The organism is Cryobacterium sp. AP27 (assembly GCF_056680495.1).
The window spans coordinates 972287-1198886 of the sequence record NZ_CM155285.1 but is presented as its reverse complement, the minus strand read 5'-3'; the positions used below and the strand labels follow the sequence as shown (position 1 = coordinate 1198886).

Genomic DNA, 226600 nt, shown 5'->3' with positions numbered 1-226600 from the left:
GCGAGCGACCCGGTGGCCGCCTCCGACTGCACCGGGATGTCTGACGCGTGACTGTAGAAGCGTGGTGAGAGTGCGGACATGTCGGCGCCGGTCATGTCTCCAACCTAGCTCGGTCGACCGCATTGTGAAACGCACCGCTCCGGCTCCTGGTCTCATCGAGTGCCGCGCAAGCTGCAACCACTGCCTGAAGGTTGGCTCTGGTGAGTGTCGGTGGGGTGGCATACACTTTTCATATAGAACATGCGTTCTAAGTACGTGCGAAATTTGGCGCGGCGAACGCAGCACGTGGATTGAAAAAGGAAGGCGAGGAATCCTGTTATGCCGCAGATTATTGACGCAACTGTTGATGTGGAGCTCACAAGCGATGGAGACCCGCGCGCCTTCGTGTGGAACCGGTTCGAGCACACCGTGATCGGGCAACCTCAAGCCGTTTTCAAGCGCACCCGCTGGTGGGAAGACGCCGGCACTCCCACCCGGATCGACACCGAACTGTGGCGGCTCGACGCGTCACGCGGCGGTGAGGAACAGCACCGTTACGATCTGCGGCGCGGGGCCGATGGCGCGTGGGTTCTTGCCCTCGACTGGGGGTGAGTGATGACCTTCTCACATCTGCACGTTGCGAGTGCCTATTCCACGCATTACGGGGTCACCCTTCCGGAAACCCTCGTCGACCAGGCGAGCGAACAGGGGGCCGACTTCCTCGCCCTCACCGACCGGGACGGCCTGTACGGTGCCGTCAAACACGTGCGGGCATGCGTGGCCGCCGGCATCCGCCCGGGACTCGGCGCCGAACTGGCCGTCCACGACGACGAATACCAGTCCCTCGGCAGGGTTGTCGTACTCGCGCACGGCAACAACACAGGAAGAGGCTACGCCGCGCTCTGCCGCGCCGTTTCGGCCGCTCACGACAACACGGGTGTTCCGTCGGCCGCTCCGAGCGCACCGGGCATTGACCTGCCGGCGCGCGCGACGGTTTCGGCCCGCGCACGGGCCAGCCACATCCCGAGCATCTCCCGTGCCCGCCTCGCCGACCTCGCGGCGCTGCGGTCCCTCACCATTCTGCTCGGCCCCGCCTCCGACGTCGGCCTGTCCACCCAGCAACGCAACGCTCCGGAGGCCCAGTCGCGGCTCGCCACCTGGCTCCGGGTGATGCCGGAACACTCCGTGCAACTCGAAATCGTCTGCCATCTCTCCGAGCCCGGCAGCGCCGGCAGCATCACCCCGGCCACGCGGATGCTGTCCCTCTCCGAATATTCCGGCGTTCCGGCGGTGCTCTCCAACGCCGTGCGCTACGGAACCACGGACGAAGCGGTCACCGCCGACCTGGCGGACGCCGCCCGCACCCTCACCCCGCTCGCCGATATGCCAACCCTGCAGACCAACGGACAGGCCTGGCTCAAACCGATCGGAGCCATGCGTCAGCTCGCGCGCATGGTCGTTGATGCCGGCCTGCACGACGATGGCGCACTCGAACGGCTGTTCCACAGTACCGACCGGCTCGCCGAGCAGTGCAGCCTCGACCCGGACACCGATATCGGGCTCGGACGCCCGCGCATGCCGGAGGCCCGAATCATCGGCGTCACCGGCGATCCGGTCGCCGAGTTGTGGCGCCGCGCGCGGCACGGCATCGACGACCTGTACGCTACCGTCGGGGACGCCACCCGTGCCGACGCGCACGCCCAACTCGCCCACGAGATGAAGACGGTGGAGCATCTGGGGTTTGCGAGCTATTTTCTCACCGTGGCCCGGGTCGCTGACCTGATTCGCGGCATGGGAATCCGTATCCAGGCCCGCGGGTCGGGGGTCGGGTCCGTGCTCAACTACGCGCTCCGCACGTCCTCCGTCGAGCCTCTCTCCAACGGTCTCTTGTTCGAACGGTTCCTCTCCCCCGAACGGCAGACCCTGCCCGATATCGATCTCGACGTGGAGTCGGCCCGGCGCCACGACATCTACCGCAAGATCTTCGAGACCTTCGGGAGCGACCGCGTCTCGTTGATGTCGATGACCAACGCGTATCGTGGGCGCGGCGCCGTGCGCGATGCCGGTCTGGCCCTCGGCATGCCCGATGACCAGATTGCCTCGATCGCCAAACAGATGTGGCGCTTCAACGCTCGAGATTTCCGCCGGGCGCTCGACGAGAAGCCGGAGCTGGAGGTGCTGGCCGCGGAGGTGCGCCAGTCGCAACAGCTCGACCTGCTGGTCGATCTCACTGCCCGGCTCGACCGACTCCCCCGACACATCTCGGTGCACCCGTGCGGTGTCATTCTCTCCGACGCGAGCCTGCTCGACCGCACCCCGGTGCAGGCGTCCGGGATGGGCCTGCCCATGTCGCAATTCGACAAGCACGACATGGACCCGATGGGGCTCATCAAGCTCGACATCCTCGGCGTGCGCATGCAGTCGGCCATGGCCCACGCCGTTGAGGAGCACCGTCGCCTCACCGGGGAGAGCATCGACCTGGACCGAGTCCCTCTCGACGATCCGAAAACATTCGAACTCATCCGGTCCACTCGAACGCTCGGAATCTTTCAAATCGAGTCGCCGGGCCAGATGGAACTCGTGGGCAAGCTCCAACCCGAGGTCTTCAACGACCTCACGATAGAAATCTCCCTGTTCCGTCCGGGGCCGATGAAGAACAACATGCCGCTCACCTACCTGCAGGCCCGGCATGGCGAGGTGGCGCCCGACTACCTGCATCCCCGATTCCGGCCCATTCTCGAGGAGACCCGTGGGGTCGTGATTTTCCACGAGCAGGTCATGCGGCTGTTCGATGAGTTGACCGGGTGCGGGCTGGGCAAAGCGGATGTCTTTCGACGCCACCTGGGCAAACCGGAACAACTCCCGCACATTGAGGCGTTCGTACGCGAACGCGCGCTGCTGCGCGGATTCCCCGAGGCGGTGATTGACCGGGTCTGGACCGTGCTCGAGGGGTTCGGCAGCTTCGGTTTTGCGAAGGCGCACGGCGCCGCTTTCGCCCTTCCCACCTACCAGTCCGCGTGGCTGAAGACCCATCACCCGGCGGAGTTCCTGTCCGGGCTACTCACGCACGATCCGGGGATGTGGCCGAAAGATCTCCTCGTGGCCGAGGCGCGCACCCTCGGGGTTCCCGTGCTCGGCCTCGATGTGCAGCGCAGCGCGCTCGACTACCGGGTGGAGGAACTCGCCGACGGCACCCAGGGCATCCGTCTCGCGCTCGTGGAGCTGACCGGCAGCACAGAAACCGAGCGGGCGCGCATCGTGCGGCACCAACCGTTCAGTTCCCTGCAGGACTTTCGCGACCGGGTTCGTCCCCGCCGACGCACCTTCGAGGCGCTCGCCCGAGTCGGCGCCCTCGACTGCTTCGTCGCGTACGACCGCACGCGTCGGCATGAGCTTCTGGCGCACATCCAGTCGCTGCGCGGCACGGCCGTGGCGATCACCGAGGAGCAGCTCGCGTTCGAGGTGGAACTTCCCGTGCACGCCTACGCGGGAGAGGGGGTGGGCGCGGTCACCTCGCTGGAGCTGCGTGGCCGCACCCAGACCGACCTGGAGCTGCGGGACCTGAACCTGGCCATTTCGGACCACCAGATGACACGGTTTCATGCTCTTTTCGCTGAGCTGGGCGTGACCCCGGCGTCCGAGCTGGCACACCTGCCCGGCGGCACGGAGGTGCTTCTCGCCGGTGTGCGCCGGGCCACGAATACCCCGCCGATGAGGGGCGGTCGCCGGGTGGTGTTCATCAGCCTCGATGATGGCAGCGGACCGGTGTCGAATGTGGTCTTCTTCCATGACGCCCAGGAACGTGTCGGCGCGCACGTCTTCCAAACGAAGTACATGCTCGTGCGCGGAACAACCCGTCGCTCGGGAGCGAAGGGAGTCTCGGTCACCGGCGAGAACCTGTGGGACCTCTTCGACGTCGCCCGCGAGGTGCGGGAACGGCACCAGCGGGAAATCGCCGCCCGGCAGCTGGCCGAGCTGGCCGCCGAGGAGGCCGACCGGCTGGCGGCGGACCAGGCGGCCGCCCGGCTCGACGAGGCATCCCGAAACAGGTTCCCGACCGGTCGTCGGCACCTCCGGGCCGCTCGGCGGGCCTGAACTCCCCACCCCGTGCTTCCCAACCCGTGCTTCCCAACCCGTGCTCCCCAACCCGTTCCGCCGGAACCCATACCGCAGAGAGTCGTACCGCCGAGCCCCGACGCGGCAGGGCCCGACCCGGCGCGAACCGTACCCGGCAGGCTAACGCCGGGGTGTCGGCGTGGGTTCGACCACACCGAAGGACTCGACCAGGTTCTCCCCGCCGTACTTCGCGTTGGCGACCGACATGACCGCCGGCCACATGCGGTGCCGAGCCGTGGCGACGGGGCCGCTCGAAAAATTCAACCGGCGCTGGTTCACGGCGCCGGACAGGCTGACGACCGCCGCGACGGTCGCCACCTCGGAACTGGCGCCGACCATCCACGTGTCCTTCGCGTCATCCGTCGTTCCGGTCTTGCCGATCATCGGCACCCACGGACGGGTGTTCGCATTCGACTGCTGCGCCGTTCCACTCGTCATCACCCGCCGCATCCCGTACACCATTCCCGCGGCGACGAGCGGGTCGACCGATGCGGTGCACTGCGTTTCCGGCACGGGCACGGGGACGCCGTCCCGGCCCACGATACTGTCGATCGCGATGGCGCTGCAGGTGACGCCCTGATTCGCGATCCCCGCGAATGCGACCGCCATGGTCAGGGGCGCGACCTCGTTCGTCCCGATGACCGTCGCGGCGCTTTGCAGCAGCGGCCGCCCGTCGGCTCTGTGCACGAGAAAGCTCTCCGCGCTCTGGCGGATCCCGCACAGGTCAAGGCGCTTGGCCATCCCGATGAAGCCGGTGTTGATCGAGCGGACCGTGGATTCCAGAGCGGTATAGTTCGCGCCGGACTCGTTCTGGTCGTTCCGCGGGTTCCAGTGCTGCTTGTCGTAGTTCTGCGGCCCCAGGCAGCTGTCCTGAAACGTGCCCCAGTTTGCTTTGCGCCTGGAATCGACCCGTTCGCTGAGCCGGTGCCCCTCTTTCAGCCACTGGGCGAGGGTGAAAACCTTGTATGACGACCCCGGCTGGAATCCGCTGGACCCCCCATAGGCGTAGTCGGTGTTGTAGTTGATGCCCGTGTAGTTGGCCCCGGTGCTCTGAACGGCCGGATCCTGGCTGTAGTCCTTGTTCTGAGTCATGGCGAGGACCCGACCGGTTCCGACCTGCACGCTTGTGATCACCGCCCCCAGATCGCCCACCGGGTAGGTCGTCGGCACCTGCTCCGTCATCGTGGCAACGGCCGCCTGCTGCAGGTCCAGGTCGAGTGTCGTGTAAACGCTGTACCCGCCACGCCGAAAATTGAGCATCCGCGCGGCGGGGTCCGCCCCGAATGTGGGATCGGTCTGCAGAATTTTCGTGACGTAGTCACAGAAGAACGCGTTGGCCGCCGCCGTCTGGCACCCCGTGCTGGGTTCGGTGATGGCGGGTTCCACGGGTGTCGCCACCGCCGCGGCATAGTCCTCCGGTGAAATCTTGCCATGTTTCAGCATCGCCGCGAGCAGGTAGTCCCTGCGCTGTTTGTTGGCCGCGTACCCGTTGGCGGTTCCGTTCGTGACGCTGTTCGGGCGGTCGATCTGAAACTTGACGGGATTGTTCACGATCGCCACGAGGCTCGCCGCCTGCACGAGGGTGAGATTGGCCGCCGTCGTGTTGAAGTAGTAGTTGGCGGCGGCCTCAATCCCATAGACCGTGCCGCCGAACCCGGCGATGTTGAAGTACTGACCCAGGATCTCGTCCTTGCTCAGGAGCTTCTCCACACCGATGGCGAGTCGCATCTCGCGGAGCTTACGCTCCGGGGTCGTCTCGGTCGCATTCGAGTAGCACGCCCGGCGCTTCTTCGCATCGGCGTTCAGTTCACACTTTTGAATCAGAACGTTCTTGACATACTGCTGGGTGATCGACGACCCGCCCTGGGTTGCGCCACCGGAGACCGTCGTGGCGGCCGCCCGCAGCGTTCCCTGCAGGTCTATTCCTCCGTGTTCGTAGAAGCGCGGGTCTTCCCCGGCGATGGCGGCGTCCTTGGCGTACGCACTGATCGCGTCCGAGGGCACGTCGATTCGGTTCTGGTCATAGAACGACGCGAGCAGAACGGGGGTGCCGTCGGCGTGCCTCGCGTAAATGTTGCTCTTCTGCGAGAGAGCATCAATAGAGACGAAGTCGGGGAGTCCCTCGAAGGCGTTGATGGTGTTGGACGCCGCCAATCCGGAGACGGCGACCACGGGCGTGATGCCGACGGTGACGAGGACCCCGGCGATCACGCTCAGCGCCACGAATCCGAACAGTCCATTCAGGCCGCCGTGCAGCGTTCGCGCCGCCGATACAGCCATCGTCGACACCGGGTTGTTAACCATGAGTACTCCCTCATCGTGGGTGGGTCCATGAAACATCGATCACCCCGCACACGCTAGGGGCGCGCCGCCACAATGCACGGGTCTTTTCCACGGCCAGACCGGAATCGGCTAGCATCCGAGCAACGATGAGGAGCACTGATGCGCACATTCGGCACGGAAGAAGAATTCATGTTCCTCGACCGTTCCACCCTGCGCCCGCGGAACATCAGCGCGGCCGTGCAAACCCTGCTTCATGAGGGGTCGGCGCCGGAACTCGCTCACGCGGAGTTCCTCACCTCGCAGATCGAGCATTCCAGCCGGGTCTTCGTCGATCTCCAGGAGGCCGAGACGAACCTGCTGTCGTTTCGCTCGCGGCTGGCCGATGCGGCGGCGTCTCGCGGCGCACTCGCGGCCGGTGTCGGCGCGCCCTTTCAGGGAGCGGAGTCGCCGGAGGTGACGGACACGGCCCGGTACCGCCGCGTGGAGGCCGAGTTCCGCGGCCTCATCCCGGAGCATCTCATCAACGGCCTGCATGTGCACGTGGGGATTCCGACCCGGGAAGCGGGCGTCGCCGCGCTCAACCGTGTGCGGGTGTGGCTTCCGGTGTTGCTGGCCATGTCGGCCAATTCCCCGTTCTGGAAGGGCCGCGACACCGGTTTTGCCACGTGGCGGGGCATCCATGCGCGACGCTGGTCAACGACCGGCTGCCCGCCGTACTTCACGGACGTTGCCGACTACGACCGGCGTACCGCGAACCTGGTCGGTGTCGGAGGAACGTCTGACCTGCACACGATCTGGTGGGGTGCGCGCCTGGCCGAGAAGTATCCCACCGTCGAGATCCGCGTGTGCGATGCCCAGCTCGACACGCGCAGCACCCTGCTTCTGACGGCGCTCACCCGGGCGTTGGTGTCCACAGCTCTCGCGGATGCCGACCGGGGCGCCGCTCCCCCATACCTGCAGCCGGAACTCCTCGACGCCTCCCTCTGGCATGCCGCGCGCGACGGCGTGCAGGCGAACCTGCTCAACCCGATCACGGGCGAGCTCGCCCCGGCCCGCACGGTGGTCGCCGGGATGGTCGCGACGGTCTCCGACGCCCTCGCGGAGGCCGGCGACGCCGACAGGGCGAGCGACCTGCTGGATCGATTCTGGCGTCTCGGTACCGGCGCCGAGCGCCAGCGTGCCGCGCTCGCCGCCGGCGGCACCGATGCTATCGCCACCCTCCTGCGCGATGCCGTCAGTGCTGCTGACTAACGCGCCGCCGATCAGCGCGCCGCCGATCGGTTAGCGGCGGCGGCCGACCGTGATGGCTGCGATCTCCCGCATCCGCGGGTGCTGGAGGTCACCGTTGTCCACGACCCCCTTCATCCACCAGAGCCGCAGACCCTCTGGTGTGACCGCCAGGGTTGCGAGGCAATTGTCGAACCATGGTCCCTTCAACCCGGTCCAGGTGAACGGCGGCGGGGCAACCCGCGCCGAGCGGGCCAGTCGACCGCTCGGCCGATTCGCGATTCCGTAGGCGATGATCGCCGCAAACGAGCGCATGGCCATCGGCAACGGGTTGCGGATCGGTGAGCAGACGGCCTGGATGATGCGGCTCCCCGACGCGCGATCGACTTCGGCCGCGTAGGAGAAATGCACGTCTCCCGACAGGAACACAATCGACTCCGGTGCCGAGCCCCGCCTGCCGTCGGCAACCGCGGTGGCCATCCCCGCCACCGCGCGGAAGCTCTTCTGGAACGCACCCCAATGCTCAAGGTCCAGGGCCTGGCGCAGCTTCTCCCCGATTCGGGCCGCGCGGGTGCCCCACGCGCCCTCGGAAATCGCTTCGTCCCACGCTTCCATGTTGTGCAGGCCGGTGGGGAGCAGGAACGGGAGCGACGTCGCCACGAGGACGTGGCGAATACCACCGCGCAGGCGGTGGTCGAACCACGCGGTCTCCGAGTCGTCCAGCAGCGCGCGCCGGCCGGGCTCGAGCACCCGGGCCGCCCGCGAATCGAGCACGATCAGTCTGGTGTCGCCCACGTCGCGGCAGTAGCTCCATCGGTAGCTGGTCGATTCGCGGTCGCAGCGCTCGGCGAATGCGTCGAGCGCTGCTGTCAGGTCGAGTTCGACGCCGCCCGAGTCATCCGCGTCCCTGGCCTCGATCTGTTGCCAGATTTCATCGCCGGCCCGCTCGCTCGGGGATAGGTTGCCGAGGTGCTGGTACACCCAGTACGACCCGAGTCCGGACACGATGCGCCCCTTCCACCACGTCGTCTTCTCCATCTCTTGCTTCCAGCTCAGGGAGGCGTTCCAGTCGTCGCGAATATCGTGGTCGTCGAAGATCATGGCCGTCGGCACGGTCGAGAGCAGCCAGCGGTTCGCCGGGTCCGACCAGGCGAGGCTGTACAGATGCGCGTATTCCTCGAAGTCGGCCAGCTCGGTGCCCGGTGATCTGGTCACGTCACGCCGGGCACGGATGAAGTCCTGCATGGCCTCGCTCGTGACGTCGGCGTAGACCTGATCACCGAGAAAGAGGATCAGGTCGGGCCACGCGAGGCTCCCGTCCTGTTGGGCCATGTGCAGGGCGTAGGCGCGGAGGGCGTCCACCCCGTGTGTTCGATTGTTCTCCGTGTCGTGCGGAACGCTCGTGCGGCATGATCCGAACGACATGCGCAGCGGCGTCTCGTCCGAGAGCGTGGCAATGACGGATGCCGGAAAGGTCGAGCCCGCCTGCGGCCAGACCTCGGCGCCGTCGATGCTCACCGTGTAGGGCGTGGTACTGCCCGGCTGGAGACCTTCCACCGCGATCAGTGCGTAGTGGTGTCCGTGCACCGCGAAGGTGCGGGCAGACCAGGAGGCCTCACCCGCGGTCACGGTAACCCGGGCGCACTGGAGCGTCTCGACCCAGATACTCGCAGACACCTCGTCGACATGCCTCAGCATGGGGCCCAGCACAAGTGGCGATTGTGGCATGCCCACATGCTCGCAGCTGCCGGGCGGCAGCACCACCCGGCCGAGCTGTTAGTTCTGCAGCCCGTTCACAAAACCCGCGGCGGCGTGCCGCGCGGCATCGGCGGCGGCGGTTCCGGCGGCGGCACCCGCCCCGGCGGCGACCGCGTCCAGGTCTGCGTCCGGAACTGCGCCCCCGGTGGACTCGTCGTCATCGTCCGACGGCACGTCGTCGACCGGGGCCGTCGCCTTCTGCTGCGTCTTGGCCAGGGCGGCGCCCGCCGCGGTTCCCCCTACGAGACCGGTCAGCAGATCCTTGATGCCGACGCCCATGGTGGAGGAGAGTACGGCGTCGACCTCGGAGAAGCCGGAGGCCACATTCTTGCTCAGCTGGCTTGCCCCATCCGTGGAGATCACCGTCAACTGATCGATGTTGCTCATCGGCGCGGCGAGTTCGTGCGCGATCTTGGGCAGCATCTCCACGAGACGCAGCTGGATCAGGGCTTCGGACTGCTGGGCGACGGCCTCGGCGGACAGCCGCGTTGCGGTGGCCTCGGCGGTGCCTCTGGCCAGAATGGCGTCGGCTTCCGCCTGGCCCTCTGCCCTGGTGGCGTCCGCGTTGGCGACGCGGCTGTCCCGGTCTGCGGTCGCGGCGGCGACGGATGCCTCGGCGGCGGCCAGGGCCGTCACCCGAATCCGGTAGGCATCCGCGTCGGCGATCGCGTTCACTTCGGATTCCAGCTCTGCCTTGCGCAGGCTGGCGCGACGCTGTGCAGTGAGTTCCTGCTCCTGCACAATGGCCTGCTGCGCCTTCGCCTCGGCCAGCGGCTTCGACGCCGCGGCCTCGGCGGCGGCCTTGTCAGTGTCGAGCTGCAACGCGGCCTTGCGCAGGGCAAGTGTGTTCTGAGCTTCGGCAATGGCCTGCTCGGCGGTGATCAAGGCTTCCTGAGACTCGCGGTTCGCGAAATGCTCAGCGACTTCGGCCTGACGACGCACCTTTGCCTGTTCGGCACGGCCGATGTCCTTGATGTAGTCGTTCTCGTCGGTGATCCCCTTGATCTCGAAGGAGTCAACGTCCAGGCCCTGGTTGGCGAGCGATTCGCGAGCAGTGGCCAATACCGAGCTGCCGAGTTCGTCGCGCTTTTGAATGACGGTCATGACGTCGGTCGCGCCGATCGACGAGCGCAGCGAACCACTCAGAACCTCTTGCGCGAAAGCATCGATGTTCTTGTCCTGGCCGAGGAACCGCTGGGCGGCGGCGCGAATCGCGGCGGGGTCATCGCCGACCTTGACGATGGCAACGGCTTCGACGGAGAGCGTGATGCCATTGCGGTCCTGCGCGACGGCGGTGATTTCGATCGCCCGGCTGCGCAGACTGATCTTGAAGGCCTTCTGAAAGAACGGGGTGATGAAGACGCCCTGGCCGTGCACGACCCGTTGCCCCGATTCCTCGAGGGTCGCCCCGTCGACGATCGTCTTCCGGGACTTCTTGCCCGTGATGATGAGGGCCTCATCCGGCCCCGCGTTCTTGTAGATGGTGCGCGCATAGATTAGGGCGACCACCAGAATCACCACAACCGTGACGATGATCCCGGGAATCGGGCCGAACAGGAAATCGAGCATGGCAGTCCTTCCGGCGCCGAAGCGCAAGGATGTGGCCCCGCGGCCGGTCGCCGCGGGCGCCTAGTACCCGATCAGTCTCGCAGAGATGCGTCCTGTCTGCCCCCCGCGGCGGAACGTGCGCAAATCGCGTGGGAGAGCGCATTGACAAGTCATGGAGGTGTGGCCATTCTGGCGGTAGAACGCGTGTGTTGTTGGATAGAAGTCGCCAGAGGCTTCTACTCGGCAGGTCATACCAGGAGGGCGACAATGCCGACTATTGTTCCCCGGTGGGATCTCACCCTGCTCGGGTACTGGCAGTTGAAACGAAACGACGAACCGGTTGACGTCGGCGCCAGGCAGAAGCGCGTCATCACGTCGCTGGCGCTGCTGGGCGTTCGGCCGCGTCATTTCATTGCCACGCTGCTCTGGCCGGACGGGTCCGAGACGCAGGCCGCCGGGAACCTGCGCGCGAGCATCTTTCGCATTACCCACGAGCTCCCCTGCCTGATCCGCACCACGGAACCGTTGCGGTTGGAGGAACACGTCGCCGTCGACGTGCATCGATTGCGACAAACGATCGGTGCCCTGATCGACTCCTCGGAACCCGGCGTCCCCCGCACCACGATCGACCTGCTGCGTACGACCGAGCTGCTTCCGGGGTGGTACGAAGACTGGGTCGTGTGTGAGCAGGAATTGCTTCAACATGAGCGCGTGGACGCCCTGGAGATCCTGGCCCGACGCTATCTGGCCGAGGGAGACACCTCGCACGCCATCGTTGCTGCACGGTCCGCGGCGTCCATCGAACCGCTGCGGGAAAGTCTGCAGTTTCTCCTCGTCCGCGGGTATCTCGCGGCCGACAATCGCGCCTCCGCGCTGAGTGCATACCGCGACTTCTGTCTGCGCCTCCGCCGCGAACTCGGCATGTCCCCCTCATCCCGTTTCGACGACATGCTCAGATCCGAACTCGCCCGCCCGGCGCCCCCGCGCGCCGCGTCCGGGCACGTGACAGCCCTGAAGGCGTGAACGCACGGACCTAGAGATTCCTAGGACTTCCTAGTACATTGGGGACACAACGTCGGCAGAGTCGCGCCGGCATGACGGCACCTTCCGAGGGGACACACACCAGATGAGCACCTACGACAACATTCTGCTGGAACGCCGCGGCCGTGTGGGATTGATCACCCTCAACCGCCCCGAGGCGCTCAACGCACTCAACGAGGCCCTCATGCGCGACGTGGTTGCCGCGGCAACCGAATTGGATCGAGACCCGGAAATCGGAGCCATCGTGATCACCGGGTCGGAGCGAGCCTTCGCCGCGGGGGCGGACATCAAGGAGATGGCCCCGCAGTCGTACATGGACATGTATGCCGCCGACTGGTTCGCCGGATGGGGCTCCCTTGCCGCCGTGCGCACCCCGGTCATCGCGGCCGTCGCCGGCCACGCGCTCGGTGGCGGTTGCGAACTCGCCATGATCTGCGACTTCATTATCGCGGCCGACACCGCCAAGTTCGGCCAGCCCGAAATCAAGCTGGGCGTCATCCCCGGGATCGGCGGATCACAGCGGCTGACCCGCGCCGTCGGCAAGGCCAAGGCAATGGAACTCATCCTGACGGGCCGCACGATGGGCGCAGAGGAAGCCGAGCGCTCAGGCCTCGTTGCCCGAGTCGTACCGGCCGCCGATCTGCTCACGGACGCCCTCACGACGGCGACAGCGATCGCATCGCGCTCGCTGCCGATTGCGATGCTCGCCAAGGAAGCCGTGAACGCGGCCTTCGAAACGACGCTCGCGGAGGGTGTCCGCTTTGAGCGTCGGCTCTTCCACTCGACCTTCGCGACGGACGACCAGAAAGAGGGCATGGCGGCATTCGTCGAGAAGCGCAGCCCCGTCTTCACCAACCGGTAGGACCCACCGCCGGCTACCGCGTCGGAACACGAATGCCGTTGACGACGAGGTCCGCGAGCTCGTCGTAGGCCTGTGCGGCGGTCAGTCCGGTGCTGTCCGAAATGTGCTGCTGCTGAATACGCACCATCACGGCGGACACGGCCTCGGCGATGAAGGCCGCCGAAACTTCGCGGAACGCACCGACGCGTACGCCGTCGCTGATGAGGTCGTGCACGCGCGCCGCGGCGAACTGCGTGTTGCGCTCGTAGATGGCGTTTGCCGGCGGGAATGCGGCCACATCGTCGATGAAAGCAGCGGACGCCGGCCGCAGTTCGTCGCCGACGGCGCGCAGGTAGGCGGCAATGCGGTCGGTGGGGTCGAGCGTGCCGTCGAGCTTGCGCTCTACGCGGTCGGCAGCGCCGCGAAAGAAGAACACCACGGCCTTTTGAACGAGTTGCTCGCGGCTGCTCGCGAGGGAGTAGATCGTCGACTTGCTGCAGTGCAGGCGCTGGGCGGCCGCGGCCAGGGTCACATCGGAGAACCCCTCCCGCAGAAACAGGTCAACGAGTTGTCCGAACAGCTCGTCCTGGCGCGCTGACCACCGCTCACGGGGACGCCGGGCGACGGTGGGAAGAGTCATGGCCGAATCCTGTCTGGTGATACATGTGGTGTACGCTCGTACACGAAATCGTACCAGCGATTTGCGCGAGGTAACCGAGGTAACCAATGACGTTCCGATCCCCTGCCGCCACCACACTGCCGTTCCCAACGCACGTACCGGCCGGCGTCGACCCCGTGGGTGCCGATGTCCCGTACCCCACCGCCGACCTGGTCTTCATCACCGACCTGCTCTCCGCGGCCGAACGCGACCGCCTCGCCCGCGCCCGGGAGTTCTTCCAGTCGGAGGTTCGCCCGCTGGCCGTTGATTTCTGGAATCGCGCCGAATTTCCCTTCGAGCTGCTGCCCAAGTTGGCCGCGCAGAACCTGAGCGGGATCGGGGATGACGAGACCACCCCCCTGCTCGCCGGCCTGCTGCAGATGGAACTCACTCGCGCCGACACCTCGATCTCCACCTTCTTCGGCGTGCACCACGAACTCTTCGCGGCGTCCATCGAGCAGCTCGGGTCCGAGGAGCAGCGCGAACGCCTACTGCCCGACCTGCTCGCACTGCGCAAGATCGGAGCCTTCGCACTTACGGAGCCCCTGCACGGCTCCGATATTTCCCGCGAAATGGAGACCACGGCCACCGCAGACGGCGACGTCTGGGTGTTGAACGGCCACAAGCGCTGGATCGGGAACGCGGCCATGGCCGACTATGTGCTGGTGTGGGCGCGTGATACCGCCGACAATCAGATCAAGGGCTTCATCGTGGAGAAGGAACGACCCGGCTTTTCCACGAGCACCATTGAACACAAGATTGCGGTGCGGATCGTCCAAAACGCCAACATCACCCTCGACAACGTGCGTATCCCCGCCGGCAACCGGCTGCCGGGAACCAACAGCTTTCGCGACACGAACGTGCTGCTGCGCAACTCCCGGGTCTGGGTGTCGTGGCAGGCCGTCGGGCAGCAGTTCGCCGCGTTCGACGTGGCCCGCGCGTACGCGCTGGAACGTCATCAGTTCGGGCAGCCGATAGCGTCGTTCCAGCTCATCCAGGAACAGCTCTCGCGGATGATCGGCAACGCCACCCTCTGCCTGACGCTCATGGTGCAACTCGCCCGCCTCCAGGAATCGGGTCGCCTGACCATGGATCAGGCCGCCCTCGCGAAATCGACCTGCACCACGCGGATGCGCGAAACAGTGTCCCTCGGGCGCGGCATCCTCGGCGGAAACGGAATCAGCACCGATTTCGAGATGGCGAAGATCTTTGCCGACGCCGAGGCGATCTATTCGTACGAGGGAAGCTACGAAATCAACGCTCTCCTCGTCGGTCGTGCCGTCACCGGCATCTCCGCGATCGCCTGACCCGGCTACGACGTGGCTTCGGGCCGCGCCTGACCGGTTACTTCGACGACCTCGGCCAGCTCGGCCAGGTGATGAGCGCGCGACGCCTCGGCGGGTGTGAACGGGTCGCCCGGACGGGAAAAATACAGCGGCTCGTTCCACGCCCGCGGAATCTTCAGAACGGTGTCGTCGACCGGGCCCACCGGCGCGGTTATCATTCGCGCCGAGAGGAGTTCCGCCGTCGCCGCGGCCAGTTCGCCCGGGTTCCCGGCGACCCGGGCCGCCAGGCCCAGCGCCTTCGTCTGCCCATCGGTGAGGGCCAGCGGCGACGTCGGCAACACCCGGGTCGAGCGGCCGCCACTGGCCACGAGGCTCGCGAGCAGGGCGTCGTCGGTGAGCTCTCCCGGCGCGCTCAGCACAAATTCGTCGAGGACGCCGCCGTCCACCGGATGCACATGGATGCTCAGAATATTCACGTCGAGTCGCTTGAAGCCGCGGGTGACCCGCTCAAGCGCTCCGCTCTCATCGGGAAGCACCGTACGCACCCGCCACAATGCCGGCGAATCGTGCAGGGTCGATCGTCGAAGCAGTGCCGGGGCGTGCAGCCACCGTCGGAGCAGTCGCCGCGCTCCAGGTTCCGCGACCCAGATCACCAGGGTTGTGGCCGTGAGGGCGAGAACAAGCACCTTGGCCACATACGGCAGCTCGGTGTGCACAACGACGGCGTGCACCACCAGCTCGATCGGGAGGATCGTGACAACGTCCGCGACGGTCTGGCGGGTCTTGGACGCCTCCGGCAGCTGTCCGCAGTCATCGCAGCGCAGCTCGGCGGTCGCCAACCTCGGTCGTCTCGATCTCGTCATTCTCTGAGTCTGCGGACCCAACGTTTCGCGCACATTGCGTGCAGGTCACGAGCCCGCGAAGTGTGGTCCGGCGTATGAAACGTGTGGTCCGGCGTGTGAACGGAGTGGAACCGCGAGCACGAACACTGTGATTCGGTCGCGTGCGCGCGTACGCTGGCCGCATGACTGACCAGGAGCGTACACAGCGCAGGGCTCACGACGCGGACGTCTTCACCGCGGAGCTGCCCGACTTTCTGAGCCGTTGGGTGGCCGCGCAGCGTTGGTTTCCGTCGAGGGATGTCCCTCCCGCCCTGAGTCTCGTCGGGCAGTGGACGCTGGCCTCACCCGATCTGGGGGTCCGGCTGCGCACGCTGCTCGTTCGAGACGATTCCCGCCCGGGCTCCGGGGTCTATCAGATTCCCGTCAGCGAGCGTGTGGCACGCGCGCCGCAACTGGAAGCCGCCCTCATCGCCGTGGTCGGCGAGGCGAACGGGCCGGCGCGCTTCGTCTACGACGGCACCCATGACACCCTGTGGGTGGGCGCCCTGCTCCGCTTCATCGTCGACCGGGGCGGCTACCCCGAGCAGCTGGAGTCCTCGTCCGCGACCATCGCGCACGGCCTGCCGATCCACGCCGGTCATCCCGCTTCGTCCCTTGCGACACGAGCGGCCTCCCGCCCCGTGCTCTCGAGCAGAGTGCTGAGCGGAGAACAATCGAACACGTCGATCATCTGCGACCTGGGCGGGGAGGCCGGGTCGGTTCCGCCCGTCATCTGCAAGGTCTTCCGGGCGATCCAGCATGGGCAGAATCCGGACGTCGTCGTGCAAACCGCGCTCGCGGAGGCCGGATCGCGCTACATTCCCGAACCGCTCGGTTCCGTGGCCGGTGAATGGGACGATCCCGACCGGCCGGACGGACGCGCCACCGGTCATCTTGCCTTCGTGCAGGAATTCATCCCGGATGCTGCGGATGCGTGGCGCACTGCTCTGATCGCGGCCGATGCGGGCGACGATTTCAGCGAGCCGGCTCGACGCCTCGGACACGCGACGGCCGAGGTGCACAGCGAACTCGCTGCGGCGATGCCGACCCTCGACGCCACCCCGCACGTGATGGTCACCATGGTGACCGCGATGCTGGATCGGTTCCGTCAGGCCGCTGTCGAGGTCCCCGCGCTCCTGAACGTGCGCCCCGAGGTTGAACGCATCTTTGCGCGGGCCCTGACGGTCCCGTGGCCCCGGCTTCAGCACATCCATGGAGACTTCCACCTGGGGCAGGTCCTGGACGCTCCCGGGCGCGGGTGGATTCTGCTGGACTTCGAGGGAGAGCCGCTGCGGGCCGTCAGCGACCGCGACCGGCCGGACGAGCCGATTCGCGACGTGGCGGGTATGCTGCGGTCTTTCGACTACGTCGCCGGAACGGTCATGCATGCGCACCCGCACCGGGACCCCGCCCACATTGTGGCGTGGGCGCTGGCCTGCCGACAGGCGTTTCTGGAGGGATACGCCCGGGGGACGGAGGGGCCAGGGGCAGGGGCACATCTCTCCCCCGCTGAGTCTGACAGCAGCGGCGAGAACACCGCGCTCCTCGACGCGTTCGAACTGGACAAGGCCATTTACGAGACGGTCTACGAGACACGCAACCGCCCGGACTGGCTGCCCCTGCCCCTGGCGGCGGTGCAGCGCCTCGCAAGCGCCGACAAACGCAGCCATAACGATCACGACTAGCCGACGTTCAGGCAACGGGACGGACCCGGCGTCGCCGACACCGGGTCCGTCCCGATAGCAGTGACGCCGGGCCACCCACCCGCAGGGCGTCGCGACTTTCGGGTCGACTAGGAATCATCGGCGGTCGAACGCGGCACCGCCTCGTCCGAGATGGTCTCGGCGGTCGTCGGCGCCGCGATGTTCACGAGCCAGTTCACGCCGAACCTGTCACGCAGCATGCCGAATTGGTCGTTCCATGGTGACGGGGACAGCGGCATCACCACGTTTCCTCCCGCGGCGAGTCCATTCCAGTAGCCGCGCAACTCCGCTTCGTCATCGCCGCTGAGCGACACAGAGATGTTGTCTCCGACCGTGTACGGCATGGCGTTCGGGACATCGGCGGCCATCAGGGTGAGGCCCGTGTCCGTGACCAGCATCGAGTGCATGATCTTGTCGTTCTCTGCGGGGTCGTCACTCACCTGGAACTCGGCGAACGTGCTCCGGGTCAGCGTGCCCCCGAAGACGGAGGTGTAGAAGTCCATGACCTCCCTGGCATTGTCGCGAAAGCTGAGGTACGGGTTGAGAGTGGTGCTCATTGTCATCTCCTGCGGTGGTGTTGTGGGCTTGATTAATGTCAGTCGGTGTCTCTGCTCTGCTGTGCTGCCTCCCTCACCTCCGCAACCCGCTCATCGGCCCGATCATGCAACAGGGGCGCCGTCGGGAACGGCATCCAATTGATGTTGATCTGGTTCGGGTATCCGGGGTCCACGTTCCACCCGTTGTTCGGGTCGACGCGAATGTAGCCCGTTGCCTTGAAGAAGTACATCTTCGTATTCGAGTCGCCCCAGACTGCGGCATCCACCCCGGCCGCGTAGGACGGGCCGAAGCCCGGCCAGTTGCCCGCGATCGGTTTCGGATACCCGGCCTCGACCGCCCACCCCGCGGCCGGATCGACACGCACGTACTGGCTGCCCTTGAAGAAGTAAATCTTCTGGGTGGTCTTGCTCCACACCGCGGCGTCGACTCCGGCGGCGAACGTGGCCGGGAAACCCGGCCAATTGCCCGCGATCGGTTTCGGATACCCGGCCTCGACCGCCCATCCCGCGGCCGGATCGACACGCAGGTACTGGCTGCCCTTGAAGAAGTACACCTTCTGCGTCGGTCCGCTCCACAGCGCGGCGTCGACTCCCGCGGCAAAGGCTGCGGGGAAGCCCGGCCAGTTGCCGGCGATCCGCTTCGGGTACTCAGGATCCATCGTGTAGCCGGTATAGCGCACGTAGTACTCGTCCGAGAACAGGTACAGCTTGGTGTTGGCGAACGTGTGCACGCCGGCGTCGATACCCGAGAGGAAGGCCTTCCACCCGATGGATGCCTGAGTGAACGGACACAGCACGTTGACGTTGTTGTTCATCAGGCAGGCGGTGGGGTTCACGGCGCACAGCTGGCAGTTGCCGTTGACCTCGGTGAAGAACCCGGTGTGCGAGGAGGTGCACGTGCAGTTCGACGATGTGTACTCGTCGAACGCGCCGAAAATGTGCCCAGTCTCGTGCGAATACACCCGGTCGATCGACGTCCAGTTCAGGAAGGACGACCCGGTTTCCCGCATGACGACCTTGAGCGAGTTCAGCCCGTTCGCGTAGGCAAACCAGGCCGTTGGCATCTTCGTGAAGAAGCCCACGTAGCCGTACTGCGAGCCGGTGGACGCTTTCACCGAATCCACGAGTTGGGTGAACCCGGGTGCGCCCGCCGGAAACCCGAGCAGCGACAGGGCGGGGTCACGCCATTTGTCCTCCGCGTCCCAGCCCAGCCCCACCGGCTTCGGATACCCTGCTTCGACGCTCCAGCCGGCAGCCGGATCCACCCGGATGTAGTCGTTGTAGAAGCGATTGGCGTTGAAGAAGTACACCTTCTGCGTCGTCTCGCTCCACAGCGCCCCATCCACCCCGTCCGCGAAGGAATCGGGGAAACCCGGCCAGTTTCCGGTGATCGGTTTGGGGTAGCCGGCGTCGACGTGCCAGCCATTGCTCGGGTCGACGCGAATGTACGTGTCGTTCTTGAAGAAGTAGATCTTCTGCGTCGTGCCGCTCCACAGCGCGGCATCGACCCCCGCGGCGAAGTCGGCGGGGAATCCGGGCCAGTTGCCCGCAATCTGTTTCGGATACCCCGCGTCCACGCTCCAGCCGTTGGCCGGGTCGACCCGAATGTACTCGCTGCCTTTGAAGAAGTAGATCTGCTGGGTGGTTCCACTCCACAGGGCCGCGTCGATTCCGGACGCGAAGTTGGCGGGGAATCCCGGCCAGTTGCCGGCGATCGGCTTGGGGTAGCCCGCGTCGGCCTTCCATCCGTTGTTCGGGTCGACGCGAATGTACTCGCTGCCCCGGAAGAAGTAGATCTTCTGGTTCGTGCCGCTCCAGAGGGCGTCGTCGATGCGACGGTAGAACGGTTCGCTGAGGCCCGGCCAGTTGGCTCCCTGCCAGGCGGTGAAGGTGGGCAGGGTCACGCTGAGTGAGGAGTAGGACCAGTTGAGCCTGGCCCGGGGTTCGTTGCCGGCCAGCGCCCCGTGACCGCTCTGCACCTCGGCCAGAATATGCGCCTTCTCCGCCGCGGAGATCGCATACTGGCCTGGCCCGGCCACAAACACAATGGCGGCGGCCACGCGGTTGATCATTCGTTCGTTAACCATGGGACTCTCCTCCTGGGATGCAGGGTGCGGTGAACATGAGCTGTTCCTCCGGAGATTCACCCGGAGTCTGACGCGCCTTCTCCTCCTGGTACGCGGCGGAGTTTCGGATGCGCACCGCCTCGAGGAACAGAAGTTCGTTGCTGTCCAGTTCCGGGATCAGTGTGGACACATCGGTGTCGAGAGGCACCACGCGGCCGCCCGGAATATCCTGGGTGATGCGTGCTTCCTGCGGCCCCGACACGTCCAGCAGCACGAGCCGCCCACTGCTGTGCCGGAACGTCGCCCCGGAAGCCAGAACCAAATCCAGGGCGTCAGCCACGGCGCCGCGCTGCCCCCGTTCGGGTTTCTCGTGCGCGACGTCGAGCACGAGCAATTTCGAGTTGTTATCCATATCGGCTGCTCCTTTTCCCTTGACTCCCGAGTCAATCCCAGTGGCCGTTACCGCCGCGTTACCGACGACGGCCCGCACGAGGAACGTCGCTACCATGAACCATGACTGACGGCGGTTTCGGTACTCGCGACGACGTGACTCACCTGGGTACCGTCGTCGGTGACACCGACCGGGGGCGCATCATCGCCCTGACGACATCAGGTGTTTTCGATGATCCGGCGCTTGTGCGGGCGTTCTGGAACCGGGATGCCGCGGACATCGACAGCGGCCTCCAGGGACACCTGTACACGCGACCCGAGGATGTCTTCGTCGTGCGGATACCCCGCGCCGACGACGTCGCCATCTCCCTCCTCGCCGGAGCGCTCGACGTCAATGCGCAGATCTGGGCGGCCGCCACGGGGATACGCCTGAGCTCCTCCCGAAGCAGACTGGTCATGGCGTGCACGGTCGCCCGCTCCGGCACGGGCTCCCTCCCGCGGCACCTCACGTGGCATGTTGGCGCACTGGCCGACGCCGCCGCCCGGCAATTCCATTTTGGGAACGGGGCCCTGCTGGCCTTCGTCCTGGACCGCGCCACGCTGGAACGGCTGCCCCTCGAATCCATCGATGCGGCACTCTCCGAACAGGCCGCCACGACGTCGAGGTTCATGGACAAGAACGAGGCCATGCGGGCGCTGCAGGCCATCGGTGTGCCGGCGGCGGAATCCTGGGGTTTCACGCCGGAGACGTGGCGGCGCGCCGGGCCTCATCTTCTGCCCGCCGACGGACGATACGTCTTCAAACCGTCGGGCGGGGCCGCCGGAATCGGTGTGTTCTTCGATCATGGATCCGGGTCAACGGCACGCGCGATCGCGAACCACGTCGGGGAGCTCCAGGCGACGGGCCGGTTGCCCGGGCGCTTTCAAGTACAACGTTTTCTTCGTGGGACGCCTCACGGTGCTTCGGCGTTTCTGTCCAGGGGCGGCGGTGTAGACATCCTGGAGGCGCACCGGCAGGTGATCGCGTCGGACGGGCGCTGGGTGGGGGCGCGCTGGACGCCGGGCATCCAGTCGGCTCAGTCGCAAGCCGCCGGGAACATTTACGCGCGGTTGGCCGGAACGTACGCGCTGACCGGCCTCGTCGGCGTGGACATGATTGCGGGCGCGGTGATCGAGGTCAACCCGCGGCTGACCGCCTCTGCTCCGATCGCCCACCTGCTCCGCCGTGCGGGGGTGATCCGCGAGCACCGCGGACCCGGTTTTCGGATGCGCCAACTCGACGTGAACACGTCCGTCGCGGTGCCCTGGGATGCTGTCGCTGACGGTCGACTGCGCGCCCTCATCGACCGTCTCGACGTCGAATTCGGCGTTCTCGCCCTGCCGCAGGGGCTCAACCCGTTCGGCGACTCCCGGTTTGTGTTCATCAACGACGATTCCCGCGGCACCGCCCAAAGGTTCTTTCGTCGACGCCTGGCCGGGTGGTCGTCCGGCGAGGTGCCACGCTGAGGTGCAGCGGGCGTGGCTACAGTGAGTTGCATGACCCTAAAAGCAATTGAGCCGCCCGCCCGCACGTTTCGCTGGTGGCTCAGCAACGAGGAGGTCGGCCGGACGCTGGCCCACCACCGCGGCTGGCGGCTCTCCGACCGGGGCGCCGTCGTCGCCGGCAAGGTGCTGCGCAAGTCGATTGCGCCCTCGTTAGAGATGCTCGGAACCGCGGCCCTGGCTTCGGGCTGGACCATGCGGGCAGCGGTTCCGCGCAGCGACGGGAGCGGCCCGACGCATTTCATGTGGGGCGTCTTCGATGCCAGGTCGGATGCCGACATCGCCGAGCAGGTGAAGGCCATCGCCGCGCAGTAACGCACCCGCGTCGCCGTGGAGCGATCGGCGGCCCGGACATCGTCGAAACTCAGCTGGACCCGAAGGAGTTCTACGCGTCCTATGCGAACGCTGCCAGGGCCGCGTGCCGTCGCCTACTCGACGAGGAGTCCCTGGAGGACGTCCGCCAGCCTCTCCGCGCCGAGTTGTGCGTCGAGGTCGGTGGTGTACTCCTCCGGCGAGTGCGAGATGCCCGTCGGGTTGCGCACGAAGAGCATCGCGGTCGGGATGACTGAGGCGAGAACGCCGGCATCGTGGCCTGCTCCGGTGTCGAGGACGGGCGCTTGCGGAAGCATGCTCTCGAGGCGACCGCGCAGGCGAGTGTCGAATCGGGTGGTCGCGCTGAAGGACTCCTCGGTGAGCTGCACCTCGCAGCCCTCCTCGGCGCCGAGCAACTCCAGTGCGCTTCGGATCGACTCGACGAGAGCGAGGGTGACCGTGTCGTCGGGGTGGCGGGCGTCGATCCAGAAGTCGACGCGGGAGGCGATCACGTTCGTCCCCCCGGGGACCGGCTGCAGGCGTCCCACGGTCGCGCGCGCATCCTGAGTTGTGCGCGCGAGGTCGCGGATGGCCTGGATCGCTCGGGCCGCAGCGACCATCGGGTCGTGGCGATCGGGCATCTGCGTTGTACCGGCATGGTTGCCCTCGCCGCGGATGCTCGCACGCCACCGTCCGTGACCGAGGATGCTGGAACCGATCGCGACGGGCGCATCGAGGTCGATCAGGGCGCGCCCCTGTTCGACATGCAGTTCGACGAACGAGTCGAAGGCGCCGATGCCGTCGACGTCGGCGCTGACGGCCCGGGGGTCGAAGCCGTTGCGCGTGAGCACCTCGGCGAAGGTATCGCCGTCTGGATCCTGCAGCGCGAGGGCCCGCTCCGGGGCGATCATGCCGGTCAGCAGGCGCGACCCGAGGCAGGCGATACCAAAGCGGGAGCCCTCTTCCTCGGGAAACGCCGCGACGACGAGCGGCTTGTCCGGTATAAATCCGCGGGCTCGGAGCAAGTCGACGGCGACGAGCGCCGACGCGATGCCGAGCGGGCCGTCGAACGCGCCGCCACCGGGCACTGAGTCGAGATGGCTGCCGGTGAGCACGGCGCCTGTCGTCGTGCGCGAGGGGGTGTGCCACCAGGCGCGGATGGTGCCGACGCCGTCGATCTCGACGTCGAGTCCGCGCTTCGTGGCGTGGGCGATGAACCACTCGCGCAGGTCGAGTTCCGCGTTGGAGAATACGGGGCGTGAGTAGCCGCCACGCAGCGGATCGGTGCCGATGTCGGCGATCTCGGCCAGGAGGCCGGCGACGGTGTCGACGCGGGGGGTGTTCTGGGTTGCGGCGCTGTGTGTGCCGGTGTTCTGCATGGTGGTCCGTATCTGTCAGCGGGCGGCGAGCAGCCCGGGGCGGAAGCGGCTCGGCACCTCTTCGCCGGCGACGAGTGCTGCGGCGAGTTCGCCGATCAGCGGGGCGAATTTGGCGCCGTGTCCCGAGCACGGCGAGAGCACGGTGATGCCCTCCACGCGGTCGATGACGAAGTTCTCATTCGGCGTGTTCGTGAACAGGCAGGTCGTCTCGGCGTACGGCTCGGGCACGAGGCCCGGGAGGTAGTGCTCGACGTAGTCCACGACGCGGCGCCGATTCGCGGGGTCGATGAGCTGGTCGTGCGCAGCGGCCGAGGGGATGCGCTTACCGCCGTTGAACTCGGCGATCTTCTGCCCGCGGTTGTCGGCGTCGCGTCCGCCGGGCAGCCCGTAGACCTGGATTTCGTCCGTCTTGTGGATGAACGACGGCCACGCGAGCTGCGCGTCGCGGTAGGGGAAGTGGTAGGCCTGCTCCTGCCGCACCTCGAGGGACGGGAACGTCTGGACGAAGGCGTCCGGCAGCGCGAGCTCGCCGAGGAGATCGGGCAACCAGCCGCCGGCCGCGACGACGACCTGCTCGGCCTCGAACGCCTCCCCCGTCGCGGTGAGCACGCGGTAGCCGGCCGCGGTCTTCTGCACCCGAGTGACGGGTTGATCACCCAGCACCCGAGCGCCGTGGAGTTGCGCCTGAGCGATCATCGCGCCGACGCTGCGCTCGGCGTCGATGACCCCCGCGCCGGGCTGCCAGAGCACGGTGGTGTCGAAGGCGAAGTCCCAGCGCACTCGCGCAGCATCTGCGGTGAGCAGCTCGTGTGCGACGCCGGCCGCGGCGAGCACCTCGGCGAGTCGTTCCGGATCGCGGGCGTTGCCGTAGTCGACCGCGCCGGTCGGCGTGATCAGTTCGGAACCGTGTGCCGTCGCCAACTCCGACCAGCCGCGTGAGGACTCCACAACGAGATCGACGTAGAAGGGCTCGGGGTACGCGTACCGAAAGATGCGGGCGGATCCATGCGAGCTGCCGAACTCGTTCGCGGGAGAGGTTCGTTCGAGAACGGTCACGTCGTGACCGCGCTGCGCGAGTCGCCACGCGGCGGAGGCTCCAGCGAGGCCGGCGCCGACGATGATGATGCTGGTCATGAGGATAGTCCTGTCATGTAGTGGCGCATGTGGATCAGTGGCGTGTGCGGATCACAAGGAGACGCGGATCTCGAGGAGGCGGGCTCGGGTGCCGCGCACGCCGCGTTCACGCTCATACCGACTGCGCCGGTGTGAAGTTCTCGTCATCCTCGTAGGCCCGCTCCGCATGGTGGTGCTCGTCGATGCCGGTGACTTCGTGCTCCTCGGGGATGCGTAGCCCAACAGTTTTCTGGATGGCCTTCGCGATCAACCAGGTGACGACGAAGGAGTAGGCGAGAACGGCGATGGTGGCGACGCTCTGCACACCCAGCAGTTCGAAGCCGCCGCCGTAGAAGAGACCGGCGCGTCCGTTCGGCGCGGCGGCGGTGGCGAAGAACCCAACCAGCAGCGTTCCGATGATGCCGCCGACGAGGTGCACGCCAACGACGTCGAGGGAGTCGTCGAAGCCGAGCCGGAACTTCCACTCGATGGCCAGGCAGCAGACCACACCGGCGATCGCTCCGATCGCGATAGCGCCGAGCGGCGACACGGCACCGCACGCCGGGGTGATCGCGACGAGGGCGGCAATGAGTCCGGATGCGCTGCCGAGGCTGGTGACGGCTCCGTGGCGGAGACGGTCGACCAAGGCCCAGCCGAGAAGGCCGGCGCAGGCGGCGACAGTGGTGTTGAGGAAGACGACGCTCGCGGCGTTGCCCGCAGCGAGCGCGGATCCTGCGTTGAATCCGTACCAGCCGACCCACAGCAGACCGGCGCCGACCAGAACGAGTGGGCGGTTGTGCGGGCGCGCAGGTCCGCCCCAGTCCTTGCTCTTGCCGAGCACGATCGCCAGCGCCAGGGCGGCGATCCCGGCGTTCATGTGTACGGCGGTGCCTCCGGCGAAGTCGACCGCTCCCAGAGCGTTGGCAATCCAGCCGCCCACGACGGTGTCGCTGTCGAACGCGAACACCCAGTGCGCGATCGGAAAGTAGACGAAGGTGGCCCAGAGCCCGGCGAAGAGGAGCCAGGCGCCGAACTTCATCCGTCCGGCAGCGGCTCCGGCGACGAGCGCAGTGGTGACCGCAGCGAAGAGCAGCTGGAAGGAGGCGAACAGGGCGAGCGGGATGCCGGCGTCCGGATCGTCGGCCAGTGCCGCATCGAGCCCGGCGAAGGCGAGCGGATCACCGAGCAGGCCGAGACCGCCGAGCGAATCGCCGAAGACCGCGGAGTAGCCGAAGGCGACCCAGAGGAGCGCGACGAGCGCTGCGCCGCCGAAGCACATGAGCATCATGTTGAGGATGCGGCGGGAGGAGACCATCCCGCCGTAGAACAGGGCAAGGCCCGGGATCATCAGTGCGACGAGCGCTGCGCTCGTCAGGATCCAGGCAACGTTTCCAGAGTCCACGTTTCACTCCACAGGGTTTGGGGGCGCGCCGGGATGGCGCGCCGGAGAAGGATAGAGAAAGGTGGTGCAGGTGGTGCAGGTGGTGCAGGTGGTGCAGGTGGTGCAGGTGGTGCAGGTGGTGCAGGTGGTGCAGGTGGTGCAGGTGGTGCAGGTGGTGCAGGTGGTGCAGGTGGTGCAGGTGGTGCAGGTGGTGCAGGTGGTGCAGGTGGTGCAGGTGGTGCGTGTGGTGCGTGTGGTGCGTGTGGTGCAGGGTGCGGCTCCCCGCGTCCGTTGTCCTAGGACATGTTCGGTGCGTCCCACAGGTTGAGCTTCGTGCCGATCCCCAGCTCGACCGCGTTCTCATAGACGGTCTTTGCCCACGCGACGTCCTCGACGCCCATTCCTCCGACGCTGAAGAGCACGGGCTGTCCGTCGAACTCACGTCCGACGGCGGTGCCCTCGAAGACGTCGCCGATGTTGACGACCCGCGACTCGTCGAGTTCGCCCGCCTCGATGAGGTCCTGCCAGTAGAGTCCGATCATGCCGAAGGCGGTCTCGTGCGAGGGTGCCGGGTATTCTTCGGCCCAGGCCTGGTAGATCGGCTTGGCATCCGCAATGAGGCGAGCTTTGCCCGACAGGGTGAATTCCTTGTCCATCTTCAGGTTCGCCGGCAGGCTGAGGAAGGCGCCGGGCTTGATCCAGTCGCCGTCGATGTAGGGGTAGTTCTCGGAGCCGACGAGTCCCGTGACCGCCTCCGAGACGATGTCGGAATCGCGCACTGCGGCCTCGATCGTGTCTGCGATTTCGATGGTCGTGAACTGCGGGTAGTGCTTCGACACATAGGCGGCGAAGGTCTCCGAGGTGGAGCGGCGACGGCCGTTGATACGAATCGTGTCGAGCGTCCGCCGCGCCGTCGTCAACGCGTGCAGGGCGCTCTTGTTCATCGCGCCGGGACCGATGATTCCAAGCGACTTCGCGTTGATCGGGGCGAGCTTTTTCGCGGCGGCGCCGGGCACTGCCGCGGTCCGATACGCGCTCTCGAGGTTGCCGGACATGATCGCGAACGGCGCGCCGGTCACCTTGTCGTTGAGGACGATGAGGTGGATGGACCGGGGCAGGCCCTGCTCGCGGTTGTCGATGTTCGAGCCGTACCACTTGACTCCGGCGGTGTCGAAGCGGCCTCCGAGGTAGGCCGGCATCGCCATGAACCGGCGGTCGGCAGCATCCGTGGGCATGGTGGGGAATGGTGAAGATGCAGGGAAGCCGATCTGCGCACCGTGCGAGTTCGCGGAGTTGCCGGCCATCCGGTAGTCGCCATTGGCCACGAGGATGAGCACTTCCTCCATGACCTCGATGCAGCGGTCCATGTCCTTCACCCCAGCGGCGATGACCTCCGGCTCGCTCAGGTACAGCATGTCGATGCGGGTGCTGGGTGTGGTCTCGCTGGTCGTAGATGATTCAGCCACGGATAGTCCTCCAGATCGGGGTGTGTAAGGGAAAGTATTCATACATATTGGGCGAACGTCCAATACTCCTTACGACCCTGATTGATAGCGAAACACTCGTAATATTGCCGAAATATCCCGGTAATACGAAGGTCCTATCATTTCCGAAATGGACCTCCGACAGCTGCGATATTTTCTCGCCGTAGCCGATGAACTCCACTTCGGGCGCGCGGCGGAGGTCCTGCACATGTCGCAGCCCCCGCTGAGCGTGCAGGTGAGCCGACTTGAGGAGGAGCTCGGGACACCGCTATTCGAGCGAACCACCCGGCGGGTGAGCCTCACCCCGGCCGGCCAACACCTGCAGACGAGGGCGCACGCGATCCTGGAAGAAGTGGACGCGGTCCGGGAGGAGATGCGCGACTACGCGGACGGCCTGTCCGGCCGGCTCTCTGCCGGGTTTGTCAGCTCGGCCAACTACACCGTGCTGCCCGGCGTCGTGCAGCTATTTCGCGCGCGACGGTCCAATGTCACCCTGGATCTGCACCCCCTGACCTCCGGCCAACAGATCGATGCACTCCGGGCGGGGACCCTCGACGTGGGCATCGTGCGCGATGACATTCCCCGGGACTCGGGCTCGTCTCTTGAACTGACGTCGGAGGTCGTATTCGAGGAGCTCCTCGTGGCGTGCCTCCCCGTTGATCATCCGCTGGCTCAGCGCAGCGAGGTGACGGCACGGGAGATCATCGACGTGCCCATGATCACCTATCCGCGTTCCCTCATGCCCGGCTACGTCGACCGGGTGGCCGCGGTGCTTGACGCGGCTGCCGGCGTCGTCCGGGTCGTCGAGGAGGTCGTGCATCAGGAGACGGCGCTGGGCTTCGTCGCGGCGGGCGTCGGCACGAGTATCCTGCCCGAGTCGGTGAGACACCTCCTTCCGCCGTCGATCGTCGCCATCCCCCTCTCGGGCTCTCCCACCACTCGGCTCATCGCGGTGCGCGCCGCCCGCCCGGAGCGCAAGGTCGCGGCGGTGTTCATCGAGTGCCTGCACGACGCGGCTCGCGACCTGGCCGGGCGATGACAGCCGTCGGTCATTCCCTTTGCGCTGAGTCGGGCAGCGCCGGGCTCCTGGAACGATCCCCGGACGGCGGCGGGTTGCGTGCCGACCCGAGTGTCGCGCCATCAAACCTGAATAGGCGTTACTGACTCACGCTCTTAGGGGACGCGGTTGAACTCATCCGGATTCGGGCCGGTACGCTCATCGCGGTTGAGCGCCGTGATGGCGAGTACGTCGGAATCCGTGAGCTCGAAGTCGAAGAGCGCGAAGTTCTCGGCGACGCGGGCCCGCGTGACCGACTTCGGGAAGACAACGTCGCCGCGCTGCAGGTGCCAGCGCAGCGTCACCTGTGCGGCGGTGCGGCCGAGGCGGTCGGCGACAGCGGTGATCACGGGATCGCCGAGCACCTTCCCCCGGGCGATAGGAGACCAGGCCTCGGTCACGATGCCGTGCTTCGTGTTGAACGCACGCAGGGGTTCCTGGGTGAGGTACGGATGTACCTCGATCTGGTTCACGGCGGGCACGGTGTCCGTCTCGTCGAACAGTCGCTGCAGGTGCGCCTGCTGGAAGTTGGACACGCCGATGGAGGCCACACGGCCGGAACGATGCATTTCTTCCATCGCCCTCCACGTCTCCACGTAGTCGCCCACGGCCGGGAGCGGCCAGTGGATGAGGAACAGGTCGAGCGATTCAAGGCCGAGCTCATCGAGCGTGCGGTCGAACGCGGCGAGGGCATCCGCGCGCGCGTGAGCGCCGTTGTTGAGCTTGCTCGTCACGTACACCTCCGTGCGGGCGAGGCCGGACTCGGCAATGGCCTGCCCGATTTCCTTCTCATTGCCGTACATCTCGGCGGTATCGATGTGCCGGTAGCCGGCCTCCAGCGCGGCGAGCGTGGCGGCCTGCGCATCCGGCGCGGCGATCTGGAATGTGCCGAAACCGAGCTGGGGAATGGTGGCGCCGCTGTTGAGCGGTGTGACAGGGACGGCGGCGGCGATGTGGGACGGTGCGGTCATCGGAACTCCTTAAGAGAATGACAGGTGTCTGGTTTCGGCTGAGCGCGTGCTGACGTCAACGCCGGCGCGGGCGATTGCGCGCACTCCGGGTGGAACCCGTTCCGGCGGCCGCGTATTCCGGTGGTCCGCGACATTCTGTGGACGTTGACCGCCCCCGTGCCCTCTTCAGCGGAACTCGTCCGGCAACGGTTGCTCCGACACGAGGTAGAGCCGTTGCGTGGCCCGGGTCATGGCCACGTACAGTGCGCCGGCGCCCCGCTCCGACGCCGCCATAATGGACTCAGGTTCCACGACGATGACGGCGTCGAACTCGAGTCCCTTGGCGTCCTGCGGGGTGAGCAGGGCGATGTCTCGGCTGAGCCCCAACGGACCGCGCCCGACGAGCGCGCCGAACTCCGCTGTCAGCGCCGTTTCGAGCGCCGTGATCTGCGCGTCGACGGCGATGACCGCGAGGGTGCCTTCGTGCTCCAGGCGCCGATCGCGACGCACCGCCTCCGCGGCATCCTGCAGGTGTTCCACGGGCCACTGGCTTGCCCGCACCGTGCGGGAGGGTGTGATGCGCAGGCCGTGCGCGAGCGCCACGCGTTCGGCGACCTCGGCGATCTGGCTCGGCGTGCGGTAGTTCACCGTGAGTTCCTCCAGCCGCCACCGGCCCGCTTCCAGCGAGCCCTGCAGCACAGGCCTGAGCGCGTCCTTCCAGCTGGCGGATGCGGCGGCCGACGCCGCCTGGGCGATGTCGCCGACGATCGTGAACGATCGTCTCGGGCCGCGGCGCAGCAGCAGCCGCCACTGCATCGGCGACAGCTCCTGGGCTTCGTCGACGACGACGTGACCGTACGTCCACGTGCGGTCACGTCCCGCGCGTTCGGCCGTCGTGGCGCGATCTCCCAGTTCGGCGAAGCTCTCCGCGAGTTCCTTCGCGTTGACGAGGCCCTTCACCTCCATGTTGTCGATGGCGGATTCCGCGTTCTCAATGTCGCGCTTGCGCTGTTCCTTGGCGGCGCGCTTTTGCGCCTGATCGACGACGTTGTACTCGCCGAGGAGTTCCGCCGCCTCGTCGAGCAGGGGAACGTCGGCGACGGTGAATTCAGATTCGCGGGAACGCCCAAGCAGCGCCCGGCGTTCCGCCGACCAGCCGGGGGTGATCTCGGCGAGCCACTGCGGGCGCGCGAACAGGTCTTGCACGAGCTTCTCGGGGGTGAGGGGCAGCCAGGCGGTGTTCAACGCGACCCTGACATCATCGGCCAGACGCAGGTCCTCCCGCAGCATGTGCAAATCAGTGTCGTCCATGGACCGGCCCTGCGCCTTGAGCTGCGCGAGCCACTGTTTCGCGAGCGCTCCGAGCGCGATCTTCACGAAGGTGACCCGCGCCTCGTTGTGCGGCTTGCCACCGGACCGCGCCCGGGCGATGGCGTCGAGGAACAGCTCCGGGTGCACGGTGAGGCGGTCACCGTTCACGACAAGGGTGAGCTCCTCGGCCGGCGCCCGCTGCCGGGACCGTACCGCGCGCGCCATGAGGTCCGCCATGAGGGTCTGGCCCTTGAGCTCGGCGACCGCCGGCACGTCCTCCTGGGTGGCCTCGACCCCCGTGAAGAGCTGGCCCACGGAGGCGAGCACGACTCCGGTCTCCCCGAGCGACGGCAGAACGGCTTCGATGTACTGCAGGAATGATCGGGACGGTCCCACGATGAGCACGCCGGAATCCCGCAACCGATCGCGGTGCGTGTACAGCAGATACGCCGCACGGTGAAGAGCGACGGCGGTCTTGCCCGTTCCCGGTCCGCCCTGCACCACCAGCACACCGGGCAGGTCGGAACGGATGATCGTGTCCTGCTCGGCCTGGATGGTGGACACGATGTCCGTCATGTGACCGGTGCGTTGGGCGGTCAGGGCGGCCAGCAGCGCACCCTCCCCCTGGTGCAGGGCCGCACCGGGCTCGTCGAGCAGCGACGCGTCCAGAATCTCGTCTTCGATGCGAATGATGTTGCGTCCGCTGGACAGGAGGTGCCGCCGAGACCGGGCGCCGAGCGGGGTGGCCGCCGTCGCCTGGTAGAAGGCGCTGGCCTGCGGCACGCGCCAGTCAAGCAGGATCGGGTGCAGCTCTTCGTCGCGGAGACCGACGCGCCCGATGTAACGGAAAACGGATTCCCCGGTCGGGTCCGGCGCTGTTTCCAACCGTCCGAACGCCAGCCGATCGTCGACCTCCCGCAGTTGCATGATTCGGTCTTCATAGAGCCGCGCGAAGTTGTCCCGCTCCGACCTCGCCTGGTGGTTGCCGCCGACGTCGAGCCTCCGCACCGCGGTCAGCTGCTGCTCGGCTTCGCGCTGCAACGCATCCAACCGAGCGTAGAGCGTTGTGACGTAGTCCTGTTCACGCGCCAGCTCTTGATCGATCACACAAACTCCCCTACAGCGAAAGGTCTAGTTTAGTCGCCGTCCGCGCGATGATTGCCTCCCGGCCCTGCGGGGGTTGCGCTGGAAGAGAAAGGGCGGGACGCGGCCTACAGGTCGGCGTGGTGGATGGCGGCGACGTCGGGGTGCCCGCGCATCCGGCTCTTGAGCGCGTTCTCACCGTACGTGGTGAAGATCGGGTTTTCGGGGTCCACAGTGATGCCGGGGGCGTGCAGGGTGTCTGGCAGGTCAAGCAGCGGGATGGTGGCGTCCAGCGCCGGCCCGAAGAAGAACGGGATCGAGATGCGGTCCTGCCCGATCAACGGGGAAATGACCCGGTGCACGGTGGCCTTCAGGTACCCGTCGGTGGCGACCTCGAGCAGTTCTCCGATGTTTACCACGAAGGCCCCGTCCAGCGGGGGCGCGTCGATCCAGTCGCCGTCCTTCTCCACCTGCAGGCCGCTCTTGCCCGGTTCGACGAAGAGCAGTGTGAGCACTCCCGAGTCTTTGTGCGCGCCGACGCCCTGTCGCGGGGTCGGGTCGGATTTTCCGGGGTAGCGCACGATTTTGATCAGGGTGAAGGGTTTGCGGGCGAAGGCCTCGTCGAAGACATGCTCGTCGGATCCGAGCGAGAGCGCCCACGCCTGCATCAGGCGCAGGGCCACCGCGTTCAGTTCCTCGCGCCATTGGGTCATGACCTTCTCGAGTTCCGGCAGGGCGGCGGGCCACTGGTTGGGACCCTCCAGCCGCATGAAGTCGGGGGTGCCGGCCGTGCGCGGCACCACGTCGCGTTCGGGACCGATGTCGATCTGTTCGCGCCAGTCGACGACGCCCTGGGTGAGCTCGCCGCCGATGCGCGTGTAGCCGCGAAAGTGGGGGCTCTGCAGGTTCTCAATGGCCATCTTGTCCGCTTCGGGCAGCGCGAAGAACGCGCGTGCGGTGCTCATCACCCGGTCGATGAGGTCGGCTGGAACGCCGTGCCCGGTCAGGTAGAAGAAGCCGTAGTCGTGGGTGGCTTCTCGCAGCTCCACCCGAAAGGCGGCGGCGTCGGCGGCGTCCCCGTCGAGTCGGGACAGGTCGAGCACGGGAAGAGTCACGGATGCTGCGGCGCCGGTCATGCCTCTAGTCTCCCACTCCCGGAGCGGTCGTGATCACGACAGCGTCGCCGGCTCGCTGGAGCGCAGCGGGATGATGTACGAGTATCCGGTCGCGTTGTTCTTCGTCATGGACAACACGAGTTCCATGTGCGGCTCCAGGGCCGTCACCTTGTCGAGGGGGGCGCCCACGATGAGCTGGAACCCGAGCCCCTTCCACGCCGCAACGGCACGTCCGGCGAACTCCGAGTCCGACTTCACGAAGCCCTCGTCGAGGAAGACCGGCGCGAAACGTGGACGGGTGCGGCTTTCGTCCCCCAGTTGGAAGCGCAGTGCGGCGCCGACGACGAACGCGACGAGTTCCTGCGACTCCCCACCGCTCTTGCCGCCCAGCGACGAGTAGGTGCTGACATCGACACCGTCGGGGGTGGTGCGCACGGCGGTGATCTCCACGTGCTTGCGCACATCGAGGAGCAGGTCCCTGGTGGTGTCCTGGCGTGCTTCCCCCTCCGGGCGTCGAATCAGCTGCATGAAGGTCTGCAGTCGGGTGAAGCGGCTCTCGGTTTCCTCCTCGGTGAAGTGCTCCGTGGCGCCCGATGACAGCGCCTTGAGCTCCTGACGGAAGGCGGCGACATCCTCGGAGTGCAGCCGTCGCAGCGAAATCTTCAGCCGGTCTCGTCCGGCGCCGAAGGGAAGCGTCGTCAGGATGTCGTTGATCGGGCGGAGTCGGTCTTCGATCTCCTCGATCGAACTGGAGAATGCTCCGGCGAGGGGCACCAGGTCCTGCCCGCTCCACGCCGCGAGTCGGCGCTTCCACTCCTGGCGTCGCTCGTGCAGGCCGAGCGTGTACACGGCATCGAGAATGTCCCGGTATGCCGTGAACGACTCCATGGACACGCCGATGTTCGGGTCGGGCCAACGGTTCTGGAAGGTCTCGAAGATGCGCACGAGCGAGTCCCGCGCCCGGGTCGCGGTCTCGCGGTCCTGGGCGGATTGGGCGATGAGGCCGTCGCGCAGCCGTTTTACGCCCGCCTCGTACTGGGCCAGGTCGGTGTGGTCGGTGACCAGGGCGAACTCCGCATCGAGGCGGGTGGCGTGTTCCGCCGACAGGGTGACCGTCGCCGTGCCTTCGATCCGGTCGAGGGCGTCCGCCAGGGCGTCCTGGGCGTCGACGATGCGCACCTGCTCGGCCGCGAGCAGGTCGGCCGTGTGCTCGGTGGTGTGCTTGGCCTTCCGCACACCCTCGAGCTCGGCCGCGAGTCGTTCCTCCTCGGTTTGCAGGGCCAGGAGCACGTCGCTCGCCCCGAGCACCCGCTCGTATTCGGCGCTCTTGTCGTTGATGCGGGCCTCGGCGCCCTCGGCGTCGATGGACGACCACACGGTGTCGACGACGACCTGCTGCGCGGCGGCGCGGTGGCGCAGCTCGGTGATGCTGTTGCCTCGAGCCGTCGCCTCACCGGCCAGCGTGTCGGCGGTGGCCCGGAGGGTGACGAGTTCCGCGTCGATGTCATCGAGCCTGCTCTGATTGGAGAAGCCGATGATCGACTTCTGGTCCCGGTTCCATCCGTGAGCGCCGCGGCCACCGTTGCGTGTCTGTCCGTTCCGGGTGACTCGGGGCCCGTCGCCCGTCAGGTCGGCCGCGGTGGTGACGCACAGGGCGTCCAGCGTTGGGGCCTGCACGCGGGCCCTGACCCACGCGCTGAACGGCGAATCCTGGTACCCGAGCTTGCCGCTGACGAAGCGCGAATCGCCGGCCGTGGCGGTGAAGTCTTCGAGCGCGACGCCTTCGAAGTGGATGCGTACGGGGAGGTGCAGGGGTTCGATGGCTTCACTGAGTGCGCGCAACCGCGTCGCGTCCACCAGCAGTACCCGGATGATGGGGGCGAGGGTGACTTCGGCCGCGTGCCGCCAGTCCTCCTCCCCCGTGGCGAGGTCGATGAGTTCCGCCACAAACGGGAGTTCCTCAACCGGGATGCCACTCGCCTCGGCGATGGTGACGCGGGCATTGTGCAGGTGCTGGGGGACGAGGCTTGCCCGCCCCGACAGGAACGCGCGTTCCTGAGTCAGTTCGCGGATCTGCTGCTCCACCGGGTACGACCTCTTGTGCAGCAGGTCGCGTTGTTCGTCGAGGTCGCGCTCCAATTCGGTGCTCTGCGCCAGAAACCGCCCGGCCTCGGCCTGGGCATGGCGCAGGTCGTCGAGGGAGTGGATGTCGACGGACAGGACCCGCACACGTTCGTCGAATCGGGCCCGCTCACCGGCCACATCGTCGCGTATGTCGCTCAGGCGTGCCCGTTCGTTCTGCAGGCCGATGAGCGCGTCACCGCCGTTGTCGCGCTGCCGGTGCTGGACGTGCCCGACCCGGGTCTTCAGGTCGGTTTCGGTGTCCCGGCTGTGCGTGAAGGCAGCAAGGTTGTCCCGCCGTTTGGCCCGGTTCGCGTCGGCGGCGAGGTCGAGCAAGTCGCGCTCGGTCTGCAGCTTCCACAGCACGAACGGTGTGTCGCCTTCGCGGTGCACTCCGAAGGTGTCGATGAGGTCGGCCTTGGTGGAGGCCGCCTCGAAGTCGCGATGCAGGTCGGGCAGTCGCTCGAGGACCTTGGCCTTCTGCGCCTCGGTGACCATGGCCCCGTACGACCGTTCCAGGTCTTCGAAATGGTCGACCGCCTTGTCCGCGGCGGCGAACGTGGCGGGTTGTTCGAGCACCATGGACTTGTAGAGCCCATCGACGCTCTTCACCTGCTGACCGGCCTGGATCCGGGCGAGCAACCGCAGGGCCTTGCCGCCCTCGCCGTTGGCGCCGATGCCCAGCCGGGTGAACAGCGTCTGCGCGAAGGCGGCGTAGGTGTCGAAAATGTCCATGTCGGGGAATCGCGTCTTCAGCGCCCGTTTGTCGAACCGGGATTCGGTGATTTCGGCGAGGTCGCGCAGGTCGAGGTATCCGTCGACAGTTGCCATCTTCATTGACACGTCGGCGAATCTCGTCGATGCACGTGGCAGGAAGTAGGTCCGCAGCACCGTGAAGCGCCGCTGGTTGTCGTCGATGAACGTCATCGCCACGGCGCCCCACGTCGACGAGTCCGCGCCGCGCAAGACCTGATCCTGCAGTGCTCCGGTGCCCGTCTCCCGATTGGAGTCGGTTTTGCCCTTGAGATACGACATGAGGTTGCGCTGGTCGGCGCTCCGCGCGCGGCCGGAGCCGGCGTCGTTGGAGGCACCGTTGAAGGGGGTGTCCGACGGCATCATGAGCGCGAGGTACGCATCGAGGAGGCTGCTCTTGCCCGTGCCGGACGCGCCGGAAACGAGCGTCGCGGTCGGTGCGAACGCCACGTCGTGGTGACCGTGGAATCCACCCCAGTTCACCATTTGCAGGGATTCGGCACGCCACTGCGTGGTTCCTTCGGTGGCTCCGTCGATGTAGAACAGGGCGGCGTCGCTCATGAGATGGCCTCCAGTGCGCGCTCGGCAACGGTGTCGGTTTCGTCGGCGTTATCGTTTCCCGCCGACCGTTCCTCGCCGTTCTGGCTGAGGAGCCACTCGAGAAGTTCCGCGAGACGCTCCAGCGGGAGGAGCACCTCGATCACCGCGGATATCCTGAACCGGTCCGGGTCGCTGGTCCTCAGCAGCACCCGCGCCTTGGCGAGGCTGTCCACGGCCGCTGCGGCCCGGCGGGCGTCGCCGGAGAGGTCGGTGGCGTGCTCCGGCCGGAAGCGCGCGACGTTGTCGACGAGATTGTCACGATCCACGATGACGATGTCCTGGCCGTTGGCTCGCTCGCTGCGAAAGCGTTGCCGCAGCAGCACGAGCAGAATCGTCTCTTCGCGCGAGTACGACACGTCGTGCAGCAGGGTGGGGAACCGGTCACCGCCTTCGGCGACGGCCTGGCGTTTGAACGCGACCTCATAGTGCAAATCGATGTGCAGGTCGAGGAATACGTCGTTGAGGCGCGATTTGAGCAGGCTCTGCGCGGCCAGCAGGGTGCGCCACTCGACGGGTTGCAGGGCCGCGGAGATGTAGCGCTGCTTCATCAGCAGCACGAGGGTCTTGCGCTGCATGATGCTGAGGCTGCCCTCATCTCCCTCAAACAACGAAAGGTTCTCCGCGGACCCGTCGCCGGGGTTTTCGGTGTCCGCGCCGCCGTCGACGTCATCGGTCCAGGTGTCAGTCATGATCAGATCCAGAGTTCAGGGCGGCCAGGGCCGCCGCGTCGTGCTCGTTCAAAACAATGCGAGGCACGGAGAACGACCGTGCGGTGCCGTCGGGTCGTACCGTGTCGAAGGCCTCAACTGCTTCGCCCCGGTGCACGGCGCCGAGCTGCGTCGCCAGGTGCAGCAGCCCGAGAATTTCGACCGGACGGCGGAGGCCGTCATCGAGGCCGTTGAACGCGTCACCGATCGAGGCATTCGTCCCGGCGAGGAATGCCGCCGTGGATGCGGAGACGAGCGCGAGGCGCAGGTCGTCCAGCAGCGGGCCGCCCTGCGTGCGCATCGCCTCCAGGCTGTCGGGCTCGGGGGCGTCCCCCGATACGTCGTCGAGGTCGGGCGGCGCGAGGTGTGCTCCCGGGTCGTAGAAACGTTCGCGCAGGTGCTCCACATCGAGCGTTCCCGGCATCAGTTCCGTTGTGACGGTCGACCGGGGTCCGGCGGTCTCCATCCACGTGGCGAGTTCCTTGTTGATCTCGCGCAGCAGCCGCTCCAGTTCCCGGTCCTTGACGACGTCATGGTTGACGATGTGTTCGCGCAGTGTTGTGGTGAGTCCGTTGCGCTGGGTGAGGACGTCGTCGATTCCCTTGCGGATGAGGCTCACCGTCCCCATGAAGCTTCTGCGGTCGTCGGCGCTCAGCTCCAGGGCGAAGGGGTGCAGCAAAATTGTTTCGAGGTCGTTCTTCAGTTCCTGCATGAGCTCGTCATTGCGCAGTAGGGCGAAGGCGCCCTCGAAGGCGCGGCCCTCCGCCGTCGACGTCATAAGGGCGTCGGTCTTCGTCAGGTAGTCGTCGAGAACCTCGCTGATCGGGCGTTCCTCGGCGCGGAAATCGTTCACGATCTGGCGGTGCATCAAGGCTACGGATTCTTCGACCCGTTTGAAGTCGCTCGGCAGTTGGGTGATCAGGTCGACGAGGTTCGCGTAGCCCTCATGCATCTGCTCCGACGACGTTTCCGCTATGTCGCCGCCCGCGGCGAGACGATCCCGTTCACTCTGCTTTTCGACGAGTTCCTGGTCGAGGCGCCGGAGGCGCTCGGCCCGATCGGGGTTCGCCTGGGTGGCCCGGTGACGCACGGCATCGACAATCGTCGTGAGTCGGGATTCGCTGATCAGGGCGCGGTCGCGGGAGAGGCCCGCGACCAACAGCAGCGCCTCGAGGGCATGGGACGTCAGAGAGTACTGCTCTTCGCCGTGCTCGCCCGTTTCGCGGTACAACCACTGGTCGTTCATCCACTGCACGCACAGGGCACGCCCGTTTTTGCCGGGCACCTCGCTGCCTACCGAGCGGAGATCGGCGAGGTAGGCGTCCACCTGGGTATGCAGCAGGTCCGCTTGCACACTGCGCCGGTCGCGGCTGAACGACGATTTGAAGACCGCGAGCACGAAGGGCGCCCATTTGCGGTCCAGCAGCCGGAGGGTCGGCTTGTCGAACGCCTCACGCACTCGCGCGAGTTCAGCCGCAATTTCGCTCACTCAGTATCCCTTCAAGACCTCATCAACCGTAGTCGCCCGATGGCCACACCGGGACTGCGGGCATCGCCTGCGGTATTCTCGCGCGGGCCGTGGTGAAATAGATTCTGATGTCCACGCCTGCCGCTCCCTCGCCCAAGATCGTTCATGCCACCGACGGCACCCACCTCGCCACCTACGAATTCGGTGACCCGGATGCCCCGACGTTGTTTCTCTTGCACGGGTTCGCGTCGAGCGCCATGGCGAACTGGCACCGTACCGGCTGGGTGCGGGACCTGCTGCGTGACGGGTACCACCTCGTCGCCCTCGACCAGCGCGGTCACGGCGCGAGCGACAAACCGCTCCGGGTGGAAAGTTTTGCCATGGGCACCCTCGCCGACGACGTCTTGCACGTTCTCGACGCGTATCTGATCGATGAGGTCGGCTTCGTCGGCTATTCCCTCGGCGCACGGGTCGGCTGGCGGGCGGCCCACGACCACCCGGACCGGATCAATCGGGCGGTGCTCGGCGGGATCCCCGATGGGGATCCGCTGAAACGCTTCGACATTGACGATGCCCGCGCGCACATCGAACACGGACATGACGTGACCGACCGCCTGACTCGGGCGTTCCTCACCATGGCGAAGGCGGATCCCGGCAACAACCTCGAATCGCTCGTCGCCCTCGTGGAAGGCATGCGCGACGGCGAACAGCCGGGCGCGGCCAATGCTCCCCATCAACCGGTCATGTTCGCCACCGGAAGTGAGGATCACATCCTCGAGGCGTCTCGCGCGCTCGCCGCGGCCACTCCCCACGGCACGTTCTATGAGATCCCGGGCCGCAACCACTTCAATGCGCCCACCTCCCGGCACTTCCGCGACGCGGCCCGAGCTTTTCTGGCGCAGGACCTGTGACACTGTGACACTGTGACGAACGATTCATGAAGGAGCACCAAATGAATGACCCGCGCGCCAACATGGACGGCAACAACCTGCTGGGCCTCGGCGCCCCGCGCCCTGACTGGTCGAAGACGCCCGGCCGTGTGCCGGGCTTCTGGCTCGCGCTGGCCGGTTTCGTACTCGCCATCGTCTTTCCCCTGCCTTCGCTCATCGTCGGGGTCATCGGCCTCGCTTTCACGACGCAGGCGTACCGGGTCATCCCCGCCAAGGCCCGCGGGCGCGGCCTGGTGATCGCGTCCCTCGTGCTCGTCGCCCTGACCGTTGCCCTCGCCCTATTCCGCACCATCCTGTCCCTCCTCCCCTAGCTCCCCTGGCCACAACGGTGGCTTTCGCATGTGTCGAATATTTACGCGGGCGCTCGCGAAACGGCGGTCGCTGCCACAGGCTGTGGTCATGTCAGTCTTCCCCGTAGCGCCCCTCGATCGTATTCGGGCAGAGCGCAGCAGCATCAAGTGGACTCGGTTTCCTGCCGACGTACTTCCCTTGTTCGTTGCCGAGATGGACTACACCCTCGCCCCCGAAATCGTTCAGACGCTCGTGCAGCGTGTGCAGGCCTCCGATACCGGCTACCTCGACGGTCCGGGCCCTCTCGCCCCCGCCTTCGCGGACTTCGCCCTCACCCGCTGGGCGTGGCGCGTGAATCCCGAACATGTGCACCTGGCCACCGACGTGAGCGTCGGAATCGTCGAGGTGCTGCGCCTCGTGGTCCCGCGCGGCGGACGGGTGTCCCTCACACCGCCGGTATACCCGCCGTTCTACGAACTGGTCGACGAGGTGGCCGCCGCCGCCGCCGAGACGCCGCTCGTCGAGTGCGACGGCACCTGGACGCTCGACCTCGACGGCATCGAACGCGAATTCGCCGCCGGCGTCGACGCGTTCCTGCTCTGCAACCCGCACAACCCGCACGGCATCGTCTTCGACCGGGAAACGCTCGAGGCCCTCGCGCGCCTGGCGGCCAAGTACAACGTCTTCGTTGTTTCCGATGAGATCCATGCCCCGCTCACCCACCCTGGCGTCACGTTCACACCCTTCGCCCCGCTCGCATCCGCTGCCGGCACGCGCGCCGTCACCGTGACATCCGCGAGCAAAGGCTGGAACCTCGCCGGGGTGAAGTGCGCCCTGATCGTTGCGGCGAACGACGACACCAATCAGCTGCTGAACCGCCTCCCCGAGGAGGTCGCCTGTCGCACCAGCATCCTCGGGCTGCACGCCAACATCGCGGCCTTTGCCTGTAGGGACTGGCTGGACAGTGCCATCACCCACATTGTCCACAACGATCGCCTCCTCGCATCCCTCCTCGGTGAACAGCTGCCCGCCGTGGTGTACCACCGGCCTCGCGCCGGTTACCTTGCCTGGCTCGACCTTCGCCCGCTGGGCCTCGGCGACTCCCCATACCGGCGCATCCTCGACGAGGCCAGGGTCGCCTTGAACGACGGCGAGTGCTTCGGCCCCGGCGGCCGCGGGTTCGCCAGGCTCAACCTCGCGTGTTCCCCCGACACGCTGCGGGAAGCCGTCGCCCGGATCAAGGCCCTCGTGGCACGCACGCCCGGCGCCACGGCCGGCTCCGCACGGCCGGCCTCCGTGCGAAGCGCGGCCTGAACGGTGCCATTCACCACGGATGCCGGCGCGCCGGCCCCGACGACAGCGACAGGATCCCCAATGCCGGCCCCCGCCCTCACGACACCGTCCACCGAAGCCGGCACCGTCGCCGCGCCGATCGCCGATTGGACGGATTTCAGCTTCGATACTCGCCAGGTTCATGTCGGCGAATACCCGGATGCGAACCGGGGCGCGCGGATTCCGCCACTGACCCTGAGCGCGGGTTACGTCTTCGATTCCTTCGACGACGGGGCCGCCCGGTTCGCCGGAGATTCGCGTGAACCCATCTACTCCCGCCAGGGCAACCCGACCAACGCCGTGGCCGAGGCACGTCTCGCCTCCCTCGAGGGCGGCACGGCGGCCGTCGTGGTGTCCTCCGGGCAGGCCGCCATCACGGCGGCTCTCTTCGCCCTCGCCGAGTCGGGGGAACACATCGTCTCGACCGCGAGCATCTACGGCGGCACCCGCATCCTGTTCGGCCGCAGCTTTCGACGGTTCGGCGTGGAGGTCGATTATGTCTGGAACACCGACAGCGACGCCGCCTGGGATGCGGTCATTCGTCCCACCACCAAGGCGATCTTCACGGAGACCATTCCGAATCCGCGCAATGACGTCGTCGACATTGCGCGGGTCGCGGCTGTCGCCCGGCGGCACGGCATTCCCCTTGTCGTCGACAACACCGTCGCCACCCCGTATCTGATTCGTCCCTTCGAGCACGGCGCAGACATCGTCGTGCACTCGACGACGAAGTTCTTGAGCGGGCACGGCGCGGGTGTCTCCGGGGCGGTGATTGACGGGGGAACGTTCGACTGGTCCGCGCGCTCCCGGAACTACCCGTTGCTGACGGAATCGTTGCGCCCGGGGCTCCCCTCGCTCCTCGACCGCTTCGGACCGGCCGCCTACGCGCAGTACGTGCGTGAGGCCGTCGTCAACGACATCGGACCGTCGCTGTCGCCCTTCAACGGGTTCCTGCTACACCAGGGCATTGAGACGCTCTCGCTGCGAATGGAGCGCCATGTTGACAACGCGACAGCCATCGCCCACTGGCTGGAGAAACAGTCGGAGGTGCAGGCCGTCGACTATGCCGGGCTGGCCAGCAGTCCACTGCACGAGTTGGCGCAGCGCTACTACAACGGGCGAACCGGGTCGGTCTTCGCCATTACGGTGCGGGGAGGCACCGAGGGCGCTCGCGCCTTCAGCAACGGGCTGCGCATCTTCAGTCGCATGACGGGAATCGGGGACACCCGGTCGATGGTGTTGCATCCTCTCACCACAACGCACGCGTCTTTCGCCCCCGATCTCAATGCTCGGTTGGGCATCACGGCCGGGATGCTGCGCCTGTCGGTGGGGATCGAATCGGTCGAAGATCTAATCGCTGACCTGCGGGACGGGCTGGATCGCGTCGCCGCGGTGCGGTGACCACGCCGGGCCGATGGGCACGAGCAGAGGCAACTCTCTCGTAGCTAGGCTCCTCCTGGCAGCCCGGTCACCGGCCAACCCGTTTCGAAGTGTGCACCCTCGTTGTCGCGCACCGCCGCGGGATCCGCGCGCGCATTGGCCACCAGCACATCCGCTTTCACGGGCCGCGGACCATCGAGATCGAACACCCAGACCCGTGTGATGGTCGGTGGCGCGGCGGCAATTTCCGCACTGGCGTCCCCCTGCGCCTGTCCCTCCGCCGGAGGTTCGTTCGTGCACACCTGAACGACCACCGTTTCGCCGGCCAGGATCGTGTTGATGGCCAGTTGCACAGCCTCGCAGTTGGCAACACGCAGGTTTCCGGACGCGTCCCGACTGATCTCGACGCTGACCCGCGGCAGGCGCCAGCCGTCAAAATACATGACGGCGTGGCTCGTCCCGTCCGCCGGCAACAGCCCGCGGATCCAGACCTGCACCGTGCGTTCGGCATTGTCCCGAACGTCGGACTGCCCTGCCGACCCGAACGACCGCGACAGGCGTCCGATGCCCCGAGCGGCGCGGTTCACGAGCCGACCGAGCCCCCGACTCGGTCGCACTCGCCCACCAACGACCCCGACGTGCCCGCCTGCAGCCTGTGCCTGTGACACACGACCTTCATCCGGCACTGCCATCCTGTGTTTCCTCCCCCAAGAATTACGTTAGACATGTCTATCCTAGACCGTGGGGGGTCGGGAACATAACCCCGGCTCCGCGCGGGCGTCCGCGCTGGTGCCGGTCACGGGGCGTTCGGGCACTCGAGGTCAGCCGGCGGTGCCGCCGGCAATTTCATAGGACCACAACTCGCTGCTGACCGCGACGGGGCGGGCGGCAGGTTCGCCGTCTTTCGGTTGTTCGCTGCGGTGCCCGTGCCCGAAGGCGGGCGAGGACTCCCACGCCTGGAACGACGCCTCATCCGCCCAGCGGGTGAGTACAAGCCAGGTGCTCCGGTCGTCCGTGGGCCTCAGCAGTTCGAATCCCTCAAATCCGGGTCGGTCGTCAACGGCGCCGGCCCTGGCCGCGAATCGCTGGGCCAATTCGTCGCCACTGTCGTCGGCCACGGTGATCGCGTTGATTTTGATGATCGTCATAGGGCTGCTGCTTTCTGTCGGGTTCGAGTGTGCCCATGGTGACAGCCGCCGCTGCGAATCGCCTACACGGTGAAGCGGGCTCTCACAGGTTGGCTTCCCTAAGCTGGGGTGACCATGCGACTTCTTCTCATCCGTCACGGCCAGACTCCGTCGAACATTCTCGGGCTGCTGGATACCGCGCATCCCGGTCCCGGCCTCACCAGCCTCGGCTCCGCACAGGCAGCTGCCGTTCCCGGGTCCCTGCGAGATCGCTCCCCGGAGGCCATCTTCGCGTCGACTCTCATTCGCACGCAGCTGACGGCGGGGCCACTCGCCGCTGAGCGCAACCTCCCCGTTCAGGTGCTGCCGGGCCTGCACGAGATCGAGGCCGGCACGCTCGAGGGGCTCAGCGACCATCAGTCCGTGCGCACCTACATGGAAACGGTTTTCGCGTGGGTGCAGGGCGACCTGGGTGCCGTCATGCCGGGGGCGGCCAACGGCCATGCCTTCTTCGACCGTTTCGACGCCGACATCGCGCGCATTGCCGCCACGACCCAAACCGCGGTGGCTTTCAGCCACGGCGCATCGATTCGCGTCTGGACAGCCATGCGCGCCGCCAACATTCCGCCGATGTTTACCGCTCAGCATGATCTCGACAACACCGGAGTCGCGGAACTGACCGGATCGCCCGAAGCCGGATGGACGCTCCAGTCCTGGGCCGGACGTCCGGTCGGCGGCGGCGCACTGACCGACCCGGCGGCCTCCGACCCGATGGGCGACGCCATCGACAGCGTCTAGGTTTCCCGGCTCGAGGCCTGGGCGCCCCGAGCCGGAGGTACCTTCGGTCGCACCAGGGCATGGCTGGCATGGATGAGCTGCTGCACGAGCTCGACGTCCAATCGCCCGTCGAGCACGATCGTGATCCAGTGCTTCTTGTTCAGGTGGTAACCGGGCGTGATCACGTCCGGAAATTCCTCCCGCAGCGCGCGGCTCTCCTCCGGATCGCACTTGAGCGACACCGTCAGCGGGTCTCCGGCCAGGGCGGAGAGGGCGAAGATCTTGCCATTTCCAGTGGTCTTGAACACGCTCGTCTCCGGCCCGAAGGGAAAGCTCTCCTCCGAGTGGGGCAGGCTCAGACAGAAGTCGACAAGAGCATCCGGGGTCATGCCCTCAGGCTACGCCTGCCGAAAGCTCACGCCCGCAGCTATACCAGGGACCCGGCCATGGCCTCTGCCGTGAGCTCCACCGATCGCAGACGGGCGTCGATCTCGCTGGACGGGTGCGCAAGGATGAGCTCGTCCGCCTGAGTGGACGCGGCCAGGTCGTCGAGGAAGGCCCGTACCTCTGCCGGAGTACCCACCGCGGAGTAGCGCATCATGTTGGCCAGCTGCACGCCCTGGGTCGTCGTCAGGAACGTGTCGATCTGCTCGTCCGTGTAGTCCGGCGTCGCGGGCCCGCGAGAGATCATGCCGCGCACGCGCCGGCGGCGCATCGTCTCGAACTGCGCCGTCGCGTCTGCTGCCTCATCGGCGGCGATCACGTTGGCGGCCACCATCACATGCGGTGCCGCGAGCTGCGCCGACGGCTGGAAGTCACGACGGTAGGTGGCGATGGCCTCGAAGAGCGAGTCCGGCGCGAAGTGGGACGCAAAGGCGTAGGGAAGGCCGAGGGCTGCAGCCAGTTGCGCGCCGAACAATGACGAGCCGAGGATGTACAGCGGAACGTTGGTGCCGGCGCCGGGAATGGCCTGCACGCCGGGGACGATCGACTCGCCGCTGAGGTAGGCCTGCAACTCGGTGACATCCTGCGGAAACTGGTCGCTCGCGCGGGGATCGCGGCGCATGGCCCTGGCGGTGGTCTGGTCGCTGCCCGGTGCTCGACCGAGGCCGAGGTCGATACGGCCGGGGTAGAGCTCGGCGAGGGTTCCGAATTGCTCGGCGATCACCAGCGGCGAGTGGTTCGGCAGCATGATGCCGCCGGCGCCCAGGCGGATGCTCTCAGTGTGCCCGGCAACATGCCCGATCAGGATGCCGGTGGCCGACGATGCGATGGTGGGCATGTTGTGATGCTCGGCGTACCAGACCCGGGTGTAGCCGTGCTTCTCGGCGGTCTGGGCGAGTGCAACGCTCCCCGCGAAACTTTCCCGGATGCTGTGTCCGGGAGTGATGGGAGCGAGATCGAGAATTGAAAGCGGAATCGTCATGCACGGTGCAACCGTGACGCCGGCAAATCGTTACCGCGATCTCGAGGCAATGTGTACGCGAAGCGGCGGCGCCCCCCAGTACGATCGGCACGTGCCCCGACTCGTCATCGTTCTTCCCCTGTCCCCTCTTCAGACGGGTGACCGGTTCGCCGTGCACGAGTGGCCGCTGCACATCACCGTTCTGGCACCGTTTCGAACGGATGCCGCGCCCGCCGATGTGGCGGCGCGCATGGCCGCGGCGGCATCCGCTGAACCGGCCATCACCGCCGTCGTGGGCCGCAAGCAGATGTTCGGCCGCCGACACGATGTTCCCGTCTCGGTCGTCGTCGAGAACCCGGCTCTCGCGCGTCTGCACGAACGGCTGGTGGCGGGCGTGCAACCCCTGGGCGATTCCCCGGACGAACCGGCCTTCACCGGCATGGATTTCACACCGCACATCACCTTCAAGAACCACGGTCGCATGCACGCCGGCGACATGGTGCTTCTCGAGCAGATCGCGCTCGTCGACATGGTGCCTCGGTCGGCGTCCGGCGGTCGCACCGTGCTGGCCACCTGTGCCTTGTCTCAGCACGCCTAAACGACCCGGTGGCCTGCGCGAAGTCCGGCGACACGCGGGTGTCGGAATACAGTACGATCAGACCCAATCCTCGGTCTAGCCCCATTTGGGTTACGGGAAACGGATCGCCAGTCGGTTGTCCCCTCGTCGCTGCCGCCATCCGCTCTCCCCTGCACACACAAGGACATCCGAGTGAAATCGTCACATCTCCGCGGGCTGCGTTTGTTCGCGACCACCCTCACCGCCTCCGTCGTGCTGACACTGGGGCTTGGCGCGGCCGGCGCCGGTCCGGCGACCGCGGCCCCCGCCGGGGTCACCGTCACGTGGGCGAACACGAACGTGTGGACTACGGGATTCCAGTCCGAGGTCGGCGTGCAGAACGGCTCGACGACGAGGATCAACCCCTGGCAGCTGTCGTTCACCTACGGCCACAAGATCAACACCCTGTGGAACGGCAGGGTCATGGCGTCGGCGGGCGGATTCGCGGTGAAGGCACCGTCGTGGTCGACGACGCTCGCCCCGGGCGCACGCACCTCCTTCGGACTCACGTCCTTCAAGGGCACCACGCCGACGTTGTCCCCCACCGCCTGCACAGTGATTGGCCTGCCCGCCGGGAGCCCGGCGATCTCCTGCTCCATCGCCGGCGCATCCACGCCGACCCCCACCCCCACGCCGGCCGCGACGGCCTCGCCGACGCCCACCGCAACGCCCACACCCATGCCGACACCCACGGCTACACCCACGGCCGCGCCGACCCCGACCCCGACGCCCACGCCAACACCAACCGCGACACCGACACCGACACCGGCTGGCGCCCTTCTCGTCGCCCCCTACGTCGACCTGGGTCTCTGGCCCACCGCAAACCTGTCCGCGTTCGCCGCGACGACGGGCGTCACAGCGGTCACGGGCTCCTTCATCGTGGCCGATCGCGCGAGCGCGTGCAGCCCGACATGGGCTGGATACACCGCGTACACGGTCGGAACGTCCGGTGACTTCCAGGCGAATATCAGTGCGTTCCAGACCGATGGAAAACAGTTCATCGCGTCCTTCGGCGGTGCCATCAACAACGAACTGGCCCGCGTATGCACGAATCCCACCACGCTGCTCAACGCCTACACGAAGGTCGTCACGCGCTACGACCTGGACCGCATCGACTTCGACATCGCGGGCTCTGACGTGTCGGATTCGACCTCGAACAAGCGCCGCGCGGCCGCCGTCGCCCTGTTGCAGAGCCAGCGCGCGGCCGCCGGACATCCGCTGCAGGTCTCACTCACACTGCCGGTGATGCCCTACGGCCTCATTCCGAGCGGCGTGCGCACAGTGACCGAGTTCGCCGCCGCCGGCGTCACACTCTCCGCCGTCAACATCATGGCCATGGATTACGGCGATGGGACGACCGCGATGGGAACGGCCGCCATTTCTGCGGCGAAGGCGACCGCCACACAGCTGGCGGGCATTCCGGCCTATGCGGGCCTGACCGCCGCGCAGCGACTATCCTTGGTCGGGATCACGCCAATGCTCGGCGCGAATGATATTCCCGGAGAGATCTTCACGCCGGCCGACGCGACCACTGTCGGAGCATTCGCCAGTGCGAACGCGCTAGCCAGCCTCGGCTGGTGGGAGATGACACGTGATCAGCCTTGTACGGCAACAATCCCGACGTACATGTGCTCGGGGGTGAGTAGTCCGCAGTGGACCTTCTCCCGTGCCTTCGTCGCGGCTACCACCTAGGACGGGCTGCCGCCCGCCGGCCGATGGGCAGGCGGACGCACTCCACTCGCCGTCGTAACCGAGAAAGTCTCCCATGTTCCTCGTCATTCAAGTCGTCGTCATCGCCAGTCTGTGGCTCGCCGCCATACTCTGCCTGCCCCCCGCGCTGCGCGGCAAGAGACGGCTGGTGTTCTGGTTCCTGCTCGCGTTCGCCGTGACCATGACGCCGCAGCCCCTCGAGATCTACCTCGCCGTTGACTCCGGGTTCGGGGGAATCAACACCACGAGCTTCATCTTTCACGCCACGGCCATCATCACCGTCGCTCTGCTTGACGCTCTCGTGCAGAGCGCCACGTCGAAGGACGGTCTGTCGCCCCGTCGAAATACCATCTCCGTTTCGGTGGTCGCGGCGATCATCGCCCTTCAGGCCGTGCTCTTTTTTGGCGGCCAATGGCGATTCGATACCGTTCGAGAGGCCCTCCCGCAGCTCGATTTCATCCTGTACTCATCAACCACCTGGCTCGCGCTCGTGTTCTTCTCTATCTCTGTGGCCGCTGCTTGTCTCCGCGATATTCGAAGGCAGACCAGAACCATCACGAAGGTGTCACTGGCGTTCATCGCCCTTGGCTGCCTCGGTGTGCTGGTCTACTCGATTCTCAGCCTCACCGGTGCGGGCCTCGGATTCGTCGATCACGACAGTACATTCCTGCAAGACGTCGCCGTGCTTCACCTCGCGTCGCTCTTGACGGCGCCGCTCTGCCTGGCCATCGGCGCCAGCCTCACTTCAGCCGTGGATGGACTCAAGACACTGGGCAGAAATGCGCGCTCGCGACTGCTGCTTCTGAGCCTCACGCCGCTGTGGATCGGGCTGATGGCAGAGACTCCGGAACTCTCCCTGGATTCCGCAAATTCACGGGCCGCGCTGCTCTTCGGAAAAAACCCGACGCCTCGCCTCTACCGGCGCTACGTTGAGGTTCGCGACAGCCTGCTGATTCACCCGCAGCAGATCACGAAACGGGATGAACAGATCCTGCGCCGCGCGGAGAACCATATCGACTCGCACCCGTCCACCACGTCACGTTCCCGTGCGGCGCAGGCGTCCTAAGCTGGTTTCGCGCCGGACGACCGGCAGCCAACGAAGGAGATGATCCCGTGAGCGAGCCCATCGTGCAGGAGCTGTCTCTCGCGCAGCTCGTCGAGAGAGCCCGCGCCCTGGCCGTCCCCGGGAAACGACACATCCTCGGTATCACCGGTGCCCCCGGAGCCGGTAAATCAACGATGGCCGCGCTCGTGGTCGCCGCGCTCGGACCTCACCTCGCCACGCTCGTGCCCATGGATGGGTTCCACCTCGCGAATGCCGTTCTGGCGGACCTCGGACGACGCGGGCGCAAGGGCGCCCCTGACACGTTCGACGACGTCGGATTCGCCGCACTCATGGGGCTCCTACGGCACCAGAACACAACGCTCCCCTTCCCTGATGCGCCGATCTACGCGCCGGAATTCCGGCGAGACCTGGAGGAATCCGTGGGCTCAGCAATCCCGGTTTCCGCCGCGATTCCCCTCGTGGTCACCGAGGGGAACTACCTGCTGCTGGAGCACGATTCCTGGCCCGACGCGCGCCGGATGATGGACGAGGTCTGGTTTCTCGAGCTCGCGGACGAGACGCGGCGGGAACGACTCGTTTTGCGGCACGAAGCGTTCGGCAAGACTCCGGTCGAGGCCGAGCTCTGGGCCGGCGGCTCCGACCAACGCAATGCCACCCTCGTCCAGTCCACCCGGGATCGAGCCGACCTGATCGTGCGACTGGTTTAGGCCTCGCCGCTACGCGGCCACCGGCGCGGCGATCCTACAGCGTCGGGTCGTCGCGGCGAGACGGATCGCGCTGACCGGGACGCCGCGTCATCCGCTCGATTTCCGCGTCGACGTCGGACTCGGTGTGGTAGCGCCGACCGGGTCCGTAGGCATCCAACCCGACGAACAGCGCCGCGACTCCCATCCCGAAGATGGCCCAGACCGGCCAGAAGTACACTCCGGGGCTCGTGAGGAACCAGATGGCCGTCAACAGGATCGACACGGCCGCCCACACCCCAATGTAGGTCCAGAAACTTGCCCGAGCCCTCAGCCGTTTTCGCGCTTCTCTGCGCAGTTGTTCATCGTCATTCATACGCCTCAGGATACGCGTGAGATTCGCACCTGCCTACGGGCGATCGGCCCACCTAACGGGACGGCACCAGCAGGGTCTGCCGGGCCGGTTCGGCGCCCGGCTCGAAGGCGAAGGTCACGACAATGTTTGCGGGTCCGCGTACGGTGAAGCGTGACAACACCGTAAATGCCAGGGCCTCTCCCGGCTCGAGGGTCCGCGGAGCCCCGTCGGCGACCGAGATCCGTCGCTGATCCAGCTCGGTGTAGCCGGTCAGCCGCACGTCGTGGGCCGTTGTCGTTCCCTCGTTGACCAGAATCCATTGATCGCCCGAGGTCTGTACCGCCCAGGCCACTTCGGCGGGTGCCGGCATCAGTCCGGCCTGTCTGAGCCGCCCCGGACGCCGCGGCCGGCCCGTGACGGCGGCCCGTGTCGCGCGATTCTGGGCGTCTTGGGCGCGCCGGTTGTTCAGCAGGGTCAGGTACCCGAAAACGGCAGCAACGATGACGGTGAGGAAGGCCGCGGCCACACCCCACCATTGCGCCTGCAGGCTGCTCAGCGCAATTTGCTCCGGAGTCATAGGCGCATCGTAACGGAGCCATTGCCGCCGAGCCGGGGGTTTGTCAGACTGTATCGATGATCTGGTCGGGAACCTGCAAGAGATCCGGTGCACGAGATGCATGACAAAACGTTGATTCTGCTGCGGCATGCCCAATCGGATTGGTCCGGACGTGAGTCCGACATCGATCGACCGTTGAACGATCGCGGTCGACGGCAGGCACCGCTCGTGGGCAAATGGCTCGGGTACCACGTTGCCGGAATCGATCTGGTCGTAGTCTCCCCCGCGACGCGAGCGCGCAGTACGTGGAGTCTCGCCGCCGAGGAATTCACCGTTGCACCGCCCAGCGTCAACGATGACCGCGTATACGCCGCGTCAAGCCGACAACTCCTTACCGTGCTGGGCGAACTTCCGAGCACGGCACAGACCGTGGTGCTCGTGGGCCACAATCCCGGGATCGAAGGCCTGGTGACCGTGGCCACGGGCGAATCGGTGCACATGAGCACATCGGCCCTGGCCGTCATTCGATTCGAGGGGGCCTGGTCAACGGTCGGTGACGCGGATGCTGCATTGACCGTGTTCGGTCGGCCGCCTCGCGACTTCCCGCACTGATCCGCGGGCGCGGGCATCATCGGCGCGGTCAGAGCGTCGGCAAGACCCTCTCCCGCACCTCCTTGCGCAGGATCTTGCCGAGCATCGAGCGCGGTGTCTCATTCATCTGCACAATGCGGCGGGGAATCTTGTAGGCCGCGAGGTGCTGGCGACAGTGATCGCGGAGCGCGTCTTCGTCGAGTGTGGCGTGCGGGGCCAGTTCGACCGCGGCGACCACCATCTCCCCGCCGCGTTCGAGGGGCTTGCCGAAGGCGGCCGCGTCGACGACGGAGGGGTGCAGGCGCAGCACCGCTTCCACCTCGGAGGGTGAGATGTTGAATCCGCCGGTGATGATGAGCTCCTTGGCACGATCCACGATGGTCGTGAAACCGTCGGCATCAACCGTGACGATGTCCCCCGTGCGCAGCCACCCCCCGGGAAGCAGGGTTTGCTGCGTCTGCTCCGGGTTGTTCCAGTACCCCTGAAAGACCTGCGGCCCCTTGAGCAGCAACTCCCCCGGCTGTCCCTGCTCCACGTCGACGGTCGGGTCGAGGAGGTCGACAACGCGCATGAGTGTGGACGGGAACGGAACACCGATCGTGCCGGGGCGACGCGTGGGATGGAACGGGTTGCCGAGGGCGACCGGGGAGGACTCCGTCATCCCGTATCCCTCCACGAGAAGCCCGCCGGAAACGGATTCCCACAGCTCCACGACATGGTCGGGCAGGTTCATGGCGCCCGAAATGCAGTACTTGCACGAGCGAAGAGAGATTCCCTTCTCCTTGGCGGCCTGCGCGGTGCGCTCGTAGATCGGCGGGACGGCGCAGTACACCGTGGCCGGCGACTTCTTCATGGCATCGAGGATCAGCCCCGGCTCGAACTTGGGGAAGAGCACGAGCAGTCCCTGTTTGCGGATACCGAACGTGAGATACAGCGTCATGCCGAAGGCATGAAACATGGGCAGAATCGCGTAGAAGATTTCCTTGCGGTACTCGGCACCGTGCATCCAGGCCTCACCCTGCAGGGCGTTCGCGTAGAGGTTGAAGTGGGTGAGCATCGCGCCCTTGGGCCGCCCGGTTGTGCCTGAGGTGTACTGGATCGCCGCGAGATCCTCGACGGACGGTCTCGGGTGGTCCGGGTCGATTGCTCCGTGCCCGAGCAGGTCCTTCCACGAGATGGTACCCGGGGCGGGGCCGGTCAGGGCATCTCGCGACTCGCGCAGCCTCTTCACGGGGAGCTGCAGAGCGAGCCGTTTCGCGGTCGGGAATGCGGTGAGCAGATTCACCGAGACGATGTGGTCGATCTCAATGTCCGCCGGAAACGCCCGCAGGGAGGGAACGGATTTGTCCCAGGCGATCACGATGCGTGCCTGGTGGTCTTCGAACTGGTGCCGCAGCTCCCTGGACGTGTACAGCGGATTGTGTTCGACAACAACGGCCCCGAGGCGCAGCACGGCGTAGAACGCAACGACGTGCTGCGGACAGTTCGGCAGGAGCACGGCCACGCGGTCGCCGGCGTGCACACCCAGCGTTCGAAGGCCTTCGGCCGCCCGATCGATCTGGTCGCCGAGCTCGGTGTACGTGGTACGTCGACCGAAGAACTCGAGCGCAGGATGGTCTCCCGCCTCCGCCACCGAGCGTTCCAGCATCGCCACCAGTGACTCGGTGGGAAGGTCGATCTCGGCCGGCACTCCCGGTTGATAGTTCGTGACCCAGGGCTGCTGCTCGGTGTTTGGCATACATCCATCCTGCCCGACCCGCGCGGTCGCGCCGCACAGCCGGTCCCGGGTGCGTCGACCCTAGGCGGGCGCTCCGCCCACACTCAGCGTGACCGGCGTGCCCCACGGGTCGTCGACCCGCAGCTGGTTGCCGTCGTCCCGCACGGAAAGGGATCGATGACGCAGACGCTCACTCACCGAGTCGAGATCGACCCGTGTCGGCACCGTGATAGCCACCTCGGCGAGGCCGAGGCTGGCGGCGCGGGGCCCGGCACCCCGGCTGTTCCAGGTGTTCATCGCCATGTGGTGGTGATACCCGCCCGCGCTCACGAACAACGCTCCGGGAATCTCGACCGTGACCTCGAAACCAAGGGCATCCACGTAGAACGCTCGGGCCGTCGCAACGTCGCCCACCTGCAGGTGCACGTGCCCGACCTTTGCCTCACCGTTCTGCGCTGCGTCCCCCGCTTCCGGCAGATGCTCTCGCAGGTAGCGATTCGGGTCGAGCGCCAGCGTTTGCATGTCAACGTGCCCGTCCCGGTACGCCCACTCGGAGCGATCCCGGTCCGCATACAGTTCAATCCCGTTCCCCTCCGGGTCGGTGAAATAGAACGCTTCGCTCACGAGATGATCGGCACTCCCGACGTAGGAGGAGCGGCGATCGCGCGAGGCCTGGTAGACGGTGGCGGCGAGTGCGGCGGGGCCGTCAAACAGCAGGGCAGTGTGGAACAGTCCGGCCTGCGAGCGCGACGGCGCCGGCAGCCCGGCGGCATGCTCGAGCACCACGAGCGGGGTCAGTCCGCGCCCGAGCACAACGGAAGAGCCATGCTCTCTGAGCGACTCAAGGCCGAGGGCGTCCCGATAGTACGAGGACATCAACGCCAGGTCGCCCACGCGCAGGCTCACGGCATCCATTCCCGTTTCGGCGGCCAGCAGGTCACCGTTGGGTCGGGTCGCGTGCTGGGTCATGGCGTTCCTGCAATCTGCGCGCCGCGCGTTTGGTTGTAGCTTCAAGTAAAGCAGAGGGTGGTTGAAGCGTCAAGCAAAATTGCGGCCAGCGCCATCGAAACACCCACCGAGTCAGCGCGCACCCGGCCCCGTGGCCTGGCGAGGCGAGCGCGCGCCCATCCGGCGACCGCGAATCAGCAACCAGAAGATGATCGCGACCTCACCGACGAAGAGGTACTGCGCGAACACGGCGGAGAAGTCCTCGACCAGAGTGATCCCGATGGCGTCGGCCAGGTATCCGACGCCGGCGAGGCCGAGCAGCCCACCCAGAACCCGGGGCACGAACCCGGAGCGCCAGGCGAGGTAGCCGATCAGGAGCAGATGGATGCCGAAGAGCCCGAGGCTGGTGACCCAGATCGTGGTGAACGCCTCGACAGAGCGCAGCACGACGGCCGGTTCGTCCAGGTGCGTGACCGCCGCCACGAGCTGGCCGATGGCCACCATGAACGCCACCGCGAACACCGTGCGGGTCCAGGCGGCCACAGCGGCGACCGTTCGATGCACATCACGGAACAGTGCGTACCAGGCGCCGGCGACGAGAATATCGAGCAGCGTGACAATGAAGAGCAGGATGACCCCCATCACAAAGAGAGGCTCCGCACCCCGAATCGCCTGCGTGGTTGCGGCCGCGTCGCCCGGTGTCACCAGGGGCACTATCGCGCCGAAGTTGGCGACGGCGGCCAGTATCGCCATGATCGCCAGCGCAACGCCCGAAACGAGGCTCGCGGTGCGCGGGGACCAATGCGTGAAATTCAGTCTCGCCGCGAGTGACGACGGTCGAGCGCTCTGTGTCTTCTGCAGGAATGTCATGGCTTCTCCGAGTTCGTAAACTTATGTTGTAAGTAAAATATGCCTACAGTGTAAGCTTGTCAACAGGACAGCGTAAGAACGGGAGAATTCGATGGCACCGAGCAAGCCGAAGGCCCGGCCGCGGGTTCGCCTCAACCGCGACCGGGTTCTGCACACCGCCATCGCGCTCGCCGATACGAGCGGAATCGAGGCGCTCACGATGCGACGGCTCGGAGATGAACTCGGCGTGGAAGCGATGTCCCTGTACAACCACGTGGCCAACAAAGACGATCTGCTCACCGGAATGGTCGACGCCATCTTCACCGAGATCGAGCTGCCCTCCCACAGCGACGGCTGGAAGGTGGCCATGCGCCAGCGGTCCGTGTCCTTCCGAGCGGTGCTGACGCGTCACTCCTGGGCCACCGCATTGCGCGACTCCGGCACCAATCCGGGCCCGGCCACGCTCCGGCATCACGACCGGGTGATCGGCACGCTGCGCCGGGCCGGGTTCTCCACCACCCTGACCGCGCACGCGTTCTCGGCCATCGACAGCTACATCTATGGGTTCGCGGTACAAGAAAAGGCGCTGCCGTTTCACACCGAGGAGGAGTCCGCGGCCATGGCGGCGCAGATGCTGGCCCACCTGCCGATGTCGGAGTACCCCGACCTCACCGAATTCACGATCGCTCACGTGCTGCAGCCCGGCTATGACTACGGTGACGAGTTCACGTTCGGTCTCGACCTCATCCTCGACGGCTTCGAGCGCCTCCTCGATGCGTAGCCGGCGTCCCCGGTCACGAGTCTTTCTCGCCCCGAGCAGGCGATACCTCACGAATTGGGGGCGCGCATCGAGTACCGTTAGAGTATGACGCCTCCTGAAACAACAACCCGGAGCGATGCAGACGCTGCCCCCGCAACGACAACCTTCGCCGATCTCGGACTCAACGACGCAATGCTGAAGGCGCTCAAGGTCGTCGGGTACGAGACTCCCTCTGCGATCCAGGCCGCGACCATTCCGCCGCTGATTGAAGGCCGCGACGTCGTTGGCCTCGCCCAGACCGGAACCGGCAAGACCGCCGCCTTCGCATTGCCCATCCTTTCCCGCCTCGACCTTGCACAGAAAAACCCGCAGGCCCTCGTGCTGGCCCCCACTCGCGAGCTTGCCCTGCAGGTATGCGAAGCCTTCGAAAAGTACGCCACCCACATGCGTGGCGTGCACGTGCTCCCCGTCTACGGCGGACAGGGCTACGGCGTTCAGCTATCCGCGCTGCGTCGCGGCGTGCACATTGTCGTCGGTACTCCCGGCCGCATCATGGACCACTTGGAAAAGGGCACGCTGAACCTGAGCGAACTCAAGTACCTCGTGCTCGACGAGGCCGACGAGATGCTCAAAATGGGCTTCGCCGAAGACGTCGAGACGATCCTCGCCGACACCCCCGATTCCAAGCAGGTGGCCCTGTTCTCCGCCACCATGCCCGCCTCCATCCGCCGCATTTCGCAGAAGTACCTGAACAACCCGAAAGAGATCACGGTCAAGAACAAGACCACGACCTCCGCGAACACGACGCAGCGCTACCTTGTCGTCTCGTACGGCCAGAAGGTCGACGCGCTCACGCGCATCCTCGAGGTCGAAAACTTCGAGGGCATGATCGTCTTCGCGCGCACCAAGAACGAGACCGAGACCCTGGCCGAGAAGCTGCGCGCACGCGGTTACTCAGCCATGGCCATCAACGGTGATGTTGCCCAGGTACAGCGTGAGCGTACCGTTGAGCAGCTCAAGTCCGGCAAGCTGGACATCCTCGTCGCCACGGATGTCGCCGCTCGCGGCCTCGACGTTGAGCGCATCAGCCACGTGATCAACTTCGATATCCCGATCGACACCGAGTCCTACGTGCACCGCATTGGCCGCACCGGCCGCGCCGGCCGCAGCGGTGCCGCGATCAGCTTCGTCACGCCGCGTGAGCGCCGGCTGCTCACTGCGATTGAGCGGGCCACCCGCCAGCCGCTCACGCAGATGCAGTTGCCCAGCCCGGATGACGTCAACGTCACCCGTTTGGCCCGCTTCGATGATCAGATCACCGCGGCCCTCGGCGAGTCCGAGCGCATCAGCAAGTTCCGCGACATCATCGCGCACTACGTGCAGCACCACGATGTGCCGGAGGCCGACGTGGCTGCCGCGCTCGCCGTGGTGGCGCAGGGCGAGACGCCCCTGCTGCTCACCGCGAAGGATGCCCGTGTGCAGCGCTTCGACCGGGACCGCGACGACCGCGACTCCCGACCGCCCCGCGGCGACCGGAACGACCGCAGCGACCGTCGCGAAGACCGTGGAACGCGCGGCGACCGCCCCGAGCAGGGCGACCGCGTCGAGCGCCGCCCGCGCAACTCGGACCGCGCGCTGGCCTCATACCGCATCGAGGTGGGCAAGCGCCACAAGGTGGAGCCGCGTCAGATCGTCGGGGCTCTCGCCAACGAGGGTGGCCTCAGCCGTGAAGACTTCGGTCACATCCAGATCAACCCGGAATATTCACTCGTTGAGCTGCCCGCCGATCTGTCCTCGGACATCCTCTCGAAGCTCTCCGGCACCCGCATCAGTGGCAAGCTCATCGAGCTGCGTGCCGACGGTGGCGGTGGCGTGCGTCGGGAAGACCGCGACCGCAGCGAGCGTCCCCCGCGCCGCTACTAGCACAGAGCAGTCCGCGTAAATGAGTCGCCCCCGAGCTTTCTCGGGGCGACGCGTTTGTGTGCGGCAGGCCCGATCCGGGTCAGCGGATGCCGCCTATCGCCTGCACGAGGGCGGCGAACCGCGGGTTTGCGGCCAGGTCATCGAGCGCGACCGTTCGACCGTCCGGTCCGGCCAGCGGAACCCGCCAGTTGGGGTATTCGTCGACGGTTCCCGGCTGGTTCTGGGTGCGTCGTTCGCCGACGGCATCGACCAGGGCCACACCCAGTAACGACGAGGGCGTGAGTGCCGTGAACGCGTACAATGCTTCGACGGTGGCCTGAACGTCCGCGTCGACTGCCAGGAGCCCGCGCTGCCGCAGCATGTCGAGCACCGCGCTCTGCTCGGTCGCCGCCAGCGCGCGTTCTTCCTCCGCCGGGTGGGTCAGCAGGCCGAGGGATTGGCGCAGACTCACGTGGTCGCCCGCCAGGTAGCCGGCCGTCGGCGGAAGGTCGTGGGTGTTGACGCTCGTGAGACACCGTTCGCGGTACTGCTCAGGCGCGAGCGGGCCCGCTTCCGTGCGTTCGAACCAGAGTATCGAGGTGCCGTAGATGCCGCGCTCGGTGAGGTAGCCGCGCACCCACGGCTCGAAGACTCCGAGGTCTTCCCCGATCACGATGGCTCCGGCCCGCTGCGCCTCGAGCGCCAGGATGCCGATCATCGCCTCGTGATCGTAGCGCACGTAGGTGCCGTCGCGCGGGCTGGCACCTTCCGGAACCCACCAGAGCCGGAACAGGCCGAGGACATGGTCCACGCGAATGCCGCCGGCATGGCGCAGCACACTGCGCAGCATGTCACGGTAGGCCGCGTAGCCCGTCTCGGCCAGTCGCCCGGGATGCCACGGCGGCTGTGACCAGTCTTGGCCCTGCTGTGTGAACATGTCCGGCGGGGCCCCCACGGTGACGCCGGCCGCGAGCACGTCGCGCAACGTCCAGGCATCCGCTCCCCCGCTTTGCACCCCCACAGGAAGATCGTGCACGATACCCAGCCCCATGCCGGCCGCCACCGCGGCGCTCTGGGCCTGCCCCAGCTGTTCGTCGCAGACCCACTGCAGCCAGCAGTGGAAGTCGATGCGATCCGCGAGGGAGTCTCTATGGCTCCTCGCAAAGGTGCTTTCCGGACCACTCGGTTGCACCAGCCACTCGGGTGCGTCCGGCGCAAACACCTCGCTGAGCGCGCACCACAGCGCGAAGTCCGCGAGGGCCTTCCCGCGCTCGGCACGGTACTGCGCGAAGCGACGGGCACGGGTCTCGCTCAGCGGCACAGCATAGACGAGTTCAAGCGCCGTGAGTTTCGCCGCGTACGACGAATCACGGTCGAGCCGGTCCGGGTCGCTGTTGGCGGCCTGCTGCTCGGCGGCGAGTCGTTGCACGAGGCCGCGCCGCTCGGGCGTCAGGAGCCGGTACTCCGGCACATTCTCCACCCTCACATATAGCGGGTGAAAGAACCGTCGGCTGGTCGGAAGGTACGGCGAAGGCTCAACGGGCGGCGCCGGTGCGGACGCGTGCAGGGGGTTCACGAGCACATAGTCGGCCCCGTACCGAGTGGCCGAGAGCGTGGCCAGGTCGGCGAGGTCGGCGAAATCGCCGATCCCCCACGAGCGCGACGATCGCACCGAGTACAGCTGCGCCATCAGACCCCAGGCGCGTCGGCCGTTGAGGGCGGTGGACGTCTCCAGCCGCTCGGGCGTCACGACGAGAGAGGCGTATGCCGTGTGGTCGCCGCTGCGCGCGTGCAGACGATGCCAGCCGAGGGGAAGCGAGCCGGGCACGGCGAAGATGCGCCGGCTGATGGTCCGGCCGGCGACCTGCTCGGTGTCCCACCATTCGTCGACCTGAGCGAGATCCATGCGGCTCCCATCTTCGGCGATGATCCAGACCGAAGCGGATGTTCCCTGCTCGGCATGCACCGGCAGTGCGTGTTCCGCTCCCTCGCGCAGCACGACCACGGGCGGCAGCAGCAGGCGCCATGGCGCCAGAACGTGTTCGCGGCGCGACGCCCGCACCTCCTCGGCAGTCTCGGCGGCCACACCCAGGGCGCTCAACACGGCGCACAGGGTGCGCGCACTGACCGGTATACGCTCGCCGTTGTCCCCCCAGAACCAGGTGTCCACTCCGTGATCCCGCGCCAGGTCGAGCAGTTCGGCGTTGATTTCCATGGTGGTCATGCGCACACTCTATCGGGCCGGTGTCGCTATGCCGTCGGTCGCACCGTTCTCTCCTGATCCCACGAAACGGCCCACTCGAGCTCCTCGAATATGCGCGACAGCACGATCGCGGTGAATCCCCAGATGAGTCTGCCGTCGACCTGAAAGGCCGGCGCGTGAAACACACGGTCGTCGACCTGATGCGCCGTGGCGACCCGATTCACCGGGTTGAGCAGGTCCGCGACCGGTACCCGGAACACGTCAACGGTTTCTCGGTGATCGACCGCGGCCACGTGAGACGGGTATGTCCACCAGGCTGGCACCGGGGTCACCAGATGGTTGCTCGCCGCCAGCGGAAAATCGGGCAACGTGCCAAGGGGTTCGAGCCCCGCCGGATCGAGCCCGGTCTCTTCGACGGCCTCGCGCATCGCGGCGGCTATGGGCCCGGAGTCGGATGCCTCGAGCCGGCCGCCCGGAAAGGCGATCTGTCCCGGATGGCTGCCCAGTGTCGCCGCGCGCCTCAGCAGCAGCACGTCGAGATCGCGCGACACCGGGCCGATCCCGGCAGCGCGTGCCGGCTCCGAGTCAAGCACTCCGAACAGCACCAGCACGGCGGCGTGACGTGACCGGGAGGTGTCCGGCAGCACGTGTGTCAGATCCGTGCGCCAGTCCAGTCCGCGATCACACAGTGCTGCAAGCTCGGCTCGGGGGCCATCGGGCATCATGACCCCAGCCTACGGACTCTCCTCGCCGAGTCGGCGCGGATGCGCCCGCGCGGGCGCCGCGCCCTTAGTCGTCGGAGGGGCTGCGGCGTTGCTGCTTCGTCGCGGAACGCTGTTCCTTGATCGCGAGCCAGCGCCGACCGGAGCCGCGGGTGGGCTTCGTGGCTCGGCGGCGCGGTCCGTCGGGTGACAGGGCATCGGACACAAGGTCGGAGAGTTTCACCAGCGCACTCTCCCGGTTTCGCAGCTGGGAGCGGTTCTCGGAGGCGGCGACGGAGACGACTCCGGAGGCGAGGCGGCGGTCGAGACGCTCGAGTAGTCGCGCCCGCTGATCGTCGGTGAGCACGAGGGATTTCGCGATGTTCCAGGACAGCTCGACTCGGCTGTCGGACGTGTTCACGTGCTGGCCGCCCGGTCCGGACGACCGCGAGAAGCGCCAGCGGAGTTCCGGTGCGGGAATCGTGAGCGCGGGCGATATCTCAAGATCCATATGTCCAGTTTGCCATGCGCGAGCGAAAACCAGGCCTCGGCGCGCGACAGTAAACTTGCCGGGTGCAGTTTTCTCTGTGGTTGGCCCTGTTGGGCGCCGGTACCCTGATCAGTTTCACGCCCGGCGCGGGGGCGATCAACACCATGAGCAATTCGCTGAATGCGGGCTTCCGCCGATCCATCTGGGGCATCTTCGGCCAGCAAGCCGCGCTGCTCGTCCACATTGTGATTGTTGCCCTCGGTGTGGGAATCCTCGTCGCCAGTTCCCCCCTTGCGTTCAACGTCATCCGCTACGCGGGGGCCGCCTACCTGGTGTATTTGGGCATCCGTCAGTTTCTCGCACGGCCCTCGCTCGACGCCGACAGCGTGCAATCGCTGCGCGACGAACCGCGCTGGTCGATGTTCCGGCGCGGCCTGTGGGTGAATCTGCTCAACCCGAAGGCGATCGTGTTCTTTCTGGCGTTCCTGCCGCAGTTCATTCGCGTCGATCAGCCCGTGGTCCCGCAGTATCTGATTGCCGCTGCCACCGTCGTCGCCATCGACATCGTGGTGATGTGGCTGTTCTTCGCCGGCACCGCACGGTCATTTCAGCGCTTCACCCGTGACGCTCGCGGTCAACGCGTGTTGAACCGGATCTTCGGGGTGCTGTTCGTGGCCGTCGGGGTGCTCCTCGGCGTCATTCACTAGGGGGCGGTGAGGTCCTTGCGCATCTGCACGGCGCTCGTTTCGTATCCGAGCGACTCGTAAAGCTTCCGGGCGTTCACGTTGTACCCGAAGACGTTGAGCCCCATGGATGTCGCTCCCAGGCGACGCGCTTCCTCCTCGCCGAGCAGCATGGCCTGGCGCCCCAGCCCCTGGTGCCGATGCGCGGCATCGATCTCCACGTCGAAGACCGACCACGCGTCCTGCTGTCCGGGCTGGGGGCCGATCCAGATGTATCCGACAGCTGCGTCGTCATGGAGCACATCGAAGACTCGATGCGTCGGGAGCGGCTGTCTCCCCGGAAAGTTCTCGGCCAGGGAACGGTCGGCGTTCTCCCGAGCGAGGCTTTCCGGCTCACCGGCCTGCAGCCGTGAGGCCAGGTACTCCTCGTTCGATGTGGTCAGCCACGTGTCGAAACGCTCCGGGGGCATGAACTCCAGTCGTATAGTCACTCCCCCATCGTGTCACTCGCACGGAGCCGCGCCGAGTGATATCACCGAGCGCGGTCCCGCCGCGGGATCATCGGCCGGAGAAGAGCCGGGAGAAGAAGCCTCCCTTGGCTGCGGGGTCGTTCTCGTGCCCGCGGCACCGATCGGAGCTCGGCACGCCGCGCATCACCTGATCAACGTGCTGGCCGCAACCCGCCCAGGTCGTCTTTCCACACTTTTTACACGAGACTGCACGGCACATAAATGGCTCCTTTTCGTTGAACTACTCTGTTCAGTATACCCCATGGGGTATCTAGCGGAAAAGCGGCCGGCACGTCGTGCACACGACCCCGACCCCGACGTCGGAGTCGGCCACGGCGTGGTGCTCGGCGGCCAACCGTTCCCGCAAGGCCCAGACGAGCAGGACTACCGCGGCGAGGGCGACGACGGGCCGAGCAGCCCCGGTGAGCATCGGTTCGGCCGTACGCAGATCGGTGGAGAGATACAAGGCCATCAGGCCCAGCGCCGGCCACCGGAGGTCACACCGGGTGGCTTCTCCTCCGATCGGAGCCGAAAAGTAGCTGGCGACGACCAGCCCCAGGATTCCGGAACCGAGCAGGGTGAGCGCATACGCCCACCACGACGCGGGGAATGCAAGAGCTCCCCCGACCGCGACGAATGCGCCGGTCGCGAGGCTGAGAACGACGTACGCCGCCACGGCGACGCCGAGCGCGATCACTCTTCGGCGTGGCGTCCACAGGCGCAGCTCAGCGAACAGGTTCGAAATTCTCATCGGCAGGTGACTCCTGGATCGGGGACGGGGCCGGCAGGCGGCAGGAATTCTCTCTGGTCAGGCGCGCGTACAGCGCCCAACCGAGCAGAAGCAGAGAGGCGGCCGCGAGATACGGCTGCACCGGTTCGAAAAATTGCAAGGCCCCCGATGTTCCGAGCGCGAGCAGCACGATCTTGTTGCACACCGGGCACCCGACCGCGAAGAACGTGATCATCCATCCGGCCATGCCGAGTCGTCCCTCGGAACGGCGCGGCGCGGCGCCCTCCGGATAGGCGACATACGTGGCCGTTACAAGCCCGGCGAGAACCGCACTGGTGGCGAGAACCGGAAAGGACCAGGCGGTGGGCGCCACCTCCCGTGAGAAGAACGGCGTATCGATCAGGTCGGTCGGAATGGCGATCACCAGATACGTGGCCGCGGCGGTGAGGGCGGCTACCCACCAGCGACGGGGCGGCCAGCCGGCCAGCGAGGCCCAGGAGGCAGCGAGTGAATGACCCACGCGCTCGGCGCGCCCACGTTCCGCGGGGTCAACCCGTCTTGGTGCGAGTCGCATGACTGTGGCCTCTTCTGTCCAGTGGATACCTGGTGGGGTATGTGAACACCGTACGGGGCATCCCGCGCAGACTCAAGTTCGGCCGCCGGGCAGTCATCCTGGCCGTGCGGAACATCTCGGCAACTTAGAGTGTTGCAGAGAGCGGATCACTGTCGGCAGAAGTGCCGACGGCACGTGCCACCACGACGAGGAGAATCATGAACACTGAACAAGCCATCCTGGCCGGCGGCTGCTTCTGGGGAGCCCAGCAGCTCCTGCGTCGGCGTCCGGGAATTCTCGCCACCCGGGTCGGATACTCCGGCGGCGACACCCCGAACGCGACCTACCGCAACCACGGCGACCACGCCGAAGCCGTGGAGATCGAGTTCGACCCCGCCGTGATCAGCTATCGCGAGGTGCTGGAATTCTTCTTCCAGATCCACGACCCGTCCACCAGGAACCGCCAGGGCAACGACGTGGGTCGCAGCTACCGCTCCGCCATTTACTACACGTCACCCGAGCAGAAGCGCGTCGCCGAACAGACGATAGCGGATGTCGACGCGTCCGGAATCTGGCCCGGCCCGGTTGTCACCGAGGTCGAGCCGGCGGGCGATTTCTGGGAGGCAGAGGAAGACCACCAGGACTACCTGGAGAAGGCCCCGAACGGCTACACCTGCCACTTCGTGAGGCCGGATTGGCGTCTTCCCTCGCACGCGAACACATCCACGAGCTGACCCGCTCCAAACGCACCCGAACGACTGCGTCGACCGCGCGGTCAGCCGTCGGGGACCTCGCCCCGCACCGGGAGGCCGCGCACGCTCTCGAACCGTCGCGCTCCCCCGTCAATCGGGTCGATGAAGGTCACCTCCCCGGCGAGCAGCTGTAGCGGGCGGGCGAAGTCGTGCAGCGCGACATCCCGCACCACCGGGTACAGCGGGTCATCGCTGATGGGGATTCCGAGGCCCCACATGTGCATGCGGAGTTGATGGGTGCGGCCGGTGCGCGGGGTCAACCGATATACGGCCCGGTCGCCCCGGACGGCAGAGACATCGACAAGTGTCTCCGCATTCACCGGGGCACCGGGCACGAGCTCGGCCTGCCACTGACCGCGGCGGGTGGCGAGATGATTGCGTACGGTGACGGGCAGCTCGAGGTCGGCGCGCCACGGGGCGAGGGCACGGTACACCTTGCCGACCTCGCCGCGTTGGAACATCGACTGATACGCCCCGCGCCAGCGGCGCTCGGTCGCCAGGACCAGCAGGCCCGACGTCACCCGATCGAGCCGGTGCAGCGGTGAGAGTTCGGGCAGGTCCAGTTCGGCCCGCAGCCGCACCACGACGCTCTGCAGCACGTGCCGCCCGCGTGGAATCGACGACAGAAAGGCCGGCTTGTCGATCACGACGAGGCGCTCGTCGCGGTGAATCACGTGAATCGCCCCCGGCACGAACACTTCGTCGGACAGATCACGGTGAAACCATATGAACGTGTGTGGCCGATAGGCGTCCCCGCCCCTGACCGGCGCCCCCGCCTGGTCAACGAACCGTGCGTCGGTCAGAAACCCGTCGACGTCGACGAACTCCGACAGGCGTTCGGTGAGCCAGTCGCCCATGGTCGCCCACGCCGGTCGGTCGGTGCGTTCCGGGGTGCTCACCCACGCGGCGTCAAGCCCGTGACGTTGCGGGAGAGGGGAACGCGGCGGCATCCCTCAATCGTACGTCGCCGGCCGTGTCCCAGACGGTCACATCGCCTCACCCTGCTCGGTGAGCCTTCGCGGCGTACTCAGTATCAAGACACGCCCGAGCCGGACGACGTGGCCCGCGGCCGACGATGAGACACGGGTTGCCGCGCTCGTGACAGCAGCCCCGACCTGATCAGGACACCGGGATGCCGTACTCGGCCGCGCTGGCGAATTCGATCCCGACGAACGGCTCTCCCCCGAGCACGCGCGCGTCATGTCCCGGTGGGATCACATAGGCGTCACCGGCCGTGATGGTAGCGACCTGGCCGTCATCGAGCTCGGCGTGGAGCGTCCCGGAGACACAGTAGCCCACGTGTTTCAGCTGGCACGAGTCGGTGAGCACCACGGGTTTGATGCAGTCGGACCAGACCCAGCCTGGTTCCATCTGCAGGCGACCGATCGTGTACTCGCCGAGATGATTGACACCGAGGCTGGTTTTCTCCGGCGTGCGGCGCTCGTCGGGAGAGTCGAAAGACTTGACGTGCAGCGACTTCTTGCTCTCAGGCATGGATTCCTCCTCCTAGGCGGTCACCGGGTCAGCGGCCACGCACGCGGCCCACCGGGCATAGACAGACTTGCCGCCAGACTAGTCGGCAGGCGGCGTTCGTCAAGTGGCCTGGGCGAGGGCGTACCCCCGGGCAGAGAGAGGCCGGGGGCGGCGCTGGTCGCGAGTCCGCACATCCGCCTGAGATGTGCCGCTGGGGGTGTCGGCGCGCGGCAACCGCGGCTACTCTGGCTCTCGACGAGATCGGCGGAGGGCGCGGCATTCGGTGTGGCCTCGCGGATGCCGGCCACAAGGAGAGGCAGCCCATGACCGCGAACACTCGAGGGCGCACGATCGTTCGGGATGGGCCGTGGGGGTTCATCTTTCTCTTGGCGTACATCGGCGCCGCCATCTACTTCGTCTCCACCTCAGACGGATCGTTCTGGGGCGTCATCCTCGGGCTGTTGCAGGCTATCGTCTGGCCGGTCTACGTGGTGTTCCACGTGTTGACGGCGATCGGCGCCTGAGCGGGCGCTTGTCGCAACATGACGGCGACGATGCCGCGACCCACCACGACGCCAGCGCCTGGCTCGGCAGGGCCTCATCCAGGTGAGTGCCCTGCCGCCGAAGCTCCATAGCGCTGACGCCCGATCAGCGCTGCGATGACACCTTGTTGCGTTCGGCGCCGGAGAACTGCGCCACATCGAGGGCGAACAGGTCATCGGAGCCGGCAGTCGCGGCGCCGAGCAGACCGGCGCAGGCCGGCAACAGCTGCTGGGCGTAGAACCGGGCCATCACGAGCTGGGTCTCGGCCTGCTGCGGGTCTTCTGCCGCGGCACCGGCAAGTGCGGAACGTGCCAGGAGCCAGCCACCGACGCAGAGTCCCCACATGCGCAGGTACGGGGCTGAACCGGACAGCACAGCATTCGGGTCTGCCCGGCCGGTGCGGAGCATCCATGCGGTCGCGGTGTCGAGTGCCCCCAGCTGCGTATCGAGGGCCTGCCGGATGGAATCGAACTCGGTTCCCGCTGCGGCCAATTCCGGCAGGATCCCGCGCATGGTCGCCAGGAACTCCAGGGCGGAGTCGCCCCCGCGTACACCCAACTTACGGCCGACGAGATCGGCGGCCTGGATCCCGTTGGTTCCCTCGTAGATCGCCATGATGCGCACGTCACGATAGTGCTGGGCCGCCCCGGTCTCCTCGATGAAGCCCATGCCGCCGTGAATCTGCAGGGCAAGCGAGGTGAGCTCGTTGCCGAGGTCGCTGCCGAAGGCCTTGCAGATCGGCGTGAGCAGACCGGCTATCTCGTCTGCACGCGTGCGCACGGCGGCATCCGGATTGTGCGTGCTCTGGTCGACGTACACGGCGTTCAGCAGCATCAGCCGGCGAGCGGCAGCCAAATATGTCTTCTGCGTCATGAGCATGCGGCGCACGTCGGGGAAATCGATGATCGCCGAGTCACGTTCGGTGGCACCGATCGCCCGCCCCTGACGCCTGGTCTTGGCGTACTCCAGGGACTGCTGATAAGCGCGCTCGCTGACTCCGACCGCCTGCATGCCCACCGAAACCCGCGCGCTGTTCATCATGACGAACATGATCTGCATGCCGAGATTCTCTTCACCCACCAGGTAGCCGGTGGCACCGTCGTAGTCGAGCACGCAGGTGGGTGAACCGTGGATGCCGAGTTTGTGCTCGAGCGACAGCGCCGCGACGCCGTTGCGCTCGCCGAGGGACCCGTCGTCGTTCACGAGGAACTTCGGCACGATGAAGCAGGAGATGCCCTTGGTTCCCGCTGGAGCACCGGGGAGGCGGGCGAGCACGAGGTGCACGATCTGCTCGGCCATGTCGTGGTCGCCGTAGGTGATGAATATCTTCTGGCCGGTGATGGCGTAGCTGCCGTCGTCGCGCTTGACGGCCCGGGTGGTGAGTGCGCCGACGTCGGAACCCGCGTGCGGTTCGGTGAGGTTCATGCTGCCGGTCCACTCCCCGCTGACCATCTGCGGGAGATAACGCTGCTTCAACTCCTCGCTGCCATAGTGCAGCAGCGCTTCAATGGCGCCCTGGGTGAGTAGAGGGCAGAGAGCGAAAGCCACGTTGGCGGTGGACATCAGTTCCTGGATGGCCAAACCGATCGTGTGCGGAAAATCGCCGCCGCCGAATTCTTCGGGCAGTGGCACCGCGCCCCAGCCGGTGTCCACGTACTGGCGGTAGGCGCTCGCGAAGCCCGGGGAGGTGACGACGGTGCCATCCGCCTCGCGCCGTGCGCCCTGCACGTCGCCGGCGCGATTGGTCGGGCCGACCACCTCGGCCATGAATTCGCCGCACTGCTCCAGGAGTTCGACGGCTGTGTCGAGGTCGGCGTGCTCGAATCCCGGCAGTGCGGCGAGGCCGGGATAGCCCACGACATGCTCGAGGGTGAAAGCGATATCGGCTGTTTGTGGACGAAATTGGCTCATGCCTGTCAGCGTAGCTACGGATATCGCCGCAGTGGTGAGACCTCAGCATCTGTTCGGGAATGTGCCGCTTCCCTACAACTCAGTGGCCGATCCACCGCCCTGAGCGTTGTATTCCTACAAAGCTTCCTAGCCCCCGGAGACGATCGGGATGTCGGTCGCGGCGGCAGCGCTGTCCATCGCGCCCGCATCGTGAACGTTGGTGAATCCGGCAGATTCCATGATTGAGACGGCCTGAGCCGAGCGGTTTCCGGATTGGCAGTAGACGATGTAATCACCATCCTGGGCATAGTCCCCAATCGCCTGCTCGAATGAGCCGGACTGCAGGTTGACGTTCACAGCCCCGTCAAGGTGGCCCGCGGCATACTCGGCGGGAGTGCGCACGTCCATGATGACGGTGTCCGCGGTAACCGTGACGGTTTCGGGTGCCGAGCAGGCCGTGAGACCGAGGCCGAGGCCGGCCAGAAGGGTGAAGAGCAGGGGCAGGGTTCGCAGGCGGCGCATGGGGTCTCCTTCAGATGAGAAATATGATCCCCAGTATACCCATAGGGGTATTGGTGCGCACGATGCGTTTGATGTTCTTCAGGTCTTTGCGATTGGCCGCGCGCATCACGATGGACATGAACGGTGCGGCGACTCGAGAGAAGCCTGGTCAACGATGTCGAGCCCGAGCGCCTGTCCGATGCCCGCGATCGACCCGAACAGGTGATCCACCAGCTGGTGCGCGGTGAATGCGTCGCACGGCGTCGGGGCGAGGGCGGCCGACCACCCGTCGGCGCGGCATCCTTGGTCGTCGCGACAGCGACCAGGCGCTCCAGGAAGTGGTTCCAACCCTCCGCGTGGCTGGTCTCCTGGTCGACCGTCAGACCCTCGTGCATGAGTCGAACGCTCGACATGCGGCAATATCGCCCGCCGCGCCGCAGCTTGGCGCGTTGTGAACGGGTCTCGGGGATACTTGTTGGAGCGCGTTGGAACCATCGAGAGGGGCACCGTGATTTCACGTATTCGGATTGGCGAGTTGACGGAGAAGTGAGCACCCAGAAACACGCCGCCAATCGGTTCGAGACGCTGGTTGAGCGCTCCCCCGATGCACTCATGGTGGTCACCGCAGACGGTCTCATCGTCTTGATCAATGCCGAGCTTGAGCGGATGTTCGGCCACCCGCGGGGTGCACTCGTCGGCCGGCACTACGGCCTGCTTCTGTCCGGCGTGGGCGAAATCGGACTGGCGGCTCAGCTCGGCACGAACCTGAACCTCGTTGGCCAGTGCCTTGACGGGTCCACGCTCGCGGTCGAGGCGCGAACGTCCCGGCTGTCCGACGCCTCCGGGGAGATCGCCGTGTCGATTCGGGACGTCGCGTATCGGCCCGCAAACGACGCCGAACTCCGCGACGCGGTGTCGCTCTTGAACGCCACGCTCGACTCGACCGCTGACGGCATCCTCATGGTTGCCAAGGACGGCCAGATCGCCGGATCCAATGAGCAGTTCGCCACGATGTGGGGCATTCCCGCCGAGCTGCTGAGCTCGCACGACGACGGCCGAGTCATGTCGTTCGTCCTCGATCAACTCGTCGATCCCGCCGAGTTCACGGCCACCGTGCGGGAGCTGTATGCCCACCCGGAGACCGAGAGCGACGACGTTCTGAAATTCCGCGACGGGCGCACCGTCGAGCGGTACTCCCGGCCACAGCGCGTCGCCGATACGATCGTCGGTCGCGTGTGGAGTTTCCGGGACGTCTCGGCCCGGGAACGAGCCCAGGATCAGGCTCGCCAGTCTCTGGCCGAGTTCGTCGCACAGGCCGAGCAGCTCAGACTGCTCGCGTTGCACGATGCGCTCACCGGCCTCGCCAACCGGGCGATGTTCCACGATCGTTTGAACCATGCCCTGGCCACCCGCGACGGTGGAGCCGTGCATGTTCTCCTTCTCGACCTCGATGACTTCAGGGAGGTCAACGACGTCTTGGGCCATCACTCCGGCGACGAACTATTGATGGAACTCGGCCGACGCCTGGAACACTGCGTACGCCCCGAAGACACCGTCGCGCGCCTCGGCGGTGACGAATTCGTGGTCTTGCTTGCCGGTGCGGCAGACCCCGACGCCGTCGCCGAACGAATCGTGGAGGCTATGAGCCTGCCTACGCAGGTGCAAGCCGCCGAGGTCCGGGTGAGCGTGACACTGGGAATCGCGTCAACGATGGATGGACCGCTCGAGGGGCCGGAACTGCTGCGGCGGGCCGACATCGCCCTGTACGTGGCGAAGGCCGCGGGCAAGAACCGCCACGTCAGCTTCCACCCCGACATGATGACGGCCCTGCTCGCACGCACCAACATGGAGACCGGCTTGCGCCAAGCCGTGGAACGCAAGGAAATCATCGTGCATTTCCAGCCGATTGTCGGTCCGCAAAACGGTCTCGTGTCGCAATTCGAGGTTCTGGTGCGGTGGCAACGCCCCACCGGGCTCGTGCCTCCACTCGACTTCATCCCCGCGGCCGAGCGCAGCGGCGCGATCATTGAAATCGGCGAAGAGGTACTGCGCCAGGCGTGCACCACGCTCTGCGGCTGGCTGAACGGTTGCGAACTGCGCTCGGTTGCCGTGAACGTGTCCGCGGTGCAGGTTCGCGAGGGACACTTCGCCCGACGCGTGCTCGCCATCGCCGCGGAGTGCGCAGTGCGACCGACGCAACTCGTGGTCGAGGTCACCGAAAGCGTCTTCCTCACCCCGGGAGATCACGTGATGGAACAGTTGAGGATCCTCCGTGACGCGGGGATCCGGATTTCCATCGACGACTTCGGCACCGGCTATTCATCCCTCGCCCAGCTCCAGGACCTGCCCGTTGACGCCATCAAGGTGGACAAGTCCTTCGTGGACAAAATCGTCACGGGCGGTGAGGATCTGCCCATCCTCACCTCGATGATCGACATGGCCCATAACTTGAGACTGCATGTTACGGCGGAGGGTGTCGAGACCCACGCGCAGGCCACGGAGCTCATCCGGCTCGGCTGCGACGGGCTGCAGGGCTACCTCTTCTCCAGACCCCAGCCCGCGAACGAGCTGCCGGAGGCGGAAGAACGCTCCGCCCTCCTGATGAAGGGCGTTCTCAGCAGCGTGACCGCCTGACGCGGTGCCGCTCAGGGCTCCGGCTGGCCAAGCAGGGCTCGGACGACGCCGGGTCGCGCGCAATTATGCCGCCGGAAGGTGAGTATTGGGTCAACTGGCGACACTGCAACCGAATCGTTATATGGGCGGCATCGAGGCCGTCGTCGCACTCTCGTCGTCGACCCGTGGAAACCGCGCTGACGCCCAGGCAGCGTGATTCCTCCAAATTCGCGAGATCCTGCGGGAGGACGGCCCATTGGCACCAGAAAAGATCGCCGCCCAGACAGCCGGTCCTGGCGACGCTACGGATCCGTAGCCGGCGAGGCCAGAAGGCCCGGTGAATGCCGCCTGGTGGCCTCAGTTGCCCCATTTATTGAGACCAAAACGGGCTCGGCGGCGACAAAGCGACTCACTTCTGTGAGACTAGATGGACTGAATCACCCCTACATCGGGCATTCGAACCGGGGAAACCCACTGGAGAAAAACCCAATGACGGATCAAGCTTTCCAACTAGCAGCAATCGTTTTGTATTTAGCGGGCATGGTCACCATCGGCTGGTTCGCCTACCGCCAGACCAAAGACCTCGATGACTTCATGCTCGCGGGTCGCGGCCTCAAGCCCGGCACCGCCGCCTTGAGCGCCGGCGCCTCCGATATGTCGGGCTGGCTCTTGCTGGGTCTTCCCGGCGCCATCTATGTGTCCGGCCTGGTCGAGGCGTGGATCGCCATCGGCCTCACCATCGGCGCCTGGCTCAACTGGAAGTTCATCGCTCCCCGGTTGCGCTCCTACACGCACGTGTCGAACAACTCGATCACCATCCCGAGTTTCTTCGAGAACCGCCTCAAAGACCACTCGCGTATTCTCCGCGTGGTCTCCGGCGTCATCATCCTGGTCTTCTTCACCTTCTATGTCTCCTCCGGAATGGTCGCCGGCGGGGTGTTCTTTGAGAACTCCTTCGGCTCGACCTTCCTGGCCGGAATGCTCATCGTCGCCGGAGTCACCCTGCTCTACACGCTCTTCGGCGGATTCCTCGGCGCCACCCTCACAGACGTCGCCCAGGGCATCCTGATGCTCGTTGCGTTGATTGCCGTGCCGCTCGTGGCCCTGAACGCCACGGGAGGCATCACCGCAACCTTCGAAGCCATCCGCGAAATCGACCCGAACCACCTCTCCCTGACCGCCGGCGGATCCATTCTCAGCGTCATCTCCGCCGCGGCATGGGGCCTCGGCTACATGGGCCAGCCGCACATCCTCGTGCGCTTCATGGCGATGCGTTCCCCCCAGGACGCCACGGCCGGACGCCGGATCGGCATCGGCTGGATGATCATCACAGCCCTCGGCGCCATCAGCACGGCACTCATCGGCATGGCCTACTTCCAGCAGCACCCGGAGGTCACCCTGAGCAACCCCGAGACGGTGTTCCTGTTGCTCTCGCAGGTTCTGTTCCACCCGTTCATCGCCGGTCTGGTGCTCGCCGCCGTGCTGGCCGCCATCATGAGCACCATCTCCTCGCAGCTCATCGTCTGCTCCTCCGCCCTGGTTGAGGACCTGTACAAAATCGTCGGCAAGAAGGACGCTTCTCCCAAGCAGATGATCATGCTCGGCCGCCTCGGCGTGCTGCTCGTGGCCCTCGTCGCCGGACTCATCGCGCTCAACCGCGATTCCACCATCCTCGAGCTGGTCGGATTCGCGTGGGCAGGCTTCGGTGCCGCGTTCGGTCCCGTCGTTCTTCTCTCGCTGTATTGGAAGAAGCTCTCCACCTGGGGCGCACTGTCCGCCATGATCACCGGCGCCGTCGTCGTCTTCATCTGGGGCAACTCCCCGCTCGGAGACGTCATGTACGAGATCGTGCCCGGCTTCATCGCGAGCATCATCGTGGCCGTGGTGGTCTCCCTGGCCACGCACAAGCCGTCGGCCGAAATCGAAACAGAGTTCGATGCCGCTGTCGAGCAGTCCCACCCGCGCTACAAGGCGCCGGCAGCCGCCAAGGTCTAGCACCGTCAGCACCACGCGTCACCCCTAGCGAAGGCACGTGCCCCGGCCACTACGGCCCGGGCACGTGCCTTCGTTTTCTTGGTCGTGCGAGATATGTCGAGATTCTCCCTATACCCTAAGGGGTATGAGACGCTAGACTCTGAACCAGTAGGATTAATACCCTCTAGGGTATCCCTTGGATGCGACCCCCCGGCCGAAAAGAAATGGTGGCCTGAAATGACTTCGGACACAGCGAAATCAGACGACATGCGCAAGATCGCCAACCGGCTCAAGCGCGCGCAGGGACAACTCGCGGCGGTGATCGCCGCCGTCGAATCCGGTGCAGACTGCCGCCCGGTGGTCACTCAGCTCGCCGCCGTGTCCAGCGCGATCGATCGAGCCGGCTTCACCATCATTTCCTCGGCCATGAAGGAATGCCTCGTCGACAACGCCGACGACGGAAACAAGAAGCAGCTCGACGTCAAAGAGCTCGAACGGCTCTTCCTCTCACTGGCCTGAGCCGTCCCCCGCCGACCGGGTTCAGCCAGACGGGTCCACACCACGGACAGACGTTGCCCCGACCGCCGCGGCACGCACTTGGCACGCCGGCACGTGTTTGAACGAGTGCCACCTCACCAAACGAGTGCCGCGAGCCACGGATGGTTTAACGACTCGCGCTCGATCGCGCCTGATCCTGCTTCTCGAGTCGGGCAAAATAGCCGGCGATCGGGACGTCGGTCGAAGAGTGAGCGATGATCGACAGGGAGATCGCGACAACGATGAGATGGAACAGGTGATCGGCGTCGGGATTGCCGCTCTCCAGTACCAGCAGGCCATAGAGCACGGAGGCGAATCCCTTCGGGCCGAACCAGGCCGCGGTGGCGCGCTCCTCCCACGGTAGTTTGCTGCCGATGAGCGCAGCCTCGACGGCGGCCGGTCGCGCGATCACCAGGATCAGCACGGCAAACAGGTACCCCATCGGCGACACGTCGGCGAGAAAGCTCGGCGCGATGAGTGCACCGAACACGAAGATGGCCAGCAGCTTGACGATCTCAGCAATGAATTCGCCGTATTCAATGAAGGCGTCGCGCAGCTCGGGTGCGGCGCTCGCGATGGTAATGCCTGCCGAGAACGCGGCCAGGTAGAGGTTCGCGCCGGTGCCGACGGCGACGCCGTAGATGATGATCGCGATCGCGACGGGACCGAGCGAGGCATACAGCGGCGTCGCCGCGAGGTACCGGATGCGCAGCAGCAGGGTGACGAGGAGCGGCACAGAGACTCCGAGCACCACGCCCCCGGCCAATTCGAGGGCGAGCACGAGGTACTCGACTTCCGGGCCCCCGATTGCCGCGATGAGAATCAAGACCACCGGCAGGGCAAGACCGTCATTGAGCCCTGACTCCACATTGAGCAGGCCCCGAATCCGTGCCGGGATCTCAATCCGGCCGACGATCGCGGAGGCGAAGACCGGATCGGTCGGGGCGAGCACCGCGGCCACGAGCAGCGCTTCGGGCCAGGGCAGCCCGACCAGCCAGACGCCGAGCAGAGCCGTGATGACGAATGTCAGTGGCATGCCGAGCAAGAGGGCCCGGCCGGGCAGGCGCCAGGCCTTCGCCAGGTCGCGCACCGCGAGCCGTTGTCCGTCGGTGAAGAGCACGACGAACAGTGCGATCTGGGCGATCTGGCTGACGAGGGTGTCGCCGGCTTGGAGCACAACGACACCGACCATCCCTGCCCGAGCAGGAATCCCGCAAGGAGGAACAACACAGCGGTGGACAGCACGGTGCGGTGCGCGATCCCCGAGATCAGGATCGCTGCGAGCAGCACGATGCCGAAGCTGAGAATCACCGGCTCGCCCCGTCGACACGGTGCATCGCGCATGCGACCCCGGTGACCTGCGTTGCTCGTGGCATCCGACCCCTCACCGTTGACGAAGGTCCCCGTTTCGGGAACAAACGAGTTACTGCACTGACAGGGTCATATTCTCACGGGAGTCGGCGCGCGTGGGGTCCGACATCGATACCCGAGTCTGAGGGATGCCCAAACGCACCCGGCGACGTTTGCCTGCTGTTCAGCCACCCGAGATCCGGTCACCATTGTTCCCTGGCATGTGCGTCACAGCGCGCCTGTCGGCGACGAGAAGCTCTCGAAGCTGTGAAATCTCCCGGGAGAGCTCCGCCACCTCCTGTCGCGTCACCGTTTGGGCTTCCTCCTCGACTGTTTCAACACGGTCGAGAAGCCAGGACGCGAGCGTCGCGGTGACCGTGCCGAGCAGTGCGATGCCGGCGATCATCATCCCCACCGCGATGAAACGACCGGGAATAGACACCGGTGAAAGGTCGCCGTATCCGACCGTGGTGATCGTCACGACGGCCCACCGGAGCGCATCTCCAAACGTGGTGATCGTTGCGCCAGAAACACCTCGTCCACGTCCAGCATCGCGAGGGCAGCGACGCCGACGACAAGAACCGACGCACCGACCGCGTAAAGCAGCACCTGTCCACGCAGGGCCGATCCGGCGGCACGCTGAAGCACGACGAGGAGAGTCACCAGACGGAGCAGGCGGAGGGGGCGGAGCACAGGCAGGATGACCATGAGCAACTCATGGATGTGGGTGAAGAACCACCGCCACCGTTGGGGCGCCAGGGTCAGACTCACGACATAGTCCACGACGAACAGGGCCCAGAGGGCCCACATGACCGCGTCGGCAGCCGATGCCCAGAGTGGAGCAGGCTCCGCGAGCAGCTGCCAGGCATACACCGTGATGAATACGAGCGCGGCGGCCGAAATCGGCCATTCGGCGATTTCCCGCCACCGGTCGAGTGTCATGCGGCCTGTTCGGGAGGGATTACTCATCCCGCCAGCTGCGCACGGTTCCGCCACCCCCCGCGCGCGCCTGCTCCGTTGTACAAAGGGTGGCGTTCCCCCGAAACACTCACCCTCGTGCCGCCGCCCCGTTCAGAAGATCGTCGACGCGTCAGCCCGGAACGACGCCGACGTCGAGCGGGCCGTGCCCGTCTTGTGGGGTGGAACGTTCGATCCTCGTGCCCACGACTCGGTGCACTTGCCGATGCGTGCGTCCGTGCCCGGGTGCCCCGAAGTGGGATCTTCGGTCTCTTCCGCTCCCCGGTGGTGTCCGTGCAGTAGGGCCGCACGGTGTTGCTCTGACCATGCACATGCCAGTGAAACAGGGCTCATTTCCTGCGGAGGATCCCTCACAATTCTGGGAACACTCCTCGCGGAAGCTGGGCGATGTCTTTTCCTCATGTGATCAAGTGAAAATTTCTCATGCGACGTGTCGCGCTTCTCCGGAAAGTCGCGACACCCAAAGTGGGACTGGGTACACCTTCCGGAAGCGACATAGCTTTTCCCCTATCGATCGGCATCCGCCAACGCCGCTGAAGAGAACGGGAAGACACCATGCATGCGCACGGGAGACGAGGGCACCAACGCCGTGGGATATCGTCTCAGGATTCCGCTCATCGCCGGGGTCATCACGTGTGTCGTCACCGCAAGGTGAACGGAACCCAGCGACCATGACGACTCCGATTGAGACTCCGGCACCCAGGAAGCGGAGGGGGTGGCGGATCGCCCTCCTATCCGTTGCGGCAGTCGTGCTGCTCATCGCCGGCGGTGCCGGCGCTTTCGCGTGGAACCTCTCCCGAACCTTCGACACGAAGACCCAGAAGATCCCGGAGGTCTTCCCGACGAACGAGGCCGCCCGTCCACCGGTGCTGCAGGGCGAGGCCGCGAAGGCACAAAACATCCTCCTGCTCGGCTCCGACACCCGGGGGTCGATCAACGGATCGATCGCCGACATCAGTGGCCAGCGCTCGGACACGATCATGGTCGTGCACGTCCCGGCGGACCGGAAGAGCATCTCCGTCATGTCGATCCTCCGCGACAGCTGGCTCGAAATCCCCGGGCACGGCGAGGCCAAGATCAACGCGGCTCTCTCCTATGGTGGCGTGCCGCTGGCCGTTCAGACGGTGGAAGGGCTGTTGGGTGTACGGATGGACCACGTGGCGATCATAGATTTTGACGGGTTCAAGGGTGTCACGGACGCCCTGGGCGGCGTCGACATTGAGAACACGATCGGCTTCAGCCCCTCCCACCTCCAGGGGCATTACTTCGCGCAGGGCACGTTGCCCGTCAACGGGACCGAGGCGCTGGCGTTCGTGCGCGAGCGGTACGCGTTCCCGGACGGCGACTTCCAGCGCGCTCGCAACCAGCAGGCCTTCATCAAGGCCGTTCTCAAGCGAGCCTTGAGCGCGGAGTCCCTGACCGACCCCCGCAAAGTTGGCGGCCTGATAGGAGCGGTTTCCCCCTACCTCGCGGTCGACGACAGCCTCGACTCTGCGTACGTCGCGGGCCTCGGCGTGGAATTGCGCAACGTTCGCGTGAGCGACGTCGGCTTCTTCACGCTGCCAACGAAGGGCACGGGCATGGCGGGCGCGCAGTCGATTGTCAACATCGACTGGGACAAGCTCAAGGCCGTGCAGCAGGCCTTCCAGGACGACGCCCTGCGCCCCTACGAGCTCGAGCTGCAGGCCGCCGGGTAGTTGGCGGATGCCGGGCATCAGGACATCCTCGAACCGTAGCGGCCGAGTTTGCTGCCACCGGGGTTGATATCGCCCGAAACCATCACTCATGTGCCGCGTGTCCGTTCAGGAACCCGTCGACGAGACCGGCCGGATCGACGCCGAATTCGAGCGGACCCCCGGCCCTCTGCCAGAGCCCGGCCGCTATATGCGGCGCAAGGAGAAGCGCAAGCTGCTGCCTGGGATTCTCGGCGATAAGCCGCCCCTCCGCCTGGTGGAACGCGAGGATGCGACCGACGTTTTCGAGGTTCGGCACCAGAGCGCCGAGCGCCGGCGCGAGGTCGGGGTAGCGGGGCGCCTCAGTGAGCAGCGTGGTCACGACGCCGCCGTACGCCCGGCGGGTCGCATCAAACGCGTCGACAATGGCTCGCAGGTCAGCGCGTACGTCGCCCGTCTCGGCGAGGTCCGCGAAGGGCGTGGCGGCTAGTCGGTCGGTGAGCGCTGCGGCGATCAACCCGGCCTTACTTGTCCACCGGCGGTACAACGTCACCTCGCCGATCCCGGCCGCGGCGGCGATGTCGACGGTCGTGGTACCGACGTACCCGCGCTCGGCCTAGAGCTGCACAACCACCTCGAAGAGGGCAGCGGTGTCGATACGTCTGGGCACGGGGCTCCCTCTCGTCGGACATCTTTATTGTAAGTGATCACTTGCATTCAGGCTCGGACGAACCTAACATTTAAGCGACACAATTCGCACCCGTACCATCCCCAGGTCCCCATGACCCGCGCCGCGTCGACAGCACCTCACCCCACCCACCGAGTGCTTTCGCCCCGAGAGCGACTGCTCGCGTCGAAGACGCGGCTGCAATTCACCGGATGGCTGCAATATCTCCTCCCGACAATCCTCGCGGCGTTCCTCGGGCTCGCCGCACTCGCCGCTGCACTGCTCAGTATCGGCCTCGGCGGGTCCGCCCTTCTCGCCGCGGCCGTACCGCTGGGACTCTCCGCTCTTCTGCTGCTGCGAACGGCATTCGACGTCGTCACCCTCACGGGCGGACTTCGACCGCGCGAGCCGATCCCCCGATCACTCAACGGGCTCGACGCGTTCGATCTTCTGCGGGCCCGTCGGTCGTGCCGGTCCTTCCAGACACGCGACCTGACCGATGCGGATCGCGATGAGCTGCTGACGGATGCCGCGCACTGGGCCCGCCCCGCAGCAGTTCTGGGCACCAGCCCCATCCGTTTCGAGTACGTGGCCGCGCCGCTCACCGTCTGGCCGGTCGTCGGCGCCCACGAGTTCCTCGTCGCAATCGCCCCCGCCCACTACGACCGCGCCGCGGTCGTCGACGTCGGCCGCGGCCTGCAACACGTCGTGATGGCAGCGACGCGGCGCGGCGTCGCAACCTGCTGGATCGGGCCCGGCGCTCACCACGCGAGCCTCATCGCGCGGCTCGGCGACCGTTTCGATCCCGCGCACGACCACGTGATCTGCGTGTGCGCAATCGGATACTCCTCTCGGCTGCGACCGTTGCTGATCCCCGCGATGCAGTGGCTACAGCACAGACGTCCGCCCCTCACCCGGCTGTTCTTCCGCGACGCCGCCTTCAGCGCGCCGCTCGCGGAGCACGACCCACTCGCGGTGCCCTTCGGGCGCGCCCCGGAGGGGTGCCAGTGGGCACCGTCGTCTTTCAACGGGCAGACCACGCGCGCGGCACTCGTCCCGGCGGCCGATGACAATGGCGAGGGGGTCGCGCGCGTCGACTTCGCGACGGCCACCGAGTCGCGGTTTTTCTGCTCGCCGCCGCTCCGTTCATCGCACCCGAGGAGAACGCCGTCACGGGCGCGCTCTTGTGCGGATTCGCGCTCGGCTGGGCGATGTTGGCCGTACTCTCGGCGAGGTTCACCGAGCATCCTCAGCGATGGTCGACGGCACCGGCACTGTTCTTGGCAGTGGCAGGTCTTCTCTTGATCTGGTTCGGCACCTCGGTGCGGGAACTGTTCAACTGGGTGTGGCCTCCCGCGGTGCTCGCGCTCGTGGTGTGGATGTTCATACGCGCCCATCGACAGCTCCCCAATCGAAGCAGTCGTGTGATGGTCTACCTGGTCATCGCCATCCTGGGGCTGGCCTCGATCGGCGGCGGATTCGAGACCGTGCGTGAAGCCGTCGACGCGAGCGCGAACCCCGCGCCCGGTCAGTTGATCGACGTCGCACGGGGTCCGGCAGCCCCACGGTCGTACTGGAACCCGGTGGAGGCGACGTCTCTTCGGTCATGGCATGGATATCACCTGCCGTGGCGCGTGACACCCGGGTCTGCGTTTACGACCGAGCAGGACGGGGTTGGAGCGAGCCCACGGACGGCCCTCAGGACGCCACACGAATTGTGGACGACCTCCACACACTGCTCCAGCGTGGTGATGTTCCGGCCCCGCAAGTGCTGGCGGGACATTCCTTCGGCGCTCTCTACGTGCTCACGTTCGCCGCGCGTTACCCCGACGACGTCGCCGGGATGGTGCTGGTGGACTCCACCAACCCTGCATCGGAGCCACAGGCGGGGGCAGCATCCCCATACAAGGGGGGAACCTATGACGCCCTGGGCCGCATCGCTGCGCTCGGCTCGGCCTCCGCACGAGTTGGCTTCGGTCGGCTGGTCGGGACGTTCGGGTACGAGTACAACGTTCTGCCGCCGCGCGCCCGCGAGGAGGTCCGCGCCAGCAGCGCGACGGCTGACTACGTCGGCAGCTTCATCGACGAATTCGTGCAAGCGAATGCCTCGGAGGGGGAAGCTGCGACTCTAAGGGACTTCGGAGACAAACCGTTGATCGTGCTCACCGCCGGCGTCAGCAGCGACGCCGCTCATTCTGCATCCCAGGACCACCTCGCCACCCTGTCGGGCAACAGCGTATACCGCGTCATCGTCGGGGCGAGCCACCCGGCGCTGATCCTGGACAAGAAGTATGCGGCATCCACCACTCATGCGATCCTCGACGTCGTCGCCTCCGTTCGCAGCGCACGGCCACTGAACTGACCGTGGGCCCGTTGACGCTCAACCACAACTCCGGCCGCGCTGACCTCATCGTGCCGTGATTTCTGTGATCTCATCAGGGCAGCGGCGCCGCGGCCGGGAGCCGGGCGGTGTCGCCGATCGACACGGCACCCGGGCGAATCACCTCGGCGTAAACGCCGAACATGATCTCCTTGGCCTGCAGCCGATAGCCCGCGAGGGTCTTCAGCAGGCTTGTGCCACGGGCGCCCGTGTCAGGGTCGAGGTCGATTACCGCGCATCGAGGGATCCCGCCCTTCACGAGCAGCCGGGCTCTCCCCAGCTGCAGTTCCCGACTGGCCCAGGAATCCTCGACATGCGCGTCGGCGTCGCCGGTGTCAATCGTGAACGTGGCGCGGAACCGGCGCGTATCGGGGTCGACTCCGGATTCGCCCGCCAGCCGGGCGAGTGAACTCGTGGTGGAGATCGTGACGGAATCGCCGAACACCACGCCTCCCCTGACGACGCTCCGCGTGAGTACCACGTCACGACCCAACACGCGAGAGACTTCAGCGGCCCAGGGCCCGTCGATTATCTCCATCGAGGTGGCTCGACCCCAATAGTCCAGTACGAGGTGGTCGCCCGTGCGCTCCGGCGCTGCCGTCACCTCGCGTCGGTCGGACCGTATCGACAGCCTCCCGCCTGACCAGCGTGCTGTGCACGTGAGAAGGGCCGGATGCTCGACCGTTTTCAGAATCTGGCCGCTCTGGGGGTCCACGACCGCGAAGAGGCGATCGCCGACCGGGCCCTCGGCCTCGAGCAGAACGTGCTCCCGCGGCTGATGGCGACCACCTTTGAGCGGTGACAACCCAATATCTCGAATGCGCATGATGCTGTTCACCCTAGCCGCAGCCCCGCGATCGGCGAATAGACTGCTCATCGCCGACCCGAATCACCCCTTCAGTGCTCGACCGGCAAGGCTCAACCGTTGAGGTAGGAGACCAGATTTGCCGGGAGTCCCAGCACGAGGCCATACGTGTCGTGCGCCACCATGATGCCTCGCGGGTGCCGGGAAATGTGCCAGCCGTGCAGCTCAAGCCCCCTGGTGAGGGTCTCCAGCAGGGCTTCCTCGCGCTGCGCGGCGTTGCGCGGTTGCCGGTCGCTCCCCAGGATCACCCGGTACTGCACCTCTTCAACCGAGAGATCGGCTAGTTCCTCGAGGTGATGATCGAGGCCCAGGGCGACGGGAGCCAAATACAGGTCAGTGACGTCGTGGGGTCGTGCGGCCATGACATTCTCCTTCAGTTGACATCACCCTACCCACCCCCGGTGGTGAACGATAGCGGGTGTGCTGCCTCAACGATCAACCCGACATCACCGATCAACCTGACGCGGGTAGCCGCGGCATCACCGACAGAGACCTTCACCGCCGGGCGCGGCCCGCCTGGTTAGTCCAGGCCCAGGTAAGCCTCGATGACCTTCTCGTCGGCGAGCAGTTCGTGGGCCGGCCCGGAATGCGAGATCTCCCCCGTCTCGAACACGTAACCGTAGTCCGCGGCAGCGAGAGCGCGCCGGGCATTCTGCTCGACGAGCACCACCGTCGTGCCGGTCTGCCGAATCTCCTCAATGACTCTGAACACCTCGTCCACGATCTTGGGCGCGAGCCCCATCGACGGTTCGTCGAGCAAGAGAATTTCCGGCTCGGCGATCAGGGCGCGGGCGATCGACAGCATCTGCTGCTCGCCGCCCGACAACGCACCGGCCTGCAGCTTGCGTCGTTCGAACAGCACGGGGAAGCGCTCGTAGACCTTGGCCATGTTCTCGTGCAGGGTGCGTCCGCGGTGCCAGCCGCCGAGGGTGAGGTTTTCGGCCACGGTCAGGGTGCCGAGAATCTCCCGCCCCTCGGGAACCTGCACGAGTCCGGCCTTCACCAGGCGGTGCGCGGGCCACTTCGTGATGTCCTGGCCCTTGAATGTGATGACGCCCTGGCGCGGACGCAGCAGACCGGACACGGCGTTCAATACGGAGGTCTTGCCGGCGCCGTTGGCGCCGACCAGGGTGACCAGCGCGCCCTCCGCGACCTCGAAGGACACGTTGCGCACGGCCTCGACGCGGCCGTAGTTGACCTGCAGGCCCTCAACGCTCAGGATCGGATCGCTCATCGGTTCTCCTCCGGGTCTGTCGCGCCGTTGGGCTCCGGGGTGTCCCCGGGGTCAGCGTCGGAGTGGCGCCCGTGCGCCTCACTGTCGGGGTCGGCGGCGATATGAGCGAGGTTCTCGGCCGCCAGAACGGATGCCGCATCGGCGTCCTCATCGGAGCCGGCCGAGCCGAGGTACGCCTCCAACACCCGCGGGTCCCTGGCGATGTCGGCCGGCAGACCGGAGGCGATGACCTCACCGAAGTTCAGCACCATGATCCGGTCACAGGTCGCCAGCATCATCCGCACGTTGTGTTCGATCACCAGCACGGCGATGCCGTCGGCGGCGAGCGAACGAATCAGGTCCGACAACCGTCCCGCCTCGACGTGGTTCATTCCGGCGGCCGGCTCGTCCAGCACCAGAAGTGACGGATGCGAGGCCAGCGCCCGGGCGATCTCCAGCCGACGCTGGTCGCCGTAGGAGAGGTCGCCTGCGGCATTGGCCGCCTTGTCCCCGAGGCCGACGCGGATCAGCTGCGCGGATGCCATCGCCACGGATTCACGCTCCAACCGACGTGCCGAGGGCAGGAAGAGCAGGCGACGCAGCATCGTGTCCTGGGTGATGCGGTACCCACCGACGAGCACGTTCTCCAGTGCGGACAGCCGGTTGAAGAGCTTGATCTGCTGGAAGGTCCGTGCGGCCCCGGCCTGCGCCAGGCGGTGAGCCTTCGTCGCCGCGGAGAGGGGAACGCCCAACACCGTGCCGGTGCCGGTGCTCGGCGGCGTCAACGCGGTGACCATGTTCACGAGGGTGGTTTTGCCTGCTCCGTTGGGGCCGATCAGGCCGAGAACCTCCCCGGCCTTCACGGTGAGGTCGACCGAGCGCACGGCGTGCACTCCGCCGTAGGACTTGCCGAGGCCGGTCAGGTTCACGAGCTCGGAACCCGGCGTCGGCAGGGCGGGCAGGTCGGGTCGCAGCGCCGGATCGGATATCAAGCGTTTGGCGGACTTTCGGCGCGGGATGAGGCCGGACAGCCCTCCCGGCAGGAACAGGATCACGACCAGGAGCAGGACTCCGGAAATCGTTGGACGGATCCAGCCGGCGTCGACGCCAAGAACACGCTGCAGCTCGGGGAGCACGGACAGGAACACGGAGCCCAGTATCGGGCCGACGAACAGCGTGACCCCGCCAACGACCGCCGTGACCAGGCCGTCCACCGCGGCGGTGAACGAGAACTCATTGGGGTCGGCAAACCGGGAGAAGTGCGCCAGCAGTACGCCGTAGAGGCCGGCAACCGCTCCCGCGATGACGAATGAGGCCATCCGGTATCGGGGTACGTCGATGCCCATCGTGGTGGCGGCAAGTTCGTCTTCGCGGATCGCGGCGAAGGCTCGTCCCATTCGGGAGCCGGAGAGACGCCAGAACCAGAAGGCCACGAGGGCCAGCGCGACCCAGGCCGTCCCGATTCCGACGAGCTTGGGGAAGCCCATCCCCTGCGCGCCGTTGGTCCAGCTCTGGTTGATCAGAAAAATGCGCACCATCTCGCCGAAGGCGAGAGTGGCGATGGCAAGGAAGACGCCGCGCAGGCGGATGACGGGCAGGCCCAGGATGAATGCGGCGACGATGCCCACTCCCATGCCGCAGACGATGCCGACGGCCAGGGGCGGGATGAGACCGAACAGGGGTTCGGCGGGCACGACGACGGCGGAGGTGAAGGCGGCCAGGGAGGCCAGGCCGACCTGGGCCAGGCTCAGCTGGCCGGCGATCAGCACGGCATAGAAGCTGAAGGCGAGGATCGCCGTCAAAGCGATCAGGGTGATGAGTGAGCTGTATTCCGCGAACATGATTAGACCTCCCGCGTCTTGCGTGCGCCGAAGAGGCCCTGCGGTCGCAGGATCAGGATCAGGAACAGGAGCCCGAATGCGACCATGTCCCGCCACGAGCTTCCGATGTAATTCACGGCGAGAACCTCGGCCAAGCCGAGGATCAAGCCGCCGATCAGGGCGCCCGGCAGGGATCCCATTCCACCGACGATGATCACGGCGAGGGCCTTCAGCTCGACGGCGTGACCGATTCCGAGTGAGGCGGCATTCACGTTCAGGGTGAAGAGCACGCCGGCCACCGCGCCCAGCGCCGAGGAGAGGGCGAACGTGGTGCTGCTGATCCGACCGACGTTCAGACCCAGCACCGAAGCCGCGTGCGGGTTTTCTGCGATGGTGCGCATGCCACGACCGAGCTTCGATTTGGCGACCACCCAGGTCAACACAACCATCAGCGACACGCTGATGGCGAGGATGACGATCTGGAGGAGGGAGACGGTGGCCCCGAGAATTTCCACCCGCACTCGAGTGAAGGCATCAGAGGGGAATCGCTGGGTGTCAGCACCGTACAACGCCTGCAGCAGCGAAAGCAGGATGGCCCCGAAGGCGATCGAGGAGATCAGGCCGGCGAAGTGCGCATCGTGCCGGCCGGCCAGCGGGCGGAAGGCGACGCGTTCGATCAGGATGCCCAGAACCGCGCCGAAGATCAGCACCATGGGAATGAGCAGCCAGATCGGAACGCCGAACCTGGTCACGACCTCGATCCCGACCAGGGCGCCGGCTGTGAAGACCGCGGCGTGGGCGAGGTTCAACCGGTCGAGGATGCCGAACACCAGGGTGAAACCGATGGCGAACAGAGCATAGATGGAACCGAGAAAGATCCCGTCCAGAAAGAGTTGCATTGGTGACGTCCCTGATATTTTCGGCCGTGTGCCGCCCGGGGACGGCACACGGCCTGTGCGTTGTTAGTGGTGCGGGGCGCTTACTTCAGGATGGTGAACTGACCGTCCTGAACGATCTGCACGAGCGCATCGTGCACGGCGTCGCGGTTCTCATTCAGGCTGACATCGCCCAGCACCGTCGGCACGTCGTTGATCTCGCCGAGACCGGACTTGATGTCCTCGCGCTCGGCCGAGCATCCGGATCGAACGGCGTGGTCGATGATCTGCATGCCGGCGTACGCCTGCGCGGCGAACTGATCCGGAGCGGAGCCGTACGCGGCGTTGTAGTCCTCGATGAACTTCACGTTCTGCGCGTTGTCGGAGGCAGAGTTCCAGGCAGCGCCCACGATGACGCCCTCGGCTGCGACGCCGGCGCCGGTGAGGAGAGCAGGTGAGTTGAAGCCGTTGCCGCCGATGATCGGCGTGTCGATGCCGATTTCGCGGGCCTGGCTGACGAGCGGCACGGCCGCGTCGATGAGTCCGGAGACGACAATGGCGTCGGCGTCGGACTGCTTGGCCTTGTTCAACAGGGCACGGAAGTCCGTGTCGGACTTGGAGAAGGTGAGGGTGTCAGCGATCTCCACGTTCTGGTCCTCGAGCGCCGTGGCGAAGGCCTGGTAGCCGGACTCGGTGAACGCGTCATCATTTGCGTACATGACGACGACCTTCTTCACGCCGAGCTTGTCGACAGCAGCCTTGACGGTCTGCGGGATGACGGCATCCTCGGTGAGGGAATCACGGAAGATGTAGTCGCCGATTTCGGTGACGCCGGCCGCGGTGTTCGACACGCCGAGCACGGGGACCTGCGCGTCCTGGGCGATCGGGTCCGTCTGCTTCGCGGTGTTGGACAGGGTCGGGCCGATGATGATGCTGGCGCCGGAGTTGATGAAGGTGTCGAACACCTGGATGGCCTGCTTCGGGTCGGTCGCGTCGTCTTCGACGGTGAGGTCGTAGGTGACCCCGCCAACCGCGTTCAGGTCCTCAACGGCGAGTTCCAGCGCATTCTTCTGGCCCGCGCCGTACTGTGCCGCAGCGCCCGTGAGGCTGAATGCCGCAGAGACGGGTACGGCGGAATCGATGACGCAATCCGCGCCCGTTCCGCTCCCGGTGAGGCTGCCACCGGCGGCGGAATCCGATTCCGCGGCGGTGCTGCAGCCGGTGACGGCGATTAGTAGGGCTGAACCGAAGACAGCGGTAGTGAGCAGTTTTCTTCTCATAGTGGACCTCCTTGGCCAAAGCGAGCGAGCGTGCCGCCTGGCGTCCAGGCGGGGTCCGTCTGTGCGAGCCTATCTTCCCCTATCCAACAGGCACGCCAAATGTCCCGGCGGGGCGTTGCGATCTCATCACATTTGGGGCCGACACGTTGTCACGGGCCGTGGCGACAGGCGGCCGCTGTTCTCACACGGCATCCGATCGGCGGTGCGGGCGCCGTTAGAACAGCGGCCAGGGCACCGCGGGAGCCCCGCCGTGCGGGGCGGGGAAGCGCCCGTCCGTGCGCAGCCGGTCGCAGCGTTCGGCCAGTGCGGCGATCTCCGGAACGCTGAGCAACCCGTCGAGCGTGTCGCCGAGGTCACCGGCGAGCTGCGTGCTGACGCGGTCGATCCCGGCGAGCTCCTCGGCGGAGAGCTCGTCGCCCAGCCAGCCCCAGAGCACGGTGCGCAGCTTGTGCTCAACATGAAAGGTGAGGCCGTGATCGACGCCGTGCCGGTGCCCATCCGGCATCGCGAGAATATGGTCACCCTTGCGGTCGGCGTTGTTCACAATGATGTCGAACACGGCCATGCGCCGCAGGGCACGCGAATCCTCGTGGATGAGCGCGACGGGTCGACCCGTCTGGTCCGTTCCCTCCAGTACCTGACGCCACGGCCCCTCGGGCACGGCGTCGGCCGCGACCAGGTCGACGGGGCCCTGAGCGGGGTCCGGCTCCTGCCACAGCTGCACCATCCCGGGACCCATCGGGCCGTCCCGCAGCCAGGTGCGCGGCACGACGTTCCACCCGAGCGACTCCGACACCAGGTACGCGGCAGCCTCACGGCTGGCGAGGTTCCCATCGGGAAAATCCCACAACGGATGCTCGCCGGAGATCGGCTTGTACACGACCGCAACTCCCCCGATGCTGCCGAGAAACGTCGCGTTGGAGGCCGTGCGGATGCGGCCCGTGATGTCGAGCGCGCCCTGATCGAGGTCGGCGGCGGACGGCATCACGTACCGGGAATGGGGCAGGTGTGCCCGTCCGCGTCGATGGGGTTGCCGCACAGCGGGCACATGGGGCGGCCGGCGCCCACGACCTCACGGGTGCGTTTCGCAAAGGCCCGGGCGGTGCCGACCGGCATTCGCACCAGCAGCACTTCCGCCGGTTCGGTGGCATCCGTGTCGAAGGGCTCGTCGTCGTCCTCCTCGAAGCGGTAGGCCTCGATCACGACCTGAACCGTGGACGGGTCCCAGCCGAGGCTCATGGCGGTCGTACGGAATTCCTCCTGCACGGGCTGCTCGAGCGGGTCGTTGTCAACGAGTTCGAGGGGGGTGATGGTCGGGATACTGAACGGATTGCCCTCGTGGTTGATGAGCTGGTCGAGGATCTCGTCGATCTTCTCGGCGAGCAGGGCCGACTGCTGCTTCTCCAGAGCGACGCTCACGATCTGCGCCCCGGTGCGCACCTGCAGGTAGAATTCCCGCGACCCGGGCGCACCCACCGTCCCGACGACGACGCGATCCGGCCAGGCAAACTCGTGCACGATTTTAGGCATGCAGATATTTTAGGCGCGTGATTCGTGTGGCGCCTGATGACCCGCCCCACCACCGACCGGCGCGTCGCCCGCCGGGGTGCTCCCGGCCAGCCAGGACAGGTCGCCGGAGTCGGTGTTGGTGGCGTGCACGCTCGGGCGATTCGCGCCGTACCGCACGATCGAGATGGATGCCGGGCCCACGTTGATGCGCTGAAACAGGTCGAGGTGCATACCCAGAGCGTCGGCGAGAATCGATTTGATGATGTCGCCGTGACTGACGGCCGCCCACACGGCCCCCGCGCCGTGCTGCGCCTCGAACTCGGCGTCGAGTCTCCGGATCGCGGCAACCGCCCGCGCCTGCATGCCGGCCATCGATTCGCCGCCGGGAAAGACCACGGCGGACGGCTGCGTCTGCACGACCGGCCACAGCGTTTCGCCGCTCAGGTCGCTGAGGGTTCTGCCCTGCCACTCGCCGTAGTCGCACTCTGTGATGTCGAGTTCCACCGGCGCCGCCGGGCAACCGGCCTGCCGATCGAGGATGAGCTCCGACGTCTGGCGGCAGCGTTCGAGCGGGCTGGAGACGACGCCGACCAGCGGCACGGAGGCGAGGCGTTCACCGGCACGGGCCGCCTGTTCGCGGCCGATCTCGTCGAGTCGGATGCCGACGGCACGTCCGGCCAGGATGCCCTCGGCGTTGGCGGTGGTGCGGCCATGCCGCACAAGGATGACTGTAGCCATGCGTACAGCCTAGGCATGACTCGCCTACGCGCCGCGCCGACCGCGGGCCCGGGCCGGTCGGTCTCTGCGGGCCGACAGGCGTTCCCGGCCGCGGTGCTACAGCGCCGCGCCGGACTTTCCGACCAGAGACGATCCGACCAGGCGGCTCATGCCGGGGAGTTTCATCCGCCGGATGGCGGTGCGGCGCAGCACGGAGGCGTAGCGGGTGGCGGGGACGAACCATTGCGCGGCAGCGGCGCCCGCCCGCTGGTGTTCGACCACCAGCGGGCGCCAGCGGTTTTCGAACGCGGCGAGCGCCGCTCCCATGTCGGTGTGCCCGGCGAGTTCATCCGCGAGAACGTAGGCGGCGCCCATCCCGAGTGAGGCGCCCTGCCCCGCCAGGAGCGAGACCACCGCGGCAGCGTCGCCGAGCAACACCACCCGCCCGGTGTACCTCGGAAGAATTCGCGATACGCGCCCGTGGCTCGCAGCGGATGCGGCGCGGCGCGTCGCGAAATACTCCGAGGTTACGCGCCGCTGCCCGGCGCGCACCGACCGGGAGCAACCGTCAACGGGCGTCTTCCGCGGCAATCGCACGCCGGATGGCCGCCATGGACTGCGCCACGGCGTCGTCGTCGGTCGACCAGTTGCTCACCGAGATGCGCAGAATGTCCCGGCCGGCCCAGCGAGAGCCCGACATCCAGGTGGTGCCATCGGCGATCAGCCGCGCCGTAATGCTGCGGGTGCGCTCATCCGTTCCGAAGCTCACGGAGACCTGCGTGAACACCACGTCGTTGATCACCTGCACTCCGGGAAGGTTCGAGAGTCGTGCGCCGAAGTCCTGGGCGTGTGCAACCAGCCCGTCGATCAGCGCGACCACACCGGAGCGGCCGAGCGATCGCAGGGCCGCCCAGACCGGCACGCCGCGGGCGCGGCGCGAGAATTCCGGCACCTTGTCCAAGGGGTCGCCCGGACCGCTCTCCTCCGTCATGAGGTAACTGGCATGCACGCCGAACACCGAACGCACCACCGGCGGACGCGACACGATGGCCACCCCGCAGTCGTAGGGCACGTTGAGTGTCTTGTGCGCGTCCGTCGCCCACGAATCGCAGGACTCCAGGCCGGCGACGAGGTGTCGGTGTGTGGGGCTGGCCGCGGCCCACAACCCGAACGCGCCGTCCACATGCACCCAGGCGCCGTGGGCGTGCGCGATGGCGGTCGCCTCGGTCAGCGGGTCGGAGGCGCCGGAGTGCAGGTTGCCAACCTGAAGGCACACGATCACCGGGCCGCTCACCGCATCCATCGCCGCGGCGAGCGCGGCGGGCACGAGTCGGCCCTGCGCATCCGCAGCCACCTCAACGGGCTTCGCCAGCCCCAGGTACCGCAACGCCAGATCCACAGATGCGTGTCGGTCCTGCCCCACGAAAACGGTCACACCCGGTGATCCCGCCAGGCCGTGGGTCGGCAGATCCCAACCGGCCTGCTCCAGCACATACTGCCGCGCGGCGGCCAGACCCACCAGGTTCGACCCGGTCGCCCCGGTCGTGAATCCCACATCGCAGCCGGCCGGAAGACCGAGCAGGTCGAGCAGCCAGCGGCCGGCCGCCTGTTCCGCCGCGGCCGTCGCCGGGGTGGAGTACCGCATCGCGGCATTCTGGTCCCACGCGCTCACCAGCCAGTCCGCACCCAGCGATGCCGGGAGCGTGCCACCGATCACCCATCCGAAGAATCGGCCGGAGGGCATCGCCATCAGGCCGGGTTCGGCGAGCCTGGCCAGTTCATCGACCACGGATGCCGCGGCCATCGGTTCGTCCTGCAGTGGCACCCCGAAGTCGTCGAGGAGCTCGTCGGCGGTGCGACTCGGGCCGATGCGCCGGGTCGGAAGGGAATCCAGCCAGTGCGTCGCGTGGGCGTGCGCTCGGTCGAGAGCGTCGCCATACTCATCCGCGGGCCGGGCTGCCATGCCCCCAGTGTAGAGAGCCGCCACCCGCGGCAACAGGGGTGCGGGCGAACCGTTCTGCTTGCGCGGCGATTTGGCGCCGTGGTTCAATGGCCCTCGAGGCCGGCTGGTTCGTCGCGCGAGCGGGCCGAGCGGGCCGAACGTCTCGGAAGGCACTTTTCAGACGTACGTCACTGCAGCTTTCTGGAGGCAACCGCATGATTCGGACCATCCTGCTTCGCGCCCGGGAGTCGTTCTGGTTTCTCCCGGCGGTATTCGGAATCGGGGCGATCCTTCTGGCCCTGGGTCTGGTCTTCCTGGACCGCACGGTTGCGAGCGACGCTGTCACCGGCACCTTCTTTCTCGATGTGCTCAGTGCGAGCGGGAGTCGCGCGATTCTCTCCATCATCGGAACGTCGATGCTCACCGTGGCGGGCACCACCTTCTCGATCACCATTTCCGTGCTCGCGACGACGTCCTCCACCTACGGGCCGCGGCTGGTACGAAACTTCATGGCCGACCGCGCCAACCAGTTCGTGCTCGCCGTCTTCACCTCCACCTTTCTGTACGCGCTCGTCGTGTTGCAGTCCGTGCACACGCAGGTCGACGACAACGACAGTTTCGTGCCGATCATGGCCGTCTTTTTTGCCGTGCTGCTCGCGGTGCTCGACGTGGCCGTGCTGGTGTTTTTCATCCACCACATTGCGGACTCGGTGCAGATCACCACGCTGCAACGCCAGGTGAAAAGCGATCTCAGCGCCACGATCGACCTGCTCTACCCGGATGATCCGGGCGGTGTGGTTCCGCCGGTCGGTGTCACCTCGTCTGGGCTATCACAGCCGATCGCGGCCGTCACCGGCGGGTATGTGCAACGCGTCGACCTGCAGAAACTCGCGCGGATTGGATCGTCCCGCCGATGCGTTTTCACCGTGGCGGCCACGCCGGGCACGCACGTTGTTCCGGGTGAGGCTTTGCTGGAGGTGGTCCTGTCGGATCCGGGTGCCTCCGCGACAGACCTGCAGCGCGACGTACGGTCCTCCTTCACCCTCGGTTCCGCCCGTACGCCGCACCAGGATATTCAGTTCGCGCTGCAGCAGCTGGTGGAAATCGCGGTGCGCGGCCTCGCCTCGGGCGCGAATGATCCGTACACGGCGGTGAGCGCCCTCGACCTCGCCGGCGAAAGCCTCATCCCGCTGTTTCGACGCCCCGTTCCCCCGTCGCACCTGGCGGACGGCGACGGCATCACCCGGGTGGTCTGCGTCTGGCCGACCGCGGAGGAACTGGCCGGTGCCGTGTTCACCGGCATCCGGATCTACGGCCTCGAGCACCCGATCGTGATTCAGGCCGCCCTGCGTCTGGCCGATCGGCTCGCTACGGCGTCGTCCACCGGGTCACGGCGCGGCCGGGTGGTCAGCGAAACCGGCAGGCTCCTCACGGCATTCGAAGCAACGGCTCCCGACCCGGACACGCTGGAGCGCGTGCGTGCGGCCTCCGCGGCTGTGCTGCAACCGGCACCCGACGACGAGAACCGGCCCTAGCCGGCAATCGGGCTGCACGGACCTACCGGCGAGGTACCCGGCACCCCCATACCCAGTGCGTCAGCGGTGGGTTTCGGTGAGGTAGCGCTGATTAGACGGGGGCGGAGAAGAAACGCACCAGATACAGTGACGGCAGGTAGCACGACCGAAGGGATGCCCATGAGCACGAGCGCCGTGATCGAGGTGGAGGGACTCACCAAGTCCTATGGGAAGTTCCAGGCGCTCAAGGGACTTGATCTGCATGTGGAGCGGGGGCAGGTGCACGGCTTTCTCGGGCCGAACGGCGCCGGCAAGTCGACGACGATCCGGGTGCTACTCGGCCTGCTGAAGGCCAATAGCGGCAGGGTGCGCCTGCTCGGCGGGGATCCGTGGCACGACGTCGTGAACCTGCACCGCCGACTCGCCTATGTTCCCGGTGAAGTGTCGCTGTGGCCGGGCATGACAGGTGGCGAGGCGATCGATCTGCTCGGTTCGCTGCGCGGGGGCCTGAACGAGAAACGGCGTGCCGAGTTGATCGACCGGTTCGAGCTGGATCCCACCAAACGCGGTCGCCAGTATTCCAAGGGCAACCGGCAGAAAGTCGCGATCGTCGCCGCGCTGGCCTCGGACGTGGAACTCCTCATCATGGACGAACCGACGAGCGGCCTGGACCCGCTGATGGAGAAGATCTTCCAGAAAACCGTCGGCGAGGCGCAGCGGCGCGGCGCAACCGTCCTGCTCAGCAGTCACATCCTCGCCGAAGTGGAAATCCTCGCCGACCGGTTGAGCATCATCCGCGACGGACGAATCGTGGAGAACGGCAGCCTGGCCGAACTCCGCGGCCACACCCGCACCTCCGTGCACGCGACGCTGGAACACCCGCCGGCGGTCGAACAGCTGACGTCGCTCGGTGACGTGCACCTCGACGGCCACCGCCTGACCGCATCGATCGACTCCCCGCGGATCGGCGAGGCCATGACGGCTCTCGCGCCCTACGGTTTGAGCGCACTCACCGTCGAGCCGCCGTCGCTGGAAAGCCTCTTCCTGCGCCTCTATGAAACGACCGACACCGAAACGGATGCCCCCGCCGGGGCCGGGCGATGAGTGCCGCCCTCGTGGGAACCGCGCCGTTGCTGCGCACGACCATTCACCATGACGGGCGTTCCTTCGCGCCGTGGATCATGATCGTGACGGCACTGGCGACATCGTCGGTGCTCGTGTACCCGTGGATCTTCCCCACCCAGCAGGACCGAGCCGGACTGGCGGCCGCGGTCGGCGCGAACCCCGCGCTGGGACTCATCTTCGGTCCCGCCTACGATCTGAGCAGCGCCGACGGCTTCACCGCCTGGCGCAGCCTTGCACTGGGCGGTTTCCTCGTCGCGCTGGGTGCCATCTTCCTGGTCACCCGGACCACTCGCGGTCAGGAGGATTCCGGTCAGGCCGAGTTGCTCGCATCCGGTGTGCTCGGACGTTCCAGCCGCCTCCTCGCCGGAGTCGGCCTCGCCATGATCGGCTCCCTGCTGCTCGGCACCGTCGCCGGTCTCGCCACGGTCCTCTGCGGCGGCGCCTGGGAATCGTCACTGCTGCTCGGCGGCACGTTCGCGGCCACCGGATGGATGTTCGCGGCTATCGCCGCCGTCACGGCGCAGCTCGGCTCCGACACTCGCACCGCCAACTCGCTCGCGGTCGGCACCCTCGGCGTGCTGTTCCTGCTGCGCGGCTTTCTGTTGTCGATCACCGCACCGGAGTGGACGGTGTGGGCCAACCCGCTGGGGTGGATGACCGAGACACGCCCCGCGACCCAGGACAACTGGTGGCCGCTGCTGCTCGCCGTCGGTTTCACCCTCGTGCTCCTCACGATCGCCTTCGTGCTGCAGGCTCGTCGTGACTTCGGGCAGGGCGCGATCGCGCCGCGGCAAGGTCCCGCCCGCGGCCGGGTGCGCTCTCCCCTGCGGCTCGCCCTGCGCATCAACGCCGGCCCGATGCTCACCTGGACGATCGCGTTCCTTGCCCTGGGCGTCATGTTCGGTTACTTCACCACCTCGATCACCGACCTCCTCGGCGCGGACAGCGCCGTCACCCAGCTTCTCGCCTCGGGCGGCGCGAGCTCCGACGCGCTGGTGTCGGTGTTCCTCGTCACCGTGCTCAGTCTCGTCGGCATCATCGCGGCGGTCCCGGGCGTGCAAGCCGTGCTCAAGGTGCGGGCCGAGGAGATGGATGACCGGGTCGAGTTGATCATCGCGGCGGGAACCCGTCGCTCCCGCTACTACGGCAGCAACATTCTGCTCGCCTTCGCCGCCCCGACCCTGTACGTTCTCCTCGCGGGCGCCATCGTTGCCGCGCTCGCCTCAAGCGCCGACATCGGCGTGGACTACTCCAGCGCGTTCCTGCAGGCCGTCGCCACCGTCCCCGCCGTCTGGACCGTCATCGCCCTGTCGGTGGCCGTCGTCGGCGCCCGTCCCCGGGTGACGCTGGTCGCCTGGTTCGGTGTGCTCGCCTCGTTCGTGCTCACCCTTCTCGGACCCACGTTCAAGCTTCCCGACTGGGCGCTGGGGATCAGCCCGTTCTGGCACATCCCGATCGTGTCGTCCGTCGAGGCGGACCCGAGCGGCCTGGTGTGGATCACCGGCGTCACCCTCGCCCTGGTCGCGATCGGCTTCGCCGGGTTCCGTCGCCGCGACCTCGCCCGCTGAGGCGGCCAGACCCGGACGGTCATGACCCACGCCGGTGTCCCCGCCGACTCCCCCGGTGCACTCGGCTGGAACAGGGTGCTCGAGAAGCTCGCCGCCTCTGCGTCGGCCCATTCCTAGTCGCTTCTTGCCGGTGCGTCGCAGGCTTAATGCAGAATGTACGACGGACAGGGCGCTGGGATGCCAAAGGCGACGGCGACCGGTACGACGGCGCACGAGGTGAATGCCAGACACGGTGACGACCACGGGGTGACCCTCGGCAAGCTGCGCGCCCTCGCCAAGCGGCTGAAAACCCAGCAGGATTTGGCCGTCGAGCTGTGGGGCACCGCGGCTACCTCGGCCCGGCTGCCTGGAGGTACTCACGGACTACCCGACGCCCCGAACTGCACCTCGCCGTTTGCACCGATATGGATCACAGAGATGGTTCGACGGCAGAACTCGACGTAGGCAGTTCCGGTTGCGTCGGCCCCGCCGGTTGCTGGCGCAGGACGCGGAGGATCCGGTGCAGGCTCAGCACGATGGCAGCGGCCGCATCCGGGGCATCGGCCAGGTCGTCTCCCCGAGCCGTGCCGGATTGCGCGATGAGGCGATCCACCACCGCCGCCGCGTCATGCCGTCGCTGTCGCTCGTCGGTATCGTCGTCGTCGAGTGGCTGCAGCAGCTCCCCGACGGCCGCCATGGCCTCTCCCAGGGGCGCACTCAACGCCTCGGCTATGGCGTAGGGGGCTTCCTCATTCCAGATCACGTCGGAGAGCACCTCAGTGATGTCCCGGACGTGAAACGTGACGCGTTCCAGGTTCTCAACGGTGCGGTAGTCGGCGTTCAGATCGCGGGGGTACCGACGACGACGCGGATTGGCGCGACGACTGTCGTCGGCCTTCTGCACGGCGACTCTCACGGCACGAGCCGCGTCCGAGAGCGTCTCCGTGCGACCAGACCAGTCTTCGTGGTGCGGCGGCCACTGCTCCTGCAGGGCGCTGCCCATGTCTTTGAGCTGCTGGGAGAGAACGAGCCGGAGGCGGTTGAGGCTGTCGGTGGCGGCGTCGAAGTTCAGTGGCGGGAACACGAGTACGTTGACGGCAAGTCCGACCGCTACTCCCACGGCGATCTGCACGAGATAGCCGAACGACATGTTCTCGGCGTTCTTCCCGCCGACCAACAGAACGAAGAGGGCGACGGAGGGAATCCAGTCGGTTCCCGACCCGAGCCGGGGTATCCCGGCGAGAAGCACCCCGATTCCCACCAGGACTCCGACGGTGAGGGGCGTGGGATTGCCGAAGGCAATCAGCAAAAAGGCGAGCCCGATTCCGAGCGCCAGTCCCACCAGCGTGTGCATGCCCTGCCGGAGGGTGCCTGCGACGGTCGGATACATGCTGACCAGGGCGCCCAATGGTGCGTAGTAGGCATATTGGGCGGCCACCCCCGGCATGAGGGGCGCGATCAGAAATGACAGGCCGGCCGCGAGGGCGGCCTTGAACGCGAAGTGGGTTCGCCGCGACCTGAGCACCGTTGAAACCCCACGACGAAGCGATGACCCGACAGGAGCAGCGATTCCATGGTCGGAGCTGTGAAGCCGACCCGACGGTGTTCGGCGGTTGCTCCCGAGATGCCTGAGTGTCGCGCGGGCGTCAGCCATGCTCCTGGCCATGTGTGATCCTTCGTTGCCGGTGGGTCTGCCGAATCATCCTAGTCACAGATCGAGCCGCATCAGGCATGTTTCTCTCGCACGGCACCCTCTAGCATTGCCTGATGAACGCGCTGCGGAACCCCGACGTTGCTGCCCGGCCGCACGCGAGGCGCGTGACACGATGGTGGCCGCTGGTGAGCGGTCTCAGCGCCGTGGCCCTGGTCGTCGTCTTGGGCGCGCTTATCGTCGCGCGGGACCAGGGCATGCCGCTGTCGATCGACGCCGAGTGGATGACCGAGTTGAACGAGAATCGGGCGCCCATCTGGCAGTTCCTGGCCCTCGTGATGGATTCGCTGGGCGGTGGGCTGGTCGCCATCGTCGTGTTTCCCGTGGTGATCGGGGTCGCCCTGCTGCTGGTGAAGCGCCCGTGGGCCGCTGGATATTACCTCGTAGCCACAGTGCTGACCGGCGCCGCCGTGCAAGTGCTCAAGAATCTGTTCGGTCGCGCCCGCCCGGAGAATGTCATGACGAACCTGGATTTCGGTTCATTCCCGTCCGGGCACGTGGCGAATGCTGCGACCATGGCCGTGGTCCTGGGAATTCTGGTGCCGCGGGTGTGGGTGTGGGCTGCCGGTGCGCTGTACACGGTCGTCATGATGATGAGCCGCACCTACCTGGGCGCGCACTGGCTCACCGACACCATTGGCGCCTTGCTCCTCGGAATCGGAGTCGCGGCCATCGTGTGGGCGCCGCTCGCGGCGAAGCTCAATGGTGAGCACGAGCTGGCCAGGAACCGACCTCGCGGCGCGTTCGTATCCTCGGCGCTGAGGCTGACCGTCGAAACTCGGGTGCTGGAGCCGACGCTGCGCCGACGGCTCTACCGGGGCGCCGTCGCCGTGGCTGGGGTGGGCCTCGTCTGCTTCACGGTCATTCTGCTGTCGGTGCTCAACGGGGATGGCCTGACGGTGATGGATGAGCCGGTTCGCGCCTGGTTGGCGACGTGGCGCTCCGCCTCCCTGACGGCGGTGATGATCGGGTTGGCCGTTGTTTTCGGGCCTGTTGCGCTACCGATCATCCTGCTCGTCGTGACGGTCGTCTGGGGCCTCGTCCGCCGGCACGCCTGGCGGCCCCTCCTTCTCGCCGGCGCCATGTTGACCGGCGTCGTGCTGGCGCAAATCATCGGGCACTCCGTTGACCGCCAACGCCCACCAATGGAGCTCATGCTTTTCGGCCCCGACCCCTCGTTCTCGTTCCCCTCGGGCCATGTTCTCGGCGCGGCAGACTTCGTTTTGCTCACGGTCTATCTCGTCGTCTCACGTCGAGAGGGCATCCGTGCGCCGCTCGTCGGGTTCTCCCTCGCGGCCGTGTGCATCGTCGCTGCGGCGATCAGCCGCGTCTATCTCGGGTACCACTGGGCGACGGATGCGCTGGCTTCGGTTTCGTTGTCCCTGGTCATTCTCGGCGGTGTCATCGCCGTCGACACCTGGCGCACCGTGCGGGTTCCCGACGAGGCGACCCGCGTCTAGGAGAGTCGGGCGCGCCAGGCCCGAGCGAAGCAGTACGCTCCGTAGGCGATGAGTCCGATCGCGATCGCGCCCAGGATGACCCCGCCGTACGGGAGCGCGGTCAGGCTCTTGAGCGCCCCGTCGAGCCCGGTCGACTTGCTCGGGTCCAGGGTGAACGCGGCCACCAGAATGAGTACCGCCACCACACCCAACGCGATGCCTTTCGCAACGTATCCCACAACGCCCAAGCCGATGATGGCTTTCCCCGCCGCGCCGCTCGGCACCGAGATGTCGGCGGTGAATTTCTGGAACAGTCCCTTCCACACGAAGTAGGCGCCGATGGCGAGTACGACAAGGCCGACCGCCACAAGGACAAAAACACCGCCCGGGGTCGCCATCAGCCCGGCACTCGTGTCACGTGTGCTGCCCGACGAGCTCGTGGAGCCACCGAACGCGAACGTCGCGGCCGTCCCCGCGAGACCAAGGTAGGCGACCGCCTTGCCGAGTTCAGCCGCCCGGTGCGACCATTTTCGTTTGGGATCCCCACCCTTCATCAGGAAGGCCCCCAGGATCAGCCACAACGCGAGCGCGGCCATGCCCACCACCACGGTCCAGAGCACGAATACGCCTCCGGGGCTTTGGGAGAGCTGCCCTAACGCGCCGGACTGATCAGCTGTACCGCCGCCGCCGCCGCCGCCGACCGCAATGGCGATCGCGAGCGCGGCAATCACGATGTGCAGCAGACCGTTAACGGCGAAACCCAGTCGGGCCAGCGCCTGCAGAGCGTCGCTTCTCTTCGCCTTGCCGGCAACACCGGCCGCTGAATGACTGATCACGGAATCAGCATAGGCCCACCACGTCGCCTCCGTGGCGTGATTCTGCTCCACTCGGTGCGACTCCCCGAGCGGATTCACGCTCCGCCTAGCCCGGGAGCCCGGTGCGGTCGATGATCTCCCGCATCCATGCCGCCGCCCGGACGGAATCGCCCGCCGCGATGGCCTGGGCGACCGCGACATGCAGGTCGACGTCGCGGCCATCCGGCTGGAGATTGACCCGCTCGGTCAGGGCGCGATAGCGCAGGGCCTCGTCCACCACCGCGTGCAGGCGCGTGAACATGGAGTTGCCGGACAGATCCAGCGCCAGGGAATGAAAGTCGCGATCGGCCTTCAGAAATACTTCAGGATCGTCGTGTTGCGCTGCCCCCGCCAGGGCAGCCGCGGCCAGTGTCAGCGGCGCCAGGTCTGGCCGAGGTATCGCGCCGAGTTCGACCCGGCGTGCGGCCGTCGCCGCGGCCTCCGGTTCGACGGCCTGCCGTAGCCCCCGCAGCTCCTCGAGCTGGTCAAGCCGGTCGGGACCGTCGAGGCGCCAGCGAATGACCAACGGGTCAAGAACGTCCCACTCCTGTCTCGGCAGGATCCGCAGGCCGACCCGGCGCCCGGCGTGGAGCATGCCGAGATTGACGAGAACCCTCGTGGCCTCGCGGACGATGCTTCGTGAGGCGCCGGTTCGGGACACCAGCCCGTCGACCGTGCTGACGGCGCCCGAGGCGAGGTCGCCCCGGATGATAGCGCTCCCGACGTCGTGAAGCACCCAGTCGAACATCGGCGTCACACTCGCACCCGTCGATCTCCCCGCGCCCCGGGAGCGATCGTGATCGACGGTGCTCACCGCTGTGAATTCGGCGAGATGACCAGCTCGTCGATACGAACGTGCGCGGGGGCGTCGATGACGAACTGCACGCTGCGCGCAATGTCATCCGCTGTCAACATCACGGCCCGCGCGGCCTTATCGGGCACGGAGGGGCGCTGGGCCAGAAAATCTGTCGCGACGTCGCCGGGGCACAGGTGGCACGCGCGAACCCCGAAGGGCGCCTCCTGCTGATTGAGCGACTTCGTTATGGCCCCCAGTGCGGTCTTGCTCGCCGAATACGCCACACCCGCACCCGGCTGGAATGCCCATCCGGCGTAGGAAGAGATCACGACGACGACGGCCCCGGTCTCCCGGAGGTCGGGGAGCGTGGCGTCGATGACCGTCGCAACGGACGTGAGGTTGGTCTCAATGATGTCCCGGAAGACATCCACGTCCTGGTTGTCCCAGCGCCGGGCCGGCGTGTTTCGGCCCGCCGCGAGGACGAGCCCGTCGATCCGTCCGAACTCCGCCACGATCGTGTCGCGCGCGGCGGCGACCGCGCGCCGGTCGTGCACGTCCAGCGGGAGCGCTCGCGCGGTGCCGCCCGATGCGACGATCTCCGCGACGGTGTCGGCCAGCACGTCCGAACGCCGCCCGGACACGACCACGGTCCAGCCCGCTGCTGCCGCCGACCTGGCCGTTGCCTGCCCCATGCCGCTACCGCCGCCGGTAATCCAGAGCACTCGATTCGTCATGATATGACCTCTCCTCGAACATTTCCCGGTCGCCCCGAGCCTGATCAATAGTATGCTTATTGACAATAGTATGTTTTTTGATTGGAGTGAAAATGCATCTTGACCTCACCAACCGCGTCGTTCTCGTGACCGGAGCCGCCCGCGGGATCGGCCGGATCATCGCCGAGCGCTTTGCGCAGGATGGCGCCCGCGTCGTGGCGCTCGACCTCGCCTTCGAAGCGTCGACCGCCTCCGGCAGCGTCACCACCGACGCCCCCATTGACCAGGTGGTCTGCAACGTCACAGACCCCGCATCGGTCGCCGCGGCGGTCGCCGCCGTGGTCGAGAGGTACGGCTCCATCGACGTGCTGGTGAACAACGCGGGAATCAACGTTGACGGTCTGGTCGAGGATCTCACGTGGGATCGCTGGCGGTCCTGCTTCGACGTCAACGTCGGCGGGATTTTCCTCATGAGCCAGGCGGTCGCCGAGGTGATGAAGGCCGCGGGCCGAGGCCGAATCATCAACGCGGCGTCGTTCGCGGCGATCGTACCGAGCGTCGGCAGTGCGGCCTACGCGGCGTCGAAGGCCGCCGTCGTACAATTCACTCGCGTGCTCGCGTCGGAACTGGGGCCGTGGAACATCACCGTGAACGCTTACGCTCCCGGCATGGTGCCGACCGCGATGAATGGCTTCGCCGAAATGCCGCAGGAGGCACAGGACCGGCTGCTCGACACGCTGTCGATCCGACGGTGGGAGACCGCCGACGACGTTGCGAACCTGCTGATGTTCCTCGCGAGCGACGCGTCGTCGTACATCACGGGCACGCTCATCGACGTCAGCGGCGGCAAGCTGGCCACGCAGATCCCGAGCCGCGCGCACGGACGTTGACGGGAACACAGCGCGAGCAGCCGTCACCTGTCCACCCGACGCCCGGCGGACTTCATGGGGCGTCGGCCGCCGAGGGTGGGTCAATCAGTGCCCCTCTCCTGCGCTCCGACCGGGGAGAGCACGGCGTAGCGTCGAAGAAGCGGTTTTCGACGCCGACACGTGCCACCGGCACGGGCGCCCCGCTCTCCCCTACCTTGTATTGGACAGTCTCATGACCCTCACCGTTCCCGCCCTCGCCGCGCCCGCAGCCAACGAGCCCCTGGTCCGCACCACCATCGACATCCGCACCCCCGGCGCCCACGACGTGGCGATCGACATCAAATTCGCCGGCATCTGCCACTCCGACATTCACCAGGCCCGCGACGAATGGGGCGTCGGGCTGTTCCCGATGGTTCCCGGCCACGAGATCGCGGGCATCGTCTCCGCCGTCGGCAGCGAGGTCACCGGCTACCGCGTGGGCGACCGTGTCGGCGTCGGCTGCTTCGTGGACTCCTGCCGTGAGTGCGCCAATTGCTTCGCCGGCGAGGAACAGTACTGCCTCAAGGGCGAGGTCGGAACCTACAACGCCCGCAACTACGACGGCACCCCGACCTACGGCGGGTACAGCACCGCCGTCGTCGTGGACGAGAACTTCGTACTCGGCATTCCCGACGGCATCGAGCTCTCCGAGGCCGCTCCCCTGCTGTGCGCCGGCATCACCCTGTACTCCCCGCTCAAGAATTGGAAGGCCGGCCCCGGCAAGAAGGTCGCCATCCTGGGCATGGGCGGCCTCGGACACATGGGCGTGAAAATCGCCCACGCGCTCGGCGCCGAGGTCACCGTGCTCAGCCAGACGCTCAGCAAGCAGGAGGACGGCCTGCGTTTCGGTGCCGACCACTACTACGCCACGAACGACCCGACCACGTTCACCGAGCTTGAGAACGAGTTCGACCTCATCGTGAACACCGTGGCCGCGAACCTTGACCTGGAGCGCTACCTCGGCCTGCTGGCACTCGACGGCACCCTCGTGCACGTGGGCATCCCCACCGAGCCCGACCAGGTGAAGATGTTCTGGCTCGCCTCGCAGCGCCGGTCCATTGCCGGGTCGAAGATCGGCGGCATCTGTCAGACCCAGGAGATGCTCGATTTCTGCGCCGCCCACGGCATCGGCGCCGACGTGGAAATCGTCTCCGTCGACCAGGTGAACGAGGCGTACGAGCGCGTCATCCGCAGCGATGTGCGCTACCGCTTCGTGATCGACACGGCCACCTTCGGTGCGGAAACTCCCACCACCGTCTAACTCGCGAGTCCCCGACGACTTGCCCGGGCGGCGTGGTCCCTGCGCAAAACCGGTGTTGTGCGCGCCACGCCGCCCGGGCGGGCCGATTGCCCCGGCGAGTCTCTTTTCAACCGGTTTTGGAGCGGGGGTCACGTCGAACGCAGGGCACCTTGCGCGCCACACCACGGTGAGTAGGGTGTTGGCATCGAAGGGAGCAACGGATGTCCGTCATCTCGCGGGGGTTCTTGGGGCGCAGGCGGGACACGGACCCGACCCTCCCGCCGGGGCAGTACCTTACACAGGACTTCCCGGTGCTCTCCGCCGGCCCGACGCCGGTCGTCGAGACCGCCGAGTGGGAATTCTCCATCCGCACCGAATCCGGCGAAGTACACCGATGGGACTGGCAGCAGCTGCATGCCTTGCCGCTGGACGACGTGACCGTGGACATCCACTGCGTGACACGCTGGTCGAAACTCGGAACAACGTGGCGCGGAGTGTCCCTCGACACCCTGTTCGCGAATGTCGATACCGACCACGAATTCGTGATGGCGCACTCGTACGGCGGGTACACGACGAACCTTCCGCTGGATGACCTGCTGGGCGGGCAAGCGTGGATCGCGACGAGTTTCGAGGGGGACGACCTCGCCCCGGAGCATGGGGGCCCGGCGCGGCTGCTCGTGCCGCACCTGTACTTCTGGAAGAGCGCCAAGTGGATTCGCGGGCTCGTGATGCAGGGCGATGACGAGCCGGGGTTCTGGGAGCAGAACGGGTACCACCTGTACGGCGACCCCTGGCTCGAGCAGCGCTATTGGTGACCGGCGGCTGGAACGTGGGAACCGTTGTCGAGGTGCGAGCGGAGGCGAGATCCGGGCGCACCATCGTGCTGCACGTGCCCGGTTGGGGAGGCAACATCGCCGGGCAGCATCTTGATGTTCGGCTGACCGCGCCGGACGGGTATCAGGCGGTGCGCTCGTACTCGCTCGCCTCGGCGGAAACCGGGGACCGGCTCGAACTCGCCGTCGACCGCTTTCCGGAGGGCGAGGTGTCCCCGTATCTGGTGGACGAGTTGCGCATCGGCGACGAGCTCGAGGTGCGCGGCCCGCTGGGCGGATGGTTTGTGTGGCGGCCGGATCAAACGGAGCCGGTGCAGCTGATCGCCGGGGGCTCGGGCATCGTGCCCCTCATGGCCATGATCCGCTCGCACCGGGCGGCCCGCAGCACGGCGGAATTCCGTCTGCTGTATTCGCTGCGCAGCGAGGAGGATGCCTTCTTCCGCGAGGAACTCACTCGACCCTCGCCGGGGCTCGCCGTCACCTGGCTCTTCACCCGGCGCACACCGCCCGGCTGGCCGCGACCGGCCTCCCGCATCACGGCCGCCGACCTGGAGGACGGAACGATCCCGGTCAGCCACTCCCCCAGCGTGTTCGTCTGCGGGCCCACCGGGTTCGTGGAGGCGGTGGCCACCGAACTCGTCGCGCTCGGCCACGACCCACACCGCGTCAAGACCGAGCGGTTCGGGGGCGCCTGATGCGCGGACACGTCGATGGCAACGCGCTGGCCGGCATCCTGTCAGAGCTTCAGCTGGAGGTGACGGCGCGCGGGCGGTGCGCCGGCTGCGGGGATGTCTCGGTGTTGGCGCGGGCGATGGTCTACGGCGATGAGTCCGCACACGTTGTGCGCTGCGCCGAGTGCTCCGGGGTGTTGTTCGTCGTGGTCGCGGAGCCGGCCGGGATGCGCCTGCAGATGCGCGGGATGGCGTGGCTGGACACCGCGCCCGAGTAGCCCGCACGCCGTCGCGCCGCCCCAATCACCCGCGGCGGCCGTGCAAAACCGGTGTTTTTCGCGCCACGCCGCCATCCCCGCCCGATCAGCACGGCGTGTCGTCATTCAACCGGTTTTGGCGACCCGACAGTGTGGGATTGGGTGCACCTCGGTGGTTACCGTCGGGGGCGCAGCCGTCCGATGCCCGGCAGAAAACGGCCGACGCCCGCGCCGTATGCGGCGTAGTCCGGATGCGCGGCCAGCAGCATCCGTTCTTCCCACCGTGTCTTCGTTGACAGCAACACAGCGAGCGCCGCCCACCCCACCACGTGCCCAACGGATGCGCCGACCAGCACGAGCGCGAACCCTCCCGTCATCAACCCCGTGTAGATCGGGCTGCGCACGAAGCCGTAGACACCCGATGTGACCAGTGGTGCGTTCTCGCGAGGAATCGGACTCGCGGTCAGCGCCGGCCCGAGACCGAGCACCCCAAGCACGGCGAGCGCCGCGCCGAGAAGACCGAGCACGATGGCGGCCATGATCCCACCGGCGTTCACGGGCCACAGCGCCCCGCGCGGGAGAAACACCAACACCGCCAGCAGCACGAATTGCGCCACCACCAGGCCGAGCGCGAAACCACGTTTCATGACTCGAGGCTACGCCCTCGACGCTGCGGGCCGGAGGTGTCGCCGCGCTCGTCCGTGGCTCGCCGGTATCACCGGCGTGGGATGCCTCCGGCCACACAACCCGGTGCCTGTGCGCGCCACGGCAGGCGTCTCGGGCCCCGGAAGCCCGAAGAGTAGTCTTCAGGGGTGGAATTGACCGGCCAGAACGTGCTCGACGCCGCCGAGTGGACCGTGCTCGAGCGGGCGCATCAGGAGCGGGCGGATGCGCTGACGCTGGAGCGGAGGCAGCGCGCCGGTACCGGGCGGTCGCATCCGGTGGATGATTTTCTGTTCACGTATTATCCGTTCCGACCCGGGTTGCTCCGACGCTGGCACCCGGGTTCCGGGGTGGTGCTGCAGGGCGCGGCGGGGATGGACCGCGCGTCGTGGAAGTGGTACCTCACCGCGGGGTCGGACGTGACCGTCGACGAGGCGGGATTCGTGGCCGCGAAAGGGCGGAGCATCCGCTTCATCGTGTCGCTGCTGTCGAAGACCGCGCTGCGTCCGGCGAACTTCGGATGCTTCGGGCTGCACGAATGGGCGATGGTGTACCGCCAGGACGAGCACCGGCACGTGGCGCCACTGCGGCTCGGGCAGGGCGATACCGACGACGTTGTGGAAGCCAACCACATCACATGCAGCCACTTCGACGCGTTTCGATTCTTCACGCCCCAGGCGCTGCCCTTGAACGAGTTGCAGCCCACGCGGGAGAGTCAGCCGGCCCTCGAGCAGCCGGGCTGCCTGCACGCCGGAATGGATGTCTACAAGTGGGTCATCAAACTCGGCCCGCTCATTCCGGGCGACGTGCTGCTCGACGCTTTCGAATTGGCGCGTGATATTCGACGGCTGGACATGCAGGCGTCACCATATGATCTGGGTGACTGGGGCTACGCGCCGGTCGCGGTGGAGACACCCGCCGGCAAGGCCGAATACGTGCGGCGGCAGAAGGTGTTCAGCCTGCGGAGCACAGCCCTGCGCGAACGCGTCGTGGCACTGTTCACGCCCTAAACCCGCACGGTCTCCTCCCGCAAAACCGCTGTTCTTCGCGCCACGCCGTCCGCACTGCCCGATGACCCCGGCGCGTCGCGTTTTCCCCGGTTTTAGAGCCGCCCGCCGACGGCCGACCGGGCTACTGTCGGGGCCGCAGGCGCACCGTCGGCAGCGTGGGTGCGGGGATGGGTGCCGGTTCCCCGGGCGGAAAGGTGCCGAACCGTGGCGGGATGCCGGGATCTCCGGGGTTCTCCACGCCGATCTCGGCCTGCCACTGCCGGCGGTATTCCACGATCTCCTCGTGGCTTCGGCCCACGAAGTTCCACCACATCAGAATCTTCTCGCCCAGCGGCTCCCCGCCGATGAGCAGAATGCGCACGGGTTCGGAGCCCGCGACGAGGGTGAGGGCGGTACCGCCCGGGGGCAGGTAGGCCAGGTGGGCCGGTGACACGAGGGTGCCGTCGACGTGCACCGTACCTGTGTCCACCAGCACGCCGTGCTCGAATGTTGCATCGATGTCGAGCGTCAGCCGCGCCCCGGGCTGGAGCACGAGCTCCGCTCCGAGCAGCGGGGTGTGCGTGGCGACCGGCGATGTGCTCCCGGCGAGCGTGCCGAGGAAGACCCGCACGGTCGATCCGTCGCCGTGAATCGGGTCGGGACGGTAATGCTCGAAGGTGGGCTCCATGCGGCGGGCCCCCTCCGGCAACGCCACCCAGAGCTGGGCGCCGTGCAGCACGTCGGTGTCGGGGGTGGAGAATTCGGAATGACTGATCCCCCGGCCGGCCGTCATCAGGTTCAACTCGCCGGGCCGAACGACGGCGTGAAAGCCCGCCGAGTCACGGTGCTCGATGCGTCCGGTGAAGAGCCAGCTGACCGTCTGCAGGCCGGTGTGCGGATGCCGCGGCACCCGCATGCCGCCGATCTCGCTGACCCGATCGGGCCCGTAATGATCGAGAAAGCACCACGCTCCGATCAGCGAGCGTTCGCGTTGGGGAAGGGTGCGTCGCACCTGCATCGACCGCAGTCCGCCGAGCGGAACGTCGCGCGGCGTCAGAATTTCGAGGCCGACCCGGGCGGGTTCTGCCTCGCACACCACCGCGAGGGGACGGGTTTCTGGGTTGCTCACGCGCCCAGCTTAATGGGCTCTGCGCAATCAGGGGTGTCTGTGGGGGCGGAAGCCGCCGGCGTCAAGGAGCGAGCGGGCAATGTAATGCGCCAGACTTCCGAGGATGTCGGCGGCGCGTCGTTGGAGGGTCCGGCCGCGACGACGTCGATGTGGTCTTCCACTACTTCAGGCGATCCGCCAGCCACTGCCGGAACACCTGCTTCGACCGACCCTCGACCATATCGATCAGCCGTGACGGCCTCAAGCGCTCCGGGGAGCGGCCCGCAGGGGCGCCCGCACGGGGGGCGCCCACAAACCGGCCAGTCGCACCGCTCGAAGTGCGGTGAAAAGTTCGGCCGCCTGCACGGGTTTGGCTACGGAACGCCCGGTCATCTGGGTTATCCGCCCCAGTCGGTGAAGCACCGTATTTCGGTGGCAATGAAGTTGCCTGCCACACTCGGCTGTCGAACCGTCGGTGGCGAACCAGCATTCGAGCGTGTCCAGCAGCACGCGGGCATCATCTGGATCAAGGTCAGCCAGCCCGCCGAGAACGCCGTCGCGGAGTTCGGCAGCGTAGGCGGGTTGGGACACGAGCATGGTGTCGATCGGGGCCGCGCCGTAGAGATGCACTCCTACCGCGGCGGGTGCGATACAACGCATGGCCAAAAGCGCTTGTCGCACTGCGGCAGGCGCGCGCTCGAGGGCTTCGAGCGGCAGGCTCGACCCGATTCGTGAACTGACGGTTCCGGCCAGTGCGTGCGCGGCGGCGGAAGGGTGCGCACCCGCCCCGCTTCCGAGCAGGCCCAGATACTCACCTTTCCACGGGGCCCAGGCGGAGCTGACCCCCACCCCCCGCAGCCGGTCGGTTATGGCGGGAATCGGGTCATCATCTGAGTGCCGCATCTCAACGGCAAGAACGACGAAGTTTGCCTGGTCGGGAAGGCCAAGAGCACGAACCGCTCGACCGGCATCGCCAGAGAACTCGCCTTCCAGAATCGCGAGCAGCATGACGTTTTTGCTCTGCTGGTCTTTGCGTTCCCGTTCGTCGACGACCTCTCGGTACGTCTCCGCGGCGGCGTTCGAGTACCGGTCGATAATGCCCCATACCCCGGATGACGCGGTGAGCAGCGCGGTTGCGTGTTCGGGCGTCGTCGCCTTCGCCATCAACGCGTCCCACAGGCGCAGACCTGCAAGCCGGTATGCGTGCAGGAGGCTCGCCATGGGGATGCCGTGCTCCGCTTTCACACGGCCGGCATGGCGGGGGGCGGCGAGCGAGTCATTGATGCCGAGCAGGCACTGCAGGATCGCCTCGAGGTTGTCATGCACGATACCTTCGAGCACACCCGCGCCGAGCACGCTCTCGGCGTAGTCGTGCTCACCGTTGATGATCTGGGCAACGACGCTGTCCGACAACTCGCCGACCGAGTCGATCATGCCGGAGAAGAGCTCGCGAGCGCCCTCCACCATGACATCCGGGGTCGGCATACTCTGCGGCGCTTCATTGCGTTCCATTCGTTCAGTGTAATCCGGTGACTCCGCCGTTTGGTTGTGCGCCGGCACAACGCACAGGGCCGAAATCGCGGCGGCAGCCCATGGCTATCACCAGCGGTGGAGTCGAGACTGGCCTGACACCGCGACCCGGAATTAGAGTCGCCGTCAGGTAACAATCAAGGGAGATTGATGACCAGCACCGATCCGATGTCGAGGACACAGGACATTCCGGCCCTCGACCAGCAGCAGCGCGATCAACTCGACGCCGCCATCATCGAGCTGGCCTCGGGTGCCAAGCGTTGGGCCGGCACCCCACTTTCCGAACGAGCCGGATTGCTGGGGGCTGTGCACGCAGCCATGAAGGAGGCCGCCCAGGAATGGGCGGAGACCGCCGCTGAGATCAAGGGACTGGACCCGTCATCCCAGCTCGTCGGGGAAGAGTGGATCGCCGGCCCGTATGCCGGCCTTTCAGGCGCCGGTACCCTCGCTCAGTCCATCGCCGCCCTCGCTGCGGGGACGAGTCCCCTTGCCGGCAGCCGGTTCGGAACGGCGCCCGGCGGTCGCGTCACCATCCCGGTACTTCCGACCAAAGTGCACGAATGGTTGCTGCTGCACGGATTCAGCGCTGAGATCTGGATAGCTCCTGGTCGCTCTCCCGAGGAGGTCCGGGCCAGCGCCGGCCTCGGCGAGCTCACGCCGACAACGTCGGGCGGAGTGGGACTCGTGCTGGGCGCGGGCAACATCACGTCGATTCCGCCGCTCGACGTGCTGTACGAGATCGTCGCGAACAACCGGTCGGCGCTGCTCAAGCTCAACCCGGTCATGGCTGGAATGAAATCAGTTTTCGACAAGGCTCTCGCGCCCCTGATCAACTTCGGAGTGCTCCGTATCGTGCAGGGCGCCGGCGACGTCGGTGCGTACCTCACGCAGCACGATGGCATCGCTCACGTGCACATCACCGGGAGTGCGGCGACTCACGATGCCATCGTCTGGGGAACGGGCGAGGATGCCGCGAGCCGCAAAGCAACAGGCACTCCGTTACTAGCCAAGCCGATCACCAGCGAACTCGGCGGAGTATCGCCCATCATTATCGTTCCGAGCGCATGGACGACGCATGACCTGCGCTATCAGGCCGAGCACGTCGTTACTCAGCGCCTGCACAACGGCGGATACAACTGCATTGCCGGCCAAGTGGTTGTCGTCAGCAGCAACTGGCCCCAGAAGAAGGCGTTCCTCGCCGAACTCCGACGGGCACTGGCGGCAGCCCCTCAACGCCCAGCCTGGTACCCCGGTAGCGATGGGCGAATGAAAGCCGCCTCGGCCGCCTATCCGACCGCCGAGCGGATGGGTCAAGACGGCTGCCGCCTGCTGATCGATGTCACAGCCGAAGACGACGCATCGAATGTGATCACCACGGAATATTTCTCCCCGGTGCTGGGTGTTGTCGAAGTGCCGGGCACGGGGCAGGCCTTCCTCGACGCTGCCGTCACGCTCGCCAATGACGAGTTCGTCGGCACCCTCGGGGCCAATCTCATTGTCGAGCCGAAGGTCATCCGGCAGCTCGGAACCGGGTTCCTCGACTCGATTGCACGCCTGCGCTACGGCACGATCGCCATCAATGCGTGGACCGGCCTCGGATTTCTCACCGCAACCGCATCGTGGGGTGCCTTCCCCGGTGCCACCATCGACAACGTGCAGAGCGGCATCGGAACCGTGCACAACGCCCTGCTCATCGATCGGCCCGAGCGCACGATCGTTCGCGGCCCGTTCCGGCCGTTTCCGCGATCGTTCGCGCACGGAGAATTCACTCTGTTCCCGAAGCCGCCGTGGTTCGTGCAGGCGCGTTCCGCCGCGACGACCGGACGTCGTCTCGCCGGTTTCGCGGCCAAGCCGTCATGGCTGAAGATGCCCGCAATCTTCCTGGCGGCATTCCGGGCCTGACCGTCCGGTCATCCCGCACGCTCCCCACCGCTCATCCCCCAGCCAGAAGGCGAGCCGTCGTGTTCACCAGTCCCTTTCCCGACGTCGACATCCCACATCTCAGCGTCTTTGACTACCTCTTCGGTTCACTCGACGTCGCATCCGCCGACCGCATTGCCCTCACCGACGGTGCGACCGGTGAGACCACCACGTACGGCGAGCTGGTGCGCCAGATCGAAGCAGTTGCCGGGGCACTCGCCGCTCGTGGCATTGGTGTGGGTAGCGTCGTGGCGTTGCACTCCCCGAACCGACCCGCTTTCGCCGTGGCGTTCCACGGCATTCTGCGAGCGGGTGCCACGGCGACGACGGTCAACGCGCTGTCGACGGCCGGTGAGATGGCAACGCAGCTGACCGACTCGAAAGCGGTAGCCATCATCGCAGCGGATGCGCTGTTCACCGTCTCTGCGGGAGCCGGCGACCTCGCCGGTGTGGCAGCGAACAACATCATCAGCCTCGGGGAGGTCAGCGGGAGCACGAGTCTCGCCGACCTGATCGGGGAGGCGCATCCCGCGCCCGACGTACGTTTCGATCCGGCAGCGCACCTGGCCGTGCTGCCGTACAGTTCGGGCACGACGGGCACGGCCAAAGGCGTCATGCTCACCCACCGCAATCTCGTGGCCAATGTTGCCCAGTCGGCATCAATCATCGGCGTGCGCGCCGATGATCGCGTTCTGGCTGTGCTGCCGTTCTTCCACATCTACGGCATGACCGTGTTGCTCAACATCTCTCTGGCACAACGGACCACCCTGGTGACCATGGCACGATTCGATCTGGCCGATTTCCTCTCTCTCATCCAGTCCGAGCGCATCACCTACGTCTTCATCGCTCCTCCCATCGCGGTGGCGCTGGCGAAGCATCCGCTGGTTGGCGAATTTGACCTGTCGAGCCTGCGCACGGTGTTCTCGGGGGCGGCGCCCCTCGACGGCATCGTCGGCGGCGCTGTTGCCGAGCGGCTGAACTGCGAGGTTCTCCAGGGCTATGGAATGACCGAGATGAGCCCGGTGTCGCATGCCTCACCCCGAGGTCGAACCGATATTCCCCTGAACTCGGTCGGTCTCACGGTGCCCAACGTTCAGTGCCGCATCGTTGACCCGCTCACCGGAGACGACATCGAGATCCCGGCCGTGGGCGTGAGTGAGCCCGGCGAATTGCTCTGCCGCGGCCCCAACATCATGGTGGGCTACCTCGGAAACGATGAAGCGACCCGGGCGACTATCGACGCCGACGGTTTTCTGCACACCGGCGATATCGCGACGGTGAGCGCCGAGGGGTACGTGACTGTCGTCGACCGGCTGAAAGAGCTCATCAAATACAAGGGATATCAGGTCGCGCCAGCGGAGCTTGAGTCGTTGTTGCTGGGGCATCCCCAGATCGCCGACGCCGCGGTCATCGGTGTGATCGACGCGGATGGTGAAGAGGTACCGAAAGCATTCCTGAGACTGCAGCCGGAGGCAACGGTCACCGGGGAGGACATCATGATGTGGGTCGCCGATCGGGTAGCCCCGCACAAGAAGGTTCGACAGGTGGAAATGATCGACTTCATCCCGAAGTCGGCGTCAGGCAAGATCCTGCGCAAGGATCTGCGGTTAAAAGGAGCGCTCGTATGAGTACCAACACGGAAGAATTCGACTACATCGTCGTCGGTGCCGGATCGGCCGGAGCAGCTGTCGCAGCTCGACTCACCGAAGACGCGAGCATCTCCGTTCTGCTGCTCGAGGCCGGTGGTGTCGACGATAAGCAGGAAATCGTCATCCCGGCGGCTTTCCCAAAACTGTTCAAGTCCGACTCCGATTGGAACTACCAAACCGAGCCGCAGGCCGAGCTGACAGGGCGGTCGATCTACTGGCCACGTGGCAAGGTGCTCGGCGGCTCTTCCTCCCTGAACGCCATGATGTGGGTACGCGGATTCGCTACCGACTATGACAACTGGGCGAGGCTGGCCGGGGATGGCTGGTCGTACGAGGCGCTCCTGCCGTATTTCCGCAGGGCAGAGGCAGTGGAGGGCAACAGCGATCCCGACCAGGGCACGGACGGTGCGAATTCGATCTCGCACCAACGCAGTCCTCGATCGCATACCGCAACCTTTCTTGAGGCTGCCGCCGAGGTCGGGATGCCACTCGTCGCGCCGAACTCGGCAAACCCGGAGGGGGTGAGCCAGACGATGGTGAGCCAGCGTGGCGGCATGCGCCACAACACGTCGGCCGCCTACCTTGCGCCGGCAGCCGAGCGCTCCAACCTTGTCGTTCGCACCGGGGCACACGCCACTCGCGTATTGTTCGAGGGGACCCGCGCTGTCGGTGTCGAATACCTCAGCGAGGACATCCCGACCTCGGTCTTCGCCCGCCGCGAGATCGTGCTGAGCGGCGGAGCGGTGAACACACCGCAGTTGCTTATGCTGTCGGGCATCGGCGATGCGACGCACCTCCGCTCCCTCGGAATCACCGTGGTCGTCGATGCTCCAGCGGTCGGCTCGAACATGCGCGACCACCTGTTTGCGGCGCTCGCAGTCGAGACCGACGATGACACGCTCTTCGGTGCCGAGACCGAGGAGCAGCTCAACGACTTCGTCTCGCACCAGCGCGGCATGCTCACCTCCAACGTTGCGGAGGCGTACGGTTTCGTCAAGACCGACCCGTCCCTCGACTTCCCCGATATCGAGGTGCTCTTCGCCGCCGTGCCGTACATCGGTGAGGGCCTCGTGGCCGCTCCGCGGCACGGCGTCAGTGTCGGCGCTATTCTGCTGCAGCCCAAGAGCCTCGGAACCGTGCGACTCGCCTCCGCCGATCCGCTCGCGAAACCCCTGATCGATCCGAATTACCTGAATGATCCGAACGGAGAAGATCGTGACACACTGCTCGCGGGCCTCGGCGTGTGCGAGCGTATTCTTGCCGCCGCGGCGTTCGCGCCAACGCGGGGTGACGGCACGTTCATCCAACCCGCCGGGTCGCATGCGCAGACGTTGGCCGAGCGTGATGCACTGGTAGTCGATGAGTTCTCGCAGACCCTCTACCACCCGACGAGCACCGCTCGCATGGGATCGGATGCTGGATCGGTGGTCGACCCGGAGCTGCGCGTGCGCGGCGTGCAGGGACTTCGCATCGCCGACGCGTCGATCATGCCGGAGATCATCCGCGGGCACACGAATGCCCCATCCATCATCATCGGCGAGAAGGCGGCTGATCTTCTGCGCGCATCAGTGCCGACCAGAGTGGAAGCGGCTTCGGTTCATTGAGGTGAGTCCGGTGGCGAGGATCGCGCGGCAGCGCGCAGGATGCGCGGAAGCTGCGCCGGCTCGTGCCAAGTCGCGGCCGCTCGATCGAAGCACCATGATCATCCGTGTCTGCCTCATGGGCAGTGTTGGCGCTCCCACCACGGGAAGGCTTCGACCTCTTTCAGCCCGACGACGTGCCCGTTACGCCCACCTCAACCACACCCTCAGTTGCGGAGAGCCGCTGAATGGTCGACGGCGGAGTGGGAAAGCCCGTGCGCATCCGGCTCTCGGCGTCGACGTCAGCGTTCGACGGCGGCGGTCTCATCGGCGCGCCAGGAGGCCAGGATACGCAGGGCATCACTCGAAGCAGACCCCGGCTGGGTGCTGTACACGAGGAGCTTCTGGTCGGGGTCACCCGGAACCGGGAAGGTCTCGTAGTTGATGTCGATCCGGCCGACGACCGGGTGGTCGAAGCGTTTGAGGCCGAAGGTGCACTCCCATACCCGGTGCTGGCTCCACCAGGAGCGAAAGGCGTCGCTCTTCACCGTCAATTCGCCGATCAGCTCGTTGAGCGCGCGGTCGTTCGGGTGTGAGCGCGCGTCGCGGCGCAGCAGGGCGGCCACGTCGCAGGCGACCACGTCCCAGTCCACGTACAGCGTGCGAGCGGCGGGGTCGAGGAAGGTCCACCGGGCCAGGCTGCGTTCGAGACCCGCGGCTCGGGTGAAGTCGGGCATCAGCTGCTTGGCGAGGTCGTTCATGGCCAAAACGTCCATGCCCACACCGAGCACGAACGCAGGTTGGGCGGTGAGAGATTGCATGATGGTGTGCACCGATGGCCGCACCGTGGTCGTGCGGCGCCGCTGCTGGGTGCGACCGCCGGTCGACGCCGACAGCAACGAGAACAGGTAGCTGCGCTCGGCCTCGTTCAGCCGCAAGGTCGCGGCGAGCGCGTTGACGACGGCATCAGATGCCTGCGTCACCCGGCCCTGCTCCATACGGGCGTAGTAGTCCACGCTCACACCGGCCAGCCCGGCGACCTCGTCACGGCGCAGGCCGGGCACGCGGCGGGTCGCCGCGCTCGGGTTCACCGGCAGCCCGATCTCCTCGGGCGTGAGGCGGGCCCGAGCCGAGCGCAGAAAATCGGCGAGGGTGCCTGTGTGATCCATTCTTCTAGTATCGCCCGAGCATCATGGACGCCGGGTGGGTGTGCATAGATCGGCTTCAGAACGTGCTCACCCCAAGGTCGAATTTCAATCCCCGCTAGATCGCCGGCCGCAGCCGCAGGCCCTGCATCCCACCGTCCACGGCGAGGGCCGTCCCGGTCGTCGAACCCGCAGACGGAGATACCAGGTACGCGATGGCGGCGGCGATTTCCTCGGGCTTCACGAGCCGACCGTGGGGTTGACGCGATTCAAGGGCGGCCCGTTCCGCGGCGGGATCCGGCGCGGCCGCCAAGAGTCGCTCCACCCACGGTGTGTCCGCGGTGCCGGGGTTGACGCAGTTGACCCGGATGCCCTCGTGCAGGTGGTCGGCGGCCATGCTCAGGGTCAGGGCCACAACCGCGCCCTTGGACGCCGAGTACAGTGCGCGGTTCTGCAGGCCGGCCGTTGCTGCCACCGAGGCCGTGTTGACAATCGCCGGAACCGGTGATGCGCGAAGATGCGGCAGGGCCGCCCGGCTCACCCGAACAATACCCAAAACGTTGATGTCGAAGACCCGGTGCCATTCCTCATCAGAATTGTCAGCGACAGTTCCCTGCGCGCCGATCCCCGCGTTGTTGACGACAATGTCGAGGCGACCGAATCGTGCGATCACGCGCTCGATTGCTCGGCGAACCGACTCGTCATCTGACACATCGACTTGCGCTGCGAAGTGTGAATCATCCGACGAGGGCGGCTTCAGGTCGAGGACCGCGACGTGGGCTCCCATCGACGCCAGTCGATCCGCGGCGGCCGCTCCGATTCCCGAAGCTCCGCCCGTCACGATCGCGACCAAACCACTCAGTTCCAAATTCATCACTTTCTCCAGTCGACCAAAAGCATTCGTCACGCCGGCACAAAGGTCTGGCGCTGTCGGCCCAGTCCTTCAATTTCTATTTCCACAACATCCCCGGCGCTGAGATAGGGGTATTTGCCGGAGAGGGCAACGCCGCGCGGCGTGCCCGTCAGCACGACGTCGCCCGCTTCCAGCGTGAGGTACTGGCTGAGGTGGTGAATCAGAAAATCGACCGGGAAGATCATGTCGGATGTGTTGGAGTCTTGGCGCGGCTGTCCGTTGACCCAACTCCGCAGTCGAAGTCGACTCGAATCGATCTCCTCCGCCGGGACCAGCCATGGCCCGAGTGGTGAAAATCCTGGTGAGCATTTGCCCTTCGACCACTGGCCGCCGGACTGTTCCAGCTGGAATGATCGCTCAGAGAGGTCATTCGCGGTCAGGTAGCCGGCAATGTGATCGGCGGCCTGTTCGACCGTATCGAGGTAGCTCGCCCGCTTTCCGATGACAACACCCAGTTCGACTTCCCAGTCCGTTTGGGAACTGCCGCGAGGAATGCGGGTGTCGTCGTCCGGCCCCGCCATCGTGTTGGGTGTCTTCAGGAAAATGATCGGCACGGTGGGTGGAGTCGAGCCGGATTCGGCCGCGTGCTCGGCATAGTTCATTCCGATGCAGATGATCGCCGACGGGCGCACGATCGGGGGACCCAGGCGCTCTGCACTCACGTCGACACCGGGCAGCGTGCCCTTCCGGAGAGCGACGCGCACCGATTCGATGCCGCCACTGGCAAGGAAAGCACCGGTGATATCGCTCGTCATTGCGGTCAGGTCGAATGCGCACTCGATACCCTTCTCGTCCAGATCGAGGACGGCGGGTTTCTCGGCGCCGGGGGCGCCATAGCGAATCAATTTCATGCTGTTTCCTTCTCGTGATGCCGAGTGGCCAGGTAGCTGAACAGTGCGCGAATTCCAAAGGTCCATGGGGGTAATGCCTCGGTGACCCCGGTCACGTTGCGCAGGACGCCGAGGTGTTCACTCTGTATGACCACGCCGTCGCCCGGTTTGTGGGTAAAGCCGAGGCCCGGTGCGCCGCGATCTTGAGTGGGCGAAAACAACGTCCCCGTGAAGAGGGCAAAACCATCGGGGTATTGGTGGTGAGTCCCACGAGCGGCCGCAACCAGTTCCTCGAACGGCCGGCTGATGTGGGCCACGGAATTCTGTCCGACAAGGGCATAGCCATCGACGCCGGTCACGGTAAGGCTGATCTCCTCGGTGCGGAGAGTGTCAAGGGTGAATTCCCGGTCGAAGAGTCGGAGGAAGGGTCCGATGGCACAGGACGCGTTGTTGTCCTTGGCCATCCCGAGGAGGAGCGCACTTCGTCCCTCGACGTCACGGAGGTTGACGTCATTGCCCAGCGTGGCGCCGCGTACCTCGCCCGTCGAGTCAGCCACGAGCACCAGCTCAGGTTCCGGGTTGCTCCACGATGAAAATGTCGGGATTCCCACCTGTGCTCCGAATCCCACGGCCGAGAGTACCGGTGCCTTAGTGAATACTTCCGGGTCCGGACCGATACCGACCTCGAGATACGGAGACCACATCCCCTGTGCGATCAGGATCGCCTTGGTCGCCTCGGCCTCCGTCGACCCCGGACGCAGCGACGCCAGGCTTCCTCCCAGGGCATCAAGAACGAGCGCGCGTACCTCGTCTGCGCGAGAGGCGTCGCCGGCACATTTCTCTTCGATGACCCGCTCGATCATGCTTTCAACGAAGGTGACCCCACACGCCTTGATGACCTGTAAATCGATCGGGGCGAGCAGATGAGGCCGGCTAGGGTCTGCGCCCAGGGAGTCGGCCGCAAGGTCGGCCAGCAACCATCGAGGTTCCCCGGCGCTCGAACGCACGATATCGACGGCGTCCGTCCGATCGAGCAGTTCGGAGACCGTGCTCACAATGTCGGTGAGGTCGTGGACCTGTCCCCGGCGCACAGACACGACACGAGGACCCCCGGTGATCGGATCCCACACGCGACCCACCAACAGTGCGGTCTCTGCGTCGTCCGGCAGAAGGCTCCCTTCAGCCGCCCCTCTCATGAGCCGCTCCCGGCGTCCTGCCCGTGCGGTTGCCATCGGCCATCGATACGACGGGAGATATTCCACGGGTTCTCGTCGCGCAGTGCCGGGTGGAGGTGCGTCGGCGGGAATCCCTGGTACGCGACCGGTCGCATGAATCGTGCGATCGCGCCCGGCCCCACCGACGTCGATCGCTCCGCGGTCGTCGCCGGGTACGGTCCTCCGTGGTGCTGGGCATACGACACGGTCACGCCGGTGGGCCACTCATTCCACAGCACACGGCCGCTGGTGTCCTGCAGCACCGACAGGAGCTGAGCGATGTTCTCCTCGGTCTCCGCCTGCACGCTCGCGGTGAGCTGTCCGTCGAGGAGCGTGGCCAGTTCGGCCAGATCCTCGCCGGGTTCGTAGCGAATCACCAGCGTTGCCGGTCCGAACATTTCCTGTTCCAGAATCGCGGGGTTTGCCCGAATGACCGCTGCCGTGGTCATGAGCACGGTTGGGGTGGGCGCATCAGCATCGTCGCCCTGAATCACGACCTCCACGCCGTCGGTGGCGGTCATGGCGGCAAGAACGACATCGAAGCCCGCTCGGAGTCTGGCGTTGAGGAGCGGGGTGCGCGGTACCTGCGCGACGTGCCCGCCCATTATCCGAGCGACCTCGTCGCGGTTGGTGGGGGCAAACAGCAGGCCGGGCTTGGTGCAGAACTGGCCCATTCCCATGGTGAACGAGCCGGTGTAGGCCGCGAGAATTTCATCTCCGCGCACGGCCCAGGCGCGTTCGGTCGCGAAGACCGGGTTGATGCTGCCCAGCTCTCCATAGAACGGAATGGGACGTTCGCGACGGGCGATTCGGTCGAGTAGCGCCCGTCCGCCTGCCGTGGAACCGGTGAACCCGACGGCCCGGGTACGCGGATGATCGACGAGGGCCTCCGCCGCCTCGCGGCCGGTGACCATGGCCAGGAGGTTCTCCGGTGCGCCCGCCGATCGTAATGCCTCGCGGGCGATTTCTCCCGAGCGGAGGCCCAGCGCGATGTGCCCGTCATGGACCTTATGGATGACAGCGCAGCCGGCCGCGAGGGCCGACGCGGTGTCCCCGCCCAGCACGCTGAAGGCGAACGGAAAATTCGAGGCACCGAAGACACCGACGACGCCCAGCGGAACGTTTACCCGTCTGATATCCGGTCGAGGCCCCATGCCCCACGAAGGATCGGCGTGGTCAATGGTGGCATCGAGATTCTCGCCGGCCAGGAGCTCAGCGATGTACAGCCGCAGCTGAAACACGGTGCGCCGAAGCTCTCCGCGCAGGCGAGGCTCGGCCAAATGGGTCTCTGTCTGGGCCAACGCGACCAGTTCGTCGGCGTGCGCCTCGAATGCGACGGCAATGGCCTCCAACCAGGACGCCCGTGCCTGCGGCGTCTCGCCCTGCGAAACGGCGAATGCAGAATGGGCGGCTTCAATGTGCTCCCCGGCACTCACTCCGGTCATCACGAGTGCTGCCCGGCGACGTAGGATCCCTGGGCGACTTCGAGCCACCCGTCGCCGCTGGGGAATTCCCAGCGAGCGCGGGAAGAGGAATGCATTTCGGCGCTGGTTCCCGGCAGGCGGGGCGCTCGGTAGCGGCCGTTCTCCACCTGGACCGGCTCGGTGAAATGCTCGTGCAGGTGGTCCACGTACTCGATCATGCGGTTGTCCATGGACCCGCTGACGGCGGCGTAGTCGAAGAAGGAGAAGTGCTGCACGAGCTCGCAGAGGCCCACCCCGCCGGCATGGGGACACACCGGGACGTCGAACTGTGCGGCCAGGAGAAGGTTGGCGACGTTTTCGTTCACGCCGGCCACTCGCGTTGAGTCGATTTGCATCACGTCGATTGCCTTGGCCTGAAGCAACTGCTTGAAGACGATTCTGTTGGCAACGGCTTCTCCCGTCGCGACCTTGACGGGCGCGACACCGCGACGGATCTGGGCATGCCCGAGAATATCGTCCGTGCTGGTGGGCTCTTCGATCCACCAGGGGTCGAACTCCGCCAGTTCGTTGACCCAATCGATCGCTTGCTGCGCTTCCCAGCGCTGGTTCGCGTCGATGGAGATTTTCACCTGGCTGCCCACCGCCTCCCGGGCCAGGCGCATCCGACGGCGATCTTCGGCAAGATCGCCGCCCACCTTCAGCTTGATCATCTCAAAGCCGTCCGCCACGGCCTGTCGACTCAGGCGGACCAACTTCTCGTCGCTGTACCCCAACCATCCCGGCGTGGTCGTGTAGGCGGGGAACCCGTCCAGCTGCAGCTGGGCGATGCGGGCCTCCTTTCCCTTTGAACCACGTTCCAGCAGGTCAAGCGCATCGCGAGGAGTCATGGCATTTTCAATGTGTGTGAAATCGACGACGCTGACGATCTCCTCGGCAGGCATTTCGCTCAACAGGAGCCAGAGTGGCTTCTTCTCGCGCTTGGCGCGAAGGTCCCACAAAGCATTGATAAGTGCACCGCAGGCCATGTGTGAGACGCCCTTTTCCGGGCCGAGCCACCGGAGCTGCGAATCGTGAACGAGTCGTCGGGCAGCCTCCCCGAGGTCCCCGATGAGCTCGTCGACATCGCGACCCACCAGCAGCTGTCCGTATGACGTGATAGCCGCGGCGACGATCTCGTTGCCTCGGCCGCAGGTGAACACGAAACCGTGACCACTTTCACCGCTGTCGGTTGAGATGATCACGTAGGCGGAGGAATAGTCCGGGTCCACGTTGACGGCGTCGGAGCCGTCAAGTTCGAGTGAGGTGGGGAAACGCACGTCCTGCGTGCGAATCGATGTGATCTTGGACATTGAGAACTCTCTATCTTTTAGTTGAAGCCGAGCAGGCCCGGCAGCCACAGGCTGAGCGCGGGAACAAAGGTGATGATGAAGAGCGTTGCGAGCATCGGGATGAAGAACGGTATGACGCCCTTGATGACCCGCGTTACCGGCACGTTGGTCACACTGGACAACACGAAGAGGACGAGCCCGACCGGCGGGGTCAGTAGCCCGATCAGGAGGTTGAAGATCACCACGATCCCGAAATGCACGGGGCTGATGCCGAAGGTCTCGGCCACGGGGCCCAGGACCGGCACCAGGATGAGGATTGCTGCCGTGGGTTCGAGAACTGCGCCGATGACCAACAACAGCACGTTGACCAGGATGAGGAAGACGATCGGACTGGAGGTGAAGTTCAGAATGAATTCCGCCGCGAGTTGCGGGGCTTGCTCGCGGGCAAGAACCCAGCCGAAAAGCGCGGCCGCGGCAACGATGAGCAACACTGAACCTGTTGTTTCAACGGATCCCAGCAGGATCCGATAGATGTTGCGCCGTGTTAGTGAGCCGTAGATCAACGCGATGACGAAGATGTAGAGCACTCCGACCCCGGCGGCCTCCGTGGGGGTGAATACGCCACTGAGAATTCCGCCAAGAATGATCACGGCGGATCCCATGGCCGGTAGTGCACCGAGCAGGGATCGACCTCGCACGGCCCAGGTGGATTTCGGCAGCACGAGGTGGCGTTGCCGTCGCATGAGCCACCACACCATCGCGCACAGGCAGGCGATCAGCACCAGGGCGGGCAGGATGCCCGCCATAAATAGCGCCCCGACGCTGACGCCGGCCGTGACCGCGTAGATGATGGCCGGAATACTCGGAGGGATCATGGGCGCGATCATTGACGAAGCGCCCGTGACCCCCAGACTGAACTCCTCGCTGTACCCACGCTTCTTCATCGCAGGAACCTGAATCTTTCCCATGGCTGCGGCATCTGCGATTGCCGCACCACTCATCCACGAAAACCCGAAGCTCGTCGCGATGTTCACGTACCCGAGGCTGCCGCGAATGTGCCCCAGGAAGGCAATCGCCGTGGTGTACAACCGATCCGAAATCCCGGAAACATTAGCGAGGTTCCCGAGCAGAATGAACAGGGGAACCGCGAGAATCGCGAAGCTGTTGACCCCCGACACGGTTCTCTGGACGGCAATCCCCAACGTCGCCGTCGGATCCAGAAGCACGTATACGAGCGATGGCACCAGGAGCGAAATTGCGACCGGCACTCGCAAGGCGAGCAGGAGCAGCAAGCCCCCAAGCATGAAGAGGAGTATCACGACTGTGGCCTTTCGGGGTCTTCAAGGGCGGTGACGTCTTCGAGGTTCGCCACAATGACCGGCACCTGATCGGGGTGCCGAATGTTCACGTAGCTGTTGAGCACACCGTGGAGAAAGATCAGGCCAAAGCCGACAACGGCAGCGGCGTACACGACGCTCATCGGAATGTGGGTTGCCGGCGCGTTCAATTTGGCGGCCGAAAGCGCGAATTGGGTACCGGCGATGGCCATCGCGGCTGACACTGCCAGGACGACTGCGATCGAGAAGTAGTCCACGACGACCGCGGCGACTCCCGTCAGCCTCGCCGCGATCAAATCAACCGTGACGTGCAGTCGCCTGGCCATAACGAATCCAGCGGAGACGAACGTGAGCCACACCAGTGCGAACCGGGCGAGCTCTTCCGTCCACGTAAAGGGAGCGGAGAAAACGAATCTGCTGATCACCTGGGTCAGAATCAGCACGAAGATGAGCACGAGAAATCCCGCAGCCAACAGCCGTTCAACGGTGACAACGGCTCGGATTCCCTTGAACCTTGACTCCAAATAGTCAGGCTCGTCCGGATGGACCATGTCTACTTGTCGCTCTGGATTTCTTTGTACAGATCGCCCCAGGTGACCTCGTTGGGCAGCATCTCGGTGGCCCGCTTCGCGAAGGCGTCTCGGTCGACATTCTCATTGACGATGATGCTGCCATCCGCTTTCCACTCGGCGAGGGTTTCCTTCTCCTGGGTCTCGACGCACTCGCGCACTTCAACCGCTGCGACGTCCATGGCGTCCTCCAGTGCCGTCTGTTCCTCGGAGCTGAGGTCGTCGAAGAGCGCGGTGTTCGTCACGATGTTCACGCCCTGAATCATGTGACCGGTGATGTTGATGTAGTCCTGCACCTCGTTGAACTTGGCCGACGAAATGGTCGGAATCGGGTTTTCCTGAGCGTCAATCACGCCCTGCTGCAGCGCCAGGTAAACCTCCCCGAAGGCCATCGGCGTGGCCGTTCCTCCCATGACCTTGGTGTTGGACAGGTACAGGGGGGCATCAGGCGTACGAATTTTCACGCCTTGAAGATCCTCGGGACTGTTGATTTCCTTGTTGGAAGTCACCTGCCGGGTGCCGTAGTACCAACCGGACAACACCTTGATGCCGGTCTCCTCGCTCATGTCATCGTAGATACCCGCCATGGTCGGTCCGGCAATCGTTTTGGCGAAGTGATCGACGCTGTCGAACAGATAGGCGCCGTCGAGGACGGCGGCCTCGTCATGCCAGACTCCGAGGAACGACGGACCCGCGATTGCCAGGTCGAGGCCACCGAGGGCGACCTGCTCGAGAGATTCTGCCTCCGAACCGAGCTGACCGCCCGGAAAGCTCTCGATGCTGATGCCGCTGCCGTCGAGTTCTCGATTGAGCGCCGTCACGCCGCACGTCTCCATCGGATGGCTCGCGTCGTAGACATGGGCCAGTTTCAGAACGCGGGTGTCGTTATTGCCGGACGCGCCCGCGTCACCTGCCGCGACCGGTTCCGAAAGGCCGCAACCGGCCAGCGCGGCGGCCGCGACGGCCGCCATGGAAAGGTGCAGGTACAACTTCTTCTGTGCCGCCCGCGAGCCGGTGAGCTGCATGTGGTTCGTCATGTGCGTTCTCCCTTGAACTAATCGATGAGTTGAAATGGTGCTGAAGGTGAATTAGGGGGGACCTGGCCTGCGCTGCGCGGGTGAAATACCCAGACGCTGTGCAAGTTGATCGAGAAGCCGGCCGGTCGAGGCGGTCAGCGGCATCGTTTCGAGGTTGGCCTGAGCCCGGGCGTGTTCGGGATCGCCAGGAGCCAGCACATCGCCTTTCGCTCGAGTGGATGCCCGGATGCGCTCCTGAAGTGTCCCGACGCGCGCTTCCGTGTGTGCGCGTCCGGTAAACGCGTTGCTGTCGATCGCGATCAGAAGGTGGCCTGTGTTCATCCGGGAGCCCGGGTTGTTCCACATGTCTTCGGTCTCATGAGCGAAAGATGCGGTACCCAGTGATGCCGCAATCGCCTCAAGCAGCGCCGAAACGGCCGATCCCTTGTGACCGCCGAACGGCGTCAGTGCCCCGGCCATCGCCTCCTGAGGATCCGTTGTGGGCCGGCCCGAGACATCCATTGCCCACCCTTCCGGCAAGGTGGTTCCTTCGTTCCTCGCCGCGATGACTTTTCCGTAGGCGCCGGTACTTGTGGCCATGTCTGCGGTCAGGGAATGCGCCCCCGCGCTCGGGGCCCCAATGGTCAGCGGGTTGGTGCCGAACAGCTTGCCGTCGCCACCGAAGGGGGCCACGGCCGGGCCGGTGGTCGACGTGAGAAATCCGATGAACCCGGAAGCAGAGAGTTGATCGACCCAGAAGGCCCCGGTTCCGTAGTGGCTGCTGTTCTGCACGGCAACGGCGCAGACGCCGCGCTCGGCCGTGTGGGTCATGGCGTAGTCGACCGCCCGGGCCATCGCGACCTGCCCCAGGGCTCCGTCGGCATCGAGCAGGGCGCTGGAACCGGTATCGGCAATCCACTGCATCTCCGGATGGCTATTGATGCCCCCGCTCTCGATGGCCGAGACGTACAGCGGCAAGCGCAGGAGTCCGTGGGAAGCGGTTCCTTGCTGGTCAGCGCCCACCAACGACAGGGCCGTTACCTCGGCGTCAGGTGCGGGGACGCCCACGCTACGGAGAGCCTGGGCGGCGAAGTCACGCAGATCTACGACGCCGTACGTTGCCGGTTTCATCATCATGGCCCCCTCGTTGGAAAAATGTGATTCGTTGGAATACTATATATATGTGGATCCCCGCAACCAGGGTCGGAACATCGAAAGATTTGGAAGACTATCCCCACGCGGTCGAAGTTAAGGAAGCTGAAACATGACTCACCCCCGAGGCGACACGCCTGATTCCGTGCCGACGCGACTGACAACGAGCGGCGTCTATGGCCTGCTTCGGGCGCAAATTCTCGACAACATCATTCCGCCTGGCACCCGGGTCAACATCGACGCCATCGCCCGCAAGTTCGGAGTATCACCCACTCCCGTACGCGAGGCGCTGCGACGGCTCCAGGGCGATAACCTGCTGGTCACCACCTCAAACCGGGGATACAGCACAACGCCGTTGCTGAATTTACAGGGCCTGCGCGAGCTGTTCGAATTCCGGCTGCTCGTGGAACCATGGGCGGCACGTACGGCGGCAGTCAATCGACTGGAAAATCCCGCGAGCCAGTTGAGTGCCGAACTACATACCTTCAGAAAACAGGCCGAGGGCAAAGACGACATCCGACAGCAGCTGGTCACCCACGACTCCCGGTTTCATGCGCACATTCTGGCGGCGTCGGGAAACGACGTGGTTCATTACGCCTATGAGCAGACCCACTGCCACCTGCACATCTTCCGCCTGTATCCCGCCGACATGGACGGCAGCATCACCATTGAGGAACATGGCCAGGTCTGGGAAGCCATCCGTGACTGCGAACCCGCCCGGGCCGAAAACGCGATGCACGCACACCTCAAGCAGGCGTTCCAGCGGTTCGCCAAGGCATTTGACTCCCCCGCGGCGGACCGGGCCGGACTCAGTGCCTATCTCCCGCCCCAGCTCGTCATCGACGATGCGCAACACCCGGCGCACCCGACAGACGGAGCATCGAGGGAATGATCCCAGAGGGGGTCGCAGCGTCCGTGCAGACGATGTGCCTGGTGCGTGACGACAAGCGTTCGTGGGAGCCGCGGCGCGCGACGACCGGCAGACTCACCCCGGGGATGCGACTCTGCGGTGGAGCCCGTGCGACAAACGAGGAACCGGGCGCCGATAGCGAAGTAGACGGCGCATGGCGCGCTGGCTGCCACAGTGGCACGCACTCGACGTGGCCGGGCAATGCGGGGCTGCCACGCGCCACCGCATTGAAGCGGCAGGCCGGATGCGGCACACTGAGCCGATGAGTACGAATGGAAAGTTAAGTCTTGCCGGGTCGGTGTCCCTCGGGGCCGGCGTCATGATCGGTGCCGGAATTTTCGCCCTCGTCGGCCAGGTCGCCGGACTCGCCGGCGATTGGTTCCCGGTCGCCTTTCTCGCCGGAGCCATCGTTGCGGGGGTCAGCTCCTACGCCTATATCCGGTATTCGAGCGTGAACCCGTCGTCGGGTGGGATCGCGATGCTGTTGAAGGATGCCTACGGTCCCGGTGTCGTGGCCGGCTCATTTTCGCTGTTCATGTACGTCTCCATGGTGATCGCGGAGAGTCTGCTCGCCCGCACCTTCGGCACGTATCTGCTCCGGCCGTTCGGGCTGCAGGGCTCGGCCGTTCTCGTGCCGGTGCTCGGGGTTCTCGCGATCGCGGCCGCCACGGTGGTGAACCTGATCGGCAACCGGCTGGTCGAGGGGTCTGCGCTGACGACCGCGATCCTGAAGATCGTCGGCATCGCCGTGCTCGCCATCGCTGGACTCGTGGCTGCCGTCGGGCACGGTGACGGCTTGTTCGCGCAGACATCCGGCGACCCGGTCGATGTGCTCGGGGTACTCGCCGCAACGACGCTCTGCGTGCTGGCCTACAAGGGGTTCACGACCATCACGAACCAGGGTGATGACCTCCGCGACCCGGAGCGGAACATCGGCCGCTCGATCGTCATTTCCCTGGCGGTCTGCACCGTGCTGTACCTCCTGATCACGGTCTCGGTGAACGCGAGCATCGGCGCGAGCGGGGCGGCGGATGCTCGAGACTACGCGCTGGCGCAAGCGGCCGAACCGATTTTCGGCGCCTGGGGCGTCGGGATCACCGTCGCCGTCGCCGTGATCGCGACCCTGTCCGGGCTTCTGGCGAGCCTCTTCTCGGTGTCGCGTCTCTACGCGATGCTCCAGGAGATGCACCAGGCGCCGTCGTTGCCTCGCCGCATCACACACCAACCGCTGCTAATCACCGCCGGGCTCGCGATCGTGGTGACCGCGTTCCTCGACCTGTCCCAGATCGCGTCGATTGGTGCGCTGCTGTACCTCACCATGGACATCGCGGTGCAGGGCGGGGTGCTCTTCGCCCTCCACCGCAAGATCAACGCCAGGCGATGGGTTCCGGGCCTGTCGATCCTGCTGGATCTGCTCATCCTCGTCCCCTTCATCGTCCTCAAGGCGCAGTCCGATCTCCTCACGGTTCTGGTAGCCGCCGCCATCGCCGCCGCGATCATCGTGGCGCAGGTGGTTGCGGTGCGCCGCCGATCCACCACCGGCGCCGAATAGGCGCCCGCCGGACCGACGGGGTCGCCGCAAAACCGGTGTTTTTCGCGACACGCCCGTTCGACGGTCCGATTCTCGCGGCAAGTCGCGATTCGACCGGTTTTGGGACCGGTGCGGAGCTCCCGGCGACCGGTCACAGGCGCAGACCCCTTCCCAAGCGCGGCAGAATTGGATACAGTATCCAAATGCCGACGCCGACTTCTCCCCTGCCTCTTGACGGCATCACGGTCGCCGATTTTTCCCGCGTTTTGGCGGGCCCGTTCGCCACCATGATGCTGGCTGACTTCGGCGCAGATGTGCTCAAGATCGAACGCCCCACCGGCGACGACACCCGAGCGTGGGTTCCGCCGGTGGACGGCAACGGGATGGGCACCTATTTCTCGAGCGTCAACCGCAACAAGCGATCCGTGGTCTGCGACCTGCGTACCGCCGCCGGGCTGCGCCAGGCCCGCGATATCGCCCTGGCCGCCGACGTGGTGATCGAGAATTTCCGCCCCGGGGTGATGGAACAGTACGGCCTCGACTACGCCAGCCTGCAGGAGCACCGGCCCGATCTGGTCTATTGCTCAATCACCGGATTCGGCCGGGCCGGCGGCGCCCACCTCCCCGGCTACGACCTGCTCGTCCAGGCGGTCGGCGGCCTCATGAGCGTCACCGGCTCCCCCGACGCCGAACCAAGCAAGGTCGGCGTCGCCCTCGTCGACGTGCTCACCGGGCAGAACGCGGTCGTGGGCATCCTGGCCGCCCTGCGTGTGCGCGACCAGAGCGGCCTCGGCCAACGGGTCGAGGTCAACCTGCTCTCCTCCCTGCTGGCCGGGCTCGTCAACCAGGCCTCGAGCACCCTCGCAACCGGCCAGGCCCCGGAACGGATGGGTAACGCCCACCCGAGCATCGCACCCTACGAAACCTTCGTGACCGCCGACGGCCCGCTCGCGATCGCCGTCGGCACCGACCAGCAATTCGATCGGCTGGTGACCGTACTCGGAGTGCCCGCGCTCGCCGGGGACGATCGGTTCCGCAGCAATCCGGACCGCCTCGCACACCGAGTCGTGCTGAAGTCTCTGCTCGAGGAGGCCCTGCGTGCCCAGCCCGCGGCACGCTGGGCCGAGCTGCTGACCGCCGAGGGCGTGCCGGCCGGCAAGGTGAACTCGATCACCGAGGCCCTCGACCTCGCCGACACACTCGGTCTCAACCCCGTGGTTGACGTGACCGATGATCACGGCTCCCGTGTGAGTCGCCAGATCGCCAATCCGATCGCCCTCTCGGTCACTCCCGCACGCTATCGTCGCCCCCCGCCGCTGCTCGGCGAACACGCCGGGGCCACCTTCGAGCCGTCCGGCTCGGCCCCGGCACCCGTCACCGCCCCTGTCACCGACCCGAAAGCACACTCATGACTGACACGTCCGATCTCATCGGTATCGATTCCCTGCTCACCGCGAGCGAGATCGCGCTCCGCACCGGGGTGCGCGACTTCGTCGACGCGGAGATCCGGCCCAACATCGCCCGCTGGTATGAAGCGGGCGAGTTCCCGCTCGAGATTGTGCCCGCAATGGCCAAGTTGGGCCTGCTCGGCATGCACCTGGACGGCTACGGCTGCGCCGGCCGCAGCGCCGTCGACTACGGCCTGGCCGCTCTCGAGCTGGAGGCCGGCGACTCGGGGCTGCGAACCTTCGTGAGCGTGCAGGGCTCGCTCGCCATGAGCGCCATCCACAAACACGGCTCCGAGGAGCAGAAGAACGAATGGCTCCCCCGGATGGCCGCCGGCGACGCGATCGGATGCTTCGGCCTCACCGAACCGGGCGCCGGCTCCGACCCGGGCAGCATGACCACCTTCGCCCGCCGCGACGGCGACGACTGGGTACTCACCGGAACCAAGCGCTGGATCGGACTGGCCTCGGTGGCCCAGGTCGCCGTGATCTGGGCGCAGACGACCGAGGGCGTGCGCGGCTTCGTGGTACCCACCGACACCCCCGGTTTCACGGCCACCGTCATCGGCCAGAAGCTCTCGATGCGGGCCTCCATCCAGTGCGAGATCGCCCTCGACAACGTGCGCCTGCCGGCCGCGGCCATGCTGCCCGGTGCCCGCGGCCTGCGCGGGCCTTTCGAGTGCCTCAACGAGGCGCGGTACGGCATCGTCTGGGGCGTCCTCGGCGCGGCCCGCGACAGCTACCTCACGGCGCTGGAATACGCGCAGCAACGCCTGCAGTTCGGCACCCCCCTCGCCGGCTACCAGCTCACCCAGCAGAAACTGGTCAACATGGCCGTCGAAATCAACAAGGGCACGCTGTTGGCCCTGCAGCTCGGCCGCCTCAAGGATGCCGGTACCCTGCAGCCGCATCAGATCTCCCTCGGCAAACTCAACAACTGCCGCGAGGCCATCGCCATTTGTCGCGAGGCCCGCACCATCCTCGGCGGCAACGGCATCACCCTCGACTACTCCCCGCTGCGGCACGCCAACAACCTCGAAAGCGTGCGCACGTACGAGGGCACCGACGAGGTGCACACTCTTATCCTCGGCCAGCACATCACCGGGATCCCGGCGTTCCACTGACCGGGCCCGAGCGGAACTGGGTTAGAGTTTCCAGCGTGAGACGAGCAGATCGACGGGGGCCCGCGTGAGCGGCACGCCCGCGCGGACGCGCCAGCGCCCGCCGACCGCACCGGAATTCGTGCTCGGCGAACTGCGCCGAATGATCGCCGTCGGGGAGCTCGTTCCCGGGCAGCCCCTCCGTCAGGACACCCTCGCGGAGCACCTCGGGGTGAGCCGCGTACCCCTGCGGGAAGCACTCAACACCCTCGAGTCCGAGGGTCAGCTCGAGTACGAACCGCACCGCGGCTACCGGGTGGCCCGGCTCTCCCTCAGCGACCTGCTGGAGGTGTACCGCATCCGGGAGCTGCTCGAAACAGAGGCCGTGCGGGCCGCCGTGCACCGCGCCGACGACACGGTGCTCGCCGAGCTGACCGCCGCCGAGGTCGAGGTCGAGGCCGCCAGCGCCGCCGGCGACCTGCTCGCCATGACCGGGGCCAACCGCCGATTCCACTTCGTGCTCATCGCCGCCGCCGGTATGCCGCGCCTGGAGCGCATCCTGCGAACGCTCTGGGATTCCACGGAAACCTATCGCTTCGTCTACTACGGCGACGAGGGCAACCGGAACCGGGTCGCACACGAGCACGCCGCCATCGTGCAGGCCTTCGCCGACCGTGACGCCGACCGGCTCATTCGACTCCTCGACGAGCACCGCGGGCACGCCGCCGAGGCACTCGAACGCTTGCTGCGCGCTTCCTGACCGATTTCGACAGCCCCGACTCATGCCGTCAGGAGAGGCGTTTCCGGCGGTCGAGGCGAGCACGGTCAGCGTCCATGCATACCCCCGGAGGTATGGTTCAAGGGTTACTCGCACCGAAACATCGGGCCGTATCGCATGCACGACATCGCGGACGGCGCCGCCCAAACCAAGAACGGACACACTCCTGTGGCACTCACGACTACCACCACCACACTCCCCTCCACGGCATCGATCGATGCAGCCACACTTCAAGGCTGGATTGAAAGTCACGACGACCTCGTCGTGATCGACGTGCGCGGCAGCGCCGAATTCGACACGCTGCATATCCGCGGTTCGTATCACGTTCCGCTGCCCCTGCTCAAGGAGCACGCCGAAGAATTCGCCAACCGGATGGGCACTCACGTGGTGCTCGTCTGCCAATCAGGAGCGAGAGCAGAGCAGGCTCGAAAGCGTCTCGGGGAAGCAGGAATGGACGGCGCGCAGGTGCTCACCGGGGGCGTTCCGGCCTACGCCGCCGCCGGCGGTGAGGCGGTACGCGGGCGCACGTCCTGGGCCATGGAGCGCCAGGTGCGCATGGCGGCGGGATCCCTGATGCTGCTCGGCGTTCTCGGGGGACGGTTCATCTCCCCGAAGATGCTCCTGCTCGCCGGCGGCATCGGGGCGGGCCTGACCTATTCGGCGGCAACCAACAGCTGCGCCCTCGGACAGATGCTGTCCTGGATGCCGTGGAATCGATCCGTCACCGAGCCCACCGCGCGTGAAGCACTCGACCAGCTGTCCGGCCGATCGTGACCACGACCCACGCCTGACCATCGGAATTTCGGCAACCCTCGCCGCATACCCCCCGGGGTATGCTACGCTGTGAAGACCCAAGAGAAGGAGACCACCATGTGTTACCAGATCACGTGTTCACACTGCAAGAAGGCGACCTGGGACGGTTGCGGTCAGCACATCGAGGACGCGCTCTACGGAGTGGCGGAGTCCGATCGCTGCACCTGCAACGCCTGATTCACGCGAGGGCATGAGCCCCGTGGGTGGTCCACGCCTCACGAAAGCCGGCTTGGTGCAGGCCCGTGGCCAGGCTGCCCAAGACTGGTCACGAGCGCTGGGCGAATCGACCTCGTGCGCCGTGACGAAAGACGGCCGCCCGCACCCCGCAGGCAAGTTTCACGAGGGTCGAGTCGCAGCCCTGAGCGAGTTGTCTCGAGAAATCGCCGACGACTCCGATGCCGGGCGGATCGTTGCCGGGGCCGCCGTCGTGCGGATGCGCTGGGCCGGCCGGGTGCGGCCCGGCGCCCGGCGTGACCGCGACTGGGACGCCTACCACGCCGGAGGGATCCAGGCGATGGCCGAAATCACCGCCATGCAGGGGACGGCCTCCTGACGACGCCGAAACAACCGCCCGGCGCACCGGCACGGAACGCACGTGAGGGAGTATTCTGCCTTGTACATAGCCGTCCGGTCGGGGCGGACTCCGGTTTGAGGAGATGAGAACATGACTTCTGATCCAGTGCCGAGCTCTTCGACGGGACCGCAGCCCTCCTCGCGCCGAGACGATAAACCGACGGCGCCGAGTCCCCAGCGCTCGCCCAAGAACCAGTCCCCGGATAAAATCTCGGACGTGACGCGGACCGGGATGATCTGGGTTGCCGTCAGCGCCGGGCTGGTGCTGCTGATTCTGCTCATCATCTTCATCCTGCAGAACGAGGATCGCGTCACCGTGCACTACTTCGGTTTCGCCGGAGAGCTTTCCCTGGGCATGGCGCTGTTCATCGCATCGGTGGCCGGCGGCGTGCTGGTCGCCATTGCCGGAGCAGCGCGCATCCTGCAGCTGCGCACCCAACGCCGCCGTACACCCGGCCGGTTATCGCCGGACACCGCGACACCCGGCCCCGCGACACCCGGCCGCACCGGACCCAAGCCCGGGCGCTGACGCGCCGCACACAACGGGGCGACGGCGCACGCCCGCGCACAGCGGGCGCGTCAGCGGATCGCCACCTACCGGCCCGGCTTCTGGGCGCGTGCGGCGCCGCGGTGAGGTCAGGCTTCGCACGGGGGCAAGGCAGGGTTTACCTCCGGTTTACGGTCCGGACACGTACGCGAGTCAACGTGTGAGCGCGCTCCCACAGCGCGGATGCAACTCCGCTCACACCCTCGTAAGGAAAAACTGTGCCTCCTTCCCGCACCGCCGCTACCGCGGCTGGTTTGCTCTGCCTGTCCCTTCTCGGCCTGACCGCATGCAGCAGTGCCGCATCCGGTGTCGCCTCCGAGGGCGGCGACACGCCGACGCTCGTCGTCTACACGAACTCCGGCTCGGATGGCCGAGACACCTGGTGGACCGAGAAGGCGGCCGAGGGCGGCTTCGACATTCAGATCGTCGCCGCAGGCGGTGGTGACGTCGTGAACCGTCTGGAGGCAGAGCAGAACGGACCGGTCGCGGACGTCGTGTTCGGCCTGAACAACATGTATTTCACCCAGCTCGACGCCGATGGACTCGTCACCCCGTACACGCCGGCCTGGTCCGGCGACGTGGACCCGTCTCTCGGCGACACGACCGGCGACGCGGCGTTCTGGCCGCTGGTGCAACAGGCGACTGTTCTCGTCTACAACCCGGCGGCGTACACGGCCGACGACGCGCCGACGAGCTGGACGGACCTCGCCACCACCCCACGCTTCGAGGGCACGTACGAGGTCGTCAACCAGTCGGGCCTGGGCGGCGCAACGACACAGCTCATCCTCGCGGGCATCGTCAGCGAGTATCGCGACGACAACGGTGACCTGGGCGTGTCCGACGACGGCTGGAACATCGTCAGAGCGCTCTTCGCGAACGGACTGCCCGCCGAACCCGACGTCCCGCTATTCCAACGCATCGCCGATGGCACGGTGAACGGCGGGCAGATCTGGACGTCGGGAATCCTCGGCTTTGAAGAGCAGTACGGCGTGCAAACGACCGTGGCGCAGCCGGCGGAAGGCGTCCCGTTCGCGATCGAGCAGGTTGCTCTCGTCGCCGGAAGCGGGCATGAGGAGCAGGCGCAACAGTTCATCGACTGGATGGGCAGCGGCGACGTTCAGGGCGCGTTCGCACAGAAGTTCAACGCCGCCCCCGTGAACGACCGTGCGGCCGAGCAGGCAAATCCCGAGGCCGTCGACCTTCTCGAAGGCGTCAAGCACCAGGACATCGACTACGCCTGGGCCAGCGAGCACATGGGCGACTGGGTCGAGAAGATCACCCTGCAGTACCTGCAGTGAGCGAGCCGACGGACTTCGCCGTCGAGTTCGACGGCGTGAAAGTAACCTACGGCGATTTCGTCGCCATCCCTGATCTGCACCTGGGAATCCGTGAAGGTGAGTTCTTCACCTTCCTCGGCCCCTCGGGCTGCGGGAAAACAACAGCGCTGCGCACGGTGGCCGGGTTCGTGAACCCGGCCCGCGGCGCGGTACGCATCAAAGGCACGGACGTCACTCGACTTCCCAGTGACGCTCGCGGCGTGGGGATGGTCTTTCAGAACTACGCGCTGTTCCCCAGCATGACCGTGCGCGACAACATCGGCTACGGTCTCCGGGTTCGGCGCGTTGACCGTGCCGGCCGCCAGCAACGTGTGGACGACGTCGCCCGACGGGTCGACCTCACGAGCGCGCAGCTCGATGCGCATGTCGCCGACCTGTCGGGCGGCCAGCAGCAGCGCGTCGCCATCGCCCGAACCATGGTGATGCAGCCGGACATCCTGCTCCTGGACGAACCCCTGTCCAACCTCGACGCGAAGCTGCGCGTGCAGATGCGCGCCGAGCTGAAAGCCTTGCAGTCCGATTTCGGCATCACCACGGTCTACGTCACTCACGATCAGGATGAGGCTCTCACGATGAGCGACCGCATCGCCGTGTTCAACCAGGGCAGCATCGAACAGGTCGGCACACCTGACGAGGTGTACGCCGACCCGCAAACGGAATTCGTGTGCAACTTCGTCGGGGAGAGCTCGAAGCTCTCGCCCCAGGTGGTGCGGAACATGGGGCTCGCCCCCACCGCGTCGTACGTGCGGGTGGAGCGAGCAGCGCTTGCGCCGCGCACACCGACGGCCATCCGGGTTCAGGGGCGGGTGGAGGACGTCGCGTATCACGGCATGCACATCCGGTATTCGGTCGGCGCCGTTGGTTGCACGGTGAAGGTGCTCGCGTCACCGACCGAACACCGGCTGCAGAAGGGCGACGACGCGTCGATCTACATCGACCCCTCCGATGTGTTGCAGTTTGACGACACCGGGCGCCGCATCCAGACCCGCGTGCTCTCGCACACGGCGGTTCCGGCGTGACGCGCCTTGGCCGGATCGCGCGTTCCCCCTTCTTCCTGGTGATCGGAACGATCACCATCTGGTTCACGGTGGCGTTCCTCGTGTGGCCGAACATCGCGGTGATCACGGCGGCGTTCGCCCCCGACGGTCACATTTCCTTCGACGCGTTCGACAAGATCGCCTCGTCCGAGCGCGTACAGCGATCCCTGTTCAACAGTGGGCTGCTCGCCGCAACGCTGGCCGTCTCAACCAATATTGTGGGCGTTTTCATCGTGCTCGTGACGAGCTATTTCCGCGTGCGCGGGGCACGGCTCCTCTGGTTCGGATACGCGACGACATTCATTTACGGTGGCGTGGTGCTCGCCAGCGGCTACCGTGCCATCTATGGCAGGGGCGGCATCGTGACCGGGTGGCTGCAAGGATTCCTGCCGGCACTGCCGGAAGACTGGTTCTCCGGCTTCCCGGCGGTGCTGATCACGATGACATTGGCGACGACCACGAACCACATGCTGTTCGTGTCCACCGCGATGTCGCGCATCGATCAGCAAAGTGTCGAGGCCGCAAAACTGATGGGGGCCGGCCCCTGGCGCATTCTTGGCACGATCGTGTTCCCGACCCTCCGTCCGGTACTGTTCGCGGTGACGATCCTCTCGTTCCTCACCGGACTCGGGGCGCTCAGCGCCCCCCAGGTGCTGGGCGGGACCGACTTTCAGACCGTCGCCCCGACGATCCTCACCCTCGCCAAGAGCGATTCCTCACGTGACGTCGCCATGCTTCTGGCTCTGATCCTCGGCGTCGCCACCATGCTGCTCCTGCTGGTGTTCGCTCGCATGGAGCGCGGCGGCACGTACTATTCTCTCGCCCGAGTGTCGTCCCGGCTGGAGAAGCAGCAGCTGCGCAGCACCGGAAACACCGTCCTGCATGTGGCGGCCTACGGCCTGTTCGTGCTCTACACCCTGCCTGTTGTGCTGATCGTGCTCTATTCCTTCCTGCCCACCACGGCGATCGTGAGCAATCAGGTGTCCCCGGCAGATCTCACCATGGCCAACTACCTGCGCGTGTTCAGCGGAAAGGCTGCCCTCTGGCCGCTGCTCGTGAGTATCGGCTACAGCTTTTTGGCGGCTTTCATCTGCGTGCTGGGGATGCTGTTCGTGGTCCGGATGCTCACCCAGCACCGCAACTGGGTCACGAAGGCACTCGAGGTGCTGCTGCATATCCCCTGGGTTCTTCCCGCGGCGTTGGCCGCGCTCGGCCTTGTCGTCGCGTACGACCACGCCACACCGATCCTCGGCGGGGTCGTGCTCACCGGCACGGCGGGCATCCTGCTCGTCGCGTACATCAGCGTGAAGATTCCGTTCACGCTGCGCCTGTTGCGGGCCGCGTTCGTCACGCTCGACTCGTCGCTGGAGGAGGCAGCACGCAACCTCGGCGCCTCGCCCTTGCATATTCTCCGCGACATCGTGCTGCCGCCGGTGTTTCCTGTCGCCATCGCGGTGTTCGCCCTGAACTTCAACTCTCTTCTGGACGACTACGACCTCGCCGCGTTTCTCGCACATCCGCTCTATCAGCCGCTCGGCGTCGTCATCCGCGCGAACACCTCCGGCGATCTCAACCCCGACGCGATCTCGAACAACTTCGTCTATACCGTGCTCCTGATGATCGTCACCGGCCTCGTGATGACGCTCGTGTACTGGCGACCGAAGCGTCGGACCCCCGCCGCACGCACCCCCCTCGCCACCCCCGACACCGTCCAGGCACCCAGCCCCACGCAGGAAGTCCACGCATGATGTCTCCCACCGCCACCGGCTCGGCCCTCCATTCCGCGCTCGCCATTCACCGACACCGGGGCCGAGCGTTGGTCATGGCGCACCGCGGCACCGCCGGTGCTACCGTTCCCGAGAACACGGCGCGAGCGTGCCAGGCGGCCGTTTTGTCCGGGGCGGACATCGTTGAAATCGACGTCATCGAGTCGACGGACGGCGTGTTCTTCGCCTTCCACGACGGCGAAGAGCCCAGCCGTCTCGGCCGTGACATCGACCTGAGGGAACTGCACTCGACCGAGATCGCGACGCTCCCTTTTGCCGGAATTGTCACGTCCGGCATGCCGGCGGTCGTGGAGACCCTGCACACCGTTCTGACGGGACTCTGGGGCCGGTTCCCCGACGCGTTCGTCAACCTCGACAGGTCCTGGCCGTACTGGCCGGGGCTGCTACCGTTCCTCGACGGCTACGACAACCCGCAACGACTCATCCTGAAATCCCATGTCGCGGACCGGGACTGGCGGATTCTCCAACGACACGCGGTCAAATACCCGTACATCGGCATCTGCCGCACCGTCACCGACGTCGACGAGGTAGTCGCCGCGCGCGATCTCAACCTCGTCGGCCTCGAACTCATCGCCAGTGACCAACACAGCCCCTTCTACGATCCCGACTACCTCCGCGGGCTTCGGGACCGCGGGGTACTCCTCCTCGCGAACGCGGAAATCGTCGGCAGCGAAAACCTGTTCGCCGGACACGACGATGATGAGTCCCTGTTCGGCTCCGCGACGGGCGGCTGGAACCGGCTTCTCGCTCTCGGGTTCGACATCATCCAGACGGACTGGCCCTGGCTGCTTCGACGCGCGATCACCGCGCAGCGTCGCGGCGAGCGCGACGCCTGTGACGCTCCCCCGTGCGCATGTCGGTGAGTCCCGTCGCACCGAACCGGCCCACGATGCTTGACGTCGCCGTCGCCGCCGGCGTCTCCAAGGCAACCGTCTCGCGCGTTCTCCAGCAACGAGGCCGGTTCTCGCCCGAGAGCCGGCTGAAGGTTCTTGTCGCCGTTCGAGAACTCGGCTTCGTTCCGAACGTGATGGCGTCCGAGCTTGCCTCCAAGCAGTCGACGGCCGTGGGACTGCTCCTGCGTGACGCGTCCAACCCCGCGTATGCGGCGCTGTTCGTCGAACTCGCACGTGCAGCGCGCGACGTGGATGTGCCACTCATCTCGATGACGGTGCATCACGACCGACGCGGCGGATTCCAGGTGCAAGCGCTTCAACGTCTGATCGGCATGCGCGTCGCCGGTCTCATCGTTGCCACGGGCGATGTCACCTCTGATCAGCTGAGCCCGTTCCGTGACAGCGTTCCCATCCTTCGCGCCGGTCGGCCCGAAGCAGCCAGCTACATCAACGCCGTCTCGTACGACGAGATCGACAACTCCCGTCTCATCACCGAGCATGTCCTGCGCTCGGGGCACGAGCGTATCGCCGTCATCCAGCCGAGCGAGCGCGGATCCCTTCCCGAGCACGTGCGCGCGCAGACCATGATCGAACTCATCCGAGCAGGCGGACGCACCGTGCACGTCGTCCGCGCCGACGAGGCCGACGACGGCGTTCAGGCCGCCCTTGCACTCGTCGTCGACGCGGGCGTGACGGCAATCATGACACCAACAGACAAACGACAAATGACCGTGATGAGAGGCGCCCTCCGCCTCGGATTGACAGTCCCCGGCCACGTCTCCGTGACAGGCATGGACGGCCTCACCCCCGGCAGCGACCTTCTCGGTCTCACGACCGTCCGCCTGCCCGTGGAAGAACTCGCCACGCGAACCATGGCCCGGATGACGCAGCTCATTCGAGGCGAACAACCCGCACTCCTCAACGAAACGCTGCGAGGCGTCCTCATCCCTGGCACCACACTGGCGAGTCCGCGCACGCGCACATGAACTGACGTACCGCCTCGGCACGAGCCACGACGAGAACGCGCCTGTACTCAGCCCCGATGCTGCTCCCACCGGATCCTACCGGGCCCGCCCCATTGACACCCCGGCGGGGCGAGAGCAGACTGTCGCCCATATCGGTGCCCTCTTCTGCTTGTGCGGGGCACATCCGAGGAGGAGTGCCCTATGCAAATACCGGCCCCATTCGATTACGCTCGCGCCGCCACCGTCGACGACGCCCTTGTTCTTCTCGATCGCCACGGTCCCGAGTCACGGGTCGTAGCCGGAGGGCACAGCCTGCTGCCGATGATGAAGCTGCGGCTGGCTCGGCCCGAGTGGCTGATCGACATCAACGACCTGTACGAACTCGACTTCATCCTTCGCGACGGTAACTACCTGCGCGTGGGCGCGATGACCCGCCACACGACGCTCTTGGAATCCGCCGAGATCGCCAGCCTGTTCCCGATCATCACCGACGCCGAGCGGGTCATTGCGGATCCCATTGTGCGCAACCGTGGAACCATCGGGGGCTCACTGTGCCAGGCCGATCCGGCCGAAGACCTGTCCACCTGCTGCGTTGTCCTGCGCGCCGAAGCGGTCATCCGCGGGCCTGGCGGCGAGCGCACCATTTCGATGAGCGAGTTCCACAAGGGCCCATACGAAACCGCGGTCGCCCAGAACGAGCTCCTCTGCGAGGTGCGTTTCCCGATCCTTCCGCGCTCGGGCAGCGCCTACGAAAAGGTCGAGCGTCGAGTCGGCGACTGGGCCGTCGTGGCGGCCGGTGCGCAGGTTTCACTCGCCGAGGACGGCACGGTCACCGACGTGGCCATCGGGCTCACCGCGGCCGGCGTCGACCACACCATCGAAGAGGCCGGAGCCGTGCTGAAGGGGAAGAAGCCGACGGAAGACCTGTTCATCAAGGCCGGTCGCCTCGCGGCCGCGGCCTCCGATCCTATCGCCGACCAGCGCGGCCCGATCGACTACAAGAGGCACCTCGCCGACGAACTCACCCGTCGGGTCCTGCGACGCGCCTGCGAGCGTGCCGGCGACACCCCGCACACGACAAAACAGGAAGGCTGAAGCGGATGCAGATCAGCATGACCGTCAACGGTGCCGATGTGACCCGGGAGGTCGAGCCGCGCGTGCTCCTTGTGCATTTCATCCGCGACGTCCTGAGGCTGACCGGGACACACTGGGGCTGCGACACGACCAACTGCGGCACCTGCGTTGTGCTGATGGACGGCCAGCCCGTGAAGTCCTGCACGGTCCTCGCGGCGATGGCCGACGGGCACGCCATCACCACAGTGGAGGGTTTGGCTGCCGGCGGCAAACTCGATCCCATCCAGCAGGGATTCATGGAGGAACACGGCCTACAGTGCGGCTTCTGCACGCCCGGCATGATGCTCACCGCCCGCGCCCTGCTCGACCACAATCCGCATCCCGACGACACGGAGATCCGCGAAGCCATCTCCGGCCAGATGTGCCGCTGTACCGGCTACGCCACCATCGTGCGCTCGGTGAAGTGGGCCGCCGAACATCCCACGGCCCAGGAGACCACCGAAGAAGAGGTGACCGCATGACCATCATCGACGAGCACCCGGCCAACCCGGCGGCCGGCGACGCAGAACGCCCGATCGGCTACGGTCGACTGCAGCGCAAGGAAGACCCGCGGTTCGTGCGCGGCAAGGGCAACTACGTCGATGACATCGTGCTGCCCGGCATGCTGCACGGCGCCATCCTGCGCGCCCCCGTTGCTCACGCCCGGCTGGTTTCGATCGACACCAGCAGGGCACTGGCCCACCCCGGGGTCAAGGCCGTCATCACCGGCCAGGACCTGCTCGGGCTGAAGCTCGCCTGGGCGCCCACCCTGTCCGCCGACGTGCAGGCAGTGCTCGTCACCGACAAGGTTCGCTTCCATGGCCAGGAAGTCGCTTTTGTCGTCGCCGACGACCGCTATTCGGCCCGCGACGCGCTCGAACTCATCGACGTCGAATACGACGTGCTGACGCCGGTCGTGGATGTCCGCAAGGCGCTCGACCCGGGCGCCCCCGTCATCCGTGATGACATCGAGGGCAAGACCGACAACCACATCTTCGACTGGGAGGCCGGCGACAAGGCCGGAACCGACGCGGTGTTCGCGTCCGCCGACGTCGTCGTCTCGCAGGAGATGGTCTACCCGCGAGTGCACCCGGCGCCGATGGAAACCTGCGGCGCGGTCGCAGACTACGAACCGATCGACGGCACGCTGACCCTGTACGAGACGTCGCAGGCTCCGCACGCCCACCGCACGCTCTTCGCGATCGTGTCCGGAATCCCCGAGCACAAGATCCGCATTGTCTCTCCCGACATCGGCGGAGGCTTCGGCAACAAGGTCGGCATCTACCCGGGCTACATCCTCGCCGTCGTCGGCTCGATCGTCACCGGCAAACCGGTGAAGTGGGTCGAGGACCGCGCAGAGAACCTCATGTCGACCTCCTTCGCCCGCGACTACATCATGCAAGGCGAGATCGCGGCAACGAAGGACGGCCAGATCCTGGCGGTCCGCACCAGCGTTCTCGCCGACCATGGCGCGTTCAACGCCACGGCGCAGCCGACGAAGTACCCGGCCGGTTTCTTCCACATCTTCACCGGCAGCTACGACCTCAAGGCCGCCTACTGCACGGTGACCGGCGCCTACACGAACAAGGCACCGGGCGGCGTCGCCTACGCCTGCTCGTTCCGCGTCACGGAGGCCGTGTACCTGGTCGAACGCATGGTGGACATCCTCGCCCGAAAACTGGAAATGGACCCTGCGGAGCTGCGGCTCAAGAATCTGATCAAGCCGGATCAGTTCCCCTACAAGAACAAGACCGGGTGGGAGTACGACTCGGGCGACTACGAGGTGACACTGCGCAAGTCGATGGCGATGGCCGGCTACGACGAGCTGCGGCGCGAGCAGAAGGACAAGCGCGAACGCGGAGAGCTGATGGGCATCGGCATCTCCTTCTTCACCGAAACCGTCGGAGCGGGTCCACGCAAACACATGGACATCGTCGGGCTCGGCATGAATGACGGAGCCGAATTACGCATACATCCAACGGGGAAGGCCGTCGTGCGCATCTCCGTGCAAAGCCAGGGCCAAGGCCATGAGACCACCTTCGCCCAGATCGTGGCGGAGGAGATCGGCATCCCACCGGAGGACATCGACGTCGTGCACGGTGACACCGACCAGACGCCATTCGGCCTCGGCACGTACGGCAGCCGGTCGACGCCGGTCAGCGGCGCCGCCGTCGCCCTCGTCGCCCGCAAGGTCAGAGAGAAGGCGAAATTCATCGCCGCCGCGATGCTCGAAACGCGGCCGGAGGACCTGGAGTGGGAAAAGGGCCGGTGGTTCGTCAAGGGCGATCCGACCGTCGGGAAGACCATGGCAGAGATCGCCATGGGCGCCCACGGCACCGTCGCCCTACCGGAGGGCGTCGATGGGAACCTGGATGCCGAGGTGACCTACGACCCACCCAACCTGACCTTTCCTTTCGGCGCCTACATCTGCGTGGTCGACGTCGACCCGGGCACCGGGCATGTCAAGGTTCGGCGGTTCATCGCCGTTGACGACTGCGGCACCCGGATCAACCCGATGATCATCGAGGGCCAGGTGCATGGCGGGCTGACCGACGGTGTCGGCATGGCGCTGATGCAGATCATCGAATTCGACGCGGAGGGCAACAACCTCGGCGGCTCCTTCATGGACTATCTCATCCCCACGGCGCTGGAGGTTCCCAACTGGGAGACGGGCTTCACCGTGACGCCCTCACCGCACCACCCGATCGGTGCGAAGGGAATCGGAGAGTCCGCCACTGTCGGCTCCCCACCGGCCATCGTGAATGCGGTCGTGGATGCCTTGGCGCCCTTCGGCGTCGTGCACATGGACATGCCGTGCACGCCGGCCCGGGTCTGGGCTGCCATGCAGGGCCGGCCCCGGCCGCCGATTTAACATGTTTGCCCTGGGGGCAGCCCTCACTGAACGGGCGCAGGAACTCACCGAACACCGCGCGCCATTCGTGCGCGCCACGGTCGTGCGCGCCGAACATCCGACCAGCGCACACGCCGGGGACACCGCCCTCATCGACGCGAACGGGGTGATCGACGGGTTCGTCGGCGGCAACTGCGTCGAGGCCAGCGTGCGCGACTACAGCCTCCGCGCGATCTCGACCGGGGAGCCGCTGCTGCTCAGGGTCGTGCCCGGCGAACCGTCACACCGTCACCAGGCGGGTGCGGTCGAGGTGTCAAACCCGTGCCTCAGCGGCGGCGCCGTCGAGATTTTTCTTGAACCGTGGGTACCGGCGCCTCGGGTCGTCATCGTCGGTTCGACTCCCATTGCGCAGGCGATCCAGACGCTGGGGACGGGCCTGGGTTTCGATCTGGAACTCACCGATGGCGCCTCGGCGACACCGCGCCCGGATGACGCGGCCCTCATCGTCGCGTCGCACGGCCGGGACGAGGAACCCGCGCTCGAGGCGGCCCTCCGCGCGGGAATCCCCTATGTCGCTCTCATCGCCAGCGAGAAACGTGGCGCCGCAGTGCTCGCCTCGCTCGACGTGGACGAGGAGCAACGATCGCGCGTCTTCAGTCCTGCCGGGCTCCGGCTGGGAGCGCGCACCCCCGCAGAAATCGCTCTGTCCGTTCTGGCGCAGCTCGTCTCCGAGCGAAACGTGCACCGGCCTGTCGAACCCGTCCCTGTTTTGGTGACGGCCACCGACCCGGTGTGTGGCATGTCCGTCGCGGCCGTGGAGGCCACCCTGCACATCGAGCACGCAGACGAGACAGTGTACTTCTGCTCGGCCGGCTGCCGAGCGGCGTTCGTGGCGAATCCGGATCGCTATGCCGTCGCGTCCTGACCCCCGGATCGCCGGACTCATCCTGGCCGCGGGGGCATCCGTGCGGCTCGGCCGACCGAAGCAGCTGCTCCCCTACGGCGACGGAGTCATCCTTGACGCTGTGCTCGCCACCGCACGGCAGTGCGGGTTCGACCAGATAGTGCTCGCTCTCGGCGGGTCGGCGGACGCCGTACGTGGCATCGTCGACACCACCGGCTGCGACGTGGCCGTCAACCCCGACTACGACACCGGATGCTCCTCCTCCATCGCAACCGCCCTCCCGGCCCTGCACCCCCGGACCGACGTTCTGGTTCTCCTGCTCGGGGACCAGCCGGGCATGCGCGCCGACAACGTTGGCCGGCTGATCGACGGCCGCGGGGAATCCCCCATCGCCGTCTGCCGCTACGACGACGGCGTCGGACACCCGTTCGCCTTCGACCGTTCCGTTCTGCCGGACCTCGCGGCGTTGCACGGTGACAAGGGCGTGTGGCGGCTGCTCGAGAAGCGAGCTACCGACGTCGCGGAGGTGCGGGTGCCAGGGGCGGTACCCCTCGACGTCGACACCGAGGCCGACTATTCGCGGGCGCTCGCCGAGTTGGACGGCCGATGAGCGGCGCGGCACGCGCGGGAGCCGAAGCGGAGATGCAACGGTTGGTGCCCGATGTCGCCACCCTGCTGGAATCCCTGAATACCGAGGACTATTTGGCCGACGAAGGGCTCGCAACCGCGCTGTTCCTGGCCGTGCGCCTGCCTCAGCCGATCCTGCTGGAGGGCGAACCTGGCGTCGGAAAAACCGAGGCGGCGAAGGCACTCGCCCGAGTGCTCGGCACACCGCTCTTCCGGCTGCAGTGTTACGAGGGCATCGACGCGGGGGAAGCGCTCTACGAATGGAACTACCCGCGTCAGCTGCTCGGCATCCGTCTGAGCGAGGCCCGGAACGTGGACCTCGACGAGACCGACCTCTTCGGGCCCCAATACCTGTTGCGCCGACCGCTGCTTCAAGCGATCGAGCACCCCGGACCTCGCCCCGCCGTGCTCTTGCTCGACGAGATCGACCGCGCCGACGCCGAGTTCGAGGCGTTCACCTTCGAGCTGTTGGCCGAGGCATCCGTGAGCATCCCCGAGCTGGGCACGGTGAAGGCGACGCATCCGCCGATCGTCATCCTCACCTCCAATCGCACGAGAGACCTGCATGACGCGCTGACCCGTCGGTGCCTGTACCACTGGATCGACTACCCGGGGCCCGAGCGCATCGTGGAGATCGTGCGCCGCAGAGTACCGCGGAGCGCCGAACGCATCGCCATCGACGCCGCCTCGGCGATCACGAAACTGCGCACGCTGGACATGGTGAAGCCCCCGGGCATCTCCGAAGCCATCGACTGGGTGTCGGCGCTGACCGTGCTTGGGGTTGACCGGCTCGACGCGAGAACGGTCGACCAGACGTGGGGGGCCATCCTGAAGAACCGGGACGACCTCGACCTCGCAGGAGCTCGTGGCGCAGACTGGTTGGTGGGAGGCGACAATGGCTGAGCCGCGGCCCACCATCACCCGGACCAGCGTCGAACCCGCCTCACTGGCAGTGGGCTTCGTGACGGCGCTGCGCCGGGCGGGCATGCCGAGTTCCCCCGACCGCGCGGCACGGCTCGCCGAGGCGCTGACGCTTCTTCCCCCAGACGCCAGGTCCCAGCTGTACTGGACGAGCAGGGTCGTGCTCGTCTCCTCGATGGAACAGCTGCCCGTGTTCGACGCTGTTTTTGCCGCCGTCTTCGGTGGCTCCGTGGACCTCGCCGAGAATCGGGGTGACCCCAACGCTCCCCCGGCTATCGACTCCGAGCCGCGCACCCGGCCGACGGCCGCCGATCGGCGGCCCGCCGGCGCCGCCCAGGAGGAAGGCAGCCGGCCGGCCGCCGCGCTACCCGGCGAGGCCGGCGATGCCGACCAAACCGAACCGGAAAGGGAAGCTCTCCTCCTGATGGCCTCTGCCGAGGAGCGCCTGCACGAGATGGCGTTCGCGGAGCTCGCCCCCGACGAAGTCGCCCGGATGCGACAGCTCGTGCAGCGAATTGTGCTGTCCACTCCCGAACGCCGCAGCCGACGGACCCGGAAAGCCCCGCACGCCAGTGCGCGGCTGGACCTGCGCCGTACCATCCGGTCCGCCGAGCGCTCGGGCGGCGACTCGATCCGGCTGGTCTACGCGAGGCGCCGTCCACGTCCGCGGCAATTGGTGATGCTGGCTGACGTCTCCGGGTCGATGGAGCCGTACACGAGGGTGTTCTTGGCCCTGTTACAGGGGGCGGTCGCCGGCGCCCGGGCCGAGGCCTTTGTCTTCGCCACCCGGCTGACCAGGCTCACGCGCCAATTGGCGACCCGAGACCCGGACCGCGCGCTCGCCGCAGCCGCCGCCGCCGCCCCGGACTGGACGGGCGGCACGCGGCTCGCGGAGAGCCTGCGCAGCTTCATCGACGAACACGGTCGCAGCGGCCTCGCGCGAGGCGCCGTCGTCGTGATCATCTCCGACGGCTGGGCGCACGATGCCCCTGAACTGGTCGGCGCACAAATGGCGCGCCTGCGCCGGCTGGCACACCGAATCGTTTGGGTCAACCCGCGCAAGGCGGCCGTTGGCTACCAGCCGCTGGTGGGCGGCATGGCAGCAGCCATGCCCTATGTCGACTACTTCGTCAGCGGGCACAGCTATGCGGCCTTGACGGAGGTGGCGGCAGCGATCCAGGAAAACCGCCGAGCACCGCCGGAGCGCCGTGCAGCGCAAGAGAACCAACACAACCCGACGAACAGAGGACAAGACAATGCAACTTGACAGCATTTTTTCCGTCGTCGCACCGATCGACGAGGTGTGGGCAACAATCATGGACTTCGAACGGGTCGCCGGCTGTGTGCCAGGGGCGCAGATCCTGAACAAGCTTTCGGAGGATGCCTACCAGGTCGGAATCAAGGTGAAGCTCGGCCCGGTGACTATGCAGTACAAGGGCATGCTGACCGTGCTGGAACGCGACGCCGACGCCCACAAGGCGGTGTTCGAAGGGAAGGCGCAGGAGACCCGTGGCCAGGGCACGGCGCAGGGCACAGGCAGCCTCGTCCTCGTGCAGGACGGCGACACCACGCGGGGCACGGTCAGCGCGGAAATCGCCCTGTCCGGCAAGGTCGCCGCTATGGGGAAGGGCGTCATCGGCAGTGTCACCGATCAGATGATTGCCCTCTTCGCCGAGAATCTGCAGGCAATGATCGCGGCGGCGGCAGCAGGCCAGCCGGCCGCGGGCGCGGCGGCGCAGACGGCGCCGTCGGGACAGCCTGAACCGTCGTCAGCGGCCGGCGGTGCGCCATCCGGCGCGTCCCGGCCCGCGCCCGCGGCGGCGCCGACGGCGGAGACCAGCCTCAACGCGATCTCGCTTGCCCAAGGTCTCATCGCGGAGAAGCTCAGCGAGCCGAAGATATACCTCGCCGTGCTCGGTGCGGTTGCGTTCGTGGCCTACCGCGTCGGAAAGATGGCCGGCCGAAGGTCGTCACGATGACGATGACGCCCACCGCGACGACCAGGAGGAGGACGGCTTCGGATGCGTGAGGTTCTGGGGCCCCTCTTGACTGGGTGGCACAACGGCGGAACCGCCGGCCTGGCCACCGTCGTGCGCACGTTCGACTCCGCGCCGAGGCCGGCCGGTGCATCGATGCTGGTCACACCCGGCGGCGAGGTAGTCGGCTCGGTGTCCGGCGGCTGCGTTGAAGGCGCCGTCTACGAGCTCGCCACCCAAGTCGTCTCGGACGGCCGGCCGGTCCTGGTGCGATACGGGATCAGCGACGACGATGCCTTCTCGATTGGGCTGACCTGCGGCGGCATCCTGGACGTGTTTGTCGAGCCTGTCTCCCGGGAGACCTTCGAGCAGCTCGACGCGGTGCGGCAGGACATCGTCGATTCCACGCCGGTGGGCGTTGCCACGGTGATAGAGCACCCGGAGGAGGGCTGGGCAGGCCGTCACCTCGTGGTCCGTCCGCATGGCTGCGAGGGCAGTGTGGGATCGGAGCGCGCCGATCGTGCCATCAGCGAGGATGGCCAGGGGCTGCTCGCCGCCGGACGGAACAGCATCCTGACCTACGGCCCTGATGGGGAGCGACGGGGCGAGGGGATGCGGGTGTTCTTCAACAGCTTTGCGCCGCGGCCGCGGATGTTCGTGTTCGGCGCCATCGACTTCGCCGCCGCGCTGACCCGTCTGGCGGCCTTCCTCGGTTACCGGGTCACGGTCTGCGATGCGCGCCCGGTGTTCGCCACCCCGGCCAGGTTCCCGGACGCCGACGAGGTCATCGTCGCGTGGCCGCACCGGTACCTCTCGGAGCAGATCGCCTCCGGCCTGGTGGACGAACGGGCGGTCATCTGCGTGCTCACGCACGATCCGAAATTCGACGTTCCTCTTCTCGACGTGGCTCTGCATGCCCCGCAGGTTGCCTACATCGGGGCGATGGGGTCGAGGCGAACCCACGATGACCGGCTTCGGCGGCTCCGCGAGGCGGGGGTTGGCGAGGCGCAATTGGCTCGCCTGCATAGCCCGATCGGCCTCGATCTGGGCTCGCGAACGCCTGAGGAAACGGCCGTGTCCATCGCCGCAGAGATCATCGCCCTTCAGTGGGGCGGCAGCGGAGAACCGCTCGGCCGCCTGGGCGAACGAATCCACCATGACGACCTATCCGAGCCTCTGCCGCAGGCCGAGCCGGCACAGACCGACTAGAGGACGTCGGCGAGGAGGGGTGCCTCTATATCCACCTGGCGGCGCTGAGAGAAGAGAGTCGACATGAGCGAGACAAATCCAGACCAGCCCACATCGAGTCAGCCGGCACCGCGCCAGGGCCCGGGCAGGAACGACCGAGGGGCGTCCGCCAACAGGATCATCCTCATCGTCGGACTGTCCCTCGTGGTGATCGTCACCGTGGTCGGCCTGATCTTCGCCCTGAACTTCCGGGGTGGCCCTGTAGACCAGAACGCGGATCTCGCCGCGGGCAGCAGAGTCGCCGTCGACATCCCCAATGCTGCGCTCTCCTTCCGCGCCAGCAACGATGACCAGGTCCACGTCACTATGCGCGGCACGTACTTCGGCTCCACGCCGACGCTGAAGACCCGGACAACCGGCGGAATCACGACCGTCAGCGGCGGATGCTCGCCGCGTTGGTTCAGTTTCTGTTCGCTCGATGTGACGATCGCGCTCCCGGCGCAGCTGCCGCTGATCGCCACGGGAACCAACGGGGCGATGATGACCTCCGGGCTGACCGGAGAGCTCCGCCTGGCGACGACGAACGGCCGGATCGAAACCGACGGCACGAAGGGCACCATCGAGCTGCGCACCACCAATGGTGCGATTCGAGTGCGCGGCGCCGCGTCGGCCGATGTGACGGCGACGACCACCAACGGCAGTATCGAACTGACTTTCCTCGAGCCGCCCGACGACGTGGTGGCGCGGAGCACGAACGGTTCGGTGACGGTGCGGGTGCCGGTGGACGGCGTGGGCTACTTCGTCAGGGCACAGACGACCAACGGCACGACCAACACGGGCTCGGTGCCCGGCGACGGGGGGTTCGACCGTACGATCGACGTGGAGACCACCAACGGTAGCGTCTCCGTGTTGCCGAACTGACCGCTGCCAAACTGTTTCCCACAGAAGTGGCCGGGCGTGCAGCACGGGCGTGCAGAATCGGCCTCAGCCCCGACGCGGCTCCCACCGGAAGAAGCGCACGGCCAGCGCGGCGGTGCCGGCGGCCCAGCCCAGGAGCACCGCGTAGTGCACCCAGTTCAGCACCGGTCCGTTCGGATCCCACGCGTCGACGAGGGCGTTCTGGAGGTGCTTGAGCGGGAACAGCGAGCCGAAGGTACTGAGCCAGTCAACTCCCTCAACCACGATGAACACATCGGACACGAACGCGAGCACGAACAGAAACATCAATCCGACCGCACCAACAGCGCGAGCGTTCGGCACCAGGGCCGCCAGCAGAAATCCGCAGGCGGCCAGGGTCAGGGTCCCGATCAGGATGACCAGCACCCCCACGGCCAGGCCCGCCGCCGGGATCCGCAGGTCGAAGAAGACGTAGCCGGTGGCCGAGACAAGCACGGCGACCAGGAACGTCAGGGCCAGCCCAGCAGCTGTGACTCCGATCAGGTAATGGCTCGCCGACAGTGGAGTGCCGCGCAGGCGCTTGAGCAGGCCCCGGTCTCGCGCGCGCGCGACCGCCTCGGGCAGGTTCATGAAGACCGCCGTGCCGGCGCCCCAGGTGATCATGCTGGCGGCGAAGAACGTGGCGAACGGGAGCCCGCCCGGCAGCGGCACGTTGCCCTGAATCGTCAGGAGCAGGGCGTAGAGCCCGACCGGGATGACCACGAAGAGCAGGGATCCCGGATCACGCCAGGTTGCCCGGTTCGCGGAGCGCGCCTGATCGAATACCAGCCGTGCCCCGGAGGGTCGCCGCACCCGCAGCGCCGCGGACAGGACAGCTACGTTCCCGCCCCCGGTCGGCGCGGCTTGGACGGCGACCGGTTCGCGCGTGCGCCTGGCGCCCGGCTGTCGGCGGAACGCCCAGGCGGCTATCAGGGCGCCGGCCACCCCCCACGCCGCGATGAACGCCAACGCACGCAGGTCCCAGCCGGAGCCTTCCAGGAACGGATCAAACTGCGTCTTCAAGGCATCCGTGTAGGGCTTGAGCGGGAACGCGGCGGCGACGCGGGACAGCCAGCCGGGAATGTCACCGCCGACGACGAACATGCCGGAGATGAAGGCCAGCATGATGGACACGCCGATGGCGAGCGCCTGGGCCATGGCGGCCGTGGCGGATACCGTGGCGACGGCCAGGCCGAGCGCGGAGAAGGATGCGATTCCCACCAGGAGGGTGAGAGTCAGGGCCAGGGCAGTCTCCGCCCGCACCTCCACGCCGTAGGCGACGACGGCGACAGCGAGGGTAAGGGAGAGGGAGACCATCGCGAAGATGACAGCGGCGCCGATCTGCCCGACCAGGTAGGCCCACGCGGGCAGCGGAGTGCCGCGCAGTCGCTTGAACACACCGCTCTCCCTGGCCTCGGACAGCGAGGTCGCCAGGGTGGGGAAGGTGGCGAAGAAGGTGCCCATCGCCACCGCGACCGGCGTGACGAACTGCATCACGCGAACCCCGGATACCGGGTCTACGGTCTCGTTCCCGGCCACGATTCCGATGACGACGAGCCAGACGACGGGCATGGCGAACGTGAAGATGAGAACCATCCTGGTGCGCCACAAGGCCTTCACGGCATAGCCCACCTGGGCCAGAGCCAGTCTGGCCGCCGCCCGGCGCCCGGTCTCGATCGCCCGAACCGTCACGGCGGGCGCACTCATGGCAGCCGCCGCGAAGCCGGCGATGTTACGGACTCCCCGTTGGCCTCCGTGGTGCCCTCGGCACCGCGTTCTCCACCGATCAGGGCCAGGTAGGCGTCCTCCAGGGAAGGGCGGCGCATGCCCAGCGCCGGCAACTCGCCTCCGCGCTCCAGCGCCCACCCGGTCAGCGTGTGGAGCACAGCGGCCGGGTGGTCCGTTTCCACAACCCATCCCGCCCCCTCCGCGACCGGGGCAGACGCCCCCAGCGGCGGGAGTTCCCCGATGCCCACGCCGTCCGGCAGCCGGAAGGAAACCACCGCGTCATGCTGTTTCGCCGCGAGCTCGTCCGGCGTCCCCAGCGCCACCAGCCGCCCGTGGACGATCACGGCAACCCGATCGGCCAGATGTTCGGCCTCGTCCAGATAGTGCGTGGTCAGAAGCACCGTCTTGCCCAGCTCCCGAAGCCCCTCCACGAGCTCCCATGCGCGGCGGCGTGCGGCGGGGTCGAAGCCGGTCGTCGGCTCGTCCAGAAACAAAAGCTCCGGGTCACCCACGAGCCCGAGGGCCAGATCCAGTCGCCGGCGCTGGCCACCGGACAGCGTCTTGACTCTGGCATCCCCTTTGTCGGTCAAGCCGACCTGCCCGATCACCGCATCGACGCCCAGGCGCCGGGGATACATTCCCCGATACAGGCGCACGAGCTCCCGCACGGTGAAGTCCTCGTCGAACCCCGCCTCCTGCAGCACGATCCCGATGCGTTCCCGGAAGTCGCGCCCGCCGGTCTGGGGGTCGAATCCCAGCACCTCCACGCTGCCACCGTCCGGGCGCCGGTGCCCTTCCAGGATTTCCACGGCCGTCGTCTTTCCGGCGCCGTTGGGACCGAGCAGCGCGAAAATCTCACCCTGCTCGATCGTGAACGACAGGTCATCGAGCACCGTGACCCCACCATATTGCTTACGAAGTCCATCGACCTTGACCGCGATCACGGCACCACTCCTCTGCGCTGACCCCCGTGTGCCGCGATACTAGTCCCGGGGAGGCGCTGCAGATAGGAGCACTGGTCAGGCCCCGCGCCGTGCGCGGTCGGATTAGGCGGGGCTCTACGGCCGAGGACCGCGCCGCGCCAGAATCCGGGCGAACAGGGCATGCAGCAGCGGGAACACCGACAGGGTCATAAGCACCGTCCCGAACACGACGTCGTCGGCACGGAGCAGGATTCCGCCGATCAGCAGGGCGGCGAAGAGAACGGCGGAGAGAATCTGCCGTGCGGTGCGCTCAAGCCGGGCCAGACGACGCTCCAGCCGCGGGCTCTGCACCGCGACCGTACCCTCGTCGATTCGCGTCACGAGGTTGTCGAGCCGCTGCGGCAGCCGAACGATGACACCCGCCACCGACATCGCCTGCCTGGCGGCTTCCTGCACGACGTTGCCGCCCTCGGCTCGGATCAGCTGCGCGGAGTACGGCTCGACGGCATTCCAGATGTTGAATGCCGGATCGAGCGAGCTGCACATCCCCGAGGTCAGAGACATCGCGCGGATGATGAGAAGGAAGTTCTCGGGAAGCTGGAACGGCAGCGAGCGCACCACGTCACCGAATTCGAGGGCGAAGGCGCGGAACTCGCGCGGGTCGACATCCTGCAGCTCGGCGAATCCCATCCCGCCGAAACGGGCGAACAGCTTCGTCATGGCCCGCTCGAGTTCGGCGGTGTCCGCGGACGGCAGCAGCACACCCACCTCCTGAATGCCGGCCACCATGCCCTTGCCGTCGCGTGAGGCCGCAGCGACCAGGAGCTTCCGAAGTCCCTGCCGCAGTGTGTCGGGCACGTCGCCCATCATTCCGAAGTCGATGAACGTGAACGTCCAGGCCCGACCGCCGGTCGATTCGGCCGCGGCGTCATCGCCGAGCGGCGTCACGAAGATGTTGCCGGGGTGCGGGTCGGCGTGGAAGTAACCGTAGAGGAAGAGCTGGTCGAACATCACGGCCGCGAATTCGGTGGCGACTTCGGACGGGTCGATGCCGGCCGCCCGGAGCCCGTCAACATCGTTGATCTTGATCGCGGTCACGTCTTGCAGGGTCAGCACCCGCCGGGTGGTGCGCTCCCACACCAGTTCCGGAACGCTTACCCGGGCGTCGTCGGCGAACTGCTCTGCAAACCGTTCGGCGTTCGCCGCCTCGTGCAGGTAGTCGATCTCCTCCAGGCTCGTAAACGCGAATTCCTCGACGAGGGCGGGCATGTCGACCCGGTCCGAGACCACGTGCACGTGGCTGAGCCAGCGGGCGACGCGACGCAGGGCGCTGAGGTCGACATCGACGATCGTACTGATGCCCGGCCGCTGAATCTTTACAACGACGTCGAGCAGGCCGGTTTCGGCCGCATCCGTCGGCGAGAGCCGGGCGCGGTGCACCTGGCCGAGGGATGCCGCGGCCAGCGGTGTGGGATCGACGAACGAAAACGCACGATCGAGGGACACACCCAATTCGGCTTCGGCGAGGGCGCTGATCGCCGGGAACGGCACCGGCGGTACCTCGTCCTGCAGTCCCTCCAGCTCCTTCGTGATCTCCGGCGGCAACACGTCGAGGCGTGACGACATGAACTGCCCGACCTTGATCATGAGGCCGCCCAGGTCGACGGCGAGCACATGGAAGCGCTGCGCGATGCGCTGCAGGCGCGCCGATCTGCTTCTCGCCGCGAGCCGGGCGAGCCCGATCCGCGGGAGAAACAGCTCGAACCACCACGTCTGCGCCAGATACCGAGCGGCAAACCACAGGATCCTGCGGGAGCGGGCGCGCATGTTCCCGACGTCGGTCATTGAATCTCCTTCATGCCGACGTACTGTGGGCACTCGGTCAGTCCTGGGCGAGGATGGAATAGAGCTTACGACGCGCCTCATCCAGCACGGCGACAGCCTGTTTCACCTGCTCCGGGTTGCCGGAGCGCCCGACCTGTGCGGCGGCCTGGGCCAAGTCGATGCCGGCCTTGGGAAGCGCGGTCGCCCGCCCGCTGTCCCGAGTGCTCGGTGCCTCCCACGGAGCCGGCTGGTCGGCCGCGGCATCCACGATTCGTAGCCCTTCGTCGGTCAGCGAGAAGGTTTTACGCCCGTTGGATTCCTCCGCGGCGATGACGCCCTCGTCGGCCAGCAACTGCAGCGTGGGATACACCGAGCCGGGGCTCGGCTTCCATGCGCCGCCGCTGCGTTCCTCAATCTCCTGAATGATCTGGTAGCCGTGCATCGGCTTCTCGGCGAGCAGCGCCAGCACCGCCGCACGCACGTCGCCGCGGCCGGCCCTCGGTCCTCCGGCCTTGCGGTCGAACTGTCCGCGCAGTTGTTCCATGGCGTCCCACACGACGGAACCCGGCCAGCCCTCACCGCCACCGCCCCGGTGTCCCCCGAAGCCATCGCCCATAAATGAACCAGTCATGTGTCCTCCTCAGCGCCCGAGCCACCGCGGCTCGGCGATACTTAACGATATATCGCCCACCGGCGCGTGGCGAGACCTCCGGGCATCTTCTCAGCACCACGTCGGCCACAGACGCTTGCGCACCCGGCGGTTTGCGCACTAGCGTTCGGCACATCAAGTGCACAACGGAAGTGAAGCTGATGACAACGCTCGTGTACGCCTTCTGCGCACTGCTCACGGGACTGGCTGTCTTCCAGGGGCTGCTGATCGCAGGCCTGCCCCTCGGCCACTTCGCATTCGGCGGCCAGCACCGCGTGCTTCCTCCGCGACTGCGGTTGGGCAGTGCCGTGTCCATCGCGATTTATGCCGTCTTCGCGACCGCGGCCCTCGTGCGCGGCGGCGTGATTGATCTCATTCCGAACGAGGGTTTCGCGTTCGTGCTCATGTGGGTGATTGCCGGTTACCTTCTGCTTGGGGTGGTGATGAATCTTCTCTCCCGCAGCCGACCGGAGCGGTTCACAATGGCCCCGCTGAGCCTGGTGCTGGCACTGATCGCGGTGGTCATCGCGGCCGGCTAGAGGTTCGTCCCCCGCAGCGTGTTTCGCGGCACCGATCACGACCAGTCATCGGAGGATGCGCCGCTGAGCCACGGGGAAGGTAGGCTCGGCTTTCGGATGCCGACCGAGCGCGCGCCGGGCACCGTGAATGCCGACCGTACCCCGGAGGAACCTCATCATGATCCGCACCCTCGTCCGCGACTACGAACACATCCATACGACCATCGGCATCAGCGGCAACCTGTTGTTCGTTGCGGGTTCGGTGCTGTTCTACACCGCTTTCGAGTCGTACTACACGATTGCGGTGTCGCTGTTCGTGGTCGGCTCTGTCTGCATGTTGATCGGCGCGATCGGGAACGGGCTTCGCCGCATGGAGCAGCGCCGCGAGGACAAGGCCCGCTCCCGCACCTGACACCGCGCGGCTCCAACACGCCACGACATGCTCGCACTCCGGGCCAGCGTGGCGGTGGCGCTCCGGGTCTAGGCTGGCGCCATGAATTTCGACGAGATGCCACTGCCAGGAATTGGGATTCGCCGGGAAATCACGGTCGCGGCCGGTCGGAGGGTGGGCGTGATCATCCACCGAGACGGCCGATCGGAGCTGATGATCTCCCGGTTGGATGACCCCGATGCGACACTCGCTTCGGTGCCGCTCACCGTCGAGGAAGCGGCGGCCCTGGGAGGCCTGCTCGGCGGTGCGCAACTCGTCGCCCAGTTGACGGCGGAACACCGCGACATGCCGGGCGTGAGCACCCAGCAGATCCAGATCGGCGGGGCGTCACCGTTCAGCGGCCGGACACTCGGTGAAACGCGTCTGCGCACGCGCACGGGCAGTTCCATCGTCGCCGTACTCCGCGACGGGAACGTTCTGCCGTCGCCGCGGCCGGATTTCGCGCTGCTACCGAACGACGTGTTGATCGTTGTCGGCACGACGACCGGGTTGGCCGCCGCGGTCGAAATCCTCCACCCGAGCTGAGCTGCCCGGTGAACACCACGACGTTGTCGTTGATCGAGCTCGGGGTTGTCTTTCTCGGGCTGGGGGTTCTGGGGCACCTGGCGAGCCGTATCGGGCTCCCGTCCGTGCCGCTCTATCTTCTCGGCGGACTGGCGCTGGGACGCAGCGGAATACTGGAGTTCTCCGGGGACGCGGACGTCGGTGGGATCGCCAGTGAAATCGGCGTCGTGCTACTGCTGCTCATGCTGGGTTTGGAATATACGGCGACCGAGCTCGTCACCGGGCTGCGTCAGTCCTGGTTGGCGGGCGTGACGGATCTCGTTCTGAACGCCGTCCCCGGCGCGGCGGTCGCGCTGATGTTGGGATGGGGGCCCGTCGGCGCACTGGTCATGGGCGGTGTCACCTACATCTCCTCGTCGGGGATCATCGCCAAGGCGCTCGGCGATCTCGGCCGCCTCGGCAACCGCGAAACACCCGTCATTCTCTCGATCCTGGTGATCGAAGATCTCACCATGGCCCTGTATCTGCCCATTCTGGTGGCCGTTCTGGCCGGTGCGACCATTCTGGCCGGGCTACAAGCGGTGGCCATCTCGATACTGGTCCTCGCGGTCATCATGGTGGCCGCGCTTCGCTACGGACATGTGGTCTCCAACGTCATCGCCAGCCCCGACCGGGAGTCGTTCCTGCTCAAACTCATCGGTGCGGCCCTGCTGGTGGCCGGTGTCGCCTCGGCAATGCACGTTTCCGCCGCCGTCGGCGCGTTCCTGTTGGGGATCGCGATTTCGGGCGGCACGGCCCGCGACGCAGCCCGCGTGCTGGAACCCTTGCGCGACGTCTTCGCCGCCATCTTCTTCTTCCTCTTTGGGCTGAACACCGACCCGAGCGGGATTCTCCCCGTGCTCGGCATCGCCCTGGTGCTGGCGGTCGTCACCGCCATGACCAAGGTGGCCACGGGGTGGTGGGCCGCGCGACGGCAAGGAATCGGCACCCTGGGCCGGGCGCGGGCCGGAGCAGCGTTGATCGCCCGCGGGGAGTTTTCGATCGTCATCGCCGGGCTGGCCGTCGCATCCGGATCGGTCGACGACGGCCTGGCAGCGCTCGCGACGACGTACGTGCTCCTGCTCGCCGTGACGGGACCGGTCGCAGCGCGATTCATCGAACCGATGGTCCGGGTAGTCAGCCGTAGACCGCGGGGCACTCTCGGGCTTCCTGAAGCGGAGTGAATCTGAACGCTCGTTCCGCTGCCGTCCCGCCGGGGCGTGCCCCGGGTGAGCGTTAGTGCGCGGAACCCGCAGCAGTCGCCGCGGCTACCTCGATGAGGCGCCCCGAGGCCACATCATAGATGAAGCCGTAGACCGGGATTTCGCCGGGAACAAGGGGATGCGCCTTGATGCGCACGACGTCCTCGAGCACGCTCTCAGCCTGGTCGGCGATGGTCAGCCAGTCGATGTACTTCGCCTCGGCGGACCCCGGGCCGACACCCACATCGGTGAACCCGGCATCGCCCAGAGCGGCCGTCTCCAGGCTGTTGGCCAACAAATCGCGCATGACGCCGTCAGTGAAAAACTCCATCCCGCAGTTGGAGTGGTGGATGACGAACCATTCCTTGGTGCCCAGGAGTTTGTACGAGATGACGAGCGACCGGATGGCATCGTCGGATGCGCGTCCGCCCGCGTTGCGGATGACGTGCGCGTCACCTTCGCTCAGGCCGGCGTACTTCGCCGGATCCAGACGCGCATCCATGCAGGTGAGGATCGCGAAGCCGCGCGCCGGCGGCAGACCGAGGTGGGACTTGTCCCCGAAACTCTCGGCATATGCGACGTTCGCGGACAGGACTTCTTCGAGCACCGACATGGCGGTTCCTTTACGGGTGGGGTTAGTGGTGTGCCGTCTGACACATCGACAGCGTAGCCATCGACCCGGCGGGAGACCCGATTGTTTCGTAAGATTCCGACAGCGCGACGGCGGGCCGCCTGCGCCGTCCCAACCGGCGGTGGACCGTCACAGTGACTCCAACGGCACGGTCCCATCCGTCAGCCGGTCGAGGTCCACCGGGTTGCCACGGCGGATAATGCCTTGCACGGCCTCGTTGACATCCCAGACATTGACGTTCATGCCGGCGACCACTCGTCCGTCCCGCACCCAGAAGGCGATGAACTCGCGCCCTGCCCGGTCGCCGCGGTAGACGACGTCGGCGCCGCTGGCCAGTGGCCCGAATCCCGAATACTCCATTCCGAGGTCGAACTGATCGGTGTAGAAATAGGGGATGTCGTCGTAGCTCGTGCTCTGGCCCAGCAGGGAGCGGGCTGCCGCTTTGCCGCCGTTCAACGCGTTTGCCCAGTGTTCACTGCGCAGGCGCATCTTCGCCAGAGGGTGGTAGGCATTGGCGATGTCACCGGCGGCCCAGATGGCCGGATCGCTCGTTCGCAGCGATGCGTCCACCAGGATGCCGCCGTCGATCTCCAGCCCGGCCGCCTGGGCGAGTGCGATGTTCGGCGTCGCCCCGACGGCGATCACCACGAGGTCGGCGGCGATGACCTCGCCGGACGTGAGCCTCACGCCGGTCGCGCGCCCGTCCGATCCCACGATCCCTTCCACCATGACCGACGGTCTCAGCACAACCCCGTTCTGAACGTGCAGGTCGGCGAAAACCTGACCCAGCTCGTCGCCCAGCGCGTTCGCCAACGGAATCGCACCCCGTTCGAGGATCGTGACGTGGTTTCCGAGAGTTTGTGCCGTCGCAGCGACCTCCATACCGATCCAGCCCGATCCGATCAGCACGAGTCGCGTGCCGCCGCCCAACAACAGGGACCGCAGGACGTCGGAGTCATCAACCGTGCGCAGGTGATGCACCCCCTCAAGTTCGATTCCCGGGACCGACAGGCGACGGGCGGCCGAACCCGTCGCGAGGAGCAATCCGCTGTACGGGACGGCATCCCCGTGATCGGTGTGCACAACGCGCGCACTGGTATCGATGCTCATTACCGTCGTTTCGAGCAACAGTTCGACGTCGTTCTCGGCGTACCAGTCCTCGGGGTCCACAAACACCGAATCGCGGTCGGCGGTGCCGCCGAGGTAGTCCTTGGACAGCGGGGGGCGGATATACGGCCGGTACGCCTCCGCACCGATGAGCCGGACCGACCCGGTGTAACCCTCCTCACGCAGCGTTCGGGCGGCTGACGCGCCGGCGAGCCCCGCACCCACGATGACGAATCCCTCGGAATTCTGCATGAGACCCTCTCCGCGTCGGCAGCTGGCGAGTTACGTTCGGACCGATTGTAGGAGTACCACCGCCACTCCACAACGGTTGCCGACCCCGCTCGGGTGGGGCGGGGCACGAAGCCGGGGTCAGGGGTAGACGCCATAGCGGCTCAGGGCACCGAGCAGGTCGCGGGTGAGGGGCAGTCGGGCGAGTTCCGCGGCGGTGAACCAGCGGGCGTCGGCCGCGTCGTCTGCGGCGACCGGCTCGCCGCTCACCCAGGTGGCGGCGAAATCGTGGATCTCGTAGGTGCCGCCGCGCCCGTCCGGCCGGTCCAGGATACCGAGTTCCCGGTCGATCCGCACGGTGACCCCGGTTTCTTCCAGCACCTCGCGCGCGGCCGCTGCCTCGACGGTCTCACCGGGCTCGACTTTCCCGCCCGGCACGCTCCAACGCCCGGCCTCCGGAGGGTCGGCCCGCAAGACGAGCAGGAAACGACCGTCGTCGGCCGTCACGATCGCGCCCGCCGCCAGAGTGATTCCCATGCCGACAGAGTAGGCCACGACTCGCTGCACGTCGCACTCCGGGGACTCCAGATCTGACAGCTCCGACGGGTCGGATCGCTGGCGACCGCACCATCCTGGCCTGTCCCGTGAAAATACGTGAGCTAGGATCAGCGGCATGGAGAACAAGTCGGCAGTGCCCCCAACACAGTTGTCGCACCACGAGTGCTGGAGTTTGCTGCGGGAGACGTCTGTGGGCCGCCTGGCGGTATGGCATGGAGACGGCCCCGATATTTTTCCGATCAACTACGCAACGGATCACGGAACGGTAATCTTCCGGACCGCGCCGGGGACAAAGCTTGCAGCCGCCCTGAGCGACAATCCGGTAGCAATGGAAGCCGACGGCATCAATCCCGAAGCGGGAGAGGCCTGGAGCGTCGTGATTCGGGGTAAGGCCGAGCTTCTCACGCAGACCGACGATGTTCTCAACACATTCTCCCTGCCGTTGTCTCCCCTGCAGGACGGCCAGAAAGACCACTTTGTCCGGGTCGTGCCAGAGTCAATCTCCGGGCGCCGTTTCAAGATTGTTCCCCCCAGCACGTGGTCGACCCCTGCTGAGGGCACAACACGCTCGGCCGACGAATAGCGGAAGGCAGCCGCCAAACTGAGGCTTGGTCACCATTCTCCCAGCTGGGAAACATACCGTGGGGCCAATGCGCTTGGCTTCACGGAGATCCCCTCGTCGCATCAACGGACATCCTCTCATCAGCAGGCGCAGTATTCCGGCCCCAGACGTGGCTCGGATGGCCCTCGTGCTGGCGCGAGGATCCACACCGCTGACCTGCGCACGGGCGCTCGTCACGACCACGAGAGATGACATTCATGCCCACTTCCCTGCCCACTTCCACACCAGCGCGCGGTACCACCTCGACGCCGGGTGCCAGTGCGTAGCGGCGCGAAGGCGCCGCTGAGACAGGGCGCTTTCGGCGCCGCAGCCATGGTGTTCACCGCGTTGCTCACCGTCAGCGTCGCGGTGCCGGCCCACGCGGTGAATATGGACGCATCCCCGGCGAGCGCGCCGGCAGCGGCCGCATCCACCCTCGCCGCGCAGAGCCTGCCGACGAGCACCGCGGCGAAAACCACTGTGCGCCCTGGATTCACGGCGAAGGACATCCCCAAGCCCCCGCCCCCAGCAGAGACGGCCGCCGCCGGCCTCTCCGCCGGACCCGCGATCCGCTGGCCGTTCCCCGGCCGTGTGCCGATCGCTGGAGGCTTCGGACCGCGCGCTTCGCCGTGCGCGGGCTGCTCCAGCTTCCACAAGGGGCTCGACATGAACCCCGGCGCGGGGACGCCCGTGCACGCGATCGCCGCCGGCGTCGTACGATTCGCGACCCCGAACGGCAACACCGGCCTCGGCGTGCACGTGATCATCGACCACCAGGTCGACGGTCGACTCGTGAGCAGCCTCTACGGGCACATGCAGCTGGGCAGCCTCACCGTGCGCGAGGGCGAGAGCGTGGCGGTCGGCCAGACGCTCGGGCAAGTGGGCAGCACCGGGCAGAGCACCGGCCCGCACCTCCACTTCGAGATCCTCCTCGACGGGGACACTCCCACTGACCCCTACGCCTGGGTAAGCGCGAGGGCGGGCCGCCCGTAGCTCCGCCATTGGTGCGTTCCGGCCGCCGCGTGTGACGGCGTCACGGCGGCGCTACCCGGTTCGAGCCGCAAGAACGCAGAACTCGTTGCCCTCAGGGTCGGCCAGCACCACCCAGGGAACGTCATGCTGACCGATATCGGCACGGCTGGCGCCCCGAGCGATCAGACGCTGAACTTCAGCGGCCTGGTCATCGGGAACGAAGTCGAAGTGGAGCCGGTTCTTCACACTCTTGCCCTCCGGCACCGGAATGAACAGGAGAGTCGGATGCGCACCCTCTGCGGGCGCAATCTCCAACTCGTCGTCGCTCTCGCCCACCACGATCCAGCCCAAGGCGTCACGCCACCACAGCCCGAGCACCTTGGGGTCGTGGCTATCGACGACGACTTCTTCCCAGATGAGCGACATGTTCCACACAGTACCCCCGCGTCAGCGCTTCACGATGAGGAGGCAGAGAATTCACCTCGGTGTGGATGATGGTGTCGCCGTTCGCGATGCCGATGACCTCGGCGTGGACGGGCCACCAGGCCGCGCTCATGTGGTCGATGTGGTCGATCACGATGGCCGGGATGATGCTCCCGTCGGCGGCACCGATGATCAGTGTCTACTCCCGGACGATCCAGACCGGTACCCGTGGCCTGCACAGATCGACCGGCCTCTTCGTCGTCGGCTACCTGGCGACCTGGAGCGGCTTCGCGGTGCATTGCCCGCTGCTTCGCCGTGCCGGTTCCGCTTGCATGATCATGTGCCCAGGACAGAGAGCCTGATAAATCTATTCCGCCGGGCCGCCCTTACGCGTACCATTCCATGCATCGCCACACCGTGACCGGCTGGCCATACCTGCTAGCGCGGACGGCACAGGAGGAGCGCGCCATGCGTGCAACCAGCGAACACGACGGAAATCCCGCACCGGGCAGCGCGGCGACCTCGAACACGAATCGGGCAGCATTGCGAGCAGGTGGAACGGCGGTCCTCATCGCCGGATTCGCCGGGATCGCGTGGTTTGCGCTCGAGCTCCTGCCGGCGGGCCTCGGATTCGACGACACCGACAACCCCGCAGTGAGCCTTGATTATCTGCGCCAGCATCCGCAAATTTACCCCTTTGCCGGGCTCGCAGCATTCATCATGGCGCTCGCCTACATCGTGGCGAGTTTTGCCGTCTCAGATGCCCTTGCCCCACGCACGAGCAGCATCACCCGCCGAAGCCTGAGCACGCTCGGTCACTTTGCGGCGGCCTTTCTGTTCATGCACGGGGTCTTGCGCGAGTCGGTGGGGCCGTTGCTCTACATCGAGACGCTCAACGGCGGATGGGGCGAGTCCGCGTTCCTCACCGTTCAGATGTTGGGAACCCACGGTTTCGCCCAGGCGAGCCTCATGATTCTCAGCGTCTGGACCGTTGGTATCTGTACTGCCGGGCTCCGCTCCCACGCCCTCCCCGTGTGGCTATGTGTTCTGGGCCTGGTTGCTGGTCTCCGTCTCGTGGTGCTGATCGCCGGTCCATTCCTGGCTGCGGCAACGATTGAGCTGCCGGGGTTCATCTGGCTTGGCTCGGTTGCACTGATCCCGCTGGGAATGCTGTGGTGGCTTGGCCTAGGTGTTGTGCTGTTGGTCACGTCCCGCCGCAACCGCTTGAGGAATGCCGTCAATCCGGCCGAGGATAGCGACACTCACGCGGACACGGCAGACAGCAGAGTCGGCGGAGGTGACGGCGGCGGCCTTCGGGACGAGCTCGCGGAATAGAGTGCGAAGCTCGCCCTCGACGAACTCCAGCGACGACGCGAGCGCTGGGACGCTCGCGGTTAGCGCGTCCATTGTGCTTGAGTCAATTTCTCAGCCTCCTGAGATGCGCACACTGTCTGTGAAAAGGTAAAATTGAATCACGATGGCGCCTCAAAGGAATAGCTCACGGCGAGTCCTCACTCGGGACGAAGCCGACGCGTACCCGGTGGAATTTGACAAGAGCCAGCGACTCGCCGACCATTTCCCGATCGGCGAAGCCCTGAATCGAAGTCGCCGCACGCTCCCCGGAAAAATATCCCAGACTGCGGCGATCGCGCAGCCTGACGTCAGGTACTCCGCGTGAACGTCCCGCCGACGTACCCCCTGCACGCCTGGCTGATCCGTGCCACGATTATGCCGAGCTCGGAGCCGTTCCAGTGAAACCAGTGCTGATGAGCGGTCAAGTTGGTACGCACGCGCAATCCGACATCGACCACACGCTGGCACTGATGCGGGAGATGCAGGTCGCAGAAGACCCCAATCCGATTCTGAGGGTGTACGCCCCGCGCCCCACAGTCGCGTTTAGTCGTCGGGAAGGGCTCATGCCGTCGTATGCGGCCGCACAGGAATCGGCGCGGGGCCATGGCTTCGCGCCCATTATCCGGCTCGCGGGCGGGAGAGCGGTGGCCTACGACGAAAGCTGCCTCGTTGTTGACCTGATTATACCGTCCGATCAGGGAATATCCAATGAACTTGTGTTCAGTGTGGTGTCTGAGTCTGTGCGCCGGGTGCTTGTGGATTTGGGTGTCGATGCGCGCGTTGGGGCGGTCCGACGCGAATACTGCGCGGGGCCTCACAGCGTGAATGCACGCGGCGAGGTGAAACTCGTCGGAATCGCCCAGAGGGTAACCCGAGGAGCACGGCTCGTCACAGCCTCTATCGCGTTGGGTCCCGCGACGCGCCTCCGATCCGTTGTGGACGATGTGTACGCGGTCATGTCGCTCGATTGGGACCCGCAAACATTCGGGACCTTGGCCGGCGAAGGCGTTCGGGCCTCTCCGAACGAGCTGGCCAGTGCGGTGATGGCCGGTCTTGCTCTGACGCATACCGAATGGGCAGAGCCGTTCGCCTGAGTCCACGGATTCCACGGTTTCTTGCAACCGTTTTCACGGCAACGTAGCCGCCCCGCTCGGCGGCGGCCATGACGTTTTTCACAGTTCGGGGTTGAAGAAGCGCCCCACGCGAATACCAGATCGGCCTTCAGGGGAGGGCCTTGTTGATCGAACGGGTGATCAGTAGCGGGTGCCCGGTCTCGAACGTTGCCAAGGAGATGCGAGAACACCTCGCGCGCAATCCCCGTGCCCTGCCGGACATGCCCCAGTATGAGAGTTGTGACCGACACCGAGCGCGAGAAGCGGATGCGCGACCTCGTCGAGCTCGTGGCCGATCCGGTGCGCCGCTACCTGCACCGACGCACCGACGCCGCGACGGCCGACGACGTGTTCGGCGAGACCCTGCTCGTGTGCTGGCGCCGCCTCGACGACGTGCCCGGTGACGCCCTCCCCTGGGCGATCGTCGTCGCGGGGCAGTGCCTGAGCAACGCCCGACGCGCCGAACGTCGCCGCACCCGCCTCATCGGCCGCATCATCGCCGTCGACCCGCCGCCGGCCGCTGCGGACGAGAACCCCGCAGCATCCATCGTCGATGGCACCGCCGCCGTCCTCGTGACCGCCGCCCTCGCGGGGCTGCGCCGAAACGACGCCGAGATCCTGCGGCTGTGGGCATGGGACGAGCTGACGAGCCCGCAGATCGCCGTCGTGCTGGGCATTACCGCGAACGCCGCGGCGATCCGCCTGCACCGGGCGAAGGCGCGCCTCAAGCAGGAGCTCCTGAAATCCGACCACCCGACCGGACATGTGACGTATGACGAAGGGAGCACCGATGCGCGACGATGACCGTGCGCTGCGCGATCAGCTGCGCGCCGCCGATCCGGCACGCGTGATGCCCCCGGCGTCGCCGACGTGGCTCGACCACAGAATGGAGCAGATCATGTCCGACCAGTCCCCCACCCCGACCGTGACCCCCGGGGCGTCGCGGCGCGCCTTCCGCCGTTGGATGCCGGTTGTCGGCGTCGCCGCAGGCCTCGCCATCGCCGCTGCCATCATCGTTCCGCTCGCCCTCGCCGGCCCGGAACCCTCCGTCGAGGCGCTGCAGCCTCCCATCGGCGGGGGCGCGAGCGGCAGCTGTATCAGGCTCGAGCCGGCGACCGTCGCCGCGCAGGAGCAGGCGTTCGCCGCGACGGTGCTGCAGATCCAGGGCGACACCGTACTTCTGGAGGTGACGGAGCGCTTCGCCGGCGACGTCGCCGACCGCGTCGAGGTGACGCAGGTCGACGCGATTGCCTCCGATTTCTCCGGCGTGCCCTTCGAGGTCGGACAGGGCTACCTCGTCGGCGTGGTCAACGGAACGATCACGAGCTGCGGCGTCACCGGTGCCGACACCGCCGAGCTGCGCGCGGTCTACGACACAGCGTTCCCGGGCTAATCCGCAGACGGCGACCCGGGGAACCCGGTCGACGACTGAGATTCAGGCCGTTCAGGTCTTCGTGCGGTCTGGTCTCAACGTGTTAGGCCGAGGAGCCGGGTGGTCCACAGCGACATGACGGGAAGCAGGCTGAGCAGTTCGGGCGCCGTCGATTCGTCCAGGGCATCAGACACCAGGTCACGGACGGCATACACGCCCCCAATGTGGTCGCTGAGCGGGGCGGGCGGAGTGTCACTGATCGCAGCGTGTGCGTCACGAATGAGGGCGGCCAGGCGGGTAGTGCCGGCACGTCGGCATTTCCGAGCTTCGGCACCGAGGGATTCGAATTCGACGTGGAACGCGCGCGCCGCAACGAGGTCGAGCTGCAGGGTGCTGAGGTAGGCCTCGAGGAAGCCGTTCACGGTTGCCGTCGGGGTGGCGGAGGGGACCATAACGGCGGTGAGGCGACCGAGCAGCACCTCGATGAAGCGCTCGTAGGCCGCGAACACGCAGGCGTCCTTGTCGTCGAAGGCCGCATAGAACGCGGCGCGGGAGACGCGGGCGCGGGCCGCGATCTCCCGCACGCCGACGCCGCGGTACCCCTCGGATGCGAGCAGCTCGGTCGCGGCGATCATCAGGCGTTCCCGGTGGATCGCCAACACCTCGTCGCGGCTCCGTTCGTGACGTCCGCGGCGGAGTACGGGCGGCAGCGTGAAAAAGACACCGTCGGTAACGTTTACCGGCGCCTGTTCGATGCGCTCGCTCATTCGGCCATGTTATTTGACCTCATTCGATTAAAGCAACTAATGTTTCTTTAAACGAGAGAGGTCTCAGTCGATGGAGAGCAAGACCAAGCCGCAACGCGACGGGGCGCGTCGTCGCCTCACGCTGGCCGGGCGCATTGCACTGGCCGATGGAGCGGGCGTGACTCCGCAGCTCATTGCCGACGTGTGCGCACAGGCGGGCATTCACCCACGGTCGTTTCGGCTGTTGTTCGCCACGGACGATGCGTTTCTCGATGCCGTGCAGGAGTGTTTGGCGCTGGAGTGCGCGGAGCGGCTTCGTTCGAGTTTCGCAGAGATCCGGAGACTGGATGACGGGCAGATGTTGCAGGCTGCCGCGGTCGCTCTCGCCCGGTCTCGCCCGATCGACCGTGGCGCGGTGATCATTCGTGCGGAACGTCGGCTGAGGGCATTGCGTTCCCCGAATGATGCCACGGCCCTGTTGGCCGCGGAGCACCGTCAACTCGACGCGCTCAGTGCTGTCGTGGCCGAGATGATCGGTCAGTTGGGCCGGGATGCGTCCTGGCCGACCGCCCTCGCCGCCCGCATCATCATCGAGACCTATGAGCGTTCGTTTGAGGCGTGGGTATTCGGCAGCGGTGACGAACGTGACTTCCACACCTCGTCGTACGTGACACGCACCCTGCCCACGCTCCTTGGCCGCATGACTTCTCCGAGTGTACGCGTCTCCCCCGTCACGGCAGCGGCCTGAGCCGGCCTGTTCTCGACACATTCTGGCTCAGATTGGGCCGCCATGCCGAACAAAGGAGTTCATATGCATCAGATCGATTCTCCCGCCCGCACGACCGTGACCCCCACCGCGAATGCCAGCGACCTGCTCCTGGAACGCGTCGCCGCCACGCCGGAGCTGGTGCTCTTCTCCCGTGTCGTGGAGTCCGGGAGATCGGATATCACGGCGGCGGAGTTTCTGGCGCAGGTGAAGGCTCTCGCGAAGGGATTCCTCGCGGCCGGCCTTCAGCCGGGGCAACGCATCGGGATGCTCGCCCGCACCCGCTACGAGTGGAGCCTGATCGATTTCGCGGCCTGGTTCGCCGGGGTCGTACTCGTCCCGATCTACGAAACGTCATCGCCGTTCCAGATCCGCTGGAACCTTGGTGACTCCGAGGCCGTTGCGGTGATCGTGGAGGACGCCGCGCTGCGCGCTCGTGTGGGAGGCGTACTGCCGGAGCTGCCGGACGTGAAGCAAGTCTGGACGATCGACGACGGTGACCTCGACGTGCTCACCTCGCGGGGAACGGCCATAGACGACAAGGAGCTCGAACGTCGACGCGGGCTCGCGACCGAAGATGACATCGCCACGATCATCTATACCTCTGGCACGACCGGCACCCCCAAGGGCTGCGTTCTCACCCATCGCAACTTCGTCGAGTTGAGCCGCAACACGGCGAGCGCGCTGCCGGAGGTCTTCGCGCCCGGCGCATCCACATTGCTTTTCATCCCGATGGCCCATGTGTTCGCCCGCTTCATCGCCGTCGTGAGTGTCTACGGTGGGGTACGGATCGCGCACCAGGGAGACACCAACAAGCTGATCGAGACGCTCGGCGAATTCAAGCCAACTTTTCTGCTCGCCGTCCCTCGTGTGTTTGAAAAGCTCTACAACTCCAGCGAGCAACGCGCCGAGGCCGGCGGGCGCGGAAAGCTGTTCCGGCAGGCTGCCGAAGCGGCCATCGCCCATTCTCGGGCTCGCGACCAGGGGCGCGTGCCGCTCAGGCTCCGCGTGCGCTTCGCCGTGCTCGACCGACTGGTGCTCTCCAAGCTGCGAACCGCCCTGGGCGGAAAGATGCAGTTCGCGGTGTCCGGAGGCGGGCCGCTCGGGGAGCGACTCGGGCATTTCTACCGCAGTCTCGGCGTCAGCATCCTCGAGGGGTATGGGCTCACGGAGACCACAGCTCCCGCCACCGTGTGTCGGCCGGGTTCGGTCGCCATCGGCACGGTCGGTCCGCCCCTGCCCGGCGTGTCGGTGCGTCTCGCTGATGACGGTGAAGTCGAGATCACGGGGGTCAACGTGTTCAGGGAATACTGGCGCGATCCCGATGCGACCGCTGCTGCGTTCGACGACGGATGGCTCCGAACCGGAGACCTGGGCAGATTCGACGAGAAGGGCAACCTGACCATCACCGGCCGCAAGAAGGACATCATCGTCACCGCCGGCGGCAAGAACGTGGCGCCCGCCGCTCTCGAAGACCCGATCAGGAACAACCCGATCGTGGGGCACGCGGTGGTTGTCGGCGACCGCCGCCCGTTCATCGCCGCGCTCGTGACGCTCGACACCGAGATGCTGCCGGCGTGGCTTCGAAACAATGATCTGGACCCGGACATGGGGCGCAACGTGGCCGCCGCACACCCCGCAGTACGCGCCGAGGTTCAGCGGGCGATCGATCACGGCAACTCACACGTGTCACGAGCAGAGTCGATTCGCAGCTTCGTCATCCTGCCCATCGACCTCACCGAGGCGAGCGGGCACCTCACACCGAAACTCTCCACGAAACGCTCAGTGATCCTGGAAGACTTCGCAGTCGAGATCGAGCTGCTCTATGCGGGCACCCCCGGCCACATCGACGCCGCGCCCCACGGCGAGTGAAGGTAGCCAACGGTGCCGCTAGCGGGAGCGACCGAAGGGTGCCATTCTCACTGGTGACGGGACTAGTTTGTGATTTCGGTGTCTGAGGAAGGTCGTGGTGATCGTGGATCCAGTGACATTGATAGTGGCGGCGCTTGCGGCAGGGGCCTCAGCGGGAGCGAGTACGACAGCGTCGACGGCCATCACTGACGCCTATGCCGGGCTGAAGGCACTGATCAAGAAACGATTCGCGGGCAATACCAAGGCCGAAGAAACGTTGGCTGATCATGAATCCGACCCCGATACGTATGAAAAGCCGTTGGCCAAGCAAATCCAGGCCACCGGCGCGGACCAGAACGACGAAATCCTGCGCGCGGCGCAGGAACTCTTGAAGAAGGCCGATGCGGCCGGAGTGAGAACGAAATACAACGTCACGGTGAGCGGCGGCACGGTCGGCATCATCGGCGACCATGGTCACGTCGTGAACTGACGACCGCACAAAGCCATGACTGACACCTTCGACTCCGGGACAGAGGGGCCGCCGAGTCACCGCGTGACGGTGAACGGCGGGACCGTCGGCGCCATCGGTGATCATGCCCACATTGAGAATGTCACGCCGCGTCGGCTGGTCGCGTGGCCCGTGTCAACGGGTTCGCCGCCGCCGTTGGCGTCTGCGTTCCAGCCTCGCACGTATATCGAGGGCCGGATGCGCGGCTCGCTCCCCACGGTGCTTCGTGGGGGTGGGGGGACGGGGAAAAGCCAGGTTGCCGTCAGTGTATACGCGTCCAGCACCGCGGACCTGCGCGTGTGGGTGTCCGGGGAATCGCGTGTCTCGGTGATCACGGGGTACGCCGACGCCGCCGTGCAACTCGACCTCGCCGACGCAGACAGCGGTCCGGAAAACCTCGCCCGGCGATTCCTGAGTTTCCTCGCCGGTACTGATCGGCCCTGGTTGATGGTCGTTGACGATCTCACCGACCCCGCGAACATCGTCGACCTGTGGCCGTCCGGGACCGGCCAGGTCGTGGTCACGACCCGCCGCCGCGATGCCGCCCTGTCGGGCGGGGGACGCATCATCGTCGACGTCGACGTCTACAGCCCCGAGGAAGCACACAGTTACCTGCGCGAGCGGCTCAGCCCTCTGGCTGGTGAGCTCCCTGACGACGCACTGGAACAGGCGGGCCAACTGGCTCAGGACCTCGGCTATCTGCCACTGGCCCTCTCGCAGGCAGCGGCCGTTGTCATCGATCAGGCCGTGTCCTGTACTGAGTACCGGGAATGGTTCGCTGACCGAACGCGAAAGCTGAACGAGCTGTTCCCCACCGACGCGAACGCCGACGGTTATGCCAAGACCATCGCCACAACCTGGGTACTGGCCATCGATACCGCGGACCAACTCGAACCCCTTCGCCTGTCACGACCGCTGGCGACCCTCGCCGCGTGCTTCGACCCTGCCGGCGCCCCTGACGCCGTCTACACGAGCGAGCCGGCTCTTCGGTACCTGGCGGCGGAGACAGGACAGGAGCTGGTCTCAAGTGCCACTGCCCGCAAGGCACTGCGGGCTCTCAACCGGTTGTCTCTGGTCACGCACGATGCCCGACAGGAACCGCCGACCGTTCGAATGCACAATCTGACTGGCAGGGCCATCCTTCAGACGCACACCAACGAAGACATCACTCGTCTCGTGCACATCGCGATCGCGGCCCTGGACCAAGCCTGGCCTCAGATCGAGAACAACCCGGCCCTTTCAGAGTTACTGCGGGGCAACACTGCCATGCTCCGTCAGCTCGATCCCGGCGCGATGTGGCGCGGGAAGGACAATGACGGGGTCGCTTCCGTTCTCTTCCGAAGTGGTCGGTCCCTCCTGAGCGCTGGCCTCGTCGCTCCGGCAATGGCCTATTTCCGTGACCTCGTCGACGAATGCGCTCACCACCTGGGCACTGATCACCCTGACACCCTGACGTCCCGCAATAACCTCGCCTACGCCTACCGGTCGGCCGGTAACCTCCAACGGGCCATCCCTCTGTATCAACGAACCCTGGCCGACCGGGAGCGGGTTCTCGGCGCTGACCATCCGGACACCCTGAGTTCCCGGAACAACCTCGCCGGCGCGTACGAGTCGGCCGGTGATCTCAAGCGGGCCGTTCCCCTGTATGAACAGACCCTGGCCGACCGGGAGCGGGTTCTCGGCGCGGACCACCCCGACACCCTGAATTCACGCAATAACCTCGCGTACGCCTACCGGTCCGCCGGTGATCTCAGGCGGGCGATCCCCCTGCATGAACAAACCGTGACCGACCGGGAGCGGGTTCTCGGCGCCGACCATCCCGACACGCTGACGTCCCGGAATAACCTCGGCTACGCCTACCGGTTGGCCGGTGATCTCGCGCGGGCCATCCCCCTGCATGAACAGACCCTGAAGGACCGGGAGCGGGTTCTCGGGGCCGACCACCCGGCGACCCTGACGTCGCGGAACAATCTCGCCCACGCCTACGAGTCGGCCGGTGATCTCCAGCGAGCCATCCCCCTCTATGAACAGACCGTGGCCGACCTCGATCGGGTTCTTGGTGCGGACCACCCCAACACCTTGACGTCCCGGAACAACCTTGCCCACGCCTACGCGTCGGCCGGTGATCTCAGCCGGGCCATCGCCTTGCAGGAACACACTCTGGCCGACCTCGAACGGGTTCTCGGCAGTGATCACCCCAGCACCTTGACGTCCCGAAGCAACCTCGCCGGCGCCTACCAATCGGCCGGTGATCTCGGCCGGGCCGTCCCCCTGTATGAACGGACTCTGACCGATCGGGAGCGGGTTCTCGGTGCTGACCACCCCGACACCCTGATGTCCCGGAACGACCTCGCCGGAGCATACGCGTCGGCCGGTGATCTCGGGCGGGCCATCCCTCTGTACGAACAAACTCTGACCGACCGGGAGCGGGTTCTCGGTACTGACCACCCCGACACCCTGACGTCCCGAAACGACCTCGCCGCGGCCCACTCGGCGGCCGGAGACAGGACGTAGGTCAGGGATTGTGGAATTTCGGACAACGACGCCGAGGCTTCGATGCGCGTGCCGACTCACGCACGGCCAGCGGAGCGGACGATCAGCCAACCGGAGTGAAGGCGTTGCCCCACTACCCGCCAGGTCTCGGGTGACGAGGTCCCCGGTGAGGTCGCCGGCGTATGCGGATCAACCGTCCGCATCGAGGCGAGCCCTGGCCACAGCGTCGGGGCCGGTGTCTGCGTTCACATCGTCGACCGCATCATTGTCGTCATCCCCGTTCATTGGCTGCGGCAGCCGCGGGGCCGCATCGGCTTGCGTGTCGATGTCGGCGAGACCCAGCGCGTTGCGGGCGTCGTCGCCCGACAGCCCAAAGAGCGACTTCACGTGCAGATCGCGTTGAGGGAAGGGGATGTCGATCCCGTAGGCCTCCAGAGCGGAGTGCAGCGCCCAGTTATAGGCAGCGGTCACGGCCACGGGCTTCTTCGTTGCCTCGGGATTGAGCCAGACGACGAGTTCGAAGTTCAGCGAACTCGTGCCGAATTCGATCAGCCACACTTGCGGGCGCTTGGGGCCGTCGAGGTGCAGGGTGAATGGCACGGCCGCGGCCGCTTCGAGCGCCGCCTGCTTCACAACGTTCTTGTCGGTGCCGTACGCGACCCCGAAGGGAACGCGCAGACGCCGCATCTCGTCGCTGTGGGTCCAATTCACCACCCGGCCGCTGACAAATTCGGAGTTCGGAACCAGAATATCGATGTTGTCGTTGGTGACGATCGTCGTCGCCCGAATCTTGATGTCACGGACCGCGCCGGTCACGCCGGATTCAAGTTCGACGAAATCGCCGATCTTCAGCGACTTGTCGAGCAGCAGAACGATCCCGGCGATGAAGTTCGCGAACAGGGATTGCAGCCCGAACCCGAGACCGACTCCCACGACGCCGCCCAGCACAGCGAAGTTGCTCAGCGGCACGCCGAGCGCCGAGATCGCCAGGAAGAAGCCGACCACCAAAACGGTGTAGGTGACGAGCCGCGACAACGTGTACCACGTCGACAAATGGGCGCTCCGCTGCGTGCGAGAGCTGCGCAGAATGATCATGCGCAGCACGAACGCGATCAGACTGGCCGCGACGAGAATGCCGACCGCGGCCAGAACGTCGACCGGTGTGATCTGCGTTCCGAATACGTCGACCGCGGCACGGATTCGATTGCCGTTCATTCACTGAGCAAAGCACAGCATCCCCGGCAGGGCTCTGAGGCGCGCCGTGATCACTCAGGCGGCGACCACGCTGCGGCTGACCCGCTGCGTCCTTGGCACGACACCCCGTCATGCGGCACCGGTGGTTGCCCGACAGGGACGGATGCGTCAACTCAAGCAACCGGCGTTCGGATCGGCGCGATCGTGCGACGCAGGATCGTGACGACGTCCACCACGCACAGTGCGGCGACCACGGCGAGGCAGAGCTTGGTGATGTCATCGGCGGATCCGCTCACGAAGATCGGCCCCGCCGCGATCCACCACACGAGCAGCGCGATCCACGCCAGGTCGATGATCAGGGCAACGCGACGTGTGAGCCGATCCCATCGACCGGAAACGAGTACAGAAATGCCGAGGGCCAGGCTGCCCGCCCACAGCAGCAGCGCCCAGGGCGCCCGCCCGGTTAGGAACCCCGGGTCGAGGGCGAACGCATCCACGAGAGGCCGCGGGAGCCCACTCCCCCAGCTCGCGAGCATCGGCACGGCAATCACGAGGCTCGCGCCGATGACTCCGAGCACGATCATGATCGCCGTGCCGGGGCGCCCAACCAGGTCGCGGTCAAGAGCGCGCCCGGGAGGTGCGACCCAGTCAGCTGGTTCCCGGCGCCGCGCGCCGATGACGCCGGCGATGACCATGAGCGAAATGATGAACCCGGGAAACCAGAATGCCCCCAGCCCCCACGAGAGCCACCAAATGCCGAGTCGGCTCAGCCAATCGCCGCCCGCGACCCCGGAGTCGACGGAAGTCGAGTACGTCGCTATGAGTGACAGCACCCACTGCACGGCGACCCCACCGAGCCCGAGCCAGGCGAAGCGCGGGGCGTCTGCGGGCCGGATGATCGTGAAACCTGCCGGTCGATACCGATCAGCCACATCGAGGGGGCGCCCGAAGGCCGCGAGCAGTTCGAAGGCGAGTGCGGCGTCCGCCTCCCGCCCGGCATCCGTCGCCCTGCCCTGCAGCTCCTCGGCCAGAAGCGAGCGCAACTCGAAGGCGACGTCATTGCGCTGCTTCCTCGGCAGGCGTCGCACCACGTCACTGACGTAGGACTCGATAATGGCATCAGTCCTCATTGCTGTTTCCTTCCAGAAGTCGATCCATCACCGAGGCCAGAAGGCCCCAGGACGCGGAGAGGTCGTGGAACAGGGTCGCCCCGCGTTCACTGAGCGTGTAGTAGCGCCGAGGCGGTCCGCTCTCGGCCTGCCACTGGGACTCCAGCAACCCCTGTGCCTCCAAGCGACGAAGCAACGGATACAGGGTGCCCTCCTCGATCGGCATTCCCCGTTCCATAAGCGCCTGACGGAGGGAATAACCGTACTGAGCCGTGCGCACCTGCGACAGCACGGCGAGAACGAGTGAACCCTTGCGCAGGTCTTGCTCGTACTTCGCATGCTCCGTAGCTCCGCTTACCATGCCGCCTACAGTACATAGCCGCACACAGTAATACAAGGCCTGGATCGTGGGGGTCGGCGAGGCGGCGTCTGCTGGGCTGCCGCGGGTGCGGGTGCGGGTGCGGGTGCGGGTGCGGGTGCGGGTGCGGGTGCGGGTGCGGGTGCGGGGATCGTACTCAGCCGAGACGGTTCGGCTGTGAAATCACCGCTCGGCAGCCCGCTGTGTGCCAACGACGGCGGAACTTCCGAGGTTGTCCCTGGCCAGCGCGGAGCCGTCCGCGACGGCATCGGTCCAGGTCTCTGTGGTGGCGACCGCGGCGAAGTTCGAGTTCAGGAGCGCCATGAGGGTCGTGTGCACAGTCTTCACGTCGGCGAAGCCTGCGTCGTTGGCGATGTTGATGGATCCGGTTGCGTCCGAGAGCACCTCGGCGGCCAGCCCGTGAGTCTCGGACTCGGCGGCCGAGGCAAGGATGCAGTTGTTGGTCATGTAGCCAACAAGGGTGATCGTGTCGACCTCGTGCTCCCGCAGCCATTCGAGAACATCCGTTCCGGCGAAGACCGTGCCGAACTGCTTCGTCACGGACTTCCACTCGGGACTCTGGCGGTTCGCGATCTCGGGATGCAGTCCGAAGCCGTCCGTCGTCGGGTTGAAGACAGGTGCGTCGTTTCCAGCGCTGTGCTGGATGACGGCGATCGGAATTCCCGCGGACGTGGCCGCGTCGATCGCGGCGGTGATCTTCGGCAGCGAGTCCGTGTGGGCCGGGTACTGAATCTCCAGCGGTCCGCTGAAGTACTCCTGCTGCACGTCGACAAGGATCAGTGCGCGACGGGGTGTGTTCATGGTGATGAGGTCCTGACGTTCGGGCAGCGTAACCTGCGTTTCCTCTTCAATGGCAATGCTCTGCGCGAGATTCTCGGGAGTGTGAAATTGCGCCCAGTCAGGTTCGGCCATGAAAGCGGCGATCTGGGAGCGGGGTCGCGTGCCACCCAGGACGACGCGGAGTCGGTGAGCATTCGAATCCCCTAATTCTGACGCAGTTCCACGCTCGCGGACTCGCCTTGAATGCCGACCGTGAAGCTGATCAGACCGTCCCGGTATGTGAACTCTTTCGTGTCGTCCGTCGACGCCATGAGCGCGGTGTCGGTAGCGGCAGCGTCGCGCTGCGATGTCCATGCATAGGCGGTGTCGTCGACCGGGGCCTCAAACGTGCCCACCCAGTAGATGGCGGTGAAGTCTTCGCTTCCAAGCTCCCAGTCGATACTGATGGCCCCATCGGCGATGGTGGCCGTCATGAAATCGGTGTCGCTATGCGAGTTGCTCTGCTTCCAATCGCCCGTCAGATCGGGCGCCTGGGGCACTTCTTCGACGGGCAGGGTGTCGTCAGTGACGGCCGGGACAGCACCAGCAGGTACGGCGTCAGCGCCAGCGCAACCTGTGAGGGCGAGACCGACAATGAGAACGATGGGGACCAAGAGCTTCTTCATGGAATCCATGGTGGCAGATGCCAGAGACACCCCAAGCGCACGGAGTGATCGGAACAATGAGCATGAAGCAGATTCAAGTCCGATCAGGGCCGATGCGCACGGGCTTGATGGCAACACGCTTCGACTCTCCCACCCGCCATGGTGCCCACTGTTCCGATATTTCGGGACGAGGCCGTCGCCGAGGATCGTGTCACTTCGGATGCTGGCTATGATTTTCGACGTCTGGCTCCGCCCGCAGAGCGTCGGCGATCTCTTCCTCGGGACGCGGCGCGATGGTCTGGTCGACCTCAAGCCTGGGGATGGACGGCTCATCGGGTCCGGGAATGTGGTTCTGAGGGGAGTGCTCGAATTGGACAGACACGGCGTATCCTTCGGTCGGTAACACCCACAGCGTAGGCCGATTTTCCGTCGAGCAGTCCAAAATCGCGAAGGCCCCCGTTATAACATCGAACCACGAGCGCGATCCGGCCATTGCCGTCTCCCCCGACGGCGCGGTAATCTGACCCGCAGAGACCCTGACGCCCAGAGCCCGGACCGGAACGCCGGATGATGACACCATTGGAAACCGCACGTGCCGCTTGCGCGGCGCGACGCTGGTGTGATGCCTTTGATCATTTCTCGGAGGCGGCCGATGCAGCTCCGCTTGAGGCATCAGACCTGGTCCTCTTCGCGACGGCTGCAATTCTCCTCGGGCGCGACGCCGAGGGCGTGGATCTTCACACGCGTGCGCACGAGGCGTTTCTCGAGCGCGGGGATGTCCTGGCGGCCGGGCGGATTGCGGCGTGGATCGCGGTCTTCCTCGGGGGCCTGGGTGAGTTCTCGAGAAGCGGCGGCTGGGTTGCGCGCGCGAATCGGCTCGCGGCAGAGGCTGCCTCGCCCAACGCGATCAGCGGTCTCGCCCTCGTGTCGCAAGCGCTCGGGGCTCTGTACGCCGGCGACGCGGCGCGCTCACGCGAGCTCTTCGAACACGTGGTGTCCATCGGCGAGCAGTTTGGCGACCGTGAAGTCACCGAACTCGGTCGGCTGGGGCTGGGTCAGGCGACCGTGGCACTCGGCCGCACCGAGGAAGGCATGGCTCTCCTCGATGAGGTGATGGTCGCCGTCACCGCAGGCGAACTCTCGCCGATGCCGGCGGGTATCGCCTATTGCGCCGTCATCGGCGTCTGCTGGATGGCATCCGACCTGGTACGGGAACAGGAATGGACCGCGGCACTCCAACATTGGTGCAACGAACAGCCCGACATGGTCGTGTTCAGTGGACAGTGCCAAATGCACCGTGCGGCGTTGTTCTCGTTACATGGCCAGTGGCAGGAGGCGATCGACGCCGCCGAGGCGGCCGTCGAGCGCGCGCGATTGGGCGATGTGAATGCCCTGTACGGCGGGAATTACCAGCGCGTCTCGTAGCAGTCGGTCGGTCGAATCGGGTGATTGCTGAGGAACTCGTTCTGAGCGAGAAGACCGTGGCCCGCCACCTCAGCAACATCTTCGCGAAGCTCGGGGTGACGTCGCGAACGGCCGCGGCGGCGTTTGCGCACGAACACAACCTCGTCGCAAAGCGTCACTAGCGCGGGGCCGTTCCGTAGGCGGTTCGTGTGGGTATTAATACCCATCCGCTTTCTGCGCGAAATGGGGCTTTCCGTCGATGAGAGGCGGTCTTGACGTCCGTAGCGTGACGTTATGGACGTGTCGCTGGGGGCAGGAACGGTCTCGACAGCGTTGTTCTCCGCGAGCATGCTGCCGATGCTGCCCGCACCCACAATCGAAGGAGGAAATGTCATGGATGCACGACAATCGACACCACAGCGAGTGGCCGAGACCGCCATCGACACCGTGGTGATCGGTGGCGGGCAGGCCGGCCTTGCGCTGGGGTAGTATCTCGGGACTCGAGTATGTGATTCTCGACGCGCACGATCGGGTGGGTGACGCCTGGCGCATGCGCTGGGATTCGCTCCACCTGTTCACGCCCGCGAAGTTCAACGGGCTTCCGGGCATGAAATTTCCCGGTGACCGACTGGCGTTTCCGAGCAAGGACGCGCAGGCGGAATTCCTAGAGGCCTATTCGACGCGGTTCGAGCTCAATGTGCACACCGGGGTTCGCGTCGATGCCGTTCGGCACGACGGGGAAAGGTTCATTGTGCGTTCCGATTCGCGCCAGTGGCGGGCGCGCAACGTCGTGGTGGCCACCGGTGGATGCCAGTCGCCACGACTTCCCGATTTCGCGGCCGATCTGTCGCCGGCGGTGAGGCAGTTGCATTCGAGCGCGTACCGCTCGCCGAATCAGCTCGGTGCCGGGGCGGTGCTCGTGGTGGGACTGGGCAACTCGGGTGCGGAGCTTGCCCTCGAGGCGAGCCGTGCACATCCGACACTCGTCGCGGCACGAACGCCGATGGAGATTCCGTTCCCGCACAATCGCACGAGCGCACGTTATCTTCTGCCCATCGTGAAAGTCCTCGGCATGCACCTCTTGACGCTCAGGACACCTCCGGGGCGCAAAGTGGCGACTCTGGGTGCGACCCCGCTCATCCGCACGAGAACCCGTGACCTGGTCGACGCCGGGGTGCGATTGGTTCCACGGATCGCCGGGGTGCAAGGTGGTATGCCGATGACGCAGGACGGTCATGTGCTCGACGTGGCCACTGTGCTCTGGTGCACCGGATACCGCGCCGACTTCTCGTGGATCGACCTGCCCGCGTTCGACGAAGACGGTGAGCCGGTGCACGAACGCGGTGTCGCACGTGTGCCGGGCTTGTACTTTCTCGGGCAGGAATTTCTCTACGCGATCGTCTCCGCGACGCTGCCCGGGATCGGACGTGACGCCCAGCACCTGGCTCGGGCGATCCGAACACGACAGCGGGACCGTCTTCTGACGACGTGACGTCGGTCACGATGCGTACCGCTGATCCCGCCGAGAGCGTCGGCCGCCAGAGATTTCCTGCAGCGTGAGTCAAACACCGGATGATACGCGGGCAGGTCAGATCGCTCACGAGTGATTCAGGGAGTGTACATCGAATACGATGCGCTCGACCTCGACCATGGAGAACGTGACGTCGGGGTCGACCAAGTCGCTCTCGCTTGCGCGATCCCGTCTCACGGGCCTACTACGACCGGAAGATCGCCCAAGGCAAGCGCCACAACCAAGCCCTCATCGCCCTCGCCCGACGGCGCTGCGATGTCCTGTTCGCGATGCTCCGGGACGGCGCCTGTATCAACGAACATCAGCTTGCCGCGTGACAAGGAGATAGGCCCCCCAGCTTCAACCTTGCTGTGCGGAAGTTCTTGCGAGTTGATTTGCGCGCTAGCCGAGACATGGACAAGGCGCTAATATGCGTCGCAAGACAACCCGTTTGAACGCGTGGACGATGGAAGGGCGACTGGCTAGATTACCCGTGGCCTCCGAGGCTGCTGCCTGATTGACTCTCGCCTTGGCGGCCCAATGACTATTGATCAGATCCAACCGTTGGCAGCAATTGATGCGTTCCTCCATGCCGCACGGCAGGGCATTGATCGCGTGCAGCCGGCAGGCTTGGCGGCTGAGATTGCAGCAGGTGCTCTAATCGTGGACATACGCCCAGTTGAGCAGCGGGAGCGTGACGGGGACATGCCGGGCGCGCTCGTCATCGACAGAAATGTGCTCGAGTGGCGACTGGATTCCACCTGCCCCCATCACATCCCCGAGATGACAAACGCCGGCCGGCGCGTAGTCATCATCTGCAATCAGGGCTACAGTTCGACTCTGGCTGCGGCCACCCTACGTCAGCTCGGCCTGCGGAGGGCAACGGATCTTGTCGGCGGATACCAAGCGTGGCTTCGCTATGCGAAACATGGCTCCGAAGGACCAGCTGACACGGAATAGCGCTCAGCAGGGTCACGTCCCGCTGAGTGGTGGAGTTTCTCGACACCGTGCAGGTCAGTTGTTTTAGTTTAGGCGGCAGCGAGTTCTGGGAGGATCACCGCCTCGTCGATGACCTCGACGGGGTTGTTAACTGTGGTCAGCTCGAGCATCGATCCCATCCACCCCGGTCAAACGGCGATGTCGTTTCGGCACGATCACCGGAGTGAACGTGCCGTCCCGGTCACGAGGCACCTGAATGGTCACCGGCCCCGTCGTGGGACTGATCACCGTTTTGGACGTCGTCCCGTTGCGCACGTTGGAGTCGTCGCGCTCGTCCGGGGCACGGTTCTTCTCATGGCCGAGGTGATCGGTCATTTCCTCGTCATCACGGCGCCCTTCCCGCCAGACCCACGTCCAGCGCATCAGGCCGGAAACACCGTTTAAGAGACAGCCCCTGGTCGGCTCCAGGTCGAAGCAGTCCGGGAAGGTGGCGCCATGGTTCCACTTTCAAACCGAGCGGGGCAACAGCGTGCTCCCAGTGGCTTTGCCCCGGTTGGTAGACCCGGGCTTATCCGATGCTCAACGCACTATGAGTTGGTCGAGGGTAGGTTGGGAGACGTGACTAGCCGTACCGGGCGTATCGCCCTGATCACCGTCGGCGGGATTACTCTGCTCCTTGGTGGAGTGTTTGCCGGGCAGGGCCTGAATCTGATCCCGGGAAGTTTCATGACAGGTAGCCGCATGTGGCTTTACATCGGGCTAATCATCGCCATCGTCGGCATCATCCTAATTGTGCTCGGCCTACGCCGACCAGGGCGCGGCCGCACGAGCAGCTGAGACTCCGGCTGTCGCGAGCCTAGATGGCGCTCCGACGTACCGCCACCCGGGAAGCCTCCTATGAAAACGGGCATTCCAACACCACCCATAGCGCCGATGCCCGCGGACACGGTCGGTCCGGCCGTGACGATCGACCCGGTGTGGGCAGTCGACACGGTTTGGAGAGTGTAGGCCACGGGCGCCACCAGAGCGCAGGTGAGGGCAACCGCGACGGTCATCCGCGCAGGCGCTCGTTGCGAGCATCTCGACTGCGGCCGTCATCCGGGCCCAGACTGCCGTGCGTTTCGTCCAGATGAGGCTCGCCCCGATCGCCACCGTCCGGTGCCGCCGCCGACAAGCCGCGTCGATCGGGGCCGGGTGCATCTATCCCATCTGCGGCGACATGCGCACCATGCCCGGTCTCTCGTCCGCCCCGGCAGCGGCATCGACATCGACCACGACCACGACCACGACCACGATGGCGAGATCGTCGCGCTGTCCTGAGAAGTGGATGCGAAGCTAGCGCGCCCCGCGCGTGCGCCGCCCAGCGAGCAGGGCCTGCCGATCCAGGCCGAAGATCCGGCGGGCCGCGAAGCCCCCAATTGTTGTTCCCGCCGCGAGCCCGATACCCGTCGCCAGCGCGACCACCATGGCGGGAAGCTCCTCGGTCACCGCGTACTCGGAATCCATAAAACCGTAGAGCGAGCGGTAGACGGCGAGGCCGGGGATCAACGCGATTATGCCCGCCATGGTCATCGCACCTTCGGGCACCTTGAGCCAGCGGTAGGTGAGGTACCCGATGACGCCCGCAGCGACCCCGGCGAGACCCGGCGCCAGCCCCGGCTGCGGAGCAAGGGGCAGAACCACTGAGTACACGGCGTAGACCAGACCGGCTACGGTCGCCATGAGCGGCACCAGCCGAAGTCGCACATACGAGGTGAGCGCGAATCCAACCCCGATGAGCGCGGATCCGGCCACACCGGGCATCAGGCTGATCTGGTCGCCGAGGGAGGTTTCGACCGTTACCGGTATGCCCATCCGAAGGGCCTCGCCCAGAACGATCGAAATCCCCACTGCGAGACCGAGGGTAAGCATGAGGACTTCCATACCGCGTGCTGTCGCCGTGACGTAGTACCCGTCGATCGCGTCCCGCGCCGATGCGGTCAGGCCGACACCCGAGAGCAGCGTGATGATTCCCGCGATGACGATGACTGTCGGATAGTTCGCACCGGGCAATTCAATGCCCACCGAGCTCAACCAGAAGATGAATACCGCGATGCTCGTCGTCGCCATGGCGGCGGCCATCTGCGCGAAGAACCCGGGAACGGACCATTTTCCCAGCTTGCGCGTGATGACGTCGGAGAGGACGGCGGATGCGGCCGCGACGAGCACCAGAGCGATGCCCACGTCGAACAGCACGACAACGCCGCTCGCCAGAACGCCCTTGCCCGCAGTCACGACCCAGCGACGGTACGGGTGCGGGCTGGTCAGAATCGAGGTGAGCCGCTCTCGCGCGTCTTCCACATCGACCGGACGATCTTGGCCGGCGATCTCATCGATGAGCAGGTACACATTCTGCAGCCGGGTGTAGTCGGTGGTGCGCACCTTCACAATGCGCATCACCGACATCGGGTCTTCGTTCATCCCGCGATGGACCGAGACCGTGATCGACGTGAAGGTGATGTCCACGTGCATGGCACTGATGCCGTACGCATCACTGATTCGCAATACGGTGGCCACGACGTCGGCCGCTGACGCGCCGGTGGCCAGCATCGCCTCCCCGGCGCGCAGACACAGGTCGATGACCAGTCGGGCGTGCCGCTGCGGCAGCTGATCGTCACCGCCGACAACGGAAATGATCTGGGTCGGGGTGTCTGTCCCGCGGATCGCCCCGCCGGCCAGCTCGATGAGAGACCGGCGCACCCGTCGTCGTAGAACAACTTGTCGGTCGTTGATGTCATCAGTCACAGCCCTAGGCTACGGGCACGCGCGCCTGCGATCTCACCTTTCCTGCTTCCGGCGACCAGCCGCAAGTCACATAGAAGAGATTGCCCTCTGCTCCGTAGCTTTCAGGCGCGAATCCGCCTGCCACCATGTCGCTGGTGGTGAGGGCGAGCCAGGACCAGCGAGGTGTGCCCGACGCCGCGATCTGCCGCAGGGTGTGTCCCAAGCAACCTCCACGGCTCAGAAGACCCAGGATGCCTTTGGCCCAATTTCGTTGTCGGTCGACAAGAGAAGAGCGATGCGCGGCATGCTGCTGGAGTTGATGGAACGCCGTTAAGGCGAAACGTCGACCGTCGTCTGCACCCAGTATCAGCAGAAGGACTGGCACCTACGACATGCGGGAACACACGGGTCTTGCCAGCGTAGTCCGTGACGGGGAGCGCCCGTGGTGCTGAGCCACATCATCACTCGTGCTCTCTCGCACGATCGGTGGTGCTGAAGCGCACGATCGAGTGGTGCTCAAAGCCTCAAGTACTCATGCTCCTAGCGGAGTCGGCTGAGATAGGCGTTGTAGGCATCCAATTCAACGTCGCCGTCCCGGTCCGTGCGTTTGTCGGCGGCCCGGGTGCGCACGCCTTCATCGTGTTGCCAACGCATCAGCAGCATGATCAGAATGATCAGCGAAGGAGACTCCCCATAGGACCAGGCCAACGCGCCAGCGGTTCGCTGATCAAGGATCGCATCGACACCCCAGCTCGGCGGCGGGGAGGCGAAGAACGTCACGACGGGTGACGTCGCGAGCATCACGATCACACCGAAGATTACGTGGAGCGGCATTTTGATGAATACCTCCAGCACCTGTCCGCCGTAGGGTAATTTCTGGGGAAGTGGATCGGTGGAGAACAGCGGAATCGCGAACAACAGACCTGCTGCCAGGAAATATAATTCGAGCCCAACGTGGCCAGTCCACGTCCGCAATAGGAGGCTGGCGACTTCTGTGAAATAGAGGCCATAGAGCGTCGTGAGGAACAGGGCAATCGTGAACGCCGGGTGGATCGCCATCATGCTCAGGGGAGAACGAAGCCCCATGAATGCTGCGCGCAGAATTACGAGGCCGACGCCGCGATGCGGCGTCGCCTTCAACAGCAAGGTGCCGGGTGACCCGCACACCAGCAGTGGCGGAACGATCATCATGAGAGTGAGCTGTTGGAACATGAAGACCGAGAAGAGCTCATACCCATAGCCCTCAATTCCGGCTCCCATTATGACGACGAGTACCAGACACCCCGTCAGAAAAGAAATGCTGCGGATGACGGACCATCGGATTCGGCGGCGCCAGAGGGTCACGGCGCCGAGGAGGTAGGTCGCCGCCAAGACGAGGGCCAGGATCGGAATGAGCGGAATTGGTTGCAGGTTGGGCGCAAAGAATTCCGCGATGCTTGGCGGCAGCGTCGGAATCCACACGGGTCCGTCGACGGCCGCATCTTTCATGCTCTGACGACCTTTCGGGAGTGTGTGCGTGACCAGTCCAAGCCCACGACAACAGCCACAGCACTCGTTCCCACGGGACCCACGGTACCAACGATTCAGCGCCCGCTCGGCGGCCTCCGCGGTGGCGCCGCTCTGCAACTGACGGGCCTGGCCGTCCCAGTCCCGGTAGCGAGTCCTCGCTTCGAAGCAGCCGGACGGCATCAGCCGGGTGGTGATCTCGCCGAAGGTGCCGATCGCCAGCCGTGGCCGGGACATTCAGCTCACCGCCGAGAGAGCGGGAGTGAGCCCCGGCCACACAGATACCCACAGACCAGACATCGAGCGCTATGAGGCTCGCCCCTAGGAAACCATGGTTTCCACCATCTGAACCGTGAGGCACGCGGACTCACCCCATCCGCTATTCATCGAGTCGATATAGAGCAACGGCCCCACCGACTCGCGCAAAACCCCGTGCATGAACAGGAACGCAGCCGCAAAAAGTCCGAGGGCGCTCAAGCTTCGGCGAGTGATACTACTGGTGCCTGACGCAAGCGCATCTGAGATGGCAAAACTTGCCACAATGCAAGCGAGTGCCATTATGAATACTGCGACCGCCGCCAAAGCGTAAAACTGCGGATACTGACGCAGATAATCGACTCACTGCGGGGTTGTCGGTGTCATCGAAACCGAGAACCGGCCCCATCAGCTCGAGTGTGAACATCGCGATGCCGGCGGGCCCGGCGGCGATAACCGCTATACCCCCTGCACGCAATGCTGCCCGGCTGGTCTTCCCGGCCGCCGTTTTCTCCGGTGCGGGACCCCTGTTGTGCCCGCTGGTTGCACGCATGGTGCGCTCCTTGGGCTAGCTCCGCGACGCGGGCCAGGATGCGAGCCGGTCACTGTCTCGCGAGGCACTGAATGGTACGCGCAAGAACGGTCGCGCAGAATGGACATGCTGTGGATGCGGCGAGTTTTCGTCCCGTCCAACCCGAGAATTGCTCATCGGCCTATCGGAGGAGGTTGAGCATGCGCTACTGTAGCGGCCACTCAGCAAAGAGCCTCGCGATGGGATGGGCGTTCATTAATGCTGCGATTCCGTACGGTCCTCTGGCCCTTGTTGTCGGGATATCAATTGTCATCGTTGTCATCGCAGTGGTTAACCACAACCGCAACCCCAATTAGCTCGCCGACAGCCGAGCGTCGATCACTGAGGATCGCCCAGACATGAGCACGACTACCGAAACAGACCCAAGTAAGTCCGTTCGCGGGATCGTCGCGACAGGAATGGCGACCGTCCTCGCGACAGTGATCTGCGGATGGCTCAAACTCGATGCGACGTTGACGGCCTCTATCGTCGCAACTGCTACAGGAGCTGCCGGCCTCCTAGCGCTGCGCATCGGCAATAGCCACCGCAGCAAGGAACAACAAGTCGCGGCTGCCGCCAGCGGGCTCATCCCCCGTCCCCTCGCGCTCGTGGTCGCTGTCACTGCCTCCGGGTTCTTGCTTGCCGAGAGCGCGATCTCCACTGTATTTGGGGGTGTCGTAGGACTAGCCAGCGATTCAACGGAATCATTCTGGGTCGTCATGTCATTCGTCTCCCTGTACGTCGTGGCCCCGCTCACACTCGTTGCTACATTCTTCATTGCTAAACGGGCTTCCCATTACATCGTCAGCCGCGCGCCTCTCTGGCTTGCGGTAGCCACCGCCGTCTTTGTCGTCCTTCGAATTATCCTTATCGCCGTTACGGCTGGCAGCGGCGCGTTCGGGCTTAGCTCGGTTGACCGGACCGCCTTGATAGTCGGCGAGTTGCTGCTCGCCGTCGTCATCTATGGGATCGCCGTTTTGGGCTGGTGGTCATCAACACGAGGGCACTTGGAGTTCGTTGCCGCCCGGTTGTTCCGGCTCCTCTCCGATGGCGACAAGGACGCCGCGCTCGCTCTGCTTCACGGGGCAGCTACCGCCTCACTCCCCTCCACCGGCGATACGGTTGGCGAGCGGACCGGCCCGACGACGTAGCCGTCACATACGTCGAGATCCGACAGTATTGCCGCCCAGCAGCTGGCATGACCCACGATGTACCAAGGGCTCGAACCTTTCGCCTCCTGGCGAACGGGAGTAACATGCATGCGCCTGAGGATGTCAGGTGCGCACGACGGCCGCTGGAGGTCAGATGATCCGCGCGATACTTGCCGCGATCGTAACCGCAGCGCTGATCAGTTCAGGAGCGACAGCTGCTCAGGCATCCAACGTCGACCCCGGTTGCTACACGAACGCGCCATACCGTATAGATGATCGATCTGACGGCGACGACGTCGTCATCTGCGAATATACCCGCTCGGAAGGGTGGATCGCGCGCAACGAGAGCGACACCATCTGGGCGGTGACCTCACCCGTGACGCGCATTTTCGACGTTTATGAGAATGAGGTGAGGTCTCAGCTCTTCCACAGATCCGCGAGAAGCTGGTACCGGTACATATTCCTCGCTCCTGGTGACGAGGTGGTCATTCCCGCGGATGCCAGCGGTGTGCATCTCTCGATCCAACCTGACCTCGCACTGGCATGGATCATGTTCGATCAGCTCGCCGACGAGGTCGAAGAGCAGAGCACAGAACTTATCGGCGACGTGGTCGGCGGAAAAAGTGCTCGTCGTGCCGCGCTCTGGAAATGCAGTCTCGCAATGTACAACGCGGCACGCCAACTCGACGATTCAGCGATCTGGCAGGCCGATCCCGAAAAACTGTGGAAGTCCGCGCAAAGAACCGTCAAGGACGGAAGCGAATGCGCGACGGCTTGGGGCAAGGCAAGAAAGGTCACAGCGGAAATTCCGTTCCCGAAGTACCGAGCCGTAGTGCTTGAGGTGACACAGGACGCCGACCTTACTGCAAAGGCGGTCGCGCGACTATCCGTAGCTCAAGGCACACTCGACGATCTCGGGTGGAAGCTAGTCTGCTCGTTGCCGAAGATCCGCGGAATCGGATGCTGACGCGTCACCGCCACACGTAGAGTCATTCCAGACTGCGTTGTACGGCGCCGCTGCGTTGTGCCCGGTGATGTGGCCTGGCTTCCAAGCCGGCCCTCCACCTCGACGCGCTTTTGAGCCGACGAGTCGACGGCCTGATCGTGGTGGGCCCGCGCACGGATGCACGGCCATCGCTCGGACGCCACTTGCCGGTACCCGTCGTGTACGCCTACGCACCCTCAACTGACGAGCACGACCTCTCCCTCGTACCCGACAACGTCCAAGGCGGTGCAGATTCCGTGGACTTTCTCGTATCGCGCGGTCGGCGACACATCGCCCACGTCACATCGAAACGACCCGGCGGTCGTCCAAAATGGTGGGACCAGTTTGTGCTCGAGCCTGTCGAGCGGGGCTAACGAAAGCACCTAACAGGCCCAAGTGTTTTACTCCGGAATCATCGCAAGCGTCGATCCCGAGATCACCATCGACTTGTCGTTCGCAGGGTCGATGCCCTTAGAGGCCGCTCACAAGTGTCGCCCATCGCGTTGTTCGACGATGGCGGCGACATCTTCGGTGACGATGCCCTGGTGTGAAAAGGCCCCGCCGCAGGATTCTGGCGGGGCCTTCGTCAGGATAGCGCCGTGGTGGTCGTCACTCGTGATGGGGTGTCATCAGCTGTTCTCGGTGGTCGCCGATTGCGCCGCGGCCAGGCAGACGATTGCCTTGTCGGCGGCGTAGGTCGCGATCAGTGCCGCGACTGCGAGGTTGTTCACCGATCGCGGGTGGCCGCGCGAAGCGAGGTGAATGTCCGTGCTGACCGACATCAAAAACCGTGGCGTCACCGAGACGTTCTTCCTGGTCTGTGACGGGCTGAAGGGGCTTGCCTGACGTTGTGGGGAACGTGTGGCCGTTGACCCTGCGATGGTCAGCGGTCGCGAACTGGTCACCCGGTTTTAGCTTGGCGGGGTTGACCACGGCGTCATCACTCGCCTTCGCTAGGCTTTCTTTCGGCGACGATTTCGGCAACTGCTGGCAGGTCTGCCTGTTCCATGTTTTCGATGTGAGTCAGGGACGGGTACGGACCTACTTCGGTTTCGCCCTCTACTGACATATCTCCAACCGGACTATCCACGGCCGGCACGGCTGGCTTCGCAGACTGAGACGCCCCGCTTTCACCAGATGGTGTCGATACCTCTTCACTCATGGTGGACCTCCGCACGTCGATTCGCGAACGTTTCGCTACTGGTGAGAATAGGCCTGGGGTCCGCACGCGTCCAGTAGAGGAATCCGCGGTTGCCCCGGCGGGTGCGGGCATTGCGCACTGGAACGGTGGTCCAAGGCTACTCTGCTTCGGGCACGACAGAAACGCGAATTTCAGCTGCGTCATATCGAGCATTGCCCAAGCAGCAACAACAGGAACCAAGACCAGTCTTGCATCGCGGTTTCGGCTGGGTTCACGCGTCCGTTACGCGCCTCGGCGACCAGACATCGAACGCACCAGGAACGCAATCACCGCAAACGCCAGGAGGATGACACCAACCCACAATAAGAAATTCAGCGACTGCACAAAACCGCCAGTCAGCAGGAGCACGACCGCGATGATGGCCACGACGATAAGCAGCATGTTCATGGTGTTTCCTTTCCAATGTTCCCCGAACATACAGTTTGCCGGGCACGTTCGCTATTTCTTGAACACGTCTTTCACATGTTCGCCGGCCTGCTTGAGACTCGCCTTGGCCTGATCGGTTTTGCCTTCAGACTCGAGCGACTTGTCCCCCGCGATCTTGCCTGCGCTCTCCTTGAGCCCCGGCCTTTTCAGCCGCGCTCCTGATCTTGTCGGCCTCACTCATTGTTTCCACCTCACGTCAGTCGAAGATAGTGAGGCTGCCGGCTGATCGGATCTTCAGCATTCCGGACGAGCGTCTCTCCGATGACGATACTCTCGCGCCAGGGCCGCAAAAATGAGCTGGACACCGGCACCGCTTTCGTGACTCACCCCGTGCTGATCTTGCGGCCGTCTCCACCAGCGCATGGACCAGCCCGGCGATGAGGACGGCATTCTCGGCGTGCGGGCAGACATCGCTCACAGGGACCTCTACAGTGACGTATTTCCGGGACAGCCGGCCGTCAAAGTAGACCATCCCTTCGTCCAGCAGAACGCCGGACGCGATATACCCGGCGATCAAGGCGTGGTGACCGGCAGCCGAGCCGAACGGCTCAACCGGCCCAGCTGTCGGCCACTGACCCCAAGCCTGCGTCCGGTAGCTGGCGCACCCAGTGTCATCGCCGTTCCAGAACGGCGAATTCGCGCTCAGGGCTGCCATAGCAGTTCATCCTCGACCCGGAACGTAGGCATGCCGTCATTGTGGACCAGCGACAACCGTTCTGTGCGAGCGCCCCGCGCCCGTACTTCGCCCGGGAATCGAAGGATTACCACCCAGCGCTACTATGGGAAGCACACCTGCATTGGCAGATGAGCGACGAGACGCGGAATTGGCAGGCACAAAATGAGCAGGCGCGGAATGGGCAGTCGCGGAATAGGTCTGATCGGAATCGTCTATCTGGTCATCGGGGTAGTGGTCGCTGCCACCCACGGCTATCTAGTGACATGGAACGTCCCCGGCAACATTCTGGAAGGCTTGGCGGCGATTGTGCTCTGGCCTCTCGTTGCCCTCTTCGGGGTCGATCTCCACACCCTGATCGCATAGGGACCCGAAAGTCCACGCGTCTGACGGGCCTCTCCGTGTCCTTCGACACCGCCATCAACCGGCGCAACGCTCAGGCGTTCGAATACGGAACCAAGGAATGGGATGGATTCCACACCCATGCCCGCAACTCCATCGAATCGTTGAACAGCCAAATCAAGAGCAACGGCCCCGAAGACATCGAATCCGCCAGCAGACGCCGCGGCCGAGGATTCGGCGCCGCTCAGATCATCGTGAGCATCCTGCTGACGAATTTCAACCTGCGCAAAATCGCCGCTTTCATCAGCGAGAAGATCAAAGAAGACGCCAAGAAGCAGGTCAACGGGCAGCCCGTGGTCCCACCAATCCGCCACCGCGACCGCGAATTCAACCCCTACAGCGACACCTACCCGGCCGGCGTGATGCGACCGGACAAGGCCAAACACACCATGTCCGACGAGACCGGCGGACCACCGCTCAGGACCTAACCGTCCGACTTAGGACCCCGTTACCGCCCGAGAGTGCAAAATTCCCAGCATTCGAGACAATCCGACGCGCGTAAAAACACCCGAAACAGCCTGAGCTACGTAGCTGCAGAAGAATTCGCGGCCATGAACAGCCACAAGATCGACTTAAACCAGAAATCGCTCCTGAGAAGCCTCAGGAGCGATTTCTTTTTGTTTCGACCGGCCCGTTTCGTGAAGAGTTTCATAAACGACCCTTTGTCGGGCTGACAGCATTTGAACCTGCGACCCCCTGAAGGCTCAAGCCTTAACTTGAACTTCACTGAATATCGCGGAAAACTCGCGGATTTCCTTATGTTTACAGGCAACCGGGCGGTTCACTGGCTGCAATGGTACTCGGTCAATTGGGGTCGAATCGAGATGAATGTGATGAGCAAATGATGACCATGTGAACCGTCGCGGTCGGCACCGCGATCCCAAGTCCTTGAGCACCTTGGGTCGCGACTTAGGACTCTGAGGGCACCAAAGGCAGTTCGGCTCCGTAGTTCCACGACAAGATGGCCGGCTGCTCTCGGTAATAGCTCAGCACGGAGACTGATCCAGCATCCAGAGTGATTTGAGCACCGAATCGAGGGGCCATTCTCAGGTACACGGCGGTCAGAATGCGCAGGAAATGGCCGTGCGCAACCAGGGCGACATCTCCCTCCTCCATGGCAGGCAGCACCCGCGTGAGCACCCTCGACGCGCGGGCGGCGACCCCCTCGACCGTCGCACCGGGCGTGTCACCACGAATCACGCCGTGGGTGAATGCGCTCCAGTTGTAGCCGAGTTCGCTGCGGATGTCCCGCGTCGTACGCCCCTCGTACCCGCCGTAGTCCCACTCAACGAGAAACGGATCGACCTCAGCTTGAAGGCCAGCGAGCTCAGCGGTGCGTCGCGCACGCTGCAGCGGCGACGTCAGAACGAGCGAGAAATCGTAACCGGCCACTAACCTGCCCGCGCCGCGGGCAAGTCCCTCTCCCCGGGCAGTGAGCGGAACATCCGTGAGCCCAGTGTGCTTGCCGTCCTTCGACCACTCCGTCTCCCCGTGGCGCAAGAGAATCAGCTTCCCTGGCGGGTTATCCGGAGCGGCGTGGCTGGGCAGCGGCTCGTTCGTGAACATACGGCAACAGTAGTATCACACCCCGGTTTCGATGGAGGTTCTTGATTGCTGGAATGGCCGGCGATCCCCTGCGGGCGTTCGAAGTGGGTGGGGGAACGGGCACCCCAGCAATCACGCGGCTACGGCCGTTCATGGTGAGCGCAGACGGCTCGGAAAGCGAAGAGATGCTCGCCCTCAGGAACCCCGGATGCCGCTCGCGACATGGACGTACTCCGCTCCCACGCGGGTGTGAGTTATAGCACTGCCCGTCGCGGCCGGTCCAGAAGTCTACGAGGTCGCGCCGTTGCGCGGCAACGAACCAGCTCATGAGGGTGGTTTCGACTTCGCTGCCGGGCCACGCCGTGTTCATGTGAACATCTCCCGCGTCCACGGCGATCGTTCTGGTTAGGCGTTCGCCGGGTCGGATGACGAGTGTCGGCTCGACGGCTTCGGCGATAAGTCGATTCGTTGGCCTCACGGGGGGCACGGCAAGACGACTCAGATGTTTATCGGGCCGGGCGACGGCGGTGCCGGCGTCGGTTCGCCGTTGAGGATGGCTTTCACGATCTTTTCCGCACGTAGAACTAGGGCATCACCGGGGTAAAACTCCTCGTAGAGTTCCTCCGCGTCCTCGAGTGTGCGCACCTGACAGAGAGCGAGCAGAAGCCGGATGTCGCGAGTGTCGCGTCCGGGGCGGTTCGCGCGAAGCTTCATTGCAAGCATCCCCTGTTTGGATGCCACTTGAATAACGATGCCGTCCTCATCGTAAATTGTCTCCCACTCGACGACGCGGCCGAGGGTCGGGACGGCGTCGGCCTTCGCGACCTCGAAGTTTAGCCACTTCGCGTCCCACCCATGCTTCAGTGCGACTCGTTCGGCGGCGGCAGCGACGGCATCGTCCGAGCCGGGGCGGACGTGGAGGACATCCAGGTCCTGCGTGGTCCCCCGATCGAAGTAGCGCAGGGCGAGCGCCGCACCGCCCACGAGACGGATGCCGGCCACCTCACCCGAAGTACGAAGCTCGGCGACGAGATCACGGAGGCCGATGATGATCGCGTTGCGGTCCAGCGCGGTGCCGGACATCAGACGCTCGCGAAGGTATCTGCCCATGCAAGAACGCCGCGTTCGGCAAACTCGTTCGGCACGTCATCACGTTCGGGCGCGGGGTCGGCCGGGTCGACCCTGAACACGACAGGTTCGGTCAGTGCGCGATCGGGGTCGTTGACCCATCCAGGCAGCGGGATGTTCTCTTGATTGAGCCGCCATGCCACGAGAGCCGCGATAGCGGCATCCCACATATGATCGCCGGTGGGTTCCGGCTCCGTCAGCCCAAGGATTCCTCGAACGAGTCCGTGTTCGGCGGTGAGATTATCGTTCAACTGAAGCAAAGCCCGGAGCGCGCGGTCTGTATCCTTCGCTCGAAGATACTCTCTGATCGCCTCTGCGGAGCTGGCAGCGTCATCACGACGCGTGGGAGCGGCATACAGGCGGTGTCCGGCGCCGGCGAGCAGCCGATCGACCGTACTGTAGGCAGCATCCCGTCCACGCTCATGATGGGAGACGCTGGCCTGGTCAATGCCGGTTAGCTCTGCGAGTCTCGCCTGAGTGAGGTGTTTGCTCCGGCGAGCGGCGCGGACGGGAGTAGATGAAGCTGCCACAATCGCCTCCTCTTTATTTCCAATATGACGTGTGCATCATATTCTAGCGCACACTCGATGCAACCCGTGCCTGAGGGTCTGGCCTGCACCGGCAGGATCGGCCTGCAGGGACAACATCGACCTGGATTGACTGTGGACACACTTGCCCTCGCCTCGACGATCGGATCGCGAATCCGTCGGGGGCGCCTGGCACGTGAGTGGACACTGGATGTTCATGGAAGTAAGCCGTCCAGAACCGTTCGCCGGATTCTCTCGACCGCGTCGGCCGCGTCGGGCCCCCCAGTCCGTTGTACGTCCCACGCCACGAGAACCGGGTCGGCCGTGCAGCCGGACACCGCCGACGTCCACGCCCGGGCGGTCGACCAGATCGTGGGGTCGGCCGGAACCACGTATTCGAGGGTGGCGTTGTCCGGCGTGGTCTCGGAGAAGCCGAGCCGGGCCAGATCCAGGCCTGTCCGTGCGTAGACAACCGCACGGCGGGCCACCCGCCACGGGGCAAGCAGATCAGCGGCCGGGTCCCCCGACACGAGGACGTCCAGCTCGGCGGCAGCGTCCCGAACCGTCTGCGCCTGACGCACGATGGCGTCCAGGCTCAACCAGAAACTGGAAATGCCCTGCGGCCCCGGATACTCCGCCAGGAATCGGCCCCACAAGGTCTCGTGCCGCAGCGCGCGCCAGCCGCACTACAGGTTATAGAGTCGCACGCAACACATCGGATGCTCTGCTGAAAGCTGCAGCACCTCTCTCTCCTCGCCGCACTGCACGGCATGCATTGGGTCAGTCTCGGGCTGCTCCCCGACTGGAACACCACCACGTCCACCGACCACGACGACAACCGTCTTGGCTTCTACCTCGGAGCGGGCGCACAGTCGTGGAATGACCGCGGCCCCGACGCGGTCCATGACGCTGACCGACGAACCGCGCGTCACCTCGGCAGCCGGGTCGCAGATACCGCCCACACGCTCGTTGCCGGCCGAGCCATTTCCTCAAACACCCTCGGCTCGCCGCCGCTGAGGAGAACCCCGAGGTCAAGTCGCCATCTAAACTGATTGTTTGCCCACGGAAGGAACCTCAATGAGCATGGAAGGCGCGGCCTGGAGCTCGCTCTACAAGATCTCTACCGCCAGGGACGGCAAGCACGGCTTCTCCCGTGAGTCCGTTCGGCGGATCATGACGTTCGCGGTGCCCTACCGGTCCAAGCTGCTGATCTTCATCACCCTCTCCACCGTGGGAGCTTTCCTCGCGGTCGCGACGCCGGTACTCGCCGGCCAGGTGGTCGACGTCATCGTCGCCCAGGGCGCGGCCACCACGATCGTGTGGCTCGCCGTCGTCATCGCCCTCGTGGCCGTGGCCGACGCCGCCGTGTCACTCGTGACGCGCTGGTACTCGGCGCGGATCGGCGAAGGCGTGATCCTCGACCTCCGCACCGCCGTCTTCAACCACGTGCAGAAGATGCCGATCGCGTTCTTCACCCGCACACGAACGGGCGCCCTCGTGAGCCGTCTCAACAACGATGTGATCGGCGCTCAGCAAGCCTTCAGCGGCACGCTGTCCGGCGTGGTCACGAACGTCGTGGCGCTGATCCTCACCCTGATCGTCATGCTCAGCACGTCCTGGCTCGTGACGGTTCTCGCCGTGATCATGCTCCCCATCTTCCTGGTACCCGCCCGCCGCATGGGCAGTCGCCTCGCTGCGCTGCGCCGCGAGGCCGCCGATCACAATTCCGCCATGAGCACGCAGATGACCGAGCGCTTCTCGGCGCCCGGCGCCACCCTCGTCAAGCTGTTCGGCCGGCCCGACGAGGAGGCCGAGGAGTTCCGCGTCCGCGCCGCCCGCGTCCGCGACATCGGGGTCCGCACCGCGATGCTGCAGTTCGTCTTCTTCACCGCACTGATGCTCGTCTCCGCTCTCGCCCTCGCGCTCGTGTACGGGCTCGGCGGCTTCCTCGCACTGGCCGGCCAGCTGAACACCGGTGACGTGGTCACCCTGGCGCTCCTCCTCACCCGCCTCTACGCGCCGCTCACCGGCCTCGCAAACGCACGGGTGGAGATCATGAGCGCGGTGGTCAGCTTCGAGCGCGTCTTCGAGGTGCTCGACCTCGAACCGCTCATCCAGGAGAAGCCCGACGCCGTCGCCGTCCCCGAAGGCCCAGTGGCCGTCGAGTTCGACGACGTCCGCTTCGCCTACCCGTCCGCGGACAAAGTCTCCCTCGCCTCTCTCGAGGAAGTTTCCACGCTAGACACCCGCGGTGGCGAGGAGGTGCTGCACGGCGTGTCCTTCAGGATCGAGCCGGGACAGACCGTTGCCCTCGTTGGTACGTCCGGTGCCGGCAAGTCCACAATTGCGCAGCTCCTCTCGCGCCTGTACGACGTCGACAGCGGCGCCGTGCGCCTCGCAGGCACGGATGTCCGCGATGTCACTTTCGCCTCCATGCGGCACACCCTGGGCATGGTGACGCAGGACGGCCACCTGTTCCACGAGACCATCCTCTCCAATCTGCGCCTCGCGAGGCCGGAGGCGACCGACGACGAGGTGTGGGACGCCGTCCGCCGTGCAAGGCTCGAGCCGCTCATCCGGTCCCTGCCGGACCAGCTGGACACCATGGTGGGAGAGCGTGGCTACCGGCTGTCCGGGGGTGAGCGCCAGCGGATGACCATCGCCAGGCTCCTGCTCGCCCAGCCGCGCGTCGTCATCCTCGACGAGGCGACGGCGGCGCTGGACTCGACGTCTGAGGCCGCCGTGCAGGCGGCGCTCAGCGAGGCGCTCAAGGGACGGACGGCGATGGTGATCGCACACCGCCTCTCCACCATCCGCAGCGCGGACCTGATCCTCGTGGTTGAGGACGGCTCGATCGTGGAGCGCGGTACGCACGAGGAACTTCTGGCTGTGGGTGGGCGGTACGAGGAATTGCACCGGACCCAGTTCGCCGTGCAGAAGAATGTTGCGGCGGATGAGGAAGCGCTGAGCGGGATCTAGTCACTGAGCTCGGTGCCCCCGCCCCGAGCGTCTCGGAAAGTCGTCTCATCACGTTTCGTGTCTCACCGCTCTCCATGGGGTTTTTCGAAGCGGAACAGGATGGAGACGTCCAACGCCCCATTGGGTCGTACCCGAGCCATGCACTGGCTTCATGTGAACCAACGACCGACTGAAGGCTCAAGCCTTAACTTGATCTTCAGAGCTCCGGGTCGTTCATGATCGTGACGCCGAGCTGCACCGTCTGCTGCTGCCCCGTTACCTGTTCGTATCTTCGGATGGTGTGAATATCTGAGGGAGTTGGCCTGTCGGGTCCGGCATGATTGTTGCCCCCAGTCGTTGATAATCCTGGGGGTGTTGTCACCGGGCTCGATTGGCGTCGGGTGATCGCTGATAGGGGCTCGACTCGGCTGGCAGCCGAGGTCGTTCGTAACGTGGATGCCGCGACTTGACGCCGTAGACCAGGCCACGAAACCAAGTGGATGGGAGCAACCATGATCGACAACTATGACAGCGTCGACGTGTTCGTCGGTGTCGACGTGGGCGAAGGCGAGCACCACGCCGTCGCCCTGAATCGAGCCGGCAAGGTCCTCTTCGACAAGGCGTTACCGAACGACGAAGCCAAGATGCGGGCGGTGCTGCAGAAGCTGAAATAGTTCGGCGCGCCATCCGCCACCGTCCGGGATTCGGCCGAGTTTCTTCACATCAACATGCACCAGTTCACCCGGCCGCTTGCGTTCGTAGCGTTCCGCGGTGGCGCGGGAGGAACGGATCACCGCGCCGGTAACCGGGTCTAACCACGACAGCGGCGGGAGGTCGTAGCGGTCGAGGATCCGAGACACCGTCCGGGCCGGCACCCCGGTCGTCGCCGCGATCCGCAGCGGGCCATGGCGCCCCAGCAGACGAGCAACGACGACCGCGGCTTCGCTGCGCGGACTTGTCCTCCGCGGGCAACTTCGGGGCCGGGACGATCGGTTCAGGAGACCGGCGCTGCCCTCTGCGCGGTGCCGGTTGATCCACCGGTGAGCGCACTGGCGGGAAATTCCGAGTTCCTTGGCAACGTGCGAGACCGGGCGACCGTCAGTGATCACGCGTTCGATCAACAACGCCCTCCCATGACGGGTCAATCTGGGATTAGCGTGGGGCATGAGAACCTCCGTTTTCGTGGCGACTTTGACATCACCACTGAAACCGGAGGTTCTCCCATTTTCGACCCCGAACTGTCACCAACGTCATGGCTGGGTACACCTAGCGGCGGGTAGCTATCGCCGTCTCACGGCTGCCCGAAAGGATCGTGGTGCTCATTGTAGCCCGAGACAGTAGGACGGACGCGACCAATCTTGCCGTCTCGGATTGGTCGCTCGGGCTGGGGTTGGAACTGTTGTCGCAGGAATTCGAGGAAGTAGGCGCGCAGTGCGACCGCGGGCTGTTGATTTTCCAGCCAACCACACACCGCAGCAGGATTCTCGCGGGGCGGGAAGCGCCTATGAGAGTCACGGCAGTCCTGCCAGGCGCAAAGGCCCACAGAGGCCTCCTACGGACACTCCCCCGCGGACTCCGGGCTGCGCGGTCCGCCTCCCAGGCCAAGAGACGCGAGGTCGTGAATCCGAGCTCCGCCGTTAACTCGGCAGCGGAGTTCCCTTCGCGCCGAAGATCTAGAGACTGAGAACGGTGGGCAACCACGTTGAGATCGCGGGGATCAGGCTTAAGACGAGCACGTCGATGAAGAGAATGAGCACGAAGGGCAGGATGGCCCTGGAGACGGTCTCGATTTTGAGGTTGGCGATCTGGGCAGCGACGAACAGGTTGATTCCAACCGGTGGCGTTATCAATCCGATGGCGAGGTTGACCACCATGATGATGCCGAAGTGCACGGGGTCAATACCCAGACTCATGGCTACCGGGAGCAGAATCGGCACCAGAATCAGAATGGCGGCTGCCGCCTCGATGAACATGCCCGTGATCAGTAGTAGAACGTTGACAATGACAATGAACGCGAACACGTTCAGGTTCATTCTCTCGAACAGGTCAGCGATGTCGGACGGAATCCCGAGCCTGTTGATGAGGAAGCCAAACAGGCCGGCGGTGCCGATGACGATCATGACGATGGCGGTCGTGATCGACGCCTTCGTGAAGATCCCCGCGAGGTCCGTGATCTTGATCTTGCGGTAGACCACCATGCCCACGAAGAGGGAGTAGACCACTGCCACGACCGCGGCCTCGGTGGGGGTGAAGACGCCGCCGTAAATGCCGCCAAGAACCATCACGGGCATCAAGAGCGCGAGCAATGCCCCGCGGAACGACCGGAACAGCTCTCGCATGTCTCGGCGGCCCACGCCCTTGTACCCGCGAATCTTGGAGACGACATAGGCCGCGACCAGAAGCGATGTGGCCACGAAGATGCCAGGGAATATTCCGGCGAGGAACATGTCGCCCACGGAGACTTGAGCCGAGATTGCGTACAGAATGAGCGGGATGCTGGGCGGGATGATGATGCCCAGCGCTCCCGACGCCGCCTGATTGGCTGTGGCGAACCGCACGTTGTAACCCCGGGCCACCATAGCGGGGATCATGATCGATCCGATGGCTGCCGTTGTCGCCGCTCCGGAACCGGAGATCGCGGCGAAGAACATCGAGGTGATTACCACGACCATGGCCAGGCCACCCGTGAGGTGACCAACGAGGGCGCTTCCGAGCCCGATGAGCTTTTCCGACAGCCCCCCGGACTGCATAAGAAACCCGGCGAGGATGAAAAAGGGGATCGCCATCAACGGAAACGAGTTGAGGGAGTTGAAAATCTGTTGTGGCACAACTTCGGGCCCGAAAGAGCCGCTGATGCCGGCCGTGGCCGCCGTTGCGAGGCCCAGGGCCACCGCGATAGGCACTCCCACCGCGAAACACACCGCAACCAAGCCAAAGAGCAATCCGCCCATTTCAGCTCACCTCCCCGTCGAGATTTTCGTTGTCGAGCCGGTTGACGTTGGGAAGTCCCCAGGAGTTGTCCTCAATCATCACGACGAGGGTGTTCAGGAACATCAACACCCCGCCGGCGCAGAGGGCGAGCATGGGCCACCGCATCGACAGGCCAGTGGCCGGCGCGGTTTGGTAGGCCACGGTCGCCGCGATATCCCAGCCGAACACGATCAGGATGACGTAGAACGAAAGCGACAGTACGTGGCTGCCGAGTCGAACCACCTTCTTGGTTGTGCCCTTGAGGAGATCGGGCACCAATTCCACGGCCAGCAGGGTGCCTTTGCGAACCGCGTAGGCGGCCCCGAGAAGGGTTAACCAGATCATGAGGAACCGGGAAACCTCCTCTGAGAATGTGAGGGAGTTACCCACCACGAACCGGGCGAATACCTGCCACCCGATCAGCACCGTCATGGCAGCCATCATCAGCGCCAAGGACCACCCCACGACCCGGTTCACACCGTCCATAAGCCGTACGTACCACTGCAATGTTGATTTCAACGCACACCTTCTGAACGTTTCACCCGGTACCGCTCGGTATCGGCGCGGAACTAGTACTGCGTTAGTGCCGGAGGCACCGACGCCTAGTAGTCAAAGTTACGAATGGAGTCGATCAGGTCTTCACCGATCTCCGGTGCCCACTTTTCATAAACTGGCTCCACGGCCGCGCGGAACGGCGCCAAATCGGGTTCGGTCACCTGCATGCCCTCGTCTATAAGCAACTGCGTCATCGCTGCTTCCTGTGACTGGCTGGCCTCACGTTGAATGGGCAGGGCGTATGCCGATGCTTCCATGATCGCGCTCTGGTCGTCGGCGGAGAACGAATCAAAGAGCACTCTGCTCATCATGATCGGGGCCGGTGAGTAAACATGCTGGGTGAGCGAGAGGTAGTCCTGAACCTCGTAGAACTTCACATCCACGATCGTGGCGATCGGGTTTTCTTGGCTGTCCATCACTCCCTGCTGCAGGGCGGTGTAGACCTCGGGCCAGGCCATCGGGGTGGCGTTGGCGCCCAGCGCACGCCAAGTGTCCACCTGCACTTCACTCTCCTGAGTGCGATGTTTAATGCCGGCGAGGTCGGCCGGGGTTTCGATAGGACGCACACTATTAGTCTCGTTTCGGAAGCCGTTCTCGGTCCACGCCAGCACCTTCACGTTGGCGGCTTCTTCGAACTGGGTGGCGAGGTCCTGACCGATTTCGCTGTCGAGTACCGCGTAGGCGTGCTCAGCGCTTTCGAACAGGTACGGGAGGTCGAAAACGAAGAAGTCCGGCACGAATCCACCCATCGGCCCCGTGGAAGACACGCCCATGTCGATGGAGTCGATGGACATGCCCTCTATGACTTCGCGTTCACCGCCGAGAGTGTTGTTGTAGAAGAACTTCACGTCAATGCGGCCGTCGGTCAGTTCGCTGAGCTTGTCCTTGAACGCTTGGGCGCCGATGTCCTGGTGCGAACCTTCACCCAGGGGCAAGCTCATATCGATGGACCCGGTGTAGGCCTCACCCGTTGCAGCCCCGGTTGCCGCGTTCGCTCCGCTGCACGAGGTGAGCAAAAGCGCACCCCCGACCGCAGCGGCCGCCAGTACTGTTTTGAATTTCCTCGTGTGCATCAACTGTGTTCCCTCCATTGGGTGATTGAGCCGGCCACATGCGCTCTCAAGACGCGAAGCATTCAGAGTGAGCGAGGTTTGCTGCAGAGGCAGATTCGGGCGTAGCGCCGAGCCATGTTGGCCGCGTCACTTCTCTGTGCCGACAAATCACAAGCTACGAGACCGAATGACGTTAAGCAACATTAAGCTTCCACATCATGACTCAGACGATATCGGGGACATCATGTCCTGGGCGAAGACTTACGGTTGCTTAAGATTTTCAGCACCCGTAAGGTCAGGAATTAGTTGCGGGAGCGTGGCTGCGACTCGACGAAGAGGTGACGGAATGCAGGACGAGAACACGGTTGGCAGCCGCCATGGGCGGCGAGAAACGACCTCGGCCGCCAGCGTCGCCCAGGCGGCCGGCGTTTCTGCGGCGGCGGTGTCCTACGTCATGAACGGTAAAACCGGAGTCTCCCCCGAGACCCGGGCGCACATTCTGAGCGTTGCCACGCAACTCGGATACGGGCGCGACCTCAGCAAGATCGCGAACTTTCAGCGCACGCGGGTCATCGGGCTGGTCTTTCCCAACATCACCAATCCGATGTTTCCGCGATGGGGTGAGGGCGTGATCGCCGCTGCCGCGGCCGCCGAGTACGAGGTCTACCTGGCCAACACCCAGGACGATCCCGAGGTGCTTGGCAAGGTGACTTCGTCTCTGGCCAGCCATAAGGTCGACGGCGTGATCATGGCGGCGGCTCTGCGCAAAGATGCCACGGCGCTGCGCACCCTCCGCACTTCCCAGATACCTTTCGTCTACCTCTCCCGACGGTCAACCTTTGTTGACGGTGATTTTGTGGGAATCGACGACCACGCCGCGGCCGGCCAAATGATGTCGCATGTGCTCTCGCACGGGTACACCGACATCGCCACGGTCGTCGGCCCGCGATTCTCCACGGCTTCCCTCGGCCGGGAAAGAGGGTTCGTGCAGGCGGCGGCCGACGCGGGCGTGGAGATCAGCGGGCAGCGCAAGATCAGCACGCACCTCAACAGCGACGGGGGCAGGCGCGCCGCAGCGAGGCTGCTCACGAGCGACAATCCGCCCCGAGCCATCGTGTGCGGCAGCGACGAGATCGCGATCGGGGCGATGGAGTACGCCGTCGATCACGGCATCCGAGTTCCCGAAGATGTGGCCGTGACCGGATTTGATGGGCTGCCGCACAGTCTGTCGGGACTCATAGGCATGACCACCATCGTGCAGCCGCAGATGGAGATGGCCACCGAGGCATTCGCCATGCTGCAGAAACGCATTGAGACTACGTCGAAGACCTATCAGGCCTTGCTGTGCGCGCATCGCTTGCACTTGGGACGAAGCTGCGGCTGCCCCGCCTAGCGGGTACCCCGTGTCCATTGGCCCTAGCTCTGACCGCGCGACGTCGCGCGTGTGCTGCTCACCCGTTTTTCCGCACCAAATCACCCAATTCAAAGGAGAGATGAATGGATTTTTCGACGAAGCGAGTCTTGGTTACGGCCGGGGCCAACGGAATAGGCCACGCCATTGCGACCAAATTCAAGGAGTTTGGAGCCGAAGTGTTCGTGACCGACATCAGCGTGGCGGCCGTAGAGGCCGCCCGTGCCGACGGATTTCACGCGCAGGTATCGGATGTCTCAATTGAGGCCGACGTGAAGGGTCTTATGCGGACCGTGCAGGACCGGCTCGGTGGCCTGGACATTTTGGTCAACAATGCTGGAATCGCGGGACCGACCGGACCAGTGGAGTCTCTAGAGACCGACGACTGGATGAAAACGTTCGATGTGAACATTCACGGTCAATTCCTGTGTGTAAAACACGGCCTACCACTGCTCCGGCGAGGGGAGAACTCGGCAATTGTCAACCTGTCCTCCGCCGCCGGTCGTCTGGGGATGGCTGGCCGCAGCGCCTACTCCGCCTCGAAATGGGCCGTTGTGGGATTCACGAAGACTCTGGCCATCGAGCTCGGGGCCGAGGGGATTCGTGCAAACGCCATCTGCCCCGGTGCGGTCGACGGCCCGCGCATCCGCGAGGTCATGACGGCCAAGGCAGAAATGACCGGCCGCCCAGTTTCCGAAATTGCGGCCGTGTACAACAGCCAGTCGTCGATGCAGCGCATGGTGACCGCGGACGACGTGGCAAACATGGCCGTGTTCGCAGCGAGCGACATGGCCCGAAACGTGAACGGTCAGGTTCTGGCTGTCGACGGAAACACCGAAAAACTCTACTGACCCGCACCCCTCGATCTCAACCACGAAGGTACTCAAGCCATGGCTTCCAAACGCAAAGTAATCATCACCAGCGCCGTCACGGGCGCCATTCACACCCCCTCGATGTCGCCCCACCTGCCGGTGTCCCCCAATGAAATCGCCGACGCGGCCATCGGCGCCGCCGAGGCCGGTGCTGCAATCGTCCACATGCATGCCCGCGACCCGAGTGACGGCCGACCCTCGCAAAAACTGGAGCACTTTGCCCCCATTCTGGAGAGACTCAAAGCGAACACCGACGCTGTGGTGAACATCACCACCGGGGGATCTCCGCACATGACTGTGGAAGAGCGCATGCTGCCCGCCTCGGAATTCAAGCCGGAGCTGGCTTCACTGAATATGGGCTCGATGAACTTCGGCCTGTACCCGATGCTCGACCGGTTTCCTGAATTCGCCCACGAATGGGAGCGGGAGGGCTTGGAAAAGAGCAGGGACCTCGTGTTCAAGAACACCTTCCAGGACATCGAGACGATCATGAACATCGGAAACTCCCAAGGCACCCACTTCGAATTCGAGTGCTACGACATCTCACACCTGAACAACCTGGCGCACTTCTTTGGCCGCGGTCTGGCGAAAGGCCCCCTGTTCGTGCAGTCCGTATTCGGGCTGCTGGGCGGTATCGGCGCGCACCCGGAGGACCTCATGCACATGCGGCGTACTGCTGATCGGCTCTTTGGAGAAGACTATGAATGGTCGATCCTGGGCGCCGGTAAGAACCAAATGTCGCTGGCCACGATCGGCGCCGCCATGGGCTCGAACGTTCGGGTGGGCCTCGAGGACTCGCTCTGGATCGGTCCTGGGCAGTTGGCCACGTCAAACGCCCAGCAGGTGACCCGCATTCGCACAATTCTGGAAGCTCTCAATTTTGAGATCGCAACACCCGACGAGGCCCGAGCCATGCTGCATCTCAAGGGTCGCGACAATGTTGGGTTCTAGAACTGGCGCAAACACCTATCCTGTGGACTCGTGACCGTGCTGCCTGCACCACCCGGATACAGGACCTTGTCGGTGCTGCGCAGCTCCTGCGATTTTGATGCTGTCCACACCGGATGTGCGACGTAGTCGGCATGCCACTGGTGGCGTGGCGGATCAAGCCCGGCACCATATTAATCAAGTCTGCCCGCGGACCCATCGTTCACGAAGCCGCCCGAGTACATACACCGCCGAGAGGTGTCGTTTCGAGCCCTGGTCGGGTCGTCTTCGAGAAGCAATCAAGAATGGAGCAAAGAATGGCCGAATTGCACAACACTGTCCTGCGACTCCAATTTGGTAGCGCCAGGGTGTGGGTCCGCCGCGCGAGGGCTCATCTGAGTATTCAAATCGCCATTGCCGAAAAGTATGTTCCGCCGCACTCTGAAAATCCCTCGGTCATAGCATGACCATTCTTGTTGCCCCGGACAGTTTCAAGGGGACATACTCGGCCTTCGAGGTCGCAACGGCCGTCACCGCTGGCATCAAGGCTGGCGGTGGCACCGCGGTGTCCCTACCGGTCGCAGACGGTGGCGAAGGAACCTTCGAGGCGCTGTGCCGCAGTCTCGAGGCAAGAGAAGTGCTGGTCGAAACGCAGAATCCTTGGGGTGAACCGCTCTCTGCGAGCGTTGGAATATCTTGGGACGGAACTGCCGTTGTCGAGGTTGCCCAAGCCAGCGGACTGACGGTGCGAGCGAACCCTGCCCACGACGCGGTGTCCGCCAGCACCTACGGGACAGGGCTCATGATTGTAGCCGCGCTTGGACAGGGTGCCAAACACATTCTGGTGGCTGCGGGCGGCTCCGCCACCACGGATGGAGGAGCCGGTGCGGTCCAAGCGATTAACGAGCATGGCGGCCTCCGGGGGTCGCGCATCACGGTCCTCTGCGATGTCACAACAACGTTCTTGGACGCCCCGCGGATCTTTGGACCTCAGAAGGGGGCCGATCCGACCGGCGTCATGTTGCTAGAAGGTCGCTTGAAAGATCTCGCCGTGGGATTTCCGCGAAATCCGGCTGGAGTACCACGCACCGGCGCAGCTGGAGGCCTATCCGGCGGGTTGTGGGCGAATTTCGGGGCAGATTTGGTGTCCGGAGCAGATGCTGTCCTGGACGCCGCGAACTTCGATAGCTATTTAGAACACGCCAGTGCGGTTGTAGTAGGCGAAGGACGGCTCGACTCGCAAACCAGTCAGGGGAAGATTATCTCGGTCATTCTGGCCCGGGTTCGTGAATCCGGCCGTTGTATTCCGGTAGTGGCCGTTGTTGGTTCGGTAGCGGACGATATCGGTGCCTATGTCAGGCAATTTGCGGATATATACGTTTCATCTGATGCAAAAGCTATGTTCCAGGCGGGCAGTTCCATTGCCGGGTATTCTACTGAGGCTCCATCGAACGGTCGGGCCGGGGCTGAGTCCTGATTCTCAGCTCACGAATTGCCTTCGTCGGAGAGCTCAAGGACCGTTTGAGCCCCTCTTTCCTGGCCTTAGCGGCAGGCTAGGGCCGGACGTGCCGGTTCTGCCCTCTGCCCTCTGCCCTCTGCCCTCTGCCCTCTGCCCTACGGAATCACTGACGTCCGTGATCGCGAGAATCTCGCGGTCAATGTGTAATTGTCGACGCTCGTTGAAAAGTTGGCCACCGCGGTTCTTCTATTCTGCGGTGTTCTCTGGTCTTGCGGAAGGCAGGGTGGTAATTCCGCTGTCCTTCAATCGATAGCTGGCACCTTTGAGTGAGATGACGTCAGCGTGATGAACGATGCGGTCGATCATGGCTGCGGCCACGACCTGGTCGCCGAAGACATCGCCCCAGCGAACTGAGATTCCCATACGTTCGTTCTGACTCTGAGTGCCGCATTCCCGCTGTCTCGGGCTGTCTCATAAAAGGTGTTTCCGGCCTGACGCGCTGGACGTGGATCTGGCGAGAACGGCGTCGATGCAACGAATTGCCGCTACGCGGGGTCGACACGGGCGACGTCATCCTCGTCGCCCCAGGACTCAACAAGCGTGATTCGCCCGCGCGAATCGCGAATGGAAAGAACGAGCGCAATGATCGCGGTGGCGATGCCGATAACGCCCAGGGGGTTCGCGATACCAATAGCGATATCCAACCCAGGCTGTGTGGGGCCGCTGATGATTGTCTGCAAACCGCGAGGTGTTGAATCTGGAAGCGTGAGTCCCAACAAGATTCCGCTAACGCCTGATGCAATGAGAAGCGCGTATGTTATCGCGCGAGTTTCGAACCCTCGACGTGCCGTGCGTCGTATCGCGAGCCCTGTGAACACCAGCAAGGCGGCAAAAATCACACCCAGCGTTGCCGCGTAGATGATGGTGAGGTCGCCACCGATCCCGAAGAGGTGGCGGCCCAACCACGACCACACCACCTGTGTGCCCTGATCGCGAGGCACTATGCGTCGCCCGAACTCGAATTACGCTGTACGTCATCACGCGCTCTCAATCACTGTGCTCGCCACAATCGTAGCCATGGAAGTGCGTGCGCGTGCGTACCTCCACAGATGGACAAGCCCCGCGAACCGCGAACTAGATGCGACGCTATCCGACAACACACCTCTATGTCACGTGGGACTGCTGCCGGTTCGATCGACTGACCTAGCCATACTGTTCGCCGGATGCCTGCCGGTAGGTGCGGTTATGTCGGCACGGCCGAAACCCGTCAGTGACCGCACCGCGGCACTCCCCCGCCGGTGCCCCTGCGAACTCGAACCGGGCGGCAGCTCTTTCCTCGCACCCTGACAGTGAACTGACCGAATTGGGCGTCACCGGTGGCCGTACTGTTGCCCACGTCACGAGCGACGACCGGACCATCACCACCTTGCTCGCAGGGTGGCTCCGAAACACAGTCACCTCTTCGATGGCACGCAGCCCCCGGGGTTCGTTTCACTTCCAAGCACGGACACCCCACGGGCACGGGCGCCCGCGTTTCACCGCAATGACCCTAGAAGCTATGGAGTCGAGAGCTGAGACCTTCCGATGGCATGGATCGTGGTACTAATCTGATGGCGTGATCGTCCCCAGTATCTCCCAGAGCGCCGTGGCTGTCGCGGATCACTACGACGAGCTCGATCCGATTTATCGTCGGGTGTGGGGTGAGCATGTTCATCACGGGCTATGGGCGACGGGTCGCGAGACGCCCGCCGAGGCCGTCAAGGCGCTTGTCGACACCGTCGGCGACCGGTTGCGCCTTATGCCCGGCGAGGCGTGCGTCGACATCGGTTGCGGCTATGGTTCCACCGCGAGGCAGCTCGCGGTAACACGCAGGGTCCGCGTTACCGGCTTCACGCTTTCCGCTGAGCAGGCCCACTACGCTGCCGCGCATCCCGAACCCGAGGTGGACATCCATCTTCGCGACTGGCTCGTCAACGGGCTGGCCGATGCCTCGGCCAATGCCGCATGGGCGATCGAGTCGAGCGAGCACATGGTCGACAAACCCAGGTTCTTCGCCGAGGCGCATCGCGTGCTCTCGCCCGGCGGTCGCTTCGTCGTCTGCGCGTGGCTCGCCGAGACTGATGCTAGCGGTTGGAAGGTTCGCCACCTGCTCGAGCCGATCTGCCGCGAAGGGCGCCTGCCCTCGATGGGCACGCGCGAGGAGTATGAGGCGATGGCAGTGGCGGCGGGCTTTGTGATCGCTGGCTATGAGGATGTCAGCCGCCGCGTCGCGCGCACATGGACGATCTGCGCCCGTCTACTTGTGAAGGCCTTGCTCGTCGATCGCGAGACCCGTCGTCTCGCCTTTGGCGCACGCAATCGCATCTTCGTTCTGAGCTTCCCCCGCCTGATCCTGGCCTACCGCACCGGTGCGATGCGCTACGGGATATTAACGCTATCGAAGGCGAGGGAGAACGAGGTGCCACGCGAACCCGACAAATCAACGCAGCATGAGCCATGCTTGATCGCCAGAACCACTACACGGTCAAGCTCTGGAAGAACAGAACGAGGGCACGGGCACTGAGCCGATGCCTTCCACACGCTCGGGCGGCAGCTTCCGCTCCCTACGTGTCTGAGGACTGCTGCCGGTTGATTTCGGTCGCGCGAGAACAATGCGCCTCCGAAGAGTCGCGATGGCAACAGCTCATCCGGTCCCTGCCGGACCAGCTGGACACCATGGTGGGAGAGCGTGGCAACCGGCTGTCCGGGGGGTGAACGCCAGCGGATGACCATCGCGAGGCTCCTGCTCGCCCAGCCGCGCGTCGTCATCCTCGACGAGGCGACGGCGGCGCTGGACTCGACGTCTGAGGCCGCCGTGCAGGCGGCGCTCAGCGAGGCGCTCAAGGGACGGACAGCCATGGTGATCGCACACCGCCTCTCCACCATCCGCAGCGCGGACCTGATCCTCGTGGTTGAGGACGGCTCGATCGTGGAGCGCGGTACGCACGAGGAACTTCTGGCTGTGGGTGGGCGGTACGAGGAATTGCACCGGACCCAGTTCGCCGTGCAGAAGAATGTTGCGGCGGATGAGGAAGCGCTGAGCGGGATCTAGTCACTGAGCTCGGTGCCCCCGCCCCGAGCGTCTCGGAAAGTCGTCTCATCACGTTTCGTGTCTCACCGCTCTCCATGGGGTTTTTCGAAGCGGAACAGGATGGAGACGTCCAACGCCCAATTGGGCCGTACCCGAGCCAGGGCGTTTCACGCAATCCGGAAACCGTTGGCATGACTGGCCACTTTTCCCGCCGGGGAATTGCGATTCCAAGCTAAGCGCGGTTTCATTCCACTGCTAGGTGTACCCAGCCATGACGTTGGTGACAGTTCGGGGTTGAAAAAGGGAGAACCTCCGGTTTCAGTGGTGATGTCAAAGTCGCCACGAACACGGAGGTTCTCATGCCCCACGCTAATACCAGATTGACCCTTCATGGGAGGGCGTTGTTGATCGAACGCGTGATCACTGACGGTCGCCCGGTCTCGCACGTTGCCAAGGAACTCGCAATTTCCCGCCAGTGCGCTCACCGGTGGATCAACCGGCACCGCGCAGAGGGCAGCGCCGGGCTCCTGAACCGATCGTCCCGGCCCCGAAGTTGCCCGCGGAGGACAAGTCCGCGCAGCGAAGCCGCGGTCGTCGTTGCTCGTCTGCTGGGGCGCCATGGCCCGCTGCGGATCGCGGCGACGACCGGGGTGCCGGCCCGGACGGTGTCTCGGATCCTCGACCGCTACGACCTCCCGCCGCTGTCGTGGTTAGACCCGGTCACCGGCGCGGTGCTCCGTTCCTCCCGCGCCACCGCGGAACGCTACGAACGCAAGCGGCCGGGTGAACTGGTGCATGTTGATGTGAAGAAACTCGGCCGAATCCCGGACGGTGGCGGATGGCGCGCCGATCCCACCCAGAGCCACGGGAACCACCGGAAGGGCATACGCAGAGTGGGGTTCGACTACATCCACGCGGTCATCGACGATCACTCCCGCCTCGCCCACGCGGAAATCCACGATGACGAAAAAGGCACCACCGCCGCCGGCGTTCTCGAGCGCGCGGCTGCGTTCTTCGCCCAGAACGGCATCCCGCACATCGAACGCGTCCTCTCCGACAACGCGTTCGCCTACCGAAAATCGACCGCATTCAAAGACGCCGTGGCCAGGATCGGCGCCGTGCAACGCTTCATCAAGCCGCACTGCCCGTGGACGAACGGGAAGGTCGAACGCCTCAATCGCACCCTTGGCACCGAGTGGGCCTACGCACGCAAATACACCAACAACAACGAACGCGCCGAAGCCCTTGCGCCATGGCTGAACTTCTACAACACTGAACGCATCCACACTGGAATCGGACAGACACCGCTCAGCCGAGTGTCACCAACCTCATGACTCAGTACAACTAGGGGCACGGAGTTAGGGGGAAAGTTCGTCCCCAGTCTCATGCGCGGCGCAACGCGCAAAACGAGCGCCGACGCCCGCAGGCACCATCTGGAATCAGAAAAACCTCGCCCGAGAGCGAGGTTTTATGCTGAGCGGACGCCGGGCTATTCGTTCAGATACAGGATCGCGTAGTCCGCTTCCTCAGTCGTGAACTGCCCGCCGTACTCACTGGTCAGCTGATCGTGTATCGCTGCCGGCGACATGGACAGCCTGTCCTGGTACGATCTTGCGCTGACCAAAGCGTTCGCCGGCCAGTCAGCTTCAACGTTGTCGACAGCGTACTGACCGGCTTCGAGGGTGAACTGCCCGCCGTACTCCGACGTCAGCTGATCGAAAACACCAGCCTTGCTCATATGCATCCTGTCGGAGTATCTGCTGGCTTGGTGCAGGGCGGATTCGAACTCGCGTGGAACAGGCGGCACCGGTTCTGGAGCCTGCTTCTCGACAACCTGCGGTGTCGTCCCCGCCGGTTCCGCCGTGGGCGCAGGCTCAACGACAACCGTCGCCGGCTGCACATCCGATGCACTGTCGAAAGCGCCAAGGCTGATCGTCATACCGATCGACGCGAGAATCGCGATACCGCCGAGGATGACGCCGGTGAGCGCCCACCCCTTCGGCTGGCTGTTGATGAGCGCGAGCACACCGAGTATCACCGCTGCGAAGCCGACCAAGGCGCCGAACACAGGGATCGGTCCGAGAGGCAGGGCAGCGATACCGACGATGAGCGCGGCCAAAGCAAAACCTGCAGGTTTCTTCGGCGGTGGGCGCATCGTTCCGGTTGCCGCCAAGTGTTCGGGCACGGATGGTGGTCGAGGCTCGTGTGAGCCGTCCCCCAGCGGTTCAGGTTCGGTCATCCGCCGAGTATGGCAGAGACCGACGACACGAGGTCTTAGGCAGAACCTGTAAAAGCGCCGCGTGACAGGCCAGATCGGACAAGCTGCCAACATCGGACACACGGAATCTCGCGGAAGTTGAGGTGAAGAACAAGTGCGTCTTTGCCAATCTACTTCGGGCACAAACGACCAACGTGCTGGATGGCCTGTTTTTTCACATGGCGTCACGCGAGGGACAAGTTCGCAAGGGGAACCTGGAACGCACGCGCTCTGTTAGCCGAGGTACGTGCAGCTGCCTTTAGCGTCGTCGCCACGTGTCACCGTCTGGAGAGCTGCGCCCCGGCGGTGACACGTGGCGGTACAGCATCAGGCTGGCAACTCCCAGCGGCTCCGGCCTCAAGCTTGGAGCAGGCCTTGATTGAGAGGAACGATGTCATCTAGTGTCGAATAAATGACCACCCCGAGCAACGACGAGGCACACCCCGAGATCTGCCGCGAGGGGGAACTCGATGACCACAACTACCAAGGTCGAGAAATGTTGGCGCAATATGGCCTAACTATGTACCTCTCTGCGGTCCTCGAAATGTCCTTAATCAATGTCCTAACGCTCGCTCAAACGGCTTCTGCCGTTGGCACTCAAACGCTCTTCGACGAGCATCTTGTCGCCAACTCGTCCGTTACGATGGGGCGCGTCCTCAAACGCCTCACGCCGTTCCTAGACGAGAGCCCCGAGTTGCTAGCCGAGCTAACCCTCGCCCTCGAGGAGCGAAATCGCTTCGCGCATCATTTCTTCCGTGACCACGACCTCGACTACATGAGCACAGGGGGGCGTGAGGTGATGCTTACCGAGGCGCTCATCGCACAGGAATTGTTTCGAGGAACGACCGAACTCCTCGAGCCGGTCGTCGCGGCCCACCTCGTCTTGCGCGGCATCCCACTCGGCACGCACGAGGCACGCGTTGAGGATCTCCTTGTCGAGCGACGTAAGGAAGCCGCGATCAAATACACCGCGGCCGAATAAGGCAGGGCGCTTGATTGCTCAGCGCAGGAGCAAGTCCAAGGGAGGCCGCCGTCTCAGCGAGTTCTGCGGCGCCCCCTCCCCCTCTATCTCACGCGTTAATTCTTGGAGTGGAGCTTCTCACCGTCAGGTCGCAGCTCTCCCGTTGGGGAAACATGGCGGTACAGCGTCTGCCGGGTGATCCCAAGCTCCTTACAGAGCTCACCGACCTTCGTTTCCTTTTGACCCATAGTGGCCATGGCCAGGCGAATCTTGGCCGGCGTGATCTGAAACGGGCGCCCACCGGTCCTACCGCGTGCTCGAGCTGCAGCCAAGCCGGCGATGGTGCTTTTGGAGATCAAGGCGCGTTCAAACTGCTTCCCTCTGGGCGGCGATATTGTCTTTGATCGCATTGTGCGCTCGGAACGAGCTAGTGAACGACATCAGCTCGGCGATGATGGACTCGAGCTCGACGTATTGGGCCCCTAGCGCACTGAGAATGCGTTGCCAAAGCTCCGCGGCAGTAGGCTCGGCTGCGCTCTCGTGCTTGTCATCGACCGCGGTTGGTTGTTCATCCGGGAGAGTCGAATCCTCCGCAGGCTCCGGGAACGATTCCAAGAGAGCGTCCATGTCGTCACCGAGGAGATCGAGCTCAAGCTCTACCCAATTCCAGTACACGTCTTCTTTCAGCTGATCTATGCGAGCGCGCACGATGCTCCCGCTTTCACCCATGGCGAGCAATCGTGCGCGGGCGGAATCGAGGTGCTCGACTCCGGGAGGGTCGATGGTGTCTACGATCCATTCCCTCAGCAGGTGCCCGCTCTCCTCGTCCCGATGTGCGGCGCTCACAGACGTGTCCGGCTTGGATCTCACAACCTTGATGCGTACTTCACGCTTCACGCGACGCCACTCATCGGTGCATCCCTGAATCAGTGCGGCGCACTCCTTCGCTAGCTTCTCCTCGCGTTCGGCGAGGAACAGCGAGTGCTGTCTCCGCCTTTCCGCGACAGCCTCGTCGCGCGCCTGACGGCTTTCCTCGGCCTGCTTTCTCCGATCGTCGCTTTGACCCATCCGGAAGAGCAATACGGGCACGATTGCTCCCAGCCCGATCCCGATCGCACTTGCGAGAACTTCTGCGACCCACTCAGAGCCAAACGAACTCGCATTCACGAGCATGAACATGAACATGAGCGAAATCTACTCTCGAGCGATGCGTCACACCAGGCAGTCTCCTCATCAGAAACCCGCGGCGGGGTCCGTCTCCGGACGTCCGGATGCTGTTCTTCGGCCGATGTTTTCGAGGCGCCGATCTGCGGCGACCCTTTGAGCGGCACTATCGCGCGGCGGCGCCCGCGGGATACAGTGCGAGGACGCTGATCGTCATCCTTTGGAGGTGGATGTGGGGTACGGGCTCTCGGCAGCGCGCGACGTGCGCACAGCGAACGGTGATGCGATCCGTCGCATCGTCGAGGGTGCACCGATAGACGCCGGTGGGCACCAGCGCGATGGGGTGCGCGTCGCAATCAATGTCTCGTGCGCCGACGTTGTGGATGTCCTCACGCATGGCTTCCTGAATCGCCACGAGCTCGCAGGCGAGCGCGTCGGTGATGATGGGAACACTCGCAATCGGATCGACGCTGCGATCGCAGACATCGCGTACAGCTTCGCCGGCGACGGGACAGATCCCTCACGACCTGCCATCGAGCCGGACCGTCTGCATTACGCCGCGCTCGAGCTCAACGGCGCGGGTGTGCGCTACTTCGGTGACATCTGCCTCCTGATCGACACCGCGATCGTCGACGACGCCCAGGTCGTCTTGGAGGAGAATTCCTACAACATAAGCAGGGAGCCAGTTCGCTCCGAGGTCGGCGAAGACCCCGCAGCCGTGCGGACGGCACTTCTGCGAGGCGCCGATCCTTGGAGTTCGCGCGCCGATCTCATCGCCCGGAAGGTTCTCGCCCTCACCTCTGCAGCCGACGACCGTCTGCTGACGATCGCCGCGGTCGGTCGCGGCATACTCGACGATGAGGAGTACATCGAAGTGCCGCTCACGGTCGCGGTCCATCCCGAGCACGTGATCGCGGCGCGCACTACGGCGGGCGAGATGGCGAGAGAGCTCGCTATCGCCTCGGCCACGAGTCCCTCTGCCCCACCGCAGACCGATCTCGTCTGGCTCAGCGCGCGCCGACGAGCGGCGCGTGCGCTCACGGACGCCGGCGTTCCGATAGTGGTTGTGACGCACGAAGGTAGGCAGCGGCTGTGACCGCCTGGTTCATCGACGCCCTAAACGCAAGCGGAGGCTCCGCATTCGCCGTGTTTCGCACACCCGATCTCGCTCTCGACGCCCAGAACCTGTCATCCCCCGCGATCTTCCTGACGGCGCCGGAGTTCGCACCAACACCCGTCTCGAGTCGCTCGATCGGGATGGCTGCGGCGCGCGGCCGTTTCCAGTCCGGTCTCTTCCTCGACGGCGCGGAAGTCGGCTTCGCCCGGCTCGACGACCTCGTCACCTTCGTCCGACGCGTGTATCTCGGCCGAGGCGGCGGCCCCGATGCTCCACGGTCCGAAGGCGGGCCATTCGGGCCTCCAGCCGGCGAAACTGACCGCGGCGGACCAGCGGACGATCCCGACCAGGAGTCGACCAAGTCCCTAATGAAATTCGGTCTCACCTTCATAGATGCGGCTCATCAATCGGAAGAGGAGGGAGGGCCGCCCTCCGACGTCCCCTTCGCTGCGTCCTCGCCGTCCCGAGCCGAGCACGCGTACGTCGTGTCGACCACGAGAATCGACCGTCTGTCCGCGACGAGCGTGGATCCAACCACGACCCTCGCCGACTCCATCAGCACGATCGCGGTTGAGCTCGCCCGGAGGGGGCCCGCGAGTTCGTCGCGCGAGGGTCTACGCGAGTGGCGATCGGCGATCGCACGGCTCGGCCGTGCGACGAGACGACTCGGGCTCACGAATCTGATGCTCGACACCCACCAGCTTCCTGAGCACATGGCGTCATACGCGCAGCACACGATTGGGGCGAGGCACCCCGACGACCTCGAGAACCACTATCGGAACCTCTTGCGATGGGGCTGGACACGAGAATCCGATGACACCGGGCTCAGATTCGACGATCTTCGGGTGTGGCCGCTTCCCCCGGCCTTCGCGCACTGGGCGTCAGATCCGGACCGCGCAGCCGTCTCTGATCTGCTCGGACGGACCCTCAGCGATCCGCGGATCCTTTCCACGCTGGGCTGGACTGAGGCGCGCGTGCTCGTATTCGCGGCGGCCCATCTCCAACCCGTCACGAGCGTGCATGCTCCTTGGATCCGGGACACCCAGTCCGATGAACTCGTCGACCACGTTGATCGGGCGCTCGCCTGGCTGAGCAGCCAACTGCCGGTCGATGCGTTCCCGACCCCTATCGAGGACCTAATCGCGTCGCCGCGCTACCTACAGCGAGCCGGAGATGTCCGTGCCTGAGCCGACCGCCGTCCTCCTCGTCCTCGCAGCGACGACTTCTCCGTCGCCGACTCCCGGGGCCGGCGGTCCCGACGTAGCGACCATCGTGCTCACGGGTTTGGTCACGCTTGTCACTGGCACCATCGGCGCCATCATCGGCATAACTTTCGAACGCCGCAAAGCGGAGAGCCAGGCACTGGTCGCGAAGCGCATCCAGGTATACGACGACATCGCACCGCGCATTAACGCGATCGTGTGCTTCTACTCCTGCGTCGGCGACTGGAAGCGGATGACTCCACAGGATGTCCTCGCTCACAAGCGCGCGGTCGATCGCACAATGAACATCAACCGTGGGCTCGTAAGCGTGTCGACGATCTCGGCGCACAAAGCTTTCATGGCCGAGTTCTTCGAGACCAGGATCGCACGGAGTCAGGATGCCCGACTCCGGGCGGATCTCGTCTACTTACAGGACGAGTGGGGTCGGCAGTGGAAGCGTTCATGGACGCGCCGTATCAGCTCAGAGCTGGCCGAGGATCGAGACTCCCGCCGCTCCCTCGCCGAGAAACAGCGCGCCGCCTACGACGCCTTCCTGACGACGCTCGCGCGCGACATCGGCGTCAAGCCGTGACCCGCAGTCTAGAGTCAATCGCGCACCGGGCGGACGCTGCTACGGCTGAACCTCTGCCTTCGGTATAGCCGACATGAGCTAAGTTCTCTCATCGAGACAACCAGCGTGGTTTCGCGCCAGCGAAGAACTGCGGCCGAGAGTAGGGCGGGACTAGGGGTCGACAACCGGCACAGTCCCGCGACAAGCACAGTCACACGGCGATGATGCACCCATAAGATGCCGTCATGGCTGGAGACGCAGAGATGTATAGGGGGGTCGACGAGGGATTCATTGAACTGCTCTACCAGGTTGGTGAAAACTCAGGCATCAACTCTGTCGAGCTCGGCAAGACCAGGGGTATCGACTCGGAGAGACTCGAGCAGCCAGGAGGCAAACATTGTCGCTATCGCTGTGAAATGAGCCGTCTGGCGTCTCCACAGGAGAGTCCCATATGCCCCGCCCGTAAGGAAATCCCGCTCACCTGCGTCTTACGGGACAACCAATCGAAGCTCTGGGCGACCACATCGAACCTATGCGGTGCTTCCCTCGACCTGTTCGGGACCCGACTCCGGGCGGCCGCCGAGCAGATACGCGCGACGGCCGCCACGTTCGTTTAGTCCTCGTCTCGTGCGAACGCCCGGTCAAGCAGCGCGGCGGTGGCCGGGTTCACGAGTTCGCTGCGCTGGATGTAGTGCTGCACCGTGATTTTCGTGTCGGTGTGGCCGAGGAGTTCTGCGGCGAGTTCGATGTTCGCGTTCGCGTTGACCGCGGTCGCGACCGTGCGGCGGAACATGTGCGGGGTCACCCCCTCGATCCCCGCTCCCCCGAGCACGTGACGCAGCTGTCGGCGCACGTTCGTGGTGGTCAGCGGCGTGCCGTCCCGGGATTGGAACAGCAGCGCATCCAGGTCGAGGTTCGGTGCGGTGGCGAGCCGGCGGCGCACCGCATCGGCGGTGAATGACGGCAGGGCCACGACGCGACGGGACTTCGCGGTCTTGGGGTGGTCTTGCCGAAAGGTCAGCTCGCCGTTGCGACTGATGATCGTGCCGGCCAGGCGGATGGATGGCACAACACTGGTGATGTCGACGTCTCGGCGGCGGATGGCCAGCACCTCCCCGATCCGGGCCGAGGTGCCGAGCATGACCTCGATGATTGCACCGAGCTGCCCGTCGGGCTTGGGACCGGACACGTGGTTGGCGCCAGCCTCCCACCGGGCGATCGCCGCGCGGATCACGTTCACCTCGGGGGCTGTGAGCGCATCGGGGATGTGCGGTTCGCGGTACAGGCGGCCAACGTGGTCCATCGGATTGCGCGGGAGGACCTCGTGTCGCACCGCCAGTTCCAGCGCCAGCCGCAGCACCACCCGAGCCTGCTTGGCGCGACTATAGGAGATCCTCGCCAACTCCTTGATGAACTGGTCACACCGGGCCACACCGATCTCCCGCAGCGTCAGATGGTCGAACACCGGAGAGACGAGGGTGCGCATATTGCGCTCATACAGGTTGCGAGTGGTCCTAGAGATCCGGCCCTCCAGATCAATGTCCTCGAGCCAGTACGTCACGAGGTCTTTGAACAGGCTGTCTGGCGTAAGAGTCGTGTCCGTGGGCTGTTGCAGGAACCGGTCGGCGAGCCGGCCCTTCAACGCTCGCTCGGCCGCCTTGGCGGTGGCGCCGCTGCTCTGCACCTGGCGGGATTGGCCGTCCCAGTCGCGGTAGCGGGTTCTCGCTTCGAAGCGGCCGGACGGCATCAGCCGGGTGGTGATCTCGCCAAAGGTGCCGATCGTCAGGCGCGGCCGGGACATTCACCTCACCGCCGATCGGGTCGCCGGGGCGGGCTGGTGGGCTCCCGTTGCTCGGCGATCCAGGCCCGCACGTCGGAGATGGCAAACTTCAGATGCTTGCCGAACCGGTACGCGGTGGGCCCTTTGCCGCGCACACGCCAGTCGTACACCGTGGACAGCGGAATGCCCAGGTAAGACGCCAGCTCGTTGACGTCCATCAGGGGCTCCAGGCCCCAGTCGTCGGTGGGAGAAGAGGTTGGGTTTTCGTTGTGGATACTCATACTCGACAGGTGCGCACCACAATCCCGGAGGATCGAAGAGAACCGAGAGCGACGTCGGCACCCCGGGTGACAGGGCCGGCTCAGCGGCTCCAGAGAGGAGTAAAAGGTGGGTTTTTGATGGGGTAGTCAAATCTTTAACCAAAAAAGTCCCGGAAACCCTTGAGTTTCCGGGACATTTTGTCGGGCTGACAGGATTTGAACCTGCGACCCCCTGACCCCCAGTCAGGTGCGCTACCAAGCTGCGCTACAGCCCGCCGCTCCAACGTTACGGTTTCAACGAACAAAACCCGCAGGAGGCAACTGAATTAGCTTACCGCCTCCGCGACGCCAGAAAGTGCACATCTGCCCCTCAGCCGTCCTCCACAGAAAAGAATCATCGGAGTATCTTCGTCGCATGACGCAAACGGGCGAGATCACGGTCATGTCGGTAGCGGATGTCCCCTGGCACGACGTACAACTCGTGTTCGGCACCAAGGGCGACGCGTCGCGGTGTTGGTGCCAGTACTTCAAGCCGCCAACCCCGGGCGAACGGCAGGGCAGCAGCGCGGAATGCCAGGCTCTCCTGCACCAACAGATCGTGAAGAACGACCCCGCGCCGGGCCTGATCGCATACCTCGCCGAAGAGCCGGTGGGCTGGTGCGCCGTCGAACCCCGACCGAATTACCCGCGGCTGCTACGTCAGGCGCTCGTCACCGAGGGCAGCCCCGACCCGGCGGAGGACGCATCCGTGTGGTCGGTGTCGTGCTTCGTGGTGCGGGTGGGTTTTCGACGTCGCGGCGTGGCGGGCGCGCTCCTGGCCGCCGCGGTGGAGCACGCCCGCCGGCACGGCGCCCGGCTGCTGGAGGCGTACCCGGTTGATGTGGCCGTGCGGCCGGGCGCACAGGCGGCGGAGTTGTACCACGGCACGCTGAGCCAGTTTCTGACGGCCGGCTTCCACGAGGTGTCCCGGCCGAAGCCGGACCGCCCCGTGGTTCAGCTCACTCTGCGGGAATAGCGGCCGTCACCTCCGCGATCTGCTCCTCGGTGAGCATCACCCACGGGGAGGAGCCCTGGCTGAGCGCGGCCGCCTCCGGGCTGTCGCCCTGCGAATACCACTTGGCTTCGAACGGCAGCTCGTCCAGCAGCACCCGGTCGCCCTTGTTGTACACGGTGGCGCCATCCCAGGCCGGGTGCGTTCCCACCGGCAGCGTCGGCTGTACGAACGGAATATCGCCGGGCAGAACCGGGCCGACCAACGACCACGGCGTCTCGCTGGTCTGTAGCACCGGGTCATCGGGCAGGTCGCCGGAGCTCCAATACTTGGACTCGTACACGGTGCCGTGCCAGACAACCTTGGTTCCCTTGGGGTAGGCCGCCGCCTCAACCCAAATCGGATACGGGCTCGTTTTCGGGTCGTCGACGCTCACCTCGGGGATGGGTTCCGACGTCGTTTCCGTCTCGCCGCCCTGCTGCGGGCGCCCGGTGAATCCCTCACCGAGTGCCTCGGCAAAGGTGAAGCCCTTCTGGTTCACGCCGCTGCACGCGTCGGACACGCGCGTCACATCCGGGAAGTTCGCGCCGCAGGTCTGGTCGCGGTTGAGCGACCACATCGACAACCGGCCCAGCTTGTTGGTCTTGGCGAAGGCCTGCAGCTGGCCGGCGTCGCTCAGCGTGAAGATCTCGCCGCACACGTCGTTCTGACCGATCATCGGCGTGGCACCCATCTTGGAGTACACGGTCTCGTCACTGAACGTCACCCCCTCCCGCTTGTACAGGGTGAGCATTTGGGCGTGCGTGGCCTCCAGCGCCGCGATCGACGCGTCCGCCATGCTCATGCTCGGGTCGCGGCTGTCGCCGTAGTCCATCGTCATCAGGTTGACGCCGGCGAGGTCGACGCCCGCCGCGAGCATCTGCCCGACCGCGGTCGTGCCGTCCTCGGTGAGGCCGGTCGGTGCCACGGGCAGTGTCATCCACACGATGAGGCCGTCGACCTGCTTTTGCAGCGCGGCCATGGCTGCGGCCCGGCGCTCCCCGGCCGCCGTATCCGTGAGGTTCACGCCCTCAACGTCAAGGTCGATGGTCGTCACCCCGTAGTGGGTGAGCACGTCAGCGTAGGCCTCCACGAGCGTGTCCGGTTCGAGGCAGCTCGTGGACAGTTCGTTGTTGATGGCGCCGCCGAACGACACGGCCACCTCACCGCCGAGCTGCTTGACGCGTGCCACTCGGCGGTCGAGGTCGAGGCCTGCGGCCGCTTCCTCCACGGTGTAATACGTGCCCCAGGTGGGAGTGCAGGGGGCATCCGTGCCCGCCACGATGAATGAGAGCACCACATCCCGGCCGGCCGGTGTGGCCGGTGCCTCGAACGCGAGCGAGGGTGTGGCGGTGACGTCCACGTACCCGGCAAACCACGGGTCAACGGATGCCGCGGCCTGCGCCCCAGCCCAGCTCTGCACGCCCATGTAGCCGAAAAAGCCGAGGGCACTCACGACCACGAGCGCCACAATGATGCGCACGGGTGACATGCGTCGGGACGTTTTTGCGGGAGGTTGTGCGCGATCGTCGCGCTCTGACGTGGACGAAGCCGCCATGGTGTTCCTTGCTCTGACAAGGAGCAGCGCATGGTGCCTGCCCCGGATCAAGGCTAGGCGAGCCGGCGGCGGTTCGCCAACGCCGCCCGCGTCTGACACCGAGATGTAAGAATTGCCCGGCCCGACAGGCGTGTGGCGGCGGGCGCACTGCGCCCGCCGCCACGTCGTTCCCGCCGCCTTACCCGGTCGGCGTGCCCGCCATGCTGGTGGCGATGGTGCGCATGGCCGAGGTGTCGGCCAGGGTCGCGACGTCGCCGATGTCCCGGCCTTCCGCCACGTCCCGCAGCAAACGACGCATGATCTTGCCCGAGCGCGTTTTCGGCAGCTCCGGCACCACGAGGATCCGCTTCGGCCGGGCGATGGGCCCGATTTCCGAGACGACGTGGGCGCTGAGGCTCGCGATAATGGCCTCCCGATCGGCGAGGTCGCCGTCGATGCTGTCGCGGAGGATCACGAACGCCACAATCGCCTGGCCGGTCGTCGGGTCAGATGCCCCCACGACGGCTGACTCCGCCACGGCGGGGTGGGAGACGAGGGCCGACTCCACCTCCACCGTGGAGATGCGGTGGCCGGAGATGTTCATCACGTCGTCGACCCGGCCGAGCAGCCAGATGTCACCGTGCTCGTCGTACTTCGCCCCGTCGCCGGCGAAGTAGTAGCCCTGCGCCTTGAACCGGTCCCAGTACACCTCCTGGGCGCGTTCCGGTTCGCCCCAGATGCCGCGGGACATGGCCGGCCAGGGCTTGTCGATGACGAGATATCCGCCCTCGCCCGCCTCGACCTTCGCGCCGTGGTCGTCGACGATCTGCACCGAGATCCCGGGCAGGGCAACCTGCGCCGAGCCCGGCTTCGTGGCCGTGACGCCGGGCAGCGGCGTGATCATGATCGCGCCGGTCTCGGTCTGCCACCAGGTGTCGACGATCGGGGTCGTGCCCCGGCCGATGTGGGTGTGGTACCACATCCAGGCTTCCGGGTTGATGGGTTCCCCCACACTGCCGAGCAGGCGCACCGACTCGAGGTTGTACTTCTGGGGAATGTGCTCACCCCACTTCATGAAGGTGCGGATCAGCGTCGGCGCGATGTAGTAGATCGTCACGCCGTACTTTTCGATGATCTCGAAGTGCCGTCCCTCGTGCGGTGTGTTCGGCGTTCCCTCGTACATCACCTGGGTGGCGCGGTTGGCGAGCGGCCCGTACACGATGTAGCTGTGCCCGGTGATCCAGCCGATGTCGGCGCCGCACCAATAGACATCCGTGTCGGGCTTGAGATCGAACACGGCGCGATGTGTGTAGGCGACCTGGGTGAGGTATCCGCCGGAGGTGTGCAGAATCCCCTTCGGCTTGCCGGTCGTTCCCGACGTGTAGAGGATGAACAACGGATGCTCCGAGTCGAACGACTCCGGCGCGTGCTCGGGCGACTGGGAGCCGACGAACTCGTCCCACCAGAGGTCGCGTCCCTCCTGCATGGCGACGGGCTCCCCCACCCGGCGAACCACGAGCACCTTCTCCACGGCGGCGCCCTCCAGCGCCTCATCCACATTCGCCTTCATCGGGGCGCCGGCACCGCGCCGGTACTGCCCGTCGGAGGTGATCACGACTCGTGCCTCGGCGTCGTCGACCCTGGCGCGCAGCGCCGCCGGCGAGAATCCTCCGAAGACGACGCTGTGCACGAGGCCCAGCCGGGCGCAGGCGAGCATGGAGACGACCGCCTCCGGGATCATCGGCAGCTGGATGACGACCCGGTCCCCCGCGACCAGGCCGAGCGAGGACAGCGCGTTGGCCGCCCGGCTGACCTCGTCCTTGAGCTGCGCGTAGGTGATGTCGCGGGTGTCGCCGGGCTCGCCGACCCAGTGCAGGGCAACCTGGTCACCGTGCCCGGACTCCACGTGACGATCCACGCAGTTGTACGCCACGTTGAGCTTGCCGCCGTGGAACCAGCGCGCGTTCGGCGGGTTCGACCAGTCGAGCACCTCGTCCCACGGCTGCGTCCAAACGAGATTCTCGGCCTGGGTGGCCCAGAAGTGCTCGCTGTCGCGGTCGGCGTGCTCGTAGTGCGAGACGTCGGCGTTGGCCTGCGCCTGAAAATGCTCGGTCGGTGCGAAGGTGCGTGTCACATCCGGGCCGGTGATGGTGCTCGATTCCCTCGACATCAGTGGTCCACCGCTTCCTTCTCGGCGCCGACGCCGGTAAGCGAACGCACCTCCATTTCGGCCTGCTTGTCCAGGTCCCGCGGAACCCGGTCGAGCACGGTGCCGAGCCAGCCCAGGAAGAACGCCAGCGGGATAGACACGAGGCCCGGGTTGCTGAGCGGGAAGATGGCGAAGTCGGCGCCGGGGATCATCGACGTTTCAGAGCCGGACACCACCGGGGAGAACGCGATCAGCAGGATGGCCGAGGCCAGTCCGCCGTACATGCTCCACACGGCGCCCTGGGTGCTGAACTTTCTCCAGAACAGCGAGTACAGGATGGTCGGCAGGTTGGCCGACGCGGCGACGGCGAACGCCAGCGCCACGAGGAAGGCGACGTTCTGGCCGTTGGCGCCGATACCGCCGATGATCGCGACGATGCCGATGATGATCACGGTGCGGCGGGCGATCTTGACCTCGTCCTCGGGACGGGCCTTGCCCTTCTTGAACACGCTGGCGTAGATGTCGTGGGCGAAGGATGCCGCGGCGGTGATGGTGAGGCCGGCCACTACGGCCAGGATGGTCGCGAAGGCCACCGCGGAGATGAGTCCGAGCAGGATCGGACCGCCGAGCTCGAAGGCCAGCAGCGGAGCGGCGGAGTTGACGCCGCCCGGTGAGGCGAGGATGCGGTCGGCGCCGATCAGGGCGGCCGCGCCGTAGCCGAGCACGAGGGTGAAGACGTAGAACCCGCCGATGAGCCAGATGGCCCACACCACGGAGCGGCGGGCTTCCTTGGCCGTCGGGACGGTGTAGAAGCGCATCAGCACGTGCGGCAGCGCCGCGGTGCCGAGCACCAGGGCCAGCGCCAGGGAGATGAAGTCGAGCTTGGTGACGTCGGACAGGCCGAACTTGAGGCCGGGGTTCAGGATCTCCGGGTTGCCCGCGGTCGCCACGGCGGCATCCAGCAGGGTGGAGAGGTTGAAGCCGTGCAGGGCGAGCGTCCAGATGGTCATCACGGCGGCACCGGCGATGAGCAGGCAGGCCTTGATGATCTGCACCCAGGTGGTGCCCTTCATGCCGCCGATGAGTACGTAGACGATCATCAGGGCGCCGACGATGGTGATCACGATCGACTGGCCGACCTTGTCGTTGATGCCGAGCAGCAGCGAGACGAGCCCGCCGGCGCCGGCCATCTGGGCCAGGAGGTAGAAGAAGCACACCATCAGGGTGGTGATCGCGGCCGCAATGCGAACCGGGCGCTGCTTCAGGCGGAAGGAGAGCACATCCGCCATCGTGTACTTGCCGGTGTTGCGGAGAAGTTCGGCGACGAGCAGGAGCGCGACCAGCCAGGCGACGAGAAATCCGATGGAGTACATGAATCCGTCGTAGCCGGTGATGGCGATCGCCCCGACGATTCCGAGGAACGAGGCCGCAGACAGGTAGTCGCCGGCGATGGCGGTGCCGTTCTGCCCGCCGGTGAAGGAACGTCCGGCCGCGTAGTAGTCGGCCGCCGTCTTGTTGTTGCGGCTGGCGCGCAGCACGATGAACAGCGTGATCGCGACGAACGCGCCGAAAATGCTGATGTTCAGAACCGGGTTGCCCGGAGACGAGGCCGCGGTTGCGAGGTGGATGTTCACTTGGACTCCTTCGAGGCGGTAGCGAGCGGGCCCTCAATTTCGTGGCGGATTTTCGACGCGATCGGGTCGAGCCGGCGCCCGGCATAGGTGACGTACCAGGTGGTGATCGCGAATGTGGTCACGATCTGGGCCAGGCCGAGCAGCAGGCCGATGTTCACACTTCCGAACACCTTGATCGACATGAAGTCGTGCGCGTAGCCCGCGAGAAGCACGTACGCGAAGTACCAGAGCAGGAAGGCAACGGCCACCGGGAAGACGAAACTCCGATGACGTTTGCGCAACTCCTGAAATTCTTCGGATTTCTGCACTTGATGGAAGGTATCCGCCGAAACGGCCACTTCCTCGGTCAGGGCGTCATTGCCCATGATGTTCTCCTCGTCATTGAAAGAAGTTCCAGCAGGCGCTGCCGGACTTGTATCGTGCGGCTCACTCTGCCCGTGTTTCGCCCGCCGGTGGTCGCCTTCCGGGGTTTCCATCGCCGAACGGCGGTCAGCATGCGCCGAACGGCGCGTTCCGCGCAGGAGGATTAGGGTTGGCAGCATGCCCGAGTCACCGCTGCTCGCCGTGGTCGTCATCGGCGTCGTCATCACCCTGCTCATCGCGCTCGTCGGCGCCGCGGGATTTCGGCTGCTCCGCTCCTGGCGGGAGCTGGGCACGGATGCCGAACGGGCCACGTTCACGACGCTGCACTCCGCGTCGTTGGCGGGCAAGCACCTGCGCAACGGGCTTGAGCCGGCCGGTGCCGCCAAGGCGAGCAAGCATCTGCGGAGCCTGTTGGGTTGCGAGGCGGTGGCCATCACGGATGTGACCGGTGTGCTCGCCTGGGACGGGATCGGGGATGAACACCGCGACGCGGCGATGGGCCTCGCCGCGAAGGTGCTCGCCACGGGGCGAACCCAGGTGGTGCGGGAGTCCGGGACAAACCTGGCCGAACTGCAGGAGGCGGTCGTGGCCCCGATCCGGGCGGGATCGCGCATCGTGGGTGCGCTCGTCGCCTACGCGCCGCGAGCCAAACCGGGACTGGTGCGCGCCACCGGCGAGGTGGCCGACTGGGTGGCGGCGCAGGTCGAATTGGCCGAACTCGAGTCCTCCCGCACCCTCCTGGTGGAGGCCGAGGTGCGCGCGTTGCGCGCGCAGATCAGCCCGCATTTCATCTACAACTCGCTCAATGCCATCGCCTCCTTCATCACCACCGATCCGGAGAAGGCTCGCGACCTTGTGTTGGAATTCGCCGACTTCACCCGCTACTCGTTCCGCCGGCACGGCGATTTCACCACCGTTGCGGAGGAGCTGCGCTGCATCGAGCATTACCTCAAGCTGGAACGCGCCCGCTTCGGCGACCGGTTGCTGGTCGGCCTGACCATCGCGCCGGAGGTGCTGAGCACGGTGATTCCCTTCCTCAGCCTGCAGCCGCTGGTGGAGAATGCGGTGCGGCACGGGCTCGAAGACAAGGAAGGCATCGGCAGGATCACGATTACCGCCCAGGATGCGGGCGCGTTCGTGGAGGTGACGATCGAAGACGACGGTGTCGGAATCGAACCGGAGCATCTCAGGGCGGTGCTCGCCGGACACAGCGACAGCGATCACGTCGGGCTGCGCAACGTGGATTCGCGGCTGCGCCAGGTGTACGGCGACGATCATGGACTGGTCGTGGACACCGCCCCCGGAGCGGGAACGCTGATCACCATGCGGGTTCCGAAGTCCCAGCCCCGACCCGACCTCGCTTCATGACCGAAATTCCCGTGTCCGGCGTGCCGGTGACTGACAGACTGGCTCCATGATCACTGTGCTCATCGCCGATGACGAGCCCCCCGCCCTCGATGAACTCACCTTCCTGCTCGGCAAGGACGACCGGGTCGGGACGATTCACCGCGCCTCATCCGGATCGGAGGCCCTGCGCATCCTCGATCACGAGCGTGTGGACGCGTTATTCCTCGACATCCACATGCCTGGACTGTCCGGCCTCGATATCGCCCGCGCCGTGTCACGGTCGGGCACCGCCCCCGCCGTGGTTTTCGTCACCGCCGACGAGGACCATGCCGTGAAGGCCTTCGAACTCGCCGCCGTCGACTATCTGCTCAAGCCCGTTCGCGCCGAACGGCTGGCCACGTCGGTCGGCCGGGTGATCGAAGCGATGACGATCGCGGAAACCGTGCCCGCCGCGATGATCACCGTCGACGTCGGCGGCATGAAGAAGATGATCCGCCGCGATGAGGTGAGCTACGTGCAGGCCCAGGGCGACTACGCCCGGCTGCACACCGCGGATTCCAGCCATCTCATCCGGGTTCCGCTCGCCGATCTGGAAAAGCAATGGGCCGAGGCCGGCTTCCTCCGCATACACCGCTCCTACCTCGTGTCGATGACGCACGTCACGAAAGCGAATCTGAGCGCCGCGCAGCCGACGATCGTCGCCAGCGGCGCCGAACTGCCCGTGAGCCGCCGGCACCTGCCCGCCCTGCGGGAAAAGCTCGAGACCACGCGCATCCGGCCGTCCGCATGAGCTCCGACGCGCCCCCCGGGCCGACCCCGCCGCGACGGGTGCGCGTCACCGCGCCCAGGTCCCAGGCCCGACGGGCGTCGCCGGGGTGCCCGGTGGCCCGAGAGGTCGCCGAGGAGTCCGAGGTGGGCCAGGTTTTCGTGCGTTCGCTCATCCGCTCGCA

The 226600-nt window shown here is 65.7% G+C and carries 221 protein-coding genes, 1 tRNA gene and 9 pseudogenes (2 of these 231 cut by a window edge); 119 read left to right on the top strand and 112 right to left on the bottom strand.

The genetic code is table 11. The features are described 5' to 3' along the window. Window positions 1-95, bottom strand: partial view of a GTP 3',8-cyclase MoaA gene (moaA, locus tag AC1MB9_RS05645; RefSeq protein ID WP_479964056.1) — the beginning only. Its footprint begins 1024 nt before the window's first position; only the first 95 of its 1119 coding nucleotides appear in the window; the start codon lies at window positions 93-95; its stop codon lies off the left edge, out of view. Window positions 96-318: 223 nt separating this feature from the next. Here moaA and AC1MB9_RS05640 point away from each other — a divergent pair, with 223 nt between their 5' ends. Continuing rightward, the gene (locus tag AC1MB9_RS05640; RefSeq protein ID WP_134171704.1) at window positions 319-591 is read left to right on the top strand and encodes a hypothetical protein; all 273 of its coding nucleotides are present in this window, start codon (window positions 319-321) and stop codon (window positions 589-591) included. Window positions 592-594: 3 nt separating this feature from the next. Beyond that, complete coding sequence (locus tag AC1MB9_RS05635; RefSeq protein ID WP_479964055.1) at window positions 595-4074, top strand: DNA polymerase III subunit alpha; 3480 nt, start codon at window positions 595-597, stop codon at window positions 4072-4074. Window positions 4075-4215: 141 nt separating this feature from the next. Here the strand turns inward: AC1MB9_RS05635 and AC1MB9_RS05630 are convergent, their stop codons facing one another. Next, a complete protein-coding gene (locus AC1MB9_RS05630) occupies window positions 4216-6399 on the bottom strand; it encodes a transglycosylase domain-containing protein (RefSeq protein ID WP_479964054.1) in 2184 nt (727 codons plus the stop codon). Between the two features lie 138 nt (window positions 6400-6537). Here AC1MB9_RS05630 and AC1MB9_RS05625 point away from each other — a divergent pair, with 138 nt between their 5' ends. After that, a complete protein-coding gene (locus tag AC1MB9_RS05625; RefSeq protein ID WP_479964053.1) occupies window positions 6538-7629 on the top strand; it encodes a carboxylate-amine ligase in 1092 nt (363 codons plus the stop codon). 30 nt (window positions 7630-7659) lie between these two features. Here AC1MB9_RS05625 and AC1MB9_RS05620 read toward each other — a convergent pair whose 3' ends face one another. After that, on the bottom strand, window positions 7660-9333 hold the full coding sequence (locus tag AC1MB9_RS05620; protein WP_479964052.1) for an alkaline phosphatase D family protein: 1674 nt from the start codon (window positions 9331-9333) through the stop codon (window positions 7660-7662). A gap of 48 nt (window positions 9334-9381) precedes the next feature. After that, window positions 9382-10932, bottom strand: coding sequence for a flotillin family protein (locus AC1MB9_RS05615; protein WP_479964051.1), 1551 nt, complete (start codon window positions 10930-10932; stop codon window positions 9382-9384). A 246-nt stretch (window positions 10933-11178) separates the two neighbouring features. Here AC1MB9_RS05615 and AC1MB9_RS05610 point away from each other — a divergent pair, with 246 nt between their 5' ends. Beyond that, on the top strand, window positions 11179-11934 hold the full coding sequence (locus AC1MB9_RS05610; protein ID WP_479964050.1) for an AfsR/SARP family transcriptional regulator: 756 nt from the start codon (window positions 11179-11181) through the stop codon (window positions 11932-11934). Between the two features lie 103 nt (window positions 11935-12037). After that, entirely contained in the window at window positions 12038-12814 is a 777-nt protein-coding gene (locus tag AC1MB9_RS05605; RefSeq protein WP_479964049.1) for an enoyl-CoA hydratase, read from the top strand. A 13-nt stretch (window positions 12815-12827) separates the two neighbouring features. Here the strand turns inward: AC1MB9_RS05605 and AC1MB9_RS05600 are convergent, their stop codons facing one another. Beyond that, the gene (locus AC1MB9_RS05600) at window positions 12828-13433 is read right to left on the bottom strand and encodes a TetR/AcrR family transcriptional regulator (protein ID WP_479964048.1); all 606 of its coding nucleotides are present in this window, start codon (window positions 13431-13433) and stop codon (window positions 12828-12830) included. Between the two features lie 86 nt (window positions 13434-13519). Between AC1MB9_RS05600 and AC1MB9_RS05595 the strand changes: the two genes are divergently transcribed. Then, entirely contained in the window at window positions 13520-14758 is a 1239-nt protein-coding gene (locus AC1MB9_RS05595) for an acyl-CoA dehydrogenase family protein (RefSeq protein ID WP_479964047.1), read from the top strand. Window positions 14759-14763: 5 nt separating this feature from the next. Here AC1MB9_RS05595 and AC1MB9_RS05590 read toward each other — a convergent pair whose 3' ends face one another. Then, window positions 14764-15600 carry an amino acid-binding protein gene (locus tag AC1MB9_RS05590; protein WP_479964046.1) on the bottom strand — a complete coding sequence of 279 codons (837 nt, stop codon included), beginning with the start codon at window positions 15598-15600 and terminating at the stop codon, window positions 14764-14766. A 161-nt stretch (window positions 15601-15761) separates the two neighbouring features. Here AC1MB9_RS05590 and AC1MB9_RS05585 point away from each other — a divergent pair, with 161 nt between their 5' ends. Then, complete coding sequence (locus AC1MB9_RS05585) at window positions 15762-17303, top strand: maltokinase N-terminal cap-like domain-containing protein (RefSeq protein WP_479964045.1); 1542 nt, start codon at window positions 15762-15764, stop codon at window positions 17301-17303. Between the two features lie 107 nt (window positions 17304-17410). Here AC1MB9_RS05585 and AC1MB9_RS05580 read toward each other — a convergent pair whose 3' ends face one another. Genes AC1MB9_RS05580 through AC1MB9_RS05570 form a run of 3 tightly spaced genes read right to left on the bottom strand, consistent with a single transcriptional unit; the run spans window position 17411 to window position 20356 of the window. Next, entirely contained in the window at window positions 17411-17878 is a 468-nt protein-coding gene (locus AC1MB9_RS05580; protein ID WP_479964044.1) for a VOC family protein, read from the bottom strand. Window positions 17879-17916: 38 nt separating this feature from the next. After that, window positions 17917-19965 carry a hemopexin repeat-containing protein gene (locus tag AC1MB9_RS05575; protein ID WP_479964043.1) on the bottom strand — a complete coding sequence of 683 codons (2049 nt, stop codon included), beginning with the start codon at window positions 19963-19965 and terminating at the stop codon, window positions 17917-17919. Beyond that, window positions 19958-20356, bottom strand: a complete 399-nt coding sequence (locus AC1MB9_RS05570; protein ID WP_479964042.1) for a hypothetical protein — start codon at window positions 20354-20356, stop codon at window positions 19958-19960. Before AC1MB9_RS05570 ends, AC1MB9_RS05575 begins: the two co-directional genes overlap by 8 nt. A gap of 101 nt (window positions 20357-20457) precedes the next feature. On the opposite strand from AC1MB9_RS05570, the gene AC1MB9_RS05565 reads away from it, so the two are divergent. Together AC1MB9_RS05565 and AC1MB9_RS05560 are read left to right on the top strand one after the other, a co-directional pair. Further along, entirely contained in the window at window positions 20458-21840 is a 1383-nt protein-coding gene (locus AC1MB9_RS05565) for an ATP-grasp domain-containing protein (RefSeq protein WP_479964041.1), read from the top strand. A gap of 30 nt (window positions 21841-21870) precedes the next feature. After that, window positions 21871-22191 carry a hypothetical protein gene (locus AC1MB9_RS05560; protein WP_479964040.1) on the top strand — a complete coding sequence of 107 codons (321 nt, stop codon included), beginning with the start codon at window positions 21871-21873 and terminating at the stop codon, window positions 22189-22191. 113 nt (window positions 22192-22304) lie between these two features. On the opposite strand, the gene AC1MB9_RS05555 is transcribed toward AC1MB9_RS05560, so the two are convergent. From AC1MB9_RS05555 to AC1MB9_RS05545, 3 genes are all read right to left on the bottom strand, one after another. Beyond that, a complete protein-coding gene (locus tag AC1MB9_RS05555) occupies window positions 22305-23567 on the bottom strand; it encodes an allantoate amidohydrolase (RefSeq protein ID WP_479964039.1) in 1263 nt (420 codons plus the stop codon). Between the two features lie 15 nt (window positions 23568-23582). Continuing rightward, entirely contained in the window at window positions 23583-24701 is a 1119-nt protein-coding gene (locus AC1MB9_RS05550; protein WP_479964038.1) for an FAD-dependent oxidoreductase, read from the bottom strand. Window positions 24702-24813: 112 nt separating this feature from the next. After that, window positions 24814-26082 carry an ammonium transporter gene (locus tag AC1MB9_RS05545; RefSeq protein WP_479964037.1) on the bottom strand — a complete coding sequence of 423 codons (1269 nt, stop codon included), beginning with the start codon at window positions 26080-26082 and terminating at the stop codon, window positions 24814-24816. A 61-nt stretch (window positions 26083-26143) separates the two neighbouring features. On the opposite strand from AC1MB9_RS05545, the gene AC1MB9_RS05540 reads away from it, so the two are divergent. After that, complete coding sequence (locus AC1MB9_RS05540) at window positions 26144-26389, top strand: hypothetical protein (protein ID WP_479964036.1); 246 nt, start codon at window positions 26144-26146, stop codon at window positions 26387-26389. On the opposite strand, the gene AC1MB9_RS05535 is transcribed toward AC1MB9_RS05540, so the two are convergent. Further along, window positions 26358-27527, bottom strand: coding sequence for a tyramine oxidase subunit B (locus AC1MB9_RS05535; RefSeq protein WP_479964035.1), 1170 nt, complete (start codon window positions 27525-27527; stop codon window positions 26358-26360). The genes AC1MB9_RS05540 and AC1MB9_RS05535 overlap by 32 nt on opposite strands. Window positions 27528-27675: 148 nt before the next feature. Here AC1MB9_RS05535 and AC1MB9_RS05530 point away from each other — a divergent pair, with 148 nt between their 5' ends. Further along, complete coding sequence (locus AC1MB9_RS05530) at window positions 27676-28584, top strand: LysR family transcriptional regulator (protein ID WP_479964034.1); 909 nt, start codon at window positions 27676-27678, stop codon at window positions 28582-28584. 134 nt (window positions 28585-28718) lie between these two features. Here AC1MB9_RS05530 and AC1MB9_RS05525 read toward each other — a convergent pair whose 3' ends face one another. From AC1MB9_RS05525 to AC1MB9_RS05500, 6 genes are all read right to left on the bottom strand, one after another. Then, the gene (locus AC1MB9_RS05525) at window positions 28719-29573 is read right to left on the bottom strand and encodes an aldo/keto reductase (protein ID WP_479964033.1); all 855 of its coding nucleotides are present in this window, start codon (window positions 29571-29573) and stop codon (window positions 28719-28721) included. Between the two features lie 165 nt (window positions 29574-29738). Next, window positions 29739-31970, bottom strand: coding sequence for a HelD family protein (locus AC1MB9_RS05520; RefSeq protein WP_479964032.1), 2232 nt, complete (start codon window positions 31968-31970; stop codon window positions 29739-29741). A gap of 104 nt (window positions 31971-32074) precedes the next feature. Continuing rightward, window positions 32075-33082, bottom strand: a complete 1008-nt coding sequence (locus tag AC1MB9_RS05515) for an isopenicillin N synthase family dioxygenase (protein WP_479964031.1) — start codon at window positions 33080-33082, stop codon at window positions 32075-32077. Between the two features lie 33 nt (window positions 33083-33115). After that, window positions 33116-36496 carry an ATP-binding protein gene (locus AC1MB9_RS05510; protein ID WP_479964030.1) on the bottom strand — a complete coding sequence of 1127 codons (3381 nt, stop codon included), beginning with the start codon at window positions 36494-36496 and terminating at the stop codon, window positions 33116-33118. Continuing rightward, complete coding sequence (locus AC1MB9_RS05505) at window positions 36493-37224, bottom strand: DUF4194 domain-containing protein (protein WP_479964029.1); 732 nt, start codon at window positions 37222-37224, stop codon at window positions 36493-36495. The genes AC1MB9_RS05510 and AC1MB9_RS05505 overlap by 4 nt, the downstream gene beginning before the upstream one ends. Next, window positions 37217-38731, bottom strand: a complete 1515-nt coding sequence (locus tag AC1MB9_RS05500) for a DUF3375 domain-containing protein (protein WP_479964028.1) — start codon at window positions 38729-38731, stop codon at window positions 37217-37219. Before AC1MB9_RS05500 ends, AC1MB9_RS05505 begins: the two co-directional genes overlap by 8 nt. 107 nt (window positions 38732-38838) lie before the next feature. Between AC1MB9_RS05500 and AC1MB9_RS05495 the strand changes: the two genes are divergently transcribed. The 4 genes from AC1MB9_RS05495 to AC1MB9_RS05480 all read left to right on the top strand — a co-directional run bounded on the left by AC1MB9_RS05495 (window position 38839) and on the right by AC1MB9_RS05480 (window position 42684). Continuing rightward, window positions 38839-39621 carry an alpha/beta fold hydrolase gene (locus tag AC1MB9_RS05495; RefSeq protein WP_479964027.1) on the top strand — a complete coding sequence of 261 codons (783 nt, stop codon included), beginning with the start codon at window positions 38839-38841 and terminating at the stop codon, window positions 39619-39621. Window positions 39622-39662: 41 nt separating this feature from the next. Continuing rightward, window positions 39663-39971 (top strand): hypothetical protein, encoded by a 309-nt coding sequence (locus tag AC1MB9_RS05490; RefSeq protein ID WP_479964026.1) that lies wholly within the window; start codon window positions 39663-39665, stop codon window positions 39969-39971. A gap of 88 nt (window positions 39972-40059) precedes the next feature. Continuing rightward, window positions 40060-41265, top strand: a complete 1206-nt coding sequence (locus AC1MB9_RS05485; RefSeq protein ID WP_479964025.1) for a MalY/PatB family protein — start codon at window positions 40060-40062, stop codon at window positions 41263-41265. A gap of 60 nt (window positions 41266-41325) precedes the next feature. Continuing rightward, entirely contained in the window at window positions 41326-42684 is a 1359-nt protein-coding gene (locus tag AC1MB9_RS05480) for an O-acetylhomoserine aminocarboxypropyltransferase/cysteine synthase family protein (RefSeq protein WP_479964024.1), read from the top strand. Between the two features lie 44 nt (window positions 42685-42728). Here AC1MB9_RS05480 and AC1MB9_RS05475 read toward each other — a convergent pair whose 3' ends face one another. Together AC1MB9_RS05475 and AC1MB9_RS05470 are read right to left on the bottom strand one after the other, a co-directional pair. After that, window positions 42729-43280 (bottom strand): hypothetical protein, encoded by a 552-nt coding sequence (locus tag AC1MB9_RS05475; RefSeq protein ID WP_479964023.1) that lies wholly within the window; start codon window positions 43278-43280, stop codon window positions 42729-42731. Between the two features lie 204 nt (window positions 43281-43484). After that, the gene (locus AC1MB9_RS05470; RefSeq protein ID WP_479964022.1) at window positions 43485-43811 is read right to left on the bottom strand and encodes an antibiotic biosynthesis monooxygenase family protein; all 327 of its coding nucleotides are present in this window, start codon (window positions 43809-43811) and stop codon (window positions 43485-43487) included. A gap of 114 nt (window positions 43812-43925) precedes the next feature. On the opposite strand from AC1MB9_RS05470, the gene AC1MB9_RS05465 reads away from it, so the two are divergent. Further along, window positions 43926-44588: a histidine phosphatase family protein gene (locus tag AC1MB9_RS05465; RefSeq protein ID WP_479964021.1), complete on the top strand. Its 663-nt coding sequence runs from the start codon at window positions 43926-43928 to the stop codon at window positions 44586-44588. Here the strand turns inward: AC1MB9_RS05465 and AC1MB9_RS05460 are convergent. Together AC1MB9_RS05460 and AC1MB9_RS05455 are read right to left on the bottom strand one after the other, a co-directional pair. Beyond that, window positions 44585-44956: an MmcQ/YjbR family DNA-binding protein gene (locus tag AC1MB9_RS05460; protein WP_479964020.1), complete on the bottom strand. Its 372-nt coding sequence runs from the start codon at window positions 44954-44956 to the stop codon at window positions 44585-44587. The genes AC1MB9_RS05465 and AC1MB9_RS05460 overlap by 4 nt on opposite strands. A gap of 38 nt (window positions 44957-44994) precedes the next feature. Continuing rightward, on the bottom strand, window positions 44995-45993 hold the full coding sequence (locus AC1MB9_RS05455; protein WP_479964019.1) for an LLM class flavin-dependent oxidoreductase: 999 nt from the start codon (window positions 45991-45993) through the stop codon (window positions 44995-44997). Window positions 45994-46084: 91 nt separating this feature from the next. Between AC1MB9_RS05455 and AC1MB9_RS05450 the strand changes: the two genes are divergently transcribed. From AC1MB9_RS05450 to AC1MB9_RS05435, 4 genes are all read left to right on the top strand, one after another. After that, window positions 46085-46570: a 2'-5' RNA ligase family protein gene (locus AC1MB9_RS05450; RefSeq protein ID WP_479964018.1), complete on the top strand. Its 486-nt coding sequence runs from the start codon at window positions 46085-46087 to the stop codon at window positions 46568-46570. Between the two features lie 171 nt (window positions 46571-46741). Next, entirely contained in the window at window positions 46742-48280 is a 1539-nt protein-coding gene (locus AC1MB9_RS05445; RefSeq protein ID WP_479964017.1) for a glycoside hydrolase family 18 protein, read from the top strand. A 73-nt stretch (window positions 48281-48353) separates the two neighbouring features. Beyond that, on the top strand, window positions 48354-49364 hold the full coding sequence (locus AC1MB9_RS05440; protein ID WP_479964016.1) for a DUF6545 domain-containing protein: 1011 nt from the start codon (window positions 48354-48356) through the stop codon (window positions 49362-49364). A 47-nt stretch (window positions 49365-49411) separates the two neighbouring features. After that, the gene (locus tag AC1MB9_RS05435) at window positions 49412-50071 is read left to right on the top strand and encodes a nucleoside/nucleotide kinase family protein (RefSeq protein WP_479964015.1); all 660 of its coding nucleotides are present in this window, start codon (window positions 49412-49414) and stop codon (window positions 50069-50071) included. Between the two features lie 34 nt (window positions 50072-50105). On the opposite strand, the gene AC1MB9_RS05430 is transcribed toward AC1MB9_RS05435, so the two are convergent. Next, complete coding sequence (locus AC1MB9_RS05430) at window positions 50106-50423, bottom strand: 2TM domain-containing protein (RefSeq protein WP_479964014.1); 318 nt, start codon at window positions 50421-50423, stop codon at window positions 50106-50108. A gap of 52 nt (window positions 50424-50475) precedes the next feature. After that, window positions 50476-50979 (bottom strand): hypothetical protein, encoded by a 504-nt coding sequence (locus AC1MB9_RS05425; RefSeq protein ID WP_479964013.1) that lies wholly within the window; start codon window positions 50977-50979, stop codon window positions 50476-50478. A gap of 96 nt (window positions 50980-51075) precedes the next feature. Between AC1MB9_RS05425 and AC1MB9_RS05420 the strand changes: the two genes are divergently transcribed. Beyond that, window positions 51076-51570, top strand: coding sequence for a SixA phosphatase family protein (locus AC1MB9_RS05420; protein WP_479964012.1), 495 nt, complete (start codon window positions 51076-51078; stop codon window positions 51568-51570). Between the two features lie 28 nt (window positions 51571-51598). Here the strand turns inward: AC1MB9_RS05420 and AC1MB9_RS05415 are convergent, their stop codons facing one another. From AC1MB9_RS05415 to AC1MB9_RS05405, 3 genes are all read right to left on the bottom strand, one after another. Beyond that, window positions 51599-53287 carry a long-chain-fatty-acid--CoA ligase gene (locus tag AC1MB9_RS05415; RefSeq protein ID WP_479964011.1) on the bottom strand — a complete coding sequence of 563 codons (1689 nt, stop codon included), beginning with the start codon at window positions 53285-53287 and terminating at the stop codon, window positions 51599-51601. 60 nt (window positions 53288-53347) lie between these two features. After that, a complete protein-coding gene (locus tag AC1MB9_RS05410; protein ID WP_479964010.1) occupies window positions 53348-54235 on the bottom strand; it encodes a VOC family protein in 888 nt (295 codons plus the stop codon). A gap of 111 nt (window positions 54236-54346) precedes the next feature. Next, on the bottom strand, window positions 54347-55084 hold the full coding sequence (locus tag AC1MB9_RS05405) for a DUF4386 domain-containing protein (RefSeq protein WP_479964009.1): 738 nt from the start codon (window positions 55082-55084) through the stop codon (window positions 54347-54349). A 91-nt stretch (window positions 55085-55175) separates the two neighbouring features. Here AC1MB9_RS05405 and AC1MB9_RS05400 point away from each other — a divergent pair, with 91 nt between their 5' ends. Further along, on the top strand, window positions 55176-55844 hold the full coding sequence (locus tag AC1MB9_RS05400) for a TetR/AcrR family transcriptional regulator C-terminal domain-containing protein (protein ID WP_479964008.1): 669 nt from the start codon (window positions 55176-55178) through the stop codon (window positions 55842-55844). A gap of 84 nt (window positions 55845-55928) precedes the next feature. Continuing rightward, the gene (locus AC1MB9_RS05395) at window positions 55929-57746 is read left to right on the top strand and encodes a DEAD/DEAH box helicase (protein ID WP_479964007.1); all 1818 of its coding nucleotides are present in this window, start codon (window positions 55929-55931) and stop codon (window positions 57744-57746) included. A 79-nt stretch (window positions 57747-57825) separates the two neighbouring features. Here AC1MB9_RS05395 and malQ read toward each other — a convergent pair whose 3' ends face one another. The 3 genes from malQ to arfB form a co-directional block, all read right to left on the bottom strand. Next, window positions 57826-59949: a 4-alpha-glucanotransferase gene (malQ, locus tag AC1MB9_RS05390; RefSeq protein ID WP_479964006.1), complete on the bottom strand. Its 2124-nt coding sequence runs from the start codon at window positions 59947-59949 to the stop codon at window positions 57826-57828. A gap of 26 nt (window positions 59950-59975) precedes the next feature. Continuing rightward, entirely contained in the window at window positions 59976-60650 is a 675-nt protein-coding gene (locus tag AC1MB9_RS05385; protein WP_479964586.1) for an NUDIX hydrolase, read from the bottom strand. Between the two features lie 67 nt (window positions 60651-60717). Further along, window positions 60718-61140, bottom strand: coding sequence for an alternative ribosome rescue aminoacyl-tRNA hydrolase ArfB (arfB, locus tag AC1MB9_RS05380; protein ID WP_479964005.1), 423 nt, complete (start codon window positions 61138-61140; stop codon window positions 60718-60720). A 62-nt stretch (window positions 61141-61202) separates the two neighbouring features. Here arfB and AC1MB9_RS05375 point away from each other — a divergent pair, with 62 nt between their 5' ends. Further along, a complete protein-coding gene (locus tag AC1MB9_RS05375; RefSeq protein ID WP_479964004.1) occupies window positions 61203-61826 on the top strand; it encodes a LysE family transporter in 624 nt (207 codons plus the stop codon). Here AC1MB9_RS05375 and AC1MB9_RS05370 read toward each other — a convergent pair. The 3 genes from AC1MB9_RS05370 to AC1MB9_RS05360 all read right to left on the bottom strand — a co-directional run bounded on the left by AC1MB9_RS05370 (window position 61823) and on the right by AC1MB9_RS05360 (window position 63615). Then, the gene (locus tag AC1MB9_RS05370) at window positions 61823-62293 is read right to left on the bottom strand and encodes a GNAT family N-acetyltransferase (protein ID WP_479964003.1); all 471 of its coding nucleotides are present in this window, start codon (window positions 62291-62293) and stop codon (window positions 61823-61825) included. The genes AC1MB9_RS05375 and AC1MB9_RS05370 overlap by 4 nt on opposite strands. 289 nt (window positions 62294-62582) lie before the next feature. After that, on the bottom strand, window positions 62583-63062 hold the full coding sequence (locus AC1MB9_RS05365) for a hypothetical protein (RefSeq protein ID WP_479964002.1): 480 nt from the start codon (window positions 63060-63062) through the stop codon (window positions 62583-62585). Then, window positions 63037-63615 carry a hypothetical protein gene (locus AC1MB9_RS05360; protein ID WP_479964001.1) on the bottom strand — a complete coding sequence of 193 codons (579 nt, stop codon included), beginning with the start codon at window positions 63613-63615 and terminating at the stop codon, window positions 63037-63039. The genes AC1MB9_RS05365 and AC1MB9_RS05360 overlap by 26 nt, the downstream gene beginning before the upstream one ends. Before the next feature lie 197 nt (window positions 63616-63812). Between AC1MB9_RS05360 and msrA the strand changes: the two genes are divergently transcribed. Then, entirely contained in the window at window positions 63813-64328 is a 516-nt protein-coding gene (gene msrA / locus AC1MB9_RS05355; RefSeq protein WP_479964000.1) for a peptide-methionine (S)-S-oxide reductase MsrA, read from the top strand. Between the two features lie 41 nt (window positions 64329-64369). Here the strand turns inward: msrA and AC1MB9_RS05350 are convergent, their stop codons facing one another. Together AC1MB9_RS05350 and AC1MB9_RS05345 are read right to left on the bottom strand one after the other, a co-directional pair. Beyond that, complete coding sequence (locus AC1MB9_RS05350) at window positions 64370-65296, bottom strand: pseudouridine synthase (protein WP_479963999.1); 927 nt, start codon at window positions 65294-65296, stop codon at window positions 64370-64372. A gap of 169 nt (window positions 65297-65465) precedes the next feature. Continuing rightward, a complete protein-coding gene (locus AC1MB9_RS05345; protein ID WP_479963998.1) occupies window positions 65466-65840 on the bottom strand; it encodes a cupin domain-containing protein in 375 nt (124 codons plus the stop codon). Window positions 65841-66142: 302 nt separating this feature from the next. Between AC1MB9_RS05345 and AC1MB9_RS05340 the strand changes: the two genes are divergently transcribed. After that, entirely contained in the window at window positions 66143-66343 is a 201-nt protein-coding gene (locus AC1MB9_RS05340) for a hypothetical protein (protein ID WP_479963997.1), read from the top strand. Between the two features lie 124 nt (window positions 66344-66467). Here AC1MB9_RS05340 and AC1MB9_RS05335 read toward each other — a convergent pair whose 3' ends face one another. Next, window positions 66468-68273 carry an acyl-CoA dehydrogenase family protein gene (locus tag AC1MB9_RS05335; protein WP_479963996.1) on the bottom strand — a complete coding sequence of 602 codons (1806 nt, stop codon included), beginning with the start codon at window positions 68271-68273 and terminating at the stop codon, window positions 66468-66470. Between the two features lie 126 nt (window positions 68274-68399). Then, window positions 68400-68774: a rhodanese-like domain-containing protein gene (locus AC1MB9_RS05330; RefSeq protein ID WP_479963995.1), complete on the bottom strand. Its 375-nt coding sequence runs from the start codon at window positions 68772-68774 to the stop codon at window positions 68400-68402. A 525-nt stretch (window positions 68775-69299) separates the two neighbouring features. Here AC1MB9_RS05330 and AC1MB9_RS05325 point away from each other — a divergent pair. From AC1MB9_RS05325 to AC1MB9_RS05315, 3 genes are all read left to right on the top strand, one after another. Beyond that, on the top strand, window positions 69300-71387 hold the full coding sequence (locus AC1MB9_RS05325) for a putative bifunctional diguanylate cyclase/phosphodiesterase (RefSeq protein WP_479963994.1): 2088 nt from the start codon (window positions 69300-69302) through the stop codon (window positions 71385-71387). A 468-nt stretch (window positions 71388-71855) separates the two neighbouring features. After that, on the top strand, window positions 71856-73361 hold the full coding sequence (gene putP / locus AC1MB9_RS05320) for a sodium/proline symporter PutP (protein WP_479963993.1): 1506 nt from the start codon (window positions 71856-71858) through the stop codon (window positions 73359-73361). A gap of 216 nt (window positions 73362-73577) precedes the next feature. Then, on the top strand, window positions 73578-73859 hold the full coding sequence (locus AC1MB9_RS05315; protein WP_479963992.1) for a metal-sensitive transcriptional regulator: 282 nt from the start codon (window positions 73578-73580) through the stop codon (window positions 73857-73859). A 145-nt stretch (window positions 73860-74004) separates the two neighbouring features. Here AC1MB9_RS05315 and AC1MB9_RS05310 read toward each other — a convergent pair whose 3' ends face one another. From AC1MB9_RS05310 to AC1MB9_RS05300, 3 genes are all read right to left on the bottom strand, one after another. Beyond that, window positions 74005-75069 carry a cation:proton antiporter gene (locus AC1MB9_RS05310; RefSeq protein ID WP_479963991.1) on the bottom strand — a complete coding sequence of 355 codons (1065 nt, stop codon included), beginning with the start codon at window positions 75067-75069 and terminating at the stop codon, window positions 74005-74007. A 342-nt stretch (window positions 75070-75411) separates the two neighbouring features. Then, window positions 75412-75708 carry a potassium channel family protein gene (locus AC1MB9_RS05305; RefSeq protein ID WP_479963990.1) on the bottom strand — a complete coding sequence of 99 codons (297 nt, stop codon included), beginning with the start codon at window positions 75706-75708 and terminating at the stop codon, window positions 75412-75414. Then, a complete protein-coding gene (locus AC1MB9_RS05300; protein ID WP_479963989.1) occupies window positions 75705-76169 on the bottom strand; it encodes a hypothetical protein in 465 nt (154 codons plus the stop codon). The genes AC1MB9_RS05305 and AC1MB9_RS05300 overlap by 4 nt, the downstream gene beginning before the upstream one ends. Window positions 76170-76876: 707 nt before the next feature. On the opposite strand from AC1MB9_RS05300, the gene AC1MB9_RS05295 reads away from it, so the two are divergent. Next, complete coding sequence (locus tag AC1MB9_RS05295; RefSeq protein WP_479963988.1) at window positions 76877-77902, top strand: LCP family protein; 1026 nt, start codon at window positions 76877-76879, stop codon at window positions 77900-77902. Window positions 77903-77984: 82 nt separating this feature from the next. Here AC1MB9_RS05295 and AC1MB9_RS05290 read toward each other — a convergent pair. Next, a pseudogene (locus AC1MB9_RS05290) lies at window positions 77985-78482 on the bottom strand (TetR/AcrR family transcriptional regulator); the annotation flags it as partial. A 219-nt stretch (window positions 78483-78701) separates the two neighbouring features. On the opposite strand from AC1MB9_RS05290, the gene AC1MB9_RS05285 reads away from it, so the two are divergent. Both AC1MB9_RS05285 and AC1MB9_RS05280 read left to right on the top strand, forming a co-directional pair. Then, window positions 78702-79850 carry a nitroreductase family protein gene (locus AC1MB9_RS05285; protein WP_479963987.1) on the top strand — a complete coding sequence of 383 codons (1149 nt, stop codon included), beginning with the start codon at window positions 78702-78704 and terminating at the stop codon, window positions 79848-79850. A 268-nt stretch (window positions 79851-80118) separates the two neighbouring features. Further along, window positions 80119-80907, top strand: a complete 789-nt coding sequence (locus AC1MB9_RS05280) for an alpha/beta hydrolase (RefSeq protein ID WP_479964585.1) — start codon at window positions 80119-80121, stop codon at window positions 80905-80907. 73 nt (window positions 80908-80980) lie between these two features. On the opposite strand, the gene AC1MB9_RS05275 is transcribed toward AC1MB9_RS05280, so the two are convergent. After that, window positions 80981-81529, bottom strand: coding sequence for an MOSC domain-containing protein (locus tag AC1MB9_RS05275; protein WP_479963986.1), 549 nt, complete (start codon window positions 81527-81529; stop codon window positions 80981-80983). A 69-nt stretch (window positions 81530-81598) separates the two neighbouring features. Between AC1MB9_RS05275 and AC1MB9_RS05270 the strand changes: the two genes are divergently transcribed. Beyond that, the gene (locus AC1MB9_RS05270) at window positions 81599-81727 is read left to right on the top strand and encodes a hypothetical protein (RefSeq protein WP_479963985.1); all 129 of its coding nucleotides are present in this window, start codon (window positions 81599-81601) and stop codon (window positions 81725-81727) included. Between the two features lie 116 nt (window positions 81728-81843). On the opposite strand, the gene AC1MB9_RS05265 is transcribed toward AC1MB9_RS05270, so the two are convergent. The 10 genes from AC1MB9_RS05265 to AC1MB9_RS05220 form a co-directional block, all read right to left on the bottom strand. Further along, window positions 81844-82152 carry a hypothetical protein gene (locus tag AC1MB9_RS05265; RefSeq protein ID WP_479963984.1) on the bottom strand — a complete coding sequence of 103 codons (309 nt, stop codon included), beginning with the start codon at window positions 82150-82152 and terminating at the stop codon, window positions 81844-81846. A 158-nt stretch (window positions 82153-82310) separates the two neighbouring features. Then, on the bottom strand, window positions 82311-83024 hold the full coding sequence (locus AC1MB9_RS05260; protein WP_479963983.1) for an ABC transporter ATP-binding protein: 714 nt from the start codon (window positions 83022-83024) through the stop codon (window positions 82311-82313). Then, window positions 83021-84844 (bottom strand): branched-chain amino acid ABC transporter ATP-binding protein/permease, encoded by a 1824-nt coding sequence (locus tag AC1MB9_RS05255; protein ID WP_479963982.1) that lies wholly within the window; start codon window positions 84842-84844, stop codon window positions 83021-83023. The genes AC1MB9_RS05260 and AC1MB9_RS05255 overlap by 4 nt, the downstream gene beginning before the upstream one ends. Before the next feature lie 2 nt (window positions 84845-84846). Continuing rightward, entirely contained in the window at window positions 84847-85722 is an 876-nt protein-coding gene (locus AC1MB9_RS05250) for a branched-chain amino acid ABC transporter permease (protein ID WP_479963981.1), read from the bottom strand. Window positions 85723-85802: 80 nt separating this feature from the next. Then, complete coding sequence (locus tag AC1MB9_RS05245) at window positions 85803-86978, bottom strand: ABC transporter substrate-binding protein (RefSeq protein ID WP_479963980.1); 1176 nt, start codon at window positions 86976-86978, stop codon at window positions 85803-85805. 214 nt (window positions 86979-87192) lie between these two features. Beyond that, complete coding sequence (locus AC1MB9_RS05240; RefSeq protein WP_479964584.1) at window positions 87193-87963, bottom strand: SCO1664 family protein; 771 nt, start codon at window positions 87961-87963, stop codon at window positions 87193-87195. Beyond that, the gene (locus tag AC1MB9_RS05235; protein ID WP_479963979.1) at window positions 87963-88508 is read right to left on the bottom strand and encodes a DUF3090 domain-containing protein; all 546 of its coding nucleotides are present in this window, start codon (window positions 88506-88508) and stop codon (window positions 87963-87965) included. Before AC1MB9_RS05235 ends, AC1MB9_RS05240 begins: the two co-directional genes overlap by 1 nt. 9 nt (window positions 88509-88517) lie before the next feature. Further along, window positions 88518-89225 (bottom strand): histidine phosphatase family protein, encoded by a 708-nt coding sequence (locus AC1MB9_RS05230; protein ID WP_479963978.1) that lies wholly within the window; start codon window positions 89223-89225, stop codon window positions 88518-88520. 96 nt (window positions 89226-89321) lie between these two features. Next, entirely contained in the window at window positions 89322-89756 is a 435-nt protein-coding gene (locus tag AC1MB9_RS05225; protein WP_479964583.1) for an FAD-dependent monooxygenase, read from the bottom strand. 16 nt (window positions 89757-89772) lie between these two features. Further along, the gene (locus AC1MB9_RS05220) at window positions 89773-91167 is read right to left on the bottom strand and encodes a pyridoxal phosphate-dependent decarboxylase family protein (RefSeq protein ID WP_479963977.1); all 1395 of its coding nucleotides are present in this window, start codon (window positions 91165-91167) and stop codon (window positions 89773-89775) included. A 194-nt stretch (window positions 91168-91361) separates the two neighbouring features. Here AC1MB9_RS05220 and AC1MB9_RS05215 point away from each other — a divergent pair, with 194 nt between their 5' ends. The 4 genes and pseudogenes from AC1MB9_RS05215 to AC1MB9_RS05200 all read left to right on the top strand — a co-directional run. Next, window positions 91362-92681 carry a DUF2254 domain-containing protein gene (locus AC1MB9_RS05215; RefSeq protein WP_479963976.1) on the top strand — a complete coding sequence of 440 codons (1320 nt, stop codon included), beginning with the start codon at window positions 91362-91364 and terminating at the stop codon, window positions 92679-92681. 159 nt (window positions 92682-92840) lie between these two features. Further along, entirely contained in the window at window positions 92841-93764 is a 924-nt protein-coding gene (locus AC1MB9_RS05210) for an ABC transporter ATP-binding protein (protein ID WP_479963975.1), read from the top strand. Next, window positions 93761-95353, top strand: coding sequence for an ABC transporter permease (locus tag AC1MB9_RS05205; RefSeq protein WP_479963974.1), 1593 nt, complete (start codon window positions 93761-93763; stop codon window positions 95351-95353). Before AC1MB9_RS05210 ends, AC1MB9_RS05205 begins: the two co-directional genes overlap by 4 nt. Window positions 95354-95530: 177 nt before the next feature. Next, window positions 95531-95698: pseudogene (locus AC1MB9_RS05200) on the top strand (DNA alkylation repair protein); the annotation flags it as partial. A 64-nt stretch (window positions 95699-95762) separates the two neighbouring features. On the opposite strand, the gene AC1MB9_RS05195 reads toward AC1MB9_RS05200, so the two are convergent. Continuing rightward, window positions 95763-96857 carry an FUSC family protein gene (locus tag AC1MB9_RS05195; RefSeq protein ID WP_479963973.1) on the bottom strand — a complete coding sequence of 365 codons (1095 nt, stop codon included), beginning with the start codon at window positions 96855-96857 and terminating at the stop codon, window positions 95763-95765. A 242-nt stretch (window positions 96858-97099) separates the two neighbouring features. On the opposite strand from AC1MB9_RS05195, the gene AC1MB9_RS05190 reads away from it, so the two are divergent. Further along, window positions 97100-98503 (top strand): phosphatase PAP2 family protein, encoded by a 1404-nt coding sequence (locus AC1MB9_RS05190; RefSeq protein ID WP_479963972.1) that lies wholly within the window; start codon window positions 97100-97102, stop codon window positions 98501-98503. Here the strand turns inward: AC1MB9_RS05190 and AC1MB9_RS05185 are convergent. The 3 genes from AC1MB9_RS05185 to AC1MB9_RS05175 form a co-directional block, all read right to left on the bottom strand. Next, a complete protein-coding gene (locus AC1MB9_RS05185) occupies window positions 98500-99318 on the bottom strand; it encodes a DUF1206 domain-containing protein (protein WP_479963971.1) in 819 nt (272 codons plus the stop codon). The two genes, AC1MB9_RS05190 and AC1MB9_RS05185, sit on opposite strands and share 4 nt — an antisense overlap. 85 nt (window positions 99319-99403) lie before the next feature. Continuing rightward, window positions 99404-100084 (bottom strand): FadR/GntR family transcriptional regulator, encoded by a 681-nt coding sequence (locus AC1MB9_RS05180; protein ID WP_479964582.1) that lies wholly within the window; start codon window positions 100082-100084, stop codon window positions 99404-99406. Between the two features lie 62 nt (window positions 100085-100146). Next, window positions 100147-100866 carry an SDR family oxidoreductase gene (locus tag AC1MB9_RS05175; RefSeq protein ID WP_479963970.1) on the bottom strand — a complete coding sequence of 240 codons (720 nt, stop codon included), beginning with the start codon at window positions 100864-100866 and terminating at the stop codon, window positions 100147-100149. 92 nt (window positions 100867-100958) lie between these two features. On the opposite strand from AC1MB9_RS05175, the gene AC1MB9_RS05170 reads away from it, so the two are divergent. The 5 genes from AC1MB9_RS05170 (at window position 100959) to AC1MB9_RS05150 (ending at window position 104775) form a co-directional block, all read left to right on the top strand. Continuing rightward, window positions 100959-101735 carry an SDR family NAD(P)-dependent oxidoreductase gene (locus tag AC1MB9_RS05170; protein WP_479963969.1) on the top strand — a complete coding sequence of 259 codons (777 nt, stop codon included), beginning with the start codon at window positions 100959-100961 and terminating at the stop codon, window positions 101733-101735. A 211-nt stretch (window positions 101736-101946) separates the two neighbouring features. Beyond that, window positions 101947-103014: an NAD(P)-dependent alcohol dehydrogenase gene (locus AC1MB9_RS05165; RefSeq protein WP_479963968.1), complete on the top strand. Its 1068-nt coding sequence runs from the start codon at window positions 101947-101949 to the stop codon at window positions 103012-103014. 200 nt (window positions 103015-103214) lie between these two features. Continuing rightward, window positions 103215-103808 carry a sulfite oxidase-like oxidoreductase gene (locus tag AC1MB9_RS05160; RefSeq protein ID WP_479963967.1) on the top strand — a complete coding sequence of 198 codons (594 nt, stop codon included), beginning with the start codon at window positions 103215-103217 and terminating at the stop codon, window positions 103806-103808. Then, entirely contained in the window at window positions 103805-104521 is a 717-nt protein-coding gene (locus AC1MB9_RS05155; protein WP_479963966.1) for a ferredoxin reductase, read from the top strand. The genes AC1MB9_RS05160 and AC1MB9_RS05155 overlap by 4 nt, the downstream gene beginning before the upstream one ends. Beyond that, window positions 104521-104775, top strand: a complete 255-nt coding sequence (locus tag AC1MB9_RS05150) for a DUF6510 family protein (RefSeq protein ID WP_479963965.1) — start codon at window positions 104521-104523, stop codon at window positions 104773-104775. The genes AC1MB9_RS05155 and AC1MB9_RS05150 overlap by 1 nt, the downstream gene beginning before the upstream one ends. Window positions 104776-104930: 155 nt before the next feature. Here AC1MB9_RS05150 and AC1MB9_RS05145 read toward each other — a convergent pair whose 3' ends face one another. Next, a complete protein-coding gene (locus tag AC1MB9_RS05145) occupies window positions 104931-105401 on the bottom strand; it encodes a methyltransferase family protein (RefSeq protein WP_479963964.1) in 471 nt (156 codons plus the stop codon). A gap of 165 nt (window positions 105402-105566) precedes the next feature. On the opposite strand from AC1MB9_RS05145, the gene AC1MB9_RS05140 reads away from it, so the two are divergent. Beyond that, complete coding sequence (locus tag AC1MB9_RS05140; protein ID WP_479963963.1) at window positions 105567-106427, top strand: 3-methyladenine DNA glycosylase; 861 nt, start codon at window positions 105567-105569, stop codon at window positions 106425-106427. Window positions 106428-106548: 121 nt separating this feature from the next. On the opposite strand, the gene AC1MB9_RS05135 is transcribed toward AC1MB9_RS05140, so the two are convergent. After that, the gene (locus AC1MB9_RS05135; protein WP_479963962.1) at window positions 106549-107535 is read right to left on the bottom strand and encodes a pirin family protein; all 987 of its coding nucleotides are present in this window, start codon (window positions 107533-107535) and stop codon (window positions 106549-106551) included. 240 nt (window positions 107536-107775) lie between these two features. Further along, entirely contained in the window at window positions 107776-109026 is a 1251-nt protein-coding gene (locus AC1MB9_RS05130; protein WP_479963961.1) for a PucR family transcriptional regulator, read from the bottom strand. A gap of 168 nt (window positions 109027-109194) precedes the next feature. Between AC1MB9_RS05130 and AC1MB9_RS05125 the strand changes: the two genes are divergently transcribed. Genes AC1MB9_RS05125 through AC1MB9_RS05115 form a run of 3 tightly spaced genes read left to right on the top strand, consistent with a single transcriptional unit; the run spans window position 109195 to window position 114217 of the window. Continuing rightward, window positions 109195-110946, top strand: coding sequence for an aldehyde dehydrogenase family protein (locus AC1MB9_RS05125; RefSeq protein WP_479963960.1), 1752 nt, complete (start codon window positions 109195-109197; stop codon window positions 110944-110946). A 59-nt stretch (window positions 110947-111005) separates the two neighbouring features. Continuing rightward, window positions 111006-112592: an AMP-binding protein gene (locus AC1MB9_RS05120; protein ID WP_479963959.1), complete on the top strand. Its 1587-nt coding sequence runs from the start codon at window positions 111006-111008 to the stop codon at window positions 112590-112592. Next, a complete protein-coding gene (locus AC1MB9_RS05115; protein WP_479963958.1) occupies window positions 112589-114217 on the top strand; it encodes a GMC family oxidoreductase in 1629 nt (542 codons plus the stop codon). The genes AC1MB9_RS05120 and AC1MB9_RS05115 overlap by 4 nt, the downstream gene beginning before the upstream one ends. 278 nt (window positions 114218-114495) lie before the next feature. Here AC1MB9_RS05115 and AC1MB9_RS05110 read toward each other — a convergent pair whose 3' ends face one another. The 10 genes from AC1MB9_RS05110 to AC1MB9_RS05065 form a co-directional block, all read right to left on the bottom strand. Next, the gene (locus tag AC1MB9_RS05110) at window positions 114496-115362 is read right to left on the bottom strand and encodes a helix-turn-helix transcriptional regulator (RefSeq protein WP_479963957.1); all 867 of its coding nucleotides are present in this window, start codon (window positions 115360-115362) and stop codon (window positions 114496-114498) included. A gap of 94 nt (window positions 115363-115456) precedes the next feature. Then, window positions 115457-116212: an SDR family NAD(P)-dependent oxidoreductase gene (locus AC1MB9_RS05105; protein WP_479963956.1), complete on the bottom strand. Its 756-nt coding sequence runs from the start codon at window positions 116210-116212 to the stop codon at window positions 115457-115459. A 29-nt stretch (window positions 116213-116241) separates the two neighbouring features. Then, window positions 116242-117102 carry a fumarylacetoacetate hydrolase family protein gene (locus AC1MB9_RS05100; protein ID WP_479964581.1) on the bottom strand — a complete coding sequence of 287 codons (861 nt, stop codon included), beginning with the start codon at window positions 117100-117102 and terminating at the stop codon, window positions 116242-116244. Further along, a complete protein-coding gene (locus tag AC1MB9_RS05095) occupies window positions 117099-118277 on the bottom strand; it encodes a fumarylacetoacetate hydrolase family protein (protein ID WP_479963955.1) in 1179 nt (392 codons plus the stop codon). Before AC1MB9_RS05095 ends, AC1MB9_RS05100 begins: the two co-directional genes overlap by 4 nt. Next, a complete protein-coding gene (locus AC1MB9_RS05090) occupies window positions 118274-119740 on the bottom strand; it encodes an aldehyde dehydrogenase (NADP(+)) (protein WP_479963954.1) in 1467 nt (488 codons plus the stop codon). The genes AC1MB9_RS05095 and AC1MB9_RS05090 overlap by 4 nt, the downstream gene beginning before the upstream one ends. Next, on the bottom strand, window positions 119740-121068 hold the full coding sequence (locus AC1MB9_RS05085; RefSeq protein ID WP_479963953.1) for an enolase C-terminal domain-like protein: 1329 nt from the start codon (window positions 121066-121068) through the stop codon (window positions 119740-119742). The genes AC1MB9_RS05090 and AC1MB9_RS05085 overlap by 1 nt, the downstream gene beginning before the upstream one ends. 17 nt (window positions 121069-121085) lie before the next feature. Beyond that, window positions 121086-122351 (bottom strand): TRAP transporter large permease, encoded by a 1266-nt coding sequence (locus AC1MB9_RS05080; protein WP_479963952.1) that lies wholly within the window; start codon window positions 122349-122351, stop codon window positions 121086-121088. A gap of 11 nt (window positions 122352-122362) precedes the next feature. Then, window positions 122363-122908 (bottom strand): TRAP transporter small permease, encoded by a 546-nt coding sequence (locus tag AC1MB9_RS05075; RefSeq protein WP_479963951.1) that lies wholly within the window; start codon window positions 122906-122908, stop codon window positions 122363-122365. A 29-nt stretch (window positions 122909-122937) separates the two neighbouring features. After that, window positions 122938-123990 (bottom strand): sialic acid TRAP transporter substrate-binding protein SiaP, encoded by a 1053-nt coding sequence (locus tag AC1MB9_RS05070; protein ID WP_479963950.1) that lies wholly within the window; start codon window positions 123988-123990, stop codon window positions 122938-122940. A 51-nt stretch (window positions 123991-124041) separates the two neighbouring features. Continuing rightward, window positions 124042-125106: an Ldh family oxidoreductase gene (locus AC1MB9_RS05065; protein WP_479963949.1), complete on the bottom strand. Its 1065-nt coding sequence runs from the start codon at window positions 125104-125106 to the stop codon at window positions 124042-124044. A gap of 127 nt (window positions 125107-125233) precedes the next feature. On the opposite strand from AC1MB9_RS05065, the gene AC1MB9_RS05060 reads away from it, so the two are divergent. The 24 genes from AC1MB9_RS05060 (at window position 125234) to AC1MB9_RS04945 (ending at window position 149338) form a co-directional block, all read left to right on the top strand. Further along, window positions 125234-126013 carry a GntR family transcriptional regulator gene (locus tag AC1MB9_RS05060; protein WP_479963948.1) on the top strand — a complete coding sequence of 260 codons (780 nt, stop codon included), beginning with the start codon at window positions 125234-125236 and terminating at the stop codon, window positions 126011-126013. A 280-nt stretch (window positions 126014-126293) separates the two neighbouring features. Next, window positions 126294-127583, top strand: a complete 1290-nt coding sequence (locus AC1MB9_RS05055) for an APC family permease (protein ID WP_479963947.1) — start codon at window positions 126294-126296, stop codon at window positions 127581-127583. Window positions 127584-127765: 182 nt separating this feature from the next. Continuing rightward, window positions 127766-128974: a CaiB/BaiF CoA transferase family protein gene (locus tag AC1MB9_RS05050; RefSeq protein ID WP_479963946.1), complete on the top strand. Its 1209-nt coding sequence runs from the start codon at window positions 127766-127768 to the stop codon at window positions 128972-128974. Further along, window positions 128971-130131 carry an acyl-CoA dehydrogenase family protein gene (locus AC1MB9_RS05045; protein ID WP_479963945.1) on the top strand — a complete coding sequence of 387 codons (1161 nt, stop codon included), beginning with the start codon at window positions 128971-128973 and terminating at the stop codon, window positions 130129-130131. The genes AC1MB9_RS05050 and AC1MB9_RS05045 overlap by 4 nt, the downstream gene beginning before the upstream one ends. Before the next feature lie 64 nt (window positions 130132-130195). Further along, window positions 130196-130867, top strand: a complete 672-nt coding sequence (locus AC1MB9_RS05040; protein ID WP_479963944.1) for a GntR family transcriptional regulator — start codon at window positions 130196-130198, stop codon at window positions 130865-130867. 186 nt (window positions 130868-131053) lie between these two features. Further along, a complete protein-coding gene (locus AC1MB9_RS05035; RefSeq protein WP_479963943.1) occupies window positions 131054-131659 on the top strand; it encodes a rhodanese-like domain-containing protein in 606 nt (201 codons plus the stop codon). A gap of 69 nt (window positions 131660-131728) precedes the next feature. Continuing rightward, window positions 131729-131875 carry a hypothetical protein gene (locus AC1MB9_RS05030; RefSeq protein ID WP_479963942.1) on the top strand — a complete coding sequence of 49 codons (147 nt, stop codon included), beginning with the start codon at window positions 131729-131731 and terminating at the stop codon, window positions 131873-131875. A gap of 22 nt (window positions 131876-131897) precedes the next feature. After that, window positions 131898-132251, top strand: a complete 354-nt coding sequence (locus AC1MB9_RS05025; protein WP_479963941.1) for a hypothetical protein — start codon at window positions 131898-131900, stop codon at window positions 132249-132251. Between the two features lie 237 nt (window positions 132252-132488). Further along, window positions 132489-132800: a LapA family protein gene (locus tag AC1MB9_RS05020; protein ID WP_479963940.1), complete on the top strand. Its 312-nt coding sequence runs from the start codon at window positions 132489-132491 to the stop codon at window positions 132798-132800. A 236-nt stretch (window positions 132801-133036) separates the two neighbouring features. Beyond that, window positions 133037-134116, top strand: coding sequence for an extracellular solute-binding protein (locus tag AC1MB9_RS05015; protein ID WP_479963939.1), 1080 nt, complete (start codon window positions 133037-133039; stop codon window positions 134114-134116). After that, window positions 134113-135174 carry an ABC transporter ATP-binding protein gene (locus AC1MB9_RS05010; protein ID WP_479963938.1) on the top strand — a complete coding sequence of 354 codons (1062 nt, stop codon included), beginning with the start codon at window positions 134113-134115 and terminating at the stop codon, window positions 135172-135174. Before AC1MB9_RS05015 ends, AC1MB9_RS05010 begins: the two co-directional genes overlap by 4 nt. Continuing rightward, complete coding sequence (locus AC1MB9_RS05005) at window positions 135171-136940, top strand: ABC transporter permease (protein ID WP_479963937.1); 1770 nt, start codon at window positions 135171-135173, stop codon at window positions 136938-136940. Before AC1MB9_RS05010 ends, AC1MB9_RS05005 begins: the two co-directional genes overlap by 4 nt. After that, entirely contained in the window at window positions 136937-137842 is a 906-nt protein-coding gene (locus AC1MB9_RS05000; protein ID WP_479963936.1) for a glycerophosphodiester phosphodiesterase family protein, read from the top strand. The genes AC1MB9_RS05005 and AC1MB9_RS05000 overlap by 4 nt, the downstream gene beginning before the upstream one ends. Then, window positions 137833-138858: a LacI family DNA-binding transcriptional regulator gene (locus AC1MB9_RS04995; RefSeq protein WP_479963935.1), complete on the top strand. Its 1026-nt coding sequence runs from the start codon at window positions 137833-137835 to the stop codon at window positions 138856-138858. Before AC1MB9_RS05000 ends, AC1MB9_RS04995 begins: the two co-directional genes overlap by 10 nt. 180 nt (window positions 138859-139038) lie before the next feature. Continuing rightward, on the top strand, window positions 139039-139932 hold the full coding sequence (locus AC1MB9_RS04990) for an FAD binding domain-containing protein (RefSeq protein ID WP_479963934.1): 894 nt from the start codon (window positions 139039-139041) through the stop codon (window positions 139930-139932). A gap of 5 nt (window positions 139933-139937) precedes the next feature. Continuing rightward, a complete protein-coding gene (locus AC1MB9_RS04985) occupies window positions 139938-140432 on the top strand; it encodes a (2Fe-2S)-binding protein (RefSeq protein ID WP_479963933.1) in 495 nt (164 codons plus the stop codon). Continuing rightward, window positions 140429-142822: an aerobic carbon-monoxide dehydrogenase large subunit gene (locus tag AC1MB9_RS04980; RefSeq protein WP_479963932.1), complete on the top strand. Its 2394-nt coding sequence runs from the start codon at window positions 140429-140431 to the stop codon at window positions 142820-142822. The genes AC1MB9_RS04985 and AC1MB9_RS04980 overlap by 4 nt, the downstream gene beginning before the upstream one ends. Window position 142823: 1 nt before the next feature. After that, complete coding sequence (locus AC1MB9_RS04975; protein ID WP_479963931.1) at window positions 142824-143726, top strand: XdhC family protein; 903 nt, start codon at window positions 142824-142826, stop codon at window positions 143724-143726. Continuing rightward, complete coding sequence (locus tag AC1MB9_RS04970; RefSeq protein WP_479963930.1) at window positions 143710-144315, top strand: nucleotidyltransferase family protein; 606 nt, start codon at window positions 143710-143712, stop codon at window positions 144313-144315. The genes AC1MB9_RS04975 and AC1MB9_RS04970 overlap by 17 nt, the downstream gene beginning before the upstream one ends. Further along, window positions 144312-145235, top strand: coding sequence for an AAA family ATPase (locus AC1MB9_RS04965; RefSeq protein ID WP_479963929.1), 924 nt, complete (start codon window positions 144312-144314; stop codon window positions 145233-145235). Before AC1MB9_RS04970 ends, AC1MB9_RS04965 begins: the two co-directional genes overlap by 4 nt. Next, entirely contained in the window at window positions 145228-146520 is a 1293-nt protein-coding gene (locus tag AC1MB9_RS04960) for a vWA domain-containing protein (RefSeq protein WP_479963928.1), read from the top strand. Before AC1MB9_RS04965 ends, AC1MB9_RS04960 begins: the two co-directional genes overlap by 8 nt. Continuing rightward, complete coding sequence (locus AC1MB9_RS04955; RefSeq protein ID WP_479963927.1) at window positions 146510-147232, top strand: SRPBCC family protein; 723 nt, start codon at window positions 146510-146512, stop codon at window positions 147230-147232. Before AC1MB9_RS04960 ends, AC1MB9_RS04955 begins: the two co-directional genes overlap by 11 nt. A 42-nt stretch (window positions 147233-147274) precedes the next feature. Continuing rightward, window positions 147275-148438 (top strand): XdhC family protein, encoded by a 1164-nt coding sequence (locus tag AC1MB9_RS04950; RefSeq protein ID WP_479963926.1) that lies wholly within the window; start codon window positions 147275-147277, stop codon window positions 148436-148438. A 63-nt stretch (window positions 148439-148501) separates the two neighbouring features. Beyond that, window positions 148502-149338, top strand: a complete 837-nt coding sequence (locus tag AC1MB9_RS04945; RefSeq protein ID WP_479963925.1) for a DUF4097 family beta strand repeat-containing protein — start codon at window positions 148502-148504, stop codon at window positions 149336-149338. Between the two features lie 63 nt (window positions 149339-149401). On the opposite strand, the gene AC1MB9_RS04940 is transcribed toward AC1MB9_RS04945, so the two are convergent. From AC1MB9_RS04940 to AC1MB9_RS04925, 4 genes are all read right to left on the bottom strand, one after another. Continuing rightward, the gene (locus tag AC1MB9_RS04940) at window positions 149402-151060 is read right to left on the bottom strand and encodes an ABC transporter permease (protein ID WP_479963924.1); all 1659 of its coding nucleotides are present in this window, start codon (window positions 151058-151060) and stop codon (window positions 149402-149404) included. Continuing rightward, complete coding sequence (locus AC1MB9_RS04935) at window positions 151057-152025, bottom strand: ABC transporter ATP-binding protein (protein ID WP_479963923.1); 969 nt, start codon at window positions 152023-152025, stop codon at window positions 151057-151059. The genes AC1MB9_RS04940 and AC1MB9_RS04935 overlap by 4 nt, the downstream gene beginning before the upstream one ends. Window positions 152026-152139: 114 nt before the next feature. After that, a complete protein-coding gene (locus tag AC1MB9_RS04930; protein WP_479963922.1) occupies window positions 152140-153849 on the bottom strand; it encodes an ABC1 kinase family protein in 1710 nt (569 codons plus the stop codon). Between the two features lie 37 nt (window positions 153850-153886). Further along, window positions 153887-154459 carry a PadR family transcriptional regulator gene (locus AC1MB9_RS04925; protein WP_479963921.1) on the bottom strand — a complete coding sequence of 191 codons (573 nt, stop codon included), beginning with the start codon at window positions 154457-154459 and terminating at the stop codon, window positions 153887-153889. A 179-nt stretch (window positions 154460-154638) separates the two neighbouring features. Between AC1MB9_RS04925 and AC1MB9_RS04920 the strand changes: the two genes are divergently transcribed. The 4 genes from AC1MB9_RS04920 to AC1MB9_RS04905 all read left to right on the top strand — a co-directional run bounded on the left by AC1MB9_RS04920 (window position 154639) and on the right by AC1MB9_RS04905 (window position 157173). Continuing rightward, window positions 154639-155016 carry a hypothetical protein gene (locus tag AC1MB9_RS04920; RefSeq protein ID WP_479963920.1) on the top strand — a complete coding sequence of 126 codons (378 nt, stop codon included), beginning with the start codon at window positions 154639-154641 and terminating at the stop codon, window positions 155014-155016. Between the two features lie 157 nt (window positions 155017-155173). Further along, a complete protein-coding gene (locus tag AC1MB9_RS04915) occupies window positions 155174-155407 on the top strand; it encodes a YrhK family protein (RefSeq protein ID WP_479963919.1) in 234 nt (77 codons plus the stop codon). An 81-nt stretch (window positions 155408-155488) separates the two neighbouring features. Continuing rightward, entirely contained in the window at window positions 155489-155971 is a 483-nt protein-coding gene (locus AC1MB9_RS04910; protein ID WP_479963918.1) for a cation:proton antiporter regulatory subunit, read from the top strand. Between the two features lie 8 nt (window positions 155972-155979). Next, a complete protein-coding gene (locus AC1MB9_RS04905; RefSeq protein ID WP_479963917.1) occupies window positions 155980-157173 on the top strand; it encodes a cation:proton antiporter in 1194 nt (397 codons plus the stop codon). Window positions 157174-157225: 52 nt separating this feature from the next. Here AC1MB9_RS04905 and AC1MB9_RS04900 read toward each other — a convergent pair whose 3' ends face one another. The 3 genes from AC1MB9_RS04900 to AC1MB9_RS04890 all read right to left on the bottom strand — a co-directional run bounded on the left by AC1MB9_RS04900 (window position 157226) and on the right by AC1MB9_RS04890 (window position 159694). After that, a complete protein-coding gene (locus AC1MB9_RS04900) occupies window positions 157226-157804 on the bottom strand; it encodes a beta-class carbonic anhydrase (RefSeq protein WP_479963916.1) in 579 nt (192 codons plus the stop codon). 147 nt (window positions 157805-157951) lie between these two features. Continuing rightward, the gene (locus tag AC1MB9_RS04895) at window positions 157952-159181 is read right to left on the bottom strand and encodes an NAD(P)/FAD-dependent oxidoreductase (protein ID WP_479963915.1); all 1230 of its coding nucleotides are present in this window, start codon (window positions 159179-159181) and stop codon (window positions 157952-157954) included. Between the two features lie 117 nt (window positions 159182-159298). Beyond that, the gene (locus AC1MB9_RS04890; RefSeq protein WP_479963914.1) at window positions 159299-159694 is read right to left on the bottom strand and encodes an NUDIX hydrolase; all 396 of its coding nucleotides are present in this window, start codon (window positions 159692-159694) and stop codon (window positions 159299-159301) included. Window positions 159695-159830: 136 nt separating this feature from the next. Between AC1MB9_RS04890 and AC1MB9_RS04885 the strand changes: the two genes are divergently transcribed. Both AC1MB9_RS04885 and AC1MB9_RS04880 read left to right on the top strand, forming a co-directional pair. Continuing rightward, window positions 159831-160298: a pyridoxamine 5'-phosphate oxidase family protein gene (locus AC1MB9_RS04885; protein ID WP_479963913.1), complete on the top strand. Its 468-nt coding sequence runs from the start codon at window positions 159831-159833 to the stop codon at window positions 160296-160298. Between the two features lie 291 nt (window positions 160299-160589). After that, window positions 160590-161309 carry a M23 family metallopeptidase gene (locus AC1MB9_RS04880; protein WP_479963912.1) on the top strand — a complete coding sequence of 240 codons (720 nt, stop codon included), beginning with the start codon at window positions 160590-160592 and terminating at the stop codon, window positions 161307-161309. A gap of 51 nt (window positions 161310-161360) precedes the next feature. On the opposite strand, the gene AC1MB9_RS04875 is transcribed toward AC1MB9_RS04880, so the two are convergent. Continuing rightward, the gene (locus tag AC1MB9_RS04875) at window positions 161361-161714 is read right to left on the bottom strand and encodes a VOC family protein (RefSeq protein WP_479963911.1); all 354 of its coding nucleotides are present in this window, start codon (window positions 161712-161714) and stop codon (window positions 161361-161363) included. 65 nt (window positions 161715-161779) lie between these two features. Between AC1MB9_RS04875 and AC1MB9_RS04870 the strand changes: the two genes are divergently transcribed. The 5 genes from AC1MB9_RS04870 (at window position 161780) to AC1MB9_RS04850 (ending at window position 165569) form a co-directional block, all read left to right on the top strand. Beyond that, on the top strand, window positions 161780-162073 hold the full coding sequence (locus AC1MB9_RS04870; protein WP_479963910.1) for a copper chaperone: 294 nt from the start codon (window positions 161780-161782) through the stop codon (window positions 162071-162073). Between the two features lie 106 nt (window positions 162074-162179). Beyond that, window positions 162180-163046, top strand: coding sequence for a hypothetical protein (locus tag AC1MB9_RS04865; protein WP_479963909.1), 867 nt, complete (start codon window positions 162180-162182; stop codon window positions 163044-163046). A gap of 431 nt (window positions 163047-163477) precedes the next feature. Continuing rightward, window positions 163478-164158, top strand: a complete 681-nt coding sequence (locus AC1MB9_RS04860; protein WP_479963908.1) for a lipoyl protein ligase domain-containing protein — start codon at window positions 163478-163480, stop codon at window positions 164156-164158. A 258-nt stretch (window positions 164159-164416) separates the two neighbouring features. Beyond that, window positions 164417-164980, top strand: a complete 564-nt coding sequence (locus AC1MB9_RS04855) for an RNA polymerase sigma factor (RefSeq protein ID WP_479963907.1) — start codon at window positions 164417-164419, stop codon at window positions 164978-164980. After that, window positions 164967-165569, top strand: coding sequence for a hypothetical protein (locus tag AC1MB9_RS04850; RefSeq protein ID WP_479963906.1), 603 nt, complete (start codon window positions 164967-164969; stop codon window positions 165567-165569). The genes AC1MB9_RS04855 and AC1MB9_RS04850 overlap by 14 nt, the downstream gene beginning before the upstream one ends. A 74-nt stretch (window positions 165570-165643) precedes the next feature. Here the strand turns inward: AC1MB9_RS04850 and AC1MB9_RS04845 are convergent, their stop codons facing one another. Next, window positions 165644-166315, bottom strand: coding sequence for a TetR/AcrR family transcriptional regulator (locus AC1MB9_RS04845; RefSeq protein ID WP_479963905.1), 672 nt, complete (start codon window positions 166313-166315; stop codon window positions 165644-165646). A 70-nt stretch (window positions 166316-166385) separates the two neighbouring features. Here AC1MB9_RS04845 and AC1MB9_RS04840 point away from each other — a divergent pair, with 70 nt between their 5' ends. The 4 genes from AC1MB9_RS04840 (at window position 166386) to fxsT (ending at window position 171933) form a co-directional block, all read left to right on the top strand. Continuing rightward, window positions 166386-167042, top strand: a complete 657-nt coding sequence (locus AC1MB9_RS04840; RefSeq protein WP_479963904.1) for a hypothetical protein — start codon at window positions 166386-166388, stop codon at window positions 167040-167042. 63 nt (window positions 167043-167105) lie between these two features. Continuing rightward, a complete protein-coding gene (locus AC1MB9_RS04835; RefSeq protein WP_479963903.1) occupies window positions 167106-168932 on the top strand; it encodes an AMP-dependent synthetase/ligase in 1827 nt (608 codons plus the stop codon). 94 nt (window positions 168933-169026) lie between these two features. Then, a complete protein-coding gene (locus AC1MB9_RS04830) occupies window positions 169027-169401 on the top strand; it encodes a hypothetical protein (RefSeq protein ID WP_479963902.1) in 375 nt (124 codons plus the stop codon). A gap of 15 nt (window positions 169402-169416) precedes the next feature. Continuing rightward, window positions 169417-171933 carry an FxSxx-COOH system tetratricopeptide repeat protein gene (gene fxsT / locus AC1MB9_RS04825; RefSeq protein WP_479963901.1) on the top strand — a complete coding sequence of 839 codons (2517 nt, stop codon included), beginning with the start codon at window positions 169417-169419 and terminating at the stop codon, window positions 171931-171933. A gap of 168 nt (window positions 171934-172101) precedes the next feature. Here the strand turns inward: fxsT and AC1MB9_RS04820 are convergent, their stop codons facing one another. The 3 genes from AC1MB9_RS04820 to AC1MB9_RS04810 form a co-directional block, all read right to left on the bottom strand. After that, complete coding sequence (locus AC1MB9_RS04820; protein ID WP_479963900.1) at window positions 172102-173127, bottom strand: mechanosensitive ion channel family protein; 1026 nt, start codon at window positions 173125-173127, stop codon at window positions 172102-172104. Between the two features lie 152 nt (window positions 173128-173279). Beyond that, window positions 173280-174236, bottom strand: coding sequence for a hypothetical protein (locus tag AC1MB9_RS04815; RefSeq protein WP_479963899.1), 957 nt, complete (start codon window positions 174234-174236; stop codon window positions 173280-173282). Next, entirely contained in the window at window positions 174226-174576 is a 351-nt protein-coding gene (locus AC1MB9_RS04810; protein WP_479963898.1) for a PadR family transcriptional regulator, read from the bottom strand. Before AC1MB9_RS04810 ends, AC1MB9_RS04815 begins: the two co-directional genes overlap by 11 nt. Window positions 174577-174622: 46 nt before the next feature. Between AC1MB9_RS04810 and AC1MB9_RS04805 the strand changes: the two genes are divergently transcribed. Then, window positions 174623-174754: a hypothetical protein gene (locus tag AC1MB9_RS04805; protein ID WP_479963897.1), complete on the top strand. Its 132-nt coding sequence runs from the start codon at window positions 174623-174625 to the stop codon at window positions 174752-174754. A 2-nt stretch (window positions 174755-174756) separates the two neighbouring features. Here the strand turns inward: AC1MB9_RS04805 and AC1MB9_RS04800 are convergent, their stop codons facing one another. The 3 genes from AC1MB9_RS04800 to AC1MB9_RS04790 all read right to left on the bottom strand — a co-directional run bounded on the left by AC1MB9_RS04800 (window position 174757) and on the right by AC1MB9_RS04790 (window position 176400). After that, window positions 174757-175506 (bottom strand): isochorismatase family protein, encoded by a 750-nt coding sequence (locus AC1MB9_RS04800; RefSeq protein WP_479963896.1) that lies wholly within the window; start codon window positions 175504-175506, stop codon window positions 174757-174759. A 71-nt stretch (window positions 175507-175577) separates the two neighbouring features. After that, entirely contained in the window at window positions 175578-176039 is a 462-nt protein-coding gene (locus AC1MB9_RS04795; RefSeq protein ID WP_479963895.1) for a hypothetical protein, read from the bottom strand. 190 nt (window positions 176040-176229) lie between these two features. Continuing rightward, window positions 176230-176400, bottom strand: a complete 171-nt coding sequence (locus AC1MB9_RS04790; protein WP_479963894.1) for a hypothetical protein — start codon at window positions 176398-176400, stop codon at window positions 176230-176232. A 347-nt stretch (window positions 176401-176747) separates the two neighbouring features. On the opposite strand from AC1MB9_RS04790, the gene AC1MB9_RS04785 reads away from it, so the two are divergent. The 6 genes and pseudogenes from AC1MB9_RS04785 to AC1MB9_RS04760 all read left to right on the top strand — a co-directional run bounded on the left by AC1MB9_RS04785 (window position 176748) and on the right by AC1MB9_RS04760 (window position 179892). Continuing rightward, the gene (locus AC1MB9_RS04785; RefSeq protein ID WP_479963893.1) at window positions 176748-177443 is read left to right on the top strand and encodes a hypothetical protein; all 696 of its coding nucleotides are present in this window, start codon (window positions 176748-176750) and stop codon (window positions 177441-177443) included. A gap of 20 nt (window positions 177444-177463) precedes the next feature. Continuing rightward, entirely contained in the window at window positions 177464-177604 is a 141-nt protein-coding gene (locus AC1MB9_RS04780) for a response regulator transcription factor (protein ID WP_479963892.1), read from the top strand. A 112-nt stretch (window positions 177605-177716) separates the two neighbouring features. After that, entirely contained in the window at window positions 177717-177911 is a 195-nt protein-coding gene (locus AC1MB9_RS04775; RefSeq protein ID WP_479963891.1) for a hypothetical protein, read from the top strand. Continuing rightward, window positions 177898-178914, top strand: coding sequence for a flavin-containing monooxygenase (locus AC1MB9_RS04770; protein ID WP_479963890.1), 1017 nt, complete (start codon window positions 177898-177900; stop codon window positions 178912-178914). Before AC1MB9_RS04775 ends, AC1MB9_RS04770 begins: the two co-directional genes overlap by 14 nt. Window positions 178915-179111: 197 nt before the next feature. Then, a pseudogene (locus tag AC1MB9_RS04765) lies at window positions 179112-179270 on the top strand (IS110 family transposase); the annotation flags it as partial. Between the two features lie 202 nt (window positions 179271-179472). Further along, complete coding sequence (locus AC1MB9_RS04760) at window positions 179473-179892, top strand: rhodanese-like domain-containing protein (RefSeq protein ID WP_479963889.1); 420 nt, start codon at window positions 179473-179475, stop codon at window positions 179890-179892. A gap of 150 nt (window positions 179893-180042) precedes the next feature. Here AC1MB9_RS04760 and AC1MB9_RS04755 read toward each other — a convergent pair. Beyond that, window positions 180043-180255, bottom strand: a pseudogene (locus tag AC1MB9_RS04755) (transposase); the annotation flags it as partial. Between the two features lie 234 nt (window positions 180256-180489). Here AC1MB9_RS04755 and AC1MB9_RS04750 point away from each other — a divergent pair. Beyond that, window positions 180490-180708: a hypothetical protein gene (locus AC1MB9_RS04750; protein WP_479963888.1), complete on the top strand. Its 219-nt coding sequence runs from the start codon at window positions 180490-180492 to the stop codon at window positions 180706-180708. Window positions 180709-181065: 357 nt separating this feature from the next. Next, complete coding sequence (locus AC1MB9_RS04745; protein ID WP_479963887.1) at window positions 181066-181191, top strand: hypothetical protein; 126 nt, start codon at window positions 181066-181068, stop codon at window positions 181189-181191. Window positions 181192-181206: 15 nt separating this feature from the next. On the opposite strand, the gene AC1MB9_RS04740 is transcribed toward AC1MB9_RS04745, so the two are convergent. Then, window positions 181207-182655 (bottom strand): threonine/serine exporter family protein, encoded by a 1449-nt coding sequence (locus AC1MB9_RS04740; protein WP_479963886.1) that lies wholly within the window; start codon window positions 182653-182655, stop codon window positions 181207-181209. 519 nt (window positions 182656-183174) lie between these two features. Further along, the gene (locus AC1MB9_RS04735) at window positions 183175-184122 is read right to left on the bottom strand and encodes a cytochrome c oxidase assembly protein (RefSeq protein WP_479963885.1); all 948 of its coding nucleotides are present in this window, start codon (window positions 184120-184122) and stop codon (window positions 183175-183177) included. Between the two features lie 1203 nt (window positions 184123-185325). Here AC1MB9_RS04735 and AC1MB9_RS04730 point away from each other — a divergent pair. Together AC1MB9_RS04730 and AC1MB9_RS04725 are read left to right on the top strand one after the other, a co-directional pair. After that, entirely contained in the window at window positions 185326-186117 is a 792-nt protein-coding gene (locus AC1MB9_RS04730) for a hypothetical protein (RefSeq protein ID WP_479963884.1), read from the top strand. Window positions 186118-186244: 127 nt separating this feature from the next. Beyond that, complete coding sequence (locus AC1MB9_RS04725) at window positions 186245-187084, top strand: hypothetical protein (protein WP_479963883.1); 840 nt, start codon at window positions 186245-186247, stop codon at window positions 187082-187084. A 647-nt stretch (window positions 187085-187731) separates the two neighbouring features. Here the strand turns inward: AC1MB9_RS04725 and AC1MB9_RS04720 are convergent. Next, a complete protein-coding gene (locus AC1MB9_RS04720) occupies window positions 187732-187884 on the bottom strand; it encodes a hypothetical protein (protein ID WP_479964680.1) in 153 nt (50 codons plus the stop codon). On the opposite strand from AC1MB9_RS04720, the pseudogene AC1MB9_RS04715 reads away from it, so the two are divergent. Continuing rightward, window positions 187865-187973: pseudogene (locus AC1MB9_RS04715) on the top strand (transposase); the annotation flags it as partial. The gene AC1MB9_RS04720 and the pseudogene AC1MB9_RS04715 overlap by 20 nt on opposite strands. Before the next feature lie 552 nt (window positions 187974-188525). On the opposite strand, the gene AC1MB9_RS04710 reads toward AC1MB9_RS04715, so the two are convergent. From AC1MB9_RS04710 to AC1MB9_RS04700, 3 genes are read right to left on the bottom strand one after another with little or no spacing between them, the layout of a single operon-like run. Beyond that, window positions 188526-188690, bottom strand: coding sequence for a hypothetical protein (locus tag AC1MB9_RS04710; RefSeq protein WP_479963882.1), 165 nt, complete (start codon window positions 188688-188690; stop codon window positions 188526-188528). 51 nt (window positions 188691-188741) lie between these two features. Next, window positions 188742-188906, bottom strand: coding sequence for a CsbD family protein (locus tag AC1MB9_RS04705; RefSeq protein WP_479963881.1), 165 nt, complete (start codon window positions 188904-188906; stop codon window positions 188742-188744). Between the two features lie 19 nt (window positions 188907-188925). Continuing rightward, window positions 188926-189384 (bottom strand): glutamate-cysteine ligase family protein, encoded by a 459-nt coding sequence (locus tag AC1MB9_RS04700; protein WP_479963880.1) that lies wholly within the window; start codon window positions 189382-189384, stop codon window positions 188926-188928. A 183-nt stretch (window positions 189385-189567) separates the two neighbouring features. Between AC1MB9_RS04700 and AC1MB9_RS04695 the strand changes: the two genes are divergently transcribed. Together AC1MB9_RS04695 and AC1MB9_RS04690 are read left to right on the top strand one after the other, a co-directional pair. Then, window positions 189568-189768 carry a hypothetical protein gene (locus tag AC1MB9_RS04695; protein WP_479963879.1) on the top strand — a complete coding sequence of 67 codons (201 nt, stop codon included), beginning with the start codon at window positions 189568-189570 and terminating at the stop codon, window positions 189766-189768. 35 nt (window positions 189769-189803) lie between these two features. After that, window positions 189804-190232, top strand: a complete 429-nt coding sequence (locus AC1MB9_RS04690; protein WP_479963878.1) for a hypothetical protein — start codon at window positions 189804-189806, stop codon at window positions 190230-190232. A gap of 481 nt (window positions 190233-190713) precedes the next feature. On the opposite strand, the gene AC1MB9_RS04685 is transcribed toward AC1MB9_RS04690, so the two are convergent. The 4 genes from AC1MB9_RS04685 to AC1MB9_RS04670 all read right to left on the bottom strand — a co-directional run bounded on the left by AC1MB9_RS04685 (window position 190714) and on the right by AC1MB9_RS04670 (window position 193603). Then, window positions 190714-191370 (bottom strand): histidine phosphatase family protein, encoded by a 657-nt coding sequence (locus AC1MB9_RS04685; RefSeq protein WP_479963877.1) that lies wholly within the window; start codon window positions 191368-191370, stop codon window positions 190714-190716. Window positions 191371-191847: 477 nt separating this feature from the next. Beyond that, window positions 191848-192459, bottom strand: a complete 612-nt coding sequence (locus AC1MB9_RS04680; RefSeq protein WP_479963876.1) for a hypothetical protein — start codon at window positions 192457-192459, stop codon at window positions 191848-191850. After that, window positions 192432-193007, bottom strand: coding sequence for a helix-turn-helix domain-containing protein (locus tag AC1MB9_RS04675; RefSeq protein ID WP_479963875.1), 576 nt, complete (start codon window positions 193005-193007; stop codon window positions 192432-192434). The genes AC1MB9_RS04680 and AC1MB9_RS04675 overlap by 28 nt, the downstream gene beginning before the upstream one ends. Window positions 193008-193219: 212 nt before the next feature. Continuing rightward, window positions 193220-193603 carry a hypothetical protein gene (locus AC1MB9_RS04670; protein ID WP_479963874.1) on the bottom strand — a complete coding sequence of 128 codons (384 nt, stop codon included), beginning with the start codon at window positions 193601-193603 and terminating at the stop codon, window positions 193220-193222. A gap of 171 nt (window positions 193604-193774) precedes the next feature. Here AC1MB9_RS04670 and AC1MB9_RS04665 point away from each other — a divergent pair, with 171 nt between their 5' ends. The 3 genes and pseudogenes from AC1MB9_RS04665 to AC1MB9_RS04655 form a co-directional block, all read left to right on the top strand. Then, the gene (locus AC1MB9_RS04665) at window positions 193775-194056 is read left to right on the top strand and encodes a hypothetical protein (protein ID WP_479963873.1); all 282 of its coding nucleotides are present in this window, start codon (window positions 193775-193777) and stop codon (window positions 194054-194056) included. A gap of 25 nt (window positions 194057-194081) precedes the next feature. Beyond that, entirely contained in the window at window positions 194082-195983 is a 1902-nt protein-coding gene (locus AC1MB9_RS04660; RefSeq protein WP_479963872.1) for an ABC transporter ATP-binding protein, read from the top strand. Window positions 195984-196474: 491 nt separating this feature from the next. After that, window positions 196475-196630: pseudogene (locus tag AC1MB9_RS04655) on the top strand (IS110 family transposase); the annotation flags it as partial. Window positions 196631-196642: 12 nt separating this feature from the next. Here the strand turns inward: AC1MB9_RS04655 and AC1MB9_RS04650 are convergent. From AC1MB9_RS04650 to AC1MB9_RS04635, 4 genes and pseudogenes are all read right to left on the bottom strand, one after another. Further along, window positions 196643-197128, bottom strand: a pseudogene (locus tag AC1MB9_RS04650) (leucine zipper domain-containing protein); the annotation flags it as partial. 507 nt (window positions 197129-197635) lie between these two features. Next, window positions 197636-198913: a TRAP transporter large permease gene (locus AC1MB9_RS04645; RefSeq protein ID WP_479963871.1), complete on the bottom strand. Its 1278-nt coding sequence runs from the start codon at window positions 198911-198913 to the stop codon at window positions 197636-197638. A gap of 1 nt (window position 198914) precedes the next feature. Next, window positions 198915-199451 (bottom strand): TRAP transporter small permease, encoded by a 537-nt coding sequence (locus AC1MB9_RS04640; RefSeq protein WP_479963870.1) that lies wholly within the window; start codon window positions 199449-199451, stop codon window positions 198915-198917. Window positions 199452-199534: 83 nt separating this feature from the next. Beyond that, the gene (locus AC1MB9_RS04635; protein ID WP_479963869.1) at window positions 199535-200560 is read right to left on the bottom strand and encodes a TRAP transporter substrate-binding protein; all 1026 of its coding nucleotides are present in this window, start codon (window positions 200558-200560) and stop codon (window positions 199535-199537) included. Between the two features lie 325 nt (window positions 200561-200885). On the opposite strand from AC1MB9_RS04635, the gene AC1MB9_RS04630 reads away from it, so the two are divergent. The 4 genes from AC1MB9_RS04630 (at window position 200886) to AC1MB9_RS04615 (ending at window position 205226) form a co-directional block, all read left to right on the top strand. Next, window positions 200886-201932 carry a LacI family DNA-binding transcriptional regulator gene (locus AC1MB9_RS04630; RefSeq protein WP_479963868.1) on the top strand — a complete coding sequence of 349 codons (1047 nt, stop codon included), beginning with the start codon at window positions 200886-200888 and terminating at the stop codon, window positions 201930-201932. 104 nt (window positions 201933-202036) lie between these two features. Next, entirely contained in the window at window positions 202037-202801 is a 765-nt protein-coding gene (locus AC1MB9_RS04625) for an SDR family oxidoreductase (RefSeq protein ID WP_479963867.1), read from the top strand. A 39-nt stretch (window positions 202802-202840) separates the two neighbouring features. Further along, a complete protein-coding gene (kce, locus tag AC1MB9_RS04620; RefSeq protein ID WP_479963866.1) occupies window positions 202841-203773 on the top strand; it encodes a 3,5-dioxohexanoate:acetyl-CoA acetone transferase in 933 nt (310 codons plus the stop codon). Between the two features lie 439 nt (window positions 203774-204212). Continuing rightward, window positions 204213-205226, top strand: a complete 1014-nt coding sequence (locus AC1MB9_RS04615; protein WP_479963865.1) for a glycerate kinase family protein — start codon at window positions 204213-204215, stop codon at window positions 205224-205226. Window positions 205227-205454: 228 nt separating this feature from the next. Here the strand turns inward: AC1MB9_RS04615 and AC1MB9_RS04610 are convergent. Further along, a pseudogene (locus AC1MB9_RS04610) lies at window positions 205455-205616 on the bottom strand (ATP-binding protein); the annotation flags it as partial. A 137-nt stretch (window positions 205617-205753) separates the two neighbouring features. Next, entirely contained in the window at window positions 205754-206209 is a 456-nt protein-coding gene (locus AC1MB9_RS04605) for a hypothetical protein (RefSeq protein WP_479963864.1), read from the bottom strand. A gap of 614 nt (window positions 206210-206823) precedes the next feature. Here AC1MB9_RS04605 and AC1MB9_RS04600 point away from each other — a divergent pair. The 3 genes and pseudogenes from AC1MB9_RS04600 to AC1MB9_RS04590 all read left to right on the top strand — a co-directional run bounded on the left by AC1MB9_RS04600 (window position 206824) and on the right by AC1MB9_RS04590 (window position 209612). Continuing rightward, complete coding sequence (locus tag AC1MB9_RS04600; protein WP_479963863.1) at window positions 206824-207771, top strand: SAM-dependent methyltransferase; 948 nt, start codon at window positions 206824-206826, stop codon at window positions 207769-207771. A 113-nt stretch (window positions 207772-207884) separates the two neighbouring features. Beyond that, window positions 207885-208299: pseudogene (locus tag AC1MB9_RS04595) on the top strand (ATP-binding cassette domain-containing protein); the annotation flags it as partial. 338 nt (window positions 208300-208637) lie between these two features. Then, on the top strand, window positions 208638-209612 hold the full coding sequence (locus AC1MB9_RS04590) for an IS481 family transposase (RefSeq protein WP_479963862.1): 975 nt from the start codon (window positions 208638-208640) through the stop codon (window positions 209610-209612). Window positions 209613-209767: 155 nt separating this feature from the next. Here AC1MB9_RS04590 and AC1MB9_RS04585 read toward each other — a convergent pair whose 3' ends face one another. Further along, window positions 209768-210397 (bottom strand): Ltp family lipoprotein, encoded by a 630-nt coding sequence (locus AC1MB9_RS04585; RefSeq protein ID WP_479963861.1) that lies wholly within the window; start codon window positions 210395-210397, stop codon window positions 209768-209770. A gap of 550 nt (window positions 210398-210947) precedes the next feature. Between AC1MB9_RS04585 and AC1MB9_RS04580 the strand changes: the two genes are divergently transcribed. Beyond that, entirely contained in the window at window positions 210948-211517 is a 570-nt protein-coding gene (locus tag AC1MB9_RS04580) for a hypothetical protein (protein WP_479963860.1), read from the top strand. Between the two features lie 95 nt (window positions 211518-211612). Here the strand turns inward: AC1MB9_RS04580 and AC1MB9_RS04575 are convergent, their stop codons facing one another. Continuing rightward, window positions 211613-211906, bottom strand: a complete 294-nt coding sequence (locus tag AC1MB9_RS04575; RefSeq protein WP_479963859.1) for a helix-turn-helix domain-containing protein — start codon at window positions 211904-211906, stop codon at window positions 211613-211615. Then, complete coding sequence (locus AC1MB9_RS04570) at window positions 211863-212681, bottom strand: hypothetical protein (RefSeq protein WP_479963858.1); 819 nt, start codon at window positions 212679-212681, stop codon at window positions 211863-211865. Before AC1MB9_RS04570 ends, AC1MB9_RS04575 begins: the two co-directional genes overlap by 44 nt. 199 nt (window positions 212682-212880) lie before the next feature. Here AC1MB9_RS04570 and AC1MB9_RS04565 point away from each other — a divergent pair, with 199 nt between their 5' ends. The 4 genes from AC1MB9_RS04565 (at window position 212881) to AC1MB9_RS04550 (ending at window position 216167) form a co-directional block, all read left to right on the top strand. Next, the gene (locus tag AC1MB9_RS04565; RefSeq protein WP_479963857.1) at window positions 212881-213756 is read left to right on the top strand and encodes a hypothetical protein; all 876 of its coding nucleotides are present in this window, start codon (window positions 212881-212883) and stop codon (window positions 213754-213756) included. Beyond that, a complete protein-coding gene (locus AC1MB9_RS04560; protein ID WP_479963856.1) occupies window positions 213753-214964 on the top strand; it encodes a hypothetical protein in 1212 nt (403 codons plus the stop codon). The genes AC1MB9_RS04565 and AC1MB9_RS04560 overlap by 4 nt, the downstream gene beginning before the upstream one ends. Beyond that, window positions 214957-215571: a hypothetical protein gene (locus tag AC1MB9_RS04555; RefSeq protein ID WP_479963855.1), complete on the top strand. Its 615-nt coding sequence runs from the start codon at window positions 214957-214959 to the stop codon at window positions 215569-215571. The genes AC1MB9_RS04560 and AC1MB9_RS04555 overlap by 8 nt, the downstream gene beginning before the upstream one ends. Window positions 215572-215795: 224 nt before the next feature. Next, a complete protein-coding gene (locus tag AC1MB9_RS04550; protein ID WP_479963854.1) occupies window positions 215796-216167 on the top strand; it encodes a hypothetical protein in 372 nt (123 codons plus the stop codon). Here the strand turns inward: AC1MB9_RS04550 and AC1MB9_RS04545 are convergent. The 3 genes from AC1MB9_RS04545 to AC1MB9_RS04535 all read right to left on the bottom strand — a co-directional run bounded on the left by AC1MB9_RS04545 (window position 216164) and on the right by AC1MB9_RS04535 (window position 217865). Next, on the bottom strand, window positions 216164-217351 hold the full coding sequence (locus AC1MB9_RS04545; protein ID WP_479963853.1) for a tyrosine-type recombinase/integrase: 1188 nt from the start codon (window positions 217349-217351) through the stop codon (window positions 216164-216166). The two genes, AC1MB9_RS04550 and AC1MB9_RS04545, sit on opposite strands and share 4 nt — an antisense overlap. Before the next feature lie 5 nt (window positions 217352-217356). Beyond that, window positions 217357-217611, bottom strand: coding sequence for a helix-turn-helix domain-containing protein (locus tag AC1MB9_RS04540; RefSeq protein ID WP_479963852.1), 255 nt, complete (start codon window positions 217609-217611; stop codon window positions 217357-217359). A 180-nt stretch (window positions 217612-217791) separates the two neighbouring features. After that, a tRNA-Pro gene (locus AC1MB9_RS04535) sits at window positions 217792-217865 on the bottom strand. A 140-nt stretch (window positions 217866-218005) separates the two neighbouring features. Between AC1MB9_RS04535 and AC1MB9_RS04530 the strand changes: the two genes are divergently transcribed. Next, window positions 218006-218605 (top strand): GNAT family N-acetyltransferase, encoded by a 600-nt coding sequence (locus AC1MB9_RS04530; protein ID WP_479963851.1) that lies wholly within the window; start codon window positions 218006-218008, stop codon window positions 218603-218605. On the opposite strand, the gene AC1MB9_RS04525 is transcribed toward AC1MB9_RS04530, so the two are convergent. From AC1MB9_RS04525 to AC1MB9_RS04510, 4 genes are all read right to left on the bottom strand, one after another. Beyond that, a complete protein-coding gene (locus AC1MB9_RS04525; protein ID WP_479963850.1) occupies window positions 218589-220178 on the bottom strand; it encodes a chitinase in 1590 nt (529 codons plus the stop codon). The genes AC1MB9_RS04530 and AC1MB9_RS04525 overlap by 17 nt on opposite strands. 178 nt (window positions 220179-220356) lie before the next feature. After that, window positions 220357-222327: an acetate--CoA ligase gene (acs, locus tag AC1MB9_RS04520; RefSeq protein WP_479963849.1), complete on the bottom strand. Its 1971-nt coding sequence runs from the start codon at window positions 222325-222327 to the stop codon at window positions 220357-220359. Further along, the gene (locus AC1MB9_RS04515) at window positions 222327-223940 is read right to left on the bottom strand and encodes a solute symporter family protein (RefSeq protein ID WP_479963848.1); all 1614 of its coding nucleotides are present in this window, start codon (window positions 223938-223940) and stop codon (window positions 222327-222329) included. Before AC1MB9_RS04515 ends, acs begins: the two co-directional genes overlap by 1 nt. Continuing rightward, window positions 223937-224305: a DUF485 domain-containing protein gene (locus tag AC1MB9_RS04510; protein ID WP_479964580.1), complete on the bottom strand. Its 369-nt coding sequence runs from the start codon at window positions 224303-224305 to the stop codon at window positions 223937-223939. The genes AC1MB9_RS04515 and AC1MB9_RS04510 overlap by 4 nt, the downstream gene beginning before the upstream one ends. A gap of 175 nt (window positions 224306-224480) precedes the next feature. On the opposite strand from AC1MB9_RS04510, the gene AC1MB9_RS04505 reads away from it, so the two are divergent. The 3 genes in view from AC1MB9_RS04505 to AC1MB9_RS04495 are tightly spaced (at most 46 nt apart) and all read left to right on the top strand, a layout consistent with a single transcriptional unit that may run on beyond the window. Then, window positions 224481-225671, top strand: coding sequence for a sensor histidine kinase (locus tag AC1MB9_RS04505; protein ID WP_479963847.1), 1191 nt, complete (start codon window positions 224481-224483; stop codon window positions 225669-225671). A 46-nt stretch (window positions 225672-225717) separates the two neighbouring features. Continuing rightward, on the top strand, window positions 225718-226440 hold the full coding sequence (locus AC1MB9_RS04500) for a LytR/AlgR family response regulator transcription factor (RefSeq protein ID WP_479963846.1): 723 nt from the start codon (window positions 225718-225720) through the stop codon (window positions 226438-226440). Further along, on the top strand, window positions 226437-226600 hold the beginning of the coding sequence (locus tag AC1MB9_RS04495) for a hypothetical protein (protein WP_479963845.1). Its footprint extends 232 nt past the window's final position; the window shows 164 of its 396 coding nt (coding positions 1-164); it begins with the start codon at window positions 226437-226439; the stop codon falls past the right edge of the window. Before AC1MB9_RS04500 ends, AC1MB9_RS04495 begins: the two co-directional genes overlap by 4 nt.

Bases quoted from the DNA above. Each gene is read 5' to 3' on its own strand.
- AC1MB9_RS05130 (WP_479963961.1), bottom strand. From the start codon at position 109,026: ATGGAACGCAATGAAGCGCCGCAGAGTATGCCGACCCCGGATGTCATG.
- AC1MB9_RS05110 (WP_479963957.1), bottom strand. From the start codon at position 115,362: ATGGATCACACAGGCACCCTCGCCGATTTTCTGCGCTCGGCTCGGGCC.
- AC1MB9_RS05525 (WP_479964033.1), bottom strand. From the start codon at position 29,573: ATGACCGCACCGTCCCACATCGCCGCCGCCGTCCCTGTCACACCGCTC.
- AC1MB9_RS05230 (WP_479963978.1), bottom strand. From the start codon at position 89,225: ATGGCTACAGTCATCCTTGTGCGGCATGGCCGCACCACCGCCAACGCC.
- AC1MB9_RS05055 (WP_479963947.1), top strand. From the start codon at position 126,294: ATGAGTACGAATGGAAAGTTAAGTCTTGCCGGGTCGGTGTCCCTCGGG.
- AC1MB9_RS04820 (WP_479963900.1), bottom strand. From the start codon at position 173,127: ATGAACGGCAATCGAATCCGTGCCGCGGTCGACGTATTCGGAACGCAG.
- AC1MB9_RS05215 (WP_479963976.1), top strand. From the start codon at position 91,362: ATGATTCGGACCATCCTGCTTCGCGCCCGGGAGTCGTTCTGGTTTCTC.
- AC1MB9_RS04915 (WP_479963919.1), top strand. From the start codon at position 155,174: ATGATCCGCACCCTCGTCCGCGACTACGAACACATCCATACGACCATC.
- AC1MB9_RS05425 (WP_479964013.1), bottom strand. From the start codon at position 50,979: ATGACTCCGGAGCAAATTGCGCTGAGCAGCCTGCAGGCGCAATGGTGG.
- AC1MB9_RS05340 (WP_479963997.1), top strand. From the start codon at position 66,143: ATGACCGCGAACACTCGAGGGCGCACGATCGTTCGGGATGGGCCGTGG.
- AC1MB9_RS05490 (WP_479964026.1), top strand. From the start codon at position 39,663: ATGAATGACCCGCGCGCCAACATGGACGGCAACAACCTGCTGGGCCTC.
- AC1MB9_RS05415 (WP_479964011.1), bottom strand. From the start codon at position 53,287: ATGCCAAACACCGAGCAGCAGCCCTGGGTCACGAACTATCAACCGGGA.
- AC1MB9_RS05640 (WP_134171704.1), top strand. From the start codon at position 319: ATGCCGCAGATTATTGACGCAACTGTTGATGTGGAGCTCACAAGCGAT.
- AC1MB9_RS05530 (WP_479964034.1), top strand. From the start codon at position 27,676: ATGGACCTCCGACAGCTGCGATATTTTCTCGCCGTAGCCGATGAACTC.
- AC1MB9_RS04875 (WP_479963911.1), bottom strand. From the start codon at position 161,714: ATGTCGCTCATCTGGGAAGAAGTCGTCGTCGATAGCCACGACCCCAAG.
- AC1MB9_RS05430 (WP_479964014.1), bottom strand. From the start codon at position 50,423: ATGAATGACGATGAACAACTGCGCAGAGAAGCGCGAAAACGGCTGAGG.
- AC1MB9_RS04510 (WP_479964580.1), bottom strand. From the start codon at position 224,305: ATGGGCAATGACGCCCTGACCGAGGAAGTGGCCGTTTCGGCGGATACC.
- AC1MB9_RS04960 (WP_479963928.1), top strand. From the start codon at position 145,228: ATGGCTGAGCCGCGGCCCACCATCACCCGGACCAGCGTCGAACCCGCC.
- AC1MB9_RS04540 (WP_479963852.1), bottom strand. From the start codon at position 217,611: ATGAGTATCCACAACGAAAACCCAACCTCTTCTCCCACCGACGACTGG.
- AC1MB9_RS04590 (WP_479963862.1), top strand. From the start codon at position 208,638: ATGCCCCACGCTAATACCAGATTGACCCTTCATGGGAGGGCGTTGTTG.
- AC1MB9_RS04845 (WP_479963905.1), bottom strand. From the start codon at position 166,315: ATGAGCGAGCGCATCGAACAGGCGCCGGTAAACGTTACCGACGGTGTC.
- AC1MB9_RS05315 (WP_479963992.1), top strand. From the start codon at position 73,578: ATGACTTCGGACACAGCGAAATCAGACGACATGCGCAAGATCGCCAAC.
- AC1MB9_RS05150 (WP_479963965.1), top strand. From the start codon at position 104,521: ATGCGCGGACACGTCGATGGCAACGCGCTGGCCGGCATCCTGTCAGAG.
- AC1MB9_RS04990 (WP_479963934.1), top strand. From the start codon at position 139,039: ATGCAAATACCGGCCCCATTCGATTACGCTCGCGCCGCCACCGTCGAC.
- AC1MB9_RS04940 (WP_479963924.1), bottom strand. From the start codon at position 151,060: ATGAGTGCGCCCGCCGTGACGGTTCGGGCGATCGAGACCGGGCGCCGG.
- AC1MB9_RS04885 (WP_479963913.1), top strand. From the start codon at position 159,831: ATGGAGAACAAGTCGGCAGTGCCCCCAACACAGTTGTCGCACCACGAG.
- AC1MB9_RS04865 (WP_479963909.1), top strand. From the start codon at position 162,180: ATGCGTGCAACCAGCGAACACGACGGAAATCCCGCACCGGGCAGCGCG.
- AC1MB9_RS05250 (WP_479963981.1), bottom strand. From the start codon at position 85,722: ATGCAACTCTTTCTGGACGGGATCTTTCTCGGTTCCATCTATGCTCTG.
- AC1MB9_RS05045 (WP_479963945.1), top strand. From the start codon at position 128,971: ATGACTGACACGTCCGATCTCATCGGTATCGATTCCCTGCTCACCGCG.
- AC1MB9_RS04700 (WP_479963880.1), bottom strand. From the start codon at position 189,384: ATGGCAGCCCTGAGCGCGAATTCGCCGTTCTGGAACGGCGATGACACT.
- AC1MB9_RS05070 (WP_479963950.1), bottom strand. From the start codon at position 123,990: ATGACGAACCACATGCAGCTCACCGGCTCGCGGGCGGCACAGAAGAAG.
- AC1MB9_RS05515 (WP_479964031.1), bottom strand. From the start codon at position 33,082: ATGACCGGCGCCGCAGCATCCGTGACTCTTCCCGTGCTCGACCTGTCC.
- AC1MB9_RS05350 (WP_479963999.1), bottom strand. From the start codon at position 65,296: ATGCCGCCGCGTTCCCCTCTCCCGCAACGTCACGGGCTTGACGCCGCG.
- AC1MB9_RS05410 (WP_479964010.1), bottom strand. From the start codon at position 54,235: ATGACCCAGCACGCGACCCGACCCAACGGTGACCTGCTGGCCGCCGAA.
- AC1MB9_RS05330 (WP_479963995.1), bottom strand. From the start codon at position 68,774: ATGCGCCGCCTGCGAACCCTGCCCCTGCTCTTCACCCTTCTGGCCGGC.
- AC1MB9_RS05465 (WP_479964021.1), top strand. From the start codon at position 43,926: ATGCGACTTCTTCTCATCCGTCACGGCCAGACTCCGTCGAACATTCTC.
- AC1MB9_RS04950 (WP_479963926.1), top strand. From the start codon at position 147,275: ATGCGTGAGGTTCTGGGGCCCCTCTTGACTGGGTGGCACAACGGCGGA.
- AC1MB9_RS05060 (WP_479963948.1), top strand. From the start codon at position 125,234: ATGACTCACCCCCGAGGCGACACGCCTGATTCCGTGCCGACGCGACTG.
- AC1MB9_RS04665 (WP_479963873.1), top strand. From the start codon at position 193,775: ATGCATTGGGTCAGTCTCGGGCTGCTCCCCGACTGGAACACCACCACG.
- AC1MB9_RS05585 (WP_479964045.1), top strand. From the start codon at position 15,762: ATGACTGACCAGGAGCGTACACAGCGCAGGGCTCACGACGCGGACGTC.
- AC1MB9_RS04645 (WP_479963871.1), bottom strand. From the start codon at position 198,913: ATGGGCGGATTGCTCTTTGGCTTGGTTGCGGTGTGTTTCGCGGTGGGA.
- AC1MB9_RS05405 (WP_479964009.1), bottom strand. From the start codon at position 55,084: ATGACATTCCTGCAGAAGACACAGAGCGCTCGACCGTCGTCACTCGCG.
- AC1MB9_RS04575 (WP_479963859.1), bottom strand. From the start codon at position 211,906: ATGCGATCAAAGACAATATCGCCGCCCAGAGGGAAGCAGTTTGAACGC.
- AC1MB9_RS05570 (WP_479964042.1), bottom strand. From the start codon at position 20,356: ATGGATAACAACTCGAAATTGCTCGTGCTCGACGTCGCGCACGAGAAA.
- AC1MB9_RS04580 (WP_479963860.1), top strand. From the start codon at position 210,948: ATGACCACCCCGAGCAACGACGAGGCACACCCCGAGATCTGCCGCGAG.
- AC1MB9_RS05105 (WP_479963956.1), bottom strand. From the start codon at position 116,212: ATGAATTTGGAACTGAGTGGTTTGGTCGCGATCGTGACGGGCGGAGCT.
- AC1MB9_RS05145 (WP_479963964.1), bottom strand. From the start codon at position 105,401: ATGAAACGTGGTTTCGCGCTCGGCCTGGTGGTGGCGCAATTCGTGCTG.
- AC1MB9_RS05495 (WP_479964027.1), top strand. From the start codon at position 38,839: ATGTCCACGCCTGCCGCTCCCTCGCCCAAGATCGTTCATGCCACCGAC.
- AC1MB9_RS04615 (WP_479963865.1), top strand. From the start codon at position 204,213: ATGACCATTCTTGTTGCCCCGGACAGTTTCAAGGGGACATACTCGGCC.
- AC1MB9_RS05260 (WP_479963983.1), bottom strand. From the start codon at position 83,024: ATGAGCGATCCGATCCTGAGCGTTGAGGGCCTGCAGGTCAACTACGGC.
- AC1MB9_RS05170 (WP_479963969.1), top strand. From the start codon at position 100,959: ATGCATCTTGACCTCACCAACCGCGTCGTTCTCGTGACCGGAGCCGCC.
- AC1MB9_RS05115 (WP_479963958.1), top strand. From the start codon at position 112,589: ATGAGTACCAACACGGAAGAATTCGACTACATCGTCGTCGGTGCCGGA.
- AC1MB9_RS04630 (WP_479963868.1), top strand. From the start codon at position 200,886: ATGCAGGACGAGAACACGGTTGGCAGCCGCCATGGGCGGCGAGAAACG.
- AC1MB9_RS05575 (WP_479964043.1), bottom strand. From the start codon at position 19,965: ATGGTTAACGAACGAATGATCAACCGCGTGGCCGCCGCCATTGTGTTT.
- AC1MB9_RS05630 (WP_479964054.1), bottom strand. From the start codon at position 6,399: ATGGTTAACAACCCGGTGTCGACGATGGCTGTATCGGCGGCGCGAACG.
- fxsT (WP_479963901.1), top strand. From the start codon at position 169,417: ATGACTGACACCTTCGACTCCGGGACAGAGGGGCCGCCGAGTCACCGC.
- AC1MB9_RS04975 (WP_479963931.1), top strand. From the start codon at position 142,824: ATGTTTGCCCTGGGGGCAGCCCTCACTGAACGGGCGCAGGAACTCACC.
- AC1MB9_RS05080 (WP_479963952.1), bottom strand. From the start codon at position 122,351: ATGCTTGGGGGCTTGCTGCTCCTGCTCGCCTTGCGAGTGCCGGTCGCA.
- AC1MB9_RS05235 (WP_479963979.1), bottom strand. From the start codon at position 88,508: ATGCCTAAAATCGTGCACGAGTTTGCCTGGCCGGATCGCGTCGTCGTC.
- AC1MB9_RS05550 (WP_479964038.1), bottom strand. From the start codon at position 24,701: ATGACCAGCATCATCATCGTCGGCGCCGGCCTCGCTGGAGCCTCCGCC.
- AC1MB9_RS04895 (WP_479963915.1), bottom strand. From the start codon at position 159,181: ATGCAGAATTCCGAGGGATTCGTCATCGTGGGTGCGGGGCTCGCCGGC.
- AC1MB9_RS04850 (WP_479963906.1), top strand. From the start codon at position 164,967: ATGCGCGACGATGACCGTGCGCTGCGCGATCAGCTGCGCGCCGCCGAT.
- AC1MB9_RS04860 (WP_479963908.1), top strand. From the start codon at position 163,478: ATGAGCGGTCAAGTTGGTACGCACGCGCAATCCGACATCGACCACACG.
- AC1MB9_RS04840 (WP_479963904.1), top strand. From the start codon at position 166,386: ATGGAGAGCAAGACCAAGCCGCAACGCGACGGGGCGCGTCGTCGCCTC.
- AC1MB9_RS04965 (WP_479963929.1), top strand. From the start codon at position 144,312: ATGAGCGGCGCGGCACGCGCGGGAGCCGAAGCGGAGATGCAACGGTTG.
- acs (WP_479963849.1), bottom strand. From the start codon at position 222,327: ATGTCGAGGGAATCGAGCACCATCACCGGCCCGGATGTGACACGCACC.
- AC1MB9_RS04920 (WP_479963920.1), top strand. From the start codon at position 154,639: ATGACAACGCTCGTGTACGCCTTCTGCGCACTGCTCACGGGACTGGCT.
- AC1MB9_RS05635 (WP_479964055.1), top strand. From the start codon at position 595: ATGACCTTCTCACATCTGCACGTTGCGAGTGCCTATTCCACGCATTAC.
- AC1MB9_RS05090 (WP_479963954.1), bottom strand. From the start codon at position 119,740: ATGACCGGAGTGAGTGCCGGGGAGCACATTGAAGCCGCCCATTCTGCA.
- AC1MB9_RS05335 (WP_479963996.1), bottom strand. From the start codon at position 68,273: ATGAGCCAATTTCGTCCACAAACAGCCGATATCGCTTTCACCCTCGAG.
- malQ (WP_479964006.1), bottom strand. From the start codon at position 59,949: ATGACCACCATGGAAATCAACGCCGAACTGCTCGACCTGGCGCGGGAT.
- arfB (WP_479964005.1), bottom strand. From the start codon at position 61,140: ATGGATCTTGAGATATCGCCCGCGCTCACGATTCCCGCACCGGAACTC.
- AC1MB9_RS04760 (WP_479963889.1), top strand. From the start codon at position 179,473: ATGACTATTGATCAGATCCAACCGTTGGCAGCAATTGATGCGTTCCTC.
- AC1MB9_RS05625 (WP_479964053.1), top strand. From the start codon at position 6,538: ATGCGCACATTCGGCACGGAAGAAGAATTCATGTTCCTCGACCGTTCC.
- AC1MB9_RS05095 (WP_479963955.1), bottom strand. From the start codon at position 118,277: ATGAGAGGGGCGGCTGAAGGGAGCCTTCTGCCGGACGACGCAGAGACC.
- AC1MB9_RS05190 (WP_479963972.1), top strand. From the start codon at position 97,100: ATGAACGCGCTGCGGAACCCCGACGTTGCTGCCCGGCCGCACGCGAGG.
- AC1MB9_RS04680 (WP_479963876.1), bottom strand. From the start codon at position 192,459: ATGGGCAGATACCTTCGCGAGCGTCTGATGTCCGGCACCGCGCTGGAC.
- AC1MB9_RS04500 (WP_479963846.1), top strand. From the start codon at position 225,718: ATGATCACTGTGCTCATCGCCGATGACGAGCCCCCCGCCCTCGATGAA.
- AC1MB9_RS04955 (WP_479963927.1), top strand. From the start codon at position 146,510: ATGCAACTTGACAGCATTTTTTCCGTCGTCGCACCGATCGACGAGGTG.
- AC1MB9_RS04530 (WP_479963851.1), top strand. From the start codon at position 218,006: ATGACGCAAACGGGCGAGATCACGGTCATGTCGGTAGCGGATGTCCCC.
- AC1MB9_RS04735 (WP_479963885.1), bottom strand. From the start codon at position 184,122: ATGAAAGATGCGGCCGTCGACGGACCCGTGTGGATTCCGACGCTGCCG.
- AC1MB9_RS05160 (WP_479963967.1), top strand. From the start codon at position 103,215: ATGTCCGTCATCTCGCGGGGGTTCTTGGGGCGCAGGCGGGACACGGAC.
- AC1MB9_RS05610 (WP_479964050.1), top strand. From the start codon at position 11,179: ATGCCGACTATTGTTCCCCGGTGGGATCTCACCCTGCTCGGGTACTGG.
- AC1MB9_RS05385 (WP_479964586.1), bottom strand. From the start codon at position 60,650: ATGCCCGATGGCCCCCGAGCCGAGCTTGCAGCACTGTGTGATCGCGGA.
- AC1MB9_RS04890 (WP_479963914.1), bottom strand. From the start codon at position 159,694: ATGGGAATCACTCTGGCGGCGGGCGCGATCGTGACGGCCGACGACGGT.
- AC1MB9_RS05125 (WP_479963960.1), top strand. From the start codon at position 109,195: ATGACCAGCACCGATCCGATGTCGAGGACACAGGACATTCCGGCCCTC.
- AC1MB9_RS05205 (WP_479963974.1), top strand. From the start codon at position 93,761: ATGAGTGCCGCCCTCGTGGGAACCGCGCCGTTGCTGCGCACGACCATT.
- AC1MB9_RS04775 (WP_479963891.1), top strand. From the start codon at position 177,717: ATGGACGTGTCGCTGGGGGCAGGAACGGTCTCGACAGCGTTGTTCTCC.
- AC1MB9_RS05455 (WP_479964019.1), bottom strand. From the start codon at position 45,993: ATGACGATTCCGCTTTCAATTCTCGATCTCGCTCCCATCACTCCCGGA.
- AC1MB9_RS05245 (WP_479963980.1), bottom strand. From the start codon at position 86,978: ATGAGAAGAAAACTGCTCACTACCGCTGTCTTCGGTTCAGCCCTACTA.
- AC1MB9_RS04545 (WP_479963853.1), bottom strand. From the start codon at position 217,351: ATGTCCCGGCCGCGCCTGACGATCGGCACCTTTGGCGAGATCACCACC.
- AC1MB9_RS04870 (WP_479963910.1), top strand. From the start codon at position 161,780: ATGATGGTGTCGCCGTTCGCGATGCCGATGACCTCGGCGTGGACGGGC.
- AC1MB9_RS05210 (WP_479963975.1), top strand. From the start codon at position 92,841: ATGAGCACGAGCGCCGTGATCGAGGTGGAGGGACTCACCAAGTCCTAT.
- AC1MB9_RS04710 (WP_479963882.1), bottom strand. From the start codon at position 188,690: ATGAACATGCTGCTTATCGTCGTGGCCATCATCGCGGTCGTGCTCCTG.
- AC1MB9_RS04980 (WP_479963932.1), top strand. From the start codon at position 140,429: ATGACCATCATCGACGAGCACCCGGCCAACCCGGCGGCCGGCGACGCA.
- AC1MB9_RS04720 (WP_479964680.1), bottom strand. From the start codon at position 187,884: ATGTCGGTCAGCACGGACATTCACCTCGCTTCGCGCGGCCACCCGCGA.
- AC1MB9_RS04970 (WP_479963930.1), top strand. From the start codon at position 143,710: ATGCCGTCGCGTCCTGACCCCCGGATCGCCGGACTCATCCTGGCCGCG.
- AC1MB9_RS04925 (WP_479963921.1), bottom strand. From the start codon at position 154,459: ATGACTGGTTCATTTATGGGCGATGGCTTCGGGGGACACCGGGGCGGT.
- AC1MB9_RS05565 (WP_479964041.1), top strand. From the start codon at position 20,458: ATGACTGACGGCGGTTTCGGTACTCGCGACGACGTGACTCACCTGGGT.
- AC1MB9_RS05295 (WP_479963988.1), top strand. From the start codon at position 76,877: ATGACGACTCCGATTGAGACTCCGGCACCCAGGAAGCGGAGGGGGTGG.
- AC1MB9_RS04795 (WP_479963895.1), bottom strand. From the start codon at position 176,039: ATGAAGAAGCTCTTGGTCCCCATCGTTCTCATTGTCGGTCTCGCCCTC.
- AC1MB9_RS04695 (WP_479963879.1), top strand. From the start codon at position 189,568: ATGAGCAGGCGCGGAATGGGCAGTCGCGGAATAGGTCTGATCGGAATC.
- AC1MB9_RS05510 (WP_479964030.1), bottom strand. From the start codon at position 36,496: ATGAGCGACGCCGCCCTGTTCTACATCGACGGAGCCACCGAAGGAACC.
- AC1MB9_RS05470 (WP_479964022.1), bottom strand. From the start codon at position 43,811: ATGACGATCATCAAAATCAACGCGATCACCGTGGCCGACGACAGTGGC.
- AC1MB9_RS05580 (WP_479964044.1), bottom strand. From the start codon at position 17,878: ATGAGCACCACTCTCAACCCGTACCTCAGCTTTCGCGACAATGCCAGG.
- AC1MB9_RS05165 (WP_479963968.1), top strand. From the start codon at position 101,947: ATGACCCTCACCGTTCCCGCCCTCGCCGCGCCCGCAGCCAACGAGCCC.
- AC1MB9_RS05605 (WP_479964049.1), top strand. From the start codon at position 12,038: ATGAGCACCTACGACAACATTCTGCTGGAACGCCGCGGCCGTGTGGGA.
- AC1MB9_RS05100 (WP_479964581.1), bottom strand. From the start codon at position 117,102: ATGAAATTGATTCGCTATGGCGCCCCCGGCGCCGAGAAACCCGCCGTC.
- AC1MB9_RS04660 (WP_479963872.1), top strand. From the start codon at position 194,082: ATGAGCATGGAAGGCGCGGCCTGGAGCTCGCTCTACAAGATCTCTACC.
- msrA (WP_479964000.1), top strand. From the start codon at position 63,813: ATGAACACTGAACAAGCCATCCTGGCCGGCGGCTGCTTCTGGGGAGCC.
- AC1MB9_RS04835 (WP_479963903.1), top strand. From the start codon at position 167,106: ATGCATCAGATCGATTCTCCCGCCCGCACGACCGTGACCCCCACCGCG.
- AC1MB9_RS04625 (WP_479963867.1), top strand. From the start codon at position 202,037: ATGGATTTTTCGACGAAGCGAGTCTTGGTTACGGCCGGGGCCAACGGA.
- putP (WP_479963993.1), top strand. From the start codon at position 71,856: ATGACGGATCAAGCTTTCCAACTAGCAGCAATCGTTTTGTATTTAGCG.
- AC1MB9_RS05240 (WP_479964584.1), bottom strand. From the start codon at position 87,963: ATGCCGTCCGCCGCCGACCTCGATCAGGGCGCGCTCGACATCACGGGC.
- AC1MB9_RS05270 (WP_479963985.1), top strand. From the start codon at position 81,599: ATGCTCGACCGTTTTCAGAATCTGGCCGCTCTGGGGGTCCACGACCGC.
- AC1MB9_RS05600 (WP_479964048.1), bottom strand. From the start codon at position 13,433: ATGACTCTTCCCACCGTCGCCCGGCGTCCCCGTGAGCGGTGGTCAGCG.
- AC1MB9_RS04505 (WP_479963847.1), top strand. From the start codon at position 224,481: ATGCCCGAGTCACCGCTGCTCGCCGTGGTCGTCATCGGCGTCGTCATC.
- AC1MB9_RS05555 (WP_479964039.1), bottom strand. From the start codon at position 23,567: ATGCAGAACACCGGCACACACAGCGCCGCAACCCAGAACACCCCCCGC.
- AC1MB9_RS05050 (WP_479963946.1), top strand. From the start codon at position 127,766: ATGCCGACGCCGACTTCTCCCCTGCCTCTTGACGGCATCACGGTCGCC.
- AC1MB9_RS04815 (WP_479963899.1), bottom strand. From the start codon at position 174,236: ATGAGGACTGATGCCATTATCGAGTCCTACGTCAGTGACGTGGTGCGA.
- AC1MB9_RS05255 (WP_479963982.1), bottom strand. From the start codon at position 84,844: ATGTTCGCGGAATACAGCTCACTCATCACCCTGATCGCTTTGACGGCG.
- AC1MB9_RS05615 (WP_479964051.1), bottom strand. From the start codon at position 10,932: ATGCTCGATTTCCTGTTCGGCCCGATTCCCGGGATCATCGTCACGGTT.
- AC1MB9_RS05365 (WP_479964002.1), bottom strand. From the start codon at position 63,062: ATGAGAATTTCGAACCTGTTCGCTGAGCTGCGCCTGTGGACGCCACGC.
- AC1MB9_RS04810 (WP_479963898.1), bottom strand. From the start codon at position 174,576: ATGGTAAGCGGAGCTACGGAGCATGCGAAGTACGAGCAAGACCTGCGC.
- AC1MB9_RS05180 (WP_479964582.1), bottom strand. From the start codon at position 100,084: ATGTTCGACTGGGTGCTTCACGACGTCGGGAGCGCTATCATCCGGGGC.
- AC1MB9_RS05590 (WP_479964046.1), bottom strand. From the start codon at position 15,600: ATGACGAGATCGAGACGACCGAGGTTGGCGACCGCCGAGCTGCGCTGC.
- AC1MB9_RS04985 (WP_479963933.1), top strand. From the start codon at position 139,938: ATGCAGATCAGCATGACCGTCAACGGTGCCGATGTGACCCGGGAGGTC.
- AC1MB9_RS05420 (WP_479964012.1), top strand. From the start codon at position 51,076: ATGCATGACAAAACGTTGATTCTGCTGCGGCATGCCCAATCGGATTGG.
- AC1MB9_RS04910 (WP_479963918.1), top strand. From the start codon at position 155,489: ATGAATTTCGACGAGATGCCACTGCCAGGAATTGGGATTCGCCGGGAA.
- AC1MB9_RS05345 (WP_479963998.1), bottom strand. From the start codon at position 65,840: ATGCCTGAGAGCAAGAAGTCGCTGCACGTCAAGTCTTTCGACTCTCCC.
- AC1MB9_RS05310 (WP_479963991.1), bottom strand. From the start codon at position 75,069: ATGGTCGGTGTCGTTGTGCTCCAAGCCGGCGACACCCTCGTCAGCCAG.
- AC1MB9_RS05265 (WP_479963984.1), bottom strand. From the start codon at position 82,152: ATGGCCGCACGACCCCACGACGTCACTGACCTGTATTTGGCTCCCGTC.
- AC1MB9_RS05400 (WP_479964008.1), top strand. From the start codon at position 55,176: ATGGCACCGAGCAAGCCGAAGGCCCGGCCGCGGGTTCGCCTCAACCGC.
- AC1MB9_RS05085 (WP_479963953.1), bottom strand. From the start codon at position 121,068: ATGTCCAAGATCACATCGATTCGCACGCAGGACGTGCGTTTCCCCACC.
- AC1MB9_RS05360 (WP_479964001.1), bottom strand. From the start codon at position 63,615: ATGCGACTCGCACCAAGACGGGTTGACCCCGCGGAACGTGGGCGCGCC.
- AC1MB9_RS04730 (WP_479963884.1), top strand. From the start codon at position 185,326: ATGAGCACGACTACCGAAACAGACCCAAGTAAGTCCGTTCGCGGGATC.
- kce (WP_479963866.1), top strand. From the start codon at position 202,841: ATGGCTTCCAAACGCAAAGTAATCATCACCAGCGCCGTCACGGGCGCC.
- AC1MB9_RS05440 (WP_479964016.1), top strand. From the start codon at position 48,354: ATGTTCCTCGTCATTCAAGTCGTCGTCATCGCCAGTCTGTGGCTCGCC.
- AC1MB9_RS05395 (WP_479964007.1), top strand. From the start codon at position 55,929: ATGACGCCTCCTGAAACAACAACCCGGAGCGATGCAGACGCTGCCCCC.
- AC1MB9_RS04525 (WP_479963850.1), bottom strand. From the start codon at position 220,178: ATGGCGGCTTCGTCCACGTCAGAGCGCGACGATCGCGCACAACCTCCC.
- AC1MB9_RS05300 (WP_479963989.1), bottom strand. From the start codon at position 76,169: ATGACACTCGACCGGTGGCGGGAAATCGCCGAATGGCCGATTTCGGCC.
- AC1MB9_RS04945 (WP_479963925.1), top strand. From the start codon at position 148,502: ATGAGCGAGACAAATCCAGACCAGCCCACATCGAGTCAGCCGGCACCG.
- AC1MB9_RS05560 (WP_479964040.1), top strand. From the start codon at position 21,871: ATGACCCTAAAAGCAATTGAGCCGCCCGCCCGCACGTTTCGCTGGTGG.
- AC1MB9_RS05175 (WP_479963970.1), bottom strand. From the start codon at position 100,866: ATGACGAATCGAGTGCTCTGGATTACCGGCGGCGGTAGCGGCATGGGG.
- AC1MB9_RS04900 (WP_479963916.1), bottom strand. From the start codon at position 157,804: ATGTCGGTGCTCGAAGAAGTCCTGTCCGCGAACGTCGCATATGCCGAG.
- AC1MB9_RS05485 (WP_479964025.1), top strand. From the start codon at position 40,060: ATGTCAGTCTTCCCCGTAGCGCCCCTCGATCGTATTCGGGCAGAGCGC.
- AC1MB9_RS05000 (WP_479963936.1), top strand. From the start codon at position 136,937: ATGATGTCTCCCACCGCCACCGGCTCGGCCCTCCATTCCGCGCTCGCC.
- AC1MB9_RS05620 (WP_479964052.1), bottom strand. From the start codon at position 9,333: ATGCCACAATCGCCACTTGTGCTGGGCCCCATGCTGAGGCATGTCGAC.
- AC1MB9_RS05220 (WP_479963977.1), bottom strand. From the start codon at position 91,167: ATGGCAGCCCGGCCCGCGGATGAGTATGGCGACGCTCTCGACCGAGCG.
- AC1MB9_RS04570 (WP_479963858.1), bottom strand. From the start codon at position 212,681: ATGTTCATGTTCATGCTCGTGAATGCGAGTTCGTTTGGCTCTGAGTGG.
- AC1MB9_RS05480 (WP_479964024.1), top strand. From the start codon at position 41,326: ATGCCGGCCCCCGCCCTCACGACACCGTCCACCGAAGCCGGCACCGTC.
- AC1MB9_RS05065 (WP_479963949.1), bottom strand. From the start codon at position 125,106: ATGATGATGAAACCGGCAACGTACGGCGTCGTAGATCTGCGTGACTTC.
- AC1MB9_RS04995 (WP_479963935.1), top strand. From the start codon at position 137,833: ATGTCGGTGAGTCCCGTCGCACCGAACCGGCCCACGATGCTTGACGTC.
- AC1MB9_RS05505 (WP_479964029.1), bottom strand. From the start codon at position 37,224: ATGACTGACACCTGGACCGATGACGTCGACGGCGGCGCGGACACCGAA.
- AC1MB9_RS04930 (WP_479963922.1), bottom strand. From the start codon at position 153,849: ATGACCGACGTCGGGAACATGCGCGCCCGCTCCCGCAGGATCCTGTGG.
- AC1MB9_RS05595 (WP_479964047.1), top strand. From the start codon at position 13,520: ATGACGTTCCGATCCCCTGCCGCCACCACACTGCCGTTCCCAACGCAC.
- AC1MB9_RS04685 (WP_479963877.1), bottom strand. From the start codon at position 191,370: ATGTTCACGAACGAGCCGCTGCCCAGCCACGCCGCTCCGGATAACCCG.
- AC1MB9_RS04635 (WP_479963869.1), bottom strand. From the start codon at position 200,560: ATGCACACGAGGAAATTCAAAACAGTACTGGCGGCCGCTGCGGTCGGG.
- AC1MB9_RS04550 (WP_479963854.1), top strand. From the start codon at position 215,796: ATGGCTGGAGACGCAGAGATGTATAGGGGGGTCGACGAGGGATTCATT.
- AC1MB9_RS04800 (WP_479963896.1), bottom strand. From the start codon at position 175,506: ATGGCCGAACCTGACTGGGCGCAATTTCACACTCCCGAGAATCTCGCG.
- AC1MB9_RS05460 (WP_479964020.1), bottom strand. From the start codon at position 44,956: ATGACCCCGGATGCTCTTGTCGACTTCTGTCTGAGCCTGCCCCACTCG.